At 63.6% G+C, this 188,576-nt stretch carries 174 protein-coding genes, 4 tRNA genes, 1 pseudogene and 1 riboswitch (1 of these 180 cut by a window edge); of the genes and pseudogenes, 75 read left to right on the plus strand and 104 right to left on the minus strand.

The window, feature by feature from the left end:
- The 7 genes from IWX88_RS09830 to IWX88_RS09860 all read right to left on the minus strand — a co-directional run.
- A protein-coding gene (locus tag IWX88_RS09830) for an ABC transporter ATP-binding protein (RefSeq protein ID WP_370568293.1) crosses the window boundary here: on the minus strand, positions 1–523 show its 5' end (the start). 554 nt of this gene lie to the left of the window's left edge; the window shows 523 of its 1,077 coding nt (coding positions 1–523); the start codon lies at positions 521–523; its stop codon lies off the left edge, out of view.
- Positions 520–2,067: an iron ABC transporter permease gene (locus IWX88_RS09835; protein WP_196829808.1), complete on the minus strand. Its 1,548-nt coding sequence runs from the start codon at positions 2,065–2,067 to the stop codon at positions 520–522. Before IWX88_RS09835 ends, IWX88_RS09830 begins: the two co-directional genes overlap by 4 nt.
- A gap of 75 nt (positions 2,068–2,142) precedes the next feature.
- Positions 2,143–3,189, minus strand: coding sequence for an iron ABC transporter substrate-binding protein (locus tag IWX88_RS09840; RefSeq protein WP_196829810.1), 1,047 nt, complete (start codon positions 3,187–3,189; stop codon positions 2,143–2,145).
- A 101-nt stretch (positions 3,190–3,290) separates the two neighbouring features.
- Complete coding sequence (locus tag IWX88_RS09845) at positions 3,291–4,868, minus strand: long-chain fatty acid--CoA ligase (protein WP_196829812.1); 1,578 nt, start codon at positions 4,866–4,868, stop codon at positions 3,291–3,293.
- 159 nt (positions 4,869–5,027) lie between these two features.
- Complete coding sequence (locus IWX88_RS14065) at positions 5,028–5,645, minus strand: Fic family protein (protein WP_196829814.1); 618 nt, start codon at positions 5,643–5,645, stop codon at positions 5,028–5,030.
- A gap of 43 nt (positions 5,646–5,688) precedes the next feature.
- A complete protein-coding gene (locus IWX88_RS09855; RefSeq protein ID WP_196829816.1) occupies positions 5,689–6,936 on the minus strand; it encodes an IS256 family transposase in 1,248 nt (415 codons plus the stop codon).
- A 95-nt stretch (positions 6,937–7,031) separates the two neighbouring features.
- Complete coding sequence (locus tag IWX88_RS09860) at positions 7,032–7,721, minus strand: Fic/DOC family N-terminal domain-containing protein (RefSeq protein WP_196829818.1); 690 nt, start codon at positions 7,719–7,721, stop codon at positions 7,032–7,034.
- Positions 7,722–8,219: 498 nt separating this feature from the next.
- Between IWX88_RS09860 and IWX88_RS09865 the strand changes: the two genes are divergently transcribed.
- Positions 8,220–9,398, plus strand: a complete 1,179-nt coding sequence (locus tag IWX88_RS09865) for a S8 family serine peptidase (protein ID WP_370568312.1) — start codon at positions 8,220–8,222, stop codon at positions 9,396–9,398.
- Positions 9,399–9,488: 90 nt separating this feature from the next.
- Here IWX88_RS09865 and IWX88_RS09870 read toward each other — a convergent pair whose 3' ends face one another.
- The 6 genes from IWX88_RS09870 to IWX88_RS09895 form a co-directional block, all read right to left on the minus strand.
- A complete protein-coding gene (locus IWX88_RS09870) occupies positions 9,489–10,256 on the minus strand; it encodes an amino acid ABC transporter ATP-binding protein (protein ID WP_305038636.1) in 768 nt (255 codons plus the stop codon).
- The gene (locus IWX88_RS09875) at positions 10,253–11,269 is read right to left on the minus strand and encodes an amino acid ABC transporter permease (RefSeq protein ID WP_370568294.1); all 1,017 of its coding nucleotides are present in this window, start codon (positions 11,267–11,269) and stop codon (positions 10,253–10,255) included. The genes IWX88_RS09870 and IWX88_RS09875 overlap by 4 nt, the downstream gene beginning before the upstream one ends.
- 4 nt (positions 11,270–11,273) lie before the next feature.
- Positions 11,274–12,167, minus strand: coding sequence for an ABC transporter substrate-binding protein (locus IWX88_RS09880; RefSeq protein ID WP_196829822.1), 894 nt, complete (start codon positions 12,165–12,167; stop codon positions 11,274–11,276).
- 139 nt (positions 12,168–12,306) lie between these two features.
- On the minus strand, positions 12,307–12,732 hold the full coding sequence (locus IWX88_RS09885) for a GNAT family N-acetyltransferase (RefSeq protein ID WP_196829824.1): 426 nt from the start codon (positions 12,730–12,732) through the stop codon (positions 12,307–12,309).
- An 86-nt stretch (positions 12,733–12,818) separates the two neighbouring features.
- Entirely contained in the window at positions 12,819–13,811 is a 993-nt protein-coding gene (locus tag IWX88_RS09890; RefSeq protein ID WP_196829826.1) for a ribonucleotide-diphosphate reductase subunit beta, read from the minus strand.
- Between the two features lie 212 nt (positions 13,812–14,023).
- A complete protein-coding gene (locus IWX88_RS09895; RefSeq protein ID WP_196829828.1) occupies positions 14,024–16,651 on the minus strand; it encodes a ribonucleoside-diphosphate reductase subunit alpha in 2,628 nt (875 codons plus the stop codon).
- A 290-nt stretch (positions 16,652–16,941) separates the two neighbouring features.
- On the opposite strand from IWX88_RS09895, the gene IWX88_RS09900 reads away from it, so the two are divergent.
- The gene (locus IWX88_RS09900) at positions 16,942–18,153 is read left to right on the plus strand and encodes an MFS transporter (RefSeq protein WP_196829830.1); all 1,212 of its coding nucleotides are present in this window, start codon (positions 16,942–16,944) and stop codon (positions 18,151–18,153) included.
- Positions 18,154–18,168: 15 nt separating this feature from the next.
- Here the strand turns inward: IWX88_RS09900 and IWX88_RS09905 are convergent, their stop codons facing one another.
- A complete protein-coding gene (locus tag IWX88_RS09905) occupies positions 18,169–19,167 on the minus strand; it encodes an aldo/keto reductase (RefSeq protein WP_196829849.1) in 999 nt (332 codons plus the stop codon).
- 186 nt (positions 19,168–19,353) lie between these two features.
- Between IWX88_RS09905 and IWX88_RS09910 the strand changes: the two genes are divergently transcribed.
- Positions 19,354–20,328 carry a DUF4349 domain-containing protein gene (locus IWX88_RS09910; protein ID WP_196829851.1) on the plus strand — a complete coding sequence of 325 codons (975 nt, stop codon included), beginning with the start codon at positions 19,354–19,356 and terminating at the stop codon, positions 20,326–20,328.
- 68 nt (positions 20,329–20,396) lie between these two features.
- Here the strand turns inward: IWX88_RS09910 and IWX88_RS09915 are convergent, their stop codons facing one another.
- From IWX88_RS09915 to galU, 6 genes are all read right to left on the minus strand, one after another.
- A complete protein-coding gene (locus IWX88_RS09915; protein WP_196829853.1) occupies positions 20,397–21,965 on the minus strand; it encodes a transporter in 1,569 nt (522 codons plus the stop codon).
- The gene (locus IWX88_RS09920) at positions 21,947–22,696 is read right to left on the minus strand and encodes an ABC transporter ATP-binding protein (protein WP_370568313.1); all 750 of its coding nucleotides are present in this window, start codon (positions 22,694–22,696) and stop codon (positions 21,947–21,949) included. Before IWX88_RS09920 ends, IWX88_RS09915 begins: the two co-directional genes overlap by 19 nt.
- A 285-nt stretch (positions 22,697–22,981) precedes the next feature.
- Positions 22,982–23,057 (minus strand) — tRNA-Ala (locus IWX88_RS09925).
- Between the two features lie 61 nt (positions 23,058–23,118).
- Entirely contained in the window at positions 23,119–24,108 is a 990-nt protein-coding gene (locus IWX88_RS09930; RefSeq protein ID WP_196829858.1) for a hypothetical protein, read from the minus strand.
- Positions 24,109–24,146: 38 nt separating this feature from the next.
- A complete protein-coding gene (locus IWX88_RS09935; RefSeq protein ID WP_196829860.1) occupies positions 24,147–24,803 on the minus strand; it encodes a GNAT family N-acetyltransferase in 657 nt (218 codons plus the stop codon).
- Between the two features lie 76 nt (positions 24,804–24,879).
- Positions 24,880–25,773, minus strand: coding sequence for a UTP--glucose-1-phosphate uridylyltransferase GalU (gene galU / locus IWX88_RS09940; protein WP_196829862.1), 894 nt, complete (start codon positions 25,771–25,773; stop codon positions 24,880–24,882).
- Between the two features lie 83 nt (positions 25,774–25,856).
- Here galU and IWX88_RS09945 point away from each other — a divergent pair, with 83 nt between their 5' ends.
- The gene (locus IWX88_RS09945; protein ID WP_196829864.1) at positions 25,857–26,435 is read left to right on the plus strand and encodes a 5-formyltetrahydrofolate cyclo-ligase; all 579 of its coding nucleotides are present in this window, start codon (positions 25,857–25,859) and stop codon (positions 26,433–26,435) included.
- A 48-nt stretch (positions 26,436–26,483) separates the two neighbouring features.
- A pseudogene (locus IWX88_RS14270) lies at positions 26,484–26,627 on the plus strand (FmdB family zinc ribbon protein); the annotation flags it as partial.
- A 14-nt stretch (positions 26,628–26,641) separates the two neighbouring features.
- On the opposite strand, the gene IWX88_RS14275 reads toward IWX88_RS14270, so the two are convergent.
- On the minus strand, positions 26,642–26,944 hold the full coding sequence (locus IWX88_RS14275) for a hypothetical protein (RefSeq protein ID WP_370568315.1): 303 nt from the start codon (positions 26,942–26,944) through the stop codon (positions 26,642–26,644).
- Between the two features lie 17 nt (positions 26,945–26,961).
- Here IWX88_RS14275 and mscL point away from each other — a divergent pair, with 17 nt between their 5' ends.
- Entirely contained in the window at positions 26,962–27,420 is a 459-nt protein-coding gene (gene mscL / locus IWX88_RS09955; RefSeq protein ID WP_196829869.1) for a large conductance mechanosensitive channel protein MscL, read from the plus strand.
- 367 nt (positions 27,421–27,787) lie between these two features.
- On the opposite strand, the gene IWX88_RS09960 is transcribed toward mscL, so the two are convergent.
- Positions 27,788–31,561, minus strand: a complete 3,774-nt coding sequence (locus IWX88_RS09960) for an AAA family ATPase (RefSeq protein WP_370568295.1) — start codon at positions 31,559–31,561, stop codon at positions 27,788–27,790.
- Between the two features lie 111 nt (positions 31,562–31,672).
- On the opposite strand from IWX88_RS09960, the gene IWX88_RS09965 reads away from it, so the two are divergent.
- Positions 31,673–32,989, plus strand: a complete 1,317-nt coding sequence (locus tag IWX88_RS09965; protein ID WP_196829872.1) for a hypothetical protein — start codon at positions 31,673–31,675, stop codon at positions 32,987–32,989.
- A 154-nt stretch (positions 32,990–33,143) separates the two neighbouring features.
- Here the strand turns inward: IWX88_RS09965 and IWX88_RS09970 are convergent, their stop codons facing one another.
- Complete coding sequence (locus IWX88_RS09970) at positions 33,144–34,391, minus strand: aminotransferase class I/II-fold pyridoxal phosphate-dependent enzyme (protein ID WP_196829874.1); 1,248 nt, start codon at positions 34,389–34,391, stop codon at positions 33,144–33,146.
- 60 nt (positions 34,392–34,451) lie between these two features.
- Here IWX88_RS09970 and IWX88_RS09975 point away from each other — a divergent pair, with 60 nt between their 5' ends.
- Entirely contained in the window at positions 34,452–35,615 is a 1,164-nt protein-coding gene (locus IWX88_RS09975) for an MFS transporter (RefSeq protein WP_196829877.1), read from the plus strand.
- A 171-nt stretch (positions 35,616–35,786) separates the two neighbouring features.
- Here the strand turns inward: IWX88_RS09975 and IWX88_RS09980 are convergent, their stop codons facing one another.
- Positions 35,787–36,593, minus strand: coding sequence for a thymidylate synthase (locus IWX88_RS09980; RefSeq protein ID WP_196829879.1), 807 nt, complete (start codon positions 36,591–36,593; stop codon positions 35,787–35,789).
- Positions 36,594–36,697: 104 nt separating this feature from the next.
- On the opposite strand from IWX88_RS09980, the gene IWX88_RS09985 reads away from it, so the two are divergent.
- On the plus strand, positions 36,698–37,150 hold the full coding sequence (locus IWX88_RS09985; RefSeq protein ID WP_196829881.1) for a pyridoxamine 5'-phosphate oxidase family protein: 453 nt from the start codon (positions 36,698–36,700) through the stop codon (positions 37,148–37,150).
- Between the two features lie 16 nt (positions 37,151–37,166).
- Here IWX88_RS09985 and IWX88_RS09990 read toward each other — a convergent pair whose 3' ends face one another.
- The 3 genes from IWX88_RS09990 to IWX88_RS10000 are packed head-to-tail and all read right to left on the minus strand — an operon-like array spanning position 37,167 to position 39,996.
- Complete coding sequence (locus tag IWX88_RS09990; protein WP_196830141.1) at positions 37,167–39,431, minus strand: cation-translocating P-type ATPase; 2,265 nt, start codon at positions 39,429–39,431, stop codon at positions 37,167–37,169.
- A 17-nt stretch (positions 39,432–39,448) separates the two neighbouring features.
- A complete protein-coding gene (locus IWX88_RS09995; protein WP_231369138.1) occupies positions 39,449–39,688 on the minus strand; it encodes a heavy-metal-associated domain-containing protein in 240 nt (79 codons plus the stop codon).
- A 26-nt stretch (positions 39,689–39,714) separates the two neighbouring features.
- Entirely contained in the window at positions 39,715–39,996 is a 282-nt protein-coding gene (locus tag IWX88_RS10000) for a metal-sensitive transcriptional regulator (protein ID WP_196829884.1), read from the minus strand.
- A gap of 83 nt (positions 39,997–40,079) precedes the next feature.
- Between IWX88_RS10000 and IWX88_RS10005 the strand changes: the two genes are divergently transcribed.
- The 11 genes from IWX88_RS10005 to IWX88_RS10055 all read left to right on the plus strand — a co-directional run bounded on the left by IWX88_RS10005 (position 40,080) and on the right by IWX88_RS10055 (position 51,346).
- Complete coding sequence (locus tag IWX88_RS10005; protein ID WP_196829886.1) at positions 40,080–40,517, plus strand: nitroreductase/quinone reductase family protein; 438 nt, start codon at positions 40,080–40,082, stop codon at positions 40,515–40,517.
- A 102-nt stretch (positions 40,518–40,619) separates the two neighbouring features.
- The gene (locus IWX88_RS10010) at positions 40,620–41,183 is read left to right on the plus strand and encodes a PadR family transcriptional regulator (RefSeq protein ID WP_196829889.1); all 564 of its coding nucleotides are present in this window, start codon (positions 40,620–40,622) and stop codon (positions 41,181–41,183) included.
- Between the two features lie 3 nt (positions 41,184–41,186).
- Positions 41,187–42,938 carry an AarF/ABC1/UbiB kinase family protein gene (locus tag IWX88_RS10015; protein ID WP_196829891.1) on the plus strand — a complete coding sequence of 584 codons (1,752 nt, stop codon included), beginning with the start codon at positions 41,187–41,189 and terminating at the stop codon, positions 42,936–42,938.
- Positions 42,939–43,002: 64 nt separating this feature from the next.
- On the plus strand, positions 43,003–43,662 hold the full coding sequence (locus IWX88_RS10020) for a glycerol-3-phosphate responsive antiterminator (RefSeq protein WP_196829893.1): 660 nt from the start codon (positions 43,003–43,005) through the stop codon (positions 43,660–43,662).
- Between the two features lie 205 nt (positions 43,663–43,867).
- Positions 43,868–45,319, plus strand: a complete 1,452-nt coding sequence (locus tag IWX88_RS10025; RefSeq protein WP_196829895.1) for an FAD-binding oxidoreductase — start codon at positions 43,868–43,870, stop codon at positions 45,317–45,319.
- A 45-nt stretch (positions 45,320–45,364) separates the two neighbouring features.
- Complete coding sequence (locus tag IWX88_RS10030; RefSeq protein ID WP_196829897.1) at positions 45,365–46,153, plus strand: SDR family NAD(P)-dependent oxidoreductase; 789 nt, start codon at positions 45,365–45,367, stop codon at positions 46,151–46,153.
- Between the two features lie 27 nt (positions 46,154–46,180).
- Positions 46,181–47,629 (plus strand): FGGY-family carbohydrate kinase, encoded by a 1,449-nt coding sequence (locus tag IWX88_RS10035; RefSeq protein WP_196829899.1) that lies wholly within the window; start codon positions 46,181–46,183, stop codon positions 47,627–47,629.
- Between the two features lie 12 nt (positions 47,630–47,641).
- The gene (locus IWX88_RS10040) at positions 47,642–48,952 is read left to right on the plus strand and encodes a nitrate/nitrite transporter (protein ID WP_196829901.1); all 1,311 of its coding nucleotides are present in this window, start codon (positions 47,642–47,644) and stop codon (positions 48,950–48,952) included.
- A gap of 124 nt (positions 48,953–49,076) precedes the next feature.
- Complete coding sequence (locus IWX88_RS10045) at positions 49,077–49,706, plus strand: VWA domain-containing protein (protein ID WP_196829903.1); 630 nt, start codon at positions 49,077–49,079, stop codon at positions 49,704–49,706.
- A gap of 429 nt (positions 49,707–50,135) precedes the next feature.
- Positions 50,136–50,543, plus strand: coding sequence for a GNAT family N-acetyltransferase (locus IWX88_RS10050; RefSeq protein ID WP_231369139.1), 408 nt, complete (start codon positions 50,136–50,138; stop codon positions 50,541–50,543).
- Positions 50,544–50,752: 209 nt separating this feature from the next.
- Positions 50,753–51,346, plus strand: coding sequence for a hypothetical protein (locus tag IWX88_RS10055; protein ID WP_196829905.1), 594 nt, complete (start codon positions 50,753–50,755; stop codon positions 51,344–51,346).
- Positions 51,347–51,456: 110 nt separating this feature from the next.
- Here IWX88_RS10055 and IWX88_RS10060 read toward each other — a convergent pair whose 3' ends face one another.
- On the minus strand, positions 51,457–51,933 hold the full coding sequence (locus IWX88_RS10060) for a hypothetical protein (RefSeq protein ID WP_196829907.1): 477 nt from the start codon (positions 51,931–51,933) through the stop codon (positions 51,457–51,459).
- 195 nt (positions 51,934–52,128) lie between these two features.
- On the opposite strand from IWX88_RS10060, the gene IWX88_RS10065 reads away from it, so the two are divergent.
- Positions 52,129–52,830, plus strand: coding sequence for a hypothetical protein (locus IWX88_RS10065; protein WP_231369140.1), 702 nt, complete (start codon positions 52,129–52,131; stop codon positions 52,828–52,830).
- A 210-nt stretch (positions 52,831–53,040) separates the two neighbouring features.
- Here the strand turns inward: IWX88_RS10065 and IWX88_RS14070 are convergent, their stop codons facing one another.
- The gene (locus tag IWX88_RS14070) at positions 53,041–53,175 is read right to left on the minus strand and encodes a hypothetical protein (RefSeq protein ID WP_255526006.1); all 135 of its coding nucleotides are present in this window, start codon (positions 53,173–53,175) and stop codon (positions 53,041–53,043) included.
- 24 nt (positions 53,176–53,199) lie between these two features.
- Between IWX88_RS14070 and IWX88_RS10070 the strand changes: the two genes are divergently transcribed.
- On the plus strand, positions 53,200–53,604 hold the full coding sequence (locus IWX88_RS10070; protein WP_231369141.1) for a CBS domain-containing protein: 405 nt from the start codon (positions 53,200–53,202) through the stop codon (positions 53,602–53,604).
- 97 nt (positions 53,605–53,701) lie between these two features.
- On the opposite strand, the gene IWX88_RS10075 is transcribed toward IWX88_RS10070, so the two are convergent.
- The 3 genes from IWX88_RS10075 to IWX88_RS10085 all read right to left on the minus strand — a co-directional run bounded on the left by IWX88_RS10075 (position 53,702) and on the right by IWX88_RS10085 (position 55,766).
- Positions 53,702–54,592, minus strand: coding sequence for a polysaccharide deacetylase family protein (locus IWX88_RS10075; protein WP_196829912.1), 891 nt, complete (start codon positions 54,590–54,592; stop codon positions 53,702–53,704).
- A gap of 61 nt (positions 54,593–54,653) precedes the next feature.
- Positions 54,654–55,343 (minus strand): SGNH/GDSL hydrolase family protein, encoded by a 690-nt coding sequence (locus tag IWX88_RS10080; protein WP_196829914.1) that lies wholly within the window; start codon positions 55,341–55,343, stop codon positions 54,654–54,656.
- Between the two features lie 93 nt (positions 55,344–55,436).
- Positions 55,437–55,766: a heavy-metal-associated domain-containing protein gene (locus IWX88_RS10085; RefSeq protein WP_196829916.1), complete on the minus strand. Its 330-nt coding sequence runs from the start codon at positions 55,764–55,766 to the stop codon at positions 55,437–55,439.
- A 240-nt stretch (positions 55,767–56,006) separates the two neighbouring features.
- On the opposite strand from IWX88_RS10085, the gene IWX88_RS10090 reads away from it, so the two are divergent.
- Positions 56,007–58,031: a heavy metal translocating P-type ATPase gene (locus IWX88_RS10090; protein ID WP_231369174.1), complete on the plus strand. Its 2,025-nt coding sequence runs from the start codon at positions 56,007–56,009 to the stop codon at positions 58,029–58,031.
- Here IWX88_RS10090 and heR read toward each other — a convergent pair.
- Positions 58,009–58,812, minus strand: a complete 804-nt coding sequence (gene heR, locus IWX88_RS10095; protein ID WP_196829921.1) for a heliorhodopsin HeR — start codon at positions 58,810–58,812, stop codon at positions 58,009–58,011. The two genes, IWX88_RS10090 and heR, sit on opposite strands and share 23 nt — an antisense overlap.
- Before the next feature lie 109 nt (positions 58,813–58,921).
- On the opposite strand from heR, the gene IWX88_RS10100 reads away from it, so the two are divergent.
- Positions 58,922–59,668 carry an SDR family NAD(P)-dependent oxidoreductase gene (locus IWX88_RS10100; protein ID WP_231369142.1) on the plus strand — a complete coding sequence of 249 codons (747 nt, stop codon included), beginning with the start codon at positions 58,922–58,924 and terminating at the stop codon, positions 59,666–59,668.
- 45 nt (positions 59,669–59,713) lie between these two features.
- Here the strand turns inward: IWX88_RS10100 and IWX88_RS10105 are convergent, their stop codons facing one another.
- Both IWX88_RS10105 and IWX88_RS10110 read right to left on the minus strand, forming a co-directional pair.
- On the minus strand, positions 59,714–60,514 hold the full coding sequence (locus tag IWX88_RS10105) for a carbon-nitrogen hydrolase family protein (RefSeq protein ID WP_196829925.1): 801 nt from the start codon (positions 60,512–60,514) through the stop codon (positions 59,714–59,716).
- Positions 60,515–60,682: 168 nt separating this feature from the next.
- On the minus strand, positions 60,683–62,170 hold the full coding sequence (locus IWX88_RS10110) for a cytosine permease (protein WP_196829927.1): 1,488 nt from the start codon (positions 62,168–62,170) through the stop codon (positions 60,683–60,685).
- A gap of 203 nt (positions 62,171–62,373) precedes the next feature.
- Between IWX88_RS10110 and IWX88_RS10115 the strand changes: the two genes are divergently transcribed.
- The 3 genes from IWX88_RS10115 (at position 62,374) to IWX88_RS10125 (ending at position 66,366) form a co-directional block, all read left to right on the plus strand.
- Positions 62,374–63,924, plus strand: a complete 1,551-nt coding sequence (locus IWX88_RS10115) for an amidase (protein ID WP_196829929.1) — start codon at positions 62,374–62,376, stop codon at positions 63,922–63,924.
- Positions 63,925–64,017: 93 nt separating this feature from the next.
- On the plus strand, positions 64,018–64,614 hold the full coding sequence (locus IWX88_RS10120; protein WP_196829931.1) for an urea carboxylase-associated family protein: 597 nt from the start codon (positions 64,018–64,020) through the stop codon (positions 64,612–64,614).
- A gap of 463 nt (positions 64,615–65,077) precedes the next feature.
- Positions 65,078–66,366 (plus strand): IS3 family transposase gene (locus IWX88_RS10125; RefSeq protein ID WP_196829933.1). Its coding sequence is split into 2 segments (ribosomal slippage): positions 65,078–65,348 and positions 65,348–66,366, totalling 1,290 coding nucleotides; the frame shifts between segments, so codons are not numbered across the junction.
- Positions 66,367–66,383: 17 nt separating this feature from the next.
- Here the strand turns inward: IWX88_RS10125 and IWX88_RS10130 are convergent.
- Entirely contained in the window at positions 66,384–66,794 is a 411-nt protein-coding gene (locus IWX88_RS10130) for an arsenate reductase ArsC (protein WP_196829936.1), read from the minus strand.
- Positions 66,795–67,081: 287 nt separating this feature from the next.
- Between IWX88_RS10130 and IWX88_RS10135 the strand changes: the two genes are divergently transcribed.
- Positions 67,082–68,248, plus strand: coding sequence for an ROK family transcriptional regulator (locus IWX88_RS10135; RefSeq protein ID WP_370568296.1), 1,167 nt, complete (start codon positions 67,082–67,084; stop codon positions 68,246–68,248).
- Between the two features lie 318 nt (positions 68,249–68,566).
- On the opposite strand, the gene IWX88_RS10140 is transcribed toward IWX88_RS10135, so the two are convergent.
- The 6 genes from IWX88_RS10140 to IWX88_RS10165 form a co-directional block, all read right to left on the minus strand.
- Positions 68,567–68,638: transfer RNA gene (locus IWX88_RS10140), tRNA-Arg, on the minus strand.
- 45 nt (positions 68,639–68,683) lie between these two features.
- Positions 68,684–69,271 (minus strand): hypothetical protein, encoded by a 588-nt coding sequence (locus IWX88_RS10145; RefSeq protein ID WP_196829938.1) that lies wholly within the window; start codon positions 69,269–69,271, stop codon positions 68,684–68,686.
- Positions 69,268–69,795, minus strand: coding sequence for an RNA polymerase sigma factor (locus IWX88_RS10150; protein WP_370568297.1), 528 nt, complete (start codon positions 69,793–69,795; stop codon positions 69,268–69,270). The genes IWX88_RS10145 and IWX88_RS10150 overlap by 4 nt, the downstream gene beginning before the upstream one ends.
- A gap of 94 nt (positions 69,796–69,889) precedes the next feature.
- Positions 69,890–70,453, minus strand: a complete 564-nt coding sequence (locus IWX88_RS10155) for a hypothetical protein (RefSeq protein WP_196829943.1) — start codon at positions 70,451–70,453, stop codon at positions 69,890–69,892.
- Between the two features lie 118 nt (positions 70,454–70,571).
- Positions 70,572–71,066 carry an HNH endonuclease gene (locus IWX88_RS10160; RefSeq protein WP_196829945.1) on the minus strand — a complete coding sequence of 165 codons (495 nt, stop codon included), beginning with the start codon at positions 71,064–71,066 and terminating at the stop codon, positions 70,572–70,574.
- A gap of 339 nt (positions 71,067–71,405) precedes the next feature.
- Positions 71,406–72,098, minus strand: coding sequence for a metal-dependent transcriptional regulator (locus tag IWX88_RS10165; protein ID WP_196829947.1), 693 nt, complete (start codon positions 72,096–72,098; stop codon positions 71,406–71,408).
- A 95-nt stretch (positions 72,099–72,193) separates the two neighbouring features.
- On the opposite strand from IWX88_RS10165, the gene serC reads away from it, so the two are divergent.
- Both serC and IWX88_RS10175 read left to right on the plus strand, forming a co-directional pair.
- Positions 72,194–73,306 (plus strand): phosphoserine transaminase, encoded by a 1,113-nt coding sequence (serC, locus tag IWX88_RS10170; RefSeq protein WP_196829949.1) that lies wholly within the window; start codon positions 72,194–72,196, stop codon positions 73,304–73,306.
- Between the two features lie 50 nt (positions 73,307–73,356).
- Positions 73,357–73,542 carry a DUF2530 domain-containing protein gene (locus IWX88_RS10175; protein WP_370568298.1) on the plus strand — a complete coding sequence of 62 codons (186 nt, stop codon included), beginning with the start codon at positions 73,357–73,359 and terminating at the stop codon, positions 73,540–73,542.
- Positions 73,543–73,598: 56 nt separating this feature from the next.
- Here IWX88_RS10175 and IWX88_RS10180 read toward each other — a convergent pair whose 3' ends face one another.
- Positions 73,599–74,327 carry a DUF3027 domain-containing protein gene (locus IWX88_RS10180; RefSeq protein ID WP_231369143.1) on the minus strand — a complete coding sequence of 243 codons (729 nt, stop codon included), beginning with the start codon at positions 74,325–74,327 and terminating at the stop codon, positions 73,599–73,601.
- Positions 74,320–74,700 carry a cold-shock protein gene (locus IWX88_RS10185; protein ID WP_196829954.1) on the minus strand — a complete coding sequence of 127 codons (381 nt, stop codon included), beginning with the start codon at positions 74,698–74,700 and terminating at the stop codon, positions 74,320–74,322. Before IWX88_RS10185 ends, IWX88_RS10180 begins: the two co-directional genes overlap by 8 nt.
- A 68-nt stretch (positions 74,701–74,768) precedes the next feature.
- On the opposite strand from IWX88_RS10185, the gene IWX88_RS10190 reads away from it, so the two are divergent.
- From IWX88_RS10190 to IWX88_RS10200, 3 genes are all read left to right on the plus strand, one after another.
- Positions 74,769–75,107, plus strand: coding sequence for a hypothetical protein (locus IWX88_RS10190; RefSeq protein ID WP_196829955.1), 339 nt, complete (start codon positions 74,769–74,771; stop codon positions 75,105–75,107).
- Positions 75,108–75,170: 63 nt separating this feature from the next.
- The gene (locus tag IWX88_RS10195; protein ID WP_196829957.1) at positions 75,171–77,042 is read left to right on the plus strand and encodes a helicase-associated domain-containing protein; all 1,872 of its coding nucleotides are present in this window, start codon (positions 75,171–75,173) and stop codon (positions 77,040–77,042) included.
- A gap of 55 nt (positions 77,043–77,097) precedes the next feature.
- Positions 77,098–78,765, plus strand: a complete 1,668-nt coding sequence (locus IWX88_RS10200; RefSeq protein WP_370568299.1) for a DNA repair helicase XPB — start codon at positions 77,098–77,100, stop codon at positions 78,763–78,765.
- Between the two features lie 2 nt (positions 78,766–78,767).
- On the opposite strand, the gene IWX88_RS10205 is transcribed toward IWX88_RS10200, so the two are convergent.
- The gene (locus tag IWX88_RS10205; protein ID WP_196829959.1) at positions 78,768–79,520 is read right to left on the minus strand and encodes a pyrimidine reductase family protein; all 753 of its coding nucleotides are present in this window, start codon (positions 79,518–79,520) and stop codon (positions 78,768–78,770) included.
- 39 nt (positions 79,521–79,559) lie between these two features.
- On the minus strand, positions 79,560–80,417 hold the full coding sequence (gene folP / locus IWX88_RS10210) for a dihydropteroate synthase (protein WP_196829961.1): 858 nt from the start codon (positions 80,415–80,417) through the stop codon (positions 79,560–79,562).
- Positions 80,418–80,525: 108 nt separating this feature from the next.
- Between folP and IWX88_RS10215 the strand changes: the two genes are divergently transcribed.
- The 3 genes from IWX88_RS10215 (at position 80,526) to IWX88_RS10225 (ending at position 83,413) form a co-directional block, all read left to right on the plus strand.
- Positions 80,526–81,218, plus strand: coding sequence for a response regulator transcription factor (locus IWX88_RS10215; protein ID WP_196829963.1), 693 nt, complete (start codon positions 80,526–80,528; stop codon positions 81,216–81,218).
- A gap of 115 nt (positions 81,219–81,333) precedes the next feature.
- Positions 81,334–83,034: a cell wall metabolism sensor histidine kinase WalK gene (locus IWX88_RS10220; RefSeq protein ID WP_196830155.1), complete on the plus strand. Its 1,701-nt coding sequence runs from the start codon at positions 81,334–81,336 to the stop codon at positions 83,032–83,034.
- Between the two features lie 88 nt (positions 83,035–83,122).
- A complete protein-coding gene (locus IWX88_RS10225; protein WP_196829965.1) occupies positions 83,123–83,413 on the plus strand; it encodes a WXG100 family type VII secretion target in 291 nt (96 codons plus the stop codon).
- A 160-nt stretch (positions 83,414–83,573) separates the two neighbouring features.
- On the opposite strand, the gene groL is transcribed toward IWX88_RS10225, so the two are convergent.
- The 6 genes from groL to IWX88_RS10255 form a co-directional block, all read right to left on the minus strand.
- Positions 83,574–85,202 (minus strand): chaperonin GroEL, encoded by a 1,629-nt coding sequence (groL, locus tag IWX88_RS10230; RefSeq protein ID WP_196829967.1) that lies wholly within the window; start codon positions 85,200–85,202, stop codon positions 83,574–83,576.
- Positions 85,203–85,327: 125 nt separating this feature from the next.
- Positions 85,328–86,356: a DUF3048 domain-containing protein gene (locus IWX88_RS10235; RefSeq protein ID WP_196829969.1), complete on the minus strand. Its 1,029-nt coding sequence runs from the start codon at positions 86,354–86,356 to the stop codon at positions 85,328–85,330.
- A gap of 249 nt (positions 86,357–86,605) precedes the next feature.
- Positions 86,606–87,172 carry a LytR C-terminal domain-containing protein gene (locus IWX88_RS10240; protein WP_196829971.1) on the minus strand — a complete coding sequence of 189 codons (567 nt, stop codon included), beginning with the start codon at positions 87,170–87,172 and terminating at the stop codon, positions 86,606–86,608.
- Between the two features lie 21 nt (positions 87,173–87,193).
- Positions 87,194–87,592, minus strand: coding sequence for a DUF3263 domain-containing protein (locus tag IWX88_RS14075; RefSeq protein WP_370568300.1), 399 nt, complete (start codon positions 87,590–87,592; stop codon positions 87,194–87,196).
- 99 nt (positions 87,593–87,691) lie between these two features.
- The gene (locus IWX88_RS10250) at positions 87,692–88,654 is read right to left on the minus strand and encodes a DUF2332 domain-containing protein (protein ID WP_196829973.1); all 963 of its coding nucleotides are present in this window, start codon (positions 88,652–88,654) and stop codon (positions 87,692–87,694) included.
- The gene (locus tag IWX88_RS10255) at positions 88,655–89,140 is read right to left on the minus strand and encodes a GNAT family N-acetyltransferase (protein WP_370568301.1); all 486 of its coding nucleotides are present in this window, start codon (positions 89,138–89,140) and stop codon (positions 88,655–88,657) included.
- A gap of 28 nt (positions 89,141–89,168) precedes the next feature.
- On the opposite strand from IWX88_RS10255, the gene msrB reads away from it, so the two are divergent.
- Together msrB and IWX88_RS10265 are read left to right on the plus strand one after the other, a co-directional pair.
- Positions 89,169–89,591, plus strand: a complete 423-nt coding sequence (msrB, locus tag IWX88_RS10260) for a peptide-methionine (R)-S-oxide reductase MsrB (protein ID WP_196829975.1) — start codon at positions 89,169–89,171, stop codon at positions 89,589–89,591.
- 7 nt (positions 89,592–89,598) lie between these two features.
- Entirely contained in the window at positions 89,599–90,144 is a 546-nt protein-coding gene (locus tag IWX88_RS10265) for a nitroreductase family protein (RefSeq protein ID WP_196829977.1), read from the plus strand.
- A gap of 38 nt (positions 90,145–90,182) precedes the next feature.
- Here IWX88_RS10265 and IWX88_RS10270 read toward each other — a convergent pair whose 3' ends face one another.
- Positions 90,183–91,157 carry a DMT family transporter gene (locus IWX88_RS10270; RefSeq protein ID WP_196829979.1) on the minus strand — a complete coding sequence of 325 codons (975 nt, stop codon included), beginning with the start codon at positions 91,155–91,157 and terminating at the stop codon, positions 90,183–90,185.
- Positions 91,158–91,221: 64 nt separating this feature from the next.
- Here IWX88_RS10270 and IWX88_RS10275 point away from each other — a divergent pair.
- Positions 91,222–91,296, plus strand: a tRNA-Thr gene (locus IWX88_RS10275).
- 91 nt (positions 91,297–91,387) lie between these two features.
- Here the strand turns inward: IWX88_RS10275 and IWX88_RS10280 are convergent.
- Positions 91,388–92,311: a thioredoxin domain-containing protein gene (locus tag IWX88_RS10280; protein WP_196829981.1), complete on the minus strand. Its 924-nt coding sequence runs from the start codon at positions 92,309–92,311 to the stop codon at positions 91,388–91,390.
- A gap of 241 nt (positions 92,312–92,552) precedes the next feature.
- Between IWX88_RS10280 and IWX88_RS10285 the strand changes: the two genes are divergently transcribed.
- Positions 92,553–93,647 (plus strand): ABC transporter ATP-binding protein, encoded by a 1,095-nt coding sequence (locus tag IWX88_RS10285; RefSeq protein ID WP_196829983.1) that lies wholly within the window; start codon positions 92,553–92,555, stop codon positions 93,645–93,647.
- Between the two features lie 86 nt (positions 93,648–93,733).
- Positions 93,734–95,011, plus strand: a complete 1,278-nt coding sequence (locus IWX88_RS10290) for a DUF4032 domain-containing protein (RefSeq protein WP_196829985.1) — start codon at positions 93,734–93,736, stop codon at positions 95,009–95,011.
- An 84-nt stretch (positions 95,012–95,095) separates the two neighbouring features.
- Here the strand turns inward: IWX88_RS10290 and rlmB are convergent, their stop codons facing one another.
- From rlmB to ispD, 3 genes are read right to left on the minus strand one after another with little or no spacing between them, the layout of a single operon-like run.
- The gene (gene rlmB / locus IWX88_RS10295; RefSeq protein ID WP_196829987.1) at positions 95,096–96,136 is read right to left on the minus strand and encodes a 23S rRNA (guanosine(2251)-2'-O)-methyltransferase RlmB; all 1,041 of its coding nucleotides are present in this window, start codon (positions 96,134–96,136) and stop codon (positions 95,096–95,098) included.
- Positions 96,136–97,575 (minus strand): cysteine--tRNA ligase, encoded by a 1,440-nt coding sequence (cysS, locus tag IWX88_RS10300; RefSeq protein ID WP_196829989.1) that lies wholly within the window; start codon positions 97,573–97,575, stop codon positions 96,136–96,138. Before cysS ends, rlmB begins: the two co-directional genes overlap by 1 nt.
- Positions 97,576–97,607: 32 nt before the next feature.
- On the minus strand, positions 97,608–98,780 hold the full coding sequence (gene ispD, locus IWX88_RS10305) for a 2-C-methyl-D-erythritol 4-phosphate cytidylyltransferase (protein ID WP_196830162.1): 1,173 nt from the start codon (positions 98,778–98,780) through the stop codon (positions 97,608–97,610).
- Positions 98,781–99,077: 297 nt separating this feature from the next.
- Here ispD and IWX88_RS10310 point away from each other — a divergent pair, with 297 nt between their 5' ends.
- The gene (locus tag IWX88_RS10310; protein WP_196829991.1) at positions 99,078–99,638 is read left to right on the plus strand and encodes a hypothetical protein; all 561 of its coding nucleotides are present in this window, start codon (positions 99,078–99,080) and stop codon (positions 99,636–99,638) included.
- Positions 99,639–99,715: 77 nt separating this feature from the next.
- Here the strand turns inward: IWX88_RS10310 and IWX88_RS10315 are convergent, their stop codons facing one another.
- Together IWX88_RS10315 and IWX88_RS10320 are read right to left on the minus strand one after the other, a co-directional pair.
- Positions 99,716–100,393, minus strand: a complete 678-nt coding sequence (locus IWX88_RS10315) for a response regulator transcription factor (protein WP_196829993.1) — start codon at positions 100,391–100,393, stop codon at positions 99,716–99,718.
- Between the two features lies 1 nt (position 100,394).
- Positions 100,395–101,546 carry a cell wall metabolism sensor histidine kinase WalK gene (locus IWX88_RS10320; protein ID WP_196829995.1) on the minus strand — a complete coding sequence of 384 codons (1,152 nt, stop codon included), beginning with the start codon at positions 101,544–101,546 and terminating at the stop codon, positions 100,395–100,397.
- Between the two features lie 170 nt (positions 101,547–101,716).
- Here IWX88_RS10320 and phoU point away from each other — a divergent pair, with 170 nt between their 5' ends.
- Positions 101,717–102,370 carry a phosphate signaling complex protein PhoU gene (gene phoU / locus IWX88_RS10325; RefSeq protein ID WP_196829997.1) on the plus strand — a complete coding sequence of 218 codons (654 nt, stop codon included), beginning with the start codon at positions 101,717–101,719 and terminating at the stop codon, positions 102,368–102,370.
- A gap of 83 nt (positions 102,371–102,453) precedes the next feature.
- Here phoU and IWX88_RS10330 read toward each other — a convergent pair whose 3' ends face one another.
- Positions 102,454–103,197: a phosphoglyceromutase gene (locus IWX88_RS10330; protein ID WP_196830000.1), complete on the minus strand. Its 744-nt coding sequence runs from the start codon at positions 103,195–103,197 to the stop codon at positions 102,454–102,456.
- Positions 103,198–103,229: 32 nt separating this feature from the next.
- Between IWX88_RS10330 and IWX88_RS10335 the strand changes: the two genes are divergently transcribed.
- A complete protein-coding gene (locus IWX88_RS10335; RefSeq protein ID WP_196830002.1) occupies positions 103,230–104,015 on the plus strand; it encodes a class I SAM-dependent methyltransferase in 786 nt (261 codons plus the stop codon).
- A gap of 127 nt (positions 104,016–104,142) precedes the next feature.
- Here the strand turns inward: IWX88_RS10335 and IWX88_RS10340 are convergent, their stop codons facing one another.
- From IWX88_RS10340 to IWX88_RS10355, 4 genes are all read right to left on the minus strand, one after another.
- Positions 104,143–105,231, minus strand: coding sequence for an FUSC family protein (locus IWX88_RS10340; RefSeq protein ID WP_196830004.1), 1,089 nt, complete (start codon positions 105,229–105,231; stop codon positions 104,143–104,145).
- A 22-nt stretch (positions 105,232–105,253) separates the two neighbouring features.
- Positions 105,254–106,369, minus strand: coding sequence for a folate-binding protein YgfZ (locus IWX88_RS10345; protein ID WP_196830006.1), 1,116 nt, complete (start codon positions 106,367–106,369; stop codon positions 105,254–105,256).
- A complete protein-coding gene (locus IWX88_RS10350; protein ID WP_196830008.1) occupies positions 106,362–106,958 on the minus strand; it encodes an FABP family protein in 597 nt (198 codons plus the stop codon). Before IWX88_RS10350 ends, IWX88_RS10345 begins: the two co-directional genes overlap by 8 nt.
- Positions 106,959–107,105: 147 nt before the next feature.
- Positions 107,106–107,396, minus strand: a complete 291-nt coding sequence (locus IWX88_RS10355) for a hypothetical protein (protein ID WP_196830010.1) — start codon at positions 107,394–107,396, stop codon at positions 107,106–107,108.
- Positions 107,397–107,474: 78 nt separating this feature from the next.
- Between IWX88_RS10355 and IWX88_RS10360 the strand changes: the two genes are divergently transcribed.
- The 8 genes from IWX88_RS10360 (at position 107,475) to pstB (ending at position 116,436) form a co-directional block, all read left to right on the plus strand.
- Positions 107,475–108,167: a response regulator transcription factor gene (locus tag IWX88_RS10360; protein WP_196830012.1), complete on the plus strand. Its 693-nt coding sequence runs from the start codon at positions 107,475–107,477 to the stop codon at positions 108,165–108,167.
- Complete coding sequence (mshD, locus tag IWX88_RS10365; protein WP_196830014.1) at positions 108,145–109,014, plus strand: mycothiol synthase; 870 nt, start codon at positions 108,145–108,147, stop codon at positions 109,012–109,014. Before IWX88_RS10360 ends, mshD begins: the two co-directional genes overlap by 23 nt.
- Before the next feature lie 91 nt (positions 109,015–109,105).
- Entirely contained in the window at positions 109,106–111,283 is a 2,178-nt protein-coding gene (locus IWX88_RS10370) for an RNA degradosome polyphosphate kinase (RefSeq protein WP_196830016.1), read from the plus strand.
- Positions 111,280–112,230 carry an NUDIX hydrolase gene (locus tag IWX88_RS10375; protein ID WP_196830018.1) on the plus strand — a complete coding sequence of 317 codons (951 nt, stop codon included), beginning with the start codon at positions 111,280–111,282 and terminating at the stop codon, positions 112,228–112,230. The genes IWX88_RS10370 and IWX88_RS10375 overlap by 4 nt, the downstream gene beginning before the upstream one ends.
- Before the next feature lie 173 nt (positions 112,231–112,403).
- A complete protein-coding gene (gene pstS / locus IWX88_RS10380) occupies positions 112,404–113,501 on the plus strand; it encodes a phosphate ABC transporter substrate-binding protein PstS (RefSeq protein ID WP_196830020.1) in 1,098 nt (365 codons plus the stop codon).
- A gap of 102 nt (positions 113,502–113,603) precedes the next feature.
- Positions 113,604–114,545: a phosphate ABC transporter permease subunit PstC gene (pstC, locus tag IWX88_RS10385; protein ID WP_196830022.1), complete on the plus strand. Its 942-nt coding sequence runs from the start codon at positions 113,604–113,606 to the stop codon at positions 114,543–114,545.
- A complete protein-coding gene (pstA, locus tag IWX88_RS10390) occupies positions 114,545–115,630 on the plus strand; it encodes a phosphate ABC transporter permease PstA (RefSeq protein WP_196830024.1) in 1,086 nt (361 codons plus the stop codon). Before pstC ends, pstA begins: the two co-directional genes overlap by 1 nt.
- A 26-nt stretch (positions 115,631–115,656) precedes the next feature.
- Positions 115,657–116,436: a phosphate ABC transporter ATP-binding protein PstB gene (gene pstB / locus IWX88_RS10395; RefSeq protein WP_196830026.1), complete on the plus strand. Its 780-nt coding sequence runs from the start codon at positions 115,657–115,659 to the stop codon at positions 116,434–116,436.
- A gap of 84 nt (positions 116,437–116,520) precedes the next feature.
- Here the strand turns inward: pstB and IWX88_RS10400 are convergent, their stop codons facing one another.
- From IWX88_RS10400 to IWX88_RS10410, 3 genes are all read right to left on the minus strand, one after another.
- The gene (locus IWX88_RS10400) at positions 116,521–117,471 is read right to left on the minus strand and encodes an anti-sigma factor domain-containing protein (RefSeq protein WP_196830028.1); all 951 of its coding nucleotides are present in this window, start codon (positions 117,469–117,471) and stop codon (positions 116,521–116,523) included.
- On the minus strand, positions 117,468–118,073 hold the full coding sequence (locus IWX88_RS10405; protein ID WP_196830030.1) for a sigma-70 family RNA polymerase sigma factor: 606 nt from the start codon (positions 118,071–118,073) through the stop codon (positions 117,468–117,470). The genes IWX88_RS10400 and IWX88_RS10405 overlap by 4 nt, the downstream gene beginning before the upstream one ends.
- Positions 118,074–118,747: 674 nt before the next feature.
- A complete protein-coding gene (locus IWX88_RS10410; RefSeq protein ID WP_196830032.1) occupies positions 118,748–119,377 on the minus strand; it encodes a DNA-directed RNA polymerase subunit beta in 630 nt (209 codons plus the stop codon).
- 267 nt (positions 119,378–119,644) lie between these two features.
- Here IWX88_RS10410 and IWX88_RS10415 point away from each other — a divergent pair.
- Positions 119,645–119,717: transfer RNA gene (locus tag IWX88_RS10415), tRNA-Lys, on the plus strand.
- A 103-nt stretch (positions 119,718–119,820) separates the two neighbouring features.
- Positions 119,821–119,952: a hypothetical protein gene (locus tag IWX88_RS14080; protein ID WP_255526010.1), complete on the plus strand. Its 132-nt coding sequence runs from the start codon at positions 119,821–119,823 to the stop codon at positions 119,950–119,952.
- A gap of 49 nt (positions 119,953–120,001) precedes the next feature.
- Here IWX88_RS14080 and IWX88_RS10420 read toward each other — a convergent pair whose 3' ends face one another.
- The 3 genes from IWX88_RS10420 to IWX88_RS10430 all read right to left on the minus strand — a co-directional run bounded on the left by IWX88_RS10420 (position 120,002) and on the right by IWX88_RS10430 (position 123,029).
- On the minus strand, positions 120,002–121,087 hold the full coding sequence (locus IWX88_RS10420) for a VIT1/CCC1 family protein (protein ID WP_196830034.1): 1,086 nt from the start codon (positions 121,085–121,087) through the stop codon (positions 120,002–120,004).
- Positions 121,088–121,268: 181 nt separating this feature from the next.
- The gene (locus tag IWX88_RS10425) at positions 121,269–122,207 is read right to left on the minus strand and encodes an aldose 1-epimerase family protein (protein WP_196830036.1); all 939 of its coding nucleotides are present in this window, start codon (positions 122,205–122,207) and stop codon (positions 121,269–121,271) included.
- Between the two features lie 9 nt (positions 122,208–122,216).
- Entirely contained in the window at positions 122,217–123,029 is an 813-nt protein-coding gene (locus tag IWX88_RS10430) for a DeoR/GlpR family DNA-binding transcription regulator (protein WP_196830038.1), read from the minus strand.
- Positions 123,030–123,126: 97 nt separating this feature from the next.
- Between IWX88_RS10430 and galT the strand changes: the two genes are divergently transcribed.
- Genes galT through IWX88_RS10445 form a run of 3 tightly spaced genes read left to right on the plus strand, consistent with a single transcriptional unit; the run spans position 123,127 to position 126,181 of the window.
- Positions 123,127–124,233 (plus strand): galactose-1-phosphate uridylyltransferase, encoded by a 1,107-nt coding sequence (gene galT / locus IWX88_RS10435; protein WP_196830040.1) that lies wholly within the window; start codon positions 123,127–123,129, stop codon positions 124,231–124,233.
- Between the two features lie 5 nt (positions 124,234–124,238).
- The gene (gene galK, locus IWX88_RS10440; RefSeq protein ID WP_196830164.1) at positions 124,239–125,396 is read left to right on the plus strand and encodes a galactokinase; all 1,158 of its coding nucleotides are present in this window, start codon (positions 124,239–124,241) and stop codon (positions 125,394–125,396) included.
- Between the two features lie 32 nt (positions 125,397–125,428).
- Complete coding sequence (locus IWX88_RS10445; protein WP_196830042.1) at positions 125,429–126,181, plus strand: hypothetical protein; 753 nt, start codon at positions 125,429–125,431, stop codon at positions 126,179–126,181.
- Between the two features lie 27 nt (positions 126,182–126,208).
- Here the strand turns inward: IWX88_RS10445 and IWX88_RS10450 are convergent, their stop codons facing one another.
- The 3 genes from IWX88_RS10450 to glyA form a co-directional block, all read right to left on the minus strand.
- Positions 126,209–126,880, minus strand: a complete 672-nt coding sequence (locus IWX88_RS10450; protein WP_370568302.1) for a pyridoxamine 5'-phosphate oxidase family protein — start codon at positions 126,878–126,880, stop codon at positions 126,209–126,211.
- Entirely contained in the window at positions 126,877–127,752 is an 876-nt protein-coding gene (locus tag IWX88_RS10455) for a bifunctional methylenetetrahydrofolate dehydrogenase/methenyltetrahydrofolate cyclohydrolase (RefSeq protein WP_196830045.1), read from the minus strand. Before IWX88_RS10455 ends, IWX88_RS10450 begins: the two co-directional genes overlap by 4 nt.
- 119 nt (positions 127,753–127,871) lie before the next feature.
- Entirely contained in the window at positions 127,872–129,176 is a 1,305-nt protein-coding gene (gene glyA, locus IWX88_RS10460) for a serine hydroxymethyltransferase (protein WP_196830047.1), read from the minus strand.
- 46 nt (positions 129,177–129,222) lie between these two features.
- A riboswitch (ZMP/ZTP riboswitch) is annotated at positions 129,223–129,307 on the minus strand.
- Between the two features lie 129 nt (positions 129,308–129,436).
- Here glyA and IWX88_RS10465 point away from each other — a divergent pair.
- Positions 129,437–130,762, plus strand: coding sequence for an esterase family protein (locus IWX88_RS10465; protein WP_196830049.1), 1,326 nt, complete (start codon positions 129,437–129,439; stop codon positions 130,760–130,762).
- A 16-nt stretch (positions 130,763–130,778) separates the two neighbouring features.
- Here the strand turns inward: IWX88_RS10465 and IWX88_RS10470 are convergent, their stop codons facing one another.
- A complete protein-coding gene (locus IWX88_RS10470) occupies positions 130,779–132,032 on the minus strand; it encodes an MFS transporter (RefSeq protein WP_196830051.1) in 1,254 nt (417 codons plus the stop codon).
- Positions 132,033–132,174: 142 nt separating this feature from the next.
- On the opposite strand from IWX88_RS10470, the gene purU reads away from it, so the two are divergent.
- Both purU and pdxH read left to right on the plus strand, forming a co-directional pair.
- Positions 132,175–133,026, plus strand: coding sequence for a formyltetrahydrofolate deformylase (gene purU, locus IWX88_RS10475; RefSeq protein WP_370568314.1), 852 nt, complete (start codon positions 132,175–132,177; stop codon positions 133,024–133,026).
- A gap of 37 nt (positions 133,027–133,063) precedes the next feature.
- The gene (pdxH, locus tag IWX88_RS10480; RefSeq protein WP_196830055.1) at positions 133,064–133,702 is read left to right on the plus strand and encodes a pyridoxamine 5'-phosphate oxidase; all 639 of its coding nucleotides are present in this window, start codon (positions 133,064–133,066) and stop codon (positions 133,700–133,702) included.
- A 43-nt stretch (positions 133,703–133,745) separates the two neighbouring features.
- Here the strand turns inward: pdxH and IWX88_RS10485 are convergent, their stop codons facing one another.
- The 3 genes from IWX88_RS10485 to IWX88_RS10495 are packed head-to-tail and all read right to left on the minus strand — an operon-like array spanning position 133,746 to position 136,522.
- A complete protein-coding gene (locus IWX88_RS10485) occupies positions 133,746–134,477 on the minus strand; it encodes a GntR family transcriptional regulator (RefSeq protein ID WP_196830057.1) in 732 nt (243 codons plus the stop codon).
- Between the two features lie 18 nt (positions 134,478–134,495).
- Positions 134,496–135,038 carry a cysteine hydrolase gene (locus IWX88_RS10490; RefSeq protein WP_196830059.1) on the minus strand — a complete coding sequence of 181 codons (543 nt, stop codon included), beginning with the start codon at positions 135,036–135,038 and terminating at the stop codon, positions 134,496–134,498.
- Positions 135,035–136,522 carry a cytosine permease gene (locus IWX88_RS10495; protein ID WP_196830061.1) on the minus strand — a complete coding sequence of 496 codons (1,488 nt, stop codon included), beginning with the start codon at positions 136,520–136,522 and terminating at the stop codon, positions 135,035–135,037. Before IWX88_RS10495 ends, IWX88_RS10490 begins: the two co-directional genes overlap by 4 nt.
- 185 nt (positions 136,523–136,707) lie before the next feature.
- On the opposite strand from IWX88_RS10495, the gene IWX88_RS10500 reads away from it, so the two are divergent.
- Both IWX88_RS10500 and nagA read left to right on the plus strand, forming a co-directional pair.
- Positions 136,708–137,094, plus strand: a complete 387-nt coding sequence (locus tag IWX88_RS10500; RefSeq protein WP_231369186.1) for a YrdB family protein — start codon at positions 136,708–136,710, stop codon at positions 137,092–137,094.
- Positions 137,091–138,227, plus strand: coding sequence for an N-acetylglucosamine-6-phosphate deacetylase (gene nagA / locus IWX88_RS10505; RefSeq protein ID WP_370568303.1), 1,137 nt, complete (start codon positions 137,091–137,093; stop codon positions 138,225–138,227). Before IWX88_RS10500 ends, nagA begins: the two co-directional genes overlap by 4 nt.
- 89 nt (positions 138,228–138,316) lie before the next feature.
- On the opposite strand, the gene IWX88_RS10510 is transcribed toward nagA, so the two are convergent.
- Positions 138,317–141,943, minus strand: a complete 3,627-nt coding sequence (locus tag IWX88_RS10510; RefSeq protein WP_370568304.1) for a S8 family serine peptidase — start codon at positions 141,941–141,943, stop codon at positions 138,317–138,319.
- Positions 141,944–142,215: 272 nt separating this feature from the next.
- Complete coding sequence (locus IWX88_RS10515) at positions 142,216–143,445, minus strand: NADP-dependent isocitrate dehydrogenase (RefSeq protein ID WP_196830065.1); 1,230 nt, start codon at positions 143,443–143,445, stop codon at positions 142,216–142,218.
- A gap of 142 nt (positions 143,446–143,587) precedes the next feature.
- Between IWX88_RS10515 and IWX88_RS10520 the strand changes: the two genes are divergently transcribed.
- On the plus strand, positions 143,588–144,040 hold the full coding sequence (locus IWX88_RS10520) for a GNAT family N-acetyltransferase (protein WP_196830067.1): 453 nt from the start codon (positions 143,588–143,590) through the stop codon (positions 144,038–144,040).
- 121 nt (positions 144,041–144,161) lie between these two features.
- Positions 144,162–144,473 carry an MGMT family protein gene (locus IWX88_RS10525; RefSeq protein ID WP_196830171.1) on the plus strand — a complete coding sequence of 104 codons (312 nt, stop codon included), beginning with the start codon at positions 144,162–144,164 and terminating at the stop codon, positions 144,471–144,473.
- 254 nt (positions 144,474–144,727) lie between these two features.
- Here the strand turns inward: IWX88_RS10525 and IWX88_RS10530 are convergent, their stop codons facing one another.
- From IWX88_RS10530 to IWX88_RS10575, 10 genes are all read right to left on the minus strand, one after another.
- Positions 144,728–146,542: an ABC transporter ATP-binding protein gene (locus tag IWX88_RS10530; protein WP_196830069.1), complete on the minus strand. Its 1,815-nt coding sequence runs from the start codon at positions 146,540–146,542 to the stop codon at positions 144,728–144,730.
- Positions 146,539–148,257 carry an ABC transporter ATP-binding protein gene (locus IWX88_RS10535; RefSeq protein WP_231369188.1) on the minus strand — a complete coding sequence of 573 codons (1,719 nt, stop codon included), beginning with the start codon at positions 148,255–148,257 and terminating at the stop codon, positions 146,539–146,541. Before IWX88_RS10535 ends, IWX88_RS10530 begins: the two co-directional genes overlap by 4 nt.
- Positions 148,258–148,799: 542 nt before the next feature.
- Complete coding sequence (gene ddaH / locus IWX88_RS10540) at positions 148,800–150,011, minus strand: dimethylargininase (RefSeq protein ID WP_196830073.1); 1,212 nt, start codon at positions 150,009–150,011, stop codon at positions 148,800–148,802.
- Between the two features lie 69 nt (positions 150,012–150,080).
- Positions 150,081–151,685 (minus strand): bifunctional phosphoribosylaminoimidazolecarboxamide formyltransferase/IMP cyclohydrolase, encoded by a 1,605-nt coding sequence (gene purH / locus IWX88_RS10545; protein ID WP_196830076.1) that lies wholly within the window; start codon positions 151,683–151,685, stop codon positions 150,081–150,083.
- Between the two features lie 13 nt (positions 151,686–151,698).
- Positions 151,699–152,292 (minus strand): phosphoribosylglycinamide formyltransferase, encoded by a 594-nt coding sequence (gene purN / locus IWX88_RS10550; protein ID WP_196830078.1) that lies wholly within the window; start codon positions 152,290–152,292, stop codon positions 151,699–151,701.
- 53 nt (positions 152,293–152,345) lie between these two features.
- Positions 152,346–153,563 (minus strand): DUF6350 family protein, encoded by a 1,218-nt coding sequence (locus tag IWX88_RS10555; RefSeq protein WP_196830080.1) that lies wholly within the window; start codon positions 153,561–153,563, stop codon positions 152,346–152,348.
- 144 nt (positions 153,564–153,707) lie between these two features.
- Positions 153,708–154,442: a dihydroxyacetone kinase phosphoryl donor subunit DhaM gene (gene dhaM / locus IWX88_RS10560; protein ID WP_196830082.1), complete on the minus strand. Its 735-nt coding sequence runs from the start codon at positions 154,440–154,442 to the stop codon at positions 153,708–153,710.
- 30 nt (positions 154,443–154,472) lie between these two features.
- Entirely contained in the window at positions 154,473–155,111 is a 639-nt protein-coding gene (gene dhaL / locus IWX88_RS10565; protein WP_196830084.1) for a dihydroxyacetone kinase subunit DhaL, read from the minus strand.
- Between the two features lie 5 nt (positions 155,112–155,116).
- Positions 155,117–156,115 (minus strand): dihydroxyacetone kinase subunit DhaK, encoded by a 999-nt coding sequence (gene dhaK / locus IWX88_RS10570; RefSeq protein WP_196830087.1) that lies wholly within the window; start codon positions 156,113–156,115, stop codon positions 155,117–155,119.
- Between the two features lie 173 nt (positions 156,116–156,288).
- Positions 156,289–157,260 (minus strand): sugar-binding transcriptional regulator, encoded by a 972-nt coding sequence (locus IWX88_RS10575; RefSeq protein WP_370568306.1) that lies wholly within the window; start codon positions 157,258–157,260, stop codon positions 156,289–156,291.
- 375 nt (positions 157,261–157,635) lie between these two features.
- Here IWX88_RS10575 and IWX88_RS10580 point away from each other — a divergent pair, with 375 nt between their 5' ends.
- Positions 157,636–158,406, plus strand: a complete 771-nt coding sequence (locus tag IWX88_RS10580; protein WP_196830089.1) for an MIP/aquaporin family protein — start codon at positions 157,636–157,638, stop codon at positions 158,404–158,406.
- 74 nt (positions 158,407–158,480) lie between these two features.
- The gene (gene glpK, locus IWX88_RS10585) at positions 158,481–159,992 is read left to right on the plus strand and encodes a glycerol kinase GlpK (protein WP_196830091.1); all 1,512 of its coding nucleotides are present in this window, start codon (positions 158,481–158,483) and stop codon (positions 159,990–159,992) included.
- A 133-nt stretch (positions 159,993–160,125) separates the two neighbouring features.
- Here the strand turns inward: glpK and sucD are convergent, their stop codons facing one another.
- From sucD to IWX88_RS10600, 3 genes are all read right to left on the minus strand, one after another.
- Positions 160,126–161,025 (minus strand): succinate--CoA ligase subunit alpha, encoded by a 900-nt coding sequence (gene sucD / locus IWX88_RS10590; protein WP_196830093.1) that lies wholly within the window; start codon positions 161,023–161,025, stop codon positions 160,126–160,128.
- Between the two features lie 15 nt (positions 161,026–161,040).
- Positions 161,041–162,204 carry an ADP-forming succinate--CoA ligase subunit beta gene (sucC, locus tag IWX88_RS10595; RefSeq protein ID WP_196830095.1) on the minus strand — a complete coding sequence of 388 codons (1,164 nt, stop codon included), beginning with the start codon at positions 162,202–162,204 and terminating at the stop codon, positions 161,041–161,043.
- Between the two features lie 192 nt (positions 162,205–162,396).
- Positions 162,397–163,812, minus strand: coding sequence for an RNB domain-containing ribonuclease (locus IWX88_RS10600; RefSeq protein ID WP_196830097.1), 1,416 nt, complete (start codon positions 163,810–163,812; stop codon positions 162,397–162,399).
- Positions 163,813–163,863: 51 nt separating this feature from the next.
- Between IWX88_RS10600 and IWX88_RS10605 the strand changes: the two genes are divergently transcribed.
- Positions 163,864–164,616, plus strand: a complete 753-nt coding sequence (locus IWX88_RS10605; RefSeq protein WP_196830099.1) for an oxygenase MpaB family protein — start codon at positions 163,864–163,866, stop codon at positions 164,614–164,616.
- 161 nt (positions 164,617–164,777) lie between these two features.
- Here the strand turns inward: IWX88_RS10605 and IWX88_RS10610 are convergent, their stop codons facing one another.
- A complete protein-coding gene (locus IWX88_RS10610; protein WP_196830100.1) occupies positions 164,778–165,851 on the minus strand; it encodes an alkene reductase in 1,074 nt (357 codons plus the stop codon).
- 278 nt (positions 165,852–166,129) lie between these two features.
- Positions 166,130–168,553 (minus strand): ATP-dependent helicase, encoded by a 2,424-nt coding sequence (locus IWX88_RS10615; RefSeq protein ID WP_196830101.1) that lies wholly within the window; start codon positions 168,551–168,553, stop codon positions 166,130–166,132.
- Positions 168,554–168,665: 112 nt separating this feature from the next.
- Between IWX88_RS10615 and IWX88_RS10620 the strand changes: the two genes are divergently transcribed.
- The gene (locus tag IWX88_RS10620; RefSeq protein ID WP_196830102.1) at positions 168,666–170,117 is read left to right on the plus strand and encodes an NAD(P)/FAD-dependent oxidoreductase; all 1,452 of its coding nucleotides are present in this window, start codon (positions 168,666–168,668) and stop codon (positions 170,115–170,117) included.
- A 62-nt stretch (positions 170,118–170,179) separates the two neighbouring features.
- Here IWX88_RS10620 and IWX88_RS10625 read toward each other — a convergent pair whose 3' ends face one another.
- On the minus strand, positions 170,180–171,223 hold the full coding sequence (locus tag IWX88_RS10625; RefSeq protein ID WP_370568307.1) for a glycerophosphodiester phosphodiesterase family protein: 1,044 nt from the start codon (positions 171,221–171,223) through the stop codon (positions 170,180–170,182).
- A 58-nt stretch (positions 171,224–171,281) separates the two neighbouring features.
- Here IWX88_RS10625 and IWX88_RS10630 point away from each other — a divergent pair, with 58 nt between their 5' ends.
- The 3 genes from IWX88_RS10630 to IWX88_RS10640 are packed head-to-tail and all read left to right on the plus strand — an operon-like array spanning position 171,282 to position 173,121.
- Complete coding sequence (locus IWX88_RS10630) at positions 171,282–171,740, plus strand: zinc ribbon domain-containing protein (RefSeq protein WP_196830104.1); 459 nt, start codon at positions 171,282–171,284, stop codon at positions 171,738–171,740.
- Between the two features lie 4 nt (positions 171,741–171,744).
- The gene (locus tag IWX88_RS10635) at positions 171,745–172,242 is read left to right on the plus strand and encodes a hypothetical protein (protein WP_196830105.1); all 498 of its coding nucleotides are present in this window, start codon (positions 171,745–171,747) and stop codon (positions 172,240–172,242) included.
- A gap of 48 nt (positions 172,243–172,290) precedes the next feature.
- A complete protein-coding gene (locus IWX88_RS10640) occupies positions 172,291–173,121 on the plus strand; it encodes a Bax inhibitor-1/YccA family protein (protein WP_196830106.1) in 831 nt (276 codons plus the stop codon).
- 158 nt (positions 173,122–173,279) lie between these two features.
- Here IWX88_RS10640 and guaA read toward each other — a convergent pair whose 3' ends face one another.
- The 9 genes from guaA to guaB form a co-directional block, all read right to left on the minus strand.
- A complete protein-coding gene (gene guaA, locus IWX88_RS10645) occupies positions 173,280–174,866 on the minus strand; it encodes a glutamine-hydrolyzing GMP synthase (RefSeq protein WP_196830173.1) in 1,587 nt (528 codons plus the stop codon).
- A complete protein-coding gene (locus IWX88_RS10650; protein ID WP_196830107.1) occupies positions 174,862–175,311 on the minus strand; it encodes a DUF3817 domain-containing protein in 450 nt (149 codons plus the stop codon). The genes guaA and IWX88_RS10650 overlap by 5 nt, the downstream gene beginning before the upstream one ends.
- Positions 175,312–175,315: 4 nt before the next feature.
- A complete protein-coding gene (locus IWX88_RS10655) occupies positions 175,316–176,167 on the minus strand; it encodes an SURF1 family cytochrome oxidase biogenesis protein (protein WP_196830108.1) in 852 nt (283 codons plus the stop codon).
- A gap of 4 nt (positions 176,168–176,171) precedes the next feature.
- Complete coding sequence (locus IWX88_RS10660) at positions 176,172–177,530, minus strand: cation:proton antiporter (RefSeq protein WP_196830109.1); 1,359 nt, start codon at positions 177,528–177,530, stop codon at positions 176,172–176,174.
- 2 nt (positions 177,531–177,532) lie between these two features.
- The gene (locus IWX88_RS10665) at positions 177,533–178,069 is read right to left on the minus strand and encodes a cation:proton antiporter regulatory subunit (RefSeq protein WP_196830110.1); all 537 of its coding nucleotides are present in this window, start codon (positions 178,067–178,069) and stop codon (positions 177,533–177,535) included.
- A 118-nt stretch (positions 178,070–178,187) separates the two neighbouring features.
- Positions 178,188–179,918, minus strand: coding sequence for a glycerol-3-phosphate dehydrogenase/oxidase (locus IWX88_RS10670; RefSeq protein WP_196830111.1), 1,731 nt, complete (start codon positions 179,916–179,918; stop codon positions 178,188–178,190).
- 156 nt (positions 179,919–180,074) lie between these two features.
- Positions 180,075–181,193, minus strand: coding sequence for a GuaB3 family IMP dehydrogenase-related protein (locus tag IWX88_RS10675; protein ID WP_370568310.1), 1,119 nt, complete (start codon positions 181,191–181,193; stop codon positions 180,075–180,077).
- Positions 181,194–181,371: 178 nt separating this feature from the next.
- Positions 181,372–182,334, minus strand: coding sequence for a hypothetical protein (locus tag IWX88_RS10680; protein WP_196830113.1), 963 nt, complete (start codon positions 182,332–182,334; stop codon positions 181,372–181,374).
- 251 nt (positions 182,335–182,585) lie between these two features.
- Positions 182,586–184,088, minus strand: coding sequence for an IMP dehydrogenase (gene guaB, locus IWX88_RS10685; RefSeq protein WP_196830114.1), 1,503 nt, complete (start codon positions 184,086–184,088; stop codon positions 182,586–182,588).
- A 241-nt stretch (positions 184,089–184,329) separates the two neighbouring features.
- Here guaB and IWX88_RS10690 point away from each other — a divergent pair, with 241 nt between their 5' ends.
- From IWX88_RS10690 to IWX88_RS10705, 4 genes are read left to right on the plus strand one after another with little or no spacing between them, the layout of a single operon-like run.
- Positions 184,330–185,709: a branched-chain amino acid ABC transporter permease gene (locus IWX88_RS10690; RefSeq protein WP_370568311.1), complete on the plus strand. Its 1,380-nt coding sequence runs from the start codon at positions 184,330–184,332 to the stop codon at positions 185,707–185,709.
- Positions 185,710–185,725: 16 nt separating this feature from the next.
- Positions 185,726–186,700, plus strand: a complete 975-nt coding sequence (locus tag IWX88_RS10695; protein WP_196830115.1) for a branched-chain amino acid ABC transporter permease — start codon at positions 185,726–185,728, stop codon at positions 186,698–186,700.
- Positions 186,693–187,700, plus strand: coding sequence for an ABC transporter ATP-binding protein (locus tag IWX88_RS10700; protein ID WP_196830116.1), 1,008 nt, complete (start codon positions 186,693–186,695; stop codon positions 187,698–187,700). The genes IWX88_RS10695 and IWX88_RS10700 overlap by 8 nt, the downstream gene beginning before the upstream one ends.
- Entirely contained in the window at positions 187,697–188,446 is a 750-nt protein-coding gene (locus tag IWX88_RS10705) for an ABC transporter ATP-binding protein (protein ID WP_196830117.1), read from the plus strand. The genes IWX88_RS10700 and IWX88_RS10705 overlap by 4 nt, the downstream gene beginning before the upstream one ends.
- The last annotated feature ends 130 nt before the right edge of the window (positions 188,447–188,576 follow it).

The raw sequence follows: 188,576 nt of genomic DNA on the forward strand, positions 1-188,576 counted from the left end.
AGAACGGCTCGTCGAGCAGCATCACCGCCGGCTTCCGTGCCAGAGCCCGCGCAAGAGCGACCCGCTGCTGTTGCCCTCCCGAGAGTTCGTCCGGTCGGCGGGACGCGAGGGATGGATCGAGAGAGACCAGTTCCAGAAGACCGGCCACCACCGCTGTGCGATCGCCGCGCTCATGCCGATCCAATCCAAAGGCCACGTTCTGTCCCACTGTGAGGTGCGGGAACAGAGCACCGTCCTGTGCAACATGACCGATTCCGCGGCGGTGGGCGGGCACGGCCACCCCCGGACCGGCTACGATCTGGGATCCAATTCGGATAGTGCCCGCATTCGGAAGATCGAATCCACTCAGCAGACGCAGGAGCGTTGTCTTACCCGACCCGGACGACCCTACGATCACAGTTTTCGATCCGGCTGGCACCGTGAGATCGATGGATTCCAGCACCGACGTCGTGCCGAAACTCTTTCCGATTCCACGCATCTCGATCGCGCTCGGGTGAATCGCGCGAGGCGAGGTTTCACTCACAGGCTATTCACCGCCGTTGACTTCGACCGCGATCTCGCGAAGAGCAGGTAGGTGACCGGCAACGAGAGCAGGATCATCAGACTGGCATACGGCGCCGCCCCGACATAATCGATGTCGTTCGCCCGCGACCAGAATTGGATGGCGAGCGTGCGGGTGCCGTTCGGGGCGAGGAGCAGAGTGGATGTCAGCTCGGTGACGATACCGAGGAAAACCAGTGCGGCGCCGGCAAGCGCCGACGGCATCACGAAGCGCAGCGTCACCGTGAAGAAGGCCAGGATGGGGGCACGCCCGAGCGAGCGAGCGGCCTCCTCCAGCCCGAGTGGCACCTGGGCGAGACCGGAGCGAAGGTTCACGATCGCCCGGGGCAGGAACATCAGCAGATACACCACGATCACCAGAGCAGCAGTCTGGTACAGGACCGGAACCAGGCGGATGGCCACGGTCACGAAGGCGAGAGCGGTCACGAGCCCGGGCAACGAACTCGTCACATAGTTGATCGACTCGAGGATGCGCGCGACCCGGCTCGGAAAACGCACCGCAAGGAGCGCGATCGGGAAGGCGAGCAGACACGTGACCACCGCCCCAACCAGACCGTAGCCGACGGTCTGGCCGAGGGCGCTGAGAAGATACCGATCGGACCAGGCTGCGATGCCCCCGGACGCGAGCCACCGACCGACGCTCGTCAGTGGGACCGCCACTGCCAGCAGCACGAGAACCGTGAGGAAGAGGTAGGCGGCCGGGCTCCACGCGCCGAGCCGGGACCGCTCGGCCGGCCGTGCCGATCCCGCGCCGATCCGCGCGTATCGGGCAGTGCCGCGGGCGCTGGACTCCCCCACAAGAAGGAACAGACAGCAGAGCACTAACACACCGGCCAGTGCATTGGCGGCCGGTCCGTTGAAGGTGGAACGAAATTGGTCGACGATCGCGGTGGTGAAGGTGTCGAATCGGATCAGGGCGAAGGCGCCATATTCCGAGAGCAGGTGGAGGCCGATGATGAGCGAGCCGCCGACGATGGGGAGCCGCAGTTGCGGGAGCACCACGCGAAGGAAGACCCCGAGCGGCGCGACCCCGAGCGAGCGCGCAGACTCTTCAACGGCCGGGTCGAGTCGCCGAAGGGCAGCGACGGTCGGGAGGTAGACGAGTGGGAAGTACGACAGGCCCGCCACGAGCACCCCCGACCACAGGCCGTTGAGCGACGGCACTGCGCTGACCCAGCCGTAGCTGTTGACGAAGGCGGGGATCGCGAGGGGGACCACGAGGAGGATCGCGAAGGCGCGAGAACCGGCGAGTCGCGTTCGCTCAACCAGCCACGCTGCAGTGACGCCGACGATGGCACACAGCGGCACGGTGATCAGCACAAGCCCTGCGGTGTTCGCGAGCAGTTCGCCGACGCGCGCCCGAAACACGAGCGCGGTGAGGGTGGGCGCACCGGTGAGAATCGCCGTGACCACCACGTAGCCGATCGGCACCAGACCCAACAACGACACCCCGGCGGCCATCGCGATGATGGCCCCCGGGGAGCGTCGTCGGAGTCGGGTCAACATCCGATCCTGTTCATGCTGTTCCTATTCGTGCCGTGCGTGTTCGTGCCGTGCGAGTTCGTGCCTGCGTGGGCCAGGTCAGAGAAGTCCGGCCTGGGTCATGAGGTCGGTGACTTTGCGGCTGTCGAGCTTCGACGGGTCGAGTACCGGGGCATTCAGGTCGACGAGGGGAAGGAGCGCCTTGTCCGCCGCAACATCGCTCGCGACGGGATATTCAAAAGACCCACCAGTCTGCAGGATGTCCTGGCCGGCCTTTCCGGTGATGAACTTGAGGAAGGCCTGAGCCGCCACCGGATTCTTTGCCGTCTTCAGCACGCCACCCCCGGACGTGCTGACGAAAGCGCCGGGATCCTGGTTCTTGAAGTAGTGGAGCTTCGTGTTGTTGCTGTTCTCGCCCGTGCCGGCCCGATCGCCGAACCAATAGTAGTGGTAGATCACTCCGGCCGGGATCTGTCCGGCGTTGACCGCCTTCATCACGGTGCTGTTGCCCTTGTACGCGGTGAAGTTCTCTTTCATCGACGCGAGCCAGGAGGATGTTGCCTTCTCACCCTTCAGCGCGAGCATGGCACTCACAATGGCCTGGAAGTCAGCGCCCGACGGCGACGCGGCCCAGCGGCCCTTCCACGACGCATCCGCCAGATCGAGCAGGGATGACGGCAACTGGCTCTCTGAGACCAGCGACGGGTTGTAGGCGAGCACCGTGCTGCGCGCGGCGATTCCCGTCCAGCGGCCCGACGACGGCCGGTACGCCTCAGGCACCTGCGCGAGAGTCGCGGCATCCACTGGCGAGAACAGCTGTGCATTGTCGACCAGGCTCATCGCCGGGGAATTCTCGGTGAGGAACACATCGGCCGGCGAGGCGCTGCCCTCTTGCACGAGCTGGTTGCCGAGCTCGGGGTCGTCGCCGTTGCGCAGAGTGACCGTGACGCCGGTCTTCTTCGTGAACTCATCGGCCCACGCCTGGGTCAGCTCTTCGTGCTGGGCGTTGTACACCGTGATCGCTCCGCTGGGTGTTTTGCCGGAGCCGGAGTTCGCGGCTGGCGTCGCCGCCGAGCATCCGGCCAGGGCGATCGCGGTGGTGAGTCCAATCGCGGCTGCGACAAACCATTTGGGGGTGGTGTTCATGGGGAGGCTCCTCTAAGCAGGTCAGTCTCTGGTCATCACAACCCCTCGTGAAGGCGGGCTGTAGTAGGTAAGCCTACCCTAACTGATTGCCCCACTCCCGATCACGCCATTGGTGCGACTGCCACCACTTTCTCGGTTTCGTAGATCACCACGAGTTCGCGCTTGAGCACTTTGCCGCTCGGACCGAGGGGCAGCGCTGTCACAATCTCCACCCGGCGCGGATACTTGTAGGCCGCCAGCTTCTCCTTGGCGTACTCCGCGAGTGAGGCGGCGTCGACATCCGCTCCCGGCGCCAACACCACCGCGGCCATAATCTCCTGGCCGTGCACGTCGTGGGCAACGCCGAAGACGGCGGCGCTCGACACCGCAGGATGCGCCACCAGCACCTCCTCGACCTCCCGCGGATAAACGTTGTACCCGTTGCGCAAGATCATGTCCTTCTTGCGGTCGACGATCCAAATATAGCCATCCGCATCCTTCGTGCCGAGGTCCCCGGTGCGGAACCAACCGTCCACGACCGCCTTCGCCGACTCCTCCGGCAGGTTCAGGTAGCCCTTCATCAGATTGTGGCCGCGGATCACGATCTCGCCGAGCTCGTCGACAGGAAGCAGCTCGATCGAGTCCTCGACATCCGCCTTCGCGATCTCCACCTCCACACCCCAGATGGCCTGGCCGATGCTACCGGCCCGCGGCGGTCGACCCACATGATTGAAGCTCGCGACCGGGGAGGTCTCGGTGAGGCCGTAGCCCTCGTAGATCTCCACCCCGAACTCGGCCCGGAATCGCTCAATCACTGCGACTGGCAGGGATGCCCCACCCGACACCGCATATCGCAACTTCGGGCGCTCGGCGGTCTTCTTCGCCGCCTCGAGCAGCGCGATGTACATGGTCGGCACACCCATCATGATCGTGCACTCGTTATCGATGAGAGAGCGCAGCGCGGTGTCGCCGTCGAAGCGCGGAAGCATGACAATCCGGGCGCCGGCGCGAAAACCGGTGTTGAGTGTGCAGGTCTGGCCAAAGGTGTGGAAGAGCGGCAGGCAGCCGAGAATCGTGTCCGTCGATTGAAGGTCGAAGGTGCTCAGCAGGAGGGTGCTGGTCTGTTCGACGAGGGCCAGGTGGCTGCCCATCGCCCCCTTCGGCTTGCCGGTGGTACCGCTCGTGTACAGGATGGTCGCAGTGTCGGAGGGCTGGCGGGGCGTGTACGTGCGAATCGGCTCCGCCACCGCGGCGAGTGCCTCGAGCTGCGGGATGCCGTCGATCGGGTCAGGCGAGAGCACCGAGAGCACCGGAACCCCGGCCTTCGCCGCCCCCTTTGCTCCCTCGCCAAGCAGCGGGGCGGCACAGATGAGCAGCGTTGCCCCGGAGTCGCGCAGCACGTACTCGATCTCGTCGCTCTTCAGCAGGGCATGGATCGGCACCACGATTGCGCCGAGGGCGAGTATGGCGTAATACACGCGTGCAAAATCGGCGACATTCGGGATCAGCATGGCGACCGCGTGCCCGTCGTCCACGCCAGCCTTCCGAAGCGCGCCGGCGTACGAGCGCGTCTGATCCCACAGCTCCGAATACGTCGTCTCGGTTTGCCCCACCGCCACTGCAACGCCGTCGGGATATCGCTCGGCAGATTCCTTGAGAATCGCGGCAACAGAAAGCGTCGAGTAGCTGGCGTCGGTCATGGTGTTCCTGTCATCGTCGACTGGTGTGCACCCGTCTGCGGACGCTGTTTGCACGCTACGCCTATTGATGCGAAAACATCAAATTCGTGCGTAGTGCCACAGCAGATCCGCAGTGTCCCGAGTCATCCAGAGTCGTCCCGAGTCACTCCGAGGTTGAAATCAGGTGCCGGATCTCCGACCGGCGCGTGCTGCAAACTGGTCGATCGCGTCCAGCAACTCGTCGCTCCTCCAGAACACACCACGTCCATGCTCGGCCTTCTTCCGGAGGACGCCCTGCTCCGTCAGGGTGTGGAGCAGCGGGTACGCGTTCGTCGGTGAAATTCCGAGCTCCTTGCCGACGGTCGCGGCATCGAGTACCGGGCGGCGGGCGATCAAGTCGATGAGCGGCCATACTCCACTGTTGGAACGGGCTTTCACCTGAGAGTTCCATTCGTTCCGGACAGTGTCAATGTCTGTGACCAGCTGGCGCGCGTTCACCACAGCCCGCTCCGATGCTTCTGAGAACGCGCGGACAATCGGGGTTACATTTCCCCCACGGAACGCGGTGAGTGCATCGTGGTACCTCGGGATGTTGCCGAGGAGTCCGGCGGATACTGGGACGGCGACGTTTCGGGTGACACCGCGCCTGCGGAGCATGGACTGGGCCAGCGCGCGTCCGGTTCGACCGTTTCCGTCGGAGAACGGGTGGATCATCTCAAATTGTGCGTGAGCGATCGCGACTTGGGCGAGGGCTGGGATATCGTCCCTGGTCGAAAAGCGGACTAAGTCTTCGGTCAAGTCCCTGTTAGTGGTGTAGCGGTGTGTCCTTCGTTTTTGTGGGTTAGGCGCTGAGTTCGAGGGCGGGCTGGTCGGTCACCTCCTCACCGGTTTTAGGGACGAGGGTGAGTCGGCTTTTGGCCAGGATGTCGAGGCCGAGGTAGCGGCGTCCTTCAGCCCATTCGTCGGTTTGCTCGGCAAGGACTGCTCCGACGAGGCGGATGATCGCGTCACGGTTGGGGAAGATACCGACGGAATCAGTACGGCGGCGGATTTCACGATTGAGCCGTTCGTTGGGGTTGTTGGACCAGATCTGTTGCCAGAGTCCTTCGGGAAAGCCGGTGAAGGCGAGGATGTCAGCTCGGGCAGCATCGAGGTGGTTGTGGGCGTCGGGGAGTTTGCCGTCGACGTAGTCCAGGAGCCGATCGAACTGGGCGTTGACGCTGGCGGCGTCGGGTTGGTCATAGACGCTGTGGAGCATCGCTTTCACGGCCGGCCACAGGCTTTTCGGTGTCACCGACATCAGATTCGCCGCGTAATGGGTGCGGCAGCGTTGCCAGGCCGCTCCGGGGAGGTTCGCGGCTATCGCCTCGATTAGCCCGGCGTGGGCGTCGGAGGTGACCAGGCGAACACCGCTCAGTCCTCGCGCGACAAGGTCGGCGAAGAACGAATTCCATGCAGCTCCCGTTTCCGATGTTGCAACCCGGACGCCGAGGACTTCACGGCGCCCGTCAGCGTTGACCCCGGTCGCGACGAGGACGACCGCGTTGATCACCCGACCGCCCTCGCGGACCTTCATCGTGAGGGCGTCGGCTGCGACGAAGGTGAACGGTCCCGCATCGCCCAGCGGTCGGTGGCGGAACTCGTTCACGTGCTCGTCAAGGTCGGCAGCCATTCTGGACACCTGGGACTTCGAGAGGCTGTTGATGCCGAGGGTCTTCACGAGCTTGTCCATCCGGCGGGTGGAGACCCCGGCGAGGTAACAGTCAGCAACAACGGTGATCAGCGCGGTCTCGGCCCGCTTGCGGCGTTCCATCAACCATTCCGGGAAGTAGGTTCCAGAGCGCAGCTTCGGGACCGCGACATCGATACTGCCAACGCGGGTATCGAGCTGGCGGTGACGGTAGCCATTGCGCTGCGCGAGCCGATCCGGGGATGGCTGGCCCCATTCGGCACCAGCAACCGCATCAGCGCCAGCTGAGAGGAGGGCGTTGATCATGGTCTGCAGCAGACTGCGCATCAAATCTGGTGACGCATCACCGAGAGCTTCAGTAAGCAGTCCAGCAGGGTCGACAATATGTGGAGCGGTCATCGTGATGATGCCTTTCGAGTGGAGGTAAGAGACTTCTCGAAGGATCACACGGTGGCCGCGCTCACGTCGGCAAAGACGCTCACGACCACCATGCGCTACACCACTATGCGGGACTCAACTAAGTCTTCGATAAGTTCAGGGACTCGCTCCATCGACGGTGCTATGAACGTTGCCCCGTGCGGGCTTTCACCGCTGGTGCCGATCCACACCGGTTCAGTTCTCCACTGACCAGGAGTGTGAAGAGGCTGTGACGCCATCAGCACAGCATGCAACTCACGTATCCCGTTCGGGGATAGTGCATCCGCGAGTTCGATGGCGGACCGCATTGCGTTGGTGTTGGCGGCGATCAGCATGGCGTTGACGCCGGTCTTAGCCCCAAGCTCGGCGGTCAGAACTGAACGGGCGCTAGCGGTGAGATTCTCGATCTGGGAGGAAGACGCTGCCTCTGATCTGAGCAGGACCGGGGCGAAGGCGGAAACTCGGGAGCCGAGCTCTGCGTCGAATCGGGAAAGTTCCACGGTTGCGGCTTCAGCCTCGGCCAGCGTCTCGGAGTCGAGTCGCGGGGTCAGGTCGGCAATATGTGCGGGAATCGCTGACTTGTACTTGGTCGCGCGTCGGTTGTCGCGTGTGGCTGCGGGCCCATAGCCCGCGTGAGGCAGGGCGATCCATGTCTGGTCTTCGTAACCGATTGCTGGCCATGCAGCGGATCGGCGCAGAGGTGTCTTGGGCTCGTCGGAATGAAATTTGTTGTTGCGACCTTCGAGATCTCGGGCTCGGTTGCTCATCAGGACCCTCTCTAAGTCATAATCGCAGCGCAAAATATTATGACTTTGTTATATAAGTCATAATTTATTCGGCCGTGAGTACGAGTTGCAAGCCGCAACCGGATCGTTGGAGAAGAGCAGAGAAAAACTAAGCAATACAAGCCTCAGTGCAGAGGAGTCCGACAAGCGACGGTGCGCGCGTCCAAACGAAAAACAAGATTAGGCCGACCAAGAAGGTGAAAAGGTTCCACAACCAGAATTCGGACCGGATGCCCTGAGCCGAACCCCTTGCGGCACTCATTTGGCCGCGCAGGCAGTTCAATCCCGATGGCTTCGAACCACAGAGAGTGAGGCGATCGACTCGTCAACGGCGGCGTTGGACCGCGGAGCGCGACGCTGCGCAGGGTCTTCCGAGACAGAAGTGTCGAGTGAGCGGTCACCATCAGTCCGTCCGAGATAGTTATCGATATCGTTTCGACCTACCGGACATCACGTATTTCACAGTGGAAGATACGAAACATTCATGGCTGCCACGAAGGTTCACACGCCGCGGGTTGGACAGGAACGGGCGTCACCATCGCGGTCATCGACAGCCAGCTCAACCTGCAGGTACCGACTCTCGCTGGTGCAGACATCGAGCTGCCGTCGTCGGTCGCCTGCACGGCCACAGAAGGTCAGGAAATATCGCCGACCTCGACCGATTTCTCGGCATCCCACGCGACCAACGTCGTCTCGCTTATCGTTGGCTCCGGTGTGGGTTATTTGGGCCAACCTGGAGTAAAAGGTGTAGCGCCCGGTGCCAAGATCCTGTTCTTCGCGGTCGGAGGCAGCACACCGGGAGACTCCCCCGACGAGATGATGTGCAACGGTGATTCGGTCGATGCCTCGGCTGTGAGCACCGCGGTAGCCGGGGGAGCACAAATAATTTCGGTGTCGTTGGGCATTGACTCCAGCCCCGACCTTATTGCCGCGATCGCTGCCGCAAAACGAGCCGGAGTGGTGGTTCTCGGAGCTCTCCCCAACGAAACCACTGGCGAAACCGGCGCTCCTTCCGGAAACTTCCCCGCAGCAGCGAACGGTGTTGTCACCGTGCAGGCAATCGGAGCCGACAACGCCATCGAGGAGACAGACGGCAAACCCAACGTGTTCCCGCTCACAAAAACCGACATCGCTGGCCCCGGCATCGCACTCCTCACCCAGGGGAGCAGCGATCCGAATACCCGGGAGGGCGTGACCATCGGTGACGGCACATCGTATGCGACACCGATCATTGCTGGTTTCCTTGCCATGGTGAAGCAGAAGTATCCGGCGGCGACCGGGAACCAGCTCATTCAGACGCTGATTCACAACACCGGCACAGGCACAGGCACAGGCAACCATCCGCCGGCCCGTGATGCGAAGGGCGAGGTCGGGTACGGACTGGTGTCGCTCGACCACATGCTTGAGGTCAATCCAACGACAGACCCCGACGTGAACCCACTCATCTCTACCGAGTCAGAGCAGACGCCGACGGCACAGGAATTAGGTTGGTCGCCGTCGGCCAGTTCCAGTGCCCCGGCGCGCACCGCGAGCGAAGTCGAATTGCGGTCATGGTTTCTCCCAGCCGTGACCGGTGGCGTCGCGATTCTCGTGCTCACCCTGTTATTTCTCGCTGTCGTCACTCGGAGAAAGAAGCGAGCCATCTCACTCGAAAGCTAGGTGCGCCGCACAGGGGAAGTTCGGGTGTCGCAGATCGGCCACCCGAGCGGAATTCTCGCCCGCGTACCTCAGGCGCGACAGCGTGCCGAACTAAAGCACCTTCGACAGGAACGACTGTGTGCGCCCGTGCTGCGGATTGGCGAGCACCTCGCGCGGGACGCCCGACTCGACGACCACCCCGCCATCCATGAACACCAGGGAGTCCGCGACCTCCCGGGCGAAACCCATCTCGTGGGTGACCACGATCATGGTCATGCCCTCTTTGGCGAGTTGCTTCATCACATCGAGCACCTCGCCGACCAGTTCCGGATCGAGCGCAGAGGTCGGCTCGTCGAAAAGCATGAGTTTCGGGTCCATGGCGAGAGCGCGCGCGATTGCGACCCGCTGCTGCTGGCCACCGCTCAGATGGGCTGGATAGCTGGCCGCCTTGTCGTCCAACCCCACTTGGGCAAGCAAGTCCGTGGCGCGCTCGATGGCCTTGGCCCGCGACATCCGCTTCACGCGCAGCGGTGCTTCGATGATGTTCTCGAGAGCCGTCATGTGCGGAAAGAGGTTGAAGCGCTGGAACACCATTCCGATGTCGCGCCTCTGCAACGCGGCTTCTTGGGGCTTCAACTCGTGGAGTTTGTCACCCCTCTCGCGGTAGCCGACGAGTGCGCCATCGACGCGCAGGCGACCGGCATCCACGGACTCGAGGTGGTTGATGCAGCGGAGGAAGGTGGATTTGCCCGATCCACTCGGCCCGACCAGGCACATGACCTCGCCTCGCTTGACCGTGAGCGAGATGCTTCTGAGCACCTGGTTCGAGCCGAAGCTCTTCGAGACGCGGTCCGCCTCCACCATCGGTGTGTCGTTCATCGGGTACCGTCTCCTCGCGGATCTCTCGGTGGCTCTGAAGCATCATCGCTCGGCGACCCCACCACGGTCACGAGGCCGGTGGCCACCGTGACCTTCTTCTCCGGTTGAGCAGCCCCGATTCCGCGCGCGAAGCGCTTTTCGAGAAAATATTGGCCGATCATGAGGATCGACGTGAAGGCGAGATACCAGATCGACGCGACGAGGAATAGCGGGATGGGGGTGAACGCCTCGGCGGAAATATCACGAGACCGCGTGAACAGGTCAAAACTGTAGGGCACGGCGGTGACCAGCGAGGTCGTCTTCAGCATCGAGATCACCTCGTTGCCAACCGGGGGAATGATGACCCGCATCGACTGCGGGATGATCACGCGCGCCATCGACTGGAACCAACTCATACCGAGTGCGGTCGCCGCCTCATCCTGCCCGCGGTCAACGGAGAGGATGCCGGCGCGCACAATCTCCGCGATGTAGGCAGCCTCGTTGAGCGCAAGCCCGATAATGGCGAGCTGAAACACATTGAGTGCGTCCCCGGTCGGCAGTGAGATGAACGGGTCTACGAACGGCAATCCGAAATCGATCACCGGATAGATAACTGAAAGCAAGCCCCAGAAGGTGAGCTGCACATACACCGGAGTCCCCCGGAATACCCAGAGGTAGAACCACGACAGACTCTTGAAAACGGGGTTGGGCGACAGGCGCATTACGGCGAGAAGGATGCCGAGGAGCACCGCGATGACCATCGAATAGACGGTGAGCTGAAGAGTATTGAACGCCGCCTCGGAGATGCGGCGGTCGAAGACATACTTGGCCACCTGCGGCCAGTTGAACGCTGGACGCAGGGCAGCGTCATAGACAAACGCGACAGCAAGGAGCACGATGATGACCGCAAAAACGTTGCGGATCGGGTGCCGGAGCTTCACCGACTTGATCGCCGCCCCCTCGCTCGAGGAATGGGTGGCGTCCGGCGACGGGGTTGCCCCCGCCGCCGGACCAGAAAGAGATTCTGGATTCACTCGACTAACCGTTTGCGCCCGCGTTGATCGTGATCTTGTCGATGCCACCGGAAGCGACGCCCCACTTGTCGAGCAGCTTCTTGTAGCTGCCGTCATCGACCATCGACTGGAGCGCCTTCTGCAGTGCCTTGGCGAGCGGGTCGCCCTTCGCCACAGCGATGCCGTACGGTGCGACCTCGAAGCTCGTGCCGGCGGGCTGAAGCTTGCCCTTGAGCTGCGCAATCGCGTAGAGGGTGACGGGTGAATCAGCGCTCATCGCATCTGCCTGTCCGAGGGCGACAGAGTTGGTCGCCTGATCCTGGGTGTCGAACTTGATGACCTGGATGGCTGGCTTACCCGCATCGGTGCACGCTTTGGATTTGGTCGGCACCTCATCGGTGTCTTGATAGGTGGTTGCCTGCACCGCCACCTTGAGCCCACAGGCGTTGTTGGGATCAACGGTCTTGCCAGTGGGTGCCGCCCACTGGATACCTGCGGTGTAGTAGTTGACGAAGTCGACGATTTTTTCCCGTGCGGCGTTGTCGGTGAAGGAGGAGACGCTGGCGTTGTATTTACCACCGGCAATGCTCGGGATGATGCTGTCGAACTTGGCAACGGCGTACTCCGTCTTTACGCCGAGCTTGGCGGCGACAGCGTCCATCAACTCGACCTCCCACCCGATCGGTTTGCCGTTGGCGTCCTTATATTCATTGGGCGCGTAGGTCGGGTCAATGCCGACGATGATCTTGCCAGCCTTCGCGATCTTGCTTGGCAGCAGTGCTGCGGCAGCCGAATCCTTTGCCACCGCCGCTGAACTGCCCGTAGCTGAGGGGTTGGCTGGAGTCGTGTTATTGACGCAGCCACTCAACGCGATCGCGACAACGACGGCGAAAACAGGTATGCCGTATCTGATGCGCATTCTTCTTACCTATCTCTCATGGTGTGGGACATTCGAGATCGATACTACGGGCAGTGCAATACGGATGGCACGAAAATCCTGTCGTGACCGTGGGCGAGTCGACCTCGCGGCTGTCACCGCCGGGTAACGAAATATCCGGCTAGAGGGGTGCGAGCACCTTTTCGTAGCAGAGGGCGTTTGCCATCAGCTCAAACGGCGGATATGACGGTATCAGCCGGTATCCGATGCTCTCGTACAGTGCGATCGCGGCGGGTTGACGATCGCCGGTCTGCAACACGAGCGACGGAGTCCCCAACTCGCGAGCCACCGTCTCCAGCTCGTACATCAGGGTCCGCGAGATTCCTCGACCGCGATAGGTCACGTCGACGACTACTTTTTTCACCTCAAGCACCCCGCCGAAGCCATGGGGCCGCAGGCCAGCCTGAGCCACCGGACGGGCACCCAATGTGTCAACCAAAAGCACCGTTGCAACAATGGTGGCGGGCTCCACCTCGAAGGAGGCAGACAATAATCTCTTCAATTCCGGCGAGTAACCGCTAAAGCTGTCGGCGTAGATCGCGGTCATTTCGACATCCATGGCCGTACGCAAAAACGCTGCGCGCGGGTCGAGCCAGCCGACCCGCGCGCAGGTGATACCCGCCTTGCTGCGTTCTACTTTGCCCCGACCGTAGCCGACGCGTTCGACTCGTACGACGTGTTGGTCGACTCGAAGAAGTTCACGAGCTGCAGCGTGTCATTCGCGGTCGCCATCCACTTGGCCGGGTTGGTCACGTTGTACTCGGCTTCGAAGCCGAGCTCCTCGAGACGACGGTCGGCCAGGTACTTGACGTACTGGTTGATGTAGTTGGAGTTGAGACCGAGGATGCCACCCGGGAGCAGATCGCGGTTGTACTCCTCCTCGAGCGTGACGGCATCCAGGATCATCTGCTTGATCTCGGCGGCGAACTCCTCGGTCTGCAGGTCGGGGTTCTCCTCGAGCACCGTGAGGATGAGGTTGATGCCGAACTTGAGATGAAGCGATTCGTCGCGCACAACCCAGTCCATGAGCGATCCGAAGTTGCGGAGCAGGTTGCGCTGGCGGAAGGACAGCGCCACCATGAAACCCGAGTAGAACCAGAGTCCCTCAAGGATGACGTTGTATGCAACGAGGTTGCGCACGAAGTCTTTCTTACCCTCGGTCGTGGTGATGTCGAGAGTCTTCTCCGTCATGCGACGGATGTACTTGATCTCGAACTCTTCCTTCTTCGCCATGGACGGGATGTTGACATGCGAGCCGTAAGCGGCCTCACGGTCGATCGGGAAGGTCTCGAGCACATACTCGAACGACATGCAGTGGTTGGCCTCTTCCCACATCTGCTTTGCCAGGTAAATGCTGCACTCAGCCGCATTCACGTAGGGGTAGACGCCGAAGGCCAGCGCCTTGTTGACGAGGAGCTCATTCGGGTTGAAGTAACTCATGAGGAACGTCACCGCGTGACGCTCCTCGTCTGTCATCTTCTTGAAGTCGGCGATGTCTTCGCCGAGCTGGATCTCGTTCGGGAACCAGGTGTTCGCAACAGCCTGGTCGTACAGGTCCATCGCCCACTGGTAACGAATCGGTTTGAGCAGCAGCCCATTTTGCAGGCCGGTTCCGAGAATTCCCATGTTGCGTGCTTCTTTCTTGATAGTTACTTCGCTTATTAATTTTGTTGAAAAGTATGAATAACAATTGGTGGTCGAGTGGGGCGCTCAGAGCTCATATCAAGATCCGCCCGTATCGCGATCCGCTATTGGCAGCTCTCGCATTGCAGCTCGTCCATCGGATCGGTTGGCACTTCGTATTCGATGACCCGGGTGCACGTGTCGCTGTTCACTGTCTACACTCCCGACTTGGGAGCGAATCCACCGAAACCACGCTTGCCTCCGGTGGCCGGCGCCGAAGTGACCGGCGCGGTGACATCGGATTCGACCAGCGCAGATTCGACCACCGCGGACTCGACCGCCGCAGCAGTTGCCGGAGAGGATGCAGCGGTTGCCGTTGCGGACGCCACCGGTGCAACTGCAGCGGGAACACTGGCCGGAGCCGCGGCACCAGCTGAACCGAAGCCCTTGCGTACTGCGCCACCGGCGCCTCCACCGATCTGCTCAGCCTTGTTCACCTTTACCGTGGACTGCTCGGCCGTATGACGCGGCTTCATGTGCAGGTAGTACGTGGTCTTGACCCCACGCTCCCACGCGGCGAAGTAGATATCCATCATGTCGCCGAGGTCGCGCGTCTCGAGGTACATGTTGCGGCTGATGGACTGGTCAATCCACTTCTGGGCGCGGGCTGCAACCTCGAGGAAGGAGTAGGGCGAGAGTTGGAAGCTCGTCTTGTAGGTGGCCTTCATCTCGTCTGGAATCGCCGCGATGTTTTGAATATCACCCTGGCTGCGCAGGATTGCCTCGCGGGTGGTGTCCCAGATTCCGAGCGCCTGCAGGTCACCAACCAGGTTGCGGTTCACCTCGAGGAACTTGCCGTTCGAGGTGGAACGGCTGAAGATCTGCGAGAACTGTGGGTCGATACCCGGTGTCGTGCCCGCAACGAGCCCAATGGATGCGGTGGGCGCGATCGCCATGAGCGTCGCATTGCGCATTCCACCCTTGACTTTCAGACGCAGGGTGTCCCAGTCGAGACGGGTGGTGCGGTTGACCTTGATCTCCATGCCACGATCTGCCTCAGTGAGGGCAATCGAATCGAGGGGTACGAGGCCCTCCGCCCAACGTGAGCCAGCGAAGTTCGGGTAGGAGCCACGCTCAGTGGCGAGGTTGGCGCTCTCGTCGATTGCCGCGTAGGAGACATGCTCCATGATCTCGTCGATCAGGTCATACGACTCTTCGCTCTCGTAGCTGAAGCCGAGACGTTCGACTACATCGGTGAACCCCATGACGCCGAGACCGACGGCCCGGTTCTGCTCGTTGGAGAAGTCGGCTTCCTGTACGGACGATCGAGTGATGTCAATGAGGTTGTCGAGCTGGCGCACAGCCAGTCGGGTACTCTCTTCGATCTTGCCGAAATCGACCGCGAGGCCACCCGCGTCGAGCTCGCCAGCTTCTCGAACGCGAAGATGGCGCGACAGGTTGATTGATGCCAGGTTGCAAACCGAGACGTTGTTTTCGTCCTGCGGCAGCGTGATTTCGGTGCAGAGGTTCGAGAGGTGGATCGTGCCGGTGTTGTTGTTGAGCGCACGGTTGTTGACCGTGTCCTTCCAGCACAGCCACGGGTGGCTGGTGGTCTGGAGAGAAATCAGAATCGACTTGAACTGCTCGCGGGCGGTGATCTTCTTGAACATCTGCATCTCGCCGGCTTCGGCCTTAGCGACGTACTCGTTGTACTTCGCCGAGAATTCCTTGCCGTAGAGCTCATTCAGATCCTGCACTTCGAGCGGGTCGAAGAGGTACCAGCTTTCGTCGTTCTGCACCCGCTTCATGAACTCGTCCGAGATCCACACCGCGGTGTTGGCGGTGCGGGTGCGGCGGTACGGGTCGCCGGAGTTTTGGCGCAGGTCGAGGAACTCGGGGAAGTCGAGATGCCAGTTCTCGATGTAGAAGCAGAGGGCACCGAACTTCTTACCGCCGCGGCTGACCGCGCGCAGGATCGAGTCGATCGTGTGCATGAACGGGATCGGACCGGTCGAGGTGGTGTTGTTCGAGCGGATCGGCGAGCCCTGTGCGCGCAACTTGGTGACCGAGAGGCCGATGCCGCCGGTTCCCTTGGTGAGCCACATCACATCGCGGGTCGTCTTGGCGATGTGCTCCATGTCATCCTGCATCTCCATGACGAAGCAATTTGCGAGCTGCGGGTAGACCGTACCGGCGTTGACGAGAGTGGATCCCGCGGCCAGATACTCGAGCTGTGACATCTTCTCGTAGAACTTGATCGCATGCTCGGTGGGGTTTGCCTCGTTGAGGGAAAGGCCCATTGCAATACGCATCCAAAAATACTGCGGCACTTCGAGGGCGTCACCATTGCGGCCCTTGATGCCATAACGGTTGTTGAGGGTGACAACACCGATGTACTTGAGCAGTTCGTCGTGGGCGGGCTCCAGGTGCGTCGAGAGAAGCTCCAGGTCGAACAGGTCCAGAAGGCGGCTGTCAAGAAGCTTCTCCTCGACGCCGCGGGCCACATTCGCGGCAAAGTGAGTTGCGTGCAACGCCTTGAGGTCATCCGCGTTCTCGTAGTCGCCGAGCACGCGCTTGTAGATCGTCTTGAGAAGCAGGCGCGCGGCCACCGTGTCGAAGGCCGGGTCGTCTTTCACGTTCTGGAGCGCGACCTGGATGACCGCCTCATCCAGCTGCTGGGTACTGATGCCATCGAACAGGGTCAGTTCGAGCTCGCTGGCGATCTGCGTGACCCAGGTGATGTTCTCGTCCAGGCCGGCACTCGCGTGCTCGATCGCGAGGTTGATCTTGTTCGCGTCATACGGCTCGCGCTGTCCATTGCGCTTGACTACGGTGATTGCCACGTGTGTTCCCCTCGTGCGCCCCTGTGCGGGGTCGAAATTGTGTGCGAAGACCGTGATATGTGACCTTCGACGGGTGATGTCTCGGTGCGGTGGTTATGCGGTCTAATCACTATATATCGGGCTTCTGACAAATTGGTAACCCCACATGTAGTGGGCGTGTCATCCACAGACTGTGGATAAGTTCGCCGGTTTTTGCACAGGCTGTGCATAGATTCCGTCGGTTCTCTCACGACCCTATCCGCGACATCCGACACCGGCGATTAAGGGTCCGGCGAGTAGGCTGACACCTTGTGAAGACTTACCTGAGCCTCCTGAAAACGCGCGGAGTCGCGCGAATCATGTCGGCCCAGCTGGTGGCGAGATTCCCCAACGGAATGCTCTCTCTCGCCTTCCTCTTGCACATCGAACACATCGCTGGCTCATACTTCGCCGCCGGTCTCGTGCTGGCGGCTACGAGCATCGGCCAGGCAATCGCCGGGCCCCTCACCAGCCGGTGGATGGGTGTCTGGGGCATGCGCCCGGTGCTCGTGCTCACCACGACCGTCTGCACGGCTGCGGTCGGGACCATCGCGCTCGCCCCCGCGCTGCCGATTGCGCTGTACATGGCCATCGGTTTCGTGGGCGGGCTGGCAACTCCCCCGATCCAGCCGGCCGTGCGCACGATTTATCCGAAGATGGTCAACTCGCGCCAGCTCACACCGCTGTTCTCTCTCGATGCCTCAGCCCAGGAAGTGATCTGGGTGCTCGGACCGGTGATCACGACGTTCCTCGCCATCCAGGTGAGCACAGTCCTGGCGATTCTCGTGGCCCTCGCCTTCCTCGTGGTCGGGGGGGTCTGGTTCATCTCCTCACCGGAGGTCGGCCGCGTTCGCATCCCCCGCAGCAAGCGCAACCTCGGAGTGGTGCTAAAGAAACCGGCCGTGCTGTTGGCGACTACGACCGGATTCCTGCTCGTCGGCGCGTGCGCGGCGGTCGAGGCCGGAGTGGTCTCGGCCTTCGGCGAAAGCGGATCCGAGGCGGGGCTGGTTCTCGGCCTCTTCGCAGTCGGCTCGCTCATCGGCGGGCTCTCGCTCGGGCACATTCCGATCGGACCGTGGGCTCTCGCCCGCCGAATGTTCGCAGTCTTCGTCGGGATGTCGCTGGCGGCCGTGTCCCTCAACTTCTGGTGGCTCGCGGTCACCCTTGTCGTCGCGGGTATCGGTATCGCCCCCGCCCTCGCCGTGATGTTCGCAATAGTGTCGTCGAGCGTGCGCTTCAGCGAGACCGCAGAAGCATACGGCTGGGTGGGCACCGGACAGCTCATCGGTGCCGCGATCGGCTCGGCCGTGGCCGGGTTCATGATCGACACGTTCGACGCACCCGGTGCCTTCTGGGTGGCGGCGATCTTCGCCGGTGTCGGCTTTCTCATCCCGACGATCTTCCAGCGGGCCCACCCTGACCTGCGCGGACGCGATGCTAGCCCGATCCCCGACACGGAGCCGATAGCGACGCATCCCGGCTAGCGCCATCACCGTGCGCTACCAGCGGTCGTGAACTGTTGCCCGAAACTCGCGGTCGTAGAGCTCGGCCACGGCACCGGTGAACGCGGGGCTCATGCGCGGCACCGAACCCGATGCAGCATTGCTCTTCGCCTGTGCAACATTTCGTGCCCCGGGGATGACCGAGCTCACGCCGCCGAGCTGGGCAACCCAGGCGACAGCGACCTGGGCCGTCGTGAAACCGGATGCCGCCGCCTCGCCGGGCAACAGCGCGGCGAACTCGCCAGCCGCGGCCACTCCCCGCGCAAAGTCGACGCCCGAAAAAGTCTCCCCCACGTCGAAGGCAGAGCCGTCGCGGTTGTAGGTGCGATGGTCGTTCGCCGCAAACGTGGTGTCGGCGGTGTACTTGCCGCTCAGCAGCCCGGATGCCAGAGGGACCCTGGCGATGACGCCGACCCCAGCCGCGATCGCAGCCGGGAGTACGGCATCCAGCGGCTTCAACCGGAAGGCATTGAGGACGATTTGCACCGTCGCGACATTGGGCCGCGCAATAGCAGCGAGCGCCTCATCAGCTGTTTCGACGCTCACTCCATAGGCGGCGATTGCGCCCTCGGCGACGAGGGTGTCAAGATCCTCGAAGACCCGATCATCTGAAAAAACAGCGGTGGGCGGGCAGTGCAACTGCACGAGATCCAGCGTGTCAGTGCGCAGGTTCGTGCGGGAGCGGTCGATCCACTCACGAAACTTTGCCAGAGTGAAGTTGGCTGCATCCTGGGCTTCACGTCGTCCGATCTTGGTTGCGACGGTGATCGCGTGACCGGGTCGGTCGGCGAGATAGCTCCCGATCAACTGTTCGCTGCGTCCATCGCCATAGACATCCGCGGTGTCGAAGAGGGTGACGCCTGCCTCGGCGGATGCATCAAGCACAGCCCGAGCATTCGCCTCCGTCACTTCGCCCCAGTCACTTCCGAGTTGCCAGGTGCCCAGCGCGATGGCAGAGACAGTGCGGTTGGTTCGTCCGAGGGTGCGAGTGTCCATCCCGCCAGCCTAGGTCGCGTGAGCGTGGAGGGCAGTCGCGCGAGCGTGGAGGGCAGTCGCGCGAGCGTGGAGGGCAGTCGCGCGAGCGTGGGGGGGGGGGGGGGGGGGCAGTCGCGAATCAGTGACGTGCGAATCACGCGAAACGTTGGGTAGCGGCTCGCGGGAGCGCACCCCTACCGTGGGGTCATGAAGCGAACACTCATGAACCAACCACTCATGAACCAACCACTGATGCAGCGAACACTGGTAACCACCGTCCTGCTCGTTGCGGCGCTCGGGCTTGCGGGGTGCAGCATGAGTTCAAGTTCCTCGCAACCCTCGCAGCCCTCGCAGTCAGACGGCTCGGGCAAGTCAGACGGCTCGGGCAACTCGGGCAGCTCGGGCAGCTCGGGCTCGCGCGCCCCGGTGGCAGGGCTCGAGAAGGCAACAGACAGCAGCAACAGCTTCAGCACGACAGGCGCGGCTCAACGGGCATCCGCCCGCTCGGTGATCACGACCGGAAGGATCGCCATCACCGTGGACACCCCGTTGGTTGCGGCCGAGAAAGCCGTCACGATCACGGCTGCCGCGGGGGGCCACGTCGATGGCCGTACCGAACGTCCGTCGACGGGTGGCGACCCGGCATCGGCGCAGCTCGTGCTGCGTATTCCGAGCGCCACGCTGGACGCGACACTTGCTGAGCTCAAGAAATTGGGTCGCGTCGAGAACGTATCCCTGGCGACACAGGATGTCACCGGCCAGTCCCAGGACCTCGAGGCCCGGATCACCGCCCTGACCACGTCCGTCGGGCGGCTCGTCGAACTCATGTCCCGCGCCAGCAGCACCGCCGACCTGATCTCCATCGAGACGGCTCTGTCTGATCGCCAGGCCAGCCTCGAGAGCCTGCAGGCAGAAAAACGCGGCCTCGACGACCAGGTCGACCTCGCCACCCTCACCGTGGAGTTCGGAACTATCGCCACCGCACCGGTGCGAGCGCCCGACACTTTTCTTTCCGGGCTCAGCGCGGGCTGGGGGTCATTCGTGGCATTCCTGTCCGCAGCGCTCGTGGTGGCGGGAGTAGTTCTGCCCTGGCTGGTATTTGCAGCCGTGATCGCGGCAATCGCCACACTCGGCGTGCGCCGCCGCCGCATCCGCAGCATCCGCATCGCGCGGGAGCCGTAAGGCACGCCCCAGCACCGACACCCCCAGCACCGGCACTCTCGGCGCTGGCACCCTCAAGACCGGCACTCTCAGCGCTGGCGGGCGAGGCGCTCGAGCAATTCAGGTGCCGCACGATCCAGCCGTGCACCACCGACGCGGATGCCCACCACCAGAAACAGCGAACCGAGGCCGAGACCGACAACGAGACCGATCCAGCCCAGGAGTGCCACGCCGGTTGACGCGCCGACCGCGGCGAGAATGATCTCGGGCAACGCCAGCACCCCGAGCGCGCCCCAAGTTGCAAATGTTGTGAGCGCCGCGGTAAAACCGGCCCCTGGTGCGGCTTTGAATGGGTTGTCACCCGGTGCCGGCACGGGGATGACCACCAGAGCGGACGAGACGCTCGACACTCCAAGCCCGGTGAGGAACACGCCGATCGACACCCCGAGGAGCCCGGGCAGCGCAGACCATAAACCGCTGATCCAGACCGAACCGACGCTGAAGAGGATCACGATCGGCAGACCGAAACTGGCGAGAGCTGCGGCTCGGCCCAGCCGGTCATCCCTGCCCCGGATGCCGGATGAGATCTGGGTCGCGAAGGCCGTGCCCTCGTAGGAAAGGTCAGAGAAGATCGCCAGCGAAAGAATCAGCGCCACGAGTGGACCAACCAGTGCGAGCACTTCGAGCATCCCGTTACGGCTGTAGAAGAACATCAGTGCGGGGATGAGCGGTACGGCGATCAGCTGTCGGGCGTAGCGCGGATCCCGCGTCCAATAGGTGAGCGAACGTGCAGCTACGGCCCCCGCCGGGGTTGCCGGGAACAGTGCGAGAAAACCTAGTTTTCCCCTGCCGCGGCTGCGTGAAACAGTGTGAGCCGGCGTGATGAGGGCGAGAGCGAGGGTGCGTCGCCAGATCAGCACGAGTAGTGCCAGTGTCGCAATCCCGATGAGAAGGTGCAGTGCAGCTACGCCCCACTGACCGACCGCAACATCCGATGGCACGGCCCAGAGCGCGCCAAGCGGAGTCCACGCGAGCGAGTTTGCGAGGCTGGGGAGGGCATCCGTCGCTGTACGAAGACCCGAGGAGATCGAGATGATAATTGGGCCCAGCAACACGAGCGGCACCATCAGGAGCACGCCGGCAGCCTCACGGAAACGTCGTCCCGAGGCGATTGTGGAGCTGAGGGTCGTGACCGCCCGGGATCCCACGATGCAGGTGGTTGCCGCGAGTGCCCCGCAGACCGCCGCGAGAACGGCAATGAGCGGATGCTGCCACCAGGTGCCCGCGGTCGCCATAGCACCGAACATGGTCACGAAACCGGGCACTCCGACCAGTCCGCTGAGGGCGAGACCGATCAGCAGGGTGTTCAGCGGAATCGGGAAGGTAACCAGTCGCGCGGGATCGAGGGTCTGTTCAATGCCGGTGAAGAGCAGGGGCACGACCAGCCAGCCGAGCACGAGAGCCGAGCCAGCCAGAACCACGACGGTTCGGGCAATCTCGACCGGCGCCCCACTGAGGGCCACCAGCCCGAACGATGCGCCAAAGAGCGCACTGAGGCCGTAAAAGGCACCGAAGATCACCGCGACCAGCTGCCAGGTGCTGCGAAGAAGAAAGTTCTTCAGCACGAGAAGGCGAAGCTTCAGGAGATTCGCAACCATTCGGGGCCTTCCGCGTGGTGCCGCCCGCCGACCAACTCAACGAACCGGTCTTCCAGCGTCGATCCGCCGCGCACTTCGTCGATCGTGCCGGCCGCCAGCACTCTGCCGGCTGAGATCACGGCGACATGGTCGCACATGCGCTGCACCAGATCCATGGCGTGGCTCGAGACGATGACCGTGCCGCCCGACGAAACATAGCCCTGCAGGATGTCGCGGATGTTCGCCGCTGACACCGGATCCACCGACTCGAATGGCTCGTCGAGCACCAGGATTCTCGGCGCGTGCACGAGGGCACAGGCGAGGGCGATCTTCTTGGTCATGCCGGCCGAATAGTCCACCACCAGTGTGCCGCCGGCCCCCTGCAGGTCAAGAAGGCGCAGCAGGTCGTCTACCCGCTCAGCCACTGTGGTCCGTTCCATGCCCGACAGCAGTCCGGAGTAAGTGACCAACTGTTCACCGGTGAGCCGATCGAAGAGACGCGCACCATCAGCAAGCACCCCCACGAGCCGCTTCGCCTGGGTGAGGTTGCGCCAGACATCGACCCCGTGCACCGTGATGGTGCCGGCATCCGGTCGGAGCAGTCCGGTTGCCATCGAGAGCGTCGTGGTCTTTCCCGCGCCGTTCGGCCCGACGAGGCCATAAAACGATCCGGACGGCACATCCAGGCTGAGATTATCAACGGCGTTCTTGTCACCGAACCGCTTATAGAGGCCGCGGATGCTGAGGGCCACTCTCGCAAGCTGGTCGAGCGCGCCGGTCTCTGCTTCGGGCTGGTTGTCGGTCGCTGACACGTGCGCCACCCTACCCGACAGGGCCGTCAGGCATCGATCCGTGTCGTTGAGAGCGGAGATCCCGAGAACAGCCCAGCGAGTCACCGCATGCGGGCGGCGTGTCGATGATCCGTCCGCTGTCGGCCCCAGTAACCCGTGCACAGTGGATTCGCATGGCCACAGCCCCCGACGAAAAAACTCCCCGCTGACACCGGCGGTGAAGTCGACGTGCGGGGAGTGCAGTGCTGGTGGACCCTAGGAGATTCGAACTCCTGACCTCCTCGATGCGAACGAGGCGCGCTACCAACTGCGCCAAGGGCCCATGCTGCGTTGCAACGTTATCACTCTCAGTGCAGGCTTCCGCGCAGAAGACGGCGAGCAGACTACGCGCGGCGGCGGCGAAGCACGGCGTCGAGGTCCGTGCGGGTTTCGAGCTGCTTTTCGACGAAACCCATTTGCGCGAAACGACTGGGAGCTGCAGCCGCACCATACGCACCAGCCGCACCAAACGCACCAAACGCACCAAACGCACCAAACGCACCAGACGCACCAGACGCACCAGACGCAGCGGGCCGGATCGGCGTGACCTCCGGAGCCTGGCGTGCCTCCCGCAGCCGGCGCTCGGCATCCGCAGCAGCCTGGCGAAGTTCGGCGGCGGCGTCAAGCGATGCGAGATGGGACCGCTCAGGCACGCCACGCGACAGGTAAAGCGGCTTGGGCACGGGCACCGGCGTCCAGGATGTCTGCAACTCACCGGTGGGAGCGACGGCCGCACGGGAAGCGTCAACCAGTGCTCGTGGACGAGAGCGCAGACTGCGGGCGAGCTCGGCTCTGGCCCGGCCGACGGATGCCATCTGCCCGAGCATCCCCATGCCGCCCACTGTCACGGCGGCACCAACGGCGAGAAGCATCCAGGCGCCTGATGCGGCAAACTGTGCCACCCCGAGACCACTGCCGATAAGGGCAGCGAACACGATTGCGGTGGTGGTCGCGCGCGAACGCCGCAGTCGACGCGAGGCACCGGAACTGGCGGCGATATCAGCCGCGATGGCAGGCTGGATCTCGGCGAGACGGCGGGCGGCGGCGCGCGCGATCGCGGCATCCTGCGCGTCAGCGATGGCGGCGCTGCGCTGCAACTGTCTCTTGAGCACGCGCTCCTGCTGGACTGCATCACGTGCCGTAGCTTCGGCGCGCACTTGCCTCGGCACCTCCGAGGTTTCGGCCATGATGCGCAGGGTCTGCTGAAGGCGAAGCGCGTTGCGCTCGGTCGCGAGATACTCTCGTCGCTGCAGCCAGGTCGGCACGAGGTAGGCCAGCCAGAGCACGGCGGCAAGGGCGATGATCACGCTCGATCCGACTCCGTCTGCACCCATAGCCCTACGGTACGAGGGCGGGGCCGATTAACTCTCGATTAGCGAGGGTGTGTTCCCGGCTGAAGCGACGCATCCCAGTCGGACGGAGGCACAACACCGGCGCCCTCGGGCACTCGGCCATCGAGCCAGCGTCTCAAAACTCCGGTGGAAAGCTCTTCCGCTACGAGGGCAAAGCAGAAGTGATCGCGCCAATTGCCATTGATATGGATATAGCGGCGGCGCAGTCCCTCGTACCGAAAGCCGAGCTTTTCCACTACCCGGAGGCTGGGGGCGTTCTCGGGGCGGATGCAGATCTCTAGCCGATGAAGGCCAACCTGGAAGAAAGCGTAGTCGGCGGCAAGGGCTACCGCCGTGGGGGTCACGCCCTTACCGGCGAAGCGTTCCGACACCCAGTATCCGATGGTTGCGGACGACAGCGACCCATAGGTGATTCCCGAAAGATTGAGCTGACCGGCGAACTCCCCATCGAATTCAATGGCGAAGGGAAGGCCGAACCCGGCGCGGGCGTTGGCTTGGAGACTGCGGATGCTCGAGCGCACATCGAAGCTCATCGCGCCATGCGGATTGGTCGCCTCCCACTTGCGCAACCAACCCCGGTTCTCGAGCAATTCCCGTTCGAGAAGTCGCGCATCCCTGAGACGGATGGGGCGGATGGTCGTCTTGCCCTCACGCAGGGTAGGGATCGGAGTCGCCACCCGATCAGTCTATGGCCGGGTCATGATGTGGCTGTGTCGCGACCAGCCGACCCCCGTGCCAACTCGACCTGCGGGTCTACTCGAGAGTCCGGGCAAAGTTCTTCAGCCACGGACGCAGCTCGGGACCAAGGTCCTCACGATCGACCGCGAGCTGCACAATGGCCTTGATGTAATCGAGCCGATCGCCCGTGTCATACCGACGCCCACGGAACACGACGCCATAGACGCCCCCTGCGATGCTCGGGTTTGCCGCGAGCGTCTGCAGGGCATCCGTCAGCTGGATCTCTCCGCCCTTTCCCGCGGGGGTGTGCTCAAGGATGTCGAAGATCTCGGGCTGCAGAACGTAGCGGCCGATGATCGCGTAATTAGAGGGAGCCTTCGCGCGGGTGGGCTTCTCCACCATGCCGGTGATGCGAACCACATCATCGTCATCGGTCGGCTCGACCGTGGCTATTCCGTACATGTGCACCTGGGACGGCTCGACCTCGAGCAGTGCGACGATCGTAGCATTGCGCTTGCCCTGCTCTTCGAGCATGCGGGAAAGCAGAACGTCCCGCTCGTCGATGATGTCGTCACCGAGCAGTACCGCGAATGGCTCGTGACCTACGTGCATGCGGGCGCGCAACACCGCGTGACCGAGTCCCTTGGGATCGCCCTGGCGCACGTAGTGCACTTCGGCGAGGTCGGTCGCGTGGTTCACCTTGCGCAGGCGCTCGATGTCACCCTTCATCAGCAGTGTCGCCTCGAGTTCACCCACGCGGTCGAAATGGTTCTCGAGCGCATTCTTGTTGCGCCCCGTGATCATCAGTACGTCGGTGAGACCGGCCGCCACGGCCTCCTCCACCACATATTGGATCGCCGGCTTGTCGACGACGGGCAGCATCTCTTTGGGCATCGCTTTGGTCGCGGGCAGGAATCGCGTTCCGAGTCCGGCGGCAGGAATGACAGCTTTAGTGATTGTGAAGGCCATGGCGCTAAGGGTATCTGACCGCCGTTTCGAGGGCATCCACTCGGCACGAACCCTAGACTTGGGGGCATGAACGCGGGAGAAGTATGAGTGGAGACGAGAGCCAGCAGAAGCGCGCTCTGCGGGCCGAGCTGCGAGAGAGACGCCGCATCATGACCACTCGGGAGTTGGAACAGGCCACCTCGCAACTGTGTGCTCACCTGATCGAACTCGCGACGCGACTGCAGGTGACCTCGGTCGCGGCGTACCTACCGGCGACCCGAGAGCCGAACATCCGTCCCTTTCTGGGCTGGGCGGATGAGCAGAAGATCCGCATCCTGTTTCCGATCTCTCGCGACGATGGACTGCTCGATTGGACCGTCGGCGATGGCGGAACCGAGATTGAGGGGCTATTCGGCATGCCGGAGCCCGTCGGCGAGTTGCTCGGCCCGATCGCAATCAACGATGTGGATCTGATCCTCGTGCCCGCGGCATCCGTCGACCGCACCGGAATGCGAATGGGCTGGGGCCGCGGCTATTTCGATCGGACTCTGGGATCGATGGAGCAGTGCCCGCCGGTCTATGCTGTGATCTTCGACCGGGAGTTGGTCGAAAGTGTGCCGAGCGAGGTGCACGACAAGCGTGTCGACGGGGTTGTCACCCCCGGAGCCATCATTCGTTTCTGACTCAGACTTCTCCGACTTCCCCCACTTCCCCCATGTACTAAGGACGCCGTGCCCACCTATTCCTATCGCTGTGCGAACTGCGATTCAGCGTTCGACCAGTACCAGGCGTTTACGGATGACTCCCTCACCGTGTGCCCGAACTGCGGCCAGTCCCAGCTTCGCAAGGTTTTCAACTCGATCGGCGTGAGCTTCACCGGCGCGGGTTTTTATCGCAACGACAGTCGCGCCGAGGCCTCGAAGTCATCTGCCGGTGCGTCGGCCGGTTCGTCGTCAGATTCGTCGAGTTCATCGGGTTCGTCGGGTTCCTCTTCGGAATCCTCTTCGGAATCCTCTTCGGGCTCCTCTTCGGAGTCCTCAGCCGCAGCGAAGTCCGATGGTGCTGCCAAGAAGACCGAGAAAAGCACCTCGGCACGCGACGGGAAGGCGTCGAAATCGCCGACTCCGAAATCGGGTGCGGCGCCATCGAGCGCGCCAACCCGGACCGCGGGTTCGTAGTTCTTCTCATGCACTAGCGGAAGGAGCCCCCATGCTCACCGGTTTCAAGCAATTCATTCTCCGCGGCAACGTGATCGATCTCGCAGTCGGCATCATCATCGGCGCGGCGTTCACCGCTATCGTCACCGCGCTCGTGACAAATATCTTTAATCCGCTCATCGGGGTGCTGTTCAACGCCACCGACCTGACGAAGGCGTTCGAGGTCGAAGTGCCCGCTCTCGGCGGGGGCAAGCCGGGCGTGCTCGCATTCGGCGCAGTGCTGGCGGCAATCATCCAGTTCCTCATCATCGCCCTGGTGGTGTTTTTCGCGATCGTGGTGCCGATCAATCACCTGGGCAAGCTCACCCTCGCGAGACGGAAGCGGCAAGACGACGTACCACCGCAGGATCTTCCGCCGACAGAGACTGAGCTGCTCATGGAGATTCGCGACCTACTCGCTGGGCGACCGAGGCCCGACCACGCCCCTGCACCGCCGGCGACCGCTCCGTAGCTGCACGCTCATCTGCTGCCGCCCCATCCGCTGCCGCTCATCCGCTGCCGCCTCATCCGCTGCTAAAACCGGGCCAGTTCGGACACTCCGGGTCGGCACGCCGGCCCAGAATGTCCGCATACGCCCGGAATGGGCACTGAATAAGGACTGCGCGAAGACCCGTGCACTCGTGAGTACATGATCAGTGCATCGTCAGTGGGTCTGTCCCCAGTGCGGCGGCTTATCCGCCTTCAGACGTTCATCATTCTCGTTCTCGGCGTGGCGCGGAGGTTCCTTCTGCGGGTTCGGGTCTGAACCGGGGCTGGCCTCGGTCGTCACCCGGCGGCGCGGTCTCTCTCGCGGCGTCGGGGCATCGTGCTTCGCCACGTCAGCCCTGCGGTGCCGCACTACCGGCCGCGCCCACGATCGGGATCGGCTGCGTTTCGGGAGTGGATGTCGCACCGAGCATCGTCACAATGCGGTCGGCGACGGCGTCGGGTTCGCTGAACAGCTCGAAGGCGTGAACCCGCAAGTAGTGCCATCCGAGGCGCCGCAGCATCTCTGGACGCAGCCGAAGCGACTCACGCAGGCTGGAGCCGTGCAGCACTGAATCGGTCTCGATCGTGAGGCACATGCCCTGGTGGGAGGCCACAAGCCCCAGTTTGCCGCGGTGACCGAGCGCGACGCGCAGGCCGCGAAGCTGCAACCGTCTGGCGAGATCGACGAGCATCGGCTCACTGTCGTCAGTGGATCCGGTGAGTGCGTTGCGGGCCGTCACGTCGGTGAGGATCTCCGCGAGAGCGATCGCACCGAAATACATGCGGTCCTCGTCGATATCCTGCGCTTGAAAGCACGTGACGATCACCATTGAGCGGCGGGCACGGGTCATCGCCACCGCGAGCAGCCGCTCACCACCGGGTCGACCGAGTGCTCCGAAGTCCGAGAGCACGCGCCCGTGCGGGGTACGCCCGTAGCCGATGGAGAAGATCACGTGATCGCGGCTCTGAGCCACGGCCTGCTCGATCGTCGTCACGGTGAACGGCTCCGGCCGGTCGCCGAGTACGAAGTCGCTGAGCTCCGGACGGCCCGAGGTTGCGGCGAGCACTGCCTGCTGCACGCGCACGGCATGGCGGGCGCTGGCGGTGATCACCATGAGCGATTCCTGTGGACGAGTCGCCGCGTGCTCGATCACGAGCTCGACGGCGCGGTTGACCTCCACGTCGACACTCTCAACCCCGCCAGACTCGGGATCGGGCATCCCCGATCCATCGGCCAGAAAGTCGAGTCGGATGCTCCCGTGACCGAGAAAACTGCCGGCCCACGGGAAGGATTCGATCTTGCCACCGTAGAAGCGGCGGTTCACCAGCTCGGCGAGATCCTCTCCCCCGGCGCGGTAACTGCGGGTGAGGGCGAGGGTGGGCAGCAGGGTTCCGAGTCGGGCGAGCGCGGATTCCCCGTGCAGCTTCTCGAGCGCCTCCGCATCGAGCTGTGACACATCGTCGGAGCCGGTAAGCCCGAGGGAGAATGGCGACGGTGTCTGGGTGACCGGGTCGCCGAAGGCCACCGTCTGCTTGCCGCGGCGGATCGCACCGAGGTTTTCGGCGAGAGTCGTGGCGCCAGCATCCACCAGAACGACGGTATCGAAGGCAAGCGTGTCGGTGATTCCCGCCACCTCGTAGGGTGACGCGAGCCAGACCGGCGCGATAGTGCGCGACAGGTGCGGAGCAGCCTCCTGCAGATCTCGGGCATTGATCGATTGGCCGCGCAGCGCGCTCTTGAGAGCGGATGCCTCCTCCGGCCAGTCCACGAGACCGATGTTCCAGTTCTCAGCGAGCTGCCAGCCCAGCAGCTGTGCGCTGCCGGCGGCGTGGGCCTCGTCGACGAGCCGGAAGTCCGCTTCGAGACGATCGAGCACCGGGGTGTTCGCGTTCAGCAGTGCGCGATCGGCTTCCAGAAGCGACTCGAGGGCGGACTGCCACCAGGCGAGTTCCAGCTCAGCTGCGACCTGCTCGTCGGGCACGTGGCGCGAGGCAAGATCGTCGAGCAACGGGTCGAGTTGGAGATGACGGAGGGTCGCTCGCAACGCGGCGCGCTCCTGGAGGTTGTTTAACACATCCGATTCGGCGGCCAGGGCTTCGAGGCGCTCAGTGAGAAGGTGGATCGGCAGGTGAACCAGTTGGGCTTCCCGTGTCACCGCGCCGAGTGGTTCATCGAGGAGTTCGAGATCCTGCGCCACCCGCTGGTAGGCCACTTGCGCATCGGCGATGCCCACCGGCACCTCCGGCGGAACCCCTGCCGCGACGAACCGCTGCCACAGCATGCGCTGCTGCTGGATGCGCTGGAGGCTCTCATTGATGTCACTCACATGCACGCCGGGGCGCACATATTCCCGTGCGAGTTTCTTCAGCCGACGACGATTGGCCGACGACATTTCGGGGGAATCCTTGCGGGCGGATGTCGCGGCGATCAGCTCGCTGAGCGAACGATCGAACACTACGGGCAGGAACCGGTCGAGGGTGTCCCGAATATCGGTGAGCAACCGCAAGTAGACGCCGAGTTCGGTGATGGTCTCGAACGGCCGCATCCGCGTGCCGGCGATGAGGCCCGTTGCCCGCTCGATCAGCTGAGGCAGGTCGGTGTGGTGCAGTTGGTTCGCGATCGCATGAGCGCGTGCCGCTGCCTCGCTCGTGGCGAAATTGGCTCCGTACCAGGGCGAGTCCCCGGGACCGTAGCGAAATTCACCGAGGCGGGCCGCTTCGACCATTGCGCGGGCTGCGTCGGCACGATCATCCGCCATCATCTCGACGGAATCGCGGGAGAGTCGTGCGGTCGTGGCCGGTGGATCGGGGAGCAACGCAAGACGGGAGAGCTCGGTAAGGCAGTCGAGCACGGAGACACGCAGCGCCGGGTCTGTGCGCGCAACCGCACCCCGGTAGTCGAGCAGCACTTTGCGCAGGCGCACCAGCGCGTCATCCACCTCGCCGACGTGCGGTGCGCGAGCTTTCTCGTTACGTCCGATCGAGCGGATGAGGTCGCGGCGAAGCGTGCCGGGATTCACCGCAAGACCGGCAAGTCCGACATCGCCGAAACGCTGTGCGATGCCGGCGAGCGAGGATCGCCTCGCGCTGACAACCAGCACGCGCTTGTTTTGGCTCACGAGTGCACCGATGGCGTTCACGATGGTCTGGGTGGCTCCGGTACCGGGAAGGGTCTTGACGACCACCGAATTGCCGGCGGCGATCTGGGCGATCACATGCTCCTGTTCAGCATCCGCGTCAAGCAGTAGGGTGTCGGTCTCCGGGCTGCGCCGGTCTGGACCCTGCGGCTCGACCGGGCTATAGCTCTCGCCGATCGCCCACTTGGCTGACGGGTTGCCAGCGAGCGCGTCGAGAACGGGGTGCTCGAGATCTCCAGCGTCGGACTCCATGGCGCGGGACACGTCAGCGAATGACGAGACCACCAGTCGCGGCTGCACGTTGAACCACTCGAGGTGGGAGGTGAGTCCGCGCAAGCGATCGATTACGGGGTTGGGCTTGAACGAGCCGTCCTCTTCGGCGAGCGCCACGAAGGCCTCGGCATCGAGGGAGATCTGGAACTGCGCGTCGAGGGCGCGGGACAGTTCCGGATTGAGGAACGGCGCCCCCTTGAGCTTGAGCTCGAAGTTGCTGCCATATCGCCGGATGGCGAGGGGACGCAGCAGCACCGGCGCCCGGAACTGCACTCCCTCGTGCTGCCATTCCGCGATTCCGATGCCCAGATGGATCGAGTCGATGCCTCGAGCAGTGGCGAGTTCAAGACTCTTATCGGCGATCTCAGCGGCGGCGATCTTCGCCGCTCTCAGGGCGATGTCATCCCGGATCAGGTTGGAGAGCAGTGTCGACTTGCCGGTGATGAATTGCGCGAGACCGCCCGGATGAGTCGCACCGAGCTCGATGCGAGTGCGTGGCCCGTCGACGAAATACAGCAGTGGGGGCACCCCGCCGATGGTGCCGAGTTCCGACCGCCAACCCCGCCAGGTGGGTTCGGCCACATTGGAGAGGGAGTAGTTGGGATCGCCGAGGGTCAGCGCGTGGGGCGCGGTCACCTGCCGCTCCGCGCGAGCATGATCGTCATTCGGCTCCGTGAAGAGGTCGTCATCCTGAGTTCTATTTGCACGCCACACAGGGATACCTTAACGGGACCGCCACGGAATTTCGGGAGATAGCGGGGAGTTTCGCCGCGCGTCGAGTTGGAGTCGGGCTCGTCACCGGGCGCTAAACGTAAGATACCGGCCATGTTCTTCCTGGCTATCCGCGCCGCTTCGTCAGACCTCGTGCAGGCCGTGACGACAGCACTTGTCACCATTGTGGTCCTCTTCGCGCTCGTGGTGGTCATCGGCATCACGCTCCTGTCACGGCGGAGGGCGCGCGGCGCGACCGCCCATTCCGCAGCTGTGGGTGGCTCGACCGCCCCGGCTGATGATTCGGAGCTCAGAACGCGCGCGAACATTCTGCTGGTGCGGCTGGATGACGCCGTTGCGCAGGCCAATGACAACCTCGGATACGCGATCGCACAGTTCGGTGAGGAGCGTTCCCACAGCTTCACCGCTGCCCTCGCAGCTGCCCGACACGACCTCACAGAGTCGTTCCGGTTCAAGCAGCGGCTAGACGACTCCCAGCCCGACACCGCCACGCAGCAGCGCGAATGGAATGCCCGGATCATCCACCTCTGCGAGTCGGCAGAGCGGATGCTCAGCGAAGAGGCAGCCGCCTTCGACGCGCTGCGCCAGCGCGAGACCGATGCCCCGACACAACTGGGTGAGGTGCGGATGCTCGTGGTCGCCACCTCGATGCGCGTACCGACCATCCAGAGCACTCTTGCGGCACTTGCCGTCCGGTACTCCCCTGCCGCGCTCGAGTCGGTGATCAGCAATGTCAGCCGGGCTCGGGAGTTGCTCACAACGGCCGGACAGGGTGCAGAAGCGGCGAACGCACGGCTCGTCGATCCCCTCGCTACCGACGTTGCCGACCGAGTGCAGGATGCGCGCGCAACCGCGACGCGTGCCGTGCGGCTATTGGATGCGGTGGATGCGCTCGGCGCTACTCTCACCGAGCAGTCAGACCGGCTGACTCGACTGGTGAGCCAGAGCCGGGCCGACCTCACCGAAGCGCGGGATGCTCGGGATTCCGCTCCTGATCCGGCCTCCGGTGCGGCAATCGGAAGCGCCGTGACGGGGCTGGAATCCGTGCTGGAACCGCTGGACACCGCGAGCCCCGCCGCATCCCTCGCCCGGCTCGAGGGTGCGATTGCCACCCTCGATGGTGCGCTCGCGAGCGCACGTAACCAGACCGAGCGACTCGAACACGCCGGCGCGGCACTCGTCGGAGTATTGGTGAGCGCCCGCAGCCAGATCGCAGCGACGCAGGATTTCATCGCGAGCCGCCGAGGCGGCGTGGGAACGGATGCCCGCACCCGTCTCGCCGAAGCACAGCGGCTGCTTGAGGTGGCCGAGGCACAGTCCGACCCGGTCGCTGCCCTCGATACCGCCCGCAGCTCGGCGACCTACTCGCGCGATGCGGATGCCCTCGCCAGGTTCGACGCGCACCGCTGACACTTCGCGGGCGGCGGATCGTGCGGCGATTCGTGCGGCGATTCGTGCCGCGACAGTCCATCCATCTCCCGGTTTTGCGATCACCTCTCTGTGCAAACAGGGGGGTGGTCGTAAAACCGGGAGGTGGACGACGACGGGGGCGGGGGCGGGGGCTCTACTCGGTCGGCTTCGCCGACATCCGCTCCGCAGCAAGCAGCACGCAGGTGCAGAGCGCATCGATCGCGGCCTCGAGGTCGGACTGCGACGGGAAGGTCGGCGCGATGCGGATATTCGTGTCGTTCGGGTCGTCGCCGTAGGGGAAGCTCGAGCCGGCGGGAGTTACGGCCACGCCGATCTGCCCCGCGAGCGCCACCGCGGCAGTTGCCGTGCCGTGGGGAGCATCGAGGCTCACAAAGTATCCGCCGGTCGGGGTCGTCCAGGTGGCGACTCCGGCGAGCCGACGCTGGAGGATCTCGAGCACTGCGGCAAAGCGCGGTTCGACGATTGCGCGGTGGGCGCGCATCAGGCGGCGTACGCCGGCGGCGTCCCCGAGCATCCGCACATGGCGCAGTTGGTTGATCTTGTCGGGGCCGATCGTCTGAACCGCGGTGTGGTGCTTTTTCCACGCGATATTGCCCGCGGATGACCCGAAGAACGACACTCCAGCGCCCGGGAAGGTGATCTTCGAGGTTGAGGTGAAGACGAATGGACGGTCGGGGTTGCCTGCTGCCTCGGCCGCCGCGAGCACGTCGATCACTGCCGGCTCATCGTCGGTGATGTGGTGCACTGCATAGGCGTTGTCCCAGAACAGGCGGAAGTCGGGGGCGGCTGCTGGCATGCTCACCAGCGCTTCGACTTCCTCGACGCTGACACTGGTGCCGGTGGGATTGGCATACATCGGCACCGCCCACATGCCCCGGATGCTCGCGTCGGCAGCCACCAGGCCACGGATGGTCTCGAGGTCGAGCGTGCCGTCGAGAAATGGCACCGGGATCATGCGGATGCCGAGTGCCTCACAGATCGCGAAGTGACGGTCGTAACCGGGAACCGGGCAGATGAACGACAGCCCCTGCACATCCCGCCAGGGACCGTCGCCGCCGGGTACGCCAAACAGGAGCGCGCTGACGAAAGTGTCATGCATGACCGAGAGGCTCGCATTACCTGAGGCGAGCAGCTGGGCGACCGGGATGCCAAGCAACTCGGAAAAGATCTGGCGCAACTCGACGAGTCCGTCGGGTCCGCCGTAGTTGCGAAGGTCGGTTCCGGATGCGTCGCGGTAGTCAGCCCCGCCCGGCAAGCCGAGCAGTGCGTTCGACAAGTCGAGTTGTGCGGGCGAAGGCTTGCCCCGCGTGAGGTCGAGCGCGAGGTTTTTTGCGCGAAGTTCGGCGTACTGCGATTCGAGGGCTGTGCTGGTTTCACTCACCTCTCAAAACTACTGGACGAGACATCCGAATCGGGTGCGGTCGTACTGCATCATGGGACGATGCTCGAACCCCGGCGGAAAGCGCGAATTGCCGTCTCGGCGCTCTTTTTGATGAACGGTGCCGCGTTCGCGAACATCGTGCCGCGGTTTCCCGACATCAAAGCGGCCCTCGAGCTGTCCAATGGCCAGTTCGGGATCGCGGTCGCCGCCTACCCGCTTGGCGCCCTGATCGCCGGCACCCTCGGGGGCGCGGTAATCCGCCGCTGGACGTCGGGGCGCATCGGGCCACTCGCGGTGCTGCTGCTCTCGCTCAATCTCGTACTGATTGGAGCGGCACCGGTGTGGTGGCTGTTCGCGACCGGACTCGTAATCGCGGGCGCTCTCGATTCGGTGGCGGACATTGCGAACAACGCCCACGGGTTGCGGGTGGAGCGAGAGTACGGCACCTCCATCCTCAACTCGATGCACGCCCTGTGGAGTGTCGGAGCAGTGATCGGCGGCGTGATGGGGGCGGTTGCGGCCGGCGCGGGTATCCCACTGGTCTGGCACCTCGCCGGGGCGGCAGTGATTTTCGTGCCGCTCGCATTGCTGGTGGGCCGGTGGATGCTTCCCGGCTCGGACCTCGCCGAGCCGGCGGTCACCGAGAGTCCCCGCTCCTCCCACGGCCGCGTGCGGATGGCACGTGTGCTGTTCACTCTCGGACTGATCGCCACCGCGGCGAACCTGCTGGAGGATGTCACGTCCACCTGGAGCGCGGTCTACCTCCGTGACCCACTCGGTACCGGTGCCGTGGTCGCCGGCTTCGGGTTCATCGCCCTCCAGGCTGCCCAGACCGTCGGGCGGTTCGCGGGCGACGGTCTCGTCACGCGTTTCGGCGATCGTGCGGTGGCGCAAGTCGGGGCATCCCTCGCGCTGGTGGGGATGTCACTCGCGCTCGTCTTCCCCACCCCGGTGACCACGATCGTTGCCTTTGGAATGGTTGGCGCCGGGGTTGGCACTCTGATCCCGGGAGCGATCCGGACCGCGGAGGCCCTTCCCGGCCTCGCCCCGGGAACGGGACTCACCTGGGTGACCACGACGATTCGGGTCGGCCTCTTCCTCTCACCACCGCTGGTCGGAGTGGTCGCGGATCTCACCTCGCTCAGGGTGGCTCTCATCCTCATGCCGGCGCTCGCGCTGGGCATCCTCGTACTCAGTGGCGCTCTCGGGCGCCGGACCGCCTGAATAAGGGCCGCTTCGGGAGATCATGATCTCTCTTGTCGATGTGTCCTGGCGGGGGTTATGACCTCGCGGATGGATTCACGCCTCCCTCCATGACGCAAGAATGCCGCCGCGAGTCGGCGTATCGACCGCCACATCCCCTCAGCGCGCGGGCCTCAGACTGCGCCACGAAATTCAGACTGCGACGGGCGCTGTGATCGCCGGATGGTGCTGGTAGTCCAGCACCTCGAAGTCCTCGAACACGTAGTCGTCGATGCTGTCGCGCTCGGCCAGGCGCAGGGTCGGGGCGGGGAACGGATGCCGCGTCAGCTGCTCCGTCACCTGGTCGATGTGATTGTCGTAGATGTGGCAATCGCCCCCGGTCCAGATGAACTCGCCGACACCGAGACCCGCTTGCGCCGCGATCAGATGGGTGAGCAGCGCGTAGCTGGCGATGTTGAACGGCACCCCGAGAAAAAGGTCTGCGCTGCGCTGATAGAGCTGGCAGCTGAGCTTGCCGTCGGCCACATAGAACTGAAATAGCAGGTGACAGGGCGCAAGGGCCATGCTCGGGATGTCGGCAACATTCCACGCGGACACGATCAGGCGGCGCGAATCCGGGTTCGTCTTCACGGCCTCGATGACCTCGGCAATCTGGTCGATCGTGCAACCATCGCGGGTGGGCCAGGAGCGCCATTGCACACCGTAGACGGGACCGAGATCGCCAGCGGCATCCGCCCACTCGTCCCAAATTGTGACCCGGTTGTCTTGCAGCCAGCGGGTGTTTCCGTCGCCGCGCAGAAACCACAGCAGTTCGTAGGCGATCGACCGAAAGTGCACGCGCTTGGTGGTGATGAGGGGAAAGCCCTCCGCGAGGTCGAATCGAAGCTGCCGACCGAACACGCTGCGGGTGCCCGTGCCGGTGCGATCGGACTTCTGCGCACCGTTCGCCAGTGTGTCGCGCAGGAGGTCTTCGTAGGGGGTGCGGATCGACGTGGTCACCTGTCGAGCGTAAAGCCAAACGCCGACATTGGGGACCTTCGACCCGGCCTCCACCGTCCGGCACTGATGCACTGGATACCGTCACCCAGCCTGAGGAGCCTGCCATGCCCGAATCCCCCACCGAACCCGCTGTCGCCGTTCTCAGCGAGGAGGAGAGCTGGCACCTGCTGGCCGGCGCCGATCTCGGCCGGCTCGCTGTGTCCATCGGCGGAGCGGGCGACGACAGGGACGACCGGGACGACCGCGGGGTCGACATCTTCCCGATCAACTACGTGGTGGCGGATCGGGTGATCTTCTTCCGTACTGCTCCCGGATCAAAGCTCATGGACCTCACGAAGCATCCGATCGTCGCGCTCGAAACTGATGGCACGCACCATCGTCGCCGCTGGAGCGTGGTGGTGAAGGGAACCGCGGTTCGCCTCGGGTTGGATCAGGAGATCGAGGCATCCGGAGTTCTGTTTCTTCACTCGCAGGCGCCCACCGAGAAGTGGAACTACGTGCGCGTCACCGCATCGTCGATCACCGGGCGAGAGTTCAGGAGCTCCCGCCAGTCCTGACGAGCGCAGGTGCTGATCAGCGCGACCCGAGCGGTGCGAATCGGCGCAGGCGAAGGCTGTTGGTCACGACGAACACCGAGGAGAACGCCATCGCCGCTCCGGCCACCAGCGGATTGAGCAGACCGAGCATCGCGATCGGGATCGCCGCGACGTTGTAGGCGAAGGCCCAGAACAGGTTGCCCTTGATGGTGCCGAGTGTGCGGCGGGCGAGCCGCACCGCATCCGCCACGACGAGCAGGTCACCGCTGACGACGGTGAGGTCGCTCGCCGCGATCGCCGCGTCCGTGCCGCCGCCCATGGCGATTCCGAGGTCTGCTGCCGCGAGGGCGGCAGAGTCGTTGACCCCGTCGCCGACCATCGCGACGACGCGCCCGTCGGTCTGCAGCGCATGGATCAGGTCGAGTTTGCCCTGCGGGGTTACCCCGGCGTGCACCTCCTCGATGCCCACCTCCGCGGCGACACTTCTGGCGGATCCCGCATTGTCACCGGTGAGCAGCACCGGACGAAGACCGAGCGTGCGAAAGCGTGCGATGGCCTCTGCGCTCGTCGGCTTCACGGCATCCCGCACGGTGATGATGCCGCGCAATTCGCCATCCCAGGCGACCGCGATCACGGTGGCTGCGGCATCCTCACCGGATGTGACGGCGGCGGATGCTGTGGGCGAGAGGGCGATCGACCAGGATTCCGCGAGCCAGGAGGCCCGCCCGGCGAGGGTCAGTCGGCCATCGACGACGGCCTGCACACCCTGCCCGGCCTCCGCGCTGAACGATGTGGATTCGCCAGTGGGCGCACCCTCCACTGCGGCGAGCGCGATGATGGCCCGCGCGACCGGATGCTCAGAGCCGCTCTCGACCGAGGCTGCGGCACTCAGAAGCTCGCCCCGCGACACTGCGCCGATCGGCTCCACCGAGACCACAGCCATCTTCCCGGTGGTGATCGTGCCGGTCTTGTCGAGCACGATGGTGTCGACGGTGCGGGTCTGCTCAAGCACCTGTGGGCCGCGGATGATGATGCCGAGTTGCGAGCCGCGGCCGGTGCCGACGAGCAGTGCGGTGGGAGTCGCGAGGCCGAGCGCGCAGGGGCAGGCGATGATGAGGGTCGCCACCGCGGCGGTGAAGGCCGCCTCGATTGAACCGCCGGCAATCAACCAGCCCACGAATGCGGCGACCGAGAGCACGAAGACGACCGGTACGAAGATCGCCGAGACGCGGTCGGCCAGTCGCTGCGCCTTGGCTTTTCCACTCTGCGCCTCTTCCACCATGCGACCGATTCGGGCCAGCTCGGTGTCGGCGCCCACCCGGGTCACCTCGACGACGAGGCGTCCGCCGACGTTGACCGTGGCGCCGACCACCCGGTCGCCCACCGTGACGTCTACCGGCACTGATTCGCCGGTGATCATGCTGCGATCGACGGCGGATGCCCCGTCGGTGACGAGCCCGTCGGTGGCGATCTTCTCGCCGGGGCGAACGACGAAACTGTCGCCGGGGGCCAGCGATGCGACCGGTACCCGGGTTTCCACTCCCTCGCGAAGCAGCGTGGCGTCCTTCGCGCCGAGGCGGAGCAGCGCCTGCAGCGCGGCCCCCGACTCGCGTTTTGCCCGCGCCTCGATATAGCGACCGGCGAGGATCAACACCGTCACCGCTGCCGCAACCTCGAGATAGATCTCACTCGCGCCGGACTGATTGCTCAGCAGCGAGAAGGTCATGTGCATGCCCGGAGCGCCCGCCGTACCGAAGAAGAGAGCGTAGAGCGACCAGAGGAACGCGGCGATCACTCCGACGCTGACCAGGGAGTCCATCGAGGCCGAGCCGTGTCTGGCATTGATCAGGGCAACCCGATGGAACGGCAGTGCACCCCAGACCACGACTGGCGCGGCGAGGGTAAGGGCGAGCCACTGCCAGTTGGTGAACTGCAGCGCGGGGATCATCGAGAGCACGACGACCGGCAGCGCAAGGCTTGCCGAGACGACAAGGCGGCGGCGCAGTTGCGCGGCCTCCGTGTCGGCCGACGGCGCGGCATCCGCTTCGATCGCGATCGGCACCGGCAGGGCCGCCCGGTATCCCGCCGCCTCGACGGCGGCGATGAGGGTGGCCGTGTCCACGCCGGTGGACTGTACGCGGGCCTTCTCTGTGGCGTAGTTGACCGTGGCCGAGACGCCCTCGATGCGGTTGAGCTTTCGTTCGATGCGGGTGGCGCAAGAGGCGCAGGTCATACCCGCAATGTCGAGGTTCACGTCGGCATGAAATGGCGCGTCGCGCGGTGCGTACCGATCCGCGTCCATTGCGGTGTCGGCGCGGGTCATGACTGCGCCGTCACGAGCGGATAACCCGCTTCCGTGATGGCAGCGCGGATGTCTTCGGATGGCACCGGCGTAGATGTCAGCACCATGACATCTGAAGCTCCACCCACCCGCAGGTCGACACTCACGCTCTCGACCCCGGCGATGTCGGAGACCTCCTCGGTAACGCTGGCGATGCAGTGGCTGCAGGTCATTCCCTCGACGAGGTAGTGCTGCTCGATCATGGCGGTGTCAGTCATGGTGATGTCCTTAGATTTGTTGTCCGTTAGGAGCGCACGAGTCGCGCGATGGCGGCGGAGGCTTCCTTGATCTTCTCGTCGGCTACCGGTCCGCCTTCGCGGGCGGCTTCGGCGACGCAATGCGCAAGGTGGTCTTCGATCAGCGCGAGGGCCACGTTCTCCAGCGCCTTCGTCGCGGCCGACACCTGGGTGAGAATATCGATGCAGTAGGTGTCGGTCTCGACCATGCGCTGGATGCCGCGCACCTGTCCTTCCGCCCGTCGCAGTCGCTTGACGAGATCGTCTTTGTTCTGGCTGTAGCCGACCATCTGGCGGTCCTTCCGATATACCCCTATGGGGTATCTAATCTAGGACGGACCCGCGCGGAAGTCAAGCGCAGTAGGCTCCATCCATGCCAAGCACTCGCGCTATGAAACTGATGGAATCGACGCACCGCCTCGTGCAGAGGCTCACTCGTGGCAAGGCCGGATGGAACATCGCCGGCATGCCGGTCATCGAGCTCACCACCATCGGGCGACGCAGCGGTGAGCGGCGGGCGACCATGCTCACCAGTCCCGTGAAAGATGGGGCTGCCTATGTCGTGGTCGCCTCACGCGGCGGAGACGACAGCCATCCAGCCTGGTTCCTCAACCTGCGCGACGATCCAAATGTGGAGGTCGTGATCGAGGGGCGACCGAGCGTCGCGCTCGTGGCCCGAATCGCGAGCGCGGAGCAACGCGCGCGCCTCTGGCCGATCATCACCGCGAAGTACTCGAACTATGCCGGGTACCAGAAGAAGACCGACCGCGAGATTCCTCTCGTGCTGCTGCAACCGGGCCCAGAAGCCTGAAGCGATCACCACCGGCCTGGCCGTTAACAGCTGCCAACAATGTGTCGTGACGTATCGTTGAAGGGTGAGCGACTGGCCACACCTGTTCCAGAAAGGACACCCATGCGCACCCCATCTTCCACCGGATTCGACCTGTGGGAGGCCGTTGATGGCCTCCGCGAAACCTTCAATTCCCGTGGTTCCGGATCCATGAGATCCGGGCAGATGAGATCGGGACAAATGGGGCGGATGGGTCGTGGCGATGTTCGCGCCGCCATCCTGGTCGCCCTCGCCGAGGAACCGATGCACGGCTATCAGATCATCCAATCGATTGAGGCGCGCACGAAGGGTGCGTGGAAGCCGAGTCCCGGATCCGTCTACCCCACGCTCCAACTTCTCTCCGACGAGGGCCTGGTCAGCTCGGAGCAGGTCGGCGAACGGAAGGTCTATTCGTTGACCGAGGCTGGCGTTGAAGCGGCCGCAGAGTTCTCGAACGGTCCGACGCCGTGGGAACCGCGCCGCTCCTGGAACTCCGAGCGCAACGCCGCTTTGCCGAGGTCAGGCGGAAAGCTCGCCCAGGCCGCCGCGCAGGTCGCACAGAGCGGTACCCCTGACCAGACGGAGCGCGCCGTCGCCGCCATCGACGAGGCTCGCCGCAAGATTTACGCGATCCTCGCCGAGGACTAGGGCATGCCGCCCGGTCGCGATACCGGCACTGCACCCCAGATCGACCCCGCCCACCGGGCGCGCTACCGCCGGATCATGCGGTTTTCCGCCACCGCGCTCGCACAGACGTGGTGGTTCGAGCTCGTCTTGCCGAGATTAGGCCTTCGCCGACTCGCGGCTCGCAGCCGGCCCAAGCGCGTGCAGCGCATCGCCCGCCGGTTCTACCTGCTCGCTGCCGACCTCGGCGGCCTCATGATCAAGGTCGGCCAATTTCTCTCATCGCGCCTCGATATCCTTCCGCCCGAGATCACCCGCGAGCTCGAGGGGCTTCAGGATGAGGTCGAGCCCGAGTTGTTCGAGAGTGTGCGCCGGCAGGCCGAAGCCGAACTGGGGATGCCGCTGGAGATGGCGTATGCGTCGTTCGAGCCGATACCCATCGCCGCAGCATCCCTCGGCCAAGCCCACCGTGCGCGCCTGACCCCAGGAATCGCCGCCGACGTCGGATTCGAAAACGTCGTCGTGAAGGTGCAAAGACCGGGGATCGAATCGATCGTCGACGTTGACCTCGCGGCCCTGCGCCGGGTTGCCCGCTGGCTCTCGAAGGTGAAGATCGTCTCGACTCGCGCGGATGCTCCCGCGCTCGTCGAGGAGTTTGCCGCGACCAGTCTCGAGGAGATCGATTATCTGCACGAGGCGGCCAGCGCAGAGCGCTTCGCCGTGAACTTCGCCGATGACCCTCGCATCGGCGCGCCGGTGGTCGTGTGGGATCGCAGCGCCCTTCGAGTGCTCACACTTTCGGATGTGACCGCGATCAAGATCTCGGATGTCGCGGGCCTCACCGCGGCCGGGATCGACCCGGCAGAAGTCGCGAAGGAACTCGCCCGCTCCACCTTCCAGCAGATTTTCATCACCGGTTTCTTCCACGCCGATCCGCACCCCGGCAATATCTTTATCACTCCCGGAACGGGCCACTCCCGCTCGAGCGGTGGCAACCCGGATGAGCCAACCGATGCCGCCGCCAGCGAGGCCGATTGGCACCTGACCTACGTCGACTTCGGCATGATGGGCGAGATCTCCGACTCGCTGCGCGGCGGGCTGCGTGACTTCATCCTCGCGGCAGTCGGGCGCGACGGCCGCGCGCTAGTCACGTCGCTCGAGCGGCTCGGCGTGCTTCTCGAAACGGCCGACACCAATGAGCTCGAACGTGCCATGACGGCCCTCTTCGACCGTTTCGGCGGAATGGGTGTCGCCGAGCTGCAAACCGTCGATCCGCGGGAGCTGGAGAAATTCGCCAGAGGGTTCGGCGAGACGATTCGCGCGCTGCCATTCCAGCTCCCCGAGAATTTCCTCCTGCTCGTGCGCAGCATCTCACTCATCTCGGGCGTGACGAGTGCCCTGAGCAAAGACTTCAATATGTGGGATGCTGCAGATCCGTTCGCGCGCACCGTGCTGAGCGCCAACAGCGGCAATGCCCTGCGGGGACTCGGCCAGCAGGCGGTGAGCTACGCAAACACTCTGGCCAGGCTCCCCCGCCGCCTCGATGAACTGGCGACTCGCCTCGACCGCGGCCAGGTGGCCGTGCAGGCCCCGGAGGTGGATCGTCGCCTGCGGTCGATCGACCGCTCCGTTGGCCGCCTCGCATCGGCGCTCGTCTTCGCGACACTGCTTATTGCTGGCGTACTGCTGCGCCCGACGGACGGAGTGCTCGGCTGGGTACTGATGGCGTCGTCAGCGGTTCCGCTGCTGCACGTGATCGTCGCGTCGAGAAGCCGCTGAGAAGCCGCTGAGTCACCGACGCTTAAAGTAGGACCTATCGTCCGTACATCCGGAAAGGGAAACCATGATCGGCTCATCAAACGAAAAACTCGGCACGGCCACCGCTTCCGTTTCTCTCGCTGCCCCCGCTAGCCCCACCACCGCTGCACCCACTACCGCTGCCCTCTCAATCACGGACGTGCTTTCGCTGCATCCGGTGATCGCCAGCATCAAGGATGAGCATGACCTGCGGGAGGTGTTGGGCGTGAGTTGCCCAGTGGTGTTCGTGCTGTTCGGTTCGGTCATCACCATTCCCGACATTGTGGCGACGCTCAAGGACGCCGGACGAACAGTCTTCGTGGATGTGGATCTCGTCGACGGTTTCTCGAATAAGCCCGTCGTGGTCGATTTCCTCCGGAAATACACGCGAGCTGACGGCGTGCTGAGTTCCAAATCGATCATGGTGAAAACAGCGAAGGCCGCGGGCTTCCTGGCCATCCATCGGCTCTTTCTCGTCGACTCGTTCAGCTACCGCAATGTGCCAAAGCAGGTCAAACTGTCCACTGCGGATGCAATTGAAATTTTGCCGGGCTGCATGCCACGGGTGATTTCCTGGGTGCTGGATGACACGGACCTCCCCCTGATCGCCGGTGGCTTGGTCTGCGACAAACAAGACGTGATGAGTGCCCTTGGCGCCGGCGCCATGGCCGTCGCCTCCTCAAACCGCGACGTGTGGCGGATGTAGGAAACGGTGCTCGACCGCCGGCACGACCGGTTGCGTAGCCGCGCGCTCGCGTGCTAGGTTCACCGCTATAACTTCACACGTGTTCGGGATCTCCCGGACCGGTTGCTAAAAAATTAGAGAACAGCGGCCCCCCAGTCGGGGGATCGCTGTTCTCTTTTTTTGTTTGCGAAACCCACCGACGAACGGAACCAGACCCTTGACACCCATGACGGCCAAGCTCACCCGCGAACAGATCGTGAGTGCCTACACGCAACTTCTCGGCAGCGAGCGCGTCATCACCGATGAGCAGACGCTGAAAGAAAACAGTGTCGACCGCTACTACAAGGTCGAGAACGTCTTCGGTATTTACTCGCTCCCAGTGCCCGCAGCGGTTGTGAAGCCGAGCACCCCGCAGGAAGTGGCAGCAGTGCTCGCCCTCGCCAACGAGAACGGGATCAACATCGTGCCGAAGACCGGTGGTAGCGCGACCGAGGGTGGCCTGGAAACTGTCATTGAGAACTCGGTCGTCGTCGATGGTTCGACAATGAACGAGATTCTCAGTATCGACACCGAGAACATGCTCGCGACGGTGCAGTGCGGAGTGTGTCTGGAAGACCTCGAAACCGAACTGCGAAAAATCGGTTACACCACGGGGCACTCGCCCCAATCCAAGCCGCTCGCACAATTCGGCGGACTGGTCGCAACCCGTTCGATCGGGCAGTTCTCCACGCTTTACGGTGGCATCGAGGACATGCTCGTTGGGGTCGAGACCGTGTTTCCGAACGGTCAAATCTGCCGCATCAAGAACGTGCCGCGTCGTGCCGCCGGGCCCGACATCCGCCATCTGGTTCTCGGCAACGAGGGCACCCTCAATTTCATCACCGAAGTCACGGTCAAGATCTTTCGATACTTCCCCGAGAACAACAGGTTCTACGGATACCTCCTCAACGACATGAAGACCGGCCTGGCGATTCTCCGGGAGGTCATCACCCAGGGCTATCGCCCCTCGGTCGCTCGCCTCTACGACTCAGAGGATGGGCTGTACCACTTCAAGAAGTTTTCCAATGGCCAGTGCGTCCTGATCTTCGTGGCCGAAGGTCCAGTGCGCATCGCCGATGCGACCGGTGCGGCGATCGAAGAGATCGTCGCGTCTTTCGGATCCGCCGAACGGGTCGACGGTGCCCTCATCGAAGACTGGTTCAACAACCTCAACTGGGATGTCTCCAAGCTGGAAGAGGAGCGGATCGAAATTCGCGAAACCCTGATCAACGGCTTCACCACCGAGATCTCGGGCAATTGGAGTGTCATCGGCGACATCTACGACAACGCCATCGCGCGCATCCGTGCGGAGGTCTCTGCCGATTTCACGCTGCTGGGCGGGCATTCCAGCCACAGCTACCTCAATGGCACCAACATGTACTTCGTCTACTACTACAAAATAGACGTGGATCCGACGCTAGAGCGCACGACGTACCACGATCCCATCCAAAATATCATCGTGGAGGAGACCCTCAAGCTGGGCGGATCGATGTGCCATCACCACGGTGTCGGCAAGCACCGCACGCACTTCCTGGCAGAGGAATACGGTTCCTCGCTCTACATGCTCGAAACTCTCAAGGCTGCGTTCGATCCGAACGGCATCATGAACCGCGGAACCATTTTTCCGCTCACGAAGTAGCAGGCACGCGCTTTTAGACACGACACACCTACAGGGCAGGCACGGATGAGCAAGAGCACAATGGCTGACTTCGGCATGGATTTTTTTTCCCTGGCGGGCAAAAACGCCATCGTGACCGGGGGGAACACCGGGCTCGGCCAGGCGTTCACCCTGGCACTGGCGAAGGCAGGTGCCAACGTTCTGGCGGCCAGCATCATGCCTGACGACGGTACAACGGGTGCGCTGGTCGAGGCTGCTGGATCGCGCTACGCGTACACCATGACCGACATCACGGTCGAAGGAAATCCCAAGAAGGTCGTCGACGCCTGCATCGCCGAGTTCGGGAGCGTCGACATCCTGATCAACTGCGCCGGCCGGGGCATCAACGAACCCGACGTGCTCAAATACACCCGGAAGCAGTGGGATCCGATGGTGGCGCTGAACCTGACCGCAGCGTTCGAGATGTCGCACGAGTGTGCCGAGCACATGATCCCGCAGCGCTCGGGCAAGATCATCAATATCTGCTCCGTGTTCACTTTTCTCGGCGGGCAGTGGTCGCCGGCCTACGCTGCCACCAAGCACGGCATCGCCGGGTTCACGAAGGCATACTGCGACGAATTGGCGCAGTTCGGCATTCAGGTGAACGGCATCGCACCGGGCTACTACGCCACGGCATTGACCGCGGACACCCGGGCGAACCCCGAAAGCAACCAGCGAGTGCTCGACCATATCCCGGCCAACCGCTGGGGTGAGACCCAGGATCTGATGGGTGCGACGATCTTTCTTGCCAGCCGCGCCTCCGACTACGTCAACGGGCACATTCTGACTGTCGATGGCGGATATCTGGTGCGCTGAGCGCCGAGAGCGGAGCGTGACGCGACTATGACCACCAAATACATCATCGGAATCGACGGAGGCTCCCAGAGCTCCAAAGTCGTGATCTTCGACACGGACGGACGAATCGTCTGCGAGGGAACGCAGGCCCTTGCACCGATGTACACGCCACGACCCGGCGTCGCAGAGCATCCGGGCGATGACCTCTATGATTCCATCGTTGCCGCCGGGCATCGTGCACTTGAGTTGTTCCCCGGGGATCTCGACGACATCGTCGGCGTAGGCCTGTGCACCATCCGCTGCTGCCGCGCTCTCGTGCGTCAGGACGGAACCCTTGCGGCGCCGGTACAGAGTTGGATGGATGATCGGCTCTCCCGGCCCTACGAATACACCGATGACGATGTCGCCTTCGTCACGACCACCTCCGGATACCTCATGGGTCGGATCACGGGAGAGAAGACCGACACTGCAGCGAACTACATCGGGCCATGGCCGATGGATGTTCGCACCTGGGACTGGTTCAGCGACCAGGAGACGTTCGAGTCATTCGCTGTAGGGCGCAACATGCTCTACCGGTTGCAGATGCCGGGTGAGATCGGCGGCTATGTGAACGACTCCTTCTCGGCGAGCACCGGCATCCCCCGGGGGCTGCCGGTGGTGCACACCGCCAACGACAAGGCAACGGAGGCGCTCGGCTCCGGTCTGCGTGAGGAGACCACCGGCCTGGTCTCCCTCGGAACCTATATCGCTGGCATGGTGGTCGGAACTGAGTTCATCGCCGAACCGCAGACTTACTTCACCAACTTCGCATCCGAACCGCACCGCTACCTCTATGAGAGTGCGGGCATCCGGCGGGGCATGTGGACCGTCTCGTGGCTTCGCAATCTGGTCGGCGCAGAACTCGCGCACGATGCCGCCGCCGCGGGCGTCAGCCTCGAGGATCATCTCAACACCCTTGCCGCAGCCGTTCCCGCCGGTAGCGACGGTCTGATGTGCCTGCTCGACTGGCTTGCACCGCCGAGCCAGCCCCACAGGAAGGGGATGTTCATCGGCTTCGATGAGCGCCACGGGCACGCCCACATGTACCGGTCCATCCTGGAGGGCATCGCCTTCCGGATGAAAGAGAACATCGCGGCAATGGAATTTGAGCGGGGCATCCGCCTCACCTCTCTCGTGCTGTCGGGGGGCGGATCCTCCAGCGATGCCTGCATGCAGATATTCGCTGACGTTTTCGACCTGCCCACCGTGCGAAACGAAGTGCGTAACGCTGCCGGGCTGGGAGCAGCCATCTGTGCCGCAGTGGCCTGTGGCATCTACCCGGATCTGGATGCGGCATCCGCCTCGATGATTCGTCACGCCGACCGATTCGAACCCGACCCCGACAACGTGAAGCTCTACCGCCAACTTGGATCGGTCTATGCCGACATCCCGGCCCAGACCGATGCCATCCTCGCTCGCACTCACCGAATTTTGTCAGACCGTAAGGCAGAACACTAAGGAGCAACACGCATGACCACGCGCTCTCAATCAAAGAAGATCTTTGAGCTGTCTCTGCTGATTCTTGCGGCAGGCACGATCTACCCTCTGGTGTATCTGCGCCAGACCTTCGAGCAGACGATTCTGGCCGTCTTCGGCATGAACCAGGCTGAATTGGCGAACATCTACTCCATCCTCGGCATCATTTTCGTTATCGGCTACATCCCGAGCGGATGGCTGGCCGACAAGATCCCGGTCAAGTTCCTCATCATTTTTTCGCTGGTATTGACCGCGACGGCTGGGCTGGTGTACGCGCAGGTGCCGGATAAGTCGTTTCTGATCTACATCTTCATCACCTGGGGATTTGCCACGGTTTTCACCTTCTGGAGTGCGATTCTCAAGACCGTAAGCCTGCTCGCGGACGACAACGAGGAGGGGAGGTTCTTCGGCGCCCTCGATGGCGGTCGTGGACTGGTTGAAGCGGTACTCGCCAGCGCAGCGGTCGGCATCTTCGCGCTCGTCGCCGGCACGGGTGCCGCCGACATGGCTCAGACCAGAGCCGGATTCCAGGCTGTGGTCTACATGTACTGCGCCGCCATCGTCGTGATCGCAGTGCTTCTCTTCTTCGCCCTGCCAAACGCTCGCCAGGAGAAGGCGATGTTGCGAGACGAAATCGTCGAGTCGACGTTTGCCGCCATCCGACGCATCGTGAAGATCCGCGAGGTCTGGGTCATGATCGTGATTCTGTTCTGCGGCTACTCGCTCTTCTGGGGCCACTACTACTTTTCGGGCTTCCTCAACGTCAATCACGGTGCCACCCAACTCGGTGCAAGCGTGGTGACGGTGATTGTTCTGTGGATGCGCCCCATCGGCGGTTTCGGCGGAGGCTACCTCGCCGATAAGTTCGGCAGATCCCAGGTGCTTTCGATCTCGATGATCGTCACCGCCGTCGTACTCGTTGCCCTTGCTCTCGTGCCACGCAGCGTGCCGATCGGTCTGGTCTACGCCCTGATCGTGTTCGCCGGTCTGATCATGTACGTGGTTCGCGGCGTGTACTGGTCCATCCTCGATGAATGCCGCCTTCCGGTGGCTGCGATCGGAATCGCGATCGGGATCATCTCCTTCTTCGGATATCTGCCGGATATCGTGCTCCCCCAGATCAGCAGCACGATCTATACCGCCTTCGGCGATAACGTCGCTGGTGCCAACAGCCTGTACTTCATCGTCACCGCGGGGATCGGCCTGATCGGTGCCGCGGCTGCCGCATATTTTTCGGTCCTGGTGAAGAGACGCTCGGTCGGTAAAGCGAGCCAGAATGTCGCTCCGGTCGGATCCTCCGTCTGAGCGTCTTCCGCCGGCGCGGTAGGCCAGATGCTGGATGGGGGCCACACCAAGTTCACTGTCGGTGGTCCCTGCCATCCTGACGTACCGCCCACACTGGGCGGGTCACCCAACGGAAGGCGCGACCATGACCGACCCCAATTACACGGCACTGCTGCTCATCATCGACCGCAGCGGATCGATGGTCACCATCCGCGACGAAATGGTCGGCGGCCTCACCGCAATGCTCGCGGCACAGGCAGCAGAGCAGGGACTCCTCACTGTCGATGTCGTGACCTTCGACAACCTGATCGAGGTGCAATGTTCGATGGCCTCCCCCGAGGATGTCGTTATCGCCCTCGAGCCACGCGGGGCAACTGCGCTCTTCGACGCCATTGGCCTCGGGGTGAGCGGTTTCGGTCACACCCTGGCTGCGCTCCCCGAGCATGCGCGGCCGGGCGTCGTCCAAGTGGTCGTTGTGACGGACGGTGAGGAGAACTCGAGCCAGGAGTACACGGCGGATGCGGTGCGCGCGATCGTGACGGAGCAAACCGAGCGCTACGGGTGGGACTTCGTCTTCCTGGGGGCGAACCAGAATGCGGTGCTCACCGGGGCGCACCTCGGCTTCGAGGCTGACAGCTCCCTCACCTACGCCGCGGATGGCCTGGCTGTTGACGCGGTGAGCGCAACGCTCACGCGATACGTAAGCGACGTGCGCAAGTCGGCCAAGCGGGGCTTCACCAGCGAAGAGCGACGGGATGCGGTGGACGGCAAGTAGACCGATAGCGGGCGAGAGCGTGGCTCGATGTGGCGCTAACGCCGGCCAAGCCAGCCGGTCGGCGAGCGGTCAAAGAATACACGGCCGGGCTTTGCTGAAGACTGCGTCACATGAGCTTCCATTTTCATTTTGTCTAAAATAAGTGAGACATTATAAAATCCTCGTTGGTCCTTACTCGCGCGACTGTTTAATTTCGGCACTTGACAGCGGGAAAGAACCCCGTCATTGCTGACATCGCCATGCTGGGTGTCGAGCACGCCGAGCCTCACCCCGATCATCTACGCCATGGACAGGTGGCCAGCCACCGACGAAGGAAATGTGACGCAGCGAGTGAACCTACACCCGATAATCCGCCCGGCTACGCCGACGGACGCCGCAGAGATGGCACGAATCCACGTTACCTCTTGGCAAGAGACCTACCGTGGCCTCATGAGCGACGACGAATTGGATGATCCCGAGTTCGTGCCGACACGAGAGCGCTTCTGGAGGATTGGACTGACGGACGAACGATTCAAGCATCACCGAATCGCAGTCGCGGAACTCGATGGGAGGCTGGTGGGGATTGCGCAGAGCGCTTCTCCCACAGATGACGACGCAACATGGAGCCAGCAGCTCAACGTGCTCTATGTGCTTGCATTTGCGCACGGCACCGGAGCTGGACTCGGCCTACTCGACGCAGTGCTATCCGAAAGCGAGGGGGCAGCCTTATGGGTGGCGGATCCCAATCCGCGAGCTCAGGCGTTTTATCGAAAGCACGGCTTCGTTCCAGACGATTCGTCCAAGGAGGAATACGGAATCAGGGAGATTCGAATGGTGCGAGAACAAATGGAATCCTGACACATTTCAGAACCGACATGGCACCGAGAAGCCCCCACTCCCCCATTCCACACAGGCGACAACTGCGACAACTGCGGGACACCGAGCCGGTCGTGACGATTGGTAAATGCAGATCGCGTAGAGTTTGGTCGGCTGATCGGGAACGAGTCGCATTGGACATGCCACCTCTGCGTGACTGTGAAACCGAACCTGCCGAGAGGATAACCACCATGCGCCGGATCGTTACCCGCCTGGTTGTCGTGGTCGTCATCGTCGCAATCGCAGCTGGCGCTGTGTTCGCCCTCACTCACCGCGATTCCTGGCTGTGGTCCGCGATTACCGGGCGCGCTGCTCTCACCTGTCCGGCCGTTGCGCCGACAATGGTCGGAACGCTCACCGTTCCCGCCGGCCCGATCGCCGGATACTGCCAGGACCGTTTGATCAACGCCGCGCACGTTGTCAACGCAGCACGGGCGCTCGGCATCGGACCGCACACCCAGGCGATCGGCGTCATGACGGCGATGGGCGAGTCGGGCCTTCGCAATCTTGACCACGGCGATGCCGCGGGAGCCGACAGCCGCGGTCTTTTTCAGCAGAGAGCTAACGGGGCATGGGGCACCCTGACCGATCGGATGACCCCGTCCATCGCCGCTCACAACTTCTTCGCCGCGCTAGTGAAGATTCCCGATTGGAAAACCCTCACGCCCACCGAGGCCGCACATTCGGTGCAAATAAATGCCGACGCGAATTTCTACACCCTGTACTGGAGTGATGCGGTCGCCGTCGTCACCGCCCTCACCGGTACGGGGGTCCCGACCGGGTGACCCGGCGGGTTCCGATGACCGGCAGTATCGCTAACCGGCAGTATCGCTAACCGGCAGTGGCACGAACCGGCAGTACCGCTAACCGGCAGTGGCACGAACCGGCAGTACCGCTAACCGGCGGCGCCCCGCTCGAGAGCCTTCATCTTGTCGAGTAGCGCACCAATGGCAGCATCCTGCGATGCGAGGTGAAGCTGAATCTGTTTTGCTTCCTCAAGAATTGCCCCGGCATCCTCGTAGGTCGCCGACGACCGAGCATCCGCCGCAGCTGCTTGGATGTTCTGGCCCACGATGATCACCGGGAGCAGTACCAACTGCAGGAAGGTCTGCGCGATCCACGCAATGATGACGATCGCGTTGTTGCTCATAATCGCAGCGGGCAGACTCACCAGCGCGATCGCCGTGAACACGTAGGCGCACCACATCGTGCCAACGGTGGTGGTGATGCCGAGCCCCACCCTGCGGTTGAAACGGTTGATGAGCTTGTCTTGCGGATGGATGCTCTTCGCTGCCGCCTTGACTGTCGGCGGACCCTGTGTGAGGCGATCCGTTGCCCGCGAATGTTGCTGATATTCGAACGTGCTGCTCATCGGCGTGCACTCCCTTTTCGTTGTCGAGGTGACGCGATTCTGCCAGCCCGGAATGCGCGGCAGATACCTGCTCTGCGGCCGCCTCCGCAGCCGCCTCCGCAGCCACCTCCGCAGCCACCTCCGCAGCCGCCTCCTCCATCACCTCAGTGGCCACCCATCGCTGACCGCGCAACCCGGTGTTCTACAGTGCAGAACATGGATGAAAAGACTGTTCCCGTGCACGAGCACCGGGCTCCGCCGCTGATCGCGATCATTGTTATTTTGGGCATTTACATTGTTATCCCCAAAGAGGTGCAGGCGCTTCCCAACTGGGTAGTGCCGGCGTTGGCGGTGCTGCTGATCGTGCCACTGGTCATCCTGAACCCGACCCGATTGTCGAAGGAGACCGCCTGGTCGAGAGGAATCTCGATCACCCTGGTGATTCTGCTCGCGGCAGCCAATCAGATCACCGTGGTGTTCCTGATCGGGCAGCTGCTGCACGGCCAAGTGAAGGGCACCGATGTGCTGCTCACGGCATTGCAGGTGTGGATCAGCACGGTGATCGCCTTCGGGTTGCTGTACTGGGAACTCGATCGTGGCGGCCCAGTGGCGCGGCGCACCCCTCAGCTGTGGGCGGCAACGACTGCCGATTTTCGTTTTCCGCAGAACGACGGTCCAGCAGATACAACAGCAGAATCAACTGCGGAATCAATAGTGAAAACACTGATGAACACCGGGGCGTGGCGGCCTAAGTTCCTGGATTACGCCTATGTAGCGCTGACGAACATGATGGCCTTCAGCCCGACGGATGCGATGCCGATGACGGTTCGCGCCAAACTCGTGATGGGCTATCAGGCCATCACCGGGTTTGTCTTACTCGCCCTCGTCATCTCCCGGGCAGTGAACATTCTCAACTGAGCGGCCCACGCAATGTGTCGCCCGACGGTGCTGATAACCCGCACTTCATGGTGAATCCGAATGTTCACCTGTACCCGGTGCTGACCACGCAGGTGTGGGCGTACTGTCACAACAGCAAGGCGCTTATCGTTAGCTGAGGCGCCTTTGCCGATACACGCCAGCGACCCGCAACGCCGAGAGACACCCAGGGTCAGGACAGGTTGCCCCGAATCAAGGGGCCGCCGGACTAAGGGTTAGCCCCTCGAACTTGGCACCACACGTCTCGATGTACGTCCGTTTGAACGGCGCGAGGGCGAGGGCGAGGGCGAGGGCGAGGTACTTTTGCGCAAGGATGTGATCGGTCATCGCGCGGCCGATGTGCTCGCCCGGATGCGCACCGATGATAGAGAGACCATCGGTGATGCCCTGGAGCGCGTTCGCACCGCAACGAGGCAACTGCCCGAAGCCTTGACCACCATCTACTCTCTCGATGACGATGGCGCGCTGGCCGGCTGCATCCGCCTGGTCAGTGCCATCCAACATGATCCGTCGGCCGTATTGCGCGAGGTCGTCAGCGGCGACCCCATTCACGCCAGCCCGAGCGATGACATCATCGAGATCACCACCCGCATGGCGGACTTCAACCTCCTCACCCTTTCGGTGCTCGACGACACAGGGCACATCCTGGGCGTCATCACCGTGGATGACGCACTCGAGGCGGCGATCCCCGAAGACTGGCGGCGCAGAGGAAAACAACAACGCGAGACAGTCTTGGGTAGCGTCGAACCCGGATAAACACCGCGACTGCAGGACAACGCGACCGAGTGGCAGAGTGGCGCTCACTCGAGGCATGCCGGCGGTCGATACCGACCCGGTCCCGGACTATCGCGAGTCAGGGTCGGATGAATACGTCATTCAGGGTGACGGTCTGAAGTCCACGACCGTGGATGATTTCACTCAGTTGCGGGAAGACCGTGGTCACCGGCAGAAAATTGGCATGCCCGATGACAATGTGCCCGGGAAGGAACCATTGGTCGGCGAAAGTCACGACCTTGCCGGGGACGCGGAGTGCAGAATCCGACAGCGACCCGAACCACATCACCGGAGTCGTGTAGCCGATGCTTGCCGCGAGGCGATCCACTCGTGCGTTGTGGAAGCCGTAAGGAGGGCGGTAATAAGGGCGCGCGTCAACCCCGTAAGTGTTGCTGATGAAGTCATGGTTGCGCTGGAGTTCCATCACCACCTGGCCGTCGCCGAGCTTGGTCAGGTTGGCATGATCCCAGGTGTGATTGCCAAGCTGCACTTGGCCCGACGCGACGAGTGGGCGCAGGAGCGCGGCGTACGTGGTCCAGCCGGAGTGGGTGCCGTTGAGGAAGAAGGTGATCCTGGTACCTGTCGCGGCGGCGAATTCGATGTATCTAGGGATCACCTCGGCGTTGATGCCATCGTCGACAGTCCACGCGAGAAGCGCACCCCGGCCGGGGAGCTTGCTGATCACGCCCGCGGGCAGTGCCACCTTGACCAGTTGGGGCGATCCCGGCAGCGGAACGGGATCAACGGTGGGGATCGGCAATGGCGCTGGCGATGGCGTCGGGCTCGGCAGTGTGGAGGACGACGGCTCGGGCGTGAGCGGTGTTGAAGTGGGAGTGACCGGAGGTGATGAGGGCGGCAGCGTCGCGGCGGTGGTCACAGTCGGAAAATTCCACCGCAACCTCTGCGCACAGCCGGTGAGCACGAGTGCGGCACCGCCAACCAGTGCAGCAAAAAATAGACGACGATCCATGTCGTCAATTTGCGTTGCCCTGAACTGCTTTAGCGGGATGACAGCTGGTTGGGGCGCGCGCCTACAGCGCCTCGCCCGCGCGATTCAGAGCCTTCGTCACGTGATGAGCAATCGCTGCCTGACCGGCGGCAGTCGGATGGACCTCGTCAGTCTGCATGAGAAATACCCTCCCGCCGAGTGGCTGGCCGATGTGTAGGTAAGTGCCACCGACTGCCTTCACCGCGGTGCGCACACTGTCGTTGATGGTGACCATCTGTGGCGGCAGGGCCGTAGCGCCCCACACACCGGAGACGGCAATTATCTGCGCCTTCTGTAGAGCGGTGTGGAGTTTAGTTACGACGGCGCCTATTGCGGTTTCGACTGCGGCATCCGACTGGCCGAGGTCGTTACTGCTGCCCGAGAGGATGACGACATCGGCTTTGAGGTCGATTGCGGTCGTGATCTGGTCGGCAAATGTGTCGTTGTTATCGCCGGCTGTGACGAAACCGGATCCGTCCGACGCCAGATTCACCAGGTTGAAGTTGTTCTGGAGTGCGAGCTGGGCGACCCATGATTCGTCTGATCCGAGTCCGTGACCGGACAAAATGGAATCGCCAACGGCTACGACCAGGGGGCCGGTGGCTGAACTGTTGATCTTCACTGCGGTGATGACCAGCGAGGTCGAGGCGGGAGCTGCACCGGCCAAGGAGGTTACGACCGCGACGACCGCGACGGCGGGAATGGCCGCAACACGCAGAAACTTTCTGATCACCGGGCGAAAATACGCCCTTCGCCTATGAACTTCCTTTGAGATGCCATCAGGGTGGTGCACGGTGTCGGCTACCCGCAATCCGCAGCGCGGCAGCTAGCCGGTGACCACCGCGTAGCCGGCCGCCGTCACCGCTGCCCGAATGTCAGCGGCGGGCACGGGAACCGAGCTCACGACCATGATTCGGGAGGTGCCGCCGGCGTTCAAGTCCACGTTTACCGAGTCGACGCCATCCAGCGCTGAAATCTCCTCCGTGACGCTCGACACGCAGTGACCGCAGGTCATGCCATCCACCAGATAGTGCTCGCGGATTGCGTCCTCCGGTGCGGGTGTCGACGTCTCGGCGTCGGCATGCCCACCACACGCACAGGCGTGGTTCTTGTCCGTAAGGCCCAGTTCATTGCCCGTGATGGTTGTGCCGCACATTGGGTGATCCATTTCTGTCGTTATCGCCGTTCAGTTCTACTTCATAATTTACCCCATGGGGGTATCCACGCGTGCACCCCGCCATCAGCACCGCCGATCGCGAGGGGCTTGATTGATACCCCATGGGGGTATATTGTCTTGGGTATGGACACCGCAGACACGGGTATGACAGACACGGGCACCGCCGCACCACGGCACGACGCAATGACCCACAACGACTCAAGGCCCCACGACGACGCAATGACCCACGACGACCCAATGTCGCACCACGGTGGGCACGGTGATCACGTCGGGCAGTTCCGGCGGCTGTTCTGGATCATGCTCGTCATCGCCGTACCGGTCGTTGCCTTCAGCCCCATGTTCGCCATGATTCTCGGGTACCCACTGCCCAGCGCTGCAGTTATCTATTGGATTTCACCCGTCCTCGGCACGGTCATGTACGTGTGGGGCGGCAAGCCTTTTCTCACCGGTGCCCTCTCGGAGCTCACGGCGCGCAAGCCGGGCATGATGCTGCTGATCGCTCTGGCAATCACGGTTGCCTTCCTCTCCTCCTGGGGGGCGAGCCTGCGCATCCTGGATGGGCAGCTCGATTTCTGGTGGGAACTCGCGCTGCTGATCGTCATCATGCTTCTGGGGCACTGGATCGAAATGCGGTCCCTCGCCCAGACCTCTACCGCTCTGGAATCGCTGGCGGCGCTTCTGCCCGATCAAGCCGAACGTGTCACCGGCGACACGGTCGAGGTTGTGTCTCCGAGCGATCTGACTGTCGGTGACGTCGTGGTCGTGCGCCCGGGCGCCCGCGTGCCAGCCGATGGCATCGTGACCGAAGGCACTGCCGACGTGGATGAATCGATGATCACCGGCGAATCGCGACCGGTCAGTCGTGGGCCTGGTGCCCGCGTTGTCGCTGGCACCGTTGCCACCGACACCGCGATCCGGGTTGAAGTCACCGCGGTCGGCGACGATACGGCCCTCGCCGGCATCCAGCGATTGGTCACGGAAGCGCAGAATTCATCCTCCCCTGCTCAGCGGATCGCCGACACAGCCGCGGGCTGGCTGTTCTGGTTCGCACTCGGCGCCGCCGTCATCACCGCCATCGTGTGGACTCTCGTGGGCAACCCCAACGATGCGATCATCCGCACCATCACAGTGCTCGTGATCGCCTGCCCGCATGCTCTTGGCCTTGCAATCCCCCTGGTGGTGTCGATCTCGACCGAGAGGGCCGCGAAAGCTGGTGTTCTGGTCAAGGATCGTCTGGCGCTGGAAAGTATGCGCGCCGTGACCACCGTGCTGTTCGACAAGACCGGAACGCTCACCAGGGGTGAGCCGATCGTCTCGAACCTGGCCGTTGTCGGCTCCATTTCAGAAGATGAACTGCTCGCTCTTGCCGCCGCCGCCGAAGCCGACAGCGAACATCCGCTCGCCGCAGCTATCGTTCGCGCGGCGGAAACGCGAGGCGCGACGGTGGGCAGGGCCACCGACTTCCACGCGTCAACGGCCGTCGGTGTCACGGCTACCGTCGGTGGCACGCAGGTCAGTGTGGGCGGTCCCGGCATGCTTACCAGCCACAGGGCACAGGCGCTGCCCGAAACCGCTGCGTGGGAAAACGACGGCGCAATCATCCTGCACGTACTCGCCGACGGTGCCGTCATCGGCGCAATCGGGCTTGCCGATGAGATTCGCCCGGAATCCCAGCAGGCGGTCGACTCGCTCCACGCCCTCGGCATCCAGGTCGTGATGATCACTGGCGATGCCGAAGCCGTCGCCCACTCCGTTGCCACAGCGCTGGGTATCGACCGGGTGTTTGCCGGCGTGCACCCCGAAGACAAAGCGGCAAAAGTTGCCGAGCTGCAACACGAGGGTTGCAGAGTGGCCATGGTCGGCGACGGAGTCAATGACGCGCCAGCCCTCGCCCAAGCGGATGTCGGCATCGCCATCGGCGCCGGAACAGATGTGGCCATCGCCTCCGCCGGAGTCATCCTGGCAAGCAACGACACGCGATCCGTGCTCTCGGTCATCAAGCTCTCCCGCAGAAGTTACCGCAAGATGAAGCAGAACCTCTGGTGGGCCGCCGGCTACAACCTGATCTCGGTACCGCTCGCAGCCGGCGTGCTCGCCCCGATCGGATTCATCCTTCCCATGGAGATGGGCGCCCTGCTGATGTCGGCCTCCACCGTCGTCGTCGCGCTTAATGCGCAACTACTCCGACGGCTCGACCTGCGGCCGCAGCAGCACACCGATCTCAGTTTGTCAGAGCGGGAATGATTGCTCCCGAGAACACCTGCCAGGCGAGCGCCGTCTTGGCCACCAAGCTCAGGGTGATGTAGGTGCGCTCACCCTGCAGGTAGCTCTTCCACTTACCGACCTGTTTGTACTGTAACCACTGGTTGATGGCGAAGGTGTTGAAGAACAGGAAGAGTGAGATGACGATGCCGATCACGAAACCGGGAATAGTGTTCTCGCCCGCGCTGCCGGGCCGCAGGAAGTAGATCATCACCACGATCCAGGGAACAATGCCGACCATCGAACCGAAGATGAAGGGCAGTAGGCCACCGGATCCGGGCTGCTCATACTTCTCCTGAAGCGCCCCGAACAGGATCATCGCGGAGTTCACGGCGAAGATCGCGAACAGTGCGGCGAAGTCGGTCACCCCGTTGATCTGCAGGATCAGCCAGATCATGATCGAGGAACTGAGCGAGTATTCGGTCCAACGGAAGTAGTTACGGCTGTGCAGCAGGCCGTTCTTGTATCGGCCAAAAAACCACGGGCTCGAAATAAGCAAGTGGAAGAACGCGCTGAGCCCGAGGAACGCGACCACGCCGATGCCGATGTTCACTTCGAAGATGGTCACCCGCTCGGGGGGAATCGGCACTCCGGGTGGCCCAGCCAGGTAGTCGGCCGTGACGGCGAATAACACCTGGGAACCGAGCATCGTGAGCACGAGCGCGAAGCCGACAGCCTGCACGAGGTGAAGGCTCCCCGCAACCACGTTGTAAATGCGCAGCCGGTCAACCTGCTGCTCGGGGCTGTACGTCTTCTTCGCCATGATCGTGCTCCCTCGGGTGATGTGGGGCCAACCTAGCATCGCGGGGCACGCGGGTGCCCAATTTGCTTAATCCGCACCCAGGCACCAACGTAAGAAAATAATGAATGACATGACGGGCTCGGTTGCAGTAGTTACGGGAGCAGCACGGGGAATTGGGCGCGCGATCGCACTTGATTTAGCGCGCGCAGGAGCGGATATCGGGATCGGGCTGCGGGATCCGAGTAGCGACGACTCTCTGGCAGACGAGATCCGCGCGCTCGGACGACGGGCGCTTCCGCTCGCGATGGACGTCACCGATCTCGACGCCAGCCGAACCGCACTAGACCGGGTTGTGCGGGAGCTCGGCTCGCTCGATGTGCTCGTCAACAACGCGGGCGGCGGGATCGGCGGCGATGCGATCGACGTGACCGAGCAGGACTTCGACGCGGTCTGGGCACTCAACACGCGGTCGACATTCTTCCTCTCCCAGCATGCTGCGAAGCATATGCGGGATGCCGGCGGCGGATCCATCGTCAACGTCGCCTCCCAGGCCGGGCTGGTCGCACTCCCTGGCGAATCCTCTTACTGCGTGAGCAAAGCGGCCATCATTCACCTAACGAAATGCCTTGCAGTCGAATGGGGTCAGTTCGGTATCCGCGTTAACGCGGTCGCCCCGACCTTCATCGAGACTGACGGCACTGCAGGCGCGCTTGCCGACCCAGCGTTCAGAGCAGACACTGTCGAACGGATCGCCGCGCTGCACCGCATCGGGAAACCGGGCGAGGTGTCAGCGGCCGTGACGTTCCTCGCATCATCCGCGGCATCCCTGATCACCGGACACACGCTTGTTATCGATGGCGGCTGGACGGCGCGCTAGTTGTCGCTTCCACTGACCACGCTGCGGGCGACGGCGACAGTGGTTTCAGACTGGCTGACCCGCAACTGACCGGTCGTACAGGTCGACTCTGCGGTCATCCAGATACGGGTTGATCCGACGGGCTTCGTCCACGATCTCCGTGTCGATGACGGCGGTCAAGAGCCGGGTACCGTGAACGATCGAGTCGAGCACTCGAGCAGTGGGGTCGATGATCGAGCTGCGTCCGACATAGCTCAGATCACCCTCCGTGCCGTCGTGGTTGAGGTAGGCGATGTAGATCTGGTTTTCCCAGGCGCGGGCACGAACCACCTGCTCGGCAATGAAATCGTACGGCGTCATCAAAGCGGTGGGAACGATGACCGCGTGCGCGCCGGCCAGGGCGGCGGCACGCACTGTTTCTGGAAACTCCACGTCGTAGCAAATGAGCAGTGCGAGGCGGACCCCTCGGTAATCCACGGTGGAAATGAGTTGCTGACCGCTGGCGAACGAGTTGCGATCGAGGCTGCCGAAGAGATGAGTCTTGCGGTAGGTGCCCCGCACCACGCCATCCTCATCGAGAAACACCGCCGAGTTGTAGAAGCGGCCCGCATCATGCTCGGGCAGCCCCACGATGATCGCAATGCCTTCCTCCCGAGCGATCTCCTGCACCATCTGGATCAGATTCTGCTTCGCGAGTTCGAACACGTGGTCACCGATGTTGTAGCCCGTGAGGAACATCTCCGGTGTGATCAGCAGTTCACCCCCACCACTTTTTGCCTCCCGCGCTGCAGCCCGCAGTTCCACGAGATTGGCTGCGACATCACCGAGCGATCCGGCGGTCTGCATGCCAACAATGGAGAGTTTCATCTGTGCCTTTCACTGTGAAAACTGCGGGTGCGGGTGCGGTTGCGCGTCACGGTCTCTTTCGATTCTGTGGCAACCGTTCGTGTTTGATTTCGTCGGCCCTTCGCCTGTCAGGTGATGTGCTGGAACCCCCAAGTCGTGAAGGTTCCAGCTCACTTGATGCTGAGCCGATCAGCTGATGATCACCCCGGCCAGGTCATCGGCCTCGGGTGCGGCATTCTCGATCTCCGCGGACTGCTGGTCAGCGAGGCGCTTCTCACTGGCGACATCAAGGTTCCTGGTGAACAGCCAGTACAGGATGCCTCCGATGGGCAGACCGATGAACAGCGAGATATCGACGCCACCCATCGCCGCCGCAGCGAATCCGGTATAGAACTCCCCGATGCTGAAGAACGGGGCCATGCACACGAAGGCAATGAGGTACGAGGCGATTCCGGCCCATCCCCAGCGACCATAGATGCCGTTGGGTTTGAAGATCTCGGCAATCGCGTACTGACCCTTGCGAACGATGAAGTAGTCGGTGAGGTTGACCGCAGTCCACGGAATGAAGAAGTAGAGAACCAAAAGCAGGAAACTTTGAAAAGTGGATGCGAAGTTGCTCGATGCAAAAAGCGCGAGCACCCCAGAAATCACGGCCGTGATGGCGACCGTGACTACGCGCACTGCGAGGGTCGGTCGCACTTTGCGAATGCTGTCGACCGACGAGATGAGGGTAAGTGACCCGCCATACATATTGAGAACCATGACCGCGATGAGCCCACCGGCGATAACCAGAAGAGCGATCGTTCCGAATCCGGGGAACAGGCTGTTCGCCACGCCCTGGATTGCGCTGATCGGGTCGCTGGCGTTAAAATCTTTGACCGCCGCAGCGAGGAAGGCCCCGAGCAGGGTCATCCAGGCACCACCGATAGCACTGCCCCAAAACGTCCAGCGGATCGTCGTTGATGTCGCAGTATCTGCGGGCAGGTAGCGGGAATAGTCCGACACGTAGATCGCCCAGGAGATCTGGTATCCCGCAACCACACCGAGCTGCGAGAAGAATGCGACCGGGTTGAACTGCGTGAGGTCCATGGCGCCGGCGGGCAACTCGAGGTGAATGAGCGCGGAAATGGTCAGCAGCCCCAGCACGATGACCGTGACGTAGGTGAGGTAGCGCTCCATCTTGTGAATCAGGTCGTACCCGAAAATTGCAATGACCGCGGCAACGATGGTGATGGCCCAGAACCAGAACGGATCTGCGCCCGAGCCAAATCCGAACGCACCGGTGATCGCGTTGCCGGCTAGCACGGTATTGAAGATGTTGAAACCGGCATATTGCAGGAAGGCGAACAGCCACACCAGCAGGGCGCCGATATAGCCGAACTGCGGCCTCGACTGGATCATCTGCGGCAACCCGAGCCGCGGGCCCTGCGATGAGTGGGCGGCCATGAAGATCGTGCCGATGATGAGACCGATGATGATCGCGATGATCGACCAGATCAGATTGCCACCGATGGCGAAGCTCACGACCCCAATCGCCAGGGTCGCGATTTGGGCATTACCCATAAACCACAGGGGTCCGATATGCCAGACCTTGCCATGCCTCTCACTCTTGGGGACATAGTCGATCGAACGGACTTCAAGGCCGTTATATCCAGCCTTGACTTTGGTTTCACTCATAAATTTCTCCTTTGAAATTCCCGGTATTCGAGTGGTTTTTTTCCAGCTCGGGTCGCAATGTTCTCGGCGATCCAGGAAGCGAGACGAGCAGCGATGCAGTTGGTGATTTGGATAGTATTATGCAACAAAAAGTGCTTGTAAGACAACCATTAGTGACCTCATTCTCGAGACATTGACTGGCATGTCACGCCTGCACTGCCCTATTGACGCGGTCCTCTCGACCGGGATACGGTGGCCGCAGGTCTGGCGCTCCGGCTCCCATCCTCGCGATCAGGGACTTGAGAACGGCATTCCTCCCGACCACCCCAACCACCCCAACCACCCCAACCACCCCAACCAGACTGGCGGCAAGAATCACGATCAACGACTTGGTTGCGGCAATTCAGCGCAGGGATATCTCCTCGCGCGAACTGGTCGAGGCCTCACTGCGTCGGATCGAAGCCGACAATAGGCAGATCAATGCCGTCGTCCTCACCTGTGCCGACCGGGCGTTGGACGAGGCCTCCAGGAGCGACGCACGGGTTGCCGGTGGTGCGCAGGTGAGACCCCTCGAGGGTGTTCCAATTCTGATCAAGGACATTGAGGATGTCGCAGGATTAGTGACCACTCACGGGTCGCTACTGTATTCATCCGCTCCGCCGGCAACACAGGACGGTCTGGTTCCCGCACGTCTTCGCGCAGCCGGAGCAATCGTGGTCGGAAAAACAAACGCGCCCGAATTCGCCTTCGAGGCGTACACCTCAAATCGATTGTTTGGTTCAACGCGAAACCCGTGGGGACTCAATTGGTCGCCAGGCGGATCCAGCGGCGGATCCGGAGCTGCGCTTGCAGCTGGCCTCGCAGCTGTAGCAACATCAACCGACGGCGGCGGGTCAATCAGAATCCCAGCCGCTTTGTGCGGTCTGGTCGGACTAAAACCAACGAATGGGATCGTCGGTCGCAGTCCAATTCCCTCGTGGATTGATCTGTCAACAGACGGGCCGATGGCGCACACCATCTCGGATATCGAAATTCTGTTGGCCCTGTCGAAGGGCCCGGTCGACGGTGATCCCAGTGCCGTGCCGCTGTGGGAGCCCCGCCACGATCGACCGCGCCGCCTCCTCGCCGCACCGCGAACCTACGACTGGGGCCCCCTGCCCGCACCCGTGGCTCAGGCATTCGACCGGGCTCTCGGGGCGTGTGAGTCAGAGCTCTCACTCCCGATCGAGCTGATCTCACCTGCGGATATCTGTTCAGGGGGCAATCCCGATCTTGATTGGTTCACCATCTGCTGTACGGAACAAGCGCATCAACTCGGCAGGGAACTCTTGGCCGAACGGGCTGATGATTTCGATCCGGTGTTTCTGGAATATATGCACAGAGGGTTGGCCACGAGCATTGAGGATTATCTCGACGCCCGCCGCCGCCGCTTCGCCTACGTGCGCCAACTGGATGAGCTGTTGGGATCCGATAGCGTGCTCGTGACGCCGACCCTTGTCACTGAGGGCTTTCTTCCCGATGGACGAATGACCGCCACCTCCGATGCGGGTGTCGACCCCGCCATCCTCAATACTGTGCTTCAGAACATCACGGGCCACCCAGCCATCACACTTCCGGCTGGCACTCTTGACAACGGACTCCCGTTCGGGATGCAGCTCACCGCGCCACGGTTTCACGACGGTACGCTCTTGAGCCTCGGGCGAGAGTGGGAAACAGCCAGACCGTGGCCGATGACTGCACCGGGCTACGCCCCCTTCGCCATCGGCTCGCTGTGATCACACCGGTTCACCGCTCGACTGTGCACCTGTGCAACGTGACGGCCGCTTCTGTGCGCCGCAGGAGAAAAGAACCCACCGAAAGGACCCGAAATGCCCAACTCTGTGCTCGAAGTAATCGTCCCCCACGCAGAAGGGCGCGTTGTGATGGTCGATTCCGGGCAACAGATACGGATCACCAACCTCAACGGCCAGCAGATCGCAGACACCTGGGTGTTTTGCCGCGACGACGTAGGCGAGTACCACTCTGCCGAACACACCCGAGTGCAGGTCAGCAGCCTCCTCCCCCGCGTGGGACAAGACTTTGTGACGAATAATCGTCGTTCGATTCTGCGTTTTGACAGCGACTCCTGCCACGGCGCACACGACATGCTCATCGCCGCATGCGACCCAACGAGATACGAACTTCTCGGCGCAGCGCCAGGGCATCGCTCGTGCCAGGAAAACCTTCGTGACGCGATGGCTATCGCGGGGCACCCACGCGTCGATGTTCCGCAACCGATCAACCTGTTTATGAACACGCCAGTGCTGCCGGATGGAACTGTGCAGTGGCTGACGCCAGCTGCCCAGCCAGGCGACTCCGTGACATTTACCTGCTTACTCGACGTGTACCTGGTCGTCAGCGCATGCCCACAAGACATGGTTTCGATCCAAGCGCCCGGAGCCATCCTGATCACGGTTGGCGTCTGAGCGAGCCAGGAACCTTGACGCAGTTATGTGACCTGTCTCACAGAGGTGCAGTGCTCGTGTCAGGCCCAAGGCACTCCCGCTATTGCACTCCCGCTATTAGAGGACGTGTCGCCCAGTTGCCGCGCATCCGCAATCACCGTTTGTTGCGCCCACACCAGAGACGAAGTCCAGCAGATTACCCGGGTTAATGCGCTCAGCTCGCGGGTGGCCCTCGTTCCGCTTGTGGCCCTTGTTCCGCTAGTGGCCCTTATTCCGCTTGTGGCCCTTATTCCGTTAGTGGCCGAGGAGCCGATTGGCTCCTCCGCAAGATCTCCAACAAGTCGCTGGAGATACTCCCGGGGATCGGTCACCCCGGGCAGCCCTCGTCGGATGCTGAAGTCAGTCACCCGCTGGTCGGCTCTAACAGGTCGGTCTGAACCGTCCCGGGTTTCGTGCCGTTTTCTTTCTTTGAAAGGATTCGGTTATGCCCATCAAATATCCCCTCGAGGTTCGTGAGCGTGCGACCCGGATGGCCCTGGATCGTCTGCCCGATTACCCGTCTCCGTGGGCTGCCTGCCGGGACCTGGGTGAGAAGCTGAATGTGGGTCCGGAGACGCTGCGGAAGTGGGTGCGGCAGGCCCAAGTCGACGCCGGGGCGAAGCCCGGACCGAGCAGTGTCGAGCTGGAAGAGATCCGCAGGCTGAAGAGGGAGAACCGTGATCTTCGGGAGACGAACGAGATCTTGAAGGCGGCGGCGTCTTTCTTCGCGAGGGAGCTCGACCCTCGCCACCACGGGTAGTCGCTTTCATCGACCAGATGAAAGCGGATGGTCACGCGGTCGAGTCGGCCTGTGAGGTCCTGCGCATGCAGGGCGTCCGGGTCGCCGCGCGAACCTATCGGGCCTGGAAGAGACGCGCCGCGCCCGCGCGTGCGTTCACCGATGCCAGCATCCTTGATGCGTTCCACCGTCTCCACCAACGCGACAGCCGCGGCCGGCCCCGCCCTGAGGTGCTGTATGGGCGGCGGAAGATGACGGCGTGGCTGGGACGCAACGGGTTCCTTGGTGTCTCCAAACACACCGTCGACCGGCTGATGCGCCTGGCCGGGATGAGTGGGCTGGTCCGGGGCCGGAAGACCAGGACCACGATCCCGGCCAAGGATGGCAAACGCGCGGGCGACTTGTTGAACCGGGACTTCACCGCCCCGTTCCCGAACCATTCCTGGGTGACCGACTTCACCTATGTCGCCACCTGGGCCGGGTTCGTGTATGTCGCGTTCGCGATCGATCTGTTCTCCCGCGCGATCGTGGGCTGGCAGATATCGACGATCAAAGACACCCCGTTCGTGGAAGCGTGCCTCAAGATGGCGTTGTGGCGACGGGACCACACCGGCCGGCCGATCTCGCCCGGAATGATCCATCACAGCGACGCAGGATCCCAATACACGAGTATCCGCTTCACCGAAACGGTGGCACTCGAAGGACTCACCGCCTCGATCGGAACAGTCGGCGATGCCTATGACAACGCGGCCGCGGAGACCATAATGGGCCTGTTCAAGAACGAAGCGATCCGCAACGGCTCACCGTTTCGCACCGGCCCCCTGAAGGGCCTGCCAGATGTCGAAGAGGTCACCTTCGACTGGGTCAGCTGGTACAACAACGAACGACTCCACAGCTTCCTCGGCAACATCCCGCCCGAGGAATACGAGCGCAACTACTACGCTCAAAATATCGGCGCATCAACCGGTGACGCCGCCAACAAAACGGCGGCATGAAAACCGGGACGGTTCAGTCAGACCGAACTCGGAAGCAGCTCGGTCAACAGCGCCTCAACGCGCGCCTTGATGTCGTCACGGATCGGCCGAACCTCATCGATCGACTTACCCTTGGGATCGGTCAGTTCCCAGTCCTCGTAGCGCTTGCCAGGGAAAATCGGGCAGACATCGCCACATCCCATCGTGATGACCACATCAGAGTCTTTGACCTGCTCGGTCGTCATCAACTGGGGCAGAGCCCGCGAGATATCGATGCCCTCTTCTGCCATCGCGGCGATCGCCATCGGGTTGATCTGGTCACCGGGTTCGGACCCGCCCGATCGCACCTCGACCGCACCACCGGAGAGCTCTCGCATATAGCCGGCAGCCATCTGCGAACGACCGGCGTTGTGGATGCAGACGAACAGGACTGTCGGCTTCTGGGGCATTGGATACCTTATCTTCGGCGATCCCTAAAGCATAGATAATCATCTATGGATTGTCGCACATCTTGACCAGAGACCCAAAGTCTCCTCGTTGAGAGCCGCCTTAATGACGGGAGTTTTAGGGCTGGGTAACGCAGGTGCGCCATCGCGATTTGTAGTCTCGCATGACATGCGACTTTCGTCGAATATCGACGATAGGATCGAAGCTATTGTCGTGTCGAGTCCCCACTTTTGGCCGCAGCACGCCAGATGGGGCACGCCTCGACCGAAAGATATGAGGGATTATTGTGGTGAAAATTGCCGGAGGATTCGGTGCGAGCGAACTTTTCCAATTCTTGCGTGATGGAGAGCCGCGCACCCGTGCGGAGCTTGCGCAGCTGACGGGACTCGCTCGTTCCACAATCTCGCTACGGATCGATGAACTCTTGGAACACGGTCTGGTCACACCGGTTGGCGAAGCGGTCTCGACCGGCGGAAGGCCCCCGGCCCAAATCGCACTGAATCCGGGGGCACGGGTGGTGGTGGCTGCCGACCTCGGGGCAACGCACGGACGAGTCGCGATCACGGATCTCTCGGGCACAGTCTTGCGATCCGTTTTCGAAGACTTGGTGATAGACAACGGCCCTGAGGTGGTTCTTGATTGGCTTGTGCTCACGATCAACAGGTTGATGGTCGAATGCGACCGACCGATCTCTGATCTCGTGGCCGTCGGCATTGGGCTCCCCGGGCCGGTAGAACACGAAAGCGGCAGGCCGACGAATCCGCCGATCATGCCGGGCTGGGACGGCTACGACGTGCCCGCGCACATGCGGCGAACTTTCTCGGTACCCATTCTGGTCGATAACGACGTCAACATCATGGCGCTTGGCGAACGGGCAATGGGGTGGCCCGATGCCGACAACATCATCTTTGTGAAAGTCTCGACGGGAATCGGCTTGGGAATTATCGGCGGTGGGGTGCTCCAACGAGGAGCTCAGGGCATTGCGGGTGACATCGGTCACGTAAAAATTCCTCGTGGCGCCGGCGTCGTCTGTAAGTGTGGAAACGAGGGCTGCCTGGAAGCAATCGCGGGCAGCCCCGCCATCATTGCCGACCTCCGCGGGATCGGGCGCGACATCACAACGGTTGCTGAACTCGTTGCCCTGGTCAAATCCGGTGACACCTCAGCCATCCAGGCCGTGCGTCAGGCCGGCCGCGACATTGGCGAGGTGCTCACGGTGTGCGTGAGCATCATTAACCCCTCGGTGATCACTATCGGTGGGGCACTGGCGCAGGCGGGAGAGCACATTATCGCCGGGGTGCGTGAAGTCGTGTACTCGCGGTCTACTCCCTTTGCGGCCGAACATCTCTCTATCGTGCAGTCCCGGGCGGGTGAAATGGCGGGAGTCGCGGGAGCGAGCATTATGGCCATCGAGCGTGCCCTGTCACCGGAAGGTATTGAGGGAATAGGCGCGTAGTCGCCCCGGTCGCTCGAATCGGCATGGGAGCTAGTTAGGTCGGCTGATTCTTCGTCACTGCCAATCAGAACATCGAAGGCTTCAGCTCCGAAGCATCGAAACTCCACATGAGCGCACGCGTTCCGACGCAGCCAAACCGTTATCACCCCGAACCTAACGGTCCATTTCCATCTCCGCCGACAGAAATTATTCACAAGTGCGCAAATGGTGGGTAAAAGCCCGAAATCGCGGACTGATGCTCCGCAATTGTGGGCAACGGAGGTGTGCAATCCGCACTCTGACGGATAAATAGCTGCTCTGACCCTGATCAGACGGAGGTGCCCCTGGAGGGACTCGAACCCCCAACCGTTTCCTTAGGACGGAACTGCTCTTCCATTGAGCTACAGAGGCTGGCGACCCGAGTTTAGCCGAGTCGGACGTGCCCGGTCTGTTGGGTTACCGACCGTGCGCCTCAGGGGGCGGTGAGCTCTTTCCAGCAGGGATCTGCGTGGGAGGAACAACGGGAGCGTCTGTCGCGTGCGGGTTCGCCGGCACGACACTCGCCTTCGGTGGCGACGATGGAGCGGTGGTGGACTTGGGCGCAGAGATTGACGGTGTCGTCGCGCTCCGCCCCTCGCCATCCGAATCGGATGAATGAGTCGCGGCAGCATGATTATCACTGCGGGACGGCACTCCAGCGGGGCTCGTCGTCATCGTCACGTGAGGCGCAACAGCATGCATGACGGTCTGAATCACGTTCTGGGCGACACGTCGCACCTCGGGAATCGCCGCCGCCGCGGCGGCGGTACCCATGCCGACGGATGCAGTAACAGCCAGTGTGATCACGATCGCCGTGCGGCGCCGCGACTGGAAGCGGCGCCGCACCACGCCGGTCGAGGGCGCCATAAGAGCGAGGACCTCAGCCGAGGGGACGGGAGCGTCGCCTGCTCCGAGGGCCTCGATCTCGCCGAGCAGCTCTCGAAGCAGCGCCTGGTCGTCAATGCCCGATTGCTGTAGTAGGTCTTCGATGGCGGCGCTGGTCATGGTGTGCTCTCGGCGTTCATTATCAATTGGGTTCGAAGGGCGGCGAGCGCGCGTCTTTGCAGTTGCTTCACGGCTCCGGTGGACTTGCCCATGATCTGGGCTGTGCCATCAAGCGAGAGGTCGGCGATGATTCTCAACGCGAGCACCTCCCGATAATCGTCCGGTAATGATTGGAGCAAAACCTGCACGTGCGAGTGCGACGCCAGCGCGATGTCTTCCGCCGAATGCGTTGTGCGCAGGTCGCTCTCCGGGTCGTATTCCGAGACACTCGGAGCCGTACTGCGACGCCGATGATGATCGACAACTCGCGCGTGGGCGATGCTGAAGAGAAGCGCTCGAAGGCCATCTGCGCCGCCGCTGATTTCTGGCAGCCGGGGAAAGAGGGCGAGAAAGACATCTTGGGTGACCGCTTCCGGATCCGCGAGACCCTGGGATCGCAAGTAGCCGCTAACCGTGGCCGCATGCTGCCGATAGGCGACGGTGAACAGCAAACGCTCATCGGCATTCGATCCACCGCTCCTCACTACCAATCTCCTCCAGTCGCCTGCATGGCCGCGGACTACGTCAGCCGACCGAAGGCACGCCTGTCACCAGACGGCCGTCGGCTATATGCAGATGTTACGGGCGACTGGTCTTCTTGTGGTCCGCACCCGTCGCCGCCTGGCTGGGCAGAACCGGGGCGGCCAGGGCGACAGACTCGTCCGAGGTCGTGTCCTCAGACTCCGAGGTCGTGTTTTCAGACTCAGAAGTCGTGTCCTTCGACTTAGATGAAGTGTCGGTCGAACGATGTGAGGCGGACTTTTTGTCAGCGATTACTGTGGCGCAATAGGTGGCGACCTTCTCCGCGCCCGAAGCCGCGGTGACCAGCGATCCGTAGGCGGTCGACTTGGTCCCGAGGCCTCCGTGCGTGAAGGCGTTGCAGAGCCCGAACGCGGCCGCACCCTTGGCATCCGGACCCTTCGATGCGGAGGTGGAGTCGGGCCCATCCGTTGAATCGGCGGTGTCAGCCTTCGCGGACTTCGTGGGATCCGGCTTCGCGCTGTCGGCGTGGACGATTCCCTGCGAAGCCTCGGGAAGGTTGCCGGCGACGGCCACGGCTGCGGTTCCCCCTGCAGCGACGGCTGCGACGCCGAGCACTCCGAGGGCAATCTTGCTACTGATCAACACGGTGAAGAAAGACATGAATGAATCCCTAACTCTTGCTTTATTGCAAGCCCCACAGCATGCACGGCTCGTAAACCTGTAATCGTTGAGGTTGTCGAAAAGGTTACGGACGATGTCAAATCCGCTCCGAAACGACCTAAGCGGCGGGCAAGAACTCGTCCCACTCGGCCTCGGCACGCTCGACCCCGCGCACCAGCCACGCCGTGCCATGGGGTGGTTTCGGCCGCACCCGCAGGGTCCAGTTCATCTCGGCTGGGGTGCGGTCACCCTTCATGTTGTTGCACCGCAGACAACACGCCACGAGGTTTTCCCAGCTGTCGGCACCCCCACGTGAGCGCGGCAGAACATGGTCGATCGTGTTCGCCGCTCCCCCGCAATATCCGCAGCGCTGCCCGTCGCGTCTCAGCACGCCGCGACGCGATACCGGGATGAGTCGACTGTTCGGGATGCGCACATACCGAGTCAGCAGGATGACAGAGGGTCGGGCGTACGAGCCAGATGCGGACCAGACCGGATGCCCGGCATCCGCAGCAATAATCGTCGCCTTCTGGTTCATCACGAGCACGAGCGCTCGCTTGAACGACACCACGGCGAGGGGCTCGAAGCCCGCGTTGAGGACCAGCGTGCGCATTGTCATCCTTTCGAAAATGCCTGGACGGCTTCCAGGTAGATCGATGCACCTTGGTTCTGCGAGACGGTTTTGAACGCGGTCACCAGTCGGTTTCAGACAAACAAAAAGACACTGTCAATTCGACAGTGCCTGATTCTTGCCCGCGTGGAAGTCCACCCGTTGTTGACAGCAGTGCCGTATGAAAAAGTACGCGCGCGCATCCACGGATTGGATGACTCGTGACGGTGACATCAGGCTCTTTCCGAAATCGGCTCTCAGAATTGCAAGAATCTCAGCGTAACCCAGAAAATTCTTACATTAGAGGGTGCGACGCGCACGAAATGAAGCGTTAACGCGTTGTTAGATTCCCACGTACACGTGAATTGCGACCTCAGCGGGCAATTCAATGCTGTCTTCGTGCCCCTCCACCTGCACGAGAACATAGGAACCCACGGCGGTGAAGCTCGCCTGCGCACCGGGCAAGACACCGGCTGCCTGCAGCTGCTCCAGCAGTTCTACCTCATATTGCACGGGCTCACCGAGGCGACGGATGACCCCCTTGATTGCACCGACCGCCCCCAGTGTGTAGTTGACGATGTTGACCACCCCATCGGAAAATTTGCCAGCAGTGTGATCGCCGAGTTCATCCAAACCCGGGATCGGGTTGCCGTAAGGGGAGTGCGTCGGGTGCTCGAGCAACTCGATAATGCGACGCTCCACCGATTCGCTCATCACATGCTCCCAGCGACATGCCTCCTCGTGCACGAGGGCCCAATCCAGACCGATCACGTCGGCAAGCAGCCGCTCAGCAAGTCGATGCTTGCGCATCACATGCACGGCCTTGCTTCGACCCTCTGCCGTAAGCGCGAGGTGCCGGTCACCCTCGACCACAACCAGACCGTCGCGTTCCATGCGACCGATGGTTTGCGACACCGTTGGTCCGGAGTGTCCCAGGCGTTCGCTGATTCGCGCCCGAAGGGGGAAGATATTCTCTTCCTCGAGCTCGTAAATCGTGCGGAGGTACATCTCAGTGGTGTCAATGAGATCGGCCATCGTCGCCTCCTAACGCGGCATGCTTGTCAGGTAAGCCTAACCTGCGGCATCGCCGGCGCATTCCGTGTCGAAACCGTCCGAATAGAATTGGCCCCATGCCGCATTTGACCATTCCCTCGTCCCTTCTGCCCTCCGATGGACGATTCGGCTGCGGCCCGTCACAGGTGCGGCCGGAGCAACTCGCACACCTTGCCAGTGCGGGGGCGAGCATCCTCGGAACATCCCACCGCCAGGCTCCGGTTAAGGATCTAGTCGGCCGCGTGCAGGCGGGCCTTTCTCAGCTCTTCCGCCTCCCCGACGGCTACGAGGTCGTGCTCGGCAACGGCGGATCAACCGCCTTCTGGGATGCCGCAGCGTTCTCACTTATCGAGAAGCGCAGCCAAAATCTCACCTTCGGCGAGTTCGGCTCGAAGTTCGCCCAGTCCGCTGCGGCACCGTTCCTCACCGCGCCGCACGTGATCGATGCGCCAGCCGGATCCCGCAGCGAGATCGAGATCACGTCCGGCATCGACGTCTATGCCTGGCCGCACAACGAAACCTCCACGGGAGTGATGGCCCCGGTCATCCGCGCCGCCGGAGATCCTGGCGCACTCACCGTGGTGGATGCGACCAGCGCCGCCGGCGGCATCAACATCGACGCATCCCAAGCGGATGTCTATTACTTCGCCCCGCAGAAGAACTTCGCCTCCGATGGCGGACTTTGGTTTGCCCTGTTCTCCCCTGCCGCGATCGAACGGGTGGAGCGAATCGCCGCAAGCGATCGGTGGATTCCCGAGTTTCTCAGTCTGAAGAACGCCGTGGATAACTCGCGTCTCAACCAGACCCTCAACACCCCGGCACTCTCGACCATCCTGCTCATGGAGAACCAGATCGACTGGATCAACGGCAACGGTGGGTTGACCTGGGCGGATGCCCGCACCCGCGAATCCTCCTCGGTACTGTACGACTGGGCCGAGGCTTCGGCCTACGCGACCCCCTTCGTGACCAACCCCGACCACCGTTCGCAGGTGGTTGTCACCATCGACTTTGACGACAGCATTGATGCAGCCGGTATCGCAGCGACACTGCGCGCCAACGGAATCGTCGACACCGAGCCATACCGCAAGCTCGGCCGCAATCAGCTTCGCGTCGCTACCTTCACGGCGATAGAGCCGGATGACGTTCGGGCACTGGTGTCGTCCATCGAGTTCGTCGTCGAGAACAGCTGATCGTGAGGCTGTTCCTGAGGGACTCCGAGCGTCGAGCAGACCCTGGTCCGGTGAAGACGGATGACCGCAGGCCCATGCTCATCGGTCTTGGCGCGTGGGTGATTGCCACAATCGTCGTGCTGCTGTTTCTTACGCCGCTGAGCCACCCGGCCAACAGTTGGCTGCTCTGGACATGCATGGTGGGAATTGTGCTCGGCCTCGTCGGCCTGGCCTACGCGGCCAAGCGGCACAAGTAGCGCTACAGCAACCGATTTTGCAACCGGTTTTGCGACCGGTTTTGCAACCGCAGCGCTCAGAGGGAGCGCTCGTGCTCATCCTTGTTGTCTTCGTCGTCGTCCGACTCGCCATACTCGCTGTCATCTGACCCGTCGTTGCCTGCATCGTCGATGTCAACACCGTCGAGATCACCGCCGTGCAGAACGTCACGGCCGAAGTTGTCGTCATCATCGTCGTCCGACTCGTCGCGGTCGTCATCATCGTCGCGGTCGTCGTCGTCATCGTCGCGGTCGTCGTCATCGTCGTCGCGGTCGTCGTCATCATCGCGGTCGTCATCGTCATCGTCGTCGCGGTCGTCATCATCGTCGCGATCGTCATCGTCGTCGTGGCGGTCGTCGCCGTCGCGGCCGTTGATCTCGTTGAGACCGGTCGCCGCATCCTGAGCCTCAGTGAGATCGGCGAGGCGATCCACCCAGGGCACCCAGGTTGGAGACAGCAGTGCTCCATCACCCGGGGTCAGTTCGGTTTCAAGCACGCTCGCCGGTGTGTTCTCGACATGGGCAATGCTCACTGTCCAGCGCCACCCGGGGTAGCCGGAGAGAAGCGTCTCAAAGTAGAGCGTCGTCACACCATCGCCGTTGTCGATCGATCCCGCCGGTGCACCGATCGACTCGGCAGAAGTGATCTCCCGAAGCGCGGTCCGCGCGAGGTCGAAGTCGGTCTCGGATGCTGCGGAGAGCTGTGTTATCTCGCCGAGCGCCCCGACAGCCGGCGCCATGGCGGCAGGAGCCATCGAATCAGGCATCGAGTTCATCCGCGACCTTGCGCAGCATCGCAGCGATCGTCGATCCGTGCTTGCTGTCGGGGTAACGTCCGCGCTTGAGGTTGGTACCGATCCCGTCGAGCAGTTTGACGAGATCCTCGATGATGATTGACATGTCATCTGCCGGCTTGCGGCTGAGCTTGGCGAGACTCGGGGGCGCTTCGAGCACGCGCACCGATAGTGCCTGGGCTCCACGCTTGCCGTCGGCGATTCCGAATTCGAGTTTGGCCCCGGCCTTGACCGTGGTGCCAGCAGGAAGCGCGGAGGCATGGAGGAAGACCTCTTGGCCATCATCGGAACTGATGAAGCCAAAGCCCTTCTCTTCGTCATAGAACTTAACCTTGCCGGTGGGCATGGCGATACCTCTTTCGCTTGGCTGTGGCCGTAAGCCTACGGGGAGTCGGGGGCCGTATCCTTAGCACTGTGACAAAAGATATCCCGGCGACTGCTCATCGTAGCGAACGTGTGCTGGCCTTCATGATCGCAGGAATCGTTGGTCTGTCAATCGTGACGATTTTCGTCGTGCTCATCGGCACGGGCGCTGGCCTTTCACGAATTGCGCCTGCGTCCCTCTGGCAGGCTCTGACCCTCTTCCCATTCGTCGGGCTGTCGGTCGGATTTCTCATGATCATTACTCTCCTCGTCGTGAGCGCCCGACGTCGCAGCCGGGAGACACAGGCCGCAACAGCCCGCAGCACCCGAATTGCGCCCACAACCCGCAAAAACCGCACGACTCGCACAACCCGCACGACCAGAAAATAGGACGCAACGATTTGCCGGTGTTGCCGAACCGGCGCCGCCAGACACAGGGACGGGTGAGCAGACATGAGTGACACTCTGTCCTTAGCGACGCGCCTGCGTGCGATGGATGACACGTGCCTGGCTGTGACAGTCCGAGCCAGGGACATCCATCCCGCCGGAATTAAGGATTTTTTTGATCTTGCAGAGGCCTTCCTCGACCGTGCTTCCGTGCAGCAGATTCTGACGCGGCTCGACCGGGAAACCCTCGCCGTGCTGTCAGTGATCGCGCAACTCACCGCCGAAACCGGGGCACCGACGGCGGCAGAGGTTGCCGCCCGACTCTCCGTGCTCTCGGCACGTGAGGTGTCCATGGCATCCATCTCCGATCGCATCTCTGCGGCCGCTGCCCTCACGCTGCTTGAGGCGGAGTCCAATCGGTTCACCGCCTACGGCAGTGTGCGTGACCAGTTGAACTCCTGGCCCGTCTTCGGGCTTCCCTCGCTCGCCGATTTGACCGAGGCGAGCGCCCCAGCCGCCGTGGGAACCCTGCCAGATGTCGACCAGCGATTCATCGACCGGGTGGGTGCCGAACGCGCTTTTGCCGCCATCACCGGCATCACGCAATTGCTGGTCGAGCTTGAACGCGACCCGGCACGCGAGCTTCAAAAGGGTGGCGTCGCCCTCCCCGACAGCAAGCGTCTTGCCCACGCGATGAGTGTCGACCTCGAATCGGTTGCCATATTTCTCGCAGTCGCTCACCGTGCCGGATTAGTGGCACGGGAAAGCGGATCGTGGATGATCACCGAGAGCGGCAGCGGATGGCTTTTGCGGTCTACGGGTGCGCGCTGGGCCACGCTCGGTGCGGCTTGGTTCGACCGGCTCCCGGTCGACATCCGCACGCTACTCGGGCAGCGTATCCATGCTCTCGGCGCGTCCGGCCTGCACGAATACATCAACTGGCTCTATCCGGCCGGCGGCGAATGGATGGATGAGCGCATCAGCGCCTACACCCGCGACGCCGAACTGCTCGGCATCACAGCCAACCAGGCACCGACTGGGCCAGGGGCACTGCTGCTTGCCGACGGCATCCCTGCGGCCGAAGGTGCGATGACCGCGCTGCTTCCCGCCGAAGTGGAGCAGGTCTACCTGCAGCACGATCTCTCCGTCGTCGCCCCCGGCCCGTTGACTCCCCGAGTGGATGCCCGGCTGCGGTCGCTTGCCGACGTCGAAAGCCGTGCGCTCGCGTCAAGCTATCGGGTGTCGACTTCGAGCGTCAATCGGGCGATGGCGGCGGGTGAGACAGCGGAGTCGATCCTCGAGTTTCTCGGCGGCATCTCGCTCACCGGCATCCCGCAGCCGCTCAACTACCTCATCGGCGAGGCGTCAAGCCGCTACGGACAGGTGCGAGTGGGGAGCCTCGTCGACGCCCGTGCGGATGCTCGGAGCTACATTCGGTCAGACGATGAGTTGCTCATCGGCACCATTCTCGTCGACCAGAGCCTCTCGTCCCTCGGCTTCGAGCGTACCTCGGAGACCCACGCCGAAAGTCGCTTCCCGCTCGACGTTATCTTTTGGTCAGTGAGCGATGCGCGCTACCCGATTGCAGCGGAGGATGCCCGCGGCGAAATTGTGGCTCTCCGTCGGCAACGCCATGCCAAATTAGCATCTGCGAGCGGGGTCGATTCAGTGGACGCGCTTATCGAGCGACTGCGGCTGGGCGGTGAACCCCAGGAAGAAGAGGCGAGCCAAGCCTGGCTGGTGCGCCAGCTCGATGCCGCGATCAAGGCGAAGATTCCGCTCACGGTGAGCGTGACCATGCCGAATGGCACTCTCGTGGATTACCAGCTCGAGCCGACCAGTGTGGCAGCGGGACGCCTTCGCGGACGCGACAATCGCGCTGCGATCGAGCGCACTCTGCCGCTGTCGCGCATCGCGGGCATCTCGCCGCCAAAGTAGCGCGCACACTCGACGCACCGGAACACTACCCACTCACGTGACCTAAGATTACGAGGTGGATGCGTTGTCTGGACCCCTGATCGTGCAGAGCGACCGAACCGTGTTGCTGGAGGTCGCGCATCCCTCCGCGCAGGATGCCCGCCACGACCTCGCCGTGTTCGCCGAACTCGAGCGTGCGCCGGAGCACATCCACACCTACCGCATCACCCGACTCGGTCTGTGGAATGCCCGCGCGGCCGGCCACACCGCGGAAAATATGCTCGATACTCTCGAGAAGTATTCCAAGTTCACCATCCCGCAGAGTGTCTCCATCGACATAACCGAGACCGTCGGTCGCTACGGTCGGCTCGTGATCGAGCGTGACGCGAATGGCACCCTCATCCTGCGCTCCACGGATGCCGCGGTGCTCAACGAGATCGTTCGGGCCAAGCGCATCGCTCCGTTACTCTTTCTCCCGGATGACCAGCGCGGCACGGGTCCGGCGATCGACCGCTATGAGATCAAGGCCTGGGCACGCGGACAGGTCAAGCAAGAGCTGGTCAAGCTGGGCTGGCCGGCGGAGGATCTCGCCGGGTACACGCCGGGCACGCCGCATCCGATCGCCCTCGACACCACCGCGTGGAACTTGCGGGAGTACCAGAACCACGCAGTATCGAGCTTTGTAGACGGCGGATCGGGAGTCATCGTCCTCCCCTGCGGCGCGGGTAAAACGCTCGTCGGCGCCGGTGCAATGGCCCGGGTCGAGACCACGACGCTGATCCTCGTCACCAATACCGTCTCCGCCAGGCAGTGGCGCGCGGAACTGCTCAAACGCACGACCCTCACGGCGGATGAGATTGGCGAATACTCCGGCCAGGTCAAAGAAGTAAAGCCGGTCACCATCGCGACCTACCAGATTCTGACCGCTAAGCGGAAGGGCGAGTACGCCCACCTCGCACTGCTCGATGCTCTCGACTGGGGGCTCGTGATCTATGACGAGGTGCATCTGCTGCCGGCTCCCGTTTTCAAGCTCACGGCCGAGCTGCAGGCCCGTCGCCGTCTCGGCCTCACCGCAACTCTGGTGCGTGAGGACGGCCGCGAGGGGGATGTCTTCAGCCTCATCGGTCCCAAGCGGTTCGACGCACCCTGGAAAGAGATCGAAGCCCAGGGCTTCATCTCCCCCGCCTCGTGCTTCGAGGTTCGCATCGACTTGCCAGCCCAGGAGCGCCTCGAATACGCCGCATCCGCCGATGACGAGCGGTATCGACTGGCCGCGACGGCCCCGGCCAAGCTGCAGGTCGTGCGGGACCTGGTCAAGAAGCACGAGGGCGAGCGGATTTTGGTTATCGGCCAATACCTCGACCAGATCGACACTCTTGCCGAGACTCTCGACGCGCCCAAGCTCACCGGCTCGACACCGATCGAAGAGCGCGAGAGGCTCTACCAAGCATTCCGCGAGGGCGAGATCACCGTGCTGGTGGTTTCGAAGGTGGCCAACTTCTCTGTGGACCTGCCAGAGGCGACAGTGGCAATTCAGGTTTCCGGGAGTTTCGGATCGCGTCAAGAGGAGGCTCAACGCCTCGGACGGCTGCTGCGCCCCAAGGAGAGCGGCCTCCCCGCCAACTTCTACACTCTCGTCGCGCGCGACACGGTCGACCAGGACTTCGCCCAAAACCGCCAGCGCTTCCTCGCCGAACAGGGCTACAGCTACACGATCCTCGACGGCGACGCGATCGCCGCCTGAGCTCAGCGGCGCAGTTCGTAGCGCAGCAGTAAGGTGTCGCCCGAAACAAGAACCTGACTGAGAGCCAGGTCGCGTGGGCTCGCGAGGGCACCCGCAGCAATCCGCTTCGCATCCCCAGCCACGAGCTGCGGACTCACCGTGAGGCAGAGTTCGTCCACGGCGCCAGCCGCGAGAAGGCTGCCAAAGAGCGACGGGCCACCCTCGCAGTGCTGCTGCGTGAGGCCGCGCTCGGCGAGAGCTGCGACAAGGATCGAAGGATCGAGCTGCTGCTGCCCGGCGATCAGAACGTCGGCCACCGCCGCGAGGGCGGTGCGCCGATCGTGCGGTGCAGCCTCCGTCGTCACAACAATCGGGCGTACCGGAGCCTCGGTGAAGATGGGCGAGGCAGGGTCGAGGGTGAGGCTGTTGGAGACGATCGCGAATACGGGATGCGCAGGCAACCCGCGCGCGACTCGTCGCGCAGCCGACGCTGGCGGCAACACCATCGCGCCGTATCCCTCTGAGCGCACGGTGCCAGCGCCGACAATCACGACGTCGCACAGTTCGCGCAGAAGGTCGAATATCCGATGATCAGCGTCAGTACCGAGTCCGCCCGATACTCCGTCCACGGCCGCGGCTCCGTCGGCGCTCGAGACGAAGTTGACCCGCAGCCAGGGGACGGAGCGATCCGCCCGATCGTAGAGTGCCGAGATGGCATCGTCTGAGAGGTCGGAAGCCGGTAGCGGCAGCAGGCAGTCAATTCGCACTGCGCCCATCAGGCAGCACCCATCAGACAGCGCCCAGCGGAGCACACATCAGACATTGTGGCGCGCGTGCACGGGTTGGCGGAATCCGAGCACGACTTCGGTGAGCCGCACCGCGTCGACGGCGGCCGGCACATCGTGCATCCGTACGATTCGTGCGCCGTTCATAATGCAGATCACCGCTGCGGCGATGGTGCCGGATTGGCGCTGCCCCTGCTCGCGGTCGATGCACTCGCCGATAAAGTCCTTATTCGACACCGCTGCGAGGGTCGGCAGACCGATCGCAGCGATTTCCTGCAGGCGCCGAGTGATCTCCAGGGTGTGCACCGTGTTCTTATTCAGATCATGGCCCGGATCAATGATCAGGCGGTTCCGGGGGATACCGGCCGCCTCAGACTGCCGCACCCGATCGCGAAGGAAATCGACCACCTCCCGAATCACGTCGTCGTAGTGGGGGCTCTGCGGCTCGCTGCGCGGCACTCCGTTGCTGTGGGTGAGCACGAGGGTGGCGTTGCTCGCCGCTACGACACCCGCCATGCCGGGGTCAGAGCATCCGCTGGTGTCATTGATGACGGATGCCCCGGCCTCGATGCTGAGCCGGGCAACTTCCGCGTTCGTCGTGTCCACCGAGATCACCACGTCGCTGCGGGCATGGATGGCGGCAATCACCGGCACGACGCGGTCGAGTTCCTCGGCGAGGCTCACCGGATCTCCCCGGCCGAAGGGCACTCCCCCGATGTCGACCCAGTCGGCACCGGCAGCGTCCGCCGCGAGTGCGGCTTCCACCGCGCGGTCGAGCGCAAAGGTTGCCCCCTTGTCGAAGAAGGAGTCGGGGGTGCGGTTGATGATTGCCATGACCGCGACCTGCCGGTCGAAGTCGAACGTGCGACTTCCAATGATGCGGTCCATCTGACCACACTAGCCACGGAAAGCCCGATCCCCGCCGAGAATGAAAAGCTCGAATCATCCGTCACCGATACCCAGGATATGCACAGCTAACGCGCAGATACTTGGGACATGAGCGATGGCCCGAAGATTCTGATTGTTGACGACGAACCAAACATCCGCGACCTGCTGACGACGAGCCTCCGGTTTGCCGGTTTCGCGGTGCGTGCCGTGGGAAACGGAGCGCAGGCCATCTCGGCAGTGCTCGAGGAGGAACCGGACCTCATCATCCTCGACGTGATGCTGCCCGACATGAACGGCTTCGGCGTGACTAAGCGCCTCCGGTCAAGCGGATACACCTCTCCGATCCTCTTCCTCACCGCCAAGGATGACACCGAAGACAAAATAACCGGACTCACGGTCGGCGGCGACGACTACGTGACCAAGCCGTTCAGCCTGGATGAGATCGTCGCGCGCATCAAGGCGATCCTGCGCCGAACTATGCAAGACGAGGAAGACGCCATCATCCGGGCCGGCGAATTGACCATGGACCAAGACACGCACGAAGTGACCGTCGGGTCTGAGCAGATCGAGTTGAGCCCGACAGAATTCAAGCTCTTGCGCTACCTGATGCTCAACCCCAATCGCGTGCTCTCAAAGGCCCAGATCCTCGATCACGTCTGGGAATACGACTTCAACGGAGACGCCGGCATCGTGGAGAGTTACATCTCCTATCTGCGTCGCAAGCTTGACCAGTATTCGCAGGAGCCAGTGATTCAGACCAAACGCGGCTTCGGCTACATGCTGAAAGCGGCCCGCGTCTAGCAACAGCGTGTGGTGAATGCCCGCTCTGTGCGAGAAACAGAGCGATCAGTGGCAGGATGTCGGCAGGGTCAGCGAGGTGCACCATCAGGCAACGCGACGTAATCTTGGAATCCTGATGCGCAAAAAATTCTCGAGCCGGTGGGGCGGCGTCTCACTGCGCACCAAGATCACCGGCGTGACCGTGCTTTTGGTCACTCTCGGCCTGCTCGTCGCGGGCGTGGGCACTATGACGGTGCTGCGCAACTACCTCCTCACCGACGCCGACACGAAGATGACGAAATACGCGTTGGCTGTGCCCGGCTACACCAAGGTCGGCGCAACAACCTGCGATGTCCTGCCCGGAATCAATGACTATTACCTCGCGGTGCTCGACACCAACGGCGATGAACTTTGTAATAACGGCGCGCTCACAACCGCGGCGCCCAAACTGCCAGCAATGCCATTCACTTCGGTGATCACGGCGGGCGGGGTTCCCTTCACCGTCTGGGATAAAGAGCGCGGCGACCAGTGGCGGATCGTCGCCGTTCCCCGCAACATCGTCAACTCGCCAGACTTCGTCACCGTAGTTGTCGCCGTCGACCTGAAGAGCTCAGACGACCTGATCAACCAGTTCCTCGTGATCTTCCTCGGCTTCGGGCTTGCGGTGATTGTGCTCGGCGCCGCACTCACCCGCTTGCTCGTGACATCCACCTTCGCCCCGCTGCGCCGCGTCGAAGCCACTGCCGCCGCGATTGCTGAGGGCGACTTCAGCCAGCGACTGCAGGGCGATACCCCGAACACTGAGGTCGGCCGGCTCAACCGCTCACTGAACACCATGCTCAATCGCATCGATCGGGCCTTCTCCGACCGCGCCCGCACCATCGACCAGATGCGCCGTTTTGTCGGGGATGCCAGTCACGAGTTGCGCACTCCGCTCGTCTCGGTGCGCGGCTATGCCGAGCTCTACCGGATGGGTGCGCTGGATAAACCCGAGGATGTGGCCCAGGCGATGGGACGCATTGAGAAGGAAGCCATTCGCATGGGCGAGCTCGTCTCGGACCTTCTCGAACTCGCCCGCATCGACGAGGCGAAGCCTCTCCAGCTGCGCGCCGTTGACCTCGTTCCGATCGCCTACGATGCCGCGCTGGACACCATGGCATCCGCCCCGAAGCGCACGGTGACTGTGATCGTAACGGCGGCACAGCCCATGTCGACGGATGCCCGGGCCGCCAGGATCGGCACCGCCGATTCGGTCGATACGATTACCCCCGCACGCACATCGGGCAGCACCGCGACCACCAGCCCCATCCGGTTTGCCGGAGCGCAGCTCGCCCGTCTGCGCCGTCGGCAGGTGCGCGGTGAGATCGCGACGATGCCGATCGCGATCGACGCGATCAGCACAGCCACTGCGCCGACTGCCGTCCCGCTTGCCGAGGAACCCGCGGTCGTGCTCGCCGAAGAGAATAAGATTCGGCAGGTCGTGACAAACCTGATCGGCAACGCGACGCGCTTCACTCCGGACGACTCACCGCTCGAGCTCATCGTCTCTGTCGATGCAGCCCGGGGTGTGGGCGTGCTCGAGGTAGTGGACCACGGGGAGGGAATTCCTCCCCAGATTCGAGAAAATATCTTCCAGCGTTTCTGGCGCGCGGACTCCTCTCGCACCCGCGAGACCGGTGGCAGTGGGCTCGGGCTCGCGATCGTCTCCGGCATCATCGCGTCGCACCGGGGCGAAGTGACCGTGCGAGAGACCCCCGGAGGCGGAGCCACCTTTCGGATCAGCCTGCCGCTCCTCCCAGAGGGTTACACGCCGCCCGTTGTCCCCAAGCGTGACTGACACCGCACGACAGTTTGTGACCGAGAGTTAGCGTGAAGGACGCGATCCCACCCATCCGGTGTGCGGACACGAACTCACGGAGGCACACATGACGCGCTATCAGGTCGACAGCGAAGCGGTACTCGCGGCGACAACCGCAGCCACAGCCACCATCGGCCGTATCCAGGGTGAGGTTGGTGCATTGCATGGCCAGCTCACCAGCCTGCAGGGGTCCTGGTCAGGCCCGGCGGCAACGGCGTTCCAGGGTGTGGTGATCGAGTGGAAGAGCCTCGAACAGCGCGTTGAAGAGGTGCTTGCCGCACTGAGCACCGGGCTCGGCCACGCCGGGCAACAGTATGCCGAGATCGAGGCGGCGAACACGCGGCTGTTCGCGCACTGAGCTGTTTGCGCACTGAGCTGGTCGGGTGCTCATCTTTTGACGATGGGTCGCGTGTCGGCCCGCGAAGGCTGCCCGTCATTTCTCGCGGCTGAACAACGAAAGCAGGGCACCTCCCGAGGGAGACGCCCTGCTTTCTAATGCTGCTCTGGCTAGTACTGACTTAGAAGTCCATGCCGCCTGACGGGTCGCCCATCGCTGCTGCAGCCTTCTCGGGCTTGTCAGCGACAACGACCTCGGTGGTGAGGAAGAGACCGGCGATCGACGCTGCGTTGAGCAGGGCCGAACGGGTGACCTTCACCGGGTCATTGATCCCGGCGGCGAGCATGTCGACGTACTCGCCGGTTGCGGCATTGAGGCCGTGACCCGACGGAAGGTTGCGCACCTTCTCGGCGACAACGCCGGACTCGAGCCCCGCGTTCGTGGCGATCTGCTTGAGCGGCGCGTCCACTGCAACCTTGACGATGTTCGCTCCGGTGGCCTCGTCACCGGTCAGCGCGAGAAGCGCCTCGGTGGCGAATGCAACAGCGCCAGCCTGGATGAGGGCGACGCCACCACCGGCGACGATGCCCTCTTCGACAGCGGCCTTCGCGTTGCGCACTGCATCCTCGATGCGGTGCTTGCGCTCCTTGAGCTCGACCTCGGTCGCGGCTCCGGCCTTGATGACTGCAACGCCTCCAGCGAGTTTCGCCAGACGCTCCTGCAGCTTCTCACGGTCGTAGTCGGAATCGGTGTTCTCGATCTCGGCACGGATCTGCTTGACCCGACCGGCGATGGCCTCAGCGTCGCCGGAGCCCTCAATGATCGTGGTCTCGTCCTTGGTGACAACGACCTTGCGGGCACGGCCGAGCAGGTCGAGGGTGGCGTTCTCGAGCTTGAGCCCGACCTCCTCGGAGATGACCTGTCCGCCGGTGAGGATCGCGATGTCCTGGAGCTGAGCCTTGCGGCGGTCACCGAAGCCGGGAGCCTTGACGGCAACCGACTTGAAGATGCCACGGATCTTGTTGACGACGAGGGTCGCGAGAGCCTCACCATCCACGTCCTCGGCGATGATGAGAAGCTGCTTACCCGACTGGATCACCTTGTCGACGACGGGGAGGAGGTCCTTGATGTTGGAGACCTTCGAGTTGACAATCAGGATGTAGGGGTCTTCGAAGACCGCTTCCTGGCGCTCGGGGTCGGTGACGAAGTATGCCGAAAGGTAACCCTTGTCGAAACGCATGCCCTCGGTGAGCTCGAGCTCGGTGCCGAAGGTGTTCGACTCCTCGACGGTGACAACACCCTCCTTGCCGACCTTATCGATCGCTTCCGCGATGAGCGCGCCGATCTCGGGGTCCCCGGCAGAGATGGATGCGGTGGCCGCGATCTCTTCTTTGGTCTCGATTTCCTTTGCACCGGCGACGAGCGCGGCGATGACGGCCGTGACGGCCTTGTCGATGCCGCGCTTGAGGCTGATCGGGTCTGCACCGGCCGCGACGTTGCGCAGTCCTTCGCGCACGAGCGCCTGGGCGAGAACGACCGAGGTGGTCGTTCCGTCGCCAGCGACATCATCCGTCTTCTTGGCTACCTCTTTGACGAGCTCCGCACCGATCTTCTCGTACGGGTCGTCGAGTTCGATCTCCTTGGCGATGGAAACACCGTCGTTCGTGATGGTGGGGGCGCCCCACTTCTTCTCGAGCACGACGTTGCGACCGCGCGGGCCGAGTGTCACCTTGACGGCGTCAGCCAGAATGTTGAGGCCGCGCTCGAGGCCGCGACGGGCCTCTTCGTTGAAAGCAATGATCTTTGCCATGTGTGTTTTTCGTCCTTCCGGGACGTCATGTAAGCAACAGCTATTGGCACTCGCAAGAAGGGAGTGCTAGACGATTCTGGCACTCTCCCACTGAGAGTGCAAGTGAGCTACCGGCTCGTGAAGGACTAACCGGGAGCGACGACAGAGACGGATCCTGCCAGAGGAATCAGCTCGATCCAGGTGTTACCGACCGCAAGGCGCACTGCGGCACCCGCGCTGTCGACGAGATGGATCGGATCCGTCGCCGACGCTTTCGACCAGGTCGCTTGAACAGTGCGTCCGCCGCTCGAGATCGAGGCCTCACCCGAACCGATCAGGTTGGTCTTCGGCACGCCGAGGTCGGTGGTGACGCTGACGCGGATCACGACAACATTCGTCGCGGAGAGCTGAGCACCGGCACTGTCCAAGTCGGGGCCAGCACCCTGAGAGCGGAGGAACACCACTCTCGACGCATCCCAGGTCCAGCTGCCGCTTGTGACACCGGAAAATGCATAGTTGACCACTGCTGTCGGGGTGCCAGCCGTCATGGCGGTCGACAGCGACGGGTCAGCAGAATATTGAAACTGTTGGGCAGGGGCAGCGATGCTGGTGTGCTGGGCAAGCAGCTCCTTCGCTTTCACCAGCACATTGTGCGGCGCTGACTTGGTCGGCGTGCGGAAGAAGGTGCTCGCAGTATCTGACTGACCGTGGATGGCGTTGTACACGGGCGTGGCACGCATGAGATCGACGAAACGCTGCTGACCGCCGGAATAGCAGATGATGCCGCCGTAGGGTGAGGCGATGTCGGGATCCATCGGGCGGATGGATCGCACTGGCCCGAGCAGGTCCGGAATGGTGGACTGCCAGACCGCAAGGTATCGGGTGAGTCCGCCCTCGACCAGCTCCTGGTAGACGATGTCCGTGCTCTCGAGACCGATCTGCGGCCGTGCAGCAGGCAGATTGTCGATCTTTGCCGCGATCGACGCGTGGTCGAGAGATCCGGCTGGCACCGTCGTCCCGCGCAGCGGAGCGATCGACGTGGGTGGTGGGGTGTAGATGCTCGGCGAGGGAGTCGGGGTAGCAGACCGCGTGGTCGAGGAAGTCGGTGTGGCCTTGGCCGGCACGCACCCCGCGATGGCGAGGCTGAGTCCGATGGCGAGCGTGACCGAAAGCACCGCCCGAATGTGTGTCGGTAAACAATCTGGTGACCGTGCCGGGGACCCTGCCGAAGTGTGCTTCACCGCCACAGACTAACGTCGCGCTACCGCCGAGAGGCAGTGACACGGGGTTATTCGCGCAGTCCCACCGATGTGGACTGTGGCGCAGTGGCGCCGGCGCCACTCTCGAGGACATTGCCTCGGCGGATCAGCCCAAAGATCCGCACCCAGATCCGCACTCAGATCCGCTTGCTGGATCAACGCGGATCAGCCTGCAGGAAGCACGTAGTCGCTGCCAAGCACCACTGTTATCGGTGATCCGGGATAGGCCGGCGAGAGGCGGATCTCACCGACCTTGAGCGACAGCACCATCGCGCGCGCCGCCGCTTCGTTGGCGGCAACACCGTAGTAGACCACTGTTGCGGTGATGTTTGTGGCGCCGGCGTTTGTGCGCGACCCCACCTGCTCTGAGGCCCCGGCCCATCCCTGTGTGACGAGATTATTGCCGACCGCGGTAGCGAGACCCGGCCGCGTCGTGCCATTCAGAACGGAGATCGGCAGTGCCGGATCGATCTTTGCCTCGATGGTGGTGGTGGTCGGGGTGGGTGATGGGGTGTCACTCGCTGGTGCAGTCTGTGCGGCGAACGGAAGGTCGATGGTGCCGCGGATCACGGCGAGTCCGTATAGCCCGGCTGCGACCAGAACGCCAGTAGCAAGCGCAGCCCAGGCGAAGGCGATCCAGCCGTGGCTCCGCGTCGAAGCCGACCGGTGGGCACCGGTGCGCAACAGGTCGTCGGGAACGCTGTCGAAGCGGTCTGGGGGTGTGGTCGCCATCAGTTCTTTTCGTCGCGTGGGTTACTGGTGTGTGGAGTCGGAGGTGCCGAGAACCCGGGCGGATCGCGCGTCGGTGCGGGCATCCCGCAGCCTCTGCAGCCGCCTCACCAGCAGTGGATCGAAAGCGATGGCTTCCGGCCGGTCGAGCGCCACGTTCAGCAGTTGATAATACCGGGCTACCGGAAGATCGAACTCCGCGCGGATCGCCGCCTCTTTCGCACCGGCGTGCGCCCACAATTGCCGTTCGAACACGAGAATCTGCTGCTCACGTTCGGAAAGAGCAGTGGGCACAGCAGGTATCGACTTCGCCGACGGTCCTTCGGCTGGCACTGTTTCGGCTGGCACTGTTTCGGCTGGCACTGTTTCGGCTGGCACTGTTTCGGCTGGCACTGTTTCGGCTGGCACTGTTTCGGCTGGCACTGTTCTCCCTCCGCTCTGCCGCAATACTAGGGCTGGCTCGCTGTGGAAAGTCGGATGCCTCGCGCACGCCGAGATTATGGAAGGGCGTGGCACGCGATGTCACCTGCCGGCGATCCAGTCGAGTGACTGGCCGTGCGGGCCGGTAAACGCGAGTGGCACCTCGTCGAGCGCGAGCACGAAGCGCCCGTCGGAGCCATGGTCATCGGGTAGCGCCGCTCGAACGGTCGGCAGGCCCCGTACCCCCTCGAGTGAGATCCAGCGGACACCGAGGGCGCGCACGGATTCCACGAATCGCATGCGCTCCGCGAACGGCAGATAGACGAGCACCGCACTCGTGAGCACGACGAGAGTTGCATCAGATGGAGCCTCTGCGGCAAGGGAGGCCAGCTCCGAGGCATCCGCCCGAACAAGAAAAGGCGGATCTTCAGCGGCAATACGAATGGCGGCGCGCAGCCGTGCACGACGTTCGTGCTGTTCCGGCCAGACCAGCGTCTCGAGCCAGTGCGTATCGCCTGCGTTTCGCACATCGAGGGGGCGACGATCGAGACCCGCCCGCCAGACGACGTTCGGCAGCGAGACGGGCCCGGGCAGGTTCCCCGCCGTCGTGCACTGGAGCAGCACTTCACTCGGCCCAGTCGCGGGATCGATGTGTATCCCGTCGTCGTAGGAGTAGCTGTAGCGGTCGGGGAAGAGGCAGAGGCCAGCGCTGGCGCCGACTTCGAGTAGCGCAAGGGGACCGGGGATAAGCGCCAGCGCCGGAAGCAGGGTTGCACAGCGCCTCGCCTCATTGGTCTGGGTGCTGCGGGCATGAGCCTCCGGCACGACCGCAGACCAGTGCTGCACGAGCCAGCGCCGAAATCGCGGATAGTCCCCCTCTGGAGCCCCGAGCAGTCGAGCGCAGGCGAAGACAAGATTGGGCTGCCGCTTCTGCAGCGGCAGCTCGTCAATGAGAGCGATCAGCTCCGGATCATCAGCAACACCGAGTGCCCACTGCTCATAAATGGCTGATTGCCCACGCGCCTCCAGCTCACCGAAGTTGCGATACCACAGAGAGGTATCCACTCAGCGGCCTGCGCGGTACATCGAGATGTGCGGGATGCTCGCCTCGATGTAACTCTCGCCGAAAGACTCGAATCCGAACTTTGCGTAGAGCGGAGCAATGTACTCCTGGGAGTGCAACAGCATCGACTCGTGACCGTGCTGCTGAATCACCCGGGTGACGAGCAGCTGTGCGAGGCCCTCGCCGCGACGATCCGCCCGCACGACTACCCGGCCAAATGTATGGCGGGCGTCGAGATGTGAAGCCCTCGCGTCCACCAGCACGCGCAGGTAGGCTGCGGGGCCCGTGGAATCCGCAATCCACAGATGTTCGGTGGTGGCTTCTTGATCGCGGTTGTCGAGTTCTTCCTCGTCGATCCGCTGCTCGACAAAGAACACATCGGTGCGCAGCTTGAGAAGCGAATAGAGCTCGAGGGTTGTGAGTTGACCCCATGATTTATGGACGAGGGAACATTCCGGCATGGTGCCGAGTTTAATGAGAAGTAGCACCGCGAAAGATTGCGAAAGGACCAATCTCATGAGTAAGAACACTGATCCGACCCAGTACCCGATCGCCAAGACCGACTCCGAGTGGCGGGCCGAACTCGACCCCACCCGATTCTCGATCCTGCGCGAGGCCGCCACAGAGCGTGCCTTCTCGGGTGCGTTGCTCGATGAGAAGCGTGCCGGGGTCTACACCTGTGGCGCCTGCCACGCCGATCTCTTTGCAAGCAATACGAAGTTCGAATCCGGATCGGGCTGGCCCAGCTTTTATGAGTCGGTCAACCCCGACGCCGTGATCCTGAAGACCGATAAGAGCCTGTTCATGACCCGCACCGAGGTGCTCTGCGCGAATTGCGGTTCGCACCTCGGGCACCTTTTCGATGACGCCCACCAGACTCCGACCGGTGACCGGTATTGCATGAACTCGCTTTCCTTGGACTTCACGCAGGAGGACTGAGGCTCCGATGTCACTACTGGATGCCGTCCGCCGCCGCCGCTCGCAACCCATTGTGACGGCCGAGGCGCCCAGTCACGACGAACTGCTGCCGCTGGTGACAGCCGCAGCCTGCGCGGCCGACCACGGGGCGCTCACGCCTTGGCGCCTGATCGAACTGCGGGGTGATGCCCGCGCCCGCCTCGGTACCGCTCTTGCAGAGGCGAGCCGGGCGGAGGCCGGAGATGCCACGAAAATCGCCGCCAAGCCGATGCGCGCACCCCTCCTCATCGCCGTGGTCGTGACGGTGCAGCCAAATCCCAAGATTGCTGACTGGGAGCAGGAGGCCGGGGCGGCCGGTGTCGCCCACATGCTCAGCCTGTTACTGGACGACGCAGGCTGGGGCGTGATGTGGCGTTCCGGTCAACTCACCCGGTCGCAGCCTGTCCGGGTGCTGCACGGACTCGCCGACAATGAGCAACTGCTCGGTTGGCTGTACGTCGGTGGACGGCCAGAACGCGAGAAGCCGGGAGAGCGCGCCGTATTTCCTGCGGAGCGCTACCTCAGCGTGCTCTGAGTCTTCAGCGTGCCCCGCCCCTCAGCGGGGTCCGGCCTTCAGCGCGGTCCGGCTCCGCGAGTCCTGAGTTTTCGCGAGGGGATCGCAGCGATCACGACGGCCACCAGCGTGAGCAGCGTGCCGACGACGGTGGAGGCCACGATCACCTGGCCGGCGACCGGCAGGACAACATCGAGCACGAGCGACATCACAAGCTGGCCGGCAACCGACCCGAGTCCAAGCAGCAGAACTCCTGTGACGCGAACGACGATCACCGCAGCGCCGATAAAAATTGCACCGATCAGGCCGCCAAGGTACAGCACGGGGTTGGTCGGCATACGGTCAGGAAGCCCGACAATTGCCGAGTGCACCAGGCTGGCCACGAGAAGCACGCTCGTGCCGACAAGGAAGTTCATGAAGGTCGCTGTGAGCGCCGACCCTGCGATCCGGCGCACCTGGCCGTTGACGGCCTGTTGGATGGCCACTGCAAGCCCTGCCGCAAAGGGCAGCAGAAGCATCCACGCCGGGATGTCAGCGCCGAACCCCGCTGACACGGCCACACCGACCGCCACGAGAGCCAGCGCTGAGCCGACCAGACGGGTGACGGTGATCGCAGCCGGCGGGGTGTTGCCGATGCCGTTGCGATCGATCAGGAGTCCGCTGATGGTCTGGCCGCAGACCACGGCGACGGTGAACAGCGCGATGCCAAGCACCGCACCGGTGACCCCCTGAGCGAGCACGAACAGGCCCCCGCCCGCTCCCCCGCACAGGTACCACCACGGAGTCGTTCCCTCGCGCACAGAGGCGAGTGCCTTCGAGAGGCCGCGGCGACCCGGTGCCCACACGGCGACCGCAACGAGCAGGATGACAAGGCCAGAGCCAAAGGAGATGACCGCGGCGAGGTAGCCGTCACCGAGGGCCCGACCGAGCTCTCCGTTCACCCGCGACTGGGTCGCAGTGAACACTCCCACCAGCACAGCCCCCGCCACACCGATGGCGACAGCCGTGCGGGAGTGCGCGGCGTCGGTCGTCATTGGGCCAAGGTTATCGGCCGCGGCATCCCATCCGGTGCAAGCCCCGTAATATGGAGACCCGTTCGCCCCCTTAGCTCAGCCCGGCCAGAGCAGCTCACTTGTAATGAGCAGGTCAACGGTTCGAATCCGTTAGGGGGCTCCGTAATTCGCGAGACCATCTCCCGTTCTTGCGGCCGTCTCGCGATCTCAACATGCGGGTGGTCGGAAAAACGGGAGGTGGGTGCTGCAGACTAATTCCCGGTGCCGGCCGATGGGGACGGGCTCGGTGTCGCAGAAGACTTTTCGCTATAGCTGTCTCCAGCTGCCTTGGACACCGCGGTCGCGAAATCCAGAGCGTTGTCGATGGCACCGTCGTATTTCTTGCCGTTGATAATCACGGTGGGGGTGCTTGCCAGCTTCTTCACGTCGGTGCCGGCCAGTGGATCCATCGTCGCGCGAGCCGTCGCAGCATTCGTCCAGGACTTGAACCTCTGGTCGGTGATGCAGGTGCCGATCGAATCAGCTTTGCCCACCTTCGCCTTTTTCGTCAGCGCAATGATCTGGTCATCCGTCAGCCCCTCGGTGTTTTCCTTCGGCTGGTTGACGAACAGCAATGCGCTGAAGTCGAAGAATTGGTTCGGGGAGAAGTTCGCCACGCAGGCCGCCGCGTTCGCGGCCCGGGTGGAATATTTCTTGCCGAGGGACAACTGGTCAAGGATGGCCACGGGATGGATCTCGAGAGTCGCGGCACCGGTCGACACCCACTTTTTGATCTGCGCCGCGTTCGTAGCTTCGAAATCGCCGCAGTACGGGCACTGGTAGTCGATGTAGATGCGCAGGTCTATGACATTGGCAGCGTTGGCTTTCGAGGGCACTGGGGTGCCCTCCGGCTGCAGAGCTGCGGTCGGTACCCCGGCAAAGCCCTCGCCGATCTTGACGCCGTCACTCAGCATGTTCGCTGGACCAGGGGACGGGGGCCGCACGCTGTCCACAATCACGAGACCGACGACCACAACGATGGCGACCACTAGGGCGGCGAGGCTGCTCTGCAGGATTACGCGACCGCGACGATCCGTCTTCTTCTGCTGCTCACGGAGCACTCGAGCTTTGTCTCTCGCGGCCTCTCGTCTCTCGTTCGTGTTGAGACCGCGCTCACTCGAATCGTCGTCGCTCATCGAACCTCACTCGCTATCCACCTACGCCGTGGCTCCCGGCTGCTGCAGTCTGTTGTCAGACGAGCCCTAAGAACCCTAGACATTGTGTCTGGGAAAAAACTAAGACGCCCCCAGGTTTCAGCCCGCGAGATCGATTTCGCCACGGCACTACCCGCACACCACTGACATACTAGAGGCGCATTACCATCCATTCACTACGGATCGTCCGGCACGTACCTGCCGGTGAAGGAGTCTAATAACCATGGCATCAGTCACTTTTGATAAAGCCACCCGCCTCTACCCTGGCTCGACGAAACCGGCGGTCGACGCACTCGACCTGCACGTGGCCGACGGCGAGTTTCTCGTTCTGGTTGGACCATCGGGCTGCGGAAAGTCCACGTCGCTTCGCATGCTGGCCGGTCTCGAAGAGGTCAACGACGGAAATATTCTCATCGGGGATCGCGACGTCACGGATGTGCCGCCAAAAGATCGTGACATCGCGATGGTGTTTCAAAACTATGCCCTCTACCCGCATATGACCGTTGCCGAGAATATGGGCTTTGCACTCAAGATCGCCGGCGTCAACAAGGACGAGCGTGCCACCCGCGTACTCGAAGCCGCCAAGCTCCTCGACCTCGAGCCCTATCTCGGCCGCAAGCCGAAGGCTCTTTCCGGCGGTCAGCGCCAGCGCGTCGCCATGGGTCGTGCGATCGTGCGTCAGCCCCAGGTATTCCTCATGGACGAGCCGCTATCGAACCTCGATGCCAAGCTGCGCGTGCAGACTCGCACCCAGATCGCATCCCTCCAGCGTCGACTCGGCGTCACCACCGTCTACGTCACCCACGACCAGACCGAGGCGCTCACCATGGGCGACCGGATCGCCGTGCTGAAGGATGGCGTGCTCCAGCAGGTCGGAACGCCTCGCGACCTCTACGCCAACCCGAAGAACGTCTTCGTTGCAGGCTTCATCGGCTCCCCCGCGATGAACCTCTTCACCGCGGACCTCGTCGACGGGGGTCTCAAGTTCGGTACGGCTGTGGCCGCACTCGACCGTTCAACCATGGGCAAGACCGACAACACGAAGGTCACCATCGGAGTTCGCCCGGAAGATGTGCGCGTCTCCACCTCTGGCGAAGGTCTGCAGGTGGCGGTCGACCTCGTCGAAGAACTCGGCGCGGACGGCTACCTCTACGGCCACACCGACATCGACGGCTCGCGCGTTGACCTCGTCGCCCGCGTCGATGGACGTTCGCACCCGAATGCCGGCGACACCGTGTACATCCTGCCGGAGCCGGCGCACGTTCACGCGTTCGACATCGAGTCCGGCCACCGCCTCAGCAAGGCCGTGGCCGACTAAGCCGCCCGGGCCTTCGGTGCGGGCGGCGAGCATGATCGCCGCCCGCACTTTTTTCGTCTATTTCACCTCACCGTTAGGCAGTGCCCATGAGCGGATCCCTCAACATCACGTCGGCGACGGTCGATCCCGCACTCCTCGACCTGCCATGGAATCTGCCCCTCGACACCTGGCCGGACAGCGTGATCGCCGCCCTCCCGAAGGGAATCTCCCGCCATCTCGTTCGTTTCGTGCATCTCAGTGGCTACGTGATCGCGATCAAGGAGACCTCCTCAGAACTCGCGCGACGCGAGTACGAGATGCTCCGCACCCTGCAGAAGCTGGACGTGCCGTGCGTCGAACCGGTCGCCGTGATCACCAACCGAACGGATGACGAGGGCAGCAAACTCGACTCCGTGCTCGTCACGCGCCATCTCAAGTTCTCGCTACCGTACCGGGCGCTGTATTCGCAGACCCTGCGCCCAGAAACCGCTACCCGCACGGTCGACGCACTGGCTGTCTTGCTCGTTCGGCTGCACATCATCGGCTTTTTCTGGGGCGATGTATCACTGTCGAACACACTCTTCCGCCGCGATGCCGGCTCATTCGCCGCCTACCTCGTGGATGCCGAGACCGGCCAGCTCTACGACGGACTGTCGAACGGCCAGCGCGAAAACGACCTCGAGATCGCCCGTGTCAACATCGCGGGCGAACTGCTCGATTTGGCCGCGGGCGGGCGACTGGAGGAGGGACTGGATCCCGTCGCGGTCTCAAACGGTATCGTTGCGGCCTATCGGACCCTGTGGAGTGAGCTCACCGGATCCGAATCCTTCTCCTCCTCCGAACGGTGGCGTATCAACGAGCGGGTTGAACGACTCAACGAGCTCGGATTCGACATCGAGGAGTTGGCGATCAGAACCGACGACACCGGCTCACAGGTGCGCATCCAGCCGAAGGTCGTCGATGCCGGACATCACCAGCGCCGCCTGCTTCGCCTCACCGGGCTCGACGCCCAGGAGAACCAGGCCCGCCGTTTGCTCAACGATCTCGACAGCTACACAGCGACCTTCAACAAACAGGGTGATGACGAAGAGATGGTGGCCCACGAATGGCTCGCCACGGTGTTCGAACCGGTGATCCGTGCCATCCCCCGCGACCTCAAGGGGCGGCTCGAACCGGCGGAGGTGTTTCACCAACTGCTCGACCACCGGTGGTATCTGTCGCAGAACGAGAACCGCGACGTGCCTCTCGCCGAGGCGGTCAGTTCCTACATCGACACGGTGCTGCGACAACGCCAGGACGAGGCGACGGTCATCGCACCGGCGACCGGGACGATCACCGTTCCGGTTGACATCATCGCCGAAGACGACTGGCGCTCGAAGGTCTGACCCGGCTCGCGTGTCATGAATTCATACGCTCTGCACGCGAGCCAGCATCGCTGTTCATGAACCCGAGTGGGGGAAGGAGCGAGGCTACTTCTTCTTCGCGCGTTGCTTCGAGATCTCGTAGAGGGTGACGCTGGCGGCAATCCCGGCGTTGAGCGACTCAGTCGAGGCACTGATCGGAATCGAGATCACCGCGTCACAGGTCTCGGTGACAAGGCGGGAAAGCCCTTTGCCCTCGCTGCCGACCACGACGACGAGTGGTTCCTTCGCCCAGGTCAGCTCGGGCAGCGGGGTGTCCCCCTCGCCGTCAAGGCCCAGCACGAATACCCCGCGCTCCTTGAATGCCTTGAGCGTCTGAGTGAGGTTTGAGGCCATGGCGACCGGCGTACGAGCGGCGGCACCGGCCGACGTCTTCCAGGCAGCAGCGGTGAGGCCGACCGAGCGACGCTGAGGCACGATCACCCCGTGACCGCCGAATGCGGCAACCGAGCGGATGATCGCCCCGAGGTTACGCGGATCAGTAATGCCGTCAAGCGCAACCAGAAGCGGCACGCGTCCGCTGGCCACGATTTTGTCGAGAAGGTCGGTGGGATGCGCGTACTCGTAGGGCGGCACTTTGAGAGCGAGTCCCTGATGCACAGAGTCGAAGCCGGCGAGGCGGTCGAGCTCCGGGCGCATCACTTCGAGGATCGGCAGGCCGCGCTTGGTCGCGATCTGCATGACCTCCTTGACGCGATCGTCGTATTCGATGCGGGTCGCGATGTAGAGCGCGGTCACCGGGATCTTGGCGCGAAGAGCCTCGAGCACGGAGTTGCGACCGGTGACGACCTCGAACTCGTCGGTCTGCTTTGGCCGCTGCGTGCGCTGAGGTCCAGCGGCACGCTGCGGCGCACCTGAACGCTGCGGCGCACCGGTGCTCGACGGCTTCTTCGTACCGCCGGCGGCCGCGAAACGGTCATCCGCTGCCTTGCGCTTGCCTGCAGGATGATACGGACGGTCGACTGCCTTCGGAGTCGGTTTCTTGCCTTCGAGCGCCTGGCGGCCCTGGCCGCCAGAACCCACCTGTTTACCGGTGCTGCTCTTGCGCACGGCACCCGCTCGCGGCTTGTTCGCCCCACTGCTCTTCATTAGTCAAGACTCCAATGCGACCCCGTCGGGGTGTCTTCGATCTGGATGCCGGCTGCGGCAAGTTCATCGCGAATGTGATCGGCGGCCAGGAAATCGCGCGCCCTGCGTGCCGCGTCCCTGTCCTCGAGTAATTTCTCAACGAGAATGGCGAGCGCTACGCTCGCCGGATCATCCGCAGCAGTCTGCCACTCTACGGCCATCGGGTTGATTCCGAGAACTTCCGTCATCGCCAGCACCTGGGCCTGCAGTGCGGCGGCGCTGCCGAGGTCCTCCGCATCGAGGGCAGCGTTGCCGGCCCGCACCTGTTCATGGAGCACGGCCATCGCCTGCGGAATGGCGAGGTCATCATCCATCGCCTCAGCAAACTCGTCGGGGATGAGCTGTGCTCCCGAGCCAGCGAACTGGGTGCCAGCGAGCCGCCTGGCCGCACGATCGAGAAAGACCTCGATGCGGTCGAGTGCGGCCTCCGCTTCGACCAGCGCTCCGTCGTGATAGTCGATGGTCGAGCGGTAGTGCGCGGATCCGAGGTAGTAACGCACCACCAGCGGGCGGGCCTGATCGAGAAACTCGGCGGCGTAGATCGAGTTGCCGAGCGACTTGGACATCTTCTGGCCGTTCACATTCACCAGCCCGTTGTGCACCCAGGCCGTAGCAAAGCCGTGCCCGGCAGCGGACGACTGTGCCAACTCGTTTTCATGGTGGGGAAAACGCAGGTCGAGGCCTCCGCCGTGGATGTCGAACCGGGTGCCGAGATACTGCTGCGACATCGCAGAGCACTCGATATGCCAGCCGGGCCGACCGGGGCCCCAGGGCGACGGATACGCGGCTGACGCCGGCTCATCCGGCTTGTGCCCCTTCCACAGGGCGAAGTCGCGGGCATCGCGCTTACCGCGGCTCGAATCCGCCGATGAGCGCTGGGCATCCGCCGATGCCACCAAATCACCGGGTTTCTGGTTGGTGAGCTCGCCGTAGGCCGGCCAGGATGCCACGTCGAAGTAGACGTCGCACGATTCATCAGCGGCCACGTAGGCGTGTCCACGGTCGATCAGGTCAGAGATCAACTGCTGCATCTGCGGGATGCTCGCTGTCGCGCGTGGCTCGTATGTGGGGGCGAGGATGCCGAGGCGCTCGTAGCCGCGACTGAACTCGAGTTCGAAGCGGTAGGCCAGAGCCCACCACTCTTCAGTGCCGCCGCTCGCGGTCGCACTTGCGAGGATCTTGTCGTCGATATCGGTGACATTGCGCACGAGGGTGACGTCGTACCCCCGATAGGCGAGCCAGCGCCGCCACTGGTCGTACACCAGAGCCGACCTCAGGTGACCAATGTGCGGTGAAGACTGCACGGTGGGTCCGCACACATAGATGCCGACTTTGCCCTCGACAATCGGCACAAGGTCGAGAAGCCCCTGCGAGCGGGAATCGTAAAGGCGCACTGTCACGCGCATCAGCCTACCGAGTGCTCCCTTAGGGATCAGCGACGCTGCTGGATGCGCTGGATCAAGCAGGTGGCGATGACGCTGATGCCGTCGCCGCGCCCGGTGAATCCGAGTCCGTCAGAGGTCGTCGCCGCGACGCTCACCGGGGCGCCAACGAGCGCGCTCAGCCTCGCTTCGATCTCCTCACGCCTGGCACCGATCTTCGGATGGTTCGCCACCACTTGCACGGAGACGTTGCCGATCGAGAACCCGGCGGCCGCCACGCGCTCGACCGTCGCGGCGAGAAAGACCTCACCATGGGCATCAGCGAAACGGGGGTCTGCGCTTCCGAAGTTCGAACCGAGATCGCCGAGGCCCCCTGCGGAGAGCAGCGCGTCGCAGATCGCATGACTCACGGCATCCCCGTCGCTGTGGCCGGCCAGACCAACTTCGCCCGGCCAGTAGACCCCGCCGAGCCAGAGCGGGCTCTTCGCATCGAACGCGTGTACATCGATACCGATGCCGGTGCGGGTTGTGGCTGTATCGATCGGTCGCAGGAGTGCCTCTGCGCGACGCAGATCCCACGGGGTCGTGATCTTGAAGGCGAGCGCATCACCCTCGATCACCCGCACCTCGTGACCGGCTGCGGTGAAGAGCGCGGCATCATCTGTGTGCTCCGCGGTCGTGTCGGCGTAGGCGGCAGCAAGTTGCTCCCGCGGGAAGCCCTGCGGTGTCTGCACCGCGACGAGTTCCGACCGATCGACCGTCGCGACGGCGAAGTCGCCATTCATCCGTTTGATCGTGTCGGTGACCGCAAGACCCGGGACGACGCCCGTTCCGGTCTGCCGCACAGCTGCGATCACGGCGTCGAACTGTGCGGACGGGGTGAACGACCGGGCCGCATCGTGCACGAGCACGATCCGGATGCCGGGAGCGAGCGCTGCAAGCCCGGCAGCAACTGAGCCCTGTCGCGACTGGGACCCGGCCACGACCGTCACCGATTCGTGTGCGGGTCCGGCGACCTCCACCGCCAGTTCACGTGCCTGATCGATGCGGTCCGCGGGGGCCACCACCACCACCTGAGCCGGCTCGGCGGTGCCGAATACTCCTTCAAGAGCGTGGGCAAGGATCGGGCGCCCGCCGACGGCGACGAATGCCTTGGGATCGGAATGCCCGAGGCGGGCACCACTACCGGCGGCTACGACGACGATACCGACGTCGATGGCCATGGCCGGGTCTATGGTCGTGGGATTCTCATTGCCGACGTTGGTGCCGACGTTAGTGCCGATGTGTGTGCCGACCCCGAAACGCATTGCTGGTACTCCGTCTCCGTGGCGCACTATCTATCAGCATCGTTTTTCTGGACCGCAGGTTGGAGGCCCAGCACCGCGGGTTGGACGCGGGTTCGACGCCGGGCGGTGCGCCGCCGTGTGCCGCCGTGTGCCGCCGTACGCTAAAGTTTAAGTGGGTTTCACGCGTCACTCGCGCACCGCAAGCCCATTTTCTGGTCCACTCTGGAGGGTCCCGTGAGAGCTCGTATCGCCACAACGGTCATCGTGGCGGCCTCGTTGCTGCTCGCCACTACGGGTTGCAGCTTCTTTGCCCCGCAGTCGACCCTGAAACGCTACGACCCGAGCGATGGAGTGGGCGCCGCCGTCGGTCAAGTGAAGGTGCGTAACGCCCTTCTACTTACCAGTGACGGCCAGCTGGCAAGCTTTCTGGTCAGCTTCATCAACGATTCTCCGAAGCCGGTAGACGTGCTCGTTCAGTATGACGGCACCACCGCGGACGGTACCCGGGGCAAGGTCGACACTCGCATTCAGCTCACGGCTGGCGAGGTGAAGACCTTCGGATCCTCCACTACCCCCCAGCTGATCTTCACCGGCATCAATACGAATGCCGGATCGCTCCTCCCGGTCTTCGTGCAGTATGGAACGCTGACCGGCGAGCAACTCCTCGTTCCGGTGCTCGACGGATCGCTCGACGAATACTCGACGCTGCTACCCACGCCGCTACCGACTACGACCCCGTCGGCAAACCCGTCGGTCGTGCCAGTTCCTAGCCCCACGGCGACCACCGCTCCGTAGTCTCTTCGAAGCTGCAGACCCGAACATCGCGGGAACCGGCGACGCAGCGTCAGGATCGCAGCGTCAGGGTCGCAGAGTCAGGGCTCGAAGCGGTAGCCCAGACCGCGCACGGTCAGCAGCATCCGAGGTTCAGACGGCTCCTTCTCGATCTTCGAGCGAATGCGCTTGATATGCACGTCGAGCGTCTTCGTATCACCGAAGTAGTCGGATCCCCAGACCCGATCGATCAGCTGGCCGCGGGTAAGCACCCGCCCGGAGTTGCGCAGCAGCACCTCGAGCAGCTCATATTCCTTGAGCGGCATGGCCGTGTCGACGCCGCGCACGGCAACGGTGTGACGGTCGACATCCATGCGCACATCACCGGACTCGAGGATGGCAGTGTCATCGTCATCGGTCTCCACCCGGCGGCGCATCACCGCGCGGATTCGGGCGAGCAACTCGCGGGTGGAATACGGCTTGGTGACGTAGTCGTCGGCGCCGAGCTCGAGACCGACCACAACATCCACTTCGCTGTCTTTGGCAGTGAGCATGATGATCGGCACCTGCGAGCGGGTGCGGATCTCACGGCACACCTCGGTGCCGGCGATCCCGGGCAGCATAAGGTCGAGCAGCACCAGATCGGCGCCATTACGGTCGAATTCCGCCAGCGCGGAGATGCCGTCGGCGGCGATGGCGGTGTCGTAGCCCTCCCGGCCGAGGAGGAAGGCGAGGGGCTCGCTCAGGGAGGGTTCGTCTTCGACGATCAGGATGCGCAATTCATGCCTCTTTCAGGGATGCCGCCGCGGCGTGGGACGCCTCGGGCAGACGGATGGTGAACGTCGAACCTTTGCCGGGCTGGGACCAGACACGGATGTCGCCGCCGTGGTTCTGCACGACGTGTTTGACGATGCTCAGGCCGAGCCCCGATCCACCGGTGTGACGGGATCGGGCCGGATCGATGCGGAAGAAGCGTTCGAACACGCGGTCGAGTTCGTCATCCGGGATGCCGATTCCCTGGTCGGTGACGGCAATTTCGACGATGCCGTCGGTGTTGTTCACTCCAACCCCGACCCGAGAACCTTTGGGCGAATACTGGATTGCGTTCGCAATGAGGTTGTGCAGTGCCACCGCGAGAAGCGGCTCATCGCCGTAGACCTCAGCACTGGCATCACCCCCGCTGACGATAGTGACCCGGCTGGACTCCGCCGCGACACGATTCTGGTCGACAGCCTTGGCGACCACGTGGTCGATCTCCACGACGGTTGGGCTGGTGAGAGCATCCGCCGCCTGCAGCCGGGACAGCTCGATGATCTCCTGGGTGATGCGCGCGAGGCGATCCGCCTCCTTGGTGAGGCGTTTGGCGAAACGGCGCACCTGGTCCGGTTCATTGGATGCGGCCTGGAGCGCCTCGGCCAACAGCCCGACCGCGCCGATCGGGGTCTTGAGCTCGTGGCTGATGTTGGCCACAAAGTCCCGCCGAACATCATCGAGCCGATAGGACTCGGTGCGGTCCTCCGCAAGCAGCAGGATGTATCGCGCGCCGAGTCGAGCAGCCCGCACGAAGAGGTAGATATTCGCGTCACCGAATGGTCCACGGGCAAGTTCTAGCTCCTGCGTGATCGGCTCGCCGTAGCGGCGAACGCGATCCACGATGGTCACCAACTCCGGATGCACGAGTGCCTGGTTCCAGACCAGCCCGAAGGCCAGCGCACCCGGGCTCGCCTTCACGACCGTATTGGATGGATCGAGCACGACACCTGCGGACTCGAGGGCCTCGATCACTTGGTCTACGCCATCCGGCACTGCCGTGCTCACCACTGCCACCGCGCGCTGACCACGGTGTGCGGAGGCGACAAAGACCGCCGTGAGCGCGGCGCCGATGACGACGCCGAAAGCCAGCGCGAGCGGCACCAGCAGGGCGGAGTCCATAGCGACTAGATTAGTAACATCCGGGGGCCAGACTTGCGCCTGCGCCGTAACCGGATCCGCCACTTGGCAATTTGTTCAGGTGCGGTTCCCCCGCCGTTCACCTCCGCGGGGCAGGCTGGTCAAAAGAACTGTGCGGGGAATGAAGACTCGCAGCGAAAGGGACGTGAGAAATGCGCGAGGTATTCCAGCAGGAACTGGCTGAGGTGCAAGAGCGCCTCGTCGAAATCGCGGCCCTGGTCGAGACATCGATCGACAACGCCACTCGCGCGTTCAACGAATCGAATGTTGCCCTGGCGGAGACCGTCATCGCCAACGATGACAAGATCGATGAAGCATCAATCGCCCTCGACGAGCTGGCCATCAACATCCTCGCCCGCCAACAGCCGGTGGCGCGCGACCTGCGCATCGTCGTGAGCGCACTGCGCATCAGCGCGTCCCTCGAGCGGATGGGCGACATGTCCGAGCACATCGCGCAGCTCGCCCGCTACCGTTTCCCCGACAAGGTGGTGCCGAAGTCACTTCGTGCGACCTTCGTGGAGCTCGGCCAACTCGATGTGCAGATCGCGCGAAAGCTCACGCAGCTGCTGCGCACCGAAGACGTGACTATCGCCGAAGAGATCCGCAACGACGACGACCGAATCGACGCACTGCACCTCAGCGTGTTCGATAAGGTGCTCGGCGAGAGCTGGAAGGGCGCGGCGGTCGACACAGTGGATGCCACTCTCGCGTCGCGCTACCACGAGCGATTCGCCGACCACGCGGTCTCCATCGCGAAAAAGGTGCAGTACCTGGCAACCGGCGACTGGATCGCTGCAAAACTCTGAGCGTTCCGTCTCCCGTTTTTGCTACCACCACCCTGGTATCACAGGTGGGTGGTCGCATAAGTGCGAGACGGTCGGGGTGTGAGTTACTTTTTACCCTGCGCTGCGACCGCCGCCGCACCGGCCGCAGCGGCTTCGGGGTCGAGGTATCTGCCCGGCTCGATCGGCGCGAAGGTCTCGTCGAGGGTGTAGACCAGCGGGATGCCAGTGGGGATGTTGAGCTCCGCAATCGCATCATCCGCAATGTGGTCGAGGTGCTTGACCAGGGCGCGCAGCGAGTTGCCGTGTGCGGTGACGAGTACGGTCTTACCCGCGGCGAGGTCAACGGTGATTTCGGATTCCCAGTAGGGGAGCATTCGGTCGATCACCAGTTTCAGTGATTCGGTTCGCGGCAGATCGGCACCGAGCCCGGCATAGCGCGGATCATGGGCTTGCGAGAACTCGCTGTCGTCGTCGAGGGGTGGTGGGGGCACGTCGAAGGACCTGCGCCAGGTCATGAACTGCTCCTGCCCGTATTCGGCAAGTGTCTGCGCCTTATCCTTGCCCTGCAGCGCACCGTAGTGACGCTCGTTGAGCCGCCAGCTGCGTTTCACGTCGATCCAATCGCGGTCGGCAACATCCAGGGCGATATCGGCGGTATGAATCGCGCGCTTGAGAACACTGGTGTACTGAATGTCCGGCAGGATGCCGGATTGTGCGAGGAGCTCGCCCGCCCGCCTCGCTTCGGTACGTCCCTGCTCACTCAGGTCGACATCCACCCATCCGGTGAAGAGGTTCTTCTGATTCCAATCGGAGTTGCCGTGGCGCAGGAGAATAAGCGTAAAGGTCATGGTTCAACTCTAGCGAGCGGGATAATCGACGCATGCCCATTGGTTCGATCACCCGTGGGACCACCGGCACCAACCGCTTGCGCCGCGTCGACCGGTGGATCGCAGAGCTTTCCGTCTTCCGCCGAACGGCCGATCCGCTGGTGGTCGACCTGGGTTACGGGGCATCCGCAACGACGACCCTCGAGCTGCACCAGCGGCTTTCTCGGGTTCATCCACGGGTGCTAGTGGTTGGCCTGGAGATCGATCCGGCCCGGGTGACACTCGCCGCGCTCTCTGCGCGGGATGGTGTGCGCTTCGCCCACGGCGGCTTCGAGGTGCCACTGCCCGGTGGGCGCTCGGCCACGGTCATCCGCGCCCTCAATGTACTTCGGCAATACGACGAATCCGAAGTGCTCGCCGCGTGGCACCTGATGGTATCTCGTCTGGACCCCGGTGGGGTACTGGTCGAAGGCACCTGCAACGAGGTGGGGCGTGTAGCCAGTTGGGTGGATGTCACGGCCGAGGGCCCCCGCAGCCTCACCGTCAGTCTGCGCCTTGCCGACCTCGAGCGGCCATCAGTCGTGGCGGAGCGTCTGCCCAAGGTGCTGATCCATCGCAATGTGCCGGGCGAGCGAGTGCATACCTTCCTGGTGGATCTCGACCGGCACTGGCAGTTCAACGCCGCACTCTCGGTCTACGGACCGTCGCAGCGGTGGATCGCCACGGCGCAGGGGCTCGTGCACGACGGCTGGCCGGTTCAGGGTGGCCGGTCGCGCTGGAAGCTCGGCGAACTGACCGTGCATTGGGATGCGGTGGCACCGCAGGGTTTCCAGTGGTGACGCCCGGCCCCCGCCGAACCGTCCCCGCCGGACCATCTCCCGTTTTTGCGACCACCTCGCCGTGCCAACAGGGCGGTGGTCGCAAAAACGGGAGGTGGTGGTGTGGAGGTGGGGACACCGCTAAGCTTCACACCTCCGGCAGCAGCGCCCGCGCCTTCTCGGCCGGGAAATCGGCAGCCATCAGAAGATCGACCAGGAGCGGCCGCATCATGAGGATGACCACCGAGTCCGTCACCGGCGCGCCCTTGACAACGGTGTCGGGCCGAAGTCGCTCGGCGACCGCAACGAGTCCGACCCGCACGGTGTCTGCCAGCAGAGGATCATCGAGGCTCTGTCCAAGCAACTCCACCGAGGTTGTCAGGCTCGCCATGATCGATCCGATCACAGGGCGTGGAACATCGTCGCGCACAAGGAAGTCGATGCGCCGCGCAATCACCCGCAGATTTCGGGTGGCGAGGTCCATGCCGCGCAGCACCCGCGCCTGCGCCTGCAGATCCGGGCGCCGCCGATAGAGAAATGGCGAGATCCGAGCGATGGCTACGCCGGAGTCGACGGATGCCGCCCAGTTGTCGATGATCGGCTGGGTGCTGCGCAGGCGTTCGAGAGCGTGCTCAGCGGCCGGCTGGTCGGCTTTATCCAACGCGACGACAAGGGAGCCGAGTGCGTCAGTGAGCGACGCGAAGAGTGCGCGGGCATCCCGGCGCGTGAAGCGACGCGAATCCCTCGGCACGAGCGCAGTGACGAGCAGCGCAACGATGCCGCCGACGATGCCGTCGATGCTGCGAACGAATGGACCACCCGGAGGAGCGGGCAACAGCATGACGAGTATCGCCTGCACCCCGGCAGCCACAGCGAAGGCGTTGCTCGGCGACAGCGCACGCGCCACCACCAGGGTCACCAGGAGCACGAGGGCGAGTTGCCACACGCCCTGGCCCACCGTGAGAAGCAGAGCCTCACTGAGCGCGATGCCAATCACGATGCCGATCGCCGTCTCGAGCACCCGGATGGGGCGGGCATCCCGCGCAAAGCCGAGGGTCGAAATGGTCACCGTGACAGCGATCAGCGGAACCGGGTGGTCGAGCCCGTAGCGCGCGAAAGCGTAGGCAGCGGATGCCGCGATCACGATCTGCAGCGCGGGCACGAGTGATTCGATCACGCGCTGCCCCGGGGCACGGAGGTCGAACAGGTGCGGTACGACCGAGCGCAGCCTGCCCACGATCATCCTCAGCACTGAGTCCCTAACGAGGGGCCGCGCCGAGGCGGGGCAGCCGGGGCACATTCGCGGCGGCACCGGCTTCCACCGGCACCACGATCTCCTGAGCTGCCGGCACGAGAATTCCCTCCGAGCGCACCGCGAGTTCAGCGAGCGGGTCGGTGGTGCGTTTGACAACCGCAAGCGCGATCGGTCCGAGCTCGAAATGGCGGGCGGCGGATGTCACCTGCCCGACCGTCTTCTCGCCGAGCAGCACGTCGTCCCCCGGGGAGGGCAGCACGGAATCCGAGCCATCCAGATGCAGCATCACGAGGCGGCGTGGCGGATGCCCGAGGTTGTGGACTTTGGCAACCGTCTCCTGCCCGCGATAACAGCCCTTCGTGAGATGTACAGCCGAGCGTAACCAGTCGAGCTCGTGAGGGAGCGTCTTCTCATCCCCCTCGGTCGCACACCGCGGGCGCCAGGCCGCGATGCGCAGCGCCTCCAGTGCAAGCAGTCCGGCGAGTGGAAGCTCGAGCCCAGCGAGTTGAGCCCGCTCAATGAGCACCTCGCTGTAGGTCCATTCCATCGCCGGGTGGTGCTCGACGATGGCGTACTGCCAGCCTCCGGCAGACACGACCGACCATGGATCCACCCAGACCAGCGGCACCGCGTTGGGGGAGGCGACGAGGGAAGTATCCTGTGCGGAATTCGCAGAGGATTCGAGCAGTGCCGGGCTCCCCAGGGTGCCGATCGTGGCGAACTCCGCGGTGCGGTCCCGCACCTCGACCCGCAGCATGAACACCATCTTCGAGAGCCAGGCCAGAAGCCCGGGTGCCTCCTCGCGCTCGAGCAGCAGCCAGAGGTCCACTCCATCATCGAGCAGGCGCACAGCGAATTCGAGCCTGCCGGTCGCATCAAGCAGAAGGGTCTCGGTGGACTCCCCCGGTGTCAGCGCGGTGATCCGCTGGGAGGTGAGCGAGTTGATCCAGGTCAGGCGGTCCGCGCCGGAAATGGAGAGCACCGCCCGGTGTGACAGATCCACCACGGCCTCGCCGGCTGCCAGCGCGCGCTGCTCGGCAAGAGGGTTGCCGTAATGGGCCGCGACGCCGGCATCGATTCCGGCCCCGTCGACAGCGGTCGGTCGCCTGAGCTCACTCAAGGCGAGCCAGCCGTCCGGATGCGTGGGTCGCGAGTTCCTGGCCGAGCGCGGCCAGATCCCAGGCCCAGAGCATGTGGTTGTCGACCAATCCGTAGATGCGGGTGGATGCGGTGTGTTCCTTTGAGGTGACCGATCGCATCACGGCGTCCGTCACGAGGTCGATTCGCGGTCCCTTGACCTGTCCGATATAGAGCTCACTCACGCCGCCCGGATGCAAGATCGACACCTCGATGTCGAAGCCGTCTGTCGCGTTGCGCAGTGTCTCGACCGCCGTCGCGGTGGCGAATGGCTGGAGCCCGACGCCCTGCAGCAGTCCGGGTCCCGGGTCGCCCTCGGTCGCCTGCCTGCTCAGCCGCCAGTATCCGGTCTCGGTGGCTAGCGGGGTGAGATCGGCATCGAGCAGCCAGGTGTATGAGGTGTAGTTCAGGTGCGGCAGTGCGTCATGAGTGAAGCTCAGACGGTGGCCGAACTCGTAGTTGCGGTTCTCTTCGCCGACCTGAAAGTTGACGACCCCCGTGCCCTCCCAGACGCCGATCAGCCAGGACAGTGGCACCAGCTCTGCGGGCAGGTTGACCGGTAGATCAATCACGGTGGTTCCTAATTGCAGTGACCCGTTCTAGCGCTGGCCGCGGAAGAGGTTGAACAGCACTACCACGGAGACGTAGCCGATGGCCAGAGTGGCGAGGATCAGGAGGCCGATGAAGAACAGTTCAAGACCGAGGTACATGGTTCGATTCTACGCGGCACGCAGCTGCAGTACGCCAAGCACCAGTGTGGCGACGCCGAGTATCGCGACAGAGCCGCCAAGGCAGGCCATCACACGGTCGACGAGGCCCTCTTTCTGCACAATCGCGAGCTGGATGCAGAAGGTGAGCAGCACATCCGCTGCAAGCACGAGCGGCAACCAGGCGAGGTAGTGCTCGTGGGACGCGAGCAGACCGACCAGAACCGAGCCAATGACCGCAAGTGACCAGACGGGCACCACGCTCGTCAGCGCGAGACGAGTGGCGGGCTGATCGGTGGTCACGCCCCAATTGTGCCCTACCCGCGACTGACGGGGGGGGCCTTCGTACCTTTAGACTGTGGAGCGGCACTGGAGGACTCGTTGGCACAGCTGTTGATCCTGACTTCGGCCGTCAACAGTGATGTCCTCCCGGCTCTCGGACTGCTCAGTCACCGAACCAAGCAGATCCCCGCCTCGCCAGCGTCGCTCATCACGGCTCCGAGTTGCGACCTGGTCCTCGTCGATGCACGGCAGGATCTGGCGAACGCGAAGGCTCTCTGCAAGATCCTCACTACGACCGGGGTCAATGTACCCCTGATGCTCGTGCTCACCGAGGGCGGTCTCACCGCGGTCAGTGCGGACTGGGGCGTAGATGACGTGATCCTCGAAACGGCAGGCCCCGCCGAAGTGGATGCCCGCATCCGCCTCGTCGTCGGACGCCAGGCACTCGACCAGACCAGCAACAAGATTCACGCCTCCGGTGTCGTGATCGATGAAGCGAGCTATTCAGCAAAGGTTCACGGGCGGCCACTGGATCTCACCTTCAAGGAGTTCGAGCTCCTGCGGTTTCTGGCCACCCATCCGTCCCGCGTCTTCACCCGCGAGCAACTGCTCAGCGAGGTGTGGGGGTATGACTACTTCGGCGGAACTCGCACCGTCGACGTGCACGTGCGGCGACTTCGTGCCAAGCTCGGCGACCTTGAGTCACTGATCGGCACAGTGCGCAATGTCGGCTATCGATTCAATCTCTATGAAGATGAAGCGGAACGCCTTGCCCAGTCCGTCAATTCCTGAATCGCTCGCCGCACTGATCGAGCGGTGCCGGGGTGCCGACGGCCAGCCACCATTCTCCGACGGCACGCTCGTGCAACTGCGTACCGGCGAAAAGACTCTGCTCGAGCTCGGATCCCCAGCCAGCGATGCAGCCGCAATCTACTCAGCGGCAATCTACTCGGCGGCAATTTACTCGGCGGCAATTTACTCAATGACCGAGGCCGAATTCGTGGTGGATCCGGCCCAGCGTGGGCAGGGGATCGGCACCAGGCTGCTCGAGCAACTTCTTCAGCGCTGCGCCCCGGGAGTGAAAATATGGGCCCACGGGGATCATCCGGCTGCTCGCACCCTTGCGGCCAGTCACGGATTCGTGCCGGTGCGCCGGCTGCTTCAGCTACGCGCGCCAGTGACCGCATCCCCGGTTTCTGACGGCTCGACCACCGGATTCCGGCCGGGAGTCGACGACGACGACTGGTTGGCGCTCAACGCGCGCGCCTTCGCTTCGCACCCCGAGCAGGGGTCGGTTGGCCAGCCAGACCTCACCGAGCTGACGGTCGAGCCGTGGTTTGACCCAGACGACTTTCTCCTGCTGCGCGACGGGGGCGCCCTTATCGGCTTTTGCTGGCTGAAGATAGAGGATTCGATCGGCGAGTTCTACGTCGTCGGCGTGGATCCACGGAGACAGGGCGAGGGTCTCGGCCGCCGCCTCATGGACGCTGGCCTCTCGCATCTCGCCGCCCGCGGTATCCGCACTGCTGCCCTCTATGTGGAATCCGACAACGTGCCGGCCGTCGGCCTGTACCGCTCCCTCGGATTCACCGACCACACAGTCGACATCCAGTACGCGCGCGCCTCAGACCGCGGATAACGCGCACGCAGCAGAAGTCATGCTCTGCCTCTTCACGCGACGTTCACAGTGCTGCCGATGACCGCAACACGTGAAGTGCGATGATTTAGATATGAGCAATGAGACCTACCTTGGCGATGCCGGATTGGCCACCGACGGTCTCGACGATGACGACGACGAGTCCAGCTGGGTCGACGACGGCACCCTGCCAGCACAGCGCTATCTCGACCGGGAGCTGAGCTGGCTTGCCTTCAACACCCGCGTGCTCGAGCTGGCGGAGGATCCCGAACTACCGCTTCTCGAGCGCGCGAATTTCCTCGCCATCTTCGCAAGTAACCTCGACGAGTTCTTCATGGTGCGCGTTGCGGGGCTCAAGCGTCGAATCCTTACCGGGCTCGCCGTTCCGACCAATATCGGCACAGCAGCCACCGACGTGCTCGCCCTGATTCAGGATCGAGCGCACGAGCTCCAGGTGCGCCATGCGCTCGCCTTCCGAGAGCTCGTGAAGCCCGATCTCGATGATGCCGGCATCCATATCGAGACCTGGGCCGACCTCGGACAGGCCGATCGCGACCTGCTCGACAAGATCTTCGCCACCCGCATCTTCCCGGTCTTAATGCCGCTTGCTGTCGACCCGGCGCATCCGTTCCCGTATATCTCCGGACTCTCCCTCAATCTGTCGATCCGGGTGCGTAATCCGAAGATCGGTAAGGATGAGTTCGCGCGCCTCAAGGTGCCACCAATGCTGCCGCGCTTTGTGCAGCTTCCGGATGACGGCAGCGGGCTCCTGCGCTTCATCCCGCTGGAAGACCTCATCTCCAATCACCTCGGCGACCTCTTTCCGGGTATGGAGGTGCTCGATCACCACGAGTTCCGTGTCACGCGTAACGAGGATGTCGTGATCGAGGAAGACGAGTCGGAAAACTTGATCCAGACCCTCGAGCGCGAGCTGCTTCGCCGGCGGTTCGGTCCGCCGATCCGCCTAGAGATCACCGACGACATGGATGATCTCACCCTCAGCCTGCTCGTGCGCGAGCTCGACATCACCGAGTCCGAGGTGTATCGGCTGCCCGCCCCGCTCGACCTCGGTGGGCTGTTCGAGCTGAACAAGATCGACCGCCCGACGCTGAAGTACCGCCGACATGTGCCGACGACCGCGTCCAAGCTCATGCCGCTCGAATCGAATGCGGCCCCGGATATCTTCGGTTCGATCGCGCGCCAAGATATCCTGCTCCATCATCCGTATGAGTCCTTCGCGACAAGCGTGCAGGCCTTCCTCGAGCAGGCCGCGGCAGATCCCAACGTGCTCGCCATCAAGCAGACCCTGTACCGCACCTCCGGCGACAGCCCGATCGTCGAGGCGCTCATCCAGGCCGCTGAGGCAGGCAAGCAAGTGCTCGCGCTGGTGGAGATCAAGGCCAGGTTCGACGAATCGGCCAATATCTCCTGGGCGCGCAAGCTCGAGAAAGCCGGAGTGCACGTGGTCTACGGGCTGGTTGGACTCAAGACCCACTGCAAGCTTGCGCTGGTGATCCGCCAGGAGAATGGCGTTCTCAAGCACTACAGCCACATCGGCACCGGCAACTACAACCCCAAGACCAGCCGCATTTACGAGGACTACGGCCTTCTCACGGCGAGCGGCACCGTCGGCAAGGATCTCACGCGCCTATTCAATGAGCTTTCCGGGTATGCGATCGAGAAGAAATTCAAGCGGCTGCTCGTGGCACCTCTCCACCTGCGGAAAGGCTTGATCAAACGTATCCGGATCGAAGCCGACAATGCGCGGAGTGGCATGCCATCCGGTATCCGCATCAAACTCAACTCGATCGTCGACGAGGCCATCATCGATGCGCTGTACCGCGCGAGCGAGGCCGGGGTGCCGATCGAGTTGGTGGTACGCGGCATCTGCGGAGTCAAACCCGGGGTCGAGGGGCTGAGCGGCAATATCGAGGTGCGGGCGATTCTCGGTCGGTACCTCGAGCACTCCCGCATCTTCTCCTTCATCAACGGCGGCGACCCGCAGGTCTACATTGGAAGCGCCGACCTGATGCACCGCAACCTGGATCGCCGGGTGGAGGCGTTGGTGAGGCTCACTAACCCCGAGCACCTGCATCAGATCGAGGATCTGTTCGACCTCGCAATGTCAGACGACATTGCCCACTGGAAGCTCGCCGCCGATGGCAACTGGACGCGCCACTACCGGGCGGATGACGGCTCTCTGCTCGAAGACATGCAAAATGTGCTGATGAAACAGGTGTCCCAGCGAAAGCGCACCGGAGTAGTGCGATGACTCTCACCGGACCCTCCGTCGTGCAGGCTGCGGGAGCAGTCTGCTGGCGGGAGACTCCGAGCGGCATTGAGCTGCTCATTGTTCACCGGGGGGATCGCGCTGACGTCTCCATCCCCAAGGGAAAGGTCGATCCTGGCGAAACTCCCCCGCAGACCGCCGTGCGGGAGATCGCCGAGGAGACGGGACTCGTCGTCACACTCGGAGCCCCGCTCGGCACCACCGAATACACGATGCCCGGCGGGCGCGAGAAGATCGTGCATTACTGGTCAGCCGAAGTCTCGGATGCCGCAATCGCCGGTTTGACCTTCGTGGCCAACGCGGAGGTCACGGCCGTCCAGTGGCTGTCGGTCACAGCGGCGCGTGCGGTCCTCAGCTACGACCTCGACCGCGACGTTGTCGACCGGTTCTCGGCGCGGGCGGCAGCGGGCACCATCCGCACCTTCCCGATCATCGTGCTTCGCCACGGTCGGGCAGTTCCCCCTGCAAGCTGGGACGGACCGGATGCCACGCGCCCGCTGATGCATCGCGGACTCGAGCAGTCCCGCAATGTTGCTGCCGCTATCGCCGCCTGGGGACCGGCAAAACTCATCAGTAGCCCTGCGGCGCGCTGCCTTGCGACGATCGAACCGGTGGCGACCTTGACCGACCTGCCCGTGAAGCAGTCCGCCGGCATCAGCCAGGACGCCTTCGAAGACGGTGTCGCCCGCGTGCACAAGATGGTGCGCAAGCGCCTCGCTGCGGGCATCGCTGTCGTGCTCTGCAGCCACGGACCGGTGATCCGGGACATCATCGATGAGGCGGCGGCACTCACGAACACCCCCCTCGATGCTCCACTGCGCCGGGCCGGAATGCTGTCGACCTCGGAGTTCACGGTGCTGCACGTATCGTCCGAGCATCCGGATGCCCCGCTCGTCGCCGTCGAGACTCACGGCCCGGCATTCCTCTAAGGCCGGCACGGCCAGGTCGGAAATTCGAAGCTCGTTAACCCTTTGTTAACCTTCTAGGACGAGCGTGGACACCCGTCGCACATAGCGTCTCCTCTTAGACCAGCACCGGTCTTCCCGGCGGCCGTGCCCTGATCGGCATGCCAGCCGGAGTCACCACCCCAGAAGGGAACACAGTGAAGTTCACTCGTTTTGGCAGCGCCGCTGCCATTGCAGTCGCAGCCACCATCGTCCTATCCTCGTGCGCAGCAAACGAAGCAGCACCCGCGACGTCCGGTTCCGCAGCCCCGGTGAGCAAGCTCAGCGGCACGTTCAACGGTATCGGCTCATCCGCTCAAGGCGCCGCCGAGACCGCCTGGATCGCCGGCTTCCAGATCGCCAACCCCAAGGTCACGGTCAACTACGACCCCCAGGGCTCTGGCGCCGGCCGAAAGGGCTTCATTGCGGGAGCCGCAGCCTTCGCCGGCTCGGATGCTGCGCTGAAAGACACCGAACTCGCCACGCCTTCGCCGCTCTGCATGGCTGGCACCAAGGCAATCGACCTTCCCATCTACATCTCGCCGATTGCCATCGCGTACAACGTCGCCGGGCTCACAGATCTGAAGCTCGACGCCGCCACCATCGCCGGCATCTTCAAGGGTGCCATCACCAAGTGGGACGACCCGGCCATCAAGTCGTTGAACTCCGGTGCGGCGCTCCCGTCTGCCGCGATCGTCGTTGTGCACCGCTCCGACGACTCTGGAACCACGCAGAACTTCACCGAGTACCTCGCCGCGAATGCGCCGACCGTCTGGGATAAGCCGGCCGCGCAGACCTACCCATACGCCGTCGGCGACGCGGCAAAGGGCACCTCGGGTGTCGCTGACGCCGTCAAGGGTGCTGCCAACAGCATCACCTACATTGACGAGTCCGGCGCAACCGGCCTCAGCATCGCGCAGCTCAAGGTCGGCTCCGCTTTCGTGAAGATCAACGCCTCCGGTGCCGCCGATGTCGTGGCGAAGTCCCCGACTGTCACCGGCCGCGACGCTAACGACCTCGCGATCGCGATCGACCGCAAGAACACAGACAAGAATGCCTGGCCGCTCGTGCTGGTGAGCTACATGATCGTCTGCAACACCTACGCCGACCCGGCCCAGGGCGAGCTCGTGAAGGCGTACGCACAGTACGTTGCTAGCTCTGAAGGACAGGCGGCCGCACAGAAGCAGGCTGGCTCGGCTCCGCTCTCCAAGGATCTCGCCGCCAAGGTTGCGAAGGCAATCGCTACCATCAAGTAGTGAGCTCGTAAGCTCGGCCTGGGTTGCCTGCAGTTCGCAGCCCAGGCCGAGATCGCGTTCCGGCCCGGACACGCGATCCGTCCCACGTCAGGAAGAGATGGAATGGCACGTCAGTCAACGGGAGTGATCACAGCCCGAGTGCGACTCGGCGACCGAGTATTCTCCGGCAGTACTGTCATCGCGGGCTCGGTCATCCTCGGTGTGCTCGCTGCCGTTGCCCTCTTCCTTATCGTGCAGTCCATCCCGGCCATCACCGCCAAAGAAGGCACTCTTCCCAACTCCGCCCCCAACTTCTGGGCCTACGTCTGGCCCCTCGTCTTCGGTACGGTGTGGTCAGCGGCTCTCGCGCTGATCATCTCCATCCCGATCTCCATCGGCGTGGCCCTCTTCATCTCCCATTACGCCCCGCGCCGCCTCGCCCAGGGTCTCGGCTACGTGATCGACCTTCTGGCCGCCGTGCCCTCCGTCGTCTTCGGCCTGTGGGGTGTTCTCGTGCTCGCCCGGGAGATACAGCCGTTCTTCGTCTTCCTCAACACCAACTTCGGGTGGATCCCCCTGTTCGGTGGTGTTGTCTCCGGCACCGGCAAGACTGTTCTCACGGTCGCCATCGTGCTCGCCGTCATGGTGCTGCCGATTATGACCGCCGTCTGTCGGGAGATCTTCCTGCAAACACCTCAGTTGCACGAGGAGGCCGCTCTCGCCCTCGGGGCCACCCGTTGGGAGATGATCCGAATGGCGGTGCTCCCCTTCGCCCGCCCCGGAATCATCTCTGCCTCCATGCTCGGCCTCGGCCGGGCGCTCGGCGAGACACTCGCGGTAGCCATGGTGCTCTCACCGGCCAGGGTGATCAACTTCTTCCTCCTCACCCCGCAGAATCCGAACACCATCGCGGCGAATATCGCACTGCAGTTTCCCGAAGCATCCGGGATCGGCATCAACACGCTCATCGCCTCCGGTCTCGTGCTGTTCGTGATCACCTTCATCGTGAACGCGATCGCCCGTGTCGCGGTGAATCGTCGCAAGGCATTCTCGGGAGCGAACTAATGGCCATCACGACCACCGGCCCGATGCCGAACGCCCTCACCGCCGGCCGCCTGCCGCGGGGCGCGGTCTGGATGGTTCTGCTCGGCAGCTGGGCGCTGCTCGCCAGCGTCTTCGCCCTCGTGCAGATGGGTGGTGTGACCGAGAAGTACAACCTGATCGGCGCACTCTTCCTCGGCACGGTGCTGTTCAATATAGTGCTGTTCGTCATCACCTACCTCGTTGAGGGCGCGCGCCAGGCGCGGGACCGCCTTGCCAGCTCGCTCGTCGTCACCGCATTTATCATCGCGCTGCTGCCGCTGGTATCGCTCGTCTACACGGTGCTGATCAACGGGGCGGCGCGGATGGTGGCGCCCTCGTTCTTGACCCAGTCGATGCGAAATGTGCTCGGCGCCGATGGTGGCGCGGTTCACGCCGTCATCGGCACCCTCGAGGTCACGGCGGTCGCCGCGATCATCTCCGTGCCGATCGGCCTGCTCACCTCGATCTACCTGGTCGAGTACGGACGCGGCCTGCTTGCCCGTGTCATCACCTTCATGGTCGACGTGATGACGGGCATCCCATCGATCGTCGCCGGGCTGTTCGCTTACGCCCTCTTCGTACTTGTGACCGGCGACGTCGGCTTCCGATCCGGCTTCGGAGGTTCCGTTGCGCTTTCGGTACTCATGATCCCGGTTGTCGTGCGCTCTTCCGAGGAGATGCTCAAGCTCGTGCCCAATGAGTTGCGCGAGGCGTCCTACGCTCTCGGGGTGCCGAAGTGGCTCACCGTGCTCAAGATCGTGCTTCCCACCTCGATTGCCGGGATCACGACCGGGGTCATGCTGTCAATCGCGAGGGTAATCGGCGAAACGGCGCCACTGCTGATCATCTCCGGTCTCACCGCGAGCGTGAACTACGACCTCTTCAAAGACCGCATGATGACACTCCCGGTATTCGTCTACACGCAATACTCCAACCAGGGCGCCAACCAGTCCGACTTCGTGGATCGAGCCTGGGCCGGAGCGCTTACTCTGATACTCATTGTCATGCTGCTGAACCTCGGCGCACGCATCATCGCACGAATCTTTGCCCCCAAGCTCGGCCGTTGAGCACGGCGAACAACCAAAGGAACCCCGTGTCCAAGCGCATCGAAGTCAATGACCTGAACGTGTACTACGGAAAGTTCAAGGCCGTGGAAGACGTGACATTGACGATCGAACCCCGCACCGTCACCGCCTTCATCGGGCCAAGTGGATGCGGTAAATCCACTTTCCTCCGAACCCTCAACCGCATGCATGAGGTGATCCCCGGTGCCCGCGTCGAAGGGGAGGTGCTGATTGACGGCAATGACCTCTACGGGCCAGGCGTCGACCCAGTGCTCGTGCGTCGCCAGGTCGGGATGGTCTTCCAACGTCCCAACCCGTTCCCCACGATGTCGATCCGCGACAATGTGCTCGCCGGGGTGAAGCTCAACAACCGCAAGATCACCAAAGGAGATGGCGACTCACTCGTTGAGAGGTCACTGCAGAGCGCCAACCTGTGGAACGAGGTCAAGGATCGCCTCGCGCTCCCCGGCTCCAGCCTTTCCGGAGGCCAGCAGCAGCGCCTCTGCATCGCCAGGGCGATCGCGGTGCAACCGGATGTCGTGCTGATGGACGAGCCGTGCTCGGCCCTCGATCCGATTTCGACCCTTGCCATCGAAGACCTTATCGAAGAGTTGAAGCTCGATTACACGATTGTGATCGTGACCCACAACATGCAGCAGGCCTCACGCGTATCCGACCGCACCGCATTCTTCAACATCGCTGGCACCGGCAAGCCGGGCAGGCTGATCGAGTACAACGACACCAACACCATCTTCTCGAAGCCGAGCATTCAGGCCACAGAAGATTACGTGTCCGGCAAGTTCGGATAGTTTGCGACCCGCTGGCAGACCGCCGTCTCGATACAGCCGCGGCCTAGATACTGCTGCTGCGCGAATTGAGACCGGTGACGTAGGTCAGGTGCTCGGCACTGCCACGATCGGCGCGGTTGTCGGTGCCTTTGAGCCGCCACTCGGCTCGATCGTGATGCCAATGGTGTCACCCGCACCCATCGAGCCTGCAAGCACACTCACCGTCGTGCCTGATGACGCGGCATTGAAGATTCCGGCCGGGGTGGCCTTCGATTTCGAGTCGATGTACCAGAGCGCATAGGTCTTGCCTGCAGCGAGCTCCGGAAGTTTGTCGATCACCACAGCGGACTGCTTCAGCCCCATCGACCAGACGAAAGTGGCTGTGCCGCCGCCGGCGACATTCGCTTTGGCCTGCTGATAATCGCTCGCTGACACGATGGCCGAGATGGCGGATGCCTGCCGCTGAGATTCGTTTCCGGCGGACAGGCCGAGGATGTTTCCCCCGACGAAGAGTGCGACTGCGGCAGCCGCTGCTATCAGGATCGAAGCCGGGCGGGTGTACCAGTGAGCACCAGCCCAGTGAGCACCAGCCCATCGAGCGGCGGCCTTTGTCGTGGCTGGTGAGGGCGTGCCGAGGCTCGCCGCGCGAACGGCTGCGGCCGAAGCATCCTGCTGCTCGGGTATCTGCTGCTCGGGTAGCGGGCGCTCGGTCTGCTGGTTCTCGGTCTGCTGGATCTCGGTCTGCTGGCGCGTTGCCTCGGGTGACACCGGAAGCACCGGTGGCACGGCGGTGAGCGTCGCACGTGACGCTGGCAACGGTGCGAGCTGGGGTGTCACGGCGATCTGAGCCATGAGCCGACCCCTGAGGTCTGCCGGTGGGGTGACTGGCTCGGTAGAGAGTCCGATCAGCACCGCCGTATCGGAAAGCGAAGCCACTTCCGCACGCGTCTCTTCGGAGGTGAGCAGATACGACTCGAACCGAGCCTTCTCATCAGCGTCAAGTGCGTTCAGAGCGTAGGCACCGCTCAGGAGGTGTAGTTCTTCGCGATCGGTCACGATGCCACCCCCAATTCATCGCGCAGACGGATCATGCCGTCGCGCAGTCGTGTCTTTACTGTGCCGATGGGCACACTGAGCATTGTCGCCACTTCGCTGTGGCTAAATCCGCCGTAATACGCGAGAGTGACGGCTTGGCGCTGCAGTTCGGTCAATTGCGCCATGGCTTCCTTCACCCTTTCGTGTTCGATGGTCGTCTCTACCGTGTCCGCCACATTGTCGTAGCCGGAAACGTAATCCCTGATGCCGATCTTTACATCCCGATCACGACCGGCCTGCGATGACCTGATGCGGTCGACCGCTCGCCGGTGAGCCATGGTGAGGATCCAGGTGGATGCCCCGCCCTTGCTCGGTTCGTATCGTGATGCGTTCTGCCAAATCTCCAGAAAAACCTCCTGGGTTACTTCTTCTGACTGCGCGTGGTCGACCAACAGTCGGCGAATGAGCCCAAAAACTCTCGGGGCGATCTCGTCGTAGAGTGCCCCGAAAGCTGCCTGATCCCCGCCCGCGATTTGCGCGAGCATTGTTTCCTTCGTCGCAGGCTTGTGCAGGGATTCATAGTCCTGGCTGCGGTCGATTTCACGGGGCACGAGGATAAGCATTGCAAACATTCCGTGCAATCGTGCGCGGCGCTGAAAAGACACTCCCGGTGAGTGTCGAGTGCAGCACCCTGATCTTCAGTTGTGTGCGATCTGCGCGGGCGGTATGCCGTCGATTCGTAGCCTAGGCAATTACCGTCTCTGCGGGTCACAATAGGAGTTCGTGGCCGACAGCTGAAGGGATTGGTCCGAGTTGCAATCAGCCCTGACGCTCGGCTGATTCGCAGCATTATGCGGATGTCGGGCAGTCGACTGACATGGCGATGTGCAACATTGGGCAGCTTCGGAGCAGGCGGAGCCCAGGTGGACAGCAGGTGGGGAGGGGCCGGGGACCAAGTGACCGCCAGGTGGGAAGCAGCCAACCTCAGAATGGTGCCGGGCCGCAGAAACGCCTCACGACGCTAGGCCGCTCGAAGCGGCAAATATTGGAGCCCGGGGTTACTGCGGTCCGGCGATGGCCCTTTTGGGCCGTTGTCAAGTGTAGCAATCGACTCTGGATGGTTCCGCCGTGACGTCACGCTCGGCAGGTCATCTCCGCCGGGTCACGCTCGCCGGGTCACGCTCGCCGGGTCATCTCCGCCGAAGGGTCATCTTCGCAGCTTTCGCAGCGCAGGGAAGATGCGAAGTTGGCACCTGGCGCGCATAGATGATGAAAATGACCGCGTGGGCACCTGAGGTCAGTCCAGGGTTCCGGCCCGCCAGAGCCTGGCGCATGAGACGAATTCCGTCGCCGTCTGCGACAGCCGCAGAGCCCGTGTGGTGAGTTCGGATGCGCGCTCCGGAGAGGTGAGGTCCGCGTCATCCGCGACGCTTACTGCCCCAAGCGCTGTGACGCGGCAGAACGCTGCCGCGCGATCGAGGGCAACCCCGAAGTCACCCTGAAAGAGTCCTCGCAAAATCTGATCGGCGAGGGCAATGATCTCAGCAGGACCGGTCGGTGCGGTCGCACCGGCTACGACCGGATCGATGGTGGTGGCGATCTCAGTGCCGCGCTGAAACAGATGGGCGGTGCCCTCGGCGTCTTGGCGCACGAGTGCTCGCATCAGGTAGATGCGCCAGAGTGCGCCAGGAAGGCTGCGCGGGCTTGCGCGAGCCCAGAGCTCTGCGACAGCGTCGATGCCGTGCTCATCGGTGAAGGCGACAAGTCGATCGACCACTGACTGATCGGCACTCTCCCGCACGCGAACGAGCAGTGCACCCGCGGTCTCGTGGGCAACGCGACTGATCTGGGCGGGATCTTCCCCACCCACGAAGCTGTCGAACTTGGCACCAGAGAACTGGGTCGGCTTATGAAACTCATCGGTCATCCGCTCAGCCTAAGCGCTCGCACCGCAGGGAAACATGTAGCGCCGAGTTGCCCGCAATGGCCGCTTCGCCATCGCGGAAAGCCCGCATTTCGGGCAACCCGGCACGACATCGCGGGCAACCCGGCGAGACAGTGCGGGCAACCCGGCGGACATCGCGGGGAACTCGGCACGACATCGCGGGCAACCCGGCGAGACAGTGCGCGCAACTCGGCGAGTAACAGCCCGCTCGTTCGCCGGCCGCGCAATCCACGGTAGATTTAACGACAGGGGCCTCTAGCTCAGTTGGTAGAGCATCGGACTTTTAATCCGTGGGTCGTCGGTTCGAGCCCGACGGGGCCCACTCGTGTGTCCTCGCCACCATCCCGGCCGCTCGTGCCGCTGCGGCCGCCTGGGAGGGGTGGAGCGCAAGGGATTGTCGTCCTTGCGAACCGTTGGCGTTTAGTGTGACCTGGCCGGTTCGCCCCATCCGCTCAAGCCCGCGGATGCACGTCACACGCGCAGACCTACTGCCTCTCGCCGGAGCTGTCGGTCTTGGCGGCATCCTCGATGCGGTCCTGCGGATGCTCGGCCTCTGAAGCATGCCGGCCATCGGCACGTCGTTAGCCCGGTGCGCAGCCTCCACGGTCACCCCGTCGACGTGCCGAAGAGAAGGCCGAGAAGGTAAGTGACGGCCGCAGCCCCGTAGCCGATGCCGAGCTGGCGAAGTGCACGACGCAGGGGCGACCCACCCGAGAGCAGCCCGACAACGGCACCCGTGCCAAGCAGCGCGAGCCCAACGAGCACGGCTGCCACCAGGACAGCTGCGATTGACTGCAGCCCAAAAAGGTACGGCAACACCGGGATGACCGCGCCGGAGGCGAAGAAGCAAAAGCTCGAGATCGCGGCGCCGAATCCCGTACCGACCAATTCGTGCCCGTCGACCCGGGCATCCTTTTCGGCGAGACTGTGGTCGCGCAGGTTGTTCGTGTCGAGCATTGCGGCTGCCCGGGCCGCCGCCGCCTCTGGCGTCATGCCGCGCGCCCGATAGACGAGTGCAAGCTCATTGGCATCCACGTCGAGGTTCGGGAGCGCGCTATTGCTTGCGGGATCGGGGGTGGATGCCTCGAGCAGCTCTCTCTGGGAGCGCACCGACACGTACTCCCCCGCCCCCATCGACAGCGCCCCCGCGAGAAGGCCAGCGAGACCAGTGATGAGTACAACCTGGTTGGGCACCCCGCTCGCGCTGATGCCGATCACCAGCGCCAGATTCGATACCAGTCCGTCGTTGGCCCCGAAGACGGCCGCGCGGAAGGTACCGGAGAGGCGGTTGCGTCCGCGTTCGGCGAGGCCACGCACCACCTCGACGTGAATCCGTTCATCGGCGGCCATGGCTGCCGTGGCATCCGAATCCGACTCGTAAGGGGAACGAACTTCGGCCCGTTGCGCGAGCGCGAGCACGAAGACCGATCCAAACCGGCGGGCGAGGAAACCAAGCAGCCGGGTGCGAAGGTCGCCGCGGCGAGCCTTGCCGACCTGGTCGCCGAGCAGCTCGAACCAATGCTGCTCATGTCGCCCCTCGGCGTCGGCGAGGGCGAGGAGTATCTCCCTCTCCTCCCCGACACGACGGCCGGCGAGGTCGCGGTAGACGGCGGCTTCGGCCTTCTCGTCGGCGAGGTACTGCCGCCAGCGACGAAGGTCAGCGGCTGTGGGAGTGTTCGGCGTCGAACTCACGGGGATCCTTTCGGTCTCGTCGATCCCACGGGCGTCGCCGCAGGATCCTCTCGGACCGAAGGTCTCGTTCGCCGAACCGACGACCTGCGCCAGTTCGGTGGGGTACCGGGCCGGTCGTCGTGACCCGCCAGCATGTCGATACTCCCGACTACACCGGTCGTGACGACCCGGTGCGAGGGAACTACTCCCCTTCGTTGCCTCCAGAGTAGCGGATGCCCCAGGAACCCGCCCAGCTCTCGCCCGGTTCCAGCCAGCGCAGCCCCTGTCCGCTGTTGAGGGCGTCGGGTGGCGCAGTCATCGGCTCGACCGCGATCGCCGTACCGAGACCGCCATCCTTCGGGAAGATCCGCGTGGTGAACACCTGCACGTAGCCGAAGTCGGACTCCTGCCACAGCTCGACGAAGCGGCCGTCCGGCGCAGTGAGCCCGTGGCGGCTCACGCCGTCAACCGAGGTGACTCCACCGAAGGCATCATCGAGATCGAGGCCGGCCACCAGCCGTCCCGCGCGCAGGTCGTACTCTGTGCCGTCGACAGTTGTCTCGCGGATCGGGTTGAGCCTGGCATCCGTCTCAAAGCGGGTGCCCGCGGCTAACGTGAGGGTGAGCTCGGAGGTCGGCACGTCGCCGAGGCGCAGGAATGGATGCGCACCCACCGCGAATGGTGCCCGTTTCTCGCCGACATTGAGCACGTCGTGGGTCACCCGGATTCCGTCGTCGACAAGCTCGTAGCGCACTGTCGTGTCGAGGATGAAGGGGTAGCCGCGGGTGGGGTGCACGGTCGCGGCAAGCGTCACGGCATCCGCAGTGCGTTCGTGCACCGTGTACGGGCGGTCACGCAACAGCCCGTGCAGCGCGTTATGCCGTGCCGGCTCGGTGAGATCGAGTGACTGGGCTGCACCCTCGTGCATCCAGAGGCCGTCTCTCACCCGGTTCGGCCAGGGTACGAGCACGATTCCGTCGCAGAAAGATGGCAGCTCGTCATGGCCGTAGGGCTCGGTGAGGTCGATCCCGCCGAGTGAGAGCACCCGAAGCGATGCGGCCACCTCGGTGATCACGGCAATTGCCTTGCCGTTCGGGGTCGACTTGGAGAGTTCGAACTGGACTCCGGTTGGGGCGCGCATTCGGTCAGCTTAGCCAGCTAGAAGCACACGGAGACCGGTGGCGGTGAGCCGTTTGAGCTCGTGCGTGTCGGCCTCTATCCCGGTGATGAGAGTGTCGATGCTGCCGATCGGAGCGACACGGCTCTGTTGGGTGACCCCGAGTTTCGAGCTGTCGGCCACCACGATGCAGCGAGCGGATGCTTCGAGCATCCGGCGTTTGAGGTCGGCTTCCGGCAGGTTGACGTTCGTGATGCCGGATGCCGCATCCACGCCGCTGCAGCCGATGAATGCGAGGTCAGCGCGGACGCGGTCGAACACCACCCCGGCGAGTGGATCGACGAGGGAGTGTTGAAGCGGCCGCACGGTTCCGCCGGTGACAACCACGGTGAACCGCGGAATCACCGGCTCGAGCAGCAGCGCGATGTTGAGCGCGTTGGTGATGACGACAACGCCCTGCAGGTCGTCACGCTCGAGGAGAGCGCGGGCGATTGCTGTCGTGGTGGTCCCCACATCCAGCACGATCGCCTGGTTGGGCTGCACCAGGGACGCGGCTTCACGTCCGATGCGCGCCTTCTCCTCTGAGCTCGCGAGCAGTGACTGTTCGAACGGGCGCTCGAGCCCGGGTGACCGGCCAGAGGCGGCCCCACCCGGCACCGCTCCGCCGTGCACTCGGAGCAGGGCGTTGACGTCGGCGAGCGCGTCGAGATCCGATCGGACGGTGACCGCGGAGATGCCGAAAAGTCGGCTCAGCTGCGCAACCGTTGCGAACCCGCGCTCGTCGACGATGCTCCGGATCTGCTCACGCCGGGCCGCTGCAGGCGGACGGAGGCTCGCTTCTGTCATGCGCTCATCTTCGATTACTTGTGTTTTCTTGTCAATCGCGGGTAACGTTCTGTTGTTTTCGAAAGTCCGTCCGAGCCTCCCCCGCAGAGAGTCACCCATGTCATCGATCATCAAACGCGAATACCGGCTTGCCGATGGCCGAGAACTCATCTATTTCGATGACGCAGACTCCACCCTTTCCCCGCACCGTGCTCCGGATGCGCGCCATCTCGATCCGCGACCAGCTACCGCCTCCATGCGCCAAGATCCGCTCACCGGCGAGTGGATCTCGATCGCTGCCGCCCGCCAGAACCGGGTATTCCTGCCTCCGGCCGACCAGGATCCGCTGGCCCCGGCGAGTGCCACGAACCCCTCCGAGATTCCGGATGTCTACGACGTCGCCGTCTTCGAGAACCGATCGCCAAGCTTCGGCCCCGAATTCGCGGCTCCGTTCGAGACCGCCGAGCTCACCCGCATCGGACTCGGCCGCAGTCTGCCCGCGATCGGGCGGTGCGAAGTGGTCTCCTTTTCTCCGAAGCACGAGGGTGCCTTCGGCAGTGTGAGCAAGTCGCGTGCCCGCACGGTCATCGAGGCGTTGGCCGACCGCACTGAAGTCCTGTCGGCGCTGCCAGGAATTCAGCAGGTCTTCCCGTTCGAGAATCGCGGCGAAGCGATCGGTGTCACCCTGCAGCATCCGCACGGCCAGGTCTATGCCTACCCATACATCACGCCGCGCACGACCCGACTGCTCGACTCGGTCGCTCGTTTCGGCCCCGGACTGTTCGCGTCGATCCTCGAGTTCGAGTCTGCGTCAGAGCGGGTCGTATTGCGCGGCGAACACTGGACCGCCTTCGTTCCGTTCGCAGCCCGCTGGCCGATCGAGTTACACATGCTTCCGCATCGTCAGGTGCCTGACATCGCAGCGACGTCGAACGAGGAGCGCGCGGAACTCGCCAGTCTCTACCTCCGACTGCTGCGCAGCGTCGACGAGCTCTACGACACCCCGACTCCGTATATCGCGGCATGGCACCAGGCACCCGTGAATGCCGGGCGCGACGACATCCGTCTGATGCTGCAGATCACGTCTCCCCGCCGAGCGGAGCACAAACTTAAATACCTCGCCGGTTCCGAAGCAGCCATGGGCGCCTGGATCGGCGATGTCACCCCCGAACAGACGGCCGGCTTCGTGCGGGACGTCCTCACCCGAGTAAAGGACCCCAAGTGACTGCTGTGGATATTCGTGATGAGGTGCAGGCACAGTTCCTCGCGCTCTTCGGCTATGAACCAGCCGGCCAGTGGTCCGCACCCGGCCGGGTCAATCTCATCGGGGAGCACACCGACTACAACCTCGGCTACGTGTTGCCATTTGCGATCGACCGGCGCACATTCGTGTCACTCGGGCTGCGCGAAGACCGCATCATCCGGGTGGCGAGCTCATTCGCCGACGAGGTCGTGGAGATCCCACTCGCCGAGCTCTCCCCCGGCGCGCTATACGGCTGGAGTGCATATCCGCTCGGTGTCGCCTGGGCGCTCAGCGAGCATGGAGCCGACCTCGATGCAGTTCCGGGGGTGGACATCTTCATCGAGTCCGACGTGCCGGTAGGGGCCGGACTCTCCTCCTCCGCCGCCATCGAGAGCGCCGTCGCCATTGCCCTGAACGATGTCTGGCGGCTCACCCTGCCGCGCCAGGTACTCGCCCAAGTCGGCCAGCGGGCCGAGAATGTGGCGGTCGGCGCTCCCACCGGCATCATGGACCAGTCCGCCTCCCTGCTCGGCCAGAAAGATTGCGCCGTCTTCCTTGATTGCCGCAGCCTCGAGACCGAGATCGTCGATCTCGGTCTCGAGGCCGCAGGTCTCGTCCTGATGGTCATCGACACCGGGGTCAGCCACAACCACTCCACCGGTGGCTATGCCGAGCGCCGGGCATCCTGCGAGCTGGGAGCACGGATGCTCGGGGTCGAGTCCCTCCGGGATGTCACGGTGGCCGACCTCCCCCGCGCCCGCGGGGTTCTCGACGATGTCACCTTTCGTCGAGTTCGCCATGTGGTGACCGAAAACCAGCGCGTGCTCGACACCGTGGATGTGCTTCGCGACCTCGGACCGGCCGGAATCGGAGACCTACTCGATGCGTCCCATCGCTCCATGCGGGACGACTTCGAGATCTCCGTGCGCGAACTCGACCTCGCCGTGGAGACCGCACAGTCACACGGCGCGATCGGCGCCCGGATGACCGGCGGTGGCTTTGGCGGTGCGGCGATCGCTCTCATCCGCTCCGATGAACTTTCCCGCCTTCGGGTTGCGATCGATGGCGCATTCGCGGAACATGGTTTTGGTCAGCCTGATACTTTCGTTGTCACGGCCGCGCAGGGAGCATCGCGCGAGAGCTGATTCCCTTCCCCACGAGCACGCAGGAGCCCGCAGTGAGAGCCAAGACGATCACCGGCGCGGTTACCGCTAGCCTCATCATGACGGTGCTGGCCGGCTGCAGCAGCTCGCCTCCCGACGCCGATCCGAGCGCGGCGCCGTCAGCAACACCGACCCCCTCGGCCAGCTCGAGCGGTGCTCCGAACCTGAAGGATGTGCTCTTCACCATCTCGGCAAAGGTGCGCGACAAGACCGGCAACACCATCGCGATCGAATTGATAGCCCACACTCCGTTGCCCTATAGCGACCGGGATGCCAAGCCCCTCGTCACCGAGTTCGTCAGTGCGTGCAGCACGGGTGCCGGTGCCGCACCGGTCACCGCGGAGACGCTGGCAGCTCAGGGCAGCATCCTCTTGCCGATGGACCTCGCGTCCAGTACGACCGGCAAGCAGTTTGCCCACCCGATCACTGTCACCCTCGGAAATGTCTACTACGGCCAGTCCGTGACCGGTAAGGGAATCGCCGCGACTGACCCCGCGTACCCATGCTCGAGTGGGTTCGTCTGGACGACCTCGGGCAGCGGTCGCGCGATCGCCGATTTCCAGAGCGGCAACCCGGGCCCGGACCTCAGCCTGTGGAAAAACGCCCTCTACGGCTTCAGCGTGCCGACGGATTCGCAGACGACCATCGAGGCCTGCAAGGTGACGCTATCCACTGCCGCGAAAACGACGGTCGCGGACATGCCGGGCTGGGATCCGAGCCAAGCGGCGATGGGCTACGCCTGCACGATCGGATACATCGGCGAATAACCGCAGAAACCGGTGGCGAGCGGTATGTCACACAGTCCCGAGCAGCGTGCGCACGGAATGCGGTGGTGTGATGCCGGCGGCGAGGTCCGGGGCCGGGATCGCCCGCTCGTACCCGGTAGCGAGCGGCAGTATGCCAGCCCAGGCCGGGCCAGCGACATCCGCGGGTCCGTCTTCAGGCCAGCCCTCTGAAACCTTGAGGGTCCACTCGTCTATTGTCATGCGCAGCACGAGGGTCGCCGCGAGCTCCTTCGCCGTAGCTGGACGCAACTCGGCAACGCGGCCGGGAATGAGCCCCTCAGTCACCAGATCGAGCGCGATCACCTTATCCGGTCCGTTGTCGGCTGCCGGCGCGCAGCTGCCGAAGGCAATGGCGCTGCGATAGTTCATCGAGGATTCGAAAGCGGATCTCGCCACCACGAGGGCATCGATCGCGGTCACCGAAAGCGCGACCGGGATACCCGTCGCGAGCAATCGAAGCCAGTGCGAGCCGGTGGACCCGTGCAACAGGATGTGCGCGCCGTCTGCCACGATCGCAATCGGGAGCACGCGCGGCTCGCCGTCTTCCACAAAGGCGAAGTGCCCGACCCGCGCGTCTCGCACCAGCGCACCGAGGGCATCAAGGTCTGGAGTGACGAACTTCTCGGGCATTCGGGCGGGAACCGGCATCCGGGCGGCATGCCCACGGCGAGTGTCGCTCACAGCCGCTCGGCCGCCTGCACGAGGTTGACCATCAGCATGGCCCGCGTCATCGGTCCGACTCCGCCGGGCACCGGTGACAGGAAGCCAGCCACCTCGGCGACACCGGGGTGGATGTCTCCGATGAGCTTCGCCTTGCCGGTATCGGGGGAGATCACTCGGGTGATGCCGACATCGAGCACAGCGGCACCGGGTTTTACCCAGTCGGCGGTCACGAGGCCGGGCACACCGACCGCCGCGATCACGATGTCGGCGCGCCGCACCTCTGAGGCGAGGTCGACAGTGCGCGAGTGGGTGAGGGTGACTGTGGCATCTACTCCCTTTGTAGTGAGCAGCAGCCCGAGCGGTCGACCGACAGTGAGGCCACGACCAATCACGACCACGTGTTTGCCGGCGATCGGCACGTCGTAGCGGCGCAGCATCTCCACCAGGCCGGCGGGGGTGCACGGAAGGGGAGAGTGCAGGCCGCCGCCGACCCCGAGTACGAGCCGCCCGAGGTTGGTTGGATGCAGGCCATCGGCATCCTTGGCCGGATCCATCAGCTCGAGCATTGCATTTTCGTCAATACCGGCCGGCAACGGAAGCTGGATGATGTAGCCGGTTACCGCCGGGTTCTCATTGAGCTGCCGGATGGCAGAGCGCACCTCGTCTTCGGTTGCCTCCGCTGGCAGGTCGACCCGGATCGACTCGATGCCGAGCTCGACACTGTCTCGGTGCTTGCCGGCGACGTAGGAGAGCGATCCGGGATCGCTGCCGACCAGCAGCGTGCCGAGACCCGGACAAATACCACGGGCCGCAAGCGCCTCGATGCGGCCGACGAGTTCGTTCTTGACGGCGCTCGCAGTGGCGACCCCGTCCATGCGTACCGCGGTCATGCGTGATTCCTTTCCCGCGTGATCTACTTCGCTCCGCTCCACCCACCCCGAGTGTCATCTTCACATGCTCGAAGCGAGCGGGAGGATGCGAAATCGACCCTTCGCGGGGTCGTGGGTGGTCAGGACCAGGTGGCTGGCGAGACGAGCCCCGGGTACAGCGGGTACCCATCGGTGAGCTTCAGCACGCGGGCGCGCAGAGCCGCAACATCCGGAGTCGGCTTGAGAGCTGACGCGATGATGTCAGCAACCTCGGTGAACTCCTCATCGCCGAATCCTCGGGTCGCCAGCGCCGACGTGCCAATGCGCACGCCGCTCGGAGTCATCGGCGGGCGGTGATCGAACGGCACTGCGTTGCGGTTCACAGTAACCCCGACCGAGTGCAGGATGTCTTCCGCCTCCTGGCCGTGGATGGCGGCCTTGCGCAGGTCGACGAGCACGAGGTGCACGTCGGTGCCACCCGTGATCACGTCGATGCCGACGGCGGCGGTGTCAGCTGCCATCAGGCGCTCGGCGAGGATCTGTGCACCACGGATGGTGCGCTCCTGACGCTCCTTGAATTCGGGCTCGGCCGCGAGCTTGAAAGCCGTCGCCTTCGCCGCGATCACGTGCATGAGCGGACCACCCTGCTGGCCGGGGAAGACGTTGGAGTTGATCTTCTTCTGCAGGTCGAGGTCGTTGTTGAGAATGAAGCCAGAGCGCGGCCCGCCGATGGTCTTGTGCACCGTTGACGAGGTGACGTGGGCGTGCTGAACGGGACTCGGGTGCACCCCGGCGGCGACGAGACCGGCGAAGTGGGCCATGTCGACCCACAGGGTCGCTCCGACCTCGTCGGCAATCGCGCGGAACGCGGCGAAGTCGAGGTGCCTCGGGTAGGCGCTCCAACCGGCGATGAGCACATGCGGACGCACCTCGAGTGCCCTCTCGCGCACAGCATCCATGTCGATCAGGAAGGTCTGCGGGTCGACACCGTATGCATGAGCATCGTAGAGCTTGCCGGAGAAGTTGAGCTTCATCCCGTGGGTGAGGTGGCCGCCGTGGGCGAGCTCCAACCCGAGGGTTCGGTCGCCGGGGCTCGCAAGAGCAGCGAGCACAGCAGCGCTTGCGGATGCTCCGGAGTGCGGCTGGACGTTTGCGTAGGCCGCGCCGAAGAGGCTTTTCGCGCGGGAGATGGCAAGGGTCTCGGCGACATCCACAAACTCGCAGCCGCCGTAGTATCGGCGGCCGGGGTAGCCCTCGGCGTATTTGTTGGTGAGAACCGATCCCTGGGCTTCGAGCACAGCGCGCGGCACAAAATTCTCGCTCGCGATCATCTCGAGGGTGCCCCGCTGGCGGTCGAGCTCTTGGCTCAGCACGAGAGCGATCTCGGGGTCGACCTCACTGAGCGGCGCGGTCAGGGTATGGGACGCAATGACGGTATTTGACATCTGGATGACTCCTCTTGGCGTGACCGGATCAGGACGAAGGGTTATCCGGTTCGGCCCAGGCGAACGGCCGAAACGTGGAGGTGATCACTCCCTGATGGGTACCCATCCGAACGCCAGTCGTGATGGACCAAGTCTAAAGGGCATCACCGACCGCTCGGGTGGGATATCCGCGAATTTGACTGCCCACCCGCAACATCCAGATAGACCGTCCACTCCCTGTCCTATGCTCAAGCTTCGTCACACCCGAACCAAGGACAGCCATGGAAGTATTCCTGCGGATAAACATCATCGATGGGCCGCTCGTTCCTGTTATCTACACGCTCGCGCTCGGCGCCGCGGCCTTCCTCACCATTCGCCGGCCAACCCGACGCTGGATCGTCACCGGCACCGGCGCGCTGATTGCCGGATCGCTATGCGCTTTCATCGTGCTGTCGATCGTGAAGTTGACCGATACCCTCGGCGTGGATCTCAGTGCCACCACCTCGTTCTGGGTTTACCTGACGTTCTCCGCCATCGTGCTCGCGATTGTCAACCTATGGAAATCGAAGTGGCCCCGAAAAGTGGTCGCCTCGGTGGCGATCGTGCTGTTCGCCGCCACCGGTACCGTGGGGATCAACGCCGACTTCGGTCTCGATCGCACCGTCGCGGACTTGGCTGGCATCTCCACCGAAACGCCGATCGCCCTGCCGAAGCTGCCACAGACCCCGGATCCGACCCCGACCCCGACTCGGACGCCCCTCTCCGGTGGAGCCCTGTGGGCGAATTGGATACCGCCGAAGGATCAGCCGACAATCGGAACCATCGGTGCCGTGACGATCCCCAACACCCTGTCCGGTTTCCGGTCCCGCCCAGCCGGCCTCTATCTACCTCCCGCCGCCCTCGTGAAAGATGCGCCACCTCTGCCCCTCGTCATCATGCTCATGGGGCAGCCGGGCAATGCCGACCCGTCGTTTCAGAAGACGATCCTCGATGCCTTCGCGGCCAGGCACAACGGGCTCGCACCGATTGTGCTCGTGGCCGACCAACTCGGCGATCCGGGGATCGATCCGCTCTGCCTCGACACGGCCAAGTGGGGCAAGGCCGAGACCTTTCTCGTCGGTGATGTGGTCGCGTGGGCGCGGGCGAACCTCCATGTATTGTCTGACTCCGCACACTGGACGATCGCCGGATATTCGAACGGCGGCCAGTGCGCGCTGTCGCTCGGGGCCAAACACCCCGACATCTGGGGCAATGTGCTCGACATCTCCGGTGAGGAGTACCCGGGATCTGACCGGTCGAAGCGGACGCTCGCGGAGTCCTTCGCCGGCAACACAGCAGCGTATGGGGCCACCAAACCAGTGACCATTCTTGCGGGCAAGCACTACTCGGATATGGTCGGGATTTTCACCGTCGGCTCGAACGACGGCAGCTATGTGACCCAGGCGAAAAAGGTGGAAGCTGCGGCTCGGTCATCGGGATGGACGACGACCTATTTCGAAGTGCCCAACGGCGGCCACGTTCTCGGTGCACTCCTCGGCGGCCTCGATGAGGGCTACCGAGTGCTCTACCCCCGACTGGGACTCTCGAACCCCGCTGCAACTCCCTGACAGGCTGGCCAAAAGGTCAGTGATCGACCACGCGACGGGGCAGTTGTCGGCGCAGATACAGGTCGGAGACGAGCACGAACGCGATCGACACGAGGAGGATACCGGCGAACACCACCGGCAGTGATGCCAGCCCGAGGGTGTCGAGCAGAACCGCCCCGAGAAGTGCACCACCGCCGATGCCAACATTGAATGCGGTGGCGTAAAAGGCACTCGCGGTGTCGCGGATGCGTGCGGGAGCCGCGTGCAGCATCCGCGTCTGCAACAGGGGCGGGATGATGCCGATGGCTAACCCCCAAAGGAAGAATGCCGGCAGCGCCACCGGAAGCACCCGGGGTGCGAAGGCGAGCAGCACCACGGAGCAGAGAAGCACCACGAGAGACACCATCAGTGAGAGGCGCGGCCGCGCTCCGAGCACCAGCGCCACGAGCACCAGCGAGAGTAATCCGGCGATGCCGAAGGCGAACAGGGCTGGACTCACCGCCGCCTCGGTGAGCCCGACCGCACGCACAAGAAACGGCGCGACGTAGGTGTAGAAGCTGTACTGACCGATCATGATGATGGCGGTGGTCACGCAGACGACGACCACCGCCACAACCGAGTGATCTCGGCGCGGTGCGTGGGATTGCTGCGACTCGCCGCCCGCAATGAGGATGCCGCCAGTCGACGTACTGACCACCGCAGCCTCAGCGAGATGGTCAACACGGGGCAGGAATCGGTAGACGAACCCGGCCCCGATCACCAGAAGCACACCGAGCAGGAAGAAACTCGCCCGCCAGCCGATCGCATGGCCGAGCGCCGTGCCGAGGGGCACCCCGAGCACGAAGGCGAGCGACCCTCCGCCGAGGCTGATGGAGACCGCACGACCGACCTGGTCGCGCGGAACGAGGTAGGCGGCGTAAGCGCCGACGACCGACCAGAACACCCCGTGCGCGAGGCCGCCGAGGATGCGTGCAGCAACGAGCGCGGCATAGTTCGGTGCGCCGGCGGCGAGCATGGTGCTCACCGCCAGAATAAGCAGCACCGACACGACGAGCGTATGGCGGGGGATGCGCCGGGTGAGAATCGTGAGGGCCGCAGTCGACACCACGACGGTGAAGGCGAACACCGACACCGTGATGCCGATCAGCGATTCGCTGACCCGCAGATCCGCACTCATCTCCGGCAGCAGCCCGGTCGGAAGCATCTCGGTTGTGACACTCAGGAAGACCGCGACCGCGACGGTCACGAGGGCGAAATAGGGGAAGGGTGTTGTCGTGCGTGGCGCGGTCATGAGACCGGTAATCCGTTCGAGGAGGGGGTGGAGCGTAACGCCGTCCGCGGGAGGCCGCGGCTCATGCGACATCCCCTCCAGAGTAGGGCCTGTCCTGCCAGGGGTGCGCCACGGGAGGCAATAACCTGCATTCGTGACCTCTGTGCTTTCAACTCATTGGGTGCTGACCCTCGTCTGCGCCGACCGTCCCGGCATCGTGCACTCGATCAGCGGAGCCATCGTGACAGCCGGCGGCAACATCACCGAGTCACAGCAGTTCTCGAGCGCGGATACTGGCACCTTCTTCATGAGGCTGCAGGTGGAATCCGCTGTCAACCGGGAGGCCTTCGAAGCAGCAATCGCCCCGGTGACAGCGCACTATGACGCGACCTGGACGCTGGATGTCGTCGGCCGGCCGCTTCGCACGCTCGTGCTCGTCTCCACGGCCGCCCACTGTCTCAACGATCTGCTGTTCCGTGCGCGAGCGGGACACCTGCCGGTGGGACTCCCGCTCGTGTTGAGCAACCACCCCGCTCTCGCCGGGCTTGCGAAGTTCTACGGTGTGCCGTTCGAGTCGCACCCTGTGACGTCCGAGGGGCAGAAACTGGCGTTCGAGGACCGCATGCTCGATGCGGTCGAACAGTTCGACATCGAGCTCGTAGTACTCGCGCGATACATGCAGATCCTGTCGCCGGCGATCTGCGAGAAGCTGTCGGGGCGCATCATCAACATTCACCATTCCTTTCTGCCGGGGTTTATGGGCGCTAATCCCTACCGCCAAGCCCATGCCCGCGGAGTGAAGCTCATCGGGGCGACCGCGCACTTCGTCACGAGTGATCTCGATGAGGGGCCGATCATCGAGCAAAACGTGGTGCGGGTGGACCATTCCCGAACCGCGTCTGAGTTGATGGCGATCGGACAGGACGAGGAATCGCGCACCCTCACGCAGGCGGTCAAGTGGTTCGCCGAGAGTCGTGTGCTGCGCGATGGGGCTCGCACAATCATCTTCCGCTAGTGGGGGCGCTCGCAGCCGAGGTGCCTAGGATCGGCACATGAGCTCACTCGAACGGCACACAGACTACGGATCGACCGGCCTGACCGAGTCAGAGGTGCTGCGAGATCCGATGGCCCAGTTTGCCGTCTGGCTGTCCGCGGCCGAAGATGCCCAGATCTTCGAGCCCAACGCCATGGTCGTGAGCACCGTGGACGCGGACGGCACACCGAGCAGTCGCACGGTTCTGCTGAAGGGACTCGACGGTGAGGCTTTCGAATTCGTCACGAACTACCGGTCCCACAAAGGTCGGTCGCTGTCAGCGAATCCAGCAGTGTCGCTGCTCTTCCCTTGGTACTCCCTCACCCGCCAGGTCATCGTGCGGGGTGTCGCACATCGCGCGGATGCCGCGATCTCCGACGCCTACTTCGCCACGCGCCCGCACGGGTCACGACTCGCGGCCCTTGCCAGTGAACAGTCCGAGCCGGTTGCCTCGCGAGAGGTGCTCGAAGAGCGGATGCACGAGCTCGAGTCGCTCTACCCGGAAGGCTCGACCGTGCCGCGGCCGGAACACTGGGGGGGAGTTCGGGTGGTGCCCAGCGCCATTGAGTTCTGGCAGGGACGCACCTCCCGCCTGCACGACCGGCTGGTCTTCACTGCTGTCGACGGAGGATGGTCCATGGAGCGACTCCAGCCCTGATTCGCGCCAGCACGATCACTCCAGCGCCATCACTCCAGCGCCGTCATTCCAGTGCCGCAAACTGGAAATGCAGACTGAAATGCGCCGGATCGAGCAGGCTCTCCACGTGCTCCACCAGCTCACCAACCGCGTTGCGCGTGATGCAGCGCGACCAGAGGAATGGAGCCCCGGGGATGCGCTCGAGCATGGTGGCGTCAGGATCATCGAGCATCCGCACCTCCACCCACTGCTCACCGGTCGACGCAACGAGGTCGGCCTCGAGCAGCATCCGGGTGAGCGATCCAGCGGCCTTCCCGGCCGCGACCGCGTCGATCGCCAGGGGGGTCGACCGCACCCGTGACCGTTCGTAGGAGATCACCGGACCGTCCACAAGGCAACGAAGGCGGTCGATTGCGATGAACTCCGCGCTCGGTTCGCCAAGGGCTGCGGCGAGCGCGGCATCCTCCATCTGCTCGGCGCGAACTACCCGCACAGTCGTGGCCAGACCCCGCTCCTGGAGTGCCCGCGCCCACCCCAGCCGCACGTTGAGCGGCCGACCGTCGTAGGTGACGAAAGAGCCCTTGCCCGACCGAGTGCTGATGAGACCGGCCCTGCCGAGTTCGGCGAGGGCAGCGCGCACGGTGGTGCGGCTCACCGCGAACCTCTCGGCCAAGGCCATCTCACCAGCCAGTTGAGCACCGTGTGCGACCTTGCCCGCTCGAATCTCCCCGGTGAGAATGCGGTTGATCTCCTCGTGCTTGAGCCCGGTGACCCGCGCACCGCCCGACGCTCTCATCGTGCCCTCACGGCTCCCTCATCGAGCGAGCACCACGTCGGCCGTCATGATCTCGATCAGCGGCCCATAGAGCGCCATTGCATCGATTGCGCGCTGATGTTCAGTGACACTTTGCCCGGCGCAGGCGTCCTCTGCCACGATCACCCGCACCCCGGCATCCGCTGCCGCGAGGGCGGTTGAGAGCACGCAGCAATCGGTCGAGACGCCGGCAAGCACCACCGTGCCATCCGGTCCGATGATGGTGGAGAGCTCGTCTGACCACTTGCCGAAGGTGGTGCGCGAGATCGCGGTATGGTCCGTGCTGGCGAAAGCTGGCATCGGGTCATAGAGCGGATCGCTATGGTGCACCAGCGCGAACGGCCACCGCTGAAAATACGGCACCCAGGCGCCGGTCGGATGTTCCGGAGCGATGAACCGCGTGAAGACCACCCGCTTCCCGAAGTGAGTCACAAGGCGCACGACCGTCGGTTCGATAGCCGCGTAACCCGGGGTGCACCACGCGCTGCTCGGATCTGCGAACACCACCTGCATGTCGATGACAACGAGCCAGGAGTCGCTCATCGCGGGACTGTTTCGAGCGGCTCCTCGATCGGTAGCGCCTCCTGGCGGCGGATGGCGCGTCGTCCGAAGATCAGAATGCCGAGGAATCCGATCAGCAGCGACACGAGCACGCCCAGGTTGGCATACGCCCACGGTCCCTCACGCCCACCGAGGCCGAATGGCTCGAGCAGGTAGCCCTGCCAGTTGAGCCAGGACGGAACCCCGAAGGTGTTGGTGACGAGTCCCCAGCCGAGCGTCGTGCCGAGCGCGATCAGCCCGATCGGCAACCAGCGGATGTCCCCGTACCGTCCCGCGGTCGAGTACAGATCAGCCTCGGCGTAGTTTGCGCGGCGCAGGATCACGTCGGCCACCATGATGCCGCACCAGGCAGCGATCGGAGTGCCGAGGGTCACCAGAAAGGCTTGAAACGGGCCGATGAAGCTCGTGGCGAAGAACACCACGAATGCCGCTCCGATGATCATCAGCACACCGTCGATGGCGGCCGCGGCGTAGCGGGGGATCCGAATGCCGGCACTCAGCAGCGCAAGCCCGGAGGAGTAGATGTCGAGCACCGCGCCGCCCACTAGACCAAGCACGGCGACGAGTGCGAAGGGGATCAGGAACCAGACCGGAAGAATCGTGGTGAGTGCCCCGATCGGATCCGCTCCGATCGCTCCGCTGAGCTTCGACGAGGAGCCCGCGAGCAGCAGGCCGAACACCAGCAGCACAACGGGGGCGACGGAGGCTCCGAAGGTGGTCCAGCCCACCACTGTCGAACTCTTCGTCGTGCGCGGCAGGTACCGAGAGTAGTCCGCGGCCGCGTTGACCCACCCAAGGCCGAAGCCGGTGAGCACGAGCACGAGGGCGCCGATCACGGCCTGCGGGTTGCCGGCCGGGAGAGCGGCGATGACACCGAGGTCGATGCGGGACAGAGCGAGCACGATGTAAACGACAGTCAGCACCCCGGTGATCACCGTGATCCACACCTGCAGTCTCATGATCAGGTCGAAGCCGACGACCCCGGCACCGACGATGAGAGCCGCCACCACGATGAGCGCGACGATTTTCGTGGCGACTCCGCCATCCCAGCCCAACTCGGTGAAGACAGTGGATGTCGCGAGCACGGCGAGCGCGGTGAGTGCCGTCTCCCAACCGACGGTGAGCACCCAGGACAGCACCGCGGGCACCCGGTTACCTCGCACCCCAAAGGTGGCCCGGCTCAGCACCATCGTCGGTGCGGAGCCGCGTTTGCCAGCAAGCGCGATGACACCGCAGAGCAGGAAGGAGACGACGATGCCGATCACTCCGACGAGCGTTGCCTGCCAGAACGAGATGCCGAAGCCGAGAACGAAGGCACCGTAGCCGATGCCGAGTACTGAGACATTCGCGCCGAACCACGGCCAGAACAGGCTGGATGCCCTGCCCTTGCGTTCCGACTCGTGAATCGTGTTGATTCCGTTGAGTTCGATGCCGCTGGTGTTTCGCGTGGTGTCGGTCCTGCTCACGGGTTCTCCCTCGGGTTTGCGGCGGTCGAGTTGACAGTGCTGTTCACCTGTCCAGACCTGTCTATTCTGCGAGCATACGCCACGCTGACCCACGACCCGTGGCACGAGGATGTGACTGTGCTGACGATGCTGGACGCCACCGGTCGCCACTGGACGCCACCGGTCGCTATCGTGGAAAGGTGACGATGCCAGAAGCTCCTTCGGCCCGCTCAAGGCCGAGCCGGGTACTGCGCTTTACCCTCGAGCTCTTCGGCTTGTTTTCGCTCGGTTTCTGGGGATACCTGGCCTGGCCGTTCCCGTGGCCTGGAGTGCTGTTCATGGTCGGCGCGCCCCTCTTCGCCGCCGTCGTGTGGGGGTTGTTCCGCTCACCGAAGGCGCCGTTCCCCCTCGATGTCGTCGGCCGCAGCCTGGTCGAGATCTTCGTGATGGGCGCGGCCGTCGCGGTCTGGTTCATGATCGGTTTCCCCATCGTGGGAGTGATCCTCGGCATCCTGGCCGCGCTCAGCGGCGTCATCATCGGCCGCGCCGAAGTGGCAGCAGAGGGTAACGCGGCACAGGAGACAGCAGCGTGACCACTCTTTTTCACGGCGCTCGCAAACTCGACGCCCATGGCCAGGTAGACGACTTCTGGATGCGTGTGCGCGGCAACACAATCGAATCCGTCGGCTCCGGGCCGCAGCATCCCGAGGCCGACACCCTGGTCGATGTCAGCGGGCAGTGGTTCGTGCCCGGGTTCGTCGATCTGCACTCCCACGGCGGCGGCGGCCACTCATTCGACAACGGCCGCGACGAGATCTCCGCCGCGCTGAACGCTCATCGAGCGCACGGCACCACTCGCTCGGTGATCAGCCTCGTGGCGAACCCCGTCGCTCAGCTGCGCGAGAGCCTGGGCGTGGTCGCCGAGCTCGCTGCATCCGATCCGCTCGTGCTCGGATCTCACCTCGAGGGCCCGTTCCTTTCTCCAGATCGCCGTGGCGCTCACAACCCGCAGTTCCTGCTCGACCCCCTGCCGTGGACGATTGAGGAGTTGCTCGGCGCCGCGAACGGAACGCTGCGCCAGATCACGATCGCTCCCGAGCTCGAGGGTGCGCTGGAGGCAATCGACCTGCTGGTTGAAAATCGCGTGACGGTCGCGATCGGACACACCGATGCCGGGTTCGATCTCACCCGCGAAGCCTTCGATCGCGGTGCCCGCCTTCTCACCCATGTGTTCAATGCCATGCCAGGAATACATCATCGAGCACCGGGCCCGATCATCGCCGCGTTCGAAGACGACCGAGTCACCATTGAGCTGATCCTGGATGGACTCCATGTGCATCCGGATGTCGCGGCGCTGGTGTTCCGCTCGGCACCGGGTCGCGTCGCCCTCATCACCGACGCGATGGCCGCCGCAGCCTCGGCTGACGGTGACTACCGACTCGGCTCCCTCAATGTCAGCGTGCGTGACGGGCTCGCTGTGCTCTCGGGCACCTCGACGATCGCTGGTTCAACGCTCACTCAGGATGTCGCCCTGCGCTGTGCAATCAACTCCGCCGAAGTCTCCCCTCGGGACGCCATCACCGCTCTCACTACAACCCCGGCGACCGCTATCGGCTACGGTGAGCGCTTCGGCTACCTGGCCCCCGGCTTCGCGGCCGACGCGGTGCTGCTCGATCACGACTGGAAGGTCACCGGAGTGTGGGCTGACGGGGTGAAACTCGCCTGACCCCGACATCCACCTCCCGTTTTTCTCACCGTCACCCTGTTCGAACACAGGGGTGGTGAGAAAACCGGGAGGTGGACGAGGCGGAACTGCTAGAACATGACGACGTACCGCTTCGGCGGGCTCATCGAACCGGCAACGGTGTCGACCGCGGTCGGCACGAAGGCTGCCCGCACCGTGTATTGGCCTCTGCCCTGCTTCGGCAGCTCGTACGTCACCACGCCAGAGGACCCGGCCGCGACCGGGAACACGGCAACAGACCGCTCGTTGACGGTGATCTCGACCTGGCCTGCCGGAAGCACTGCAGCGCCGGATGTCACTGTCACCGTGGCCCGCGTCTGCTGCCACGAGAACACCGCCGAACGACTGAGCGAAAGGCTGGTGGCCGAGGTGAACTTCACGGTGACGGCTGCCGAGGTGGCCGTGCCCGGTGGCAGCGCATTCTTTGTTGCCGTCACCACCACAGTGAGGGCTTTGCCCTGATCCGCGGTTGCAACACGATAGTCCGCCCGCATCGCGCCGGGGATGTCCACTCCGTCCGCCTGCCACCGGTAGGAGAAGCGCAAACCTGACACATCCCACGTTCCGGGCGTCGCGATGAGTTTCTGGCCCACCTCAGGAGTGCCGGTGATCGTTGGTGGAGCGGTGTTCAGCGGGGTGCCCGGCTTGATATCGGCCTGTGTCACCACAGTAACGACGGTGTAGGCACCGTTGTCTCCATAGTTCACGAGCCCGAGATAGTTCGAGTAAGGAGCAAGGCTCGACCAGGCGGCCGTGTAGGTCGACGGCTCCCCCTGCTTGCCTTGCAGCACCGGCGGCGTGAGGGTGAGCGCCGCGCCCTTCTTCGCCACCGTATAGGTGCGCAGGTCGAAGGTAGTCGGTGCGGGCGCCGCATAGACGGTCACTTCGGCACGATAGCTACCGGCATCCGGAGCAACGAGGTTCACCCGCTCATCGGCCGAACCGGTGGCCGACTGGAACGCTGCGACCGGAGTGCCCGCGGCGTCAAGCTGGTAGACCAGAAGGTCCAAATCGGCCGCGTTGTCGGTGGTGTCGAGATCGAAGCGTGCGTAAGGGGATCCGGCTGGCACCTCCACCGTGTATTCGAAGGTGGTGCCAGAGGCGGTCGACCCCGAATGTTCCGGCGCGCCACCCGCGGTGGGGTCGGGCTGCAGAGTTCCCGCGGTGAGACCGGTAGTGGTGAGGGGGATATCTCCATCCCCTCCCGGCGTCACGGTCACGTCGACCGATCCGTAGGTGCCGGTGCCGCTGGCGGAAGCCGGCGCCACTATTGCCACGGGCTGGATTGCGATCGGACTGCGAACTGACGTCGAGCCACTGGTCCAGGTGAGGGAACCCGTAGCGAAGGCGTCGAGCGGTGCGGTCGTGCGAGTAAAGGTGACCGTGAAGCTCTGTGACTCACCGGCCGCCCCGAAGGTGAGCGTCGACGGGGACACGACGGCGTTGATACCTGCCACGGCAGCTGCCGCGGTGAAGGTGCCAGCCTGCGTCGATGTCACCGTTCGGGTGATCTTTTCCGAGCCGGTGAGGGAGCCGATAGCGATCGAGGCCAGGTTGAGATTACTCGGATCGATCGGGTTGACCCCCACGTCGTACCCGGCCCCCTGAATGTAGCCGTACCAGTCATCGAGGCCGTTGAGGTAAAGCAGGCCGGGCGCGAAATACTTCGTCGGGTCGGCGTGGCCGGCTCCCTGAGTGAATGGATCGGTTACCGCCTTACCGGTGCCGTCCTTGGTGTCGTAGGCGGTCGTCATCAGTGCTGACTTGATCTCCGACGGCGTCGCGCTCGGGTGAACGCCGAGGTAGAGCAGGCCGAGACCGGAGATGTGCGGTGCGGCCATCGAGGTTCCGGAGAGGAACTGGAAGGTCGGAGCCTCACCGGCAGCGTTAGCACCGTCGGCGATGATCGCCACACCGGGAGCGGAGATATCTGGTTTGATGATGTCGCTTCCATCAGCGAGCACCGGGCCGCGCGAGGAGAAGCCCGCAACGATTGGAGTGGGGGGAGTGTCACCGGCGGTGTTATCCGGGGTGAAGGTCACTGTCGCTCCCGAAGTTGCCGCATAGGTGAGAACCCGGTCGTGATATTGCGAATCCAGATGTACGGTCGGCACGGTGTGCGCGTCGAGGTCGGTTGACCCCGGTACGACATTGACCAGCACCATGCCGAGACCACCCGCGCGCTTTACCTCGGCTGATTTGTCAACGCGAGCATTGGATCCGCGTTCGCAGACCACGATCTGGCCGGCGGCTTTCGCCGGATCAAGCGAGTTCGTGACGCAGAGGTTGGGTGTCGTGGCCCCGGCCAGTGCGACGCTCGCGGCGGTTACGAGCGGTCCGGAGAGGGCAGTCGCCCCCGCGGTGCGGTCGACGGAGACGGATGCCCCGCCGAACTTTGCTCCGTCGCCGAGTGTGACAGTTGCTTCATAGCTCGGGATGGTGCTGGCCGCGACGGTGGTGATCCAGGGCGATGCGTTGTCGAGGGTGGATGCCGCGGGTCCGGAGTTTCCGGCGGAGGCTGAGACGAACACCCCTGCTGCCGCCGCGCCCAAGAACGCCTGGTCGGTGGGAGAGACCGTGGTTTGGGCCGCTCCGCCGCCGATCGAGTAATTGATCACATCGACGCCATCCTTGACGGCCTGGTCGATTCCGGCCAGCAGGTCTGACGTGGCGCAGCCATCATCCGTGCTCGTCGACGGATCCGGGCCAGACCAACACACCTTGTAGACGGCGATCTTGGCTGCCGGGGCGACACCGGAAATCGTGCCGTAGCTCGTGCCGCTGACCGAGGCGGGAACTCGCGCGTTCCCGGCCGCGGTGCTCGCGGTATGTGATCCGTGACCGTCGCCATCACGGGGAGAGACGTACTCGCCCGTCGTCGCGTTTCCGACCCTGTCTGCACCGAACCCGGAGAGGAAGTACCTGGCGCTGATGATCTTGGTGGAGCAGTCGGACGCGGTGAACTGTTCACCGGCCTGGCAGGTTCCGGTGAAGGTAGCTCCGTCCGCCTTAACAAAAGTCGTGGTGGTGCCGTTGAGATAGGGATCAGCACCCGCTGTCGTTCCGAGCGCCGAGCCAGCGAAGGACGGATTCTCGGGAGCGATTCCGGTATCGAGATCACCGAGCACGATGCCCTTGCCCGCCTTGTCGAGGCCCCCGATCTTGTTCCACACGCCATCGGTTCCATCGAGACCGAGGAACGAAGTCGATGGTGTTGCCGTCACACGCTTGAGCTCGTCCGGTGCCAGCGAAGCGACCCGCCGATCTGAGGAAAGCGCGGCGAGCTGCTTCACCGAGAGAGTGGCAGAGAAGGCGTTGAGAGCCAGCGTGTATGACTGGTCGATCTTCACAGTGGCGGTGTTCGCGACATCCTTCTGCTTAGTCGCCAGGTATTCGGAGTAGGTCTTCGCCGCCGAGCCTCTGGCATTGAGCTGTGCGCCGTCGTCGGGCTTCGTCGGTGCGTATCCATTGACGCCACCGCGATAGGTCGCCACGGCCGGATCGGCCAGGGTCACGATGTACCGTCCCGGCGTAAAGGTGGTCTGGTTCTGGCCACCGATACCAGTGGGGACAGCGGAGGCGCTGACTGCGGTGCCTGCGACGAGGGAGGTCGCCATCAGGCCAGCGACCCCCACAGCCGCCAAGGCCTTCCGAACGCCAAGCGCCTTCCGAATATACAGTGCTTTCCGAACGCTCACAGATAGGTCCTTTTCGTAGAAGGTGGATCTCTGCCGGGCAGTCGAGAACTGCGCGTGATTGTCTCAACTTAGAGTTCTACCCCCGCTCGGGGGTTTGCCGTTATGGTTCCGTAACGAGAATGTCCCCCATCCGCTCGGGTTCGAAGCGATTGGGGGACACTTTTTCCCGTTATTTTTTCCACTCGAGCACGCCCGCGAGACGGGCGGCTCCACGAAAACGAGCGCACGGGCGCCATCAGGCATCCGTGCGCTCGGAAAGACGAGTCGGTGGGCTAAGCCAGGCGGTCCGCCAGGTTCTTGGCGAGCGTGTCGAGGAACTCTTCGGTGGTTTCCCATTTCTGGTCCGGGCCGACGAGAAGCGCGAGGTCCTTCGTCATGTGACCGGCCTCCACCGACTTGATCACGACATCCTCGAGGGTCTCCGCAAACTGGGCGAGTTCCGGGGTGTTGTCGAGAGTGGCACGGTGCGAGAGGCCGCGGGTCCAGGCGTAGATCGAGGCGATCGGATTAGTCGAAGTCGGCTTGCCCTGCTGGTGCATGCGGTAGTGACGCGTGACGGTCCCGTGAGCGGCTTCGGCCTCGACGACCGATCCGTCTGGCACCGAGAGCACCGAGGTCATGAGTCCAAGCGAGCCAAAGCCCTGGGCGACGGTATCGGACTGCACGTCGCCGTCGTAGTTCTTGCAGGCCCAGACGTAGCCGCCCTCCCACTTCATTGCGGATGCCACCATGTCGTCGATCAGGCGGTGCTCGTAGGTGAGACCGGCTGCATCGAATTTTTCTTTGAATTCGGCCTCGAAGACCTCTTCGAAGATGTCTTTGAACCGGCCGTCGTAGGCCTTGAGGATGGTGTTCTTCGTCGAGAGATACACCGGGTAGTTGCGGGTCAAGCCATAGTTCAGGCTCGACCGTGCGAAGTCGCGGATCGAATCGTCCAGGTTGTATTGCACCTGGGCGACGCCGTCACCTGGCGCGTCGTACACCTCGAACTTGAGGGGTGCGGAGCCATCCTCGGGAGTGAATTCGACCGTGAGCTTGCCTTTGCCGTGAAAGCGGAAGTCTGTGGCCTTGTACTGGTCGCCGAAGGCATGGCGCCCGATGATGATCGGCTTATTCCATCCCGGGACAAGCCGGGGGATGTTCGAGATGATGATCGGCTCCCGGAAGATCACTCCGCCGAGGATGTTGCGGATCGTGCCGTTCGGCGACTTCCACATCTTCTTCAGACCGAATTCCTCGACCCGTGCCTCGTCGGGGGTGATTGTCGCGCACTTCACACCGACGCCGTGCTTCTGGATGGCGTAGCCGGCATCGATAGTGACCTGGTCGTCAGTCGCGTCGCGGTGCTCGATGCCGAGATCGTAGTACTCGAGGTTGATGTCGAGGTAGGGGTGGATCAGCGTGTCCTTGATCTTCTGCCAGATGATGCGTGTCATCTCATCGCCGTCGAGTTCGACGACAGTTCCTACTACCTTGATCTTTTCGACCTGGCTCTTGGGCAACCGATTCTCCTTATACAGCGGGCATTCTGTGTTCGGTATAACAGCTTACCGGTTTCCCGAAGTATCTCGACATCGAGATACTTTTCAGACTTGCGACGCCTGTGACTACCCCCGAATCGGTGCCGGGGGTTAGCCTGTGCTCATGGTTGATCTGAGACTGGAAGAGTTGTCGGCGAAAACGATCGTTGCCGCCAACAGCCTCACCCTTCGACGCGGGCAGGAGCAGTTCGTCACTCCCCCGTCCTACGCGATCGCGGATGCGTACCTGAGCCCGGTGACATCGTGGCCAAGGGTCGTGCTCGACGGCGACACCGTGGTCGGATTCATCCGGGGCAACTTCGATCCGGAGGCGACCCGGGAAGAGTTCCGCAGCTGCATCTGGCGGGTCACCGTCGCTGCAGATGCGCAGGGCACCGGAGTCGGGCGATTCGCCATTTGGGCACTCGCTGAGGAGGCCAGGCAGCGCGGATACAGTCGCATCACCGCCATCTGGGAAGAGGGCGAAGAAGGACCGGGGCAGTTCTTCCTCCACACCGGCTTCGTCGTCGTTGGCGAGACGCAGTACGGCGAGAAGATCGGCGCCCTGGGGCTGTGATCCGGTTCCTGACAGCGGTAGCTGGATCCATCGTGCGCATCGTCACGGTGGTGCTTCCCGGTATCCAGGGTCGCACCTCAGCGACCGAGCGTCCCACTCCCCGACCCCCGGAATACCGACCATAGTCGAGGCGTCGGATGATTTTGTCTCCCGCGTGCTCGCGGTGGTCGAGGCCATCCCTCCCGGCCGGGTGGTGACCTACGGCGATGTCGCCGCGGCCGTCGGATCACACGCGGCTCGGGCGGTTGGCCAGACTCTCGCCCACTACGGATCGGAGCTCCCGTGGTGGCGGGTCATTCGCGCGAGTGGCCACCCCGCGGTCGACCACGAGTCGCAGGCACTCGAGCAATTCCGAGCGGAGAGTACGCCGCTGATTCGGTCGGCATCCGGTGTATTCCGGGTGGATCTCCCAGCCGCCCGCTGGTTCCCGTAGCGGGGCGCCGCCGGCTGCGCGCCGTTGCGGAGAGCGGAGATGGGGGCGCCACGCCGGCAACTGGGGTCTCGCTCGCGGCGTGTGCTCCGGGAATCCGCTATCAGGCACCCGGACCCCACATTCCGCGGCCCGCATGCGGAGATGCAGCGGCTGCTCCGGGGGGACAGGCTTTCGGAACTGAGCGTGACTGGGAGGCAGGTGTCCCAGTCAAGAACCACGTGCCATGAGCCACGAACCTCGAGCCAAAGCCAGCGTCACACCAGCGAATCCCGCCACGCCGCGTGCAGCTTCGCGAAGCGACCCGTTCCCGCGATGAGGTCACGCGGCGTTCCATCCTCCACGATGATGCCGTGCTCCATCACCAGCACACGGTCGGCAATCGCCACCGTCGAGAGGCGGTGCGCGATGATGATGGCAGTGCGGTCGGCAAGCAGCGTCTGCAGCCCCTCCTGTACCAGCCTCTCGCTCGGGATGTCGAGGGATGCGGTGGCCTCGTCGAGGATCAGCACGACCGGGTCGGCGAGGAATGCGCGCGCGAACGAGACCAGTTGGCGCTGGCCGGCTGAGACGCGTCCTCCCCGCTTGTTCACATCGGTGTCGTACCCATTCGGAAGTGACTGGATGAACTCGTGGGCTCCGACGGCCTGTGCGGCCGCGCGAATCTGCTCCGGCGTCGCATCCGGCTTCCCGAGCGCGATGTTGTCTGCCACCGAGCCGGAGAACAGATACGCCTCCTGAGTGACCATCACGATCGCGCGCCGCAGATCTTTGGGATGCAGCCGGCGCAGATCGATTCCGTCGAGCGAGACGACGCCACGCGAGGGGTCGTAAAACCGCGAGATGAGCTTCGCGAGGGTCGACTTACCCGCACCCGTGGAGCCGACGAGCGCGATGGTCTGCCCGGACGGAATATCGAGGTCGAAGCTCGGCAGGATCACCCGGTCCGCCGTGTAGGCGAACTCGACGCCTTCGAACCTGAGTTCGCCGGTCGCTTTCCACAGGTCGATCGGATGTGTGGGATCCGGCACGCTCGGCCGCTCCTCGAGCACGCCGGAGATTTTCTCCAGCGCCGCCGTCGCCGACTGGTAGGAGTTGTAGAACATCGCCATCTCCTGCGCTGGCGCGAAGAACGACCGCGTGTAGAGCAGCGCCGCGAGCAGCACGCCGATGGCAAGACCCCCCTCCGCTACCCGCAGACCTCCGACGAGCAGCACCACCGCGAGCGCGACATTGCCGATGAGCACGAGGCCGGGGTCGAGTACTCCGAAGAGCTTGATCGTTCGCAGGTTAGAGAGACGATAATCCTCCACAAGACCCGCGAACTCACTCTCGTTGCGCTTCTCCTTGCGAAACGCCTTCACCGCACGGATTCCGGTCATCGTCTCCACGAACTGCACGATCAGGCGCGCGGATGCCGTGCGTGTCTCACGGAACGCCTTCTGCGAGCGCACTTGGAACCAACGGATCAGGAAGCCGAGCGGCACGAGTGATCCGAACAGCACGACGCCGCTCACCCAGTCGATCGAGAACAGCGCCACGGCAATGAACACCATGTACAGACCACCCTGGATCAGCTGATTGATTCCCGAATCGAGCAGCTCGCGGATGGCATCAAGGTCGCTGGTCTGGCGCGCGATGATGCGACCCGAGGTGTAGCGCTCGTGAAATTCGAGGCTCAGTCGCTGCGTGTGCAGGAACACCCGTTTGCGCAGGTCGATGAGGATCGCCTGACTGATCCGCGCCGTGAGCACGGTGTACCAGGCGATGAGCACGGCACCGATGACTCCCGTGAAAAGGTAGGCGCCGACCGCAAAGCCGAGCGGCACCCAGTCCTGCTCTACGAGAGCGGGAAGACCCGCATCGATGCCGAACGCGATCAGCGCGGGGCCGGCGACCTGCGCCGCGGTCGAGATGACCACAACGATGATCGTGACGGTGACGCGCGCCCACAGCGGCCGCAACAGCGAATTGAGCAGCCGCAGCGAGCGATCCCGGATCTGGCGACTTTCCGCCTTGGTGAAGTCGTTGCGCTCTTCGCCCTCGACGCCGGTGATATTGGCGGCGCTCATGCGTTCACTTCCTCTGCTTCTCGTTTTTCTTCGTCTTCGAAGCTCGAGATCACGAACCGGTAGTGGTCGCTCGACTCCAGCAGTTCGCTGTGCCGACCGACCGCAGTGATGCGGCCGCGTTCGAGCAGTGCAACCCGGTCTGCGAGCATCACTGTGGAGGGGCGATGCGCCACGATGAGCGCAGTGGTCGAGGCGAGCACCCGGCGCAGCGCCGCTTCGACGAGAGCCTCGGTATCGACGTCGAGCGCGGACAGCGGATCGTCAAGCACGAGCACGTCAGGCCGCGCCGCCACCGCGCGGGCGAGCGCGAGACGCTGGCGCTGGCCCCCGGAGAGGCTCAGCCCCTCCTCCCCCACCATGGTGTCGATGCCAAGCGGCAGGTCGTAAACAAAATCAGCCTGCGCGATATCGAGCGCCTCGGCGAGTTCGGCATTCGATCCCTCCGGACGTCCGAGCATCACGTTATCGCGCACCGACGCCGAGAACAGCGTCGCGTCCTCAAACGCCATGGCAATGTGCGTGCGCAGGTCGAGGCGGGCAAGATCGCGAATGTCGACACCATCCAGTCGGATGGCACCCCCGGTCACATCGTAAAGCCGGGTAGTCAACGCGGTGAGAGTGGACTTGCCAGAGCCGGTGAGCCCGACGATCGCCATGGTCTCGCCAGGCTCGAGTTCGAGGTCGATGCCGTCAAGCAGGTCGTCATACTGGCTTGGCGAGTCGGCGTACCGGAAGTGCACGCCGTCGAACACCAGGCGCCCCTCTGGCTGTTCGATCGTCTTGGGGTGCTCCGGATCGACGATCGTGTTCTTCGCATCCATCACCTCGAAGAATCGGTCGACTGCGGTGCGCGTGTCGAAGGTCATCGAGAGCAGGAAGCCGATCGACTCCACCGGAAAACGCAGCACGGTGGCGGTCGCGAAGAACGCCACCAGCTGGCCGACCGAAATCTCGCCGGCTCCAGCGAGCCAGACACCCGAGAGCAGACAGAGTCCGAAGGTGACATCCGGAACCATCAAAAGCCAGAGCCAGATGCCCGCAATGGCTTTGGCCTTCTCGATCTCGGTGCCGCGCAGGTCTTCTGCCCGCGAGGAGAAGTTTTTCAGCGCGTGCTGGCCTCTACCGAAGGCCTTCAGCACCCGGATGCCATGCACCGACTCTTCGACGGCGGTCGCCAGGTCACCGGCCTGGTCTTGGCTCCGACGCGCAACCACAGAGTACTTCTGCTCGAAGAGGTAGCCGTAAATCCAGAGCGGGATCGACGAGACCACGAACACGACACCGAGGATCCAGCTGATCGACAGCAGAAAAACAAAGCCGATGAGTATCGTCAATGTGTTGACAACAAGCAGGACGACACCGAAGGAGAACCAGCGGCGCACCAGATTGAGATCGCTAACGGCGCGGGAAAGGAGCTGGCCACTCGCCCACCGATCGTGGAAATTAACCGGAAGGTCCTGGAGCTGCATATAGAGGGAATTGCGCAGATCCGCTTCGACATGTGTGCCTGGCTGCAAGACGAACCAGCGACGGAACCAGATCATCACCGCTTCGAGCACTCCGAGACCGAGCACCGCGGCGACCGGCCACCAGATCTGGCTCGAGTCACCGTCTTGCAGTGGGCCGTCGACCAGGGAACGGAGCACCTGCGGAATGAGCAACGCCACGAGAGCAGCGATGAGTGCCGACACCATGCCGAGGTAGATACGCGGCATTGCCGGCTTCGCCCAGGGGTAGATACGCGCGATCGAGGCGAAGGTGCCTTGACGTTTTACTGCGGGGGCCTCTGGAGCGGGAGCGGAGCGGTTGGAGTTGTCTGCAGACACAGGATTCCTTGCGGATTGGGTGGCGCGCACCGTTTCGGTGATGGCCGGTAACAAACATGTGGGAGGTGTGGATGACGACCGCGGACGCAGCACGGTCCGCGGAACGGCAGATGGTGAATCGCGAGGGACGGCCGGGGGATCCCGACGGCCCCGATGGTTACCGGGTTCCGATAAAGGTGCGGAACGGGAGAACGGGACCATGCGTCGCGCCTGCAGTTGCGAGATAAGTGATGGTCATGGTGTCCTCCGGAACAGTTGTGTCTTCACCAGTGTGGCCACGAATCGACCCCTTGTAGGGGAGGACCGGACAGCCCTACAGGATATGCCAGCACACTCCCGGGCCGCAAGGCTTTTGATGAATCCGGCTCAGGATCCACACCGAAGGAGCCGTCGAGCGCCTCCGTGCGCAATCGGCGCCACTCGAAAAAGATTCAGCGCACCCGCACCGACAGGCAAGTGACACAGCCCTCGAGCTTCTCGAATTCGCTGATGTCGACTGTGAGCACGCGATAGCCGAGGTCGGCGATAAGTGCAGCAGACTGTGGTGCCGCCGACGACATGAGCACCGTGTCATCCGCAAGCACGACGACGGCGACACCCTCAGCCTCGGGAACCGCGAGGTAGCGACCGAACACGGAAGGGTCGTCGACGAGCGGTGGGTAGCCGATGACCGTGCCATCCGGCAGCGCGGTGACGGCGCTCTTGAGGTGCAATGCCTTCGTCACCGGCACGGCGACCACCGTGTAGCCGAGCGGTGTGACGAGGGAACGCAACTGGCGGATGCCCTCCGCATTGGTGCGACCACCGCGGCCCACGAAGACCGTGCGTCCGACCTTCAATACATCGCCGCCGTCGAGGGTGCCAGGCGTCTCGATGTGACGCACGGTGAGTCCGAGCTCTGTGACGGTGCGCTCCGCCTCGACGATCTCACCCTCGCGAGACTCGGCCCCGGGGCTGCCGATGATGGCGACGTCTCCGAAGATCACCATGGTGTCCTCTACGAACACGGAGTCGGGTTGCCCGGTCGCGATCGGCACTTCCACGATGTCCCACCCGGCGTTGGACAGCAGTGCGACGTACTCGTCCCACTGCGTGTTGGCGCGCTCGACATCGACAGGGACACGCTCGATGTGGGTGAGCTGGCCGTCGGCAAGGGATTGGGCCGGGGGGCGCACGATCGCGGTGCGGCGCGGGGAGGCATCCGCTTGCCGGCCCACCAGGTGGTGCCAAATGGCGGAACCGGCAGTCACCGTGCCGACAATCGTGGCGAGCAGGAACGGCAGGTTAGGACCGCTGAGGGTGGAGAACAACTGGCCGAAGGCGGCTCCGCTGAGGGAGGAGCCACCGGTGACCAGAGTGAGTGCCGAGCCAACGATGGCACCAACAACCCCCGCAATGACGCCTCCGACGAGTCGCAGATACCAGTGTCGATAGATGCCGATCAGTGCGAAGACGGTGAGTACGACGAACACGATGAGGCACGATCCAAGGAAGAAATCGACCAGCTGCGCGAGAGTAGCCGGGTTGCCTCCGAAGAACAACAGCGATACCGCGGCCAAAGCGATCAGCGAGACCGCGAGTGCGGAAACGACCGCCCCGGTGAATCGTCGGAGGAAAGAAGCGCGGGGGCTCGAGACAGTCATGGGAGAAGACTCTATTGGATGCCGATTATGGATCGGCTGTGCCACCGCCGGTAGTCGAGACCCGCAGGGCTAGTGATAGAAGTGACGCTCCGCGGTGAAATACATGGTCACACCCGCGGCCTTCGCCGCTTCGATCACATCGGCATCGCGGATAGAGCCACCGGGCTGTACCACCGCGCGCACCCCGGCATCGAGCAGAATCTGTAGTCCGTCGGCAAACGGGAAGAAGGCGTCGGATGCCGCAACGGACCCGGCCGCACGATCGCCCGCCCGCGAGACAGCGAGTTGACACGAGTCGACGCGGTTGACCTGGCCCATACCGACACCGACCGAAGCCCCGTCATCCGCAAGCAGGATCGCATTTGACTTGACCGCGCGCACCGCGCGCCAGGCGAATTCGAGGTCGGCGCGGGTGGCGTCATCCGCTTCGGAGCCCGCCATCAGGGTCCAACCGTCGCTCGAGAACTCATCGAACACATCCGGCTGCTGCACGAGGAGTCCACCACTGATCTGCGTGAACTCAAGAGGCTCGCGCGTGTAATTGTCGGGCAGTTTGAGCAGGCGCAGGTTCTTCTTGGTTTTCAGTAGTTCGAGGGCCTGGGGCTCGAAGTCGGGGGCGACCACAACCTCGGTGAAAATGTCCTTGACCGTCTGGGCCATCTCCAGCGTGACCGTGCGGTTCGCCGCAATCACCCCGCCATAGGCCGAGACCGGGTCGCAGTCATGGGCACGCTGGTGGGCGGATGCGATGGGGTCGCCGGCGCCGCGGGCGACCGCGATTCCGCAGGGCTGGGCGTGTTTGATGATGGCGACGGCTGGCTCACGGAAGTCGTAAGCGGTGCGGAGCGCGGCATCCGCGTCGACGTAGTTGTTATACGACATCTCCTTGCCGCCGAGCTGGATGGCCTGGGCGATTCCCGCACCGTGCTCGGTGACGTAAAGCGATGCATCCTGGTGCGAGTTCTCGCCATAGCGCAGTACGTTCTTGAGCGACGCGGTCACGGTGAAGCTGTCTGCCTCTTCGCGCGGATGCTCGGCCCGAATGCCGATGTTCGCAGCAAAGAAGCCAGCGACGGCCGTGTCGTAGGCGGCGGTGTGCGCGAAGGCCTCGCCCGCGAGCCGCTGGCGCTGGGCGAGCGTAGTGCCACCGAGAGTCACCGCCTTGATCACCTGGGCATAGCTGTGCGGCGAGACCACGATCGCGACATTCGCGTGATTCTTGGCCGCCGCGCGCACCATCGCCGGTCCGCCGATATCAATCTGCTCGATCGCTCCGTCGCCGTCTGCCCCGGAGGCGACCGTCTCGACGAAGGGATAGAGGTTCACCACGACGAGCTCGAACGGACGGATGCCGAGGGCTGCGAGCTGCTCCTCATGGCGTGCCAGCCGCAGGTCGGCCAAGATGCCAGCGTGGATGGCCGGATGCAGTGTCTTCACGCGTCCGTCGAGGGTCTCCTGGAATCCGGTGACGCTCGCGACCTCGGTGACCGGGTATCCGGCATCCGCGATGGTCTTCGCGGTGGATCCGGTGGAGACGATCTCAACCTCGGCGGCGGCGAGCGCCGCGGCGAGGTGCAGCAGGTCGGTCTTATCGCTCACCGAGATGAGGGCACGGGTGATCGGGATGGCGTCCCGCGTGCGGTAGTCGGAACTGCTGTGGATCAGTGCGCTCATGGTGCATCCCTTATCAATTGGCGGCGATTCTCCGGAGGTCGATCGCGCCATTGGCGATGTCGAGCACAGCCTGCACCAGCAGTTCGCGTTCGACCGGCTTGATGCGGTCGTGGAGAGTGGATTCGGTGTCACCGGCGAGAACAGGCACCCGGCGTTGGGAGATGATGGGTCCGGCATCCACCCCGTTGTCGACGATGATGATGCTCGCGCCGGTTTCGGTCACCCCAGCGGCGAGGGCATCCCGCACACCGTGCGCACCCGGGAATTCGGGAAGGTAAGCCGGATGCGTGTTGATCAGGTTCGGGCTGAGAGCCGCGATCACCCGCGGTGGCAGCAATTTCATGAAGCCGCTGAGGATCACCAGATCCGGCTGCCAGACACGGATCTGCTCAAGGATCGAATCGCCCCAACTCTCGCGGTCATCAAAGCTCGAGAGCGCTGCGGCGAAGGTGGGGATACCGTGGGCCTCTGCGTGCTCGAGGCCGTCGGCATCCCGATCCGCTCCCACCGCGACGACGCGGGCCGGGAACTCGGCATCTTCCGAGGCCTCGAGAAGTGCGCGGAGGTTCGACCCTCCGCCGGAGATCAGCACGACCAATGAGAGCACTCGCCGAGCTTATCGGAGTGCTTCGGCGCGGTGAGCACCGGATGCCGCCTCCCTCAGCGTCGGGACGGTCGTTCGGCCAGCAGGCCGATGATTGCGGCCACACCGATCTCGAGGGCGGCGAATCCACCGACGAGCCAGGGTGATGGTCCGACCTCCACCAGGCGCCCCGGACCGGCCGATCCGGCGGACACCCACGCGAGGAGCCCGAGCACTATGCCAGCAACCACACCGCTTGCAAGACCGGTGGCAAGAAATAAGCGGGCGGATGCGCGAGGCCCGAACTCGCGCACCAGCCGCGGGCGAACGGCAAGGGCGACGAAGAATCCGGCCAGCACTGGCACAAGCAGACCGAGGAATCCCCACCCGAGTGTCCCGGGCGCAGGGATCGCTCCGAAGATCGGGATCGCCGGAATCGGCCCGAGCGTGGTGCCGAGCGGGGTGACCGACAACCCGGATCCCAGGGCGAAGCCGGGCCCGATGAACCAGGATGCTCCCCAGATCACCAGATTGGGCAGCACCGCAAGCTGTCCGATGGTGAGCGCGATTCCGCCGAGTACTCCCGCGTGCACACTCTCGTAGAGCGTGATGACTGCAGCATAATTGGCCAGGAACAGCACTGCTACAGCCACAGCGGATGCCGTCACCACCACGCTCGCAGAGGCGAGGCCACCGCGCAGCCCCGCCACGATGACGGTACGCAGCTCCGGGGGCCAACCCAGCACAGCAGCGCGGGCACCGCCGCCGAGCAGATCCGTGGCCGCATGGCCGGGTCGCAGAACCTCCGACCCGATCAGGATCCCGATAGTGAACACGAGGGGCGGCAGCAGCGTTCCCTGCCAGAGGGACGGCAGTGCGGCCGGATGCAGCACGCTGAGCGTCAGTCCAAGTGAAATCGCGGCGAAGGCGGCGACAGCAACGACCATGCCGAGCAGTCGATGAGGGGTCTCACCGATTCGACGCCCGGCACGCACTCCGAGCAGCACTGTCACCAGCGCAAAGCCGAGGGGGGCGATCGTGACGACGAACGGTGTCGCCGCACCATCGAATCCGAGGGCTGTCGCCAGCACCTGATCGAGGGTGAAGCGGATGTCAACACCCGACCCGAGCAGCCAGAGGTCGACCGCTGTGCGCCAGAACACGACGTAATCGACCTGCAGTCCGTATTGGAATGCCCACAGGACGGTGAGCGGCACGAGCGGGATCGCAATCCCGATGGCAGCGACGAGCACCGCTTCGAGCGCGGAGAAGAGGGCGGTGAGCGGACGATTCATACCGCTGGCGAGCCTACTGGCGGCCTTCCGTAACGACGGGCCGCCGTGCCGCGAATGCGAATGCTCAGGGCTGCACGGGCCCAGAGTTGCGAATGCTCAGAGTTACGAATGCTCAGAGTTGCGAATGCTCAGGGCTGCACGTGTTCAGAGTTCTCCGAACCCGTCGGCCATCAGCTCGATCACCTTCGCGAGCGCCTCCCCGGCCTGGGCTCCGGATGCGGTCACCGTCAGCACATCCCCCGCCTTCGCCCCGAGTGAGAGCAGTCCGATGAGGCTGTTGGCTGAGACCGGCGCACTGGACGTTCGCTGGTTTGCAATGGTGAGCTTCGCGTCAAAGCTGGCAAGGGTGGAGACCAGCGTTGCCGCCGGCCTGGCGTGCAGGCCGTCCGGGATTATTACGGCCACCTCAGCCGAGAGCCCGGTGGCCGCCGACGGCGCGGAACTTACCGGCAACATGATCGCACTCTCCGGAACAGTCGCTTCACCGAGCATCGAGATCTTCGCTGCAAGTGCGCTGCGCGCTTCACGGTCGACGTCGTCGAGGCTCGCTCCCCCGGCGGCCGTCACAATCGCGGCGAGAATACCCTCGACAAATGGCGCACTCGAGAGTCGCACTTCGGTGTCGGACGACCGGAATTCCAGCGCGAGCTCTGCACTCATCACCGCCGATCCAAGGTCCATGATGACGAGGACACCATCCGGTGAGGCGACATCGTCGACCGCAGCGGCAACAGCCATCGCATCCGTCCCGATCAGCCCTTCGCCCGCTCCCGCGGCAATCGCGATGGCCGGTTTCACCCCGGGCACCATCTGCAGAGCGAGATCCACGGCAGCCTGGGCGAGAGCGGGGCTGTGGGAGACGACCACCACCGAGATCACGAGACACCCACAATCACGAGACCGCCACGATCACGCGACTGCTTCGGCGAGCGATTGGAACAGGAATGCAGTGGAGGTAGCACCCGGATCGAGGTGGCCGGCGCTGCGATCGCCGAGATAGCTCGCGCGGCCTTTTCGTGCAACGAGGGGCTCGGTGGCATCCCGGCCCACCGCCGCCGCCGCCGCAGATGCCGCTATCGCGTCCGTGAGCTCGGCGCCGCCAGCGATCGCGGTGTCATACGCATCCACTGCCGGTGACATGGCATCGAACATCGTCTTGTCACCACGCTCCGCTTTGCCGCGGGCGACAATTCCTCCGAGACCGGCCCGAAGACACGCCCCGAGCGCCGCAGCATCCAATTCGGTCAGCGGGCCTGCAGCCGAGCCGAAACGCAGGAAGAAGGTGCCGTAGAGCGGACCGCTCGCGCCACCGACCGAGGTGACGAGGGTCATTCCCACTTGCTTGAACAGCTCGTCGACAGCTGCCGACGGGGTGGCATCGCACTTCGCCATCACTGCGGCCATCCCCCGCGCCATGTTCGACCCGTGGTCGGCATCACCGATCGCGGAGTCCAGCTCGGTGAGATAGCTGCGGTTCTCGGCCATCAGCTCGGCGAAACGCGCAAGCCAGGCCACCAGCGACTCGAGGGTTACGGTGCCACCCGCCATGACGGTCAGACTCCCCAGCGCAGGCCAGCGGTGTTCACCGGGGCATCCCACAACTTCAGCATGTCGTCATCCGCCTTGAGAATTGTCACCGAACATCCCGCCATATCGAGCGAGGTGATGTAATTGCCCACGAGGCTGCGGGCCACGGTGACACCTGCTTTGTCAAGGATCTTCTTCACCTCGCCGTACATCAGGTAGAGCTCGATCAGCGGCGAGCCGCCCATGCCGTTGAGTAGCACGATCGTTGGTCCATCGGTGAAGTCGAGGTCGGCGAGCACCGGCTCGACCAGCTGCTGGGCGATGGATGCGGCGGGCGCGAGCAGCACGCGGTGCCGCCCGGGCTCGCCATGAATGCCGACTCCCATCTCCATCATGTCGTCCGGAATTTCGAAGGTCGGCTTTCCTGCAGACGGCACGGTGCAGCTCGTGAGCGCCATGCCCATCGAGCGACCAGTCTCGTTGATTTTCCGGGCGAGGGCGGCGACTGTACCCAGATCAGCTCCGGCCTCGGCGGCGGCACCGACGATCTTCTCGAGTAGCACCGTCACGCCGACTCCACGTCGGCCAGCAGTCCAGGTCGAATCCTCGACCGCGACATCATCGTTCGTCACCACCGTCTCGACCTTGACGCCGGCATCCGCCTCGGCCAGTTCGGCTGCCATCTCGAAGTTCATGACGTCACCCGTGTAGTTTTTGACGATGTGCAAGACGCCGGCCCCGGCATCCGCCACCTTGGTCGCTTCCTGCATCTGGTCGGGGGTCGGACTGGTGAACACTTCACCAGCACACGCGGCGTCGAGCATGCCGAATCCGACGAATCCGCCGTGCAGGGGTTCGTGCCCGGCACCGCCGCCCGAGATCAGTGCGACCTTGCCGGGCCTCGTCGGTTCGGCACGATAGACGATGCGATTGACATGGTCAACCCGCAGTTCAGGATGGGCTGCCTCGACCCCAATGAGGGAATCAGCCAGCACATTACCTGGGTCGTTGATGAGCTTTTTCATGGAGGACCTCTTCTTCATTGATGAGTGGTTGTGAGTCGAGCTCAGTCTGCGCGGTGGGGCCGGCCAACGAAATGGCGACGATTCCGGCGGAGAGTGGGCTTAGCTTAGGGCATTGCTCTGTCGCCACATCAGCAGCGAGAAGATGACACCTGATCGCCTTCCAACCCGCCGGATCAGGAGGCCAGAAGGCTCCTCGCCGTGCTTTCATCGAGTACCAGATCTGTGACGAGGCCCGCTGCGAGGGCACCTCGGATGCTCTGAACCTTGGAGATTCCGCTCGCAACGCACACCCGCCGTGACACCTGGCGAAGCATGGAGAAGTCGGCACCACTTGCACGCTCGTTCAACGCGATGCGATCGTAGGTGCCGTCCTCGCGAAAGAACATGGTCGCTACGTCTCCCACGACGCCATCGCGCTTGAGGGACTCGTAGTCGGCCTGCTCCAGGTACCCGCCCATGTACACCCGGCTCGGCACCTGGGCGAGGGGGGAACCGATCCCAAAGAGGGCGACATCCATCGAATTCTGGATTTCGAGTACCCGCAGCGTCGAGCGCTCACCCCAGAGCGCTCGCTTGGTTGCCGGGGAGTCGAAGAATGCCGGGACCGGAAACTGCTCGACCGTCGCCCCGAAGGCGTCACCGAACCGGCGCAGGATCTCACTGGCATAGGCGATGCCGGAGGTGCGGTAGTTGCCCGCTCCATTCAGCTGCACGATCTGTGAATTCTCCGTCGCCCGCGGCACCAGATGGCGGCTGATCGCGCTCACGGTGGAGCCCCAGGCGATCCCGAGCGTCATATTGGAGTCAAAAAATTGGCCGAGAAGCCGAGCCGCCGAGAGTGCCACACGCTCGAGCCGGTCAATATCGCTGGTTTGATCGGGAACCGGCACGACGTGGGCGGCGATGTCAAAGCGTTCGAGCAGCTGCTGCGCGACTTCCGATCCACGGTCGGCGGGAGAGTGGATTTGGATGTCGACGAGCCCGGCGTCCCGCGCATAGGACAACAGGCGGCTCACGCTCGATCGTGAGGTGTGCAGCTCACGGGCGATGGCATCCATTGTGAGGTCCTGCATGTAGTACAGGTGGGCTGCGGTGAGCGCGTCGCGAGTGCGCTCCGGATTGGTGATGATCGATTCCAGAGTCACGATACCTCCTCGATGACATTGTGTTCGGGTCCACAGCGACAGATTTAGCTGCACGAATGTTCAAGCAGGTTGACCAATTTTCCAACCCTCCCATCATGAAGGAATGCATGGCCGCGCGCAAGCCAAACCAGCACTTAACTCAGCATCGGACAAGGGCGGCCTGACCTGCGCGCACACCGGCCCGTGACTCCCGGTGGTGTGGAGTCAATGTGCAGTGCCAAGAAGGCGAATAGCACCTGTGAACTGTGCACACATGTGCACCCCGGCTGGCTTGTTCAGCGGCTGGTCCACGGCTAGTTTTCTCATGATCGCAATCGCATTCCGATCGAAGAAGCCGCCAGAAGGGTCGGTGGATCAACAACATGGAAGGTCAACGTGGACAGTCTCGGACTCAAATTTCTCTCGGAGATAGTGGGAACATTCCTGCTTATCCTCCTCGGCACAGGCGTAGTCGCCAACGTTGCTCTGGCGAAAAATAAGGGGGTCAATGGCGGGTTCCTCATGGTCACCTTCGGCTGGGGCTTCGCTGTTTTCGTCGGTGTGACCGCGGCGTATTACTCGGGTGCCCACCTCAACCCGGCAGTCACCATCGGGCTGTGGGTGCATAACCCGTCTTCGATGCCGATCGGCACGGTGTTCGTCTACATCGCCGGCCAGCTGATCGGTGCCTTCCTCGGAGCGGTCGGCTGCTGGTTTGCCTACAAGCAGCACTTCGACGCAGAGCCGGAGGCGGCCAACAAGCTCGGCGTGTTCTCCACCGGACCTGCCATCCGCAGCTATGGCTGGAACATCATTACCGAGGTCATCGGCACGTTTGTGCTGGTCTTCGTCGTGATCGGCTTCGGCCAGCAGCCCGGCACCGCCACCGCAGGATCCCCTGCCGGACTCGCCGCTCTCGGTGCGCTTCCCGTGGCCATTCTGGTTATTGCCATCGGCGCCTCGCTCGGTGGACCGACCGGATACGCCATTAACCCCGCCCGTGACCTCGGCCCGCGCATCGCACACGCTCTCCTGCCGATCAAGGGCAAGGGTTCGAGCGACTGGGCATACTCGTGGGTTCCGATCGTCGGACCGATCATCGGTGGAGTGCTCGCCGGTCTTCTCGCCAACCCGCTGCTCCCGGTCATCGCCGCCGCAGCCCAGTAGTTAAACTCCGCCGGGGCGGACTTCTTCCGCCCCGGTTTTTATCGCAACTCATCACCCACATGGAGGTAACACCAATGACGGATTACATTCTGTCGATCGACCAGGGCACGACCAGCACTCGCGCCATCATCTTCGACCATGCCGGATCGATTGTCGCGTCCGGCCAGCTCGAGCACGAACAAATCTTCCCCAAGCCAGGCTGGGTCGAACACGACCCGCAGGAAATCTGGGACAACACCCGTGAAGTAATCGGCCAGGCCCTCTCCAAGGCAAACATCACCCGCCACAACATCACCGCGGTGGGAATCACCAACCAGCGGGAGACCGCAGTCGTCTGGGACAAGAACACCGGTAAAGCCGTCTACAACGCCATCGTCTGGCAGGACACGCGCACCCAGTCGATCGTCGACCGGTTGGCGAACGGCAACGTCGAACGCTACAAGGCCAAGGTCGGCCTGCCGCTTGCGACATACTTCTCCGGGACCAAAATTGTGTGGATCCTCGAAAACGTCGAGGGGGCGCGCGCGAAAGCCGAGGCCGGCGACCTGATGTTCGGCACCACCGACTCGTGGTTGCTGTGGAACCTCACTGGCGGAATCGACGGTGGCGTGCACGCAACCGACGTGACCAACGCCTCCCGCACCATGTTCATGGATTTGGAAACTCTGAGCTGGGATGACTCGATCCTGGCGGACTTCGGAGTTCCGAAGTCGATGCTGCCGGAGATCCGCTCCTCCTCTGAGGTCTACGGCATCATCTCCGACGCCTCGCTGCTGCGTGAGGTTCCGGTCGCGGGCATCCTCGGCGACCAGCAGGCAGCCACCTTCGGCCAGGCGGCGTTCGACGCTGGCGAGTCGAAGAACACCTACGGCACCGGTAACTTCCTGATCTTCAACACCGGCGAAGAGATCGTGCACTCCAAAAACGGCCTCCTCACCACCCTCGGCTACAAACTCGGCGACGCGAAGCCGCACTATGCGCTCGAGGGTTCGATCGCCGTCACCGGATCGCTGGTGCAGTGGTTGCGTGACAACCTGGGCCTGATCAGCTCCGCAGCCGAGGTGGAAGACCTCGCCAAGACTGTGGACGACAACGGTGGGGTGTACTTTGTGCCCGCCTTCTCTGGACTCTTCGCCCCGTACTGGCGTGCGGATGCCCGTGGCGCTCTCGTCGGCATGACCCGGTACGTCAACAAGGGTCATATCGCTCGCGCCGCGCTTGAGGCCACCGCGTTCCAAACGCGCGAGGTGCTCGACGCGGTCAACGCCGACTCCGGTGTAGACCTCACCGAGCTGAAAGTTGACGGCGGAATGATCGCCAACAACACGCTCATGCAGTTCCAGGCCGACATCCTCGGAGTCCCGGTTGTTCGCCCCGTCGTTGCGGAAACCACCGCTCTCGGCGCCGCGTATGCCGCTGGCCTTGCTACCGGATTCTGGAACGACCTCGGCGAACTGCGTTCCAACTGGCAGGAAGACTCTCGCTGGACACCGAACATGGATGCCGACGAGCGCGACCGCCAGATCCGACTCTGGAAAAAGGCCGTCACCAAAACACTCGACTGGATCGACGAGGACGTCAAGTAGAGACAGTCAGGTAACTCGATGAGCTGATGGGACGTCGCGCACGAAGGGTGATCCCGACCAGCGCAACGATCAGACAGAGCGAAAAGCACCCCGTCGAACTTTCGACGGGGTGCTTTTGCGTGGGCGATAGCAGCTACAGCGAAGCGAGCACCTGGCGCATGAGCGTTGCGGTCTCGCTCGGTGTCTTGCCGACCTTGACCCCGGCGGCCTCGAGGGCCTCCTTCTTGCCCTGGGCTGTACCCGCGCCGGAGGAGACGATGGCACCGGCGTGGCCCATGGTCTTGCCCTCGGGGGCGGTGAAACCGGCAACATAGCCGACGACCGGCTTCGTCACGTGCTCCCGGATGTAATCGGCGGCACGCTCCTCGGCATCACCACCGATCTCACCGATCATGACGATCGCCTTCGTGTCGGGATCGGCCTCGAATGCTGCAAGCGCGTCAATGTGCGTAGTTCCGATGATCGGGTCACCGCCGATGCCGATGGCGGTGGAGAAGCCGAGGTCGCGCAGCTCGTACATCATCTGGTAGGTGAGCGTGCCCGACTTCGACACCAGACCGATTGGCCCCTTGCCGGTGATATTCGCGGGAGTGATGCCCACGAGCGACTCACCGGGCGTGATGATTCCCGGGCAGTTCGGACCGATGATCCGTGTCTTGCCCGAGGCCTTCGCCGTCGCCCAGAACTCGGCCGAGTCCTGAATCGGGATGCCCTCGGTAATCACCACGACGAGCGGGATCTCAGCCGCAATGGCTTCGAGCACGGCGTCTTTCGCGAAGGCCGGGGGAACGAAGACGATGGAAACATCCGCTCCGGTCTGCGTCATGGCCTCGGCAACCGTGCCAAAGACCGGCAGCTCGAGGCTGCTGCCGTCCATCGCGCTGTGGGAAACGGTCGTGCCGGCCTTGCGAGCGTTGACACCTCCGACAACCTGCGTGCCTGCCTTCAGCATGAGGGCGGTGTGCTTGGTGCCCTCGCCGCCGGTGATGCCCTGGACGATGACCTTGGAGTGCTTATTGAGAAAGATCGACATTTGTTGTGTAGTCCCTTACTTCGAAGCTAGTTCGGCGGCCGTGGCGGCGCCGTCATCCATGGTGTCGGCGAGCGACACCAGCGGGTGCGCGTAGGCGGCGAGGATGGCGCGGCCCTCGTCGACCTTGTTGCCATCGAGCCGCACGACGAGCGGCTTGGAGGCGGTGTCCCCGAGGCTCTTTAGTGCCCCGACGATACCGTTGGCCACCGCATCGCATGCGGTGATGCCACCGAATACATTCACGAACACACTCTTCACCTGCGGGTCACCCAGGATGACGTCGAGGCCGTTGGCCATGACCTCAGCGGATGCCCCGCCGCCGATGTCGAGAAAGTTGGCCGGTTTCACGTTGCCGAAGTTTTCGCCCGCGTAGCTGACGACATCCAGTGTTGACATCACGAGACCGGCGCCGTTGCCAATCACACCAACCTGTCCGTCGAGCTTCACATAGTTGAGACCGAGCGCCTTGGCCTTGGCCTCGAGTGGATCTTCGGAGTCGGTATCGACAAGCGCGGCGTGGTTGGAGTGACGGAACTCGGCATTTTCGTCGATCGAGATCTTGCCGTCGAGGGCCACGATGTCGCCGTCCTCGGTGAGTACGAGCGGGTTCACTTCGACCAGCGTGGCATCCTCACCGCGAAAGACCTCGTAGAGCTTCACGAAAACTGGCGCAACCTTGGGCACGACGTCCGCCGGAAACTTGGCGGCGATCGCGATTTCGGTGGCCTTGGCCAGGTCGATTCCGACGAGCGGGTCGATCTCGATGCGGGCCAGCGCTTCCGGGCGCTCCACGGCGAGCTCCTCGATCTCCATACCGCCCTCGTAGCTCGAGAGGGAAAGGTAGCTGCGGTTGGCCCGGTCGAGCAGCACCGAGAAGTAGTACTCCTGGCTGATGCGCGCTCCAGCGGCGACCATGACGCGCTTGACGGTGAGGCCCTTGATGTCGAGTCCGAAGATGCCTTCGGAGGCCGTTGCCGCATCATCCGGAGTGTGGGCGACCTTCACGCCGCCGGCCTTGCCGCGCCCGCCGGCTTTGACCTGCGCCTTGATCACGACGGTTCCACCGAGTTGTGCCGCCGCGGCGCGCACCTCCTCCGGCGTATCGGCGATGATGCCGGCGAGCACCGGCACCCCGTACGATTCGAAGAGATCTCGGGCCTGATACTCAAATAGATCCACGCTGCTGTGTCCAATCCGCAGTTCGTATGTCTCGTGTGGCAGTAGGTGTCTCGACATCGAGATAGCTCGACGTCAAGAGATATGGGCCACCGAGAACTCTACCCCCGGCCGCGCGCGGTGCTCCCCCGGGTTCGAGAGACAGTCAAGTGAGACAGTGCTGATTCTTGGGTGCTGATTCTTGGCTGCGTGTGGTCAGACGCTGAAAAGCACCGTGCCGGTGGGGATATCCGCCGTCACCAGCGTCACGTTCACCCTGCTGCCGACCGTGAGCACCCCGCTGCACTCGGCCGCCACAGCCGGGTCCACCAGCTGAACGATGCCACCGCCCGTTCGGGCGGAGATCACTATCGCGTCGAAGACTTCACCCTCCCGACCGCGCAGCACAGCAGCTTCGACCGCATTGATGGATCCCCGGTCCAGCCGGGACGCAATGGCATCCGAGGCGGCCATGATCGCCGGCAGCGAGGGCAGGGTGTTTCGCACCCACGAAGGTACCGGTTGCCCGGCGATGAGCGCCTCACAGATGACGAGAACGAAGCGGTCGACGAGCCGCCGCAGCGGAGCAGTGGTGTGCGCGTAGGGTGCTGCGACAGCGGCCTGCACCGTGATCTCCGGAGCGCTCCCGTCGAACACGGTGTAGCCAGCCCCGCGAAAGAGCGAACCGGCCGCATGCATGATCGCGAGCTGACGCGGCTCGTCCAGGCGAAGGGTGCGCAGGTAGTCGCCGTAGGCGAGTCCCTGCTCCCAGGGCCAGCCGAGCGCAACGGTCTGGGTCCGGAAGCGCTCGATCACCTCCGGCCCTGGAGCCGGCATGGTGCGCAGGATGCCCACCTGCCCGTCGATCATGATCTGGGCCGCAGCCATACCGGTCAGCAGGGAGAGCTGGGCATTCCAGCCCTCCACCGGCAACGACTGGCGCCGCACGAGCCGGTAGACATGATCGACCTCGGTGACCTCCTGGTCGGCACGATTGAGGCTCGCGCCACCGCGCTGGTGTTCACGCAGGATGCGTTTCTCGCCGACCTCGCGCAGCAGTTGCAGTGTTTCGCTTGCCGTTCCCGCGTCGATCTCACGCTGAACCTCGGCGTAGTCGTACCGGCGAGTACTGCGGATGCGCGCGCGGGCAACGCTGACCGCGGTCACGTTCGCGGCCGCGTCGAGTTCGAAACTCCAGACGAATGCACTGCGCACCTCGCCAGGCAGCAGCGACGCGGCATGCTCGCTGATCACCGTTGGGTGCAGCGGTATTCGGCCATCGGGCGCGTACATTGTCTGCCCACGGCGACGAGCTTCGACGTCGATCGGACCGTTCGGGCCGATGAAAGCCGGCAGATCGGCTATGGCGTACCACAGCAGATAGCCGTCGTTGCGGCGCTCGAGGTGCACCGCCTGGTCGAGGTCGGTGGCACCTGCCGGGTCAATGGTGATGAACGGGATCGCGGTCGAGTCGATGTCGGGAAGCACTTGGTGGGCTACTACCGATCGAGCATCCGCGTCGACCACGGGCGGGAATTCCGCACTGAGCCCGAGCTCCGCGCGTAACTGAGCAAACCGCGTCGCAAGCTGGCCTGACGACGGCGGCACGAGGCGCACTGAGGAGACGGTCACACGCGTCAGCCTACGTGCCCACGCTCATCCGACACGGCGCAGAATGGAGCGATGAAGACCCGGGGGCTTAGAGAGATCGGAGCGGAAGCCGTGCTCCTTGCCGGTGGCGGCCGGGCAATCCTGCTCCAGCTCGCCAACCCCGCGGTCGGTCATGCCGTTGCGGACCACAGCAACTTCACCGCGGATCCGCTGCGTCGACTACGCAACACGCTGACATACGTTTATTCGCTGGTCTTCGGCACGCCAGAGCAGGTCGCGTCCATGCGGTCCATGGTGCAGCGCGCACACGCGCCGGTGCGCTCCGAAACCTATGATGCCTCGGATGCCGGGCTGCAGCTCTGGGTGGCCGCGACCCTCTACGACACCGCGGCCACCCTGCACGCGCGGGTGTTCGGGCCGCTCGATGCGGAATCCGCCGATTCCGTATACCAGGACTACGCGATCGTCGGCACGGCCCTAGGAATGCCTGTTGCCCTCTGGCCGGTCGACCGGGAGGCCTTCGCGCTCTACTGGGAGGCGCAACTGGCGAGGCTCGAAGTCGATGATCGGGTGCGCGCGGTCGGCGAGCAGTTGCTGCACCCGGCATCCGGACCGCTGTGGATGCGTGCACTGATGCCGATCGCCCGGCTCGCCAGCGGTGGCCTGTTGTCGCCCGCACTGCGCGAGGCCTACGCGCTGCCGTGGAACGACCGGCGCCAGCGTCGCTTCGACCGGATGATGAATGTCACCGCTCGCCTTTACCCGCGCCTGCCCGCGCGACTGAGACACTGGCCGAAGAACCACCTGCTGCGGCGTCTCGGCTGACGACTGGGTCAGGTGCTGCGCAAGCACCTGCAGCATCCTCTCAACTGTTACCCATTGACCCTTCCGCAGCGAGAGAGTCGTACTGCCTCCTGTGAGGTACGTCCGCGGCCTAACGCCGGTGGTCCGTTCGACGCGCCGTCCGCACGGACCACACCGAGCAATCAGCTTGCGAGCGCCGGGTAATCCGTGTAACCGACTTTGCCCGGACCGTAGAACGTGTTCGGGTTCGGCTCGTTGAGCTCGCGATCGTCGCGCCAGCGCGCCACGAGGTCGGGGTTCGCGATCACCTGGCGGCCGACGGCGACGACATCCGCCGTGCCGTTCGCGATAGTGTCCATTGCTTCGTCGCGGCCGGTGATGACACCGAAACCGCTGTTGACCATCAGTGGTCCGCCGAAGCGAGCGCGCAGGTCTTGCACGAGCTCGCCCGCCGGATCGCTGTGCAGCACGCTGAGGTAGGCGAGGCCAAGCGGGGCGATGCCATCGATGAGGGCGTCGTAAGTTGCTCGTGTCTCATCCGGATCCGATTCGATAACGTCCTGGATGCCATGAGCCGGCGAGATGCGGATGCCGACCCGTCCGGCCCCGATCGCTTTCACAACGGCGGTGACCGACTCGATGCCGAGGCGGGCGCGGGCAGCGGGGGATCCGCCGTAGACGTCGGTGCGCACATTGGAGACCGGGGAAAGGAATTCGTGAAGAAGGTAACCGTTCGCGGAATGCACCTCCACGCCGTCGAAACCGGCCTCGATCGCGTTGGTCGCGGCCGTGGCGAGTTCGGTTGCGATTGCAGCGGCCTCGTCAGTTGTCAATGCATGCGGAGTCGGAAATGCTCTCTTGCCGAGCGGCGTATGCGTCTCGCCATCGATCGCGATCGCGCTCGGAGCGACCGGGGTGAGCCCCCGGGTAATCTCGGAATGCGTTACCCGGCCACCGTGCATGAGCTGCATAACGATGACGCCGCCCTCCGCGTGCACAGCGTCGGTGATGCGGTGCCAACCGGCGATCTGCTCGGCCGTGAAAATGCCGGGCTGGCCGGGGTAGGCCTGGCTGACCGGGGAGGTCCAGGTGCCCTCGGTCACGATGAGTCCGGTTGTGGCCCGCTGGCGATAGTGCTCGACCATCAGGTCGTTCGGCACACCGTTGGCCTCCGCCCTCATTCGGGTGAGTGGCGCCATGACGACACGGTTGGACAGCGCGAGATCGCCAAGGGTGATGGGGGTGAAGAGCTGCACAACACTTCTTTCATTGGGCGGGAATTAGGTACTTGTGAGTTGGATACTCGTCAACTAACCGGGCCGGCTGTCGGGGTATTCCGTTCCCGCTGTGTACTCAGAAAAATCAAAGCTACCCACAGTGCCGTTGCCACCCGCGCCGCCATCCGAAATGCAGGAATAGCGCAAGGTCACCCCAATGGATGGCTGGGCAGACGCACGCAGAAGTGAGTTGGTTCCTGCATTTCGTGCATCGATGAGACGAGCACGGGCAGATCCAGACCGGCGGACGGAGCTCGCTAGAGCTTCTCGATCGGGGCCAGTTTGATCAGCAGGCGCTTGCGCCCCGCGGTATCGAACTGCACCTCGGCAATCGACTTGGGCCCAATGCCGGTGACGGCGCTCACGCGACCGTCACCGAAGTCGATATGGCGGATGCGATCCCCGGCCACCAGCGTCAGGTCGCCGTTATCGCGCACGACGTTTGTCACCCGGTTGGTCCACTCGGTCTTCGGCTGCGCTGCGCGCTCGGCCCGCGCCGCACGTGCGAGGGCGGTGGCTCCCGGTCCGCTGGCCGCTCCGTAGCCGGAGCCAAGCGCCGGGGCATCCTCCGCTCCGAATCCACCGCGGCGGGCGTTGAGCGCGCGCGGCTGGGTACCCCCGCGCGAGGTCGCCATGCCGGGAGACTGTCTCCAGTCAATGAGCTCGGGGGGGATCTCCTGCAGGTAGCGCGACGGCATCGCCACCGAGACCTCGCCAAACTGCGCTCGGGTCATTGCGAGAGAAAGGTAAAGCTTGCGGCGCGCGCGGGTGATGCCAACGTAGAAGAGGCGGCGTTCCTCCGCCGGTCCGCCGGGCTCGTTTGCCGACATCCGATGTGGAAGCAGGTCCTCTTCGATGCCGGTGAGGAACACGGCCTCGTATTCCAGGCCCTTCGCGGTGTGCAGTGTCATCAGTGAGACGGTGCCGCTCGAGTCGTCGATATCGTCAGCTGCAGCCACGAGCGAGGTCTCAGTAAGGAAGTCGAGCAGGGTGCCATCTGGATTGTTCTTGCCGAACTCCTTGGTCACGGCCACGAGTTCTTCGATGTTCTCGGCGCGGGCTTCATCCTGCGGGTCGCGGGATGCCCGAAGCACGTCGACGAATCCGGTCTTCGTAATCAGAGCGGTGAGTATGTCGGCCACCGGTGCCGTATCCGAGGTGAGCGACACCTCGTCGAGAATTGCACCGAGGCCGAGGATGGCGCCGGTGATTTTGGGGCCGAAGCCCATCGTGGCTGCGTGGCGGAGGGATTGACGCAGGGTGATCTCGTGCGTCTCGGCGTAGCGCTGCAGTGTGGCCTCCGTCACGCCGCCGATGCCACGCTTCGGCGTGTTCAGGATGCGGCGCAGCGCCATCGGATCGGCCGGATTCGCGATCGCGATGAGGTAGCCGAAGGCATCCTTGATCTCGGCGCGTTCGTAGAATTTGGTGCCACCGAGCACCCGGTAGGGCAGGGCCGAGCGGATGAAGATCTCCTCGAGCGCTCTGGTCTGGGCGTTGGTGCGATAGAAGACGGCGATATCGCGGTACTCGATGTTGCCGGTGGAATGCAGCTCGGTGATCTCATCGGCGATGAACTGGGCCTCATCGTGCTGACTGTAACCGGTGAACCCGACGATCTTGTCTCCGTCGCCGACCGTGGTGAAGAGCTTCTTGTCTTTGCGGTCGAAGTTGTTGGAGATGACGGCGTTCGCCGCGCTCAAAATGTTCTGGGTCGACCGGTAATTCTGCTCGAGCAGCACGACCTTGGAGTTCGGGAAGTCGCGTTCGAATTCCACGATGTTGCGGATGTCCGCGCCACGGAACGCGTAGATGGACTGGTCGGAGTCGCCGACGACCGTGAGCGATGCTGGCTCGAGATGCTTTGTCGGGTTGCTGAGGAGAGACCCGTCAAAGCCCGTCGCACCGCCAAGCAGGTCGGTGCGCGGCGGCTGGGTCAGCTCCCGGATCAGCGAGTACTGGGCGTGGTTGGTGTCCTGGTACTCGTCGACCAGGATGTGTCGGAAGCGCCTCTGGTAGAGCGCCGCAACCTGCGGGAAGGCCCGGAACAGGTACACCGTCTGACCGATGAGGTCGTCGAAGTCGAACGCGTTGGCGCTCTGCAGGCTGCGCGTGTACTCGCGGAAGATGTCGAGAAACACCCGCTCTTGCGGATCATTGAAGTTCGCCCCGCGAGCGTAGGACTCCACGTCATTGAGCTCGTTCTTGAGCTTGGAGATCTTGCCGGCAACACCCGAGACGGTGAAACCGAAGGTGTCGGCATCCAGGTCTTTGATAATCCGTTTGATCAGCGCGCGCGAGTCTGCCGAGTCGTAGATGGTGAAGTTCTTACCGAAGCCGAAGTGCTCGGCCTCCCGACGAAGGATGCGCACGCACGCGGAGTGGAAGGTGGAGATCCACATGCCCTGCGCAGCCTGCCCGAGGATGGCTTCGACGCGCTCTCGCATCTCGGCCGCGGCCTTATTGGTGAAGGTGATGGCGAGAATCTGCGACGGCCAGGCATCCTGGCTGCCGATGAGACTCGCCACCCGCCGGGTGAGCACGCTGGTTTTGCCGGATCCCGCCCCCGCGACGATGAGCAGCGCCTGGCCGCGGTATTCCACCGCTTCGCGCTGCCGGGGATTGAGGCCGGCGAGCAGCGGCGATTCGGAGGGCTCAGCCGGATCCAGGATGAAGGTCATGACTGCCCCAAGTGTAGAGCGCGGCACCGACGATTCTGCCAAGGTGCCGGTCACCAGCCTTCGCCCATGACCGCTCCCTTAGGCTTAATTACCGTCCCCTTTGGAGAGAACTGTGCCCGTAACCCCCACCGAACGTAATTTCGATGTCGTCGTAATCGGAGCCGGTCCCGCCGGAACAGCCGCAGCCCTGCGAGCCGCCGAGCTCGGCGCCCGTGTCGCCGTGCTCGAAGCCGACCGCACCGGCGGCACCTGCGTGAATACCGGCTGCGTTCCCACGCGGGTTCTCGCCCGCACCGCACGGATCACCCGCGAGATGCGTACGGCCGGATCCTGGGGCATCATCCTCACCGAGCAGTCACTCAACTGGCCGGAGACCGTGGACCGGGTAAAGCGCACCGTCGACCGGGTGCGCTCGATCAAAGCCGAAGCCAACCGGTTCGCCGCAGCCGGCATCGAGCTGATCCTCGAGGGTCGGGCGCGATTTACGGATGCCACCACCCTCGTGCTCGACAGCGGTCGTGTCATCACGGCCGACTCGGTCATCATCTGCGTCGGAGGTCACTCACGTCGGCTTCCCATCCCCGGCGCTGAACTTGCCGTCGTTCCCGAGGACCTACTCTCGCTCCCGGAGCTCCCCACCCGCCTCGCCGTGATCGGGGCGGGTAACACCGGCGCCCAGCTCGTCACCGTCTTCAGCTCCTTCGGCAGCGCGGTCACCCTTCTCGACGTCGCCCCCCGAATCCTCATGGCCTCGGATGCCGCCATCTCCGACGCGGTGAGCACGGCGTTCGTCGAGCAGGGGGTCGACGTGCACACCGGACTCGACGGGGTCGACAGCATCGTGCGCGCCGCCGACGGGTCGCTCACCCTGCGCTGGCGGCAGGGTGGAGTCGAGACATCCGCTTCCTTCGATGCCGTGATCATGGCAACCGGCTGGCCAGCGGATGTCGATGACCTCGGCCTCGAGAACGCGGGAATCACCCCCGCCCGCTCTGCCATCCCGGTGGACCAGTACTTTCGCACGGTCATCCCGCACATCTTTGCGGTCGGCGATGCGAACGGGCGCGACATGCTCGTGCAGGCCGCGCATTTCGAGGGCGAAGCCGCCGCAGAGAACGCGGTGCTCGACGCGAACCGCCGCACTCCGCACCACCTCTTGCCGGCGGGTGGATTCACCGATCCGGACTACGCCGGCGTCGGGCTCACCGAGGCGGCAGCGCGCGAGCGCGATCCGCAGTGCGTCGTCTCCCGCGTGGACTATTCCACCCTCGACCGCGCGGTAATCGATGACCGCGAACGCGGGTTCCTCATGCTGATCGCCGATCGTCGACGGGAACTGATCCTCGGCGCGCATGCGGTGGGCGAAAACGCGATCGAAGTGGTGCAGTCGGTCACCACCGCGATGGCCGCAGGTATCGACGTGGCAACTCTGGCGAACGTGAAGTTCGCCTACCCCACCTACAGCGCGGTGATCGGGCTTGCGGCTCGGGCGCTGCTGACGGAGCGGGCGGAGTCGTTTGCGGCATCCGAGGAGGCCGAAGAGCGGATGCCGATTCTGCGATAGCTGCGGATCTCGACACGGCCGCAGGCGGCCTGATCGATCACCGGATCGTGGGCGCAGGCTGCCTACTGGCCCACCGGTGGCCTCGTCAGCGCTGTGCGCGCCTCGATCGCAAGGTCGGGCTGGTCGGCGAATACCCCGTCGACACCCATCCGCATCAGCTCGAGAAACTCGCTTCTCCAGTCGCCGAACTGGCGAGCGAATGTGCCACACCGCAGATTTTTCGCGAGAAACGCGTTCTCTGCCCGCAGCGTCCAGCAGAAGACCGTGAGCCCGGCAGCATGAGCGCGCGCGACCAGCTCGGTGCCGACCGACGGTGCCGAAACTGCCGAGCCCGAGGCATCCGCCGCCTGCAGAATGTGTTTGTCCACACTGATCCCGTGCACGGATGCGGCGAGCGCCGGCATCCCGTCCGCCGTGAGATAGGACGCGTAGGTGCGGGCCTCGTCACCTCGCGCCGCCACCTCGTCTGCCGGGCATCCCACCGGCTCGACGAGAAATACGTAGCGCGCCCGCACACCCCGGTCACGGATCTGCCCAAGCACAGTGAGCTCGAAGCATTCCACAGTGAGCCGGTCGTCATCGGTCCAACCGGAAGCGAGTAGTTCCGCCGCAAAGAGTTCGTCCAGTGGCAGACCGATCGACGCAAAATAGCTCGCGTGCTTGATTTCGGCGACCATGCCGATCCGCGCACCGAGTGCACTCAGCGGCGCCGCATCGAGCAGCGCAAGAAGGTCCACCAGTCGCAGGATGCCTTCGCCCGCGAACTCTGTGTTGGCCGGCCGCAGCTTCGCCAACCGCTCGGTTGCCTGCAGGGTGGTGAGCTCCGCCCAGGTGAAGTCCTCAGTGAACCAGCCGGTGAGGGTCTGCCCGTCGACCACCTTCGTCGTGCGACGGTCGGCGAATTCGGGATGCGATGCGACATCCGTCGTGCCCGAAATTTCGTTCTCGTGGCGGATCACCAGCACGCGGTCCTTCGTGGCCACAAGGTCGGGCTCCACGGCATCCGCGCCCTGCTCGAAGGCAAGTTCGTAGGCCGACCGGGTGTGCTCCGGCCGGTAACCGCTCGCTCCGCGATGGCCGATCACGAGGAGAGGAATCTGCGTCACACCCTTAACGCTACGGGATGCGGATGCCCCGCCCTGCGGACTTGCTACTCTCGTGGCCATGGCAAAGTGCAGGAACTGTGGGGCTGCGCTCGATTCGAGCTGGAAGTTCTGCACCACCTGCGGCTCCGCCATCCCGGCTGCGAGCAAGGCGAGCACCACAGTGTCGACCCCGCAGGGCAGCAGCACGCAGAACACCAGCACGCAGAACAGCAGCACGCACGGGCCGTCCGCTCCTGTGATCCCAGAACGCGAGCCGATCCCAGAACGCGAGCCGATCCCGCAGCGTGAGCCGATCCCGCAGCGTGAACCGATCCCGCAGCGCGAGCCGATCCCGCAGCGCGAGCCGATCCCGCAGCGCGAGCCGATCCCATCGGCTATCCGCTCTGACGAACCAGACGATGGTCCACTGCCTCGCCCTCGGATGGATGCCGCCCTCATCTTCGGCATCGCCGTGGCGATCGGCGGCGGCATACTGATCATCATCGTGGCGATCGCCCTCTTCAGTCCGCGAGGTTGATGGCGTGGGCTCCGCAGTGCGCCGGCAAGAACCGACCGCGGAGCTTCAGCTGCGCTGGGGAGGCTATCGCGGTCGCCATGCCGGAGCACTCGCGCTCATCGTCGGTGGTGCCCTTCTGCTGCAGGCAGGATCCGTCTATGCAAACGGCCTGATCGTGGTTGGCGCTTGCGCTCACATTGCCGGGTGGCTGATCGTGCCGGCTCGGGGTGTTGCTCGCGCCGCGGTTGTTGGTCCGAGTGTGCTCCTCGTCGGCGCTCTGCTGCTCGGATCGGTAGCCGCTGTGCTGCTCGCCGCCCCCCTCGCCTTCTGGCTGCTGCTGCGACAGCGCCCGGGGGCGAGCTACCTGGCCACACTGCTCCCGGTGGCGAGTGGACTGATGCTCGCACTGCTCTATCCGCAATATGGCAACGGTGCGATCGTGGTCGGTGTCTCGCTGGTGGTGATCGTCGGCGCGGCCTGGATCGCGCGCTGGATCGCGGTGCGCACGCACCTGCGGCAATAGCAGGGCAATGCCCAGCCTCTCCGAGCCCTCGGCCGATAAGCTGAGGACGTGCCCACATCAAACCCCGCATTCAACCGCTCCCCCGCATTCTCAGAGAATCGCGATGTCGTGGCGAAACTGCAGGCGAATCCTGTGGCGAAAGTGTCAACCGAGGGCATGACCGCTGCCCAGTTGACCGAGCTGTACAGTGTGCCCTCTGCCACGCCGTCCGACACGGACCGCATGTCCTACGAAGACACCATGGTCAAGATCACGATCTCCTTCGTGATACTGCTCGTCGGTGCCGCAGTCGGCTGGTTCATCCCGGCGCTCGCACTGCCGGCGGCCATCGTCGGCTTCGGGCTCGCCCTGGTGAACATCTTCAAGAAGAAGCCCTCACCGGCGCTGATACTGAGCTACGCCGCGGTCGAGGGAATCTTCGTCGGTGGCATCACGGTCTTCTTTGAATCCAAGTTCCCCGGCATCGCCGTTCAGGCGGTACTCGGAACCCTGGTCGTCGTCGGTGTGACTCTGGCTCTGTTCGTGAGCGGCAAGATTCGCGCGTCGAAGCGGGCCACCAAAGTCTTCCTGATCGCGATGATCGGCTACGGCGTCTTCTCGCTGATCAACTTCATCGGGGTAGCAACCGGCCTCAACTCCGATCCCTACGGCATGAGTGGAAGCTTCAGCATCGCCGGCATTCCGCTCGGCGTCATCCTCGGCCCGCTCGTCATCATCATGGCGGCGTACTCCCTCGTGCTCGACTTTGACAGCATCAAGACCGGAGTTCAGCGCGGCGCGGCTCGCATCTACAGCTGGACCGCCGCCTTCGGCATCATGGTAACCGTCGTCTGGCTGTACCTCGAGATCCTGCGCCTGCTGGCCCTACTGCGCCGCTAAAGTCCCACCAGCGCCCCAGCATCCCGCGGCGTCCCACGCTACCCATTCGTGGGTCGCAATCCTCACGAACTGCGCCAAGTTGTCGCTCTATCGCCGCTATAGCGACACGATGCCGCAGTTCGCGGCACCGTGGTCAGCGGTCAGCGGTCAGCGGCGAGCTACTCCCACTCGATGGTGCCCGGCGGCTTCGACGTGACGTCGAGCACCACCCGGTTCACCCCGGCGACTTCATTGGTGATGCGGTTTGAGATACGGGCAAGCACGTCGTAGGGCAGTCGGGTCCAGTCGGCAGTCATCGCGTCCTCGGATGACACCGGACGCAGCACGATCGGATGACCGTAGGTGCGGCCGTCACCCTGAACGCCGACGGAGCGTACGTCCGCAAGCAGCACTACAGGGCACTGCCAGATCTCCTTATCGAGACCGGCGGCGGTGAGTTCGGCGCGAGCGATCGCATCCGCCTTCCGAAGCAGCTCCAGGCGGTCGCGGGTGACTTCGCCAACGATGCGGATGCCGAGTCCTGGACCGGGGAACGGCTGGCGGCCCACGATCACCTCTGGCAGTCCGAGCTCACGCCCGATCGCCCGCACCTCGTCCTTGAACAGGGCGCGCAGCGGCTCGACGAGTGCGAACTGCAGGTCTTCGGGCAGGCCACCCACGTTGTGGTGACTCTTGATGTTCGCGGTTCCCGTGCCGCCACCCGACTCGACGACATCCGGGTAGAGCGTGCCCTGCACGAGAAAGTCAATTGACGCGCCGTCCCCCGCCGCCTCGGCGACGAGCTCAGCGGCCGCCGCCTCGAAGGAGCGGATGAATTCGCGCCCGATGATCTTGCGCTTGGTCTCCGGGTCACTTACGCCAGCGAGCGCGTCGAGAAACCGGTCGACGGCATCGACGGTCACGAGTCGCACCCCGGTGGAGGCCACATAGTCTTCCTCGACCTGGCGACGTTCATCCTGGCGCAGCAGCCCGTGGTCCACGAAGATGCAGACGAGCTGGTCACCGACGGCTCGGTGCACAATCGCTGCGGCTACCGCAGAGTCCACACCGCCGGAGAGGCCACAAATTACCCGCGCCGACCCGACCTGGGCCCGGATGCGTTCGACTTGCTCGGCGATAACGCTTCCGCTGTTCCAGTCGGCGGGGATACCCGCAGCGTCGTGCAGGAAATTCTCGAGCACGCGCTGGCCGAACTCCGAGTGCTTCACCTCCGGGTGCCACTGAACCCCGTACATCCGCTTTTCATCGCTGGCAAAGGCCGCAACCGGAGTGGATGCGCTCGACGCCAGCACAGTAAATCCTTCTGGCGCCTTCGATACCGAGTCACCGTGACTCATCCAGGTGGTCTGCTCGGTCGGTTGGTCGCCGAGCAGCGTCGAAGAGCCGGCCGCGAGGGTGACAGCGGTCGCGCCGTATTCGCGAAGCCCCGTGTTGGCGACCTCGCCTCCGAGCTGCTGAGCCATCACCTGGAAGCCGTAGCAGATACCGAGGGTGGGGACTCCGAGTTTCAGGATGCCCGGATCGAGAGTCGGTGAACCGACCTCGTACACACTCGATGGACCTCCGCTCAGCACGATGCCGGCCGGATTGAGGGCTGCAACCTCTGCCGCAGTGATCGTGTGCGGCACGATCTCGGAATAGACGTTCGCCTCGCGCACCCGGCGGGCGATCAACTGGGCGTACTGGGCGCCGAAGTCGACAATGAGTACGGGACGGTGGTCGGTCTCGCCGCGTGTCGCGCTAATGATTAGTTACCTCCGAGGGAGCAGCCGCAGCCGCCTGTTCGAGCTCGGCGAGCTCGAGGCGCACGCGACGCGTGATGAAGTGCTCGACGATGAAGGAGAGGAATGGAACAACACCACCGAGCGCGATCTGGATGAATCGGAGGAACGGCCAGCGCATGAAACTCCACAGCCGGAAGTCGGCGAAGAGGTAAACCACATACAACCACCCATGCGCGATGAGGATCGCCGTGGACAGGTTGATCGCGCTCACTGTGCCGTCCGGCACCAGCGCGAGCAGGCCTTGCGAACCACCGAGTTCGATTTCCCGCTGGATGGGCGTGTACTTGAGCACCATCTCGAGAACGAGGAGCAACAGCAGCGTGCCGGTGACATAGGAGGACACCCGGTACCACTTCACCGCCCCGCGGATTTTCGGGAAGTCAGACAGTCGGGGTCGAAGCGCCATTGGGCTAGTTTACCTGCGCCGGTTTGGCTTCCGCAGCGGTGCTCGCCGCCGCGTGTGCCTCCTCGGCCTCTTCCCGCTCCCGCTCCCAGGTGTCGCGCACGAGGCGGTACCAGAGGAAGATCGCGAAGCCGGCAAAAACCACCCACTCGACGGCGTAGAAGATATTCAGCAGATTGAGTTCGACGGCCGACGACGGCTTCGGCGAATCGATCCGCGTGAGGCCCTGCGCAGCGACGGCCGACGTGAGGTAACCGCCGTAGATTCCCGCAGCATCCGGAATCTTCCACGTGTTGAGGAACGCCCCGGGCGTCATCGTCGAGAGCTTGCCGCGTTCGAAGTCGCTGTCCTGCGGACCTTCCGCGGGAATGTAGCGTCCCGTGATCGGCACTGCCGACCCACTAGCTTCCGCCCCGAGGGTCGTGAGGGCCGTGAGAGCGGATGCTGCACCGGCCCGATCCGCAGACCATCCGACCGCCACAGCCAGCCCAGCCGTTTCGCCGGGATTCGCCGTGCCAGAACCCAATTCTGCGGAGAAGTGGCCCACGACCCAGTAGCCGGCGGTTCCGGCATTCAACCGATCACTCACGATCGAATAGTCCACCGCGTTCCAGCGTCCGGTCACGGTCACGAGCTGCGCGGTCGCACGGTCGGTCACGGGCGACTGTGGCTTCGCGACATCCTGCAGCGGCAACACCGTCTCGGTATCGCGCTCGATCACAGTACCGGTGGCGATCGCCCGCGCGAGCTGCCACTGGCTGAGTCCGGCGAACCCGGCAGCCACCAGTAGCGCGAGCACAAGTGCCGCGATCCATCGAGGGCGGCGAGCGACCGTCCATACTGTCTCTGCCTCGGTCATGTGTTCAATATTCCGGATCCCTGGTGCGTTCAGCCTGCGCATCTGACTGCAGCATCGCCTGCTGGATCAGCCGGTCGGCTGCGGTGACTGCATGATCGGGGTCTCCGGCATCGAGCCCCGCGGTCGCCGCTTCGACCAGGGCGATATTTTCCTCCGCCATCATGACGTTTGGCTTGGCTGCGGCCCTGTTCTTTTTCTTTTTGGTGCGCAGGATGACGGCGCCGATCTTCTCAGAATTGGCCGCCAGGATCGGTCCGATGATCGACATCACCAGAACGTAGAGACCGGCGAACGGCACGATCCGACTGTCGAGACCCGCGCTGATCGACAGTGTCGCGAGGATGAGCGCGAACTCGCCGCGGTTTTGCAGGATTGCTGTGGCGTTGATACCGGCCTGCGGTCCGAGCTTATTGAGCCGGGCAACGAACTGGCCGGCAATCGTGTTGAGTAGCACCGTCATCGCGACCGCACCGGCCACCGGGAGGAAGACGGTGGGAAACTGCGAGATATTGAGCGTGAGCCCGAAATTCAGGAAGAAAAAGGCGCCGAAGACATCCCGCATCGGCAGCGAGAATTGCTCGATCTTCGAGCGGTACTTGGTGGCGCCGAGCACGAGCCCGATCAGGAACGCGCCGATCGCATCCGTGACGCCGAGCAACTCGCCGATGCCTCCGAAGCCCACCGCGAGCCCGAAGAACAGGATGGTGAAGAGCTCGTCATCCTTTGTGCGGAAAAGTTTAGACACCCATTTACCGCCCCAGCGCGCAATGGTGAACATCACCACGAGGAACAGAAACGATATTCCCAGTTTGCCGACTACCGGCCAGATTGCCGTCTCACCGCTGAGGACGACACCCACGATGGCGAGATAGACCGCGATGAAGATGTCTTCGACCACAGTGACACCGAGGATCATCGGCGTCTCGCGGTTGGGAAGCCGATTGAGCTCGATGAGGAGCTTGGTGACGATGGCGCTCGATGAGGTCGCGGTGATACCGGCGATGATCAGAGCTTCACGGGTACCCCAGCCGACCCAGAATCCGAAGGCGAAACCGACAGCCATGTTCACCGCGATGTACGACCCGCCGGAGACGATTAGCTTGCCGGCGTTACCGAAGAACTCATCCTGGTCGAACTCGATGCCCAGGTTGAACAGCAGCAGGATCAGTCCGAAGACCGCAATCAATTCGATCTTGCCGGAATCGAAGTTGAGAGGGAACCATCCGGTGTTCGGGCTGGCCAGCAAGCCGACCAGCATGTAGACCGGAATGGCTGGCAAGCCGATCAGCTTGCCCAACCGACCAAAAACATAGGCAATGAGCAGGAGTGCTCCGAGAATCGCGAGCTCTTCGCCCAGATGCACCTCTAGCCCCTGGGCGGTGGGTCGACGGGAGTCCTGGTGGCAAATGCGATCTCACCGGTGCGGTAGAAGTTGAAGGCCTTGTTCACCTTCTCAGGGGAGCCAGCGACCACGAGTGTGTCGCCGGGAAAGACCTTGAAGTCGTCGGCGGGAGCCGGGTTCGCTGACTCGCCGCGCACCACCGCGACGACCGTCAGGCCCACGACGCCATGGGAGGCGAGGTTGCCCAGCTGTTGGCCGGCGATATGGTCGTCGTAGTCCACCGTGAACCAGTCGATGGAAAGACCGGGGATCTGATCGAGCTTGTCGAGGCCCTCCGTGATGCGGGTACCACCGAGCAGTTCGGCGAGGGTGTGAGCCTCGTCTTCGCTCAGGCGCAGTGAAACCTTGCTGGCATCCGATCCATCTTCCTCATCGGCAAAGGTGATCAGATCACTGTGTCCGGAGCGGTGGGTGATGACGCCAGCCTTGCCGCCATCAGCGGTGACGAAGGTGTGAAGAACACCCACACCCGGGAGTTTCACCCGTCGGACATCGACCATTGTGCGCACCCTTTCAGGACCCGTATAAATCGACCCTCAGTCTACCGTGACGCCCCTGAGCCGCTCCCGTCTAGAACTCAGGCGGCCAGGTGTGGGCGCGCGCCCGCACCCTCTGTAACTACCTGGTGGAGATGATGTCCGGCGCTTCGAGCCGCACTCGATCAGCCGACTCGTCATCGGGTTCGAGCTGGCTGTCCCGCTCGGCCTGAACGCGCTTGAGGTAGTTGCTGGTCTCATGACCAACCTTCCCGGCATCCCAGCCCAGAACATCGCCCATGAGCTTGGCCGCGACTGGGGCTGCGGAGATTCCCCGATCCCAGGCTTCGATCGAGATGCGGGTGCGGCGCGCGAGCACATCCTCGAGGTGCAGGGCGCCCTCGTGCGTTGCCGCGTAGACCACCTCGGCCTCGATGTAGTCGTCAGCTCCGGGAAGTGGGGTGCTGAGCGAGGGCGTCTGGCGGATCAGGTCCAGCAGCTCATCCGTCATCACGCCATAACGGTTCAGCAGGTGCTCGATGCGCACCGTATGCATTCCGAACGCCTGAGCGATCTTCGCCCGTCTATTCCACGCCGCCTGGTAGCCCTCCGCTCCCAGCAGTGCGATGTCCTGGGTCACGCTCGGGGGCACATTTGCATCGAGCGACGCTGCTGCCGCGTCGATGGCATCCTTCGCCATAATGCGGTAGGTGGTCCACTTTCCGCCAGCGACGACGACGAGGCCAGGCACGCTGTGCGCCACGATGTGCTCCCTCGAGAGCTTCGAGGTCTGGTCTGACTCACCGGCAAGCAGCGGACGGAGCCCCGCGTAGACACCCTCGACATCATCCCGGGTGAGCTTGACTGCGAGAACCTCATTGACATGCTCGAGGATGTAGTCGATGTCTGCAGCGGTCGCGGCCGGGTGCGATTTGTCGAGGTGCCAATCGGTATCAGTCGTGCCAATCAGCCAGTGACGGCCCCACGGGATCACGAACAGCACGCTCTTCTCTGTGCGAAGCAGCAGCCCCATGCTCGACTGGAAACGATCGCGCGGAACGACCAGGTGCACGCCTTTGGATGCCCGCACCTTGAATTGCCCGCGCTCACCAACCATCGACTGGGTGTCATCAGTCCAGACACCGGTCGCGTTCACGACCTGCTTAGCGCGGATCTCGAACTTCTCGCCGGTTTCCACATCGTGGGCTGTGGCGCCGACCACTCGCTCACCGACCTTGATGAAACCTTCGATGCGCACCCTGCTGGCAACGTGGGCGCCATAAAAAGATGCCGTCCGGGCCAGGCTCGCAACGTAGCGTGCGTCATCCACCTGGGCGTCGTAGTAGGTGATGCCGCCGATCAGCGCGTCGTTGGCGAGGCTCGGGATGGAGCGCATCACTTGCGTCTTGGAGAGGTGGCGGTGATGGGGAACGCCGGGTGGGCGACCGCCGCTATAGCTGAAGATGTCGTACAGGAGCATGCCCGCCCCGATATAGAGCCGCTCGATGACGCGCTTCTTGAGCGGGTAAAGGAAGCGCACCGGCTTGACCAGATGGGGAGCGAGCCGCTGCAGCAGAAGACCCCGCTCGATGAGAGCCTCGCGCACGAGTCGAAAATCCAGCTGCTCGAGATAGCGGATGCCACCGTGTACGAGCTTCGACGACCGACTCGACGTGCCGCTGGCCCAATCCCGTGCCTCGACCATCCCAACACTCAAACCGCGGGTTACCGCGTCGAGGGCACAGCCTGTGCCGACAATTCCACCCCCCACGACCAGAATGTCGAGTTCTTTTTCCTTGAGCGCGGCTATGGCGGCAGCGCGCTCATCCGGTCCCAGTTTCGATGAACGGGTAACCGTCTTCAGTCTGGCCATCTGTGCCTCCGTCAGTTATGCGTCTCCGCACCTTCGGTATTGCTTTCGATCTGCAGTGCCTGGCTGCACTTCCCGTGCGCACTTCCAGTCTGTACTGCTGGCCGCCACTTGTGGATTTTATTTCTGGCCGCTGCGGGTGGGGCCTACGTGTTGGTCCTACTTTTGGTAGGGCGCGACCACCACTTCGACCCGCTGGAATTCCTTGAGGTCGGAGTATCCGGTGATTGCCATCGATCGACGCAGCGCGCCGACGAGGTTGACCGTGCCATCCGCAACTGTGGATGGTCCGAACAGGATCTGTTCGAGCGGTGCAACCTGTCCGACTTCGACTCGGTTGCCGCGCGGGAATTCGCTGTGGTGCGCCTCAGCTCCCCAGTGCCATCCGCCCCCGGGTGCCTCGTTCGCACGAGCGAGCGTCGAGCCGAGCATCACTGCATCCGCTCCGACGGAGAACGCCTTGGCGATGTCCCCCGAGGTGCCAAGACCCCCGTCGGCGATCACGTGCACATAGCGTCCGCCGGATTCATCCATGTAATCACGGCGCGCACCCGCGACATCCGCCACCGCAGTAGCCATCGGAGCGTGGATGCCGAGACTCGCGCGCGTCGTCGATGCCGCTCCCCCGCCAAAGCCGACGAGCACACCAGCCGCACCCGTTCGCATCAGGTGCAGTGCCGGCGTATATCCCGCCGCGCCACCGACGATCACGGGTACATCGAGTTCGTAGATGAATTTCTTGAGGTTGAGCGGCTCTTGGTTCTGGGAGACGTGTTCGGCGCTCACGGTCGTCCCGCGGATCACGAACAGGTCAACGCCGGCCTCGATCACGGTCTTGTGCAGCTCCTGGGTGCGCTGGGGAGAGAGCGCTGCGGCGACGGTAACCCCGGCGGCGCGGATTTCAGCGAGGCGGGAGATCACCAGCTCCGGCTTGATCGGCTCGGCATAGATTTTCTGCATGCGGCGGATCGCCTCGCTCGGTGCGAGTGCCCGGATCTCTGCAAGCAGTGGCTCCGGGTCGTCGTAGCGCGTCCAAAGCCCTTCGAGATCGAGCACCCCGAGACCACCGAGGTTGCCCATGAGTATCGCCGTGGCGGGAGATACGACCGAGTCCATCGGAGCCGCAATGAACGGGATCGAAAACTGGTATGCGTCAATCCCCCAGCCGACCGACACATCCTTCGGGTCCCGGGTGCGGCGATTCGGCACAATGGCGATGTCATCGAAGGCAAACACCCGGCGAGCGCGCTTAGCGCGGCCGATCTCTACGTCACTCACGGGGACAACCCTACCTGCGGTACGCGACGGGGGATGCTCGCGCTGCGGTTGGGCAGGCGGGCGGGCAGAGCGGGGGGGATCAATCCGGGCGAGTTCGGACATTCCGGGCCAGCGTGCCGACCCGGGGTGTCCGAAGTGGCCCACGGTTGCAAGATCTCCGACACCCGAGCCCGCGGTTTCACGCACTCAGCCTCGACGAAGGCAATCCCGCTTCTCGCAGCAGCGCGAAAAGTGACCGGGGAGCCATCACATTCTCCCAGCACCATCGCGCGACGGACGGCCCGAGAGCACGAAGACGATCCTCGCGCTTTTTCTCGGCCATCACGACGTCATTGACGGAAAGTCCCTTTCGATACTGTTCCCTGATGTACTTGGCGAGTCCGTCGAACTCGCCGATCAGCCGAAACTCCGGCCACCAGAAATCCGTGAATCCGATTAGTCCCAGTCGATCATCGAATCGTTTCTGAAGCACCGGAACAGGGAAACCAAGCTCGTGGATCACCGCGCGACTGACTGATTCCCCGGGGGAGCCCGAGATGCAGTCCCCGAACTCGATGGCACGGCTCACCCTCCGAAGCCCGCGAGTGACCTCGAGCACCCCGACCGCCTCGAAGAGGTCATCGAGCGTGACGTACGGTTTCGGAGTCTGTGGAGTGCCAGGTCGAATAGCCCAGTCGAGGGCAGCAACTGCCGCAGGGAATGGCAGCGTGAGCGCGAGATCGATAATCGTGCGGCGCAGGCTCGTGATTGCGACCCCATCCACCACCTCGATTTCGCTGTCGATGTGCTTGGTTGCATGACGCCGGAATGATCCTTCGGTGCGGCTCCCTGCCGCCTCGCTCGCGAGCACGTCAACCAGCCGTGGTATTGGCCCGATGAGCGGCACACCCCACACCACTGCAGCAGATCTGTGGCTGAGCACCGGATGCGTTCGACTCGCACCGGTGGCCGCGATGACCTGGTATCGATACTGCTCGTGACTATCAAGGGTGCGCCACACGCTCATCGGCAGATAGGCACCGCGATGGATCCGCACCGCATCGCCACGTTTCACCCCCCGACGGAATGGCCTGCCGTCGAGGTCGTGTTGGGAAAGCTCGGAAACGAAAGTGATGTCATGGATCGAGGCGATTGTCTGCATCCCCCGACAGTGCCGCAGCCACTCGAGCCTCGAGGCCACAGCGGCCCATCGGTGGTGGGCGGACGGCGCATGCCGCCTGTGGAGGAGCCGTCACACGGGCAGCCTCGCTGGAGCCCATCCCCGGCAGCCATCCCCGGCAGCCATCCCCGGGCGAGTTCAGACCTTCCGGGCCAGCGTGCCGGCCCGGAATGTCCGAACTCGCCCAGTTCATTTCTGGGGGCGAAGCACGAGTGACGACTAGCGACTATCCACTAGCGCGAATAGTTCGGCGCTTCCACCGTCATCTGGATGTCGTGGGGATGGGATTCTTTGAGGCCGGCGGCGGTGATGCGCACGAACCTGCCCTTGGCCTTGAGCTCCGGGATGGTCCGGGCACCCGTGTAGAACATCGACTGGCGAAGCCCTCCCAGCAGTTGGTATGCAACGGCGGACAGCGGACCACGGTAGGGCACCTGGCCCTCGATCCCCTCGGCGATGAGCTTGTCGTCGGAGGGAACATCGGCCTGGAAGTAACGGTCCTTCGAGTACGAGGTCTTCTCCCCGCGGCTCTGCAACGCGCCGAGCGACCCCATGCCGCGGTACTTCTTGTACTGCTTGCCGTTGACGAAGACCAGGTCGCCTGGGCTCTCATCGCAGCCCGCGAGCAGCGATCCGAGCATCACGGTGTCGGCTCCGGCGACGAGCGCCTTCGCGATGTCTCCCGAGTACTGGAGTCCACCATCCGCGATCACCGGGATGCCGCTCTCACGCGCCGCAAGCGACGCCTCGTACACAGCAGTCACCTGGGGCACCCCCACCCCAGCCACCACGCGCGTGGTGCAGATCGAGCCGGGACCGACGCCAACCTTAATGGCATCCGCGCCGGCATCCACCAGGGCCTGCGCACCACCGCGAGTTGCCACATTGCCCCCGATGATGTCCACATGGCGGGCAACCGGGTCGCTCTTCAGCCGACGGATGATGTCGATCACCCCGGCACTGTCACCGTTGGCCGTGTCAACCACCAGGGCATCCACCCCCGCGTCGATGAGCAGCATTGCACGCTCCCAAGCGTCCCCGAAGAAGCCGATCGCCGCTCCTACCCGCAGTCGACCGTTTTCGTCTTTGGTGGCATTCGGATACTGCTCTGACTTGTCGAAGTCCTTCACCGTGATCAGACCGCGCAGGCGGCCGGATGCGTCGATGAGCGGCAGTTTCTCGATCTTGTGTTTCGCAAAGATGGCGATCGCATCGTCCGGGTCGATCCCCTCCGGCGCGGTGATGAGGGGGGTGCGCGTCATCACGGTGCGCACGAGAGTCGAGGCCTTCGTGGCCGGTGAGACAAATCTCATATCGCGGTTGGTGATGATGCCGACGAGAGTCCCGTCACTCTCGACGACCGGGAGGCCGGAGATACGGAATCGTCCGCAGAGCGCATCCACTTCGGCGACCGTTGCATCCGGCGAGGTTGTCACAGGATTCGTGATCATGCCCGACTCGCTGCGCTTCACCCGATCAACCTGGTCGGCTTGGTCGGTCAGTGAGAGGTTGCGATGAAGCACTCCGAAGCCACCCTGGCGGGCTATCGCAATGGCCATCCGCGATTCAGTGACGGTGTCCATCGCCGACGACAGTAGCGGGGCGGCCACGGTGATCCGGCGGCTGAGACGGGTGCTGGTATCCGCCTCGCTGGGAATGACGTCGGTATGGCCCGGCAGCAGCATCACGTCGTCATAGGTGAGCCCAACGAAACCGAAGGGATCCGGCTGCTCCATGAAGACCTCATTTTTCGCGCGAGTTGTGATGATAAAACACCCGGGCTGCGACAGTGAATCCGGTATCCAATGTTAACTGAGTTAGACCTTCAGCTTTTCCACCCCCATAATTAGCCAACCAGCAGATTGTGGCCCTGACGAAACACCGGGGACACAATCCGTAGGTAACGTCAACGACGACGTACGCCAGAAAGGCCCGGGAACCCCCTTTGTCCCGGCTGGCGCGCGTCCTGGAGGTTCCGTGACACTCGTACCAAGTGCCCGCCCGCATCGAACGCGCTGGCTCATCGGCATTGCCGCTGTGCTCCTCGCGGTGTTCGCTTTCTCGGCCAGCCCCGCGTTAGTCAATGCGGCCTTTGCGGCCTCCAGCCCCCCGGTGGATCCCACCACGGCCAAGCAGTCGATGCAGGTGTGGATTCGACTCGACTCCGACAAATCGGGGGTGCCGAACGTGAATGTGCAGGTCACCGGGGCAAACGGATTCGACCAGACCGTCATCACCGGTGCCGACGGCAAAGTGCTCATCGGCTTCGCGAAATCAGGTACCTACACCGTGACCATCGACGAAAAGTCGCTGCCCGCCGGGGCCGGATTCCCAAACCAAAACCCACGCAAGGTCGAGGTGTTCGCGCAGAACACCGAAGTGCCGGCGAACTTCCTGGTCTCACCAGCGAACAGTGCGATCGGCGCATCGACTCCGCCCGGGCCGAGCGGTGGTACAGCCAACGAAACGAGCGCGCAGTGGTGGGGCATCTTCTGGTCGAAGGTGGTCACCGGCCTCATTTTCGGGCTGTTGCTCGCACTGGCGGCCATCGGCCTTTCGCTTATTTACGGAACCACCGGTCTCAACAACTTCGCACACGGCGAGCTCGTGACATTCGGCGCGCTGATGGCCTACACCTTCAGTGGAATTCTGCGCTGGCCGGCCTGGATCGCGATTATCCTCGCCGTGGTGCTCGGTGGCGTCTTCGGGTATGTGCAGAACCAGACCCTCTGGAGGCCCCTGCGCAAGCGCAACCTCGGCCTCATTCCGCTCATGATTGTGACGATCGGCCTCTCCCTCGCCCTGCGCTACGTCTTCGTGTTCTTCTGGGGATCCGACCGACTCACGCTCCCCAATTCCACGAAACCGTTCCTGGTGATCGGATCGATCAGCCTCAAGTTCACGGATGTCGCGGGTGCCGTCGTCGCCATCCTCCTGCTGCTCGGTGTTGCGTACGTGCTGCTCCGCACGAAGATCGGCAAGGCGACCAGAGCGGTAGCGGATAACCGCTCGCTTGCTGCAGCGTCAGGAATCGACGTCGAGGGAGTCATCCGCACCGTCTGGATCGGGGGGGCAGCATTGGCGGCCCTCGCCGGGGTGTTTGTCGGGTACTACCAATCACTGCGCTGGGATACGGGAGCGTCGATCCTGCTGCTGATCTTCGCAGCCGTCGTGCTCGGTGGCCTCGGCACGGCCTTTGGAGCCCTTATCGGCTCGATCGTCATCGGCGTCTTCATCAACGTGTCGACAATCTGGATTCCGGAGAACTTGAAGTACGTGGCCGCCCTGGTGGTCATGATCCTCATTCTCCTCTTCCGCCCGCAGGGCATACTCGGTCGACGAGACCGCGTCGGATAAGGGAGCGAAACACAGCATGGATTACAACTTCATTCCCCTCTCTTTCGGCGAACTGTTCTCGCCGACAACGGCCGCCTATGCGCTCGCGACCATCGGACTGGCCGTGCACTTCGGTTTCACCGGGCTACTCAACTTCGGCCAAGCCGGATTTATGGCCATCGGCGGATACGCCTTCGCGATCACCTCGGTCAAGTGGCAGTGGCCGCTCTACGGCTCCGTTCTCGCCACTATCGTTGCCGCAACGATCTTTGCTCTCATTCTCGGGATCCCCACCCTGAGACTCCGGGCGGACTACTTGAGCATTGTGACAATCGCCGCGGCGGAGATCATCCGACTGTCGGTGAAAACGCCGGAGTTCTCGAGCATCACCGGAGGTTCGGAGGGAATCAACGGTGCCGGTGCAACTTTCAACGCGACCAACCCGCTGCCCGAGGGAAGTTTTGGATTCGGAGTGCTCACCTACACCTCCGAACAGTGGTGGTTACGAATAGTCGGCTGGACTGTCGTCGGCATCGCCCTCCTGCTGGTCTTCCTGCTCATTCGCAGCCCGTGGGGTCGCGTGATCCGGGGAATCCGCGAAGACGAGGATGCCGTGCGCAGCCTCGGGAAGAACGTCTACTCCTACAAGATGCAGGCCCTGGTTCTCGGAGGAGTTTTCGGCGGACTCGCCGGTGCGATGTTCATCCTGCCGCGATCGCTCCAGCCGGACAACTACGGCACACAGCTCACGTTCTTCCTCTATACGATCCTGCTGCTCGGCGGGGCGGCAACGGTGTTCGGTCCGGTCATCGGGTCGATCATCTTCTGGGTGACGCTGTCGCTCTCGGATGGCTTGCTCAGCCTCGGGGTGAATGCTCAAGTGATCCCGATTACCGCTATCCAGCAGGGGCCAATCCGCTTCGTCATCGTCGGCGTGGCTCTCATGATCCTGGTGATCTTCCGACCACAGGGAATTTCCGGCAAAAAGAAGGACGCCCAGTTCAGTGTCTAATCGAACTCCCCCCGCAGAACTCGTTGCCGGCCCCGCGGTACCCGGCGTTGCCAAGATCAACCCGATCCTCATCGCTGACAAGGTCAGCCGCCATTTCGGTGGATTGATGGCCGTCGAGGTCGACCACCTCGAGATTCCGCGCGGTGCGATCACCGCTCTCATCGGACCCAACGGAGCAGGCAAGACCACCTTTTTCAACCTGCTCACCGGATTCGACAAGCCCAACACCGGCACCTGGAAGTTCGGCGGCAAGAATCTCGCCCACATGCCCGCGTTCCGCGTCTCGCGGCTCGGGATGGTGCGCACCTTCCAGCTCACCAAGGCACTCGGGCGGTTGACGGTGCTCGAAAACATGCTGCTCGGCGCCAAGGAGCAGGGGGGAGAGAATCTTTTCGTTGCGCTGATCCGTCCGTTCTGGCGCAAGCGCGAGGATGCGATCACCGAGCGTGCCATGGCGCTGCTTACGAAGTTCAAGCTCGACACCAAATCTGAAGACTATGCCGCGAGTCTGTCCGGCGGACAGCGCAAGCTGCTCGAGATGGCACGTGCCCTGATGAGCGAACCGGAAATGGTGATGCTCGACGAGCCGATGGCCGGGGTCAACCCCGCGTTGACGCAGTCTCTGCTCCACCACATCCTGGACCTGAAGGCCGAGGGGATGACCGTGCTGTTCGTGGAGCATGACATGCACATGGTCAATGAGATCGCCGACTGGGTGATCGTGATGGCGGAGGGTCGCATCGTCGCAGAGGGTCCCCCGGGGGTCGTGATGAACGATCCGGCCGTGATCGATGCCTACCTCGGCGCGCACCACGACACCGACCTCGGAACTCTCACCGGACAGATGGAGATCGCGGAGGGCATGGAGTCCGCCCTCGTCAAGCATGAGATCGAGGATGAGATCGAAGCCGGCCAGGAAACCGGAATCGACGTCGACCCCTCCACGGAACATCCCGAACCCGGCGCGCGCACGACAGAGTCGAAGGGAGACGACAAATGAGCGAGATGGTACTCGAGACCACGGATCTGGTGGCTGGCTATTTGCCGGGGGTCAACATTTTGAACGGCTGCAACGTGCATGTCGGCAAGGGGGAACTCGTCGGCATCATCGGTCCGAACGGGGCGGGCAAGTCGACCCTGCTGAAGGCGATCTTCGGCCAGGTGAACATTCGCAGTGGCAGCGTCATGCTGAACGGCGACAACATCACCGGGCTCAAGGCAGACAAGCTCGTGTCGAAGGGCGTGGGAATGGTGCCCCAGAACAACAATGTGTTCCCCAGCCTGACCATCGAAGAGAACCTGCAGATGGGCATCTACCAGGAGCCCAAGATGTACAAGCCCCGCTTGGACTTTGTGACCAGCCTCTTCCCCGAGCTCGGCAAGCGCCTCAAGCAGCGCGCCGGATCGCTGTCGGGCGGAGAACGCCAGATGGTGGCGATGTCCCGCGCCCTCATGATGGAGCCGAGTGTGCTGCTGCTCGATGAGCCGAGCGCCGGGCTCTCTCCGGTCCGCCAAGATGAGACCTTCATTAACGTTGCCGCGATCAACCGTGCCGGCGTCTCCATCATGATCGTCGAGCAGAATGCGCGTCGCGCGCTGCAGATCTGCAACCGCGGTTACGTGCTCGACCAGGGAACGGATGCTTACACCGGCACCGGCCGCGACCTGATGAAGGACCCGAAGGTCATCGAGCTCTACCTCGGAACCCTCGCCACCGACCAAGAGAAGTCGAAAGAGTCCAGCTAAGCCCCTGTCAGAGGACAAGGCAGCGCTCTTCCACTTAGGTGTTCTTCCCACGGAGGTTGTGTGCGTGGCGTGAGTTGAAAAGGTGAGGACCTCCGGTATCGATATGGGTTACGACACTCATTCGATCAAA

This window comes from Frigoribacterium sp. CG_9.8, from assembly GCF_015751965.1.
GTDB lineage: Bacteria > Actinomycetota > Actinomycetes > Actinomycetales > Microbacteriaceae > Lacisediminihabitans.

Bases quoted from the DNA above. Each gene is read 5' to 3' on its own strand.
- IWX88_RS10130 (WP_196829936.1), bottom strand. From the start codon at position 66,794: ATGCCCCAGAAGCCGACAGTCCTGTTCGTCTGCATCCACAACGCCGGT.
- glpK (WP_196830091.1), top strand. From the start codon at position 158,481: ATGACGGATTACATTCTGTCGATCGACCAGGGCACGACCAGCACTCGC.
- IWX88_RS09945 (WP_196829864.1), top strand. From the start codon at position 25,857: ATGAGTGGAGACGAGAGCCAGCAGAAGCGCGCTCTGCGGGCCGAGCTG.
- IWX88_RS10615 (WP_196830101.1), bottom strand. From the start codon at position 168,553: ATGACCTTCATCCTGGATCCGGCTGAGCCCTCCGAATCGCCGCTGCTC.
- msrB (WP_196829975.1), top strand. From the start codon at position 89,169: ATGAGTAAGAACACTGATCCGACCCAGTACCCGATCGCCAAGACCGAC.
- IWX88_RS10370 (WP_196830016.1), top strand. From the start codon at position 109,106: ATGAGCAATGAGACCTACCTTGGCGATGCCGGATTGGCCACCGACGGT.
- IWX88_RS10215 (WP_196829963.1), top strand. From the start codon at position 80,526: ATGAGCGATGGCCCGAAGATTCTGATTGTTGACGACGAACCAAACATC.
- dhaL (WP_196830084.1), bottom strand. From the start codon at position 155,111: ATGGCGGGTGGCACCGTAACCCTCGAGTCGCTGGTGGCCTGGCTTGCG.
- IWX88_RS10145 (WP_196829938.1), bottom strand. From the start codon at position 69,271: ATGACCAGCGCCGCCATCGAAGACCTACTACAGCAATCGGGCATTGAC.
- IWX88_RS10470 (WP_196830051.1), bottom strand. From the start codon at position 132,032: ATGACCGCGCCACGCACGACAACACCCTTCCCCTATTTCGCCCTCGTG.
- IWX88_RS10455 (WP_196830045.1), bottom strand. From the start codon at position 127,752: ATGACCGCGGTACGCATGGACGGGGTCGCCACTGCGAGCGCCGTCAAG.
- IWX88_RS09845 (WP_196829812.1), bottom strand. From the start codon at position 4,868: ATGACCGACGCCAGCTACTCGACGCTTTCTGTTGCCGCGATTCTCAAG.
- glyA (WP_196830047.1), bottom strand. From the start codon at position 129,176: ATGTCAAATACCGTCATTGCGTCCCATACCCTGACCGCGCCGCTCAGT.
- ispD (WP_196830162.1), bottom strand. From the start codon at position 98,780: ATGGCCATCGACGTCGGTATCGTCGTCGTAGCCGCCGGTAGTGGTGCC.
- folP (WP_196829961.1), bottom strand. From the start codon at position 80,417: ATGGACCGCATCATTGGAAGTCGCACGTTCGACTTCGACCGGCAGGTC.
- IWX88_RS10110 (WP_196829927.1), bottom strand. From the start codon at position 62,170: ATGAGTGAAACCAAAGTCAAGGCTGGATATAACGGCCTTGAAGTCCGT.
- IWX88_RS10020 (WP_196829893.1), top strand. From the start codon at position 43,003: ATGATCGGCTCATCAAACGAAAAACTCGGCACGGCCACCGCTTCCGTT.
- IWX88_RS09855 (WP_196829816.1), bottom strand. From the start codon at position 6,936: ATGACCGCTCCACATATTGTCGACCCTGCTGGACTGCTTACTGAAGCT.
- IWX88_RS09990 (WP_196830141.1), bottom strand. From the start codon at position 39,431: ATGGACGCGGATCGGTACGCACCGCGCGACGCGCCATTTCATGCCGAC.
- IWX88_RS10520 (WP_196830067.1), top strand. From the start codon at position 143,588: ATGGTTGATCTGAGACTGGAAGAGTTGTCGGCGAAAACGATCGTTGCC.
- purH (WP_196830076.1), bottom strand. From the start codon at position 151,685: ATGAGCGCACTGATCCACAGCAGTTCCGACTACCGCACGCGGGACGCC.
- IWX88_RS10320 (WP_196829995.1), bottom strand. From the start codon at position 101,546: ATGGACTCCGCCCTGCTGGTGCCGCTCGCGCTGGCTTTCGGCGTCGTC.
- IWX88_RS10160 (WP_196829945.1), bottom strand. From the start codon at position 71,066: ATGCGCACGCTGGTCCTCAACGCGGGCTTCGAGCCCCTCGCCGTGGTG.
- pdxH (WP_196830055.1), top strand. From the start codon at position 133,064: ATGAGCTCACTCGAACGGCACACAGACTACGGATCGACCGGCCTGACC.
- IWX88_RS10030 (WP_196829897.1), top strand. From the start codon at position 45,365: ATGAGCAAGAGCACAATGGCTGACTTCGGCATGGATTTTTTTTCCCTG.
- IWX88_RS10650 (WP_196830107.1), bottom strand. From the start codon at position 175,311: ATGGCGCTTCGACCCCGACTGTCTGACTTCCCGAAAATCCGCGGGGCG.
- IWX88_RS10665 (WP_196830110.1), bottom strand. From the start codon at position 178,069: ATGGTCGATGTCCGACGGGTGAAACTCCCGGGTGTGGGTGTTCTTCAC.
- IWX88_RS10330 (WP_196830000.1), bottom strand. From the start codon at position 103,197: ATGACCTTTACGCTTATTCTCCTGCGCCACGGCAACTCCGATTGGAAT.
- IWX88_RS10405 (WP_196830030.1), bottom strand. From the start codon at position 118,073: ATGCTTATCCTCGTGCCCCGTGAAATCGACCGCAGCCAGGACTATGAA.
- IWX88_RS10375 (WP_196830018.1), top strand. From the start codon at position 111,280: ATGACTCTCACCGGACCCTCCGTCGTGCAGGCTGCGGGAGCAGTCTGC.
- IWX88_RS10680 (WP_196830113.1), bottom strand. From the start codon at position 182,334: ATGCAGACAATCGCCTCGATCCATGACATCACTTTCGTTTCCGAGCTT.
- IWX88_RS10090 (WP_231369174.1), top strand. From the start codon at position 56,007: ATGACCCACGACGACCCAATGTCGCACCACGGTGGGCACGGTGATCAC.
- IWX88_RS09905 (WP_196829849.1), bottom strand. From the start codon at position 19,167: ATGGACACTCGCACCCTCGGACGAACCAACCGCACTGTCTCTGCCATC.
- IWX88_RS10000 (WP_196829884.1), bottom strand. From the start codon at position 39,996: ATGGTCGGCTACAGCCAGAACAAAGACGATCTCGTCAAGCGACTGCGA.
- IWX88_RS10485 (WP_196830057.1), bottom strand. From the start codon at position 134,477: ATGAGAGCGTCGGGCGGTGCGCGGGTCACCGGGCTCAAGCACGAGGAG.
- IWX88_RS10025 (WP_196829895.1), top strand. From the start codon at position 43,868: ATGACGGCCAAGCTCACCCGCGAACAGATCGTGAGTGCCTACACGCAA.
- mscL (WP_196829869.1), top strand. From the start codon at position 26,962: ATGCTCACCGGTTTCAAGCAATTCATTCTCCGCGGCAACGTGATCGAT.
- IWX88_RS10285 (WP_196829983.1), top strand. From the start codon at position 92,553: ATGGCATCAGTCACTTTTGATAAAGCCACCCGCCTCTACCCTGGCTCG.
- IWX88_RS10425 (WP_196830036.1), bottom strand. From the start codon at position 122,207: ATGCGCGCCCCAACCGGAGTCCAGTTCGAACTCTCCAAGTCGACCCCG.
- IWX88_RS10535 (WP_231369188.1), bottom strand. From the start codon at position 148,257: ATGCCGCGTATCTACCTCGGCATGGTGTCGGCACTCATCGCTGCTCTC.
- IWX88_RS10100 (WP_231369142.1), top strand. From the start codon at position 58,922: ATGACGGGCTCGGTTGCAGTAGTTACGGGAGCAGCACGGGGAATTGGG.
- IWX88_RS10070 (WP_231369141.1), top strand. From the start codon at position 53,200: ATGCGCACCGATGATAGAGAGACCATCGGTGATGCCCTGGAGCGCGTT.
- IWX88_RS10290 (WP_196829985.1), top strand. From the start codon at position 93,734: ATGAGCGGATCCCTCAACATCACGTCGGCGACGGTCGATCCCGCACTC.
- IWX88_RS10005 (WP_196829886.1), top strand. From the start codon at position 40,080: ATGCCAAGCACTCGCGCTATGAAACTGATGGAATCGACGCACCGCCTC.
- dhaK (WP_196830087.1), bottom strand. From the start codon at position 156,115: ATGAAAAAGCTCATCAACGACCCAGGTAATGTGCTGGCTGATTCCCTC.
- IWX88_RS10605 (WP_196830099.1), top strand. From the start codon at position 163,864: ATGAAGACCCGGGGGCTTAGAGAGATCGGAGCGGAAGCCGTGCTCCTT.
- IWX88_RS10105 (WP_196829925.1), bottom strand. From the start codon at position 60,514: ATGAAACTCTCCATTGTTGGCATGCAGACCGCCGGATCGCTCGGTGAT.
- IWX88_RS09965 (WP_196829872.1), top strand. From the start codon at position 31,673: ATGTTCTTCCTGGCTATCCGCGCCGCTTCGTCAGACCTCGTGCAGGCC.
- IWX88_RS10655 (WP_196830108.1), bottom strand. From the start codon at position 176,167: ATGACCGAGGCAGAGACAGTATGGACGGTCGCTCGCCGCCCTCGATGG.
- IWX88_RS09975 (WP_196829877.1), top strand. From the start codon at position 34,452: ATGCTCGAACCCCGGCGGAAAGCGCGAATTGCCGTCTCGGCGCTCTTT.
- IWX88_RS10225 (WP_196829965.1), top strand. From the start codon at position 83,123: ATGACGCGCTATCAGGTCGACAGCGAAGCGGTACTCGCGGCGACAACC.
- IWX88_RS10040 (WP_196829901.1), top strand. From the start codon at position 47,642: ATGACCACGCGCTCTCAATCAAAGAAGATCTTTGAGCTGTCTCTGCTG.
- IWX88_RS10265 (WP_196829977.1), top strand. From the start codon at position 89,599: ATGTCACTACTGGATGCCGTCCGCCGCCGCCGCTCGCAACCCATTGTG.
- IWX88_RS10205 (WP_196829959.1), bottom strand. From the start codon at position 79,520: ATGGGCGCAGTGCGAATTGACTGCCTGCTGCCGCTACCGGCTTCCGAC.
- IWX88_RS09915 (WP_196829853.1), bottom strand. From the start codon at position 21,965: ATGGTTGCGAATCTCCTGAAGCTTCGCCTTCTCGTGCTGAAGAACTTT.
- phoU (WP_196829997.1), top strand. From the start codon at position 101,717: ATGCGCGAGGTATTCCAGCAGGAACTGGCTGAGGTGCAAGAGCGCCTC.
- IWX88_RS10155 (WP_196829943.1), bottom strand. From the start codon at position 70,453: ATGTCTTTCTTCACCGTGTTGATCAGTAGCAAGATTGCCCTCGGAGTG.
- IWX88_RS10220 (WP_196830155.1), top strand. From the start codon at position 81,334: ATGCGCAAAAAATTCTCGAGCCGGTGGGGCGGCGTCTCACTGCGCACC.
- IWX88_RS10555 (WP_196830080.1), bottom strand. From the start codon at position 153,563: ATGAATCGTCCGCTCACCGCCCTCTTCTCCGCGCTCGAAGCGGTGCTC.
- IWX88_RS10065 (WP_231369140.1), top strand. From the start codon at position 52,129: ATGGATGAAAAGACTGTTCCCGTGCACGAGCACCGGGCTCCGCCGCTG.
- IWX88_RS10705 (WP_196830117.1), top strand. From the start codon at position 187,697: ATGAGCGAGATGGTACTCGAGACCACGGATCTGGTGGCTGGCTATTTG.
- IWX88_RS10270 (WP_196829979.1), bottom strand. From the start codon at position 91,157: ATGACGACCGACGCCGCGCACTCCCGCACGGCTGTCGCCATCGGTGTG.
- IWX88_RS09835 (WP_196829808.1), bottom strand. From the start codon at position 2,067: ATGTTGACCCGACTCCGACGACGCTCCCCGGGGGCCATCATCGCGATG.
- IWX88_RS10465 (WP_196830049.1), top strand. From the start codon at position 129,437: ATGGAAGTATTCCTGCGGATAAACATCATCGATGGGCCGCTCGTTCCT.
- IWX88_RS10530 (WP_196830069.1), bottom strand. From the start codon at position 146,542: ATGAGCGCCGCCAATATCACCGGCGTCGAGGGCGAAGAGCGCAACGAC.
- IWX88_RS10500 (WP_231369186.1), top strand. From the start codon at position 136,708: ATGCCAGAAGCTCCTTCGGCCCGCTCAAGGCCGAGCCGGGTACTGCGC.
- IWX88_RS09880 (WP_196829822.1), bottom strand. From the start codon at position 12,167: ATGCGCATCAGATACGGCATACCTGTTTTCGCCGTCGTTGTCGCGATC.
- serC (WP_196829949.1), top strand. From the start codon at position 72,194: ATGCCGCATTTGACCATTCCCTCGTCCCTTCTGCCCTCCGATGGACGA.
- IWX88_RS10060 (WP_196829907.1), bottom strand. From the start codon at position 51,933: ATGAGCAGCACGTTCGAATATCAGCAACATTCGCGGGCAACGGATCGC.
- IWX88_RS10670 (WP_196830111.1), bottom strand. From the start codon at position 179,918: ATGGCCAGACTGAAGACGGTTACCCGTTCATCGAAACTGGGACCGGAT.
- ddaH (WP_196830073.1), bottom strand. From the start codon at position 150,011: ATGACTGTCTCGAGCCCCCGCGCTTCTTTCCTCCGACGATTCACCGGG.
- IWX88_RS10015 (WP_196829891.1), top strand. From the start codon at position 41,187: ATGCCGCCCGGTCGCGATACCGGCACTGCACCCCAGATCGACCCCGCC.
- IWX88_RS10035 (WP_196829899.1), top strand. From the start codon at position 46,181: ATGACCACCAAATACATCATCGGAATCGACGGAGGCTCCCAGAGCTCC.
- IWX88_RS09840 (WP_196829810.1), bottom strand. From the start codon at position 3,189: ATGAACACCACCCCCAAATGGTTTGTCGCAGCCGCGATTGGACTCACC.
- heR (WP_196829921.1), bottom strand. From the start codon at position 58,812: ATGGCGAAGAAGACGTACAGCCCCGAGCAGCAGGTTGACCGGCTGCGC.
- IWX88_RS10240 (WP_196829971.1), bottom strand. From the start codon at position 87,172: ATGGCGACCACACCCCCAGACCGCTTCGACAGCGTTCCCGACGACCTG.
- IWX88_RS14070 (WP_255526006.1), bottom strand. From the start codon at position 53,175: ATGACCGATCACATCCTTGCGCAAAAGTACCTCGCCCTCGCCCTCGCC.
- IWX88_RS10195 (WP_196829957.1), top strand. From the start codon at position 75,171: ATGAGTGACACTCTGTCCTTAGCGACGCGCCTGCGTGCGATGGATGAC.
- IWX88_RS09870 (WP_305038636.1), bottom strand. From the start codon at position 10,256: ATGAACGACACACCGATGGTGGAGGCGGACCGCGTCTCGAAGAGCTTC.
- IWX88_RS09910 (WP_196829851.1), top strand. From the start codon at position 19,354: ATGAAGCGAACACTCATGAACCAACCACTCATGAACCAACCACTGATG.
- IWX88_RS09985 (WP_196829881.1), top strand. From the start codon at position 36,698: ATGCCCGAATCCCCCACCGAACCCGCTGTCGCCGTTCTCAGCGAGGAG.
- IWX88_RS10180 (WP_231369143.1), bottom strand. From the start codon at position 74,327: ATGCCTGATTCGATGGCTCCTGCCGCCATGGCGCCGGCTGTCGGGGCG.
- guaB (WP_196830114.1), bottom strand. From the start codon at position 184,088: ATGGAGCAGCCGGATCCCTTCGGTTTCGTTGGGCTCACCTATGACGAC.
- IWX88_RS09890 (WP_196829826.1), bottom strand. From the start codon at position 13,811: ATGGGAATTCTCGGAACCGGCCTGCAAAATGGGCTGCTGCTCAAACCG.
- IWX88_RS10085 (WP_196829916.1), bottom strand. From the start codon at position 55,766: ATGTGCGGCACAACCATCACGGGCAATGAACTGGGCCTTACGGACAAG.
- pstC (WP_196830022.1), top strand. From the start codon at position 113,604: ATGGCACGTCAGTCAACGGGAGTGATCACAGCCCGAGTGCGACTCGGC.
- IWX88_RS10120 (WP_196829931.1), top strand. From the start codon at position 64,018: ATGCCCAACTCTGTGCTCGAAGTAATCGTCCCCCACGCAGAAGGGCGC.
- IWX88_RS09885 (WP_196829824.1), bottom strand. From the start codon at position 12,732: ATGACCGCGATCTACGCCGACAGCTTTAGCGGTTACTCGCCGGAATTG.
- IWX88_RS10410 (WP_196830032.1), bottom strand. From the start codon at position 119,377: ATGACCGATGAGTTTCATAAGCCGACCCAGTTCTCTGGTGCCAAGTTC.
- IWX88_RS09995 (WP_231369138.1), bottom strand. From the start codon at position 39,688: ATGACTGACACCGCCATGATCGAGCAGCACTACCTCGTCGAGGGAATG.
- IWX88_RS10335 (WP_196830002.1), top strand. From the start codon at position 103,230: ATGCCCATTGGTTCGATCACCCGTGGGACCACCGGCACCAACCGCTTG.
- IWX88_RS10630 (WP_196830104.1), top strand. From the start codon at position 171,282: ATGGCAAAGTGCAGGAACTGTGGGGCTGCGCTCGATTCGAGCTGGAAG.
- IWX88_RS09860 (WP_196829818.1), bottom strand. From the start codon at position 7,721: ATGAGCAACCGAGCCCGAGATCTCGAAGGTCGCAACAACAAATTTCAT.
- rlmB (WP_196829987.1), bottom strand. From the start codon at position 96,136: ATGAAGAGCAGTGGGGCGAACAAGCCGCGAGCGGGTGCCGTGCGCAAG.
- IWX88_RS10280 (WP_196829981.1), bottom strand. From the start codon at position 92,311: ATGAGCGACGACGATTCGAGTGAGCGCGGTCTCAACACGAACGAGAGA.
- IWX88_RS10430 (WP_196830038.1), bottom strand. From the start codon at position 123,029: ATGACAGAAGCGAGCCTCCGTCCGCCTGCAGCGGCCCGGCGTGAGCAG.
- sucD (WP_196830093.1), bottom strand. From the start codon at position 161,025: ATGTCGATCTTTCTCAATAAGCACTCCAAGGTCATCGTCCAGGGCATC.
- IWX88_RS10165 (WP_196829947.1), bottom strand. From the start codon at position 72,098: ATGGCCGATCTCATTGACACCACTGAGATGTACCTCCGCACGATTTAC.
- IWX88_RS09930 (WP_196829858.1), bottom strand. From the start codon at position 24,108: ATGGGTGCAGACGGAGTCGGATCGAGCGTGATCATCGCCCTTGCCGCC.
- IWX88_RS10695 (WP_196830115.1), top strand. From the start codon at position 185,726: ATGGATTACAACTTCATTCCCCTCTCTTTCGGCGAACTGTTCTCGCCG.
- pstA (WP_196830024.1), top strand. From the start codon at position 114,545: ATGGCCATCACGACCACCGGCCCGATGCCGAACGCCCTCACCGCCGGC.
- galT (WP_196830040.1), top strand. From the start codon at position 123,127: ATGTCATCGATCATCAAACGCGAATACCGGCTTGCCGATGGCCGAGAA.
- IWX88_RS10010 (WP_196829889.1), top strand. From the start codon at position 40,620: ATGCGCACCCCATCTTCCACCGGATTCGACCTGTGGGAGGCCGTTGAT.
- IWX88_RS10050 (WP_231369139.1), top strand. From the start codon at position 50,136: ATGAGCGACGACGAATTGGATGATCCCGAGTTCGTGCCGACACGAGAG.
- IWX88_RS10055 (WP_196829905.1), top strand. From the start codon at position 50,753: ATGCGCCGGATCGTTACCCGCCTGGTTGTCGTGGTCGTCATCGTCGCA.
- IWX88_RS10045 (WP_196829903.1), top strand. From the start codon at position 49,077: ATGACCGACCCCAATTACACGGCACTGCTGCTCATCATCGACCGCAGC.
- IWX88_RS10185 (WP_196829954.1), bottom strand. From the start codon at position 74,700: ATGCCCACCGGCAAGGTTAAGTTCTATGACGAAGAGAAGGGCTTTGGC.
- galU (WP_196829862.1), bottom strand. From the start codon at position 25,773: ATGGCCTTCACAATCACTAAAGCTGTCATTCCTGCCGCCGGACTCGGA.
- groL (WP_196829967.1), bottom strand. From the start codon at position 85,202: ATGGCAAAGATCATTGCTTTCAACGAAGAGGCCCGTCGCGGCCTCGAG.
- IWX88_RS10075 (WP_196829912.1), bottom strand. From the start codon at position 54,592: ATGGATCGTCGTCTATTTTTTGCTGCACTGGTTGGCGGTGCCGCACTC.
- IWX88_RS10490 (WP_196830059.1), bottom strand. From the start codon at position 135,038: ATGAGCGACTCCTGGCTCGTTGTCATCGACATGCAGGTGGTGTTCGCA.